This is a genomic window from Methylobacterium aquaticum, assembly GCF_016804325.1.
GTDB lineage: Bacteria > Pseudomonadota > Alphaproteobacteria > Rhizobiales > Beijerinckiaceae > Methylobacterium > Methylobacterium aquaticum_C.
The window spans coordinates 3,490,852-3,720,065 of record NZ_CP043627.1 but is presented as its reverse complement, the minus strand read 5'-3'; the positions used below and the strand labels follow the sequence as shown (position 1 = coordinate 3,720,065).

General features: G+C 70.3%; 189 protein-coding genes, 23 pseudogenes, 1 riboswitch and 1 other annotated feature (1 of these 214 running past the window's edge). Of the genes and pseudogenes, 102 read left to right on the top strand and 110 right to left on the bottom strand.

The genetic code is table 11. The features are described from left to right. Nucleotides 1-703 (bottom strand): annotated as a pseudogene (locus F1D61_RS16855) (sigma-54 interaction domain-containing protein) (it extends 1,132 nt beyond the left edge of the window). Between the two features lie 244 nt (nt 704-947). Between F1D61_RS16855 and F1D61_RS16850 the strand changes: the two are divergent. The 6 genes and pseudogenes from F1D61_RS16850 to F1D61_RS34280 form a co-directional block, all read left to right on the top strand. Then, entirely contained in the window at nt 948-2,318 is a 1,371-nt protein-coding gene (locus tag F1D61_RS16850) for a CmpA/NrtA family ABC transporter substrate-binding protein (protein ID WP_203152845.1), read from the top strand. A gap of 3 nt (nt 2,319-2,321) precedes the next feature. Further along, nucleotides 2,322-3,161, top strand: coding sequence for a nitrate ABC transporter permease (gene ntrB / locus F1D61_RS16845; protein WP_203152844.1), 840 nt, complete (start codon nt 2,322-2,324; stop codon nt 3,159-3,161). A gap of 11 nt (nt 3,162-3,172) precedes the next feature. After that, nucleotides 3,173-4,149: pseudogene (locus F1D61_RS16840) on the top strand (ABC transporter ATP-binding protein). A 174-nt stretch (nt 4,150-4,323) separates the two neighbouring features. Next, a complete protein-coding gene (gene cynS, locus F1D61_RS16835; protein WP_109971081.1) occupies nt 4,324-4,812 on the top strand; it encodes a cyanase in 489 nt (162 codons plus the stop codon). A gap of 135 nt (nt 4,813-4,947) precedes the next feature. Beyond that, nucleotides 4,948-5,047: pseudogene (locus F1D61_RS35400) on the top strand (IS5/IS1182 family transposase); the annotation flags it as partial. Between the two features lie 169 nt (nt 5,048-5,216). After that, nucleotides 5,217-5,326, top strand: a pseudogene (locus F1D61_RS34280) (IS5/IS1182 family transposase); the annotation flags it as partial. A 35-nt stretch (nt 5,327-5,361) separates the two neighbouring features. Here F1D61_RS34280 and F1D61_RS16830 read toward each other — a convergent pair. The 9 genes and pseudogenes from F1D61_RS16830 to F1D61_RS16795 form a co-directional block, all read right to left on the bottom strand. Continuing rightward, complete coding sequence (locus F1D61_RS16830) at nt 5,362-6,150, bottom strand: ABC transporter permease (RefSeq protein ID WP_203152843.1); 789 nt, start codon at nt 6,148-6,150, stop codon at nt 5,362-5,364. After that, a complete protein-coding gene (locus tag F1D61_RS16825) occupies nt 6,147-6,908 on the bottom strand; it encodes an ABC transporter permease (RefSeq protein WP_203152842.1) in 762 nt (253 codons plus the stop codon). Before F1D61_RS16825 ends, F1D61_RS16830 begins: the two co-directional genes overlap by 4 nt. Further along, the gene (locus F1D61_RS16820; RefSeq protein ID WP_203152841.1) at nt 6,905-7,699 is read right to left on the bottom strand and encodes an ABC transporter ATP-binding protein; all 795 of its coding nucleotides are present in this window, start codon (nt 7,697-7,699) and stop codon (nt 6,905-6,907) included. The genes F1D61_RS16825 and F1D61_RS16820 overlap by 4 nt, the downstream gene beginning before the upstream one ends. Before the next feature lie 275 nt (nt 7,700-7,974). After that, a pseudogene (locus F1D61_RS34275) lies at nt 7,975-8,727 on the bottom strand (ABC transporter substrate-binding protein); the annotation flags it as partial. 41 nt (nt 8,728-8,768) lie between these two features. After that, nucleotides 8,769-9,374, bottom strand: coding sequence for a 3-isopropylmalate dehydratase small subunit (gene leuD, locus F1D61_RS16815; RefSeq protein ID WP_203152840.1), 606 nt, complete (start codon nt 9,372-9,374; stop codon nt 8,769-8,771). Continuing rightward, a pseudogene (gene leuC / locus F1D61_RS16810) lies at nt 9,374-10,770 on the bottom strand (3-isopropylmalate dehydratase large subunit). The gene leuD and the pseudogene leuC overlap by 1 nt, the downstream one beginning before the upstream one ends. A 5-nt stretch (nt 10,771-10,775) precedes the next feature. After that, nucleotides 10,776-10,952, bottom strand: a complete 177-nt coding sequence (locus tag F1D61_RS16805) for a hypothetical protein (RefSeq protein ID WP_203152839.1) — start codon at nt 10,950-10,952, stop codon at nt 10,776-10,778. Beyond that, complete coding sequence (locus F1D61_RS16800) at nt 10,928-11,665, bottom strand: isocitrate lyase/PEP mutase family protein (RefSeq protein ID WP_203152838.1); 738 nt, start codon at nt 11,663-11,665, stop codon at nt 10,928-10,930. Before F1D61_RS16800 ends, F1D61_RS16805 begins: the two co-directional genes overlap by 25 nt. A gap of 197 nt (nt 11,666-11,862) precedes the next feature. After that, nucleotides 11,863-12,636: a GntR family transcriptional regulator gene (locus F1D61_RS16795; protein WP_203152837.1), complete on the bottom strand. Its 774-nt coding sequence runs from the start codon at nt 12,634-12,636 to the stop codon at nt 11,863-11,865. Between the two features lie 80 nt (nt 12,637-12,716). Between F1D61_RS16795 and F1D61_RS16790 the strand changes: the two genes are divergently transcribed. The 5 genes and pseudogenes from F1D61_RS16790 to F1D61_RS16770 all read left to right on the top strand — a co-directional run bounded on the left by F1D61_RS16790 (nt 12,717) and on the right by F1D61_RS16770 (nt 19,046). Next, nucleotides 12,717-13,958: a CaiB/BaiF CoA transferase family protein gene (locus F1D61_RS16790; RefSeq protein WP_203152836.1), complete on the top strand. Its 1,242-nt coding sequence runs from the start codon at nt 12,717-12,719 to the stop codon at nt 13,956-13,958. 115 nt (nt 13,959-14,073) lie between these two features. After that, nucleotides 14,074-14,994, top strand: a complete 921-nt coding sequence (locus F1D61_RS16785) for a hydroxymethylglutaryl-CoA lyase (protein WP_203152835.1) — start codon at nt 14,074-14,076, stop codon at nt 14,992-14,994. Between the two features lie 89 nt (nt 14,995-15,083). After that, on the top strand, nt 15,084-16,463 hold the full coding sequence (locus F1D61_RS16780) for an MFS transporter (protein ID WP_203152834.1): 1,380 nt from the start codon (nt 15,084-15,086) through the stop codon (nt 16,461-16,463). 168 nt (nt 16,464-16,631) lie between these two features. Continuing rightward, a pseudogene (locus F1D61_RS16775) lies at nt 16,632-17,922 on the top strand (IS3 family transposase). Further along, nucleotides 16,913-17,051 (top strand) — a sequence feature (AL1L pseudoknot). Its footprint overlaps the pseudogene before it by 139 nt. A 35-nt stretch (nt 17,923-17,957) precedes the next feature. Continuing rightward, nucleotides 17,958-19,046: a TonB-dependent receptor domain-containing protein gene (locus tag F1D61_RS16770; RefSeq protein ID WP_246775383.1), complete on the top strand. Its 1,089-nt coding sequence runs from the start codon at nt 17,958-17,960 to the stop codon at nt 19,044-19,046. A gap of 34 nt (nt 19,047-19,080) precedes the next feature. On the opposite strand, the gene F1D61_RS16765 is transcribed toward F1D61_RS16770, so the two are convergent. The 3 genes from F1D61_RS16765 to F1D61_RS16755 are packed head-to-tail and all read right to left on the bottom strand — an operon-like array spanning nt 19,081 to nt 22,269. Then, a complete protein-coding gene (locus F1D61_RS16765; protein ID WP_203152833.1) occupies nt 19,081-20,343 on the bottom strand; it encodes a CaiB/BaiF CoA transferase family protein in 1,263 nt (420 codons plus the stop codon). Further along, entirely contained in the window at nt 20,235-21,005 is a 771-nt protein-coding gene (locus F1D61_RS16760) for an SDR family NAD(P)-dependent oxidoreductase (protein WP_203152832.1), read from the bottom strand. Before F1D61_RS16760 ends, F1D61_RS16765 begins: the two co-directional genes overlap by 109 nt. A gap of 46 nt (nt 21,006-21,051) precedes the next feature. After that, nucleotides 21,052-22,269, bottom strand: a complete 1,218-nt coding sequence (locus F1D61_RS16755) for an ABC transporter substrate-binding protein (RefSeq protein WP_203152831.1) — start codon at nt 22,267-22,269, stop codon at nt 21,052-21,054. A 239-nt stretch (nt 22,270-22,508) separates the two neighbouring features. Here F1D61_RS16755 and F1D61_RS16750 point away from each other — a divergent pair, with 239 nt between their 5' ends. Continuing rightward, the gene (locus F1D61_RS16750; protein ID WP_203152830.1) at nt 22,509-23,267 is read left to right on the top strand and encodes an IclR family transcriptional regulator; all 759 of its coding nucleotides are present in this window, start codon (nt 22,509-22,511) and stop codon (nt 23,265-23,267) included. Here F1D61_RS16750 and F1D61_RS16745 read toward each other — a convergent pair. Then, nucleotides 23,249-24,094 carry an AraC family transcriptional regulator gene (locus F1D61_RS16745; RefSeq protein WP_203152829.1) on the bottom strand — a complete coding sequence of 282 codons (846 nt, stop codon included), beginning with the start codon at nt 24,092-24,094 and terminating at the stop codon, nt 23,249-23,251. The two genes, F1D61_RS16750 and F1D61_RS16745, sit on opposite strands and share 19 nt — an antisense overlap. A gap of 180 nt (nt 24,095-24,274) precedes the next feature. Here F1D61_RS16745 and F1D61_RS16740 point away from each other — a divergent pair, with 180 nt between their 5' ends. From F1D61_RS16740 to ggt, 7 genes are read left to right on the top strand one after another with little or no spacing between them, the layout of a single operon-like run. Further along, nucleotides 24,275-25,852, top strand: coding sequence for an ABC transporter substrate-binding protein (locus F1D61_RS16740; RefSeq protein WP_203152828.1), 1,578 nt, complete (start codon nt 24,275-24,277; stop codon nt 25,850-25,852). 5 nt (nt 25,853-25,857) lie between these two features. Then, the gene (locus F1D61_RS16735; RefSeq protein WP_432443310.1) at nt 25,858-26,850 is read left to right on the top strand and encodes an ABC transporter permease; all 993 of its coding nucleotides are present in this window, start codon (nt 25,858-25,860) and stop codon (nt 26,848-26,850) included. 1 nt (nt 26,851) lies between these two features. Then, nucleotides 26,852-27,685: an ABC transporter permease gene (locus tag F1D61_RS16730; RefSeq protein ID WP_203152826.1), complete on the top strand. Its 834-nt coding sequence runs from the start codon at nt 26,852-26,854 to the stop codon at nt 27,683-27,685. 5 nt (nt 27,686-27,690) lie between these two features. Then, nucleotides 27,691-29,367: a dipeptide ABC transporter ATP-binding protein gene (locus tag F1D61_RS16725; protein ID WP_203152825.1), complete on the top strand. Its 1,677-nt coding sequence runs from the start codon at nt 27,691-27,693 to the stop codon at nt 29,365-29,367. Beyond that, complete coding sequence (locus F1D61_RS16720; RefSeq protein WP_203152824.1) at nt 29,364-30,686, top strand: ArgE/DapE family deacylase; 1,323 nt, start codon at nt 29,364-29,366, stop codon at nt 30,684-30,686. Before F1D61_RS16725 ends, F1D61_RS16720 begins: the two co-directional genes overlap by 4 nt. Then, complete coding sequence (locus tag F1D61_RS16715; protein WP_203152823.1) at nt 30,683-31,315, top strand: pyridoxamine 5'-phosphate oxidase family protein; 633 nt, start codon at nt 30,683-30,685, stop codon at nt 31,313-31,315. The genes F1D61_RS16720 and F1D61_RS16715 overlap by 4 nt, the downstream gene beginning before the upstream one ends. Further along, complete coding sequence (gene ggt, locus F1D61_RS16710; RefSeq protein ID WP_246775382.1) at nt 31,315-33,021, top strand: gamma-glutamyltransferase; 1,707 nt, start codon at nt 31,315-31,317, stop codon at nt 33,019-33,021. Before F1D61_RS16715 ends, ggt begins: the two co-directional genes overlap by 1 nt. Before the next feature lie 26 nt (nt 33,022-33,047). Here ggt and F1D61_RS16705 read toward each other — a convergent pair whose 3' ends face one another. Then, on the bottom strand, nt 33,048-33,983 hold the full coding sequence (locus F1D61_RS16705; RefSeq protein ID WP_203152822.1) for a LysR substrate-binding domain-containing protein: 936 nt from the start codon (nt 33,981-33,983) through the stop codon (nt 33,048-33,050). Nucleotides 33,984-34,193: 210 nt separating this feature from the next. On the opposite strand from F1D61_RS16705, the gene F1D61_RS16700 reads away from it, so the two are divergent. The 15 genes and pseudogenes from F1D61_RS16700 (at nt 34,194) to F1D61_RS16635 (ending at nt 51,487) form a co-directional block, all read left to right on the top strand. Further along, nucleotides 34,194-34,973 carry a siderophore-interacting protein gene (locus F1D61_RS16700; RefSeq protein WP_281437014.1) on the top strand — a complete coding sequence of 260 codons (780 nt, stop codon included), beginning with the start codon at nt 34,194-34,196 and terminating at the stop codon, nt 34,971-34,973. Continuing rightward, entirely contained in the window at nt 34,957-35,757 is an 801-nt protein-coding gene (locus F1D61_RS16695; protein ID WP_203152820.1) for an ABC transporter ATP-binding protein, read from the top strand. The genes F1D61_RS16700 and F1D61_RS16695 overlap by 17 nt, the downstream gene beginning before the upstream one ends. 140 nt (nt 35,758-35,897) lie before the next feature. Then, nucleotides 35,898-36,371: pseudogene (locus F1D61_RS35105) on the top strand (ABC transporter substrate-binding protein); the annotation flags it as partial. A 116-nt stretch (nt 36,372-36,487) separates the two neighbouring features. Then, nucleotides 36,488-36,649, top strand: coding sequence for a hypothetical protein (locus F1D61_RS35100; RefSeq protein ID WP_348649359.1), 162 nt, complete (start codon nt 36,488-36,490; stop codon nt 36,647-36,649). Continuing rightward, nucleotides 36,646-38,682: a Fe(3+)-hydroxamate ABC transporter permease FhuB gene (gene fhuB / locus F1D61_RS16685; RefSeq protein ID WP_203152819.1), complete on the top strand. Its 2,037-nt coding sequence runs from the start codon at nt 36,646-36,648 to the stop codon at nt 38,680-38,682. The genes F1D61_RS35100 and fhuB overlap by 4 nt, the downstream gene beginning before the upstream one ends. Nucleotides 38,683-38,858: 176 nt before the next feature. Further along, on the top strand, nt 38,859-41,069 hold the full coding sequence (locus F1D61_RS16680) for a TonB-dependent siderophore receptor (protein WP_246775381.1): 2,211 nt from the start codon (nt 38,859-38,861) through the stop codon (nt 41,067-41,069). Nucleotides 41,070-41,538: 469 nt separating this feature from the next. After that, nucleotides 41,539-42,420: a helix-turn-helix transcriptional regulator gene (locus F1D61_RS16675; RefSeq protein WP_203152817.1), complete on the top strand. Its 882-nt coding sequence runs from the start codon at nt 41,539-41,541 to the stop codon at nt 42,418-42,420. Nucleotides 42,421-42,583: 163 nt separating this feature from the next. Further along, entirely contained in the window at nt 42,584-44,878 is a 2,295-nt protein-coding gene (locus F1D61_RS16670; RefSeq protein WP_203152816.1) for a TonB-dependent siderophore receptor, read from the top strand. A gap of 45 nt (nt 44,879-44,923) precedes the next feature. Then, on the top strand, nt 44,924-45,739 hold the full coding sequence (locus F1D61_RS16665; RefSeq protein WP_203152815.1) for an alpha/beta hydrolase: 816 nt from the start codon (nt 44,924-44,926) through the stop codon (nt 45,737-45,739). 77 nt (nt 45,740-45,816) lie between these two features. Continuing rightward, nucleotides 45,817-46,710, top strand: a complete 894-nt coding sequence (locus F1D61_RS16660; protein WP_203152814.1) for a hypothetical protein — start codon at nt 45,817-45,819, stop codon at nt 46,708-46,710. Beyond that, a complete protein-coding gene (locus F1D61_RS16655) occupies nt 46,707-46,853 on the top strand; it encodes a hypothetical protein (RefSeq protein ID WP_203152813.1) in 147 nt (48 codons plus the stop codon). Before F1D61_RS16660 ends, F1D61_RS16655 begins: the two co-directional genes overlap by 4 nt. After that, nucleotides 46,850-47,929 (top strand): annotated as a pseudogene (locus F1D61_RS16650) (FecCD family ABC transporter permease). The gene F1D61_RS16655 and the pseudogene F1D61_RS16650 overlap by 4 nt, the downstream one beginning before the upstream one ends. Beyond that, the gene (locus tag F1D61_RS16645) at nt 47,922-48,713 is read left to right on the top strand and encodes an ABC transporter ATP-binding protein (protein WP_203152812.1); all 792 of its coding nucleotides are present in this window, start codon (nt 47,922-47,924) and stop codon (nt 48,711-48,713) included. Before F1D61_RS16650 ends, F1D61_RS16645 begins: the two are co-directional and overlap by 8 nt. Nucleotides 48,714-49,511: 798 nt before the next feature. Then, a complete protein-coding gene (locus F1D61_RS16640) occupies nt 49,512-50,387 on the top strand; it encodes a hypothetical protein (protein WP_203152811.1) in 876 nt (291 codons plus the stop codon). Further along, nucleotides 50,384-51,487, top strand: coding sequence for an MFS transporter (locus F1D61_RS16635; RefSeq protein WP_203152810.1), 1,104 nt, complete (start codon nt 50,384-50,386; stop codon nt 51,485-51,487). The genes F1D61_RS16640 and F1D61_RS16635 overlap by 4 nt, the downstream gene beginning before the upstream one ends. 182 nt (nt 51,488-51,669) lie before the next feature. On the opposite strand, the gene F1D61_RS16630 is transcribed toward F1D61_RS16635, so the two are convergent. From F1D61_RS16630 to F1D61_RS16600, 7 genes and pseudogenes are all read right to left on the bottom strand, one after another. Beyond that, complete coding sequence (locus tag F1D61_RS16630) at nt 51,670-52,209, bottom strand: AAA family ATPase (RefSeq protein WP_246775379.1); 540 nt, start codon at nt 52,207-52,209, stop codon at nt 51,670-51,672. Between the two features lie 2 nt (nt 52,210-52,211). After that, complete coding sequence (locus tag F1D61_RS16625) at nt 52,212-53,204, bottom strand: DUF6925 family protein (protein WP_246775378.1); 993 nt, start codon at nt 53,202-53,204, stop codon at nt 52,212-52,214. Further along, nucleotides 53,176-53,997: an ABC transporter ATP-binding protein gene (locus F1D61_RS16620; RefSeq protein ID WP_203152809.1), complete on the bottom strand. Its 822-nt coding sequence runs from the start codon at nt 53,995-53,997 to the stop codon at nt 53,176-53,178. Before F1D61_RS16620 ends, F1D61_RS16625 begins: the two co-directional genes overlap by 29 nt. Continuing rightward, nucleotides 53,997-55,022 (bottom strand): FecCD family ABC transporter permease, encoded by a 1,026-nt coding sequence (locus tag F1D61_RS16615; RefSeq protein ID WP_203152808.1) that lies wholly within the window; start codon nt 55,020-55,022, stop codon nt 53,997-53,999. Before F1D61_RS16615 ends, F1D61_RS16620 begins: the two co-directional genes overlap by 1 nt. Continuing rightward, a complete protein-coding gene (locus F1D61_RS16610) occupies nt 55,019-55,852 on the bottom strand; it encodes an ABC transporter substrate-binding protein (RefSeq protein WP_203152807.1) in 834 nt (277 codons plus the stop codon). Before F1D61_RS16610 ends, F1D61_RS16615 begins: the two co-directional genes overlap by 4 nt. Nucleotides 55,853-55,911: 59 nt before the next feature. Then, complete coding sequence (locus F1D61_RS16605) at nt 55,912-57,879, bottom strand: TonB-dependent receptor plug domain-containing protein (RefSeq protein ID WP_246775377.1); 1,968 nt, start codon at nt 57,877-57,879, stop codon at nt 55,912-55,914. A gap of 123 nt (nt 57,880-58,002) precedes the next feature. Next, nucleotides 58,003-58,198: riboswitch (cobalamin riboswitch) on the bottom strand. Between the two features lie 131 nt (nt 58,199-58,329). Next, nucleotides 58,330-58,731 (bottom strand): annotated as a pseudogene (locus F1D61_RS16600) (HoxN/HupN/NixA family nickel/cobalt transporter); the annotation flags it as partial. Between the two features lie 12 nt (nt 58,732-58,743). Between F1D61_RS16600 and F1D61_RS16590 the strand changes: the two are divergent. Together F1D61_RS16590 and F1D61_RS16585 are read left to right on the top strand one after the other, a co-directional pair. Then, on the top strand, nt 58,744-59,577 hold the full coding sequence (locus tag F1D61_RS16590) for a Hint domain-containing protein (protein WP_432443140.1): 834 nt from the start codon (nt 58,744-58,746) through the stop codon (nt 59,575-59,577). An 87-nt stretch (nt 59,578-59,664) separates the two neighbouring features. After that, nucleotides 59,665-60,333 (top strand): annotated as a pseudogene (locus F1D61_RS16585) (DUF4113 domain-containing protein); the annotation flags it as partial. Here the strand turns inward: F1D61_RS16585 and F1D61_RS16580 are convergent. From F1D61_RS16580 to F1D61_RS16515, 13 genes and pseudogenes are all read right to left on the bottom strand, one after another. Continuing rightward, nucleotides 60,330-60,839, bottom strand: coding sequence for a DUF892 family protein (locus F1D61_RS16580; RefSeq protein ID WP_203152805.1), 510 nt, complete (start codon nt 60,837-60,839; stop codon nt 60,330-60,332). The pseudogene F1D61_RS16585 and the gene F1D61_RS16580 sit on opposite strands and share 4 nt — an antisense overlap. 113 nt (nt 60,840-60,952) lie before the next feature. After that, a complete protein-coding gene (wrbA, locus tag F1D61_RS16575; protein WP_246775376.1) occupies nt 60,953-61,582 on the bottom strand; it encodes an NAD(P)H:quinone oxidoreductase in 630 nt (209 codons plus the stop codon). A 581-nt stretch (nt 61,583-62,163) separates the two neighbouring features. Then, nucleotides 62,164-63,474: a type II toxin-antitoxin system HipA family toxin gene (locus F1D61_RS16565; RefSeq protein ID WP_203152803.1), complete on the bottom strand. Its 1,311-nt coding sequence runs from the start codon at nt 63,472-63,474 to the stop codon at nt 62,164-62,166. After that, nucleotides 63,474-63,893: a helix-turn-helix domain-containing protein gene (locus tag F1D61_RS16560; protein WP_246775375.1), complete on the bottom strand. Its 420-nt coding sequence runs from the start codon at nt 63,891-63,893 to the stop codon at nt 63,474-63,476. The genes F1D61_RS16565 and F1D61_RS16560 overlap by 1 nt, the downstream gene beginning before the upstream one ends. Nucleotides 63,894-64,463: 570 nt before the next feature. Further along, nucleotides 64,464-64,727, bottom strand: a pseudogene (locus F1D61_RS16555) (helix-turn-helix domain-containing protein); the annotation flags it as partial. 101 nt (nt 64,728-64,828) lie between these two features. After that, nucleotides 64,829-65,323, bottom strand: a pseudogene (locus F1D61_RS16550) (hypothetical protein); the annotation flags it as partial. Nucleotides 65,324-65,464: 141 nt separating this feature from the next. After that, a complete protein-coding gene (locus tag F1D61_RS16545) occupies nt 65,465-66,391 on the bottom strand; it encodes a dihydrodipicolinate synthase family protein (RefSeq protein ID WP_203152800.1) in 927 nt (308 codons plus the stop codon). 111 nt (nt 66,392-66,502) lie between these two features. After that, entirely contained in the window at nt 66,503-68,254 is a 1,752-nt protein-coding gene (locus F1D61_RS16540) for an IlvD/Edd family dehydratase (protein WP_203152799.1), read from the bottom strand. A gap of 46 nt (nt 68,255-68,300) precedes the next feature. Continuing rightward, nucleotides 68,301-69,185: an NAD(P)-dependent oxidoreductase gene (locus tag F1D61_RS16535; protein ID WP_203152798.1), complete on the bottom strand. Its 885-nt coding sequence runs from the start codon at nt 69,183-69,185 to the stop codon at nt 68,301-68,303. Nucleotides 69,186-69,211: 26 nt separating this feature from the next. Then, nucleotides 69,212-70,717 (bottom strand): tripartite tricarboxylate transporter permease, encoded by a 1,506-nt coding sequence (locus F1D61_RS16530; RefSeq protein ID WP_203152797.1) that lies wholly within the window; start codon nt 70,715-70,717, stop codon nt 69,212-69,214. A gap of 81 nt (nt 70,718-70,798) precedes the next feature. Beyond that, nucleotides 70,799-71,299, bottom strand: coding sequence for a tripartite tricarboxylate transporter TctB family protein (locus F1D61_RS16525; RefSeq protein WP_203152796.1), 501 nt, complete (start codon nt 71,297-71,299; stop codon nt 70,799-70,801). Nucleotides 71,300-71,333: 34 nt separating this feature from the next. Next, a complete protein-coding gene (locus F1D61_RS16520) occupies nt 71,334-72,332 on the bottom strand; it encodes a tripartite tricarboxylate transporter substrate binding protein (RefSeq protein WP_203152795.1) in 999 nt (332 codons plus the stop codon). Between the two features lie 105 nt (nt 72,333-72,437). Then, nucleotides 72,438-73,469 (bottom strand): 4-hydroxythreonine-4-phosphate dehydrogenase PdxA, encoded by a 1,032-nt coding sequence (locus F1D61_RS16515; protein ID WP_203152794.1) that lies wholly within the window; start codon nt 73,467-73,469, stop codon nt 72,438-72,440. A gap of 203 nt (nt 73,470-73,672) precedes the next feature. Between F1D61_RS16515 and F1D61_RS16510 the strand changes: the two genes are divergently transcribed. After that, nucleotides 73,673-74,356 carry a GntR family transcriptional regulator gene (locus F1D61_RS16510; protein WP_203152793.1) on the top strand — a complete coding sequence of 228 codons (684 nt, stop codon included), beginning with the start codon at nt 73,673-73,675 and terminating at the stop codon, nt 74,354-74,356. Nucleotides 74,357-74,447: 91 nt separating this feature from the next. Here F1D61_RS16510 and F1D61_RS16505 read toward each other — a convergent pair whose 3' ends face one another. From F1D61_RS16505 to F1D61_RS16470, 8 genes are all read right to left on the bottom strand, one after another. Next, nucleotides 74,448-75,149: a TerC family protein gene (locus F1D61_RS16505; protein WP_203152792.1), complete on the bottom strand. Its 702-nt coding sequence runs from the start codon at nt 75,147-75,149 to the stop codon at nt 74,448-74,450. A 139-nt stretch (nt 75,150-75,288) separates the two neighbouring features. Then, a complete protein-coding gene (locus F1D61_RS16500) occupies nt 75,289-76,194 on the bottom strand; it encodes an amidohydrolase family protein (RefSeq protein WP_203152791.1) in 906 nt (301 codons plus the stop codon). Between the two features lie 63 nt (nt 76,195-76,257). Further along, nucleotides 76,258-76,929 carry a cyclase family protein gene (locus F1D61_RS16495; RefSeq protein WP_203152790.1) on the bottom strand — a complete coding sequence of 224 codons (672 nt, stop codon included), beginning with the start codon at nt 76,927-76,929 and terminating at the stop codon, nt 76,258-76,260. Next, a complete protein-coding gene (locus F1D61_RS16490; protein WP_203152789.1) occupies nt 76,929-77,924 on the bottom strand; it encodes a DctP family TRAP transporter solute-binding subunit in 996 nt (331 codons plus the stop codon). The genes F1D61_RS16495 and F1D61_RS16490 overlap by 1 nt, the downstream gene beginning before the upstream one ends. Nucleotides 77,925-77,968: 44 nt before the next feature. Then, entirely contained in the window at nt 77,969-79,252 is a 1,284-nt protein-coding gene (locus tag F1D61_RS16485) for a TRAP transporter large permease subunit (protein WP_203152788.1), read from the bottom strand. Beyond that, on the bottom strand, nt 79,249-79,791 hold the full coding sequence (locus F1D61_RS16480; protein WP_203152787.1) for a TRAP transporter small permease: 543 nt from the start codon (nt 79,789-79,791) through the stop codon (nt 79,249-79,251). Before F1D61_RS16480 ends, F1D61_RS16485 begins: the two co-directional genes overlap by 4 nt. Nucleotides 79,792-79,834: 43 nt before the next feature. Continuing rightward, the gene (locus F1D61_RS16475) at nt 79,835-80,845 is read right to left on the bottom strand and encodes a TRAP transporter substrate-binding protein (protein WP_203152786.1); all 1,011 of its coding nucleotides are present in this window, start codon (nt 80,843-80,845) and stop codon (nt 79,835-79,837) included. A gap of 149 nt (nt 80,846-80,994) precedes the next feature. Next, the gene (locus F1D61_RS16470) at nt 80,995-81,732 is read right to left on the bottom strand and encodes a GntR family transcriptional regulator (protein WP_203152785.1); all 738 of its coding nucleotides are present in this window, start codon (nt 81,730-81,732) and stop codon (nt 80,995-80,997) included. A gap of 157 nt (nt 81,733-81,889) precedes the next feature. On the opposite strand from F1D61_RS16470, the gene F1D61_RS16465 reads away from it, so the two are divergent. After that, on the top strand, nt 81,890-82,879 hold the full coding sequence (locus tag F1D61_RS16465; protein ID WP_246775374.1) for a Bug family tripartite tricarboxylate transporter substrate binding protein: 990 nt from the start codon (nt 81,890-81,892) through the stop codon (nt 82,877-82,879). 47 nt (nt 82,880-82,926) lie between these two features. Further along, a complete protein-coding gene (locus F1D61_RS16460) occupies nt 82,927-84,306 on the top strand; it encodes a flagellar biosynthesis protein FlgA (protein ID WP_203152784.1) in 1,380 nt (459 codons plus the stop codon). A gap of 858 nt (nt 84,307-85,164) precedes the next feature. On the opposite strand, the gene F1D61_RS16455 is transcribed toward F1D61_RS16460, so the two are convergent. Further along, nucleotides 85,165-86,469, bottom strand: a complete 1,305-nt coding sequence (locus F1D61_RS16455; RefSeq protein WP_203152783.1) for a PQQ-dependent sugar dehydrogenase — start codon at nt 86,467-86,469, stop codon at nt 85,165-85,167. A gap of 1,253 nt (nt 86,470-87,722) precedes the next feature. Between F1D61_RS16455 and F1D61_RS16450 the strand changes: the two genes are divergently transcribed. Continuing rightward, nucleotides 87,723-88,946, top strand: a complete 1,224-nt coding sequence (locus F1D61_RS16450) for an FAD binding domain-containing protein (protein WP_203152782.1) — start codon at nt 87,723-87,725, stop codon at nt 88,944-88,946. A gap of 62 nt (nt 88,947-89,008) precedes the next feature. Here the strand turns inward: F1D61_RS16450 and F1D61_RS16445 are convergent, their stop codons facing one another. Both F1D61_RS16445 and F1D61_RS16440 read right to left on the bottom strand, forming a co-directional pair. Further along, nucleotides 89,009-89,443 carry a hypothetical protein gene (locus tag F1D61_RS16445; RefSeq protein ID WP_203152781.1) on the bottom strand — a complete coding sequence of 145 codons (435 nt, stop codon included), beginning with the start codon at nt 89,441-89,443 and terminating at the stop codon, nt 89,009-89,011. Between the two features lie 147 nt (nt 89,444-89,590). Further along, the gene (locus F1D61_RS16440; protein ID WP_246775373.1) at nt 89,591-90,250 is read right to left on the bottom strand and encodes a TetR/AcrR family transcriptional regulator; all 660 of its coding nucleotides are present in this window, start codon (nt 90,248-90,250) and stop codon (nt 89,591-89,593) included. Nucleotides 90,251-90,382: 132 nt separating this feature from the next. Between F1D61_RS16440 and F1D61_RS16435 the strand changes: the two genes are divergently transcribed. The 9 genes and pseudogenes from F1D61_RS16435 (at nt 90,383) to F1D61_RS16395 (ending at nt 101,244) form a co-directional block, all read left to right on the top strand. Beyond that, nucleotides 90,383-91,252: an FAD binding domain-containing protein gene (locus F1D61_RS16435; protein WP_203152779.1), complete on the top strand. Its 870-nt coding sequence runs from the start codon at nt 90,383-90,385 to the stop codon at nt 91,250-91,252. After that, a complete protein-coding gene (locus F1D61_RS16430; protein ID WP_203152778.1) occupies nt 91,242-91,745 on the top strand; it encodes a (2Fe-2S)-binding protein in 504 nt (167 codons plus the stop codon). Before F1D61_RS16435 ends, F1D61_RS16430 begins: the two co-directional genes overlap by 11 nt. After that, nucleotides 91,742-94,126: a xanthine dehydrogenase family protein molybdopterin-binding subunit gene (locus F1D61_RS16425; protein ID WP_203152777.1), complete on the top strand. Its 2,385-nt coding sequence runs from the start codon at nt 91,742-91,744 to the stop codon at nt 94,124-94,126. The genes F1D61_RS16430 and F1D61_RS16425 overlap by 4 nt, the downstream gene beginning before the upstream one ends. A 78-nt stretch (nt 94,127-94,204) precedes the next feature. After that, entirely contained in the window at nt 94,205-95,440 is a 1,236-nt protein-coding gene (locus tag F1D61_RS16420) for an ABC transporter substrate-binding protein (protein ID WP_203152776.1), read from the top strand. A gap of 208 nt (nt 95,441-95,648) precedes the next feature. Then, nucleotides 95,649-96,548: a branched-chain amino acid ABC transporter permease gene (locus F1D61_RS16415; RefSeq protein WP_246775372.1), complete on the top strand. Its 900-nt coding sequence runs from the start codon at nt 95,649-95,651 to the stop codon at nt 96,546-96,548. Continuing rightward, nucleotides 96,545-97,563: pseudogene (locus F1D61_RS16410) on the top strand (branched-chain amino acid ABC transporter permease). The gene F1D61_RS16415 and the pseudogene F1D61_RS16410 overlap by 4 nt, the downstream one beginning before the upstream one ends. Further along, a complete protein-coding gene (locus F1D61_RS16405; RefSeq protein ID WP_203152775.1) occupies nt 97,557-98,348 on the top strand; it encodes an ABC transporter ATP-binding protein in 792 nt (263 codons plus the stop codon). The pseudogene F1D61_RS16410 and the gene F1D61_RS16405 overlap by 7 nt, the downstream one beginning before the upstream one ends. Next, nucleotides 98,345-99,082, top strand: a complete 738-nt coding sequence (locus F1D61_RS16400; RefSeq protein WP_091754621.1) for an ABC transporter ATP-binding protein — start codon at nt 98,345-98,347, stop codon at nt 99,080-99,082. The genes F1D61_RS16405 and F1D61_RS16400 overlap by 4 nt, the downstream gene beginning before the upstream one ends. Before the next feature lie 953 nt (nt 99,083-100,035). Further along, nucleotides 100,036-101,244 (top strand): ABC transporter substrate-binding protein, encoded by a 1,209-nt coding sequence (locus F1D61_RS16395; RefSeq protein WP_203152774.1) that lies wholly within the window; start codon nt 100,036-100,038, stop codon nt 101,242-101,244. Here the strand turns inward: F1D61_RS16395 and F1D61_RS16390 are convergent. After that, nucleotides 101,231-102,166: a LysR substrate-binding domain-containing protein gene (locus tag F1D61_RS16390; protein WP_203152773.1), complete on the bottom strand. Its 936-nt coding sequence runs from the start codon at nt 102,164-102,166 to the stop codon at nt 101,231-101,233. The two genes, F1D61_RS16395 and F1D61_RS16390, sit on opposite strands and share 14 nt — an antisense overlap. A 275-nt stretch (nt 102,167-102,441) precedes the next feature. Here F1D61_RS16390 and F1D61_RS16385 point away from each other — a divergent pair, with 275 nt between their 5' ends. The 7 genes from F1D61_RS16385 to F1D61_RS16355 all read left to right on the top strand — a co-directional run bounded on the left by F1D61_RS16385 (nt 102,442) and on the right by F1D61_RS16355 (nt 110,808). Beyond that, nucleotides 102,442-103,620, top strand: coding sequence for an acyl-CoA dehydrogenase family protein (locus tag F1D61_RS16385; protein ID WP_203152772.1), 1,179 nt, complete (start codon nt 102,442-102,444; stop codon nt 103,618-103,620). Between the two features lie 10 nt (nt 103,621-103,630). Next, nucleotides 103,631-105,724 carry an acetate--CoA ligase family protein gene (locus F1D61_RS16380; protein ID WP_203152771.1) on the top strand — a complete coding sequence of 698 codons (2,094 nt, stop codon included), beginning with the start codon at nt 103,631-103,633 and terminating at the stop codon, nt 105,722-105,724. Continuing rightward, nucleotides 105,721-106,080, top strand: coding sequence for a hypothetical protein (locus tag F1D61_RS16375; RefSeq protein WP_203152770.1), 360 nt, complete (start codon nt 105,721-105,723; stop codon nt 106,078-106,080). Before F1D61_RS16380 ends, F1D61_RS16375 begins: the two co-directional genes overlap by 4 nt. Further along, nucleotides 106,077-106,937, top strand: a complete 861-nt coding sequence (locus tag F1D61_RS16370) for an alpha/beta fold hydrolase (RefSeq protein ID WP_203152769.1) — start codon at nt 106,077-106,079, stop codon at nt 106,935-106,937. The genes F1D61_RS16375 and F1D61_RS16370 overlap by 4 nt, the downstream gene beginning before the upstream one ends. Continuing rightward, nucleotides 106,934-108,403, top strand: coding sequence for an aldehyde dehydrogenase family protein (locus F1D61_RS16365; protein WP_203152768.1), 1,470 nt, complete (start codon nt 106,934-106,936; stop codon nt 108,401-108,403). The genes F1D61_RS16370 and F1D61_RS16365 overlap by 4 nt, the downstream gene beginning before the upstream one ends. A gap of 867 nt (nt 108,404-109,270) precedes the next feature. After that, entirely contained in the window at nt 109,271-109,810 is a 540-nt protein-coding gene (locus tag F1D61_RS16360) for an FAD-binding oxidoreductase (RefSeq protein ID WP_203152767.1), read from the top strand. After that, nucleotides 109,801-110,808, top strand: coding sequence for a hypothetical protein (locus F1D61_RS16355; protein WP_203152766.1), 1,008 nt, complete (start codon nt 109,801-109,803; stop codon nt 110,806-110,808). Before F1D61_RS16360 ends, F1D61_RS16355 begins: the two co-directional genes overlap by 10 nt. A gap of 21 nt (nt 110,809-110,829) precedes the next feature. Here the strand turns inward: F1D61_RS16355 and F1D61_RS16350 are convergent, their stop codons facing one another. From F1D61_RS16350 to F1D61_RS16325, 6 genes are all read right to left on the bottom strand, one after another. Beyond that, a complete protein-coding gene (locus F1D61_RS16350) occupies nt 110,830-111,912 on the bottom strand; it encodes a hypothetical protein (protein ID WP_203152765.1) in 1,083 nt (360 codons plus the stop codon). 453 nt (nt 111,913-112,365) lie between these two features. Continuing rightward, the gene (locus F1D61_RS16345; protein ID WP_203152764.1) at nt 112,366-114,627 is read right to left on the bottom strand and encodes an ATP-binding cassette domain-containing protein; all 2,262 of its coding nucleotides are present in this window, start codon (nt 114,625-114,627) and stop codon (nt 112,366-112,368) included. Then, nucleotides 114,627-116,786, bottom strand: a complete 2,160-nt coding sequence (locus tag F1D61_RS16340; RefSeq protein WP_203152763.1) for a cysteine peptidase family C39 domain-containing protein — start codon at nt 116,784-116,786, stop codon at nt 114,627-114,629. The genes F1D61_RS16345 and F1D61_RS16340 overlap by 1 nt, the downstream gene beginning before the upstream one ends. 76 nt (nt 116,787-116,862) lie before the next feature. After that, entirely contained in the window at nt 116,863-118,131 is a 1,269-nt protein-coding gene (locus F1D61_RS16335) for an NHLP bacteriocin system secretion protein (RefSeq protein WP_203152762.1), read from the bottom strand. Nucleotides 118,132-118,207: 76 nt separating this feature from the next. Then, nucleotides 118,208-119,425 carry a hypothetical protein gene (locus F1D61_RS16330; protein WP_203152761.1) on the bottom strand — a complete coding sequence of 406 codons (1,218 nt, stop codon included), beginning with the start codon at nt 119,423-119,425 and terminating at the stop codon, nt 118,208-118,210. Between the two features lie 202 nt (nt 119,426-119,627). Next, complete coding sequence (locus F1D61_RS16325) at nt 119,628-120,626, bottom strand: Bug family tripartite tricarboxylate transporter substrate binding protein (RefSeq protein ID WP_203152760.1); 999 nt, start codon at nt 120,624-120,626, stop codon at nt 119,628-119,630. 464 nt (nt 120,627-121,090) lie between these two features. Between F1D61_RS16325 and F1D61_RS16320 the strand changes: the two genes are divergently transcribed. Beyond that, nucleotides 121,091-123,418: an MFS transporter gene (locus F1D61_RS16320; protein WP_203152759.1), complete on the top strand. Its 2,328-nt coding sequence runs from the start codon at nt 121,091-121,093 to the stop codon at nt 123,416-123,418. A gap of 14 nt (nt 123,419-123,432) precedes the next feature. Next, nucleotides 123,433-124,671, top strand: coding sequence for an ABC transporter substrate-binding protein (locus tag F1D61_RS16315; protein ID WP_203152758.1), 1,239 nt, complete (start codon nt 123,433-123,435; stop codon nt 124,669-124,671). Between the two features lie 93 nt (nt 124,672-124,764). Here the strand turns inward: F1D61_RS16315 and F1D61_RS16310 are convergent. Further along, nucleotides 124,765-124,866 (bottom strand): annotated as a pseudogene (locus F1D61_RS16310) (IS481 family transposase); the annotation flags it as partial. Between the two features lie 161 nt (nt 124,867-125,027). On the opposite strand from F1D61_RS16310, the pseudogene F1D61_RS16305 reads away from it, so the two are divergent. The 4 genes and pseudogenes from F1D61_RS16305 (at nt 125,028) to F1D61_RS16290 (ending at nt 131,136) form a co-directional block, all read left to right on the top strand. Continuing rightward, a pseudogene (locus tag F1D61_RS16305) lies at nt 125,028-126,194 on the top strand (IS256 family transposase). 504 nt (nt 126,195-126,698) lie between these two features. Then, a complete protein-coding gene (locus F1D61_RS16300; RefSeq protein WP_203152757.1) occupies nt 126,699-127,517 on the top strand; it encodes a Crp/Fnr family transcriptional regulator in 819 nt (272 codons plus the stop codon). Next, entirely contained in the window at nt 127,514-130,702 is a 3,189-nt protein-coding gene (locus F1D61_RS16295; protein WP_203152756.1) for a PAS domain S-box protein, read from the top strand. Before F1D61_RS16300 ends, F1D61_RS16295 begins: the two co-directional genes overlap by 4 nt. A gap of 44 nt (nt 130,703-130,746) precedes the next feature. After that, nucleotides 130,747-131,136 carry a response regulator gene (locus F1D61_RS16290; RefSeq protein ID WP_203152755.1) on the top strand — a complete coding sequence of 130 codons (390 nt, stop codon included), beginning with the start codon at nt 130,747-130,749 and terminating at the stop codon, nt 131,134-131,136. Nucleotides 131,137-131,405: 269 nt separating this feature from the next. Here the strand turns inward: F1D61_RS16290 and F1D61_RS16285 are convergent, their stop codons facing one another. From F1D61_RS16285 to F1D61_RS16270, 4 genes are all read right to left on the bottom strand, one after another. Further along, nucleotides 131,406-133,859 (bottom strand): PAS domain-containing protein, encoded by a 2,454-nt coding sequence (locus F1D61_RS16285; RefSeq protein ID WP_246775371.1) that lies wholly within the window; start codon nt 133,857-133,859, stop codon nt 131,406-131,408. Between the two features lie 660 nt (nt 133,860-134,519). Beyond that, the gene (locus F1D61_RS16280) at nt 134,520-135,260 is read right to left on the bottom strand and encodes an SDR family NAD(P)-dependent oxidoreductase (protein WP_203152754.1); all 741 of its coding nucleotides are present in this window, start codon (nt 135,258-135,260) and stop codon (nt 134,520-134,522) included. Continuing rightward, the gene (locus F1D61_RS16275) at nt 135,257-136,498 is read right to left on the bottom strand and encodes an ABC transporter substrate-binding protein (RefSeq protein ID WP_203152753.1); all 1,242 of its coding nucleotides are present in this window, start codon (nt 136,496-136,498) and stop codon (nt 135,257-135,259) included. Before F1D61_RS16275 ends, F1D61_RS16280 begins: the two co-directional genes overlap by 4 nt. A gap of 48 nt (nt 136,499-136,546) precedes the next feature. Continuing rightward, nucleotides 136,547-137,329 (bottom strand): acetoacetate decarboxylase family protein, encoded by a 783-nt coding sequence (locus tag F1D61_RS16270; RefSeq protein ID WP_203152752.1) that lies wholly within the window; start codon nt 137,327-137,329, stop codon nt 136,547-136,549. 383 nt (nt 137,330-137,712) lie between these two features. Between F1D61_RS16270 and F1D61_RS16265 the strand changes: the two genes are divergently transcribed. Continuing rightward, complete coding sequence (locus tag F1D61_RS16265) at nt 137,713-138,738, top strand: GntR family transcriptional regulator (RefSeq protein ID WP_203152751.1); 1,026 nt, start codon at nt 137,713-137,715, stop codon at nt 138,736-138,738. Nucleotides 138,739-138,795: 57 nt separating this feature from the next. On the opposite strand, the gene F1D61_RS16260 is transcribed toward F1D61_RS16265, so the two are convergent. Together F1D61_RS16260 and F1D61_RS16255 are read right to left on the bottom strand one after the other, a co-directional pair. Next, complete coding sequence (locus F1D61_RS16260; RefSeq protein WP_203152750.1) at nt 138,796-140,208, bottom strand: class II fumarate hydratase; 1,413 nt, start codon at nt 140,206-140,208, stop codon at nt 138,796-138,798. A gap of 61 nt (nt 140,209-140,269) precedes the next feature. Then, nucleotides 140,270-140,560 (bottom strand): annotated as a pseudogene (locus F1D61_RS16255) (IS3 family transposase); the annotation flags it as partial. Between the two features lie 30 nt (nt 140,561-140,590). Here F1D61_RS16255 and F1D61_RS34825 point away from each other — a divergent pair. Continuing rightward, entirely contained in the window at nt 140,591-140,713 is a 123-nt protein-coding gene (locus F1D61_RS34825; RefSeq protein ID WP_281437013.1) for a hypothetical protein, read from the top strand. Between the two features lie 20 nt (nt 140,714-140,733). Here the strand turns inward: F1D61_RS34825 and F1D61_RS16250 are convergent, their stop codons facing one another. From F1D61_RS16250 to F1D61_RS16235, 4 genes are all read right to left on the bottom strand, one after another. Further along, complete coding sequence (locus F1D61_RS16250; protein WP_203152749.1) at nt 140,734-141,474, bottom strand: GntR family transcriptional regulator; 741 nt, start codon at nt 141,472-141,474, stop codon at nt 140,734-140,736. 12 nt (nt 141,475-141,486) lie between these two features. Next, nucleotides 141,487-142,170: an ABC transporter permease gene (locus tag F1D61_RS16245; protein ID WP_203152748.1), complete on the bottom strand. Its 684-nt coding sequence runs from the start codon at nt 142,168-142,170 to the stop codon at nt 141,487-141,489. A 153-nt stretch (nt 142,171-142,323) separates the two neighbouring features. Next, on the bottom strand, nt 142,324-143,178 hold the full coding sequence (locus F1D61_RS16240; RefSeq protein ID WP_203152747.1) for an ABC transporter ATP-binding protein: 855 nt from the start codon (nt 143,176-143,178) through the stop codon (nt 142,324-142,326). Further along, entirely contained in the window at nt 143,178-144,263 is a 1,086-nt protein-coding gene (locus F1D61_RS16235; protein ID WP_203152746.1) for an ABC transporter substrate-binding protein, read from the bottom strand. Before F1D61_RS16235 ends, F1D61_RS16240 begins: the two co-directional genes overlap by 1 nt. A gap of 169 nt (nt 144,264-144,432) precedes the next feature. Between F1D61_RS16235 and F1D61_RS35395 the strand changes: the two are divergent. From F1D61_RS35395 to F1D61_RS16215, 4 genes and pseudogenes are all read left to right on the top strand, one after another. Beyond that, nucleotides 144,433-145,580 (top strand): annotated as a pseudogene (locus tag F1D61_RS35395) (pyridoxal phosphate-dependent aminotransferase). Nucleotides 145,581-145,624: 44 nt separating this feature from the next. Then, the gene (locus F1D61_RS16225) at nt 145,625-146,407 is read left to right on the top strand and encodes an SDR family oxidoreductase (RefSeq protein WP_203152745.1); all 783 of its coding nucleotides are present in this window, start codon (nt 145,625-145,627) and stop codon (nt 146,405-146,407) included. A gap of 11 nt (nt 146,408-146,418) precedes the next feature. Beyond that, the gene (locus F1D61_RS16220; protein WP_203152744.1) at nt 146,419-147,300 is read left to right on the top strand and encodes an alpha/beta fold hydrolase; all 882 of its coding nucleotides are present in this window, start codon (nt 146,419-146,421) and stop codon (nt 147,298-147,300) included. Nucleotides 147,301-147,302: 2 nt separating this feature from the next. Continuing rightward, nucleotides 147,303-148,550, top strand: a complete 1,248-nt coding sequence (locus tag F1D61_RS16215) for a M20 family metallo-hydrolase (RefSeq protein WP_203152743.1) — start codon at nt 147,303-147,305, stop codon at nt 148,548-148,550. A 118-nt stretch (nt 148,551-148,668) separates the two neighbouring features. Here F1D61_RS16215 and F1D61_RS16210 read toward each other — a convergent pair whose 3' ends face one another. Further along, nucleotides 148,669-149,361: a GntR family transcriptional regulator gene (locus F1D61_RS16210; RefSeq protein WP_203152742.1), complete on the bottom strand. Its 693-nt coding sequence runs from the start codon at nt 149,359-149,361 to the stop codon at nt 148,669-148,671. A gap of 424 nt (nt 149,362-149,785) precedes the next feature. On the opposite strand from F1D61_RS16210, the gene F1D61_RS16205 reads away from it, so the two are divergent. From F1D61_RS16205 to F1D61_RS16140, 14 genes and pseudogenes are all read left to right on the top strand, one after another. After that, a complete protein-coding gene (locus F1D61_RS16205) occupies nt 149,786-150,652 on the top strand; it encodes an isocitrate lyase/PEP mutase family protein (protein WP_203152741.1) in 867 nt (288 codons plus the stop codon). A 12-nt stretch (nt 150,653-150,664) separates the two neighbouring features. Beyond that, the gene (locus F1D61_RS16200) at nt 150,665-151,363 is read left to right on the top strand and encodes an isochorismatase family protein (RefSeq protein WP_203152740.1); all 699 of its coding nucleotides are present in this window, start codon (nt 150,665-150,667) and stop codon (nt 151,361-151,363) included. Between the two features lie 93 nt (nt 151,364-151,456). Next, the gene (locus tag F1D61_RS16195) at nt 151,457-152,620 is read left to right on the top strand and encodes an ABC transporter substrate-binding protein (protein ID WP_203152739.1); all 1,164 of its coding nucleotides are present in this window, start codon (nt 151,457-151,459) and stop codon (nt 152,618-152,620) included. Between the two features lie 28 nt (nt 152,621-152,648). Then, the gene (locus tag F1D61_RS16190) at nt 152,649-153,608 is read left to right on the top strand and encodes a branched-chain amino acid ABC transporter permease (RefSeq protein WP_203152738.1); all 960 of its coding nucleotides are present in this window, start codon (nt 152,649-152,651) and stop codon (nt 153,606-153,608) included. A 17-nt stretch (nt 153,609-153,625) separates the two neighbouring features. After that, entirely contained in the window at nt 153,626-154,543 is a 918-nt protein-coding gene (locus F1D61_RS16185; RefSeq protein WP_203152737.1) for a branched-chain amino acid ABC transporter permease, read from the top strand. Next, on the top strand, nt 154,540-155,298 hold the full coding sequence (locus F1D61_RS16180; protein WP_048436544.1) for an ABC transporter ATP-binding protein: 759 nt from the start codon (nt 154,540-154,542) through the stop codon (nt 155,296-155,298). Before F1D61_RS16185 ends, F1D61_RS16180 begins: the two co-directional genes overlap by 4 nt. Nucleotides 155,299-155,302: 4 nt before the next feature. Further along, a complete protein-coding gene (locus F1D61_RS16175) occupies nt 155,303-155,986 on the top strand; it encodes an ABC transporter ATP-binding protein (protein ID WP_048436545.1) in 684 nt (227 codons plus the stop codon). A gap of 3 nt (nt 155,987-155,989) precedes the next feature. Further along, nucleotides 155,990-157,393, top strand: coding sequence for an MmgE/PrpD family protein (locus F1D61_RS16170; RefSeq protein ID WP_203152736.1), 1,404 nt, complete (start codon nt 155,990-155,992; stop codon nt 157,391-157,393). Further along, nucleotides 157,390-158,760 (top strand): FAD-dependent oxidoreductase, encoded by a 1,371-nt coding sequence (locus tag F1D61_RS16165; RefSeq protein ID WP_203152735.1) that lies wholly within the window; start codon nt 157,390-157,392, stop codon nt 158,758-158,760. Before F1D61_RS16170 ends, F1D61_RS16165 begins: the two co-directional genes overlap by 4 nt. Next, entirely contained in the window at nt 158,757-160,139 is a 1,383-nt protein-coding gene (locus tag F1D61_RS16160) for an MmgE/PrpD family protein (RefSeq protein ID WP_203152734.1), read from the top strand. Before F1D61_RS16165 ends, F1D61_RS16160 begins: the two co-directional genes overlap by 4 nt. Then, on the top strand, nt 160,136-161,557 hold the full coding sequence (locus F1D61_RS16155; protein ID WP_203152733.1) for a dihydroorotase: 1,422 nt from the start codon (nt 160,136-160,138) through the stop codon (nt 161,555-161,557). The genes F1D61_RS16160 and F1D61_RS16155 overlap by 4 nt, the downstream gene beginning before the upstream one ends. Nucleotides 161,558-162,812: 1,255 nt before the next feature. Beyond that, nucleotides 162,813-163,058 carry a FitA-like ribbon-helix-helix domain-containing protein gene (locus F1D61_RS16150; RefSeq protein WP_203152732.1) on the top strand — a complete coding sequence of 82 codons (246 nt, stop codon included), beginning with the start codon at nt 162,813-162,815 and terminating at the stop codon, nt 163,056-163,058. Continuing rightward, nucleotides 163,055-163,474: a type II toxin-antitoxin system VapC family toxin gene (locus F1D61_RS16145; protein ID WP_203152731.1), complete on the top strand. Its 420-nt coding sequence runs from the start codon at nt 163,055-163,057 to the stop codon at nt 163,472-163,474. Before F1D61_RS16150 ends, F1D61_RS16145 begins: the two co-directional genes overlap by 4 nt. A 93-nt stretch (nt 163,475-163,567) precedes the next feature. Continuing rightward, nucleotides 163,568-163,927 (top strand): annotated as a pseudogene (locus F1D61_RS16140) (ATP-binding protein); the annotation flags it as partial. Nucleotides 163,928-164,039: 112 nt separating this feature from the next. Here F1D61_RS16140 and F1D61_RS16135 read toward each other — a convergent pair. The 3 genes from F1D61_RS16135 to F1D61_RS34265 form a co-directional block, all read right to left on the bottom strand. After that, the gene (locus F1D61_RS16135; protein WP_203152730.1) at nt 164,040-164,903 is read right to left on the bottom strand and encodes a hypothetical protein; all 864 of its coding nucleotides are present in this window, start codon (nt 164,901-164,903) and stop codon (nt 164,040-164,042) included. A 219-nt stretch (nt 164,904-165,122) separates the two neighbouring features. Next, nucleotides 165,123-166,061 (bottom strand): hypothetical protein, encoded by a 939-nt coding sequence (locus F1D61_RS16130; RefSeq protein WP_203152729.1) that lies wholly within the window; start codon nt 166,059-166,061, stop codon nt 165,123-165,125. Between the two features lie 52 nt (nt 166,062-166,113). After that, the gene (locus F1D61_RS34265) at nt 166,114-166,806 is read right to left on the bottom strand and encodes a hypothetical protein (RefSeq protein WP_246775370.1); all 693 of its coding nucleotides are present in this window, start codon (nt 166,804-166,806) and stop codon (nt 166,114-166,116) included. Nucleotides 166,807-166,949: 143 nt separating this feature from the next. On the opposite strand from F1D61_RS34265, the gene F1D61_RS34260 reads away from it, so the two are divergent. Next, nucleotides 166,950-167,120, top strand: coding sequence for a hypothetical protein (locus F1D61_RS34260; RefSeq protein WP_246775369.1), 171 nt, complete (start codon nt 166,950-166,952; stop codon nt 167,118-167,120). A 523-nt stretch (nt 167,121-167,643) separates the two neighbouring features. Here the strand turns inward: F1D61_RS34260 and F1D61_RS16120 are convergent. From F1D61_RS16120 to F1D61_RS16055, 14 genes and pseudogenes are all read right to left on the bottom strand, one after another. Beyond that, nucleotides 167,644-167,907, bottom strand: a complete 264-nt coding sequence (locus F1D61_RS16120) for a hypothetical protein (protein WP_203152728.1) — start codon at nt 167,905-167,907, stop codon at nt 167,644-167,646. A gap of 44 nt (nt 167,908-167,951) precedes the next feature. Next, nucleotides 167,952-168,239: a hypothetical protein gene (locus tag F1D61_RS16115; RefSeq protein ID WP_203152727.1), complete on the bottom strand. Its 288-nt coding sequence runs from the start codon at nt 168,237-168,239 to the stop codon at nt 167,952-167,954. A gap of 11 nt (nt 168,240-168,250) precedes the next feature. Then, nucleotides 168,251-169,225, bottom strand: coding sequence for a hypothetical protein (locus F1D61_RS16110; protein ID WP_203152726.1), 975 nt, complete (start codon nt 169,223-169,225; stop codon nt 168,251-168,253). Nucleotides 169,226-169,257: 32 nt separating this feature from the next. Further along, complete coding sequence (locus tag F1D61_RS16105; RefSeq protein ID WP_203152725.1) at nt 169,258-170,205, bottom strand: hypothetical protein; 948 nt, start codon at nt 170,203-170,205, stop codon at nt 169,258-169,260. Between the two features lie 16 nt (nt 170,206-170,221). Further along, complete coding sequence (locus F1D61_RS16100) at nt 170,222-171,064, bottom strand: OmpA family protein (RefSeq protein WP_203152724.1); 843 nt, start codon at nt 171,062-171,064, stop codon at nt 170,222-170,224. Between the two features lie 107 nt (nt 171,065-171,171). Further along, nucleotides 171,172-172,188 (bottom strand): trypsin-like serine peptidase, encoded by a 1,017-nt coding sequence (locus tag F1D61_RS16095; RefSeq protein ID WP_203152723.1) that lies wholly within the window; start codon nt 172,186-172,188, stop codon nt 171,172-171,174. An 83-nt stretch (nt 172,189-172,271) separates the two neighbouring features. Further along, nucleotides 172,272-173,432 carry a hypothetical protein gene (locus tag F1D61_RS16090; protein ID WP_203152722.1) on the bottom strand — a complete coding sequence of 387 codons (1,161 nt, stop codon included), beginning with the start codon at nt 173,430-173,432 and terminating at the stop codon, nt 172,272-172,274. Nucleotides 173,433-173,439: 7 nt separating this feature from the next. Next, on the bottom strand, nt 173,440-173,964 hold the full coding sequence (locus F1D61_RS16085) for a hypothetical protein (protein WP_203152721.1): 525 nt from the start codon (nt 173,962-173,964) through the stop codon (nt 173,440-173,442). Further along, nucleotides 173,961-175,367 (bottom strand): hypothetical protein, encoded by a 1,407-nt coding sequence (locus F1D61_RS16080; protein ID WP_203152720.1) that lies wholly within the window; start codon nt 175,365-175,367, stop codon nt 173,961-173,963. The genes F1D61_RS16085 and F1D61_RS16080 overlap by 4 nt, the downstream gene beginning before the upstream one ends. Before the next feature lie 78 nt (nt 175,368-175,445). After that, on the bottom strand, nt 175,446-175,949 hold the full coding sequence (locus F1D61_RS16075) for a hypothetical protein (protein ID WP_203152719.1): 504 nt from the start codon (nt 175,947-175,949) through the stop codon (nt 175,446-175,448). Nucleotides 175,950-175,988: 39 nt separating this feature from the next. Beyond that, entirely contained in the window at nt 175,989-177,332 is a 1,344-nt protein-coding gene (locus tag F1D61_RS16070) for a hypothetical protein (RefSeq protein ID WP_203152718.1), read from the bottom strand. Then, complete coding sequence (locus F1D61_RS16065) at nt 177,329-179,431, bottom strand: caspase family protein (protein WP_203152717.1); 2,103 nt, start codon at nt 179,429-179,431, stop codon at nt 177,329-177,331. Before F1D61_RS16065 ends, F1D61_RS16070 begins: the two co-directional genes overlap by 4 nt. Before the next feature lie 216 nt (nt 179,432-179,647). Further along, nucleotides 179,648-179,908 (bottom strand): hypothetical protein, encoded by a 261-nt coding sequence (locus F1D61_RS16060; protein ID WP_203152716.1) that lies wholly within the window; start codon nt 179,906-179,908, stop codon nt 179,648-179,650. A 349-nt stretch (nt 179,909-180,257) separates the two neighbouring features. Further along, nucleotides 180,258-180,656 (bottom strand): annotated as a pseudogene (locus F1D61_RS16055) (transposase); the annotation flags it as partial. 56 nt (nt 180,657-180,712) lie between these two features. On the opposite strand from F1D61_RS16055, the pseudogene F1D61_RS16050 reads away from it, so the two are divergent. Continuing rightward, nucleotides 180,713-181,582 (top strand): annotated as a pseudogene (locus tag F1D61_RS16050) (cation:proton antiporter); the annotation flags it as partial. 31 nt (nt 181,583-181,613) lie between these two features. On the opposite strand, the gene F1D61_RS16045 reads toward F1D61_RS16050, so the two are convergent. After that, nucleotides 181,614-182,054 carry an ion channel gene (locus F1D61_RS16045; protein ID WP_432443309.1) on the bottom strand — a complete coding sequence of 147 codons (441 nt, stop codon included), beginning with the start codon at nt 182,052-182,054 and terminating at the stop codon, nt 181,614-181,616. A gap of 430 nt (nt 182,055-182,484) precedes the next feature. Between F1D61_RS16045 and F1D61_RS16040 the strand changes: the two genes are divergently transcribed. From F1D61_RS16040 to F1D61_RS16030, 3 genes and pseudogenes are all read left to right on the top strand, one after another. Next, a complete protein-coding gene (locus F1D61_RS16040; RefSeq protein ID WP_203152714.1) occupies nt 182,485-183,609 on the top strand; it encodes an IS630 family transposase in 1,125 nt (374 codons plus the stop codon). 21 nt (nt 183,610-183,630) lie between these two features. After that, nucleotides 183,631-184,173 carry an efflux RND transporter periplasmic adaptor subunit gene (locus F1D61_RS16035; protein ID WP_348649463.1) on the top strand — a complete coding sequence of 181 codons (543 nt, stop codon included), beginning with the start codon at nt 183,631-183,633 and terminating at the stop codon, nt 184,171-184,173. Between the two features lie 21 nt (nt 184,174-184,194). Then, nucleotides 184,195-187,340 (top strand): annotated as a pseudogene (locus F1D61_RS16030) (multidrug efflux RND transporter permease subunit). A gap of 274 nt (nt 187,341-187,614) precedes the next feature. Here the strand turns inward: F1D61_RS16030 and F1D61_RS16025 are convergent. The 4 genes from F1D61_RS16025 to F1D61_RS16010 form a co-directional block, all read right to left on the bottom strand. Then, complete coding sequence (locus F1D61_RS16025) at nt 187,615-188,520, bottom strand: NAD(P)/FAD-dependent oxidoreductase (protein ID WP_203152713.1); 906 nt, start codon at nt 188,518-188,520, stop codon at nt 187,615-187,617. Next, nucleotides 188,510-188,974 carry an RrF2 family transcriptional regulator gene (locus tag F1D61_RS16020; RefSeq protein WP_203159109.1) on the bottom strand — a complete coding sequence of 155 codons (465 nt, stop codon included), beginning with the start codon at nt 188,972-188,974 and terminating at the stop codon, nt 188,510-188,512. Before F1D61_RS16020 ends, F1D61_RS16025 begins: the two co-directional genes overlap by 11 nt. A 496-nt stretch (nt 188,975-189,470) precedes the next feature. After that, the gene (locus tag F1D61_RS16015) at nt 189,471-190,424 is read right to left on the bottom strand and encodes an alpha/beta fold hydrolase (RefSeq protein ID WP_203159108.1); all 954 of its coding nucleotides are present in this window, start codon (nt 190,422-190,424) and stop codon (nt 189,471-189,473) included. Nucleotides 190,425-190,433: 9 nt separating this feature from the next. Continuing rightward, entirely contained in the window at nt 190,434-191,390 is a 957-nt protein-coding gene (locus tag F1D61_RS16010; RefSeq protein ID WP_203152712.1) for an alpha/beta fold hydrolase, read from the bottom strand. A 76-nt stretch (nt 191,391-191,466) separates the two neighbouring features. Between F1D61_RS16010 and F1D61_RS16005 the strand changes: the two genes are divergently transcribed. After that, entirely contained in the window at nt 191,467-192,066 is a 600-nt protein-coding gene (locus F1D61_RS16005) for a TetR/AcrR family transcriptional regulator (RefSeq protein WP_203152711.1), read from the top strand. Nucleotides 192,067-192,279: 213 nt separating this feature from the next. On the opposite strand, the gene F1D61_RS16000 is transcribed toward F1D61_RS16005, so the two are convergent. Then, nucleotides 192,280-192,618, bottom strand: a complete 339-nt coding sequence (locus tag F1D61_RS16000; RefSeq protein WP_432443308.1) for a VOC family protein — start codon at nt 192,616-192,618, stop codon at nt 192,280-192,282. A gap of 8 nt (nt 192,619-192,626) precedes the next feature. On the opposite strand from F1D61_RS16000, the pseudogene F1D61_RS15995 reads away from it, so the two are divergent. Continuing rightward, a pseudogene (locus F1D61_RS15995) lies at nt 192,627-192,992 on the top strand (SDR family NAD(P)-dependent oxidoreductase); the annotation flags it as partial. A gap of 79 nt (nt 192,993-193,071) precedes the next feature. Here the strand turns inward: F1D61_RS15995 and F1D61_RS35095 are convergent. From F1D61_RS35095 to F1D61_RS15985, 3 genes are all read right to left on the bottom strand, one after another. Further along, nucleotides 193,072-193,533 (bottom strand): VOC family protein, encoded by a 462-nt coding sequence (locus F1D61_RS35095; RefSeq protein WP_348649355.1) that lies wholly within the window; start codon nt 193,531-193,533, stop codon nt 193,072-193,074. A gap of 281 nt (nt 193,534-193,814) precedes the next feature. Next, complete coding sequence (locus F1D61_RS15990) at nt 193,815-194,186, bottom strand: hypothetical protein (protein WP_203152709.1); 372 nt, start codon at nt 194,184-194,186, stop codon at nt 193,815-193,817. A 58-nt stretch (nt 194,187-194,244) separates the two neighbouring features. Next, on the bottom strand, nt 194,245-194,901 hold the full coding sequence (locus F1D61_RS15985) for a hypothetical protein (RefSeq protein ID WP_203152708.1): 657 nt from the start codon (nt 194,899-194,901) through the stop codon (nt 194,245-194,247). A 169-nt stretch (nt 194,902-195,070) separates the two neighbouring features. Between F1D61_RS15985 and F1D61_RS15980 the strand changes: the two genes are divergently transcribed. The 4 genes from F1D61_RS15980 (at nt 195,071) to F1D61_RS15965 (ending at nt 199,715) form a co-directional block, all read left to right on the top strand. Then, nucleotides 195,071-195,805 carry a response regulator gene (locus tag F1D61_RS15980; RefSeq protein WP_203152707.1) on the top strand — a complete coding sequence of 245 codons (735 nt, stop codon included), beginning with the start codon at nt 195,071-195,073 and terminating at the stop codon, nt 195,803-195,805. Further along, nucleotides 195,805-197,178: a sensor histidine kinase gene (locus F1D61_RS15975; RefSeq protein ID WP_203152706.1), complete on the top strand. Its 1,374-nt coding sequence runs from the start codon at nt 195,805-195,807 to the stop codon at nt 197,176-197,178. The genes F1D61_RS15980 and F1D61_RS15975 overlap by 1 nt, the downstream gene beginning before the upstream one ends. Before the next feature lie 143 nt (nt 197,179-197,321). Then, nucleotides 197,322-198,403, top strand: a protein-coding gene (locus F1D61_RS15970) for an IS630 family transposase (protein WP_203152705.1) whose coding sequence is annotated in 2 segments (ribosomal slippage) — nt 197,322-197,814 and nt 197,814-198,403 — 1,083 coding nt in all. Because the reading frame shifts where the segments join, the coding sequence is not laid out codon by codon here. A 385-nt stretch (nt 198,404-198,788) separates the two neighbouring features. Continuing rightward, nucleotides 198,789-199,715 (top strand): metal ABC transporter substrate-binding protein, encoded by a 927-nt coding sequence (locus tag F1D61_RS15965; protein WP_203152704.1) that lies wholly within the window; start codon nt 198,789-198,791, stop codon nt 199,713-199,715. Nucleotides 199,716-199,724: 9 nt separating this feature from the next. Here the strand turns inward: F1D61_RS15965 and F1D61_RS15960 are convergent, their stop codons facing one another. The 4 genes from F1D61_RS15960 to uvrC all read right to left on the bottom strand — a co-directional run bounded on the left by F1D61_RS15960 (nt 199,725) and on the right by uvrC (nt 204,065). Beyond that, nucleotides 199,725-200,771, bottom strand: a complete 1,047-nt coding sequence (locus tag F1D61_RS15960) for a DUF3616 domain-containing protein (protein WP_203152703.1) — start codon at nt 200,769-200,771, stop codon at nt 199,725-199,727. 301 nt (nt 200,772-201,072) lie between these two features. After that, complete coding sequence (gene moaD / locus F1D61_RS15955; RefSeq protein ID WP_203159106.1) at nt 201,073-201,324, bottom strand: molybdopterin converting factor subunit 1; 252 nt, start codon at nt 201,322-201,324, stop codon at nt 201,073-201,075. Between the two features lie 11 nt (nt 201,325-201,335). Continuing rightward, entirely contained in the window at nt 201,336-201,935 is a 600-nt protein-coding gene (gene pgsA, locus F1D61_RS15950; protein ID WP_203159105.1) for a CDP-diacylglycerol--glycerol-3-phosphate 3-phosphatidyltransferase, read from the bottom strand. A gap of 78 nt (nt 201,936-202,013) precedes the next feature. Continuing rightward, the gene (gene uvrC / locus F1D61_RS15945; RefSeq protein WP_203152702.1) at nt 202,014-204,065 is read right to left on the bottom strand and encodes an excinuclease ABC subunit UvrC; all 2,052 of its coding nucleotides are present in this window, start codon (nt 204,063-204,065) and stop codon (nt 202,014-202,016) included. 191 nt (nt 204,066-204,256) lie between these two features. Here uvrC and F1D61_RS15940 point away from each other — a divergent pair, with 191 nt between their 5' ends. Then, nucleotides 204,257-205,303, top strand: coding sequence for a glycosyltransferase family 61 protein (locus F1D61_RS15940; protein WP_203152701.1), 1,047 nt, complete (start codon nt 204,257-204,259; stop codon nt 205,301-205,303). A gap of 238 nt (nt 205,304-205,541) precedes the next feature. Here F1D61_RS15940 and F1D61_RS15935 read toward each other — a convergent pair whose 3' ends face one another. Then, nucleotides 205,542-206,261 (bottom strand): chemotaxis protein, encoded by a 720-nt coding sequence (locus tag F1D61_RS15935; protein ID WP_203152700.1) that lies wholly within the window; start codon nt 206,259-206,261, stop codon nt 205,542-205,544. Nucleotides 206,262-206,702: 441 nt separating this feature from the next. Here F1D61_RS15935 and F1D61_RS15930 point away from each other — a divergent pair, with 441 nt between their 5' ends. Continuing rightward, on the top strand, nt 206,703-207,590 hold the full coding sequence (locus F1D61_RS15930; protein ID WP_203159104.1) for a L,D-transpeptidase: 888 nt from the start codon (nt 206,703-206,705) through the stop codon (nt 207,588-207,590). Between the two features lie 60 nt (nt 207,591-207,650). Here the strand turns inward: F1D61_RS15930 and F1D61_RS15925 are convergent, their stop codons facing one another. Further along, nucleotides 207,651-208,397, bottom strand: a complete 747-nt coding sequence (locus F1D61_RS15925; protein WP_203152699.1) for a DUF2076 domain-containing protein — start codon at nt 208,395-208,397, stop codon at nt 207,651-207,653. Nucleotides 208,398-208,697: 300 nt separating this feature from the next. On the opposite strand from F1D61_RS15925, the gene F1D61_RS15920 reads away from it, so the two are divergent. Next, nucleotides 208,698-210,872 (top strand): malate synthase G, encoded by a 2,175-nt coding sequence (locus F1D61_RS15920; RefSeq protein WP_203152698.1) that lies wholly within the window; start codon nt 208,698-208,700, stop codon nt 210,870-210,872. A 77-nt stretch (nt 210,873-210,949) separates the two neighbouring features. On the opposite strand, the gene F1D61_RS15915 is transcribed toward F1D61_RS15920, so the two are convergent. From F1D61_RS15915 to F1D61_RS15860, 12 genes are all read right to left on the bottom strand, one after another. Continuing rightward, nucleotides 210,950-211,474, bottom strand: coding sequence for a TadE/TadG family type IV pilus assembly protein (locus F1D61_RS15915; protein ID WP_203152697.1), 525 nt, complete (start codon nt 211,472-211,474; stop codon nt 210,950-210,952). Nucleotides 211,475-211,490: 16 nt separating this feature from the next. Next, a complete protein-coding gene (locus F1D61_RS15910) occupies nt 211,491-211,940 on the bottom strand; it encodes a TadE family protein (protein WP_203152696.1) in 450 nt (149 codons plus the stop codon). A gap of 28 nt (nt 211,941-211,968) precedes the next feature. Next, a complete protein-coding gene (locus tag F1D61_RS15905) occupies nt 211,969-213,219 on the bottom strand; it encodes a TadE/TadG family type IV pilus assembly protein (RefSeq protein WP_203152695.1) in 1,251 nt (416 codons plus the stop codon). Between the two features lie 492 nt (nt 213,220-213,711). Beyond that, on the bottom strand, nt 213,712-214,281 hold the full coding sequence (ssb, locus tag F1D61_RS15900) for a single-stranded DNA-binding protein (protein ID WP_203152694.1): 570 nt from the start codon (nt 214,279-214,281) through the stop codon (nt 213,712-213,714). Nucleotides 214,282-214,619: 338 nt separating this feature from the next. Beyond that, nucleotides 214,620-215,912, bottom strand: coding sequence for an O-acetylhomoserine aminocarboxypropyltransferase/cysteine synthase family protein (locus F1D61_RS15895; protein ID WP_203152693.1), 1,293 nt, complete (start codon nt 215,910-215,912; stop codon nt 214,620-214,622). A gap of 25 nt (nt 215,913-215,937) precedes the next feature. Beyond that, nucleotides 215,938-216,336, bottom strand: coding sequence for a response regulator (locus tag F1D61_RS15890; RefSeq protein ID WP_432443307.1), 399 nt, complete (start codon nt 216,334-216,336; stop codon nt 215,938-215,940). Between the two features lie 226 nt (nt 216,337-216,562). Next, on the bottom strand, nt 216,563-217,774 hold the full coding sequence (locus F1D61_RS15885) for a sensor histidine kinase (protein WP_203152691.1): 1,212 nt from the start codon (nt 217,772-217,774) through the stop codon (nt 216,563-216,565). A gap of 204 nt (nt 217,775-217,978) precedes the next feature. Then, the gene (locus F1D61_RS15880) at nt 217,979-219,256 is read right to left on the bottom strand and encodes an O-acetylhomoserine aminocarboxypropyltransferase (protein WP_203152690.1); all 1,278 of its coding nucleotides are present in this window, start codon (nt 219,254-219,256) and stop codon (nt 217,979-217,981) included. Between the two features lie 226 nt (nt 219,257-219,482). Further along, nucleotides 219,483-220,010: a GrpB family protein gene (locus tag F1D61_RS15875; RefSeq protein WP_203152689.1), complete on the bottom strand. Its 528-nt coding sequence runs from the start codon at nt 220,008-220,010 to the stop codon at nt 219,483-219,485. Nucleotides 220,011-220,083: 73 nt separating this feature from the next. Continuing rightward, a complete protein-coding gene (locus F1D61_RS15870; RefSeq protein ID WP_203152688.1) occupies nt 220,084-220,356 on the bottom strand; it encodes a hypothetical protein in 273 nt (90 codons plus the stop codon). 140 nt (nt 220,357-220,496) lie between these two features. Continuing rightward, a complete protein-coding gene (locus F1D61_RS15865) occupies nt 220,497-221,465 on the bottom strand; it encodes a DUF1775 domain-containing protein (RefSeq protein WP_203152687.1) in 969 nt (322 codons plus the stop codon). A 62-nt stretch (nt 221,466-221,527) separates the two neighbouring features. Continuing rightward, nucleotides 221,528-221,890 carry a hypothetical protein gene (locus F1D61_RS15860; RefSeq protein ID WP_203152686.1) on the bottom strand — a complete coding sequence of 121 codons (363 nt, stop codon included), beginning with the start codon at nt 221,888-221,890 and terminating at the stop codon, nt 221,528-221,530. A gap of 268 nt (nt 221,891-222,158) precedes the next feature. Between F1D61_RS15860 and F1D61_RS15855 the strand changes: the two genes are divergently transcribed. Together F1D61_RS15855 and F1D61_RS15850 are read left to right on the top strand one after the other, a co-directional pair. Further along, complete coding sequence (locus F1D61_RS15855) at nt 222,159-223,454, top strand: L,D-transpeptidase family protein (RefSeq protein ID WP_203152685.1); 1,296 nt, start codon at nt 222,159-222,161, stop codon at nt 223,452-223,454. 74 nt (nt 223,455-223,528) lie between these two features. Beyond that, a complete protein-coding gene (locus tag F1D61_RS15850; protein WP_203152684.1) occupies nt 223,529-223,741 on the top strand; it encodes a SlyX family protein in 213 nt (70 codons plus the stop codon). A 144-nt stretch (nt 223,742-223,885) separates the two neighbouring features. On the opposite strand, the gene F1D61_RS15845 is transcribed toward F1D61_RS15850, so the two are convergent. Continuing rightward, complete coding sequence (locus F1D61_RS15845) at nt 223,886-224,713, bottom strand: outer membrane protein (protein ID WP_203152683.1); 828 nt, start codon at nt 224,711-224,713, stop codon at nt 223,886-223,888. Nucleotides 224,714-225,317: 604 nt separating this feature from the next. Between F1D61_RS15845 and glyA the strand changes: the two genes are divergently transcribed. The 4 genes from glyA to F1D61_RS15825 all read left to right on the top strand — a co-directional run bounded on the left by glyA (nt 225,318) and on the right by F1D61_RS15825 (nt 229,053). After that, entirely contained in the window at nt 225,318-226,619 is a 1,302-nt protein-coding gene (glyA, locus tag F1D61_RS15840) for a serine hydroxymethyltransferase (protein ID WP_203158848.1), read from the top strand. A gap of 119 nt (nt 226,620-226,738) precedes the next feature. Continuing rightward, nucleotides 226,739-227,281: a transcriptional regulator NrdR gene (gene nrdR, locus F1D61_RS15835; RefSeq protein WP_203158847.1), complete on the top strand. Its 543-nt coding sequence runs from the start codon at nt 226,739-226,741 to the stop codon at nt 227,279-227,281. Nucleotides 227,282-227,322: 41 nt separating this feature from the next. Then, a complete protein-coding gene (gene ribD / locus F1D61_RS15830; RefSeq protein WP_203159103.1) occupies nt 227,323-228,408 on the top strand; it encodes a bifunctional diaminohydroxyphosphoribosylaminopyrimidine deaminase/5-amino-6-(5-phosphoribosylamino)uracil reductase RibD in 1,086 nt (361 codons plus the stop codon). After that, complete coding sequence (locus tag F1D61_RS15825; RefSeq protein ID WP_203158846.1) at nt 228,409-229,053, top strand: riboflavin synthase; 645 nt, start codon at nt 228,409-228,411, stop codon at nt 229,051-229,053. The last annotated feature ends 161 nt before the right edge of the window (nt 229,054-229,214 follow it).

Genomic DNA, 229,214 nt, shown 5'->3' with positions numbered 1-229,214 from the left:
AGCGCGCCGCGGTCGCGGATCGGCGTCGAGGTGTACTCGACAGGGAACGAGGTGCCGTCGCGGCGCCAGAACACCTCGTCGTCGACCTGATGCACCGCGCCGTCCCGGAAGGCGGCGTAGATCGGGCAGTCCCGGTGGGGTAGTGGCAGCCGTCCGGGTGGGTGTGGTGCACGGCGGCGTGCATGTCCCGGCCGACGAGGTCGGCGGCGGACCAGCCGAGCATGCGCTCGGCGGCCGGGTTGACGAAGGTCGTCACCCCCTCGGCATTGACGCCGTAGATGCCCTCCCCCGCCGCGCGCAGGATCAGCTGGTTCTCGCGCTCGATGTCGCGAAAGATCCGCTCCATCCGCTGCCATTCCGAGAGGCCGGCGCGCATGTGGCGGTCGGCCTCGCGGTCGACCTGGCGCTGGCGGCGCTCGTCGAGGTCGAACAGGGTGAACAGGACGAGCCGGTCCGGCAGGACCGTGCCGACGGTCTCGATCGAGAGGGCGCGGCCGGCCCCGTGCCGGGGCGTGAGCGTGTGGGTCCACCAGCGGCCCTTGGCCTGGACGCCCTGCGTGAACACGATCAAGGCCGGCAACTGACCTGGATGCAGCGTACTCGCCGCCATCCCGACCAGTGCATCCCGTGCCTGGCCGAGGAGGCGCGCCGCGGCGGCGTTGGCGGCGACGATCCGGTCGGCATCTGGGTCGAGCACCAGCATGGCCTCGGCGCCGGCCTCGAAGACCGCTCCGAAGCGGCTCGGCCGGGCAGGATCGACAGCCCTCTCCAGGCTCGGGTCGAACATCACGAGATCTCGTCGACGCGCTACGAGATTTCGTTTTACACGAGATCTCGTAACTTTGCACCATCGATACAAGCCATTGGTGCAGAACGATTTTTCATGATCGGCCGGATTGGCACGCCGCTTGCCCATCCTTTTGCGTCCCGAACCGCGCGAGGCGCCGATGGCCCTGTTCGACAATCCCTTCGATGCCAAACGCCGCCTCGCCCGCGGCAGCTGTTCCTGCGGCGCCCATCCGAGCCAGGCCGCCCACGATGCAGCGCAGGATGCCGCACCGACCGGCGATGCCGCCCTGGAGCGGGCCGTCGAGGGCGCGGTGATGCGCGCGCTCTTCCCCCACGATGCCGAGCGCCGGGCCTTCCTGCGCAGCGTCGGCGCCGCCACGGCGCTCGCGGCGGTGAGCCAGTTCTTGCCCACCAAGCTCGTCACCGAGGCCTTCGCGCAAGGGGCCAAGCCCGAAAAGACCGACCTGAAGGTCGGCTTCATCCCGATCACCTGCGCGACGCCGATCATCATGGCCAAGCCCATGGGCTTCTACGAGAAGCAGGGCCTCAACGTCGAGGTGGTGAAGACCGCCGGCTGGGCGGTGATCCGCGACAAGACCCTGAACAAGGAATACGACGCCGCCCACATGCTGGCACCGATGCCGATCGCGATCTCGCTCGGTCTCGGCTCCACGCCACAGGCCTACACGATGCCGGCGGTGGAGAACGTCAACGGCCAGGCGATCACCCTGGCGATGAAGCACAAGGACCGGCGCAACCCGAAGGACTGGAAGGGCTTCAAGCTCGCCGTACCCTTCGACTACTCGATGCACAACTACCTGCTGCGCTACTACTTGGCGGAAGCGGGCGTCGATCCCGACACCGACGTGCAGATCCGCGCCGTGCCGCCGCCCGACATGGTGGCGAACCTGCGCGCCGACAACATCGACGGCTTCCTCGCCCCCGATCCGGTGAACCAGCGTGCGGTCTATGACGGCGTCGGCTTCATCCACATCCTGTCCAAGGAGATCTGGGACCGCCACCCGTGCTGCGCCTTCGCGGCCTCGGAGGCCTTCGTCAAGGAGACGCCGAACACCTACGCGGCTTTGCTGCGGGCGATCATCCAGGCGACGGCCTACGCCTCGCACACGAACAACCGCAAGGAGATCGCCGCCGCGATCGCCCCGGCGAACTACCTCAACCAGCCGCTGACCGTCGTCGAGCAGGTGCTCACCGGCACCTTCGCGGATGGGCTCGGCCAGGTGCGCCGGGTGCCCGACCGGGTCGATTTCGACGCCTTCCCCTGGCAGTCCTTCGCGGTGTGGATCCTGACCCAGATGAAGCGCTGGGGTCAGATCAAGGGCGACGTCGATTACGCCGCGGTGGCAAAACAAGTCTATCTTGCAACCGACGCCGCCCGCCTGATGAGGCAGGACGGCCTCACGCCGCCGGAGACGACCACCAAGAGCTTCGTCGTGATGGGCAAGACCTTCGACCCGGCAAAGCCGAAGGAATACCTCGAATCGTTCCCGATCAAGCGGGCTGGCTGAATCATGACGCGCTCACTCAATATCCGCGCCGCGGTCCTCGCCCTGACGCTGCTTGCCGCGATCCTGCTCGTCTGGCAGGTCGCGGTGAGTGGGACCGCCAAGACCGAGGCGATGGACCCCGAATACGCCGCCCTGATGGGCGCCACCGCCACCACCGGCAAATCGGCGATGCCGGGCCCGCTCGATGTCGGCGCGACGCTCTGGCGGCACCTGAAGGACCCGTTCTACGACCGCGGCCCGAACGACAAGGGGCTCGGCATCCAGCTCGCCTACTCGATCGGGCGCGTCGCGCTCGGCTACGGGCTTGCGGTGCTGGTCGCGATTCCCGTCGGCTTCCTGATCGGCATGTCGCCGCTGATGAGCCGCGCGCTCGACCCCTACATCCAGATCCTGAAACCGGTCTCGCCGCTCGCCTGGATGCCGCTCGCCCTCTACACGATCAAGGATTCGGGGCTGTCGGCGATCTTCGTGATCTTCATCTGCTCCTTGTGGCCGATGCTGATCAACACGGTGTTCGGCGTGTCGACCACCCGCAAGGAATGGCTCAACGTCGCCCGCACGCTCGAGGTCGGACCGGTCCGGCGCGCCTTCACGGTGATCCTGCCGGCGGCTGCCCCGACCATCCTCACCGGCATGCGCATCTCGATCGGCATCGCCTGGCTCGTCATCGTCGCGGCCGAGATGCTCGTTGGCGGCACCGGCATCGGCTACTTCGTCTGGAACGAGTGGAACAACCTCTCGATCACCAACGTGATCACGTCGATCCTGTTGATCGGCGTCGTCGGCATGATCCTCGACCAGTTGCTCGCCCGCGCTCAGCGCCTCGTCACCTTCCCCGAGTGAGGCGCAAGACCATGAGCAAGCTCCTTCCCTTCGTGCGGCGCATCTCCGGTGCCGTCCCCGACCAGAATGCCGGGACCGGCCGCATGTCCACTTCCGAAAAATTCATCTCGATCGAGGGGATTGCCCGGCGCTATCCTGCGCCGGGGGTAAGACGACGACGATCTTCGAGAACCTGTGGCTGCCGATGCGGCGCGGCGAATTCGTCTGCATGATCGGACATTCCGGCTGCGGCAAGACGACGGTACTGAACATTCTGGCAGGGCTTGAGGCGCCGTCCGAGGGTGCGGTGATCGTCGACGGGCAGGCGCTCCAGGGCACCAGCCTCGACCGGGCAGTGATCTTCCAGGGTCACGCCCTGCTGCCGTGGCGCAGCGTGCTCGGCAACGTCGCCTACGCGGTGTCGTCGCGTTGGCGCAAGGCGCCGAAGGCCGAGATCGAGGCACGGGCGAAGAAAGCGATCGCTACGGTCGGGCTCGCTGGGTCCGAGCACAAAAAGCCGTCCGAATTGTCGGGCGGCATGAAGCAGCGCGTCGGCATCGCCCGCGCCCTGTCGATCGAGCCCAAGATCCTCTTGATGGACGAGCCGTTCTCGGCTCTCGACGCGCTGACCCGCGGCACGCTGCAGGACGAGGTGCGCCGCATCTGCGTCGAGACCGGTCAGACTGTGTTCATGATCACCCACGACGTGGACGAGGCGATCTACCTCGCCGACCGGATCGTCCTGATGACGAACGGTCCGGAGGCGAAGGTCGCCGAGATCGTCGAGAACCCGCTACAGAGGGACCGCGACCGCACCCAGCTCCACCACGCGCCGGGCTACTATGCGCTCCGCAACCACCTGATCGACTTCCTCGTGTCGCGCTCGAAGACCCTGCGCGACGCGATGCCGGCCGGTTACGACCAGCGCCACCCGCCGGTCGTCCGCCCGTCGCTCAGCGAGGCCGATGCCGCCGCGATCGCGGCAGAGCCGCCCTCCCGCCGGGCCTGACCGGCGCCACCACCCCTTCCGGTCCCGGGGACGACGCCGCGCCACCTTCTACGACCGGTGCCCGGGACCGCGCCGAACGGGATGGGGCGTGGGGAGTTGAATGCCTCCCGTCCAATTCCGAGTCCTGCCACGCGCCGCCCCGCGGGACGGCCCGATTTCCATGGAGAGACCCTCATGAAGCGCGAAGACCTCACCGAGAAGCTGCTCGACATCAAGCGCGAGAAGGGCTGGACCTGGAAATATATCCAGGAGGAGATCGGCGGTATCTCGCCGATCCTGATCACCGCCGCCTGCATGGGCCAGATGAAGCTTCCGAAGGCGCAAGCGGCGAAAGCCGCCGCCCTGTTCGGGCTGACGCAGGCCGAGGAGCGGATGCTGAACGAGGCGCCCTATCGCGGCTCGATCCCCCAGATGCCGCCGACCGATCCGCTGATCTACCGCTTCTACGAGCTGGTGATGGTCTACGGCACCACCTGGAAGGAGCTGATCCAGGAGGACTTCGGCGATGGCATCATGTCGGCAATCGACTTCAACATGACGATGGAGCGTGAGCCCAACAACAAGGGCGATCGGGTCAAGATGAGCCTGTCGGGCAAGTTTTTGCCCTATAAATACTACGGCAACGAAGAGGGCGTTCCCGAATACGGCTTCAAGGAAGGATAGGCATAAAAGTCGCCGGCCTCGTTTGCGGGGCCGGCTGACATTGATTAAATCGATATGTAATTTGTAAATATAATTTCTATTACAACTTATTATCGGTAGCAGGCAATTACCGGCCAGTGGTAAGAGTGCAGCAAGATTCGCTATCCCACCGATTTGATGGATGAGGAATTGGTGCTTGTTTCTCCCCTTCTCCGCCCTGCCCAACGCGGAGGAAGCGAAATAACTGTTGATATTGGTACAGCAGTCAATTTGTTGATGAATTAATTGTCACTATGCTCCAATTGCACACCAACAAGAAATATGTTTCCCCTCTCTCCATAGCGTATAGCTGAGTTGATCTAATTTATTATTGTGGAAATATCCTGCGCATCCCTCGCTTCTTTCACGTTATCTGCCGCCAACAAGCAGGACGCGAGGCCGGCCCAACGGCAGCGATCATTGACAGCCAATGCGTCGAGAGCGCGGAAAGAGGGGGCGCACGATCGACCCGTCCGGCTATGATATGGGCAAGAAGTACCATCCCTTCGTGAGCGCGGTCGGGCACTGCGCTCAGGCGGCGCGGTGGATGAACCGGCGGTCGAGCCACAGCAGCACGCCGTTCGCCGCCACCGCGACGATCACCAGCATCAGGATCACCGCGGTCGTCTGCTGCACGTTGTGGAGGCTGATGCCGTTGACGATCAGGAAGCCGAGACCCTTCTGCGAGGCGAACATCTCGCCGACCAGCACCCCGAGGAGCGTCAGCGAGAACCCGACCCGCAGGCCCGTGACGATCTCGGGCAGCACGGCGGGGGCGAGGATCGTGCGGATCGTCGCGGCCTGGCTCAGGCGCATCGCCCGGGCGGTGCGAATCAGCACCGGGTTGATGCCCTTCATCGCCGTCAAGGTGAACAGCGTGATCGGGATCACGCCGTGGATCACTCCGAACGCCACCTTGGCGCCGAGGCCGAGGCCGAAGACCAGCAGGATCACCGGGTACAGCGTGACCTTCGGGATCGAGTAGAGGCCGGCCAGGATCGGCTCGGCGACCTCGCCGGCGAAGCGGCGCAGGCCCAGGATCAGCCCGAGCCCGATGCCCAGCAGCGCCGAGATCACGAGGGCCCCCGCGAAGGCGGTGAGCGTGGCGCCGGCATGCGACCAGAAGCCGGCACTCGCGAGAAGGCCCGACAGGTGCCGGAAGGCCGCGAGCGGCGACGCGATCGCCGCCTCGCCGGCGTAGGCGTGGAGCCCCTGCCACAGGCCCAGCAGCACGACGACGGTGACGAGCCCGTCGAGGAGCCACGGGCCGCGCGGGCGGGCTGCCGAGGCTCTGGCGGAGAGCGCGGCGGAGCCGCTCATGCGCGTGCGCGCCGGCGCATCAGGCGGCCCTCCCAGGCGTGCAGGGTCATGTTCAGTCCCGTGACCACCACGAGCACGAACAGCATCAAGGCGTACATCGTGCGGTTCTCGAAGCCGTCATAGGCATAGGCGATGGCGTGGCCGAGCCCGGCATCGGCCAGGATGAACTCGCCCGCGATGATGCCGATGAAGGCGTAGGCGAGCGCCAGCTTCACGCCGGTGAGCAGGTAGGGCAGGGCGCTCGGCATCACCACGTGGGCGAGGGTGGAAAGCCGCCCGAGCCTATAAGACCGGGCGGTGCGCATCAGCACCCGCGGCACCCGGTCGAGCCCGTTGAGGGTGGCGAGGATCATCGCCGGCACCCCGAACGCCATGCCGAGCACGATCAGCGGCACGCTGTTGAGCCCGAAGATGGCGACGAAGAGCGGGTAGAAGACGAAGGTCGGGATCGAGTAGTACGAGGCCAGCAGCGGATCGAGACCCTGCCGGACCCGCGGCAGGGCGTGGATCGCGACGCCCAGGGCGAATCCGATCGCCACCGCCAGCACCACGGCGACCGCCACGGTGGAGAAGGTGCGGGCGATGTCGCCGGCGATCTCGCCGGAGGCGAGCATCCCCCACAGGGTCGTGGCCATCTCGCTCGGCGGGATCAGGGTCAGCGGGTTGACGAGGTGCAGGCGGCACACCGCCTCGAGCAGCACGACGAAGCCGGCGATCCAGGCGATGCGGGTCAGGGTGACGGCGCGCTCCCGCGTCATGATGCGCTCTTCTTGCCGATCGCCTTCAGCGATTCCTCGCGCAGGTGCGACCACAGCCGGGCGGTGACCTGGCCGAAGCGCTCCTCCGCCACGATGCGGCTGTCGCGCTCGCGCGGCCAGCCGGTCTCGACGATCTCGATGAAGCGGCCGGGCCGCGACGACATCACGCCGATGCGGTCGGACAGCATCGCCGCCTCGTCGAGGGCGTGGGTGATGAGGAGCACCGTGGCGCCGGTCTCGCGCCACAGCCGCAGGAGCTCGTCGCCCATCAGCAGGCGCGTCTGCTGGTCGAGCGCCCCGAACGGCTCGTCGAGCAGGATCAGGCGCGGCTGCGTCACCAGGGTGCGGGCGATGCAGACCCGCTGGCGCATGCCGCCCGAGAGCTGCGCCGGATAGGCGCCCGCGAAGTCGGTCAGCCCCATGAAGCCGAGGGCGTAATCGACCCGGCGGGCGATCTCGGCCGGATCGGCCCCGGCCCGCCTGAGCCCGAAGGCGACGTTGTCGCGGACGGTGAGCCAGGGGAACGAGGCGTCCTCCTGGAACACGATGCCGATCCCGTCCGGCACGCCGGCGACCGGCGCGCCCTCGAAGGTCACGCTGCCGGCATTCGGCCGCCCGAGCCCGGACAGGACGTCGAGCAGGGTGGACTTGCCGCAGCCGGACGGGCCGACGACCGAGAAGAACTCGCCCTTGACGAGGTCGAGGTCGAGGGGGCCGAGGGCCGCGAGCCGGCCGTAGACGCGGGTGACCCCGCGCAGGGCGGCGTGGATCTCGCGGGTCTCGGCGGACATCCCGCGGGGATCGGCGCTGAGGGCAACGACGGCCATGACGGCTCCCTACTGCGAGGCCTGGAGGTCTTTCGGCAGGAAGGACGTGTCGACGACCTGGCCCCATTCGACCGCCCCTTGAGGCGGCCGACGAGCTTCATGCCGTCGAGCATGCGGTTCATGTTGTCGTAGCGCAGCCGGCCATCGCCGAAGTACTCGAAGCCGACGAAGTGCTTGAACACCTCGCGGAACACCTTCGGGTCGCCGCTATAGGCCTTGGCGACGATGTCGGCCGCCTCGTCCGGATGAGCCTTGATGTAGGCGACGCCCTCGCGCCGGGCCTCGATCAGGGCGCGCAGCTTGTCGCCGCCGGTCTTGGCGAATTCGGCCGTGGTGATGCCCACGGTCTGGGTGAGCGCCGGGTTCATGCAGTCCTTGGCCCAGAACGCCGCCTTGACCTTGCCCTGGTTACCCGACCACAGCGGTTCGCCCGACATCGCGGCGTCGACCGCGCGGTTGAGCACCGCCGACAGGTTGGCGCCGAGATCGCCAGCCGCCACGAGCTGCAGGTCCTTCTGCTCCAGCCCCGCCTTCTGCAGGCAGTTGAGGATGATCATGTTGGTGACCGAGCCCGGCGCCGTGTAGGCGACCTTCCTGCCCTTGAGGTCGGCGAGCGAGCCGACCTTGCCGTCGGGTTGCGTGATCCAGAGGATGTCCTCGACGCTCTCGACGCCGCCGCTGATGATCTTGATCGGCTGGCCGGACTGGATCGCCAGGATGGCCGCCGGCAGCGCCACCTCGCCGAACGGCACCTCGCCGGCGAGCGTGTTGCGCACCGAGGTGCCGCCGCCGGCCGAGGTGAGGAAGCCGGTGATGTCGAGGCCGCGCTTCTTGAAGAAGCCCTTCTCCAGCGCCACCGCGTAGGGCGCGCCGTAGAAGGCCGAGCCCCAATGCGTGACCGTGATGGTCTCGGCCCGGGCCGGCAGGGCGGCGAGGGCCGCGCCGGCGAGCAGCAGGCTCACGGCGCCGGCCCGCAAGGTTCTCACGATCATCGCTTCTCTCCCGTTCTGCCGGCTTTTCTTCGACGTCGTCGTCAGGCGGTGGCCCAGATCCAGGGCCGCGCGGCGCGGTCGCGCGCCTGCCACGCGGTGATCTCGGCCTCGCGCGTCAGCGTGGCGCCGATCTCGTCGAGGCCGTCCAGGAGGGCCTGCCGCCGCTGCGGATCGATCGCGAACGGGAGGCCCTCGCCGGACGGTGCGCGCACCTCCCGGGCGACGAGGTCGACGGTGACGGGCTCTCCCGTCCTCGCCGCGGCGGCGAGCCGATCGACCGCGTCCTTCGGCAGCACGACCGGCAGCAGGCCGTTCTGGAAGCAGTTGTTGAAGAAGATGTCGCCGAAGCTCTCGGCGATGACGGCCCGTAATCCCAGTCCCATCAGCGCCCAGACCGCGCCCTCGCGCGACGAGCCGCAGCCGAAGTTGCGCCCGGCGATCAGGATCGGCGCGCCGCGGAAGGGAGGCGTGTCGAGGACGAAGGCGGGATCGCCCCCTTGCGCGTGCCGCAGCGCCTCGAAGGCGTAGCGGCCGAGATCCTCCCGCGGCACCCCGGTCAGGCGCTCGATGCGGATGATGACGTCGGTGTTGACGTTCGGCTCCAAGAAGGGCGCTGCCGGGCCGGTGACGGCGGTGAGGGGCTGCATCAGATCCGCCTCACGTCGGTGATCGCGCCGGTGACCGCCGCCGCCACCGCCATGGCGGGGCTCGCGAGGTGGGTGCGCGCGCCCGGGCCCTGGCGTCCGACGAAGTTGCGGTTCGAGGTCGAGACGGCGCGCGCCCCCGGCGGCACCCGCTCGCCGTTCGCGGCGACGCAGAGGCTGCAGCCCGGCTCGCGCCAGGCGAAGCCCGCCTCGCGGAACACCCGGTCGAGCCCCTCGGCCTCGGCGTCGCGCTTCACGCGCTCGGATCCCGGCACCACCCAGGCGGTGACGCCGGGCGCGACGTGGCGCCCGCGGGCGAGGGCGGCGGCCTCACGCAGGTCCTCGATCCGGGAATTGGTGCAGGAGCCGATGAACACCCAGTCGACCGGGGTACCGGCGAGCGGCCGGCCCGGCTCGAGGCCCATGTAGTCGAGCGCCGCCCGCCAGGCCTCGCGCCGCTCGGGATCCGGCGCTCCCTGCGGATCGGGGATCGCCGCGTCGATCGCGATGGCGTGCTCGGGGCTGGTTCCCCAGGTCACCGTCGGCGTCACCTCGGCGACGTCGACGACGACCTCGCGGTCGAACGCCGCGTCGGCATCGCTCGCGAGGGTGCGCCAGTGGGCAACGGCCCGGGCGAGGTCGTCGCCCTTCGGGGCGAAGCGGCGGCCCTCGACGTAGGCGAAGGTGGTGTCGTCGGGCGCGACGAAGCCGATCTTGGCGCCGAGCTCGATCGAGAGGTTGCAGACCGTCATCCGGCCCTCGATGCCGAGGGCCCGGACCGCCGAGCCGGCATACTCGACGGCGTAGCCCGTGCCGGCATCGGCGCCGAGCCGGCCGATCAGGTGCAGGATCAGGTCCTTGGGGCGACGCCCCGGCCCATCGCGCCCTCGAACCGCACCCGCAGGCTCTTCGGCTTCTTCTGGCGCAGGGTCTGGGTGGCGAGCGCGTGGGTCAGTTCCGACGAGCCGACGCCGAAGGCCAGTGCCCCGAGCCCGCCATGGGTGCAGGTATGGCTGTCGCCGCAGATCAGGCTGACGCCCGGCAGGGTGATGCCGAGTTCCGGCCCCATCACGTGGACGATGCCCTGGCCGACTTGCCCGAGCTCGAAATAGTGCAGGCCGGCTTCCGCCGCGCGCGCCCGCAGGCCCGCCCAGAGCGGCGCCCCCGGGGCGTAGCTCTCGCCGGTCCGGCCGGGGGCGCTCGAGACCGCGTGGTCGGCGGTGGCGAAGGCGAGCTCCGGGTTGCGCACCCGCAATCTCCTCGCCGCCAGGGCGTCGAGCCCGGCCGTGCCCGAGAGGTCGTGCAGCAGGTGGCGGTCGACGTGGAGGAGCGACCAGCCGTCACCGAGATCGGCGACGACGTGGGCGTCCCACAGCTTGTCGAGGAGGGTGCGGGCCATGGCGTCTACTCGGCCGCGACGGCGGGGGCGTCGCGGTCGCCGTCCCGGAACCGGGTCCGCAAGTCCTCCCACTGGTCGGCGCCGAGCCGACGGAATCGATCGCGGATCGCCGGCGCACCGGCCGAGCTCGGCGGGGCGCCGGTCTCCCTCAGCGTCGTCAGGGCCGCGTCGAAGGCCTCCATGGCGGCCCGAACAGGAGGCTCGGCAGGATCGCCAGCCGGTAGCCCATCGCCTGCGCGTCCGGCATGGCGATGTCGGGGGTCTTGCCGCCGCGCACCACGTTGAGGAGGCAAGGGCCCCTCACTTGGGCCGGCACCGCCCGCATCTCGTCGAGGCTCTGCGTCGCCTCGACGAAGGCCATGTCGGCGCCGGCGGCAAGCGCGAGGTTGGCGCGCGCCACCGCCTCGTCGAAGCCGGCGACGGCGCGGGAATCGGTTCGGGCGATAACGAGGAAATCCGGGTCGCGCCGGGCCGCCACGGCGGCGCGGATCTTCGCCACGAACTCCTCGCGCGGCACGATCTCCTTGCCGTCGAGGTGGCCGCAGCGCTTCGGGCTCACCTGGTCCTCGATGTGCAGGCCGGCGACGCCGCGCATCTCGTATTCCTGGATCGTGCGGGTGACGTTCAGCTCGTTGCCGTAGCCGGTATCGGCGTCGGCGATGACCGGCACATCGACGGCGCGCGCGAGGCTGCCGGCATTGGCCGCCATCTCGCTCATCGTCACGAGGCCGAAATCCGGGTAGCCGAGGGCCGCCGCGGTGCCCGCCCCGGTCATGTAGACCGCCGGAAAGCCCGCCTGCGCGATGAACTTCGCGGTGATGCCGTCATAGGCGCCGGGCGCCACGACCATCTCGGGGCGCGCGAGGAGCGCGCGCAGCTTGCGGGCCTGACCCATCTGTTCCTCCCTGGCCGCCCCGCTGGCGCGAAGGGCGCGGGGCGCCTTTGCGGCATCCCCATCCTGCATCGATGCAGTTGTCCGGACAGGTTAGCCTTCGTTTCCGGTCTGTCAATGGCGATGTGGCAGCGTCGGGGCACGAGGGCCGGGGGAGCCCGCACCTTGTCCTCGCACGACCCGCACGCTCGGGAGCAGCCTCACGCCCGCCACTCCCCCCGCCGGATCCGCGTCGTGTAGCGGCACTCCTCGCCAGGGTGCCAGTTCACCGAGGTCAGCATGACGCCGCCGCTGACGTCGTAGTAGCGGCGCACGAAGCGCATCGCCGGGCTGCCGCGCGGGCGCTTGAGGGCGCGGGCGACCGGGGGCGGCATCGGGCGGGCGGTGATCTCCTGCAGGGCCTCGGCGATCAGCTCGCCCGAGCGCGCCTCGACGAGGCCGTAGACCGCGCCTCCCACCTCGCGCAGGTCGGCGAGCAGGGGGGCGAAGCGGGCATGCACGTAGACGCTGACGAAGCAGATCGCCGCGTCGCGCGCGGCGGTCCAGCGCACGCCCTCCGCCTTGAGCCAGGACGTGCCGACCGGCGCCTGCACGAAGCCGGCGACCTCCGGGTCGACCTGGATCATTCCAAGCGTGGCGACGTCGAAATGTGTGTCGCGGGCGTACTCGAACATGTCGGCGAGGTCGTCGAAGACCTGGGCGAAGCCCGGCTGCGCGCTCGTCGCGATCACCGTCGAGCCGGCGCCCTGGCGGCGCTCGACCAGGCCCTTCTCGACCAGCTTGCGCAGGGCCTCGCGCACCGTGAAGCGGCTCGCCTCGAAGCGGGCGCACAGGGCCGTCTCGGTCGGCAGGGTCGCGCCGACCGGGTGCAGGCCGGCGCGGATCTCCTCCTGGAGCGCCCGGGCGATCCGTTCGTTGAGCGGGCCCGCCTCCTCGGCGCCCGGCTCCCACACACCCATCGCCCTGCCGGACACATTTCCCTCCGAAGCCGGCGCTCGCTACTTGTCCAGACAAATTTGCCAGACTAGGGTCCGGGGAACAAGAGGAACGCCGGATGATCCAGACCACGGAACCTGCCCTTGCACCAGCCCTGTCGGACCTGCGCGTCCTCGAGATGGGCCAGCTCCTCGCCGGGCCGTTCTGCGGCCAGCTGATGGCCGATTTCGGCGCCGAGGTGATCAAGATCGAGCAGCCGGGCGCCGGCGATCCGATGCGGGAATGGGGCCGCGAGAAGCCGCACGGCCAGTCGCTGTGGTGGCCGGTCATCGCCCGCAACAAGAAGTCGATCGAGATCAACGCCCGCGAGACGGCGGGCCAGGACCTGATCCGGCGCCTCGTCGCGCAGTCGGACATCCTGATCGAGAATTTCCGCCCCGGCACGATGGAGAAGTGGGGCCTGGGCTACGACGCACTGTCGGCGATCAACCCGCGGCTCATCATGATCCGCGTCTCCGGCTACGGCCAGAGCGGGCCCTACTCGCAGAAGGCCGGCTACGGCGCGATCGGCGAGGCGATGGGCGGGATGCGCTACGTCGCGGGCGATCCCTCCAACCCGCCCTCGCGGGCCGGCATCTCGATCGGCGACACGCTGGCCGCCACCTTCGCCTGCGTCGGCGGGCTGATGGCCTTGCACGCCCGCACCCGGACCGGCCGCGGCCAGATCGTCGACAGCGCGATCTACGAGGCGGTGCTCGCCGTGATGGAGAACCTCGTCACCGAGTACGACAAGACCGGCTACATCCGCGAGCGCACCGGCGCGATCCTGCCGAACATCGCCCCCTCGAACGTCTACCCGACGAAGAGCGGCGTCTACGTGCTGATCGCCGCCAACCAGGACAGCGTGTTCAAGCGCCTCGCCGCCGCGATGGGCCGACCCGAGCTCGCGGCCGACCCGCGCTACGCCACCCATACCGAGCGCGGCAAGCGCCAGGCCGAGCTCGACGCCCTCATCGCCGCCTGGACGGCGGCCCTCGACCGCGAGGAGCTCGGCCGCATCCTCGACGAGGCGGGCGTGCCCCGCGGCGACATCTACCGCGCCCCCGAGATGCTGGAGGACGCGCATTTCAAGGCGCGCAAGACCATCGTCGACGTCGCCCACCCGCTGTTCGGCTCGCTCAAGATGCAGAACGTGGCACCCCGCCTCTCGGCCAATCCCGGCCGGGTCGTCACCGCCGGCCCGGAACTCGGCCAGCACAACGACGAGATCTTCCGCGGGCTCCTCGGCCTTGCGCCGGCCGACCTCGCCCGGCTCGTCGCCGACAAGGTGATCGGCGGGTCGGCGCGGGACGCCGCGTGAGCCTGCGAAAGCGCGAGGGCCGACATCGCGTCTCAAGCCTCCCCCTGTCCCGGACCTCCTTCCGCGTCGCTCCCGTCGTCCGGGAGAGGGGAGCGTGTGCAAAGGGAAACATGACATGACCGTACGGCGCCCCGTCTCCCTCACCGTCGTCGAGGTCGGTCCCCGCGACGGGCTGCAGAACCAGGACCGGCTGCTCTCGACCGACACCAAGGTCGAGATGATCCGGAGGCTCGCGGCCGCGGGCCTGAAACGGATCGAGGCGGCGAGCTTCGTCAACCCGAAGCGCGTGCCGCAGATGGCCGATGCCGAGGCGGTGCTGGCGCGGGTCGTCGACCTGCCGGGCCTCAGCGTCTCGGGCCTCGTCCTCAACGAGCGCGGCTTCGAGCGCGCGCTGGCCGCCAACCTGCGCGAGATCAGCTTCGTGGCGGTGGCGACCGACACGATGGCCGCCCGCAACCAGGGAACGACGGCCCGCGGCCTCGTCGAGGCCTGGGACCGCCTCGCCGGGCGGGCGAAGGCGGCCGGCCTGTTCCGGTCAGTGACGATCGCGGTCGCCTTCGGCTGCCCGTTCGAGGGCGAGGTGCCGCTTTCCCGGGTGATCGAGATCGCCCGGGCGCTCGCCGAGGCTGGCGTCGACGAGATCTCGCTCGCCGACACGATCGGCGTCGCGACGCCCGCCATCGTCGAGGAGCGCTTCGCCGCCCTGGCGCAGGCCGTGCCGGGCCTGCCGATGCGGGCGCATTTCCACAACACCCGCAACACCGGCTACGCCAATGCCGACGCGGCGCTGCGCTCGGGCGTCACGGTCTTGGATGCGAGCCTCGGCGGCCTCGGCGGCTGCCCGTTCGCGCCCGGCGCCACCGGCAACATCGCGACCGAGGACCTCGTCTCGATGCTGGAGCGCGACCGGGTCGCGACCGGGATCGCGCTCGCGCCCTTGCGCGAGGCGACGCTCTGGCTCGAGGGCGAGATGGAGCGGCGCCTGCCCGCTCACGGCGCCCACGTCTCGGCCTGGCCCGAGATCCTGGCGGCCTGACGATTCAGCCCGACGACGAACGATCCGCCCGCGCGACGGGCGCCGGCCGGGCGGGAGACCCCGGCCGGGAGAGGGGAGGGGACCCGACGATGGCGTCAACGATCTCGGCCGGGGCGCGCCTCGACCGCCTGCCGATCTCCGGCTTCCACCGCCGGATCCTGTGGCTGATCGGTGCCGGGATGTTCTTCGACAGCTTCGACATCTACCTCGCGGGCGGCATCCTGGGCGCCCTCGTCAAGGATGGCTGGTCGGACCTCCGGCTCAACGCCGCCTTCCTGTCGGCGACCTTCATCGGGATGGTGATCGGCAGCTTCTCGGCCGGGATCCTCGGCGACCGGTTCGGGCGCCGGTTCACCTACCAGGCGAACCTGATGATCTTCGGGCTCGCCTCGCTCGCCGCCGTCTTCGCCCCCGACATGTGGACGCTGATCGTCCTGCGCTTCTTCATGGGCGTGGGGCTCGGGGCCGAGATCGTGATCGGCTACGCGACGATCGGCGAGTTCATCCCGCCGGCGCAGCGCGGGCGCTGGGCCGCCTACCTGTCGATCATCACCAACACGGCGCTCTTCGCCGCGACGCTGGTCGGCTACCTGGTGATCCCGACCTTCGGCTGGCGGACGATGTTTGCGATCGCCGGCATCGGCGCGCTGGCCGTCTGGTACGCCCGCAAGAGCATGCCGGAGAGCCCGCGCTGGCTCGAATCCGTCGGCCGGACCGAGGAGGCCGACCGGGTTCTGACGGGGATCGAGGCGTCCTACGGCCGAACCCTGCCGCCGCCGCAACCGGTCTCGGGGGCGGGGCCGGTGCGGGACCCCGGCCTCGGGGTGCTGTTCGGCCGCCCGGTGATCCGCCGCACGCTGGTGGCGACCGTCATCAACGTGATGATCAACGTGTCGATCTACGGCTTCGTCGCCTGGGTGCCGACCTTCCTGGTCAAGCAGGGCCTCAGCGTCGGCTCGTCGCTCGGCTACACCACCTTCATGTCGCTCGGCGGCCCGGTCGGGGCCTGCCTCGGCGCGGTGATCGCCGAGCGCCTCGGGCGGCGCAACGGCCTCACCGTCGCGTCGGTCGTCGCGGCGCTTCTCGGCATCGCCTACACGCTGGCGCCCTCGATGGCGCTGGCCACCGTCGTCGGCTTCGGATTGTTCACCTGCATCTACCTGATGGTGGCGCTCGGCATCGCCGCCTACATCCCGGAGCTGTTCCCGACCGAGTACCGACTGCGCGGCACCGGCGTCGCCAGCACGGCGGGGCGGATCGCCGGCATCTTCATCCCGCAAGGGGTCGTCTGGCTCTACGCCGAGGGCGGGGTCGTGCCGGTGCTGGCGATGCTGGTCGGCGCCCTGCTGCTCCAGGCCGTCTGCGTCGGGCTGTTCGGGATCGAGACCCGCAACCGCAGCCTCGAGGCGCTGCGGCCCGACGCGGCGGACCCGGGCCGGGACCTCGCGGCCGCGCCGGCCGAGCGCTGAGGGGCCGACCCCGGACACGATCCGCGCCAGAGCCCGACGAGCGGGGCAGCCAGAAGGAGACACCCGACATGTCGACCCAACGCCGCGTCGTCGACACCGAGTTCGGCTCGCCCCAGGTTGAACCGCTCCGGGTTTCCCGGAGGCTCCAACTTCTGAGAGGATGGAGCCATGACGAAGCGAACAACGCCGTTTTCCCCTGAGGTGCGTGAGCGCGCCGTGCGGATGGTCTGCGAGCACGAGGGCGAGCATGGCTCGCAGTGGTCGGCGATCCAGTCGATCGCCGCCAAGATTGGCTGCTCGGGCGAGACACTGCGGAACTGGGTGCGCCAGTCCGAACGCGACCAGGGCGTGCGTCCTGGCCGGACGACGGACGAGCGCGAGCGGATCGAGGCGCTCGAACGGGAGAACCGTGAGCTACGCCAGGCCAACGAGATCCTGCGCAAGGCGAGCGCATATTTCGCGATGGCGGAGCTCGACCGCCGGTCTCGGCCATGATCAGCTTCATCGACGATCATCGGGCCGTCTACGGGGTCGTCCTTCGAGAGCCTCAGGATGAGGCCGATCTGCAGGGTGCTGCCGATCGCCCCGTCGACCTACTACCTGCACGCTGCCCGGCGTGCCGATCCCGAGAAGCAGCCGGTTCGCACTCGCAGCGACGCCGCGTTGATGATCGAGATCCAGCGCGTGTTCGAGGCGAACTTCTGTGTCTACGGCGTGCGTAAGATCTGGCGGCAGCTGGCCCGAGAGGGGATCGTGACCGCGCGATGCACGGTGGCGCGGCTGATGCGCAGGATGGGCTTGGCGGGGGTGGTGCGTGGCAGAACCGTTCGCACCACGATCCCTGACCCGGCCGCAGCTTGCCCCCTCGACCGCGTCAACCGTCAGTTCAAGGCGCCCCGGCCGAATGCTCTGTGGGTCAGCGACTTCACCTACGTGGCGACGTGGTCGGGCTTCGTCTATGTGGCCTTCGTCATCGATGTGTTCGCCCGACGCATCCCCCGGGTCCGGCTTCGCCGGCCCGAGGGCAGGCTCCGGCTGGCGAGCCTCGCGCAGTGCTCACGCGAGCTTCGTTCTGGATGCTCTGGAACAGGCGCTGTACGAGCGTCGTCCTGTCCAGGGCAGCGGCCTGGTTCATCATTCGGACCGCGGCTCGCAATACTTGGCTTTGCGCTACACTGAGCGCTTGGCCGGAGCGGGTATCGAGCCGTCCGTCGGCAGCGTCGGCGACTCATACGACAATGCCCTCGCGGAGACGATCAACGGCTTGTTCAAGGCAGAGGTGATCCACCGACGCGGCCCATGGCGCTCCTTCGAGGCGGTCGAGTACGCCACCCTGGAATGGGTCGACTGGTACAACCATCACCGCCTGCTCGCGCCGATCGGCAACATCCCTCCCGCCGAGGCCGAGGCCGAGGCGCACTATTATACCCACGTCAGCGACCAAGCCTTGGCCGCCTGACCCAACACAAACAGCCTCCGAGAAACCCGGAGCGGTTGACCGCCCGTTTCAACACCTGGAGCGCGAGCCATGCCCTGACGCTCGGCGGGGACATGGTCTTCGACAGCGTCAGGACGACGGACCGGGCCGGTGGCTTCGGATCCGCCTTCACCCCTTCGGGAGAGCGCAACCTCGCGGGCGCATTCGTCCAGGACGAGGTGCGCTACGCCTCCTGGCTGCGCGTGATCGGCGCGCTCCGCTACGACCGTTACGACCTCTCCGGCGGCGCCTACCGATCGAGCGGCGACCGCCTGCCGCCCAAGATCACCGTCGGCGTGTCGCCCTTCGCCGGTATCGAGGTCTACGCCACCTACGCCGAGGGCTATCGCGCGCCGTCGATCACCGAGACGCTGGTGCAGGGCATCCATCCGTTCCCGGCCTTCAACATCCTGCCCAATTCGACGCTCCGGCCGGAGGTGGCCCACACCATCGAGGGCGGCATCAACCTGAAATACGGCGACGTGCTCCAGCGAGGAGACGTTCTGAGAGCCAAGCTCAACGTCTTCAACAATGTCATCGATGATTACATCAACATCTCGCCGGTCGGCCCGACCTATTTCGTCCCGGCCATCCCCGGCATACCGGCGTCGATCTGCGCGCGGCTCCCCGGACGGTTTCCGTGCGTGATCCCGGTGCAATCGCTCCAGTACCTCAACATCGCGCAGGCCGAGCTGTCGGGTGTCGAGATCGAAGGCGCGTATGACTGGGGCGGGGGGTTCGTCTCGCTCGCCGCCACGCACACCGACGGGCGCAACAAGGCGACCCGCGAGACGCTGCTGACCGTTCCTCCGGATCGGATCAGCGCGACGCTCGGGCTGCGCTTCCTCGACGAGCGCGTCGCGGTCGGGAGCCGCCTCACCGTCGTCGACAGCCGCCTCGACGTGCCGGCCGGCACCACGATCCTGGCGACGAAGGCCTACGCACTCGTGGACTTCTTCGCCTCCTACCGCATCGACGATCGCATCCGCGCCGACGTCATCGTGCAGAATGCCTTCGACAAGCGCTACACGCAGTACCCCAACCTGCTGCCGAGCCCCGGCCTGACGGCCAAGGCCGCGATCAGCATCAAGTTCGCGACGCGGTGATGCCGCGGCGGCCGGCGCCCTCCGGATGCCGGCCTCAGGGGTCGCCCGAATCCAGGGGCGGCGCGGGCCGCGTCGCGCCGCAGGGCGTGCGCGAGAACCGGACCGGCGGCCGCGTCGCCAGGAGCGGTCCCTCCGTCGGATGGTCGATCGCCTCGAAGAAGCCGGTGGCCGCGAGGTGAGGGTCGTCGAGCAGGTCCTCGATCCGGTTGACCCGCGTGCAGGGCACATCGAGGGGGGCGAGGCGCGAGAGCCACGCCTCGGTCGTGTCCTGCGCGAGGCAGCCGGCCAGGCGCTCGTAGAGGGTGTCGATCATCGCGGCGCGGGCAGCGTCGGACCCGAGCGCCGCCTCCTGCGCCCAATCCTCGCGGCCGGCGGCGCGGAAGACCGCGCGCCAGTGGCTCGCATTGTAGGGCAGGACCGCGATGTGGCCGTCGCGGGTCGGGTAGGGCCGGCGGTGCTTCGAGAGGAGACGCGCGTAGCCGGACGGGCCGAGGGGCGGCCGGAAGGTGAGGCCGGCGAGGTGCTCGACGGCGAGGAACGACACCATGGATTCGAACATCGGCACCTCGATCGCCTGTCCTTCCCCCGTGCGGGCGCGGTGGAACAGGGCGGCACTGATCGCGGTGGTGACGTAGAGCGATGCGGTCTTGTCGGCCGCGATGGTCGGTGCGTAGCGGGGCTCGCCCCCGGCCCGCCGCTCGAGGTCGGCCCAGCCCGACGCCGCCTGGACGATGTCGTCGTAGGCGGGCCGGTCCCGGTAGGGTCCGTCCTGGCCGAAGCCGACGATGGCGCAGGTGATCAGCCCCGGATTGATCGCGCGCAGGCGCGCATCGTCGAGGCCGAGCCGGGCGGCGGCCTCCATCCGCATGTTGTGGACGAGGATGTCGGCGCCCCGGACGAGGTCGTCGAGCCGGGCGCGGCCGGCCTCCTGCTTCAGGTCGAGGACGACGCTGTCCTTGCCGCGATTGCAGTTGAGGAACGCCGCTCCCATGCCGGGCGAGCGGGCGGGGCCCGGCGCGCGCAGGATGTCGCCGCCCGGTCCCTCGACCTTGACGATCTCGGCGCCGAGCTCGGCGAGGATCTGCGTCGCGAAGGGCCCGCGACGACCGTGCTCAGGTCGACGACCCTGATGCCTGCGAGCGGACCCGGCATGGCGCTTCTCCCTTCCTCGTACTCGGGCCCCGGCGCTCAGCGCGCCGTGAAGCCGCCATCGACGGGCAGGGCCACGCCCGTCACGTAGGAGGCATCGTCCGAGGCGAGCCAGAGCACCGCGTGGGCGGCCTCCTCCGGCCGGCACAGGCGCCCCATCGGCACTGCGGAGACCATGCGCGCTTCGGCGGCGGCGGCCTCCGTCGGATCGCCCGAGCGGCCGGTGAAGCCGAGCTTCATCGGCGTCTCGGCGAGGCCTGGGCAGACGACGTTCACCCGGACGTTGTCGGGCGCGAAGGTCTGGGCGAGGGACTTCGTCAGCCCGACCACCGCGAACTTGGCGGCGGAATAGATCGGGCTCCACATCGAGCCGACGAGGCCCGAGACTGAGGCGGTGAACACGATCGCCCCGCCGCCGCGCCGGCGCATGTGCCCGATCGCCTCGCCGGCGGCGAGGGCTGCCGAGGTGACGTTGAGGTCGATGGCGAGCCGGTAGGCCGGCACGTCGAGGTTCTCGATGCCGCCGGGCCCGGGGATGCCGGCATGGGCCCACAGCACGTCGATGCCCCCGAGCGCCGCGGCGGCGGCGTGGATCGAGCCGCGCGTCTCCTCGGGCTGCGAGAGGTCGGCCCGCACCGTCGCGACGTCATGGCCCTGCGCCGCCATGTCGGCGGACAGCCGCGCGAGCCCCTCGGCGTTCACGTCGATGGCCGCGACCCGCGCGCCCTCGCGCAGGAAGAGCTCGACGCCGGCGCGTCCCATCCCGGAGGCCGCGGCCGTCACCACCACGAGCTTGTTCGCCAGTCGCATGGTCGTTGATCCTTAGCTTGCGTCGATGCCGTCGGGGCGGCGCCCGCTACTTCACGAACGGGCATCCGCCGTCCTTGAGGGGACGGAAGGCTTCCGGGCCCGGGATGGTGGCCAGGACCTTGTAGTAGTCGTAGGGCTTCTTCGATTCGTCCGGCTTCTTGACCTCGACGAGCATCATGTCGTGCAGCACGCGGCCGTCCTCGCGCAACGTCGTCTTGCCGAAGAGCGGGTCGTCGAAGGTCCCCGCCTCCCGCATCGCCTTCACCACCGCGCCCCCGTCCTTGGCCGATCCGACCTTCGCGACCGCCCGGAGGAACGCGATCGTGGCGGAATAGGCCCCGGCCTGGTTCATGGTGGGGTAGCGACCGTTGTTGCGGGCGGCGAAGCGCTCGCCGAAGGCCCGCGTCGCCGCGTTCAGGTCCCAATAGAACCCTGTCGTCAGGCGCAGGCCCTGGGCAGTGCGCAGGCCCAGCGAATGGATGTCGGAGAGGAACAAGAGCATGCCGGCGAGCTGCTGCCCACTCTGGACGATGCCGAACTCGGCGGCCTGCTTGATGGCGTTGATCGTGTCGCCGCCGGCATTGGTGAGGCCGATCACCTGCGCCTGCGAGGCCTGGGCCTGGAGCAGGAACGACGAGAAGTCCTTGGCGTCGGTGGGATGGCGCACGGTCCCCGCCACCCGGCCGCCCTCGGCCTTCACCACGGCACTGGCGTCGCGCTCGAGCGCGTGGCCGAGCGCGAAATCGGCCGTGATGAAGTACCAGGACTTGCCGCCGGCCTTCGTGATCGCCTCGGCGGTGCCGTGGGCGAGCGCCCAGGTGTCGTAGGTCCAGTGCACGGAGTTCGGCGTGCAGGATTTGCCCGTCAGGTCCGAGGAGCCGGATGCGGTGAACAGCGCGACCTTGTTCTTCTCCCGCACGAGCGGCGCGAGGGCGAGAGAGATCGCGCTCGTCGGCATGTCGACGACGGCGTCCACCCCGTCCGAGTCGAACCACTTGCGCGCGATGGTGCTCGAGATATCGGGCTTGTTCTGCGCATCGGCCGCGACGACCTCGATCTTCAGGTCCTTCGCCTCTGGCAGCTTGGCGAAATCCTCGACGGCCATCCGGGTCGCCTCGGCGGCCCCGGCGCCGCCGATATCCGAGAAGATCCCGGACATGTCGGCGAGGACGCCGATCTTGACCGGGACCTGCGCCAGGGCGGCCGAAGACAGCATCGTCGAGGCGGCGAGAGCGAGCGTCCCGAGGGTACGGCGGAGCGACATGCATTCCTCCCTGCGGCGGGCCGACTTATCGCGGCCGTCCGCATCACGGCACCGATCGTCGCGGTCCGCTAAATTCTTATGTAGGAATTTTTCATTCCTGATTATGAATAAGTCAAGCGCCCTTGTAGGCAGGGGGGAGACGCGATGCGTGTGGTGCCCCGAAGCACCGGCCGTTAGGTTGCGCAGCCATGAACCCGGGCGGCGGTCGACCCCCGCACCGGCACGGGGCGACGGGACAGATGCAGGTCAAGCAGGCGGCCAACGTTCTCGAACTGATGGAGTATTTCGCCGAGCGGCGGCGGCCGGCCACGCTCGCCGAGATCTCGGACGATCTCGGCTGGCCGCGCTCGAGCACGTTCAACCTTGTCGGGACGATCGTCGAGAGGGGCTATCTCTACGAGCCGCGGCCGCGGGCCGGGTACTACCCGACCCCTCGCTGGCTCACGCTCGCCCTCACCGTGGCTGAGGCCGAGCCGCTGCCGGGCGTCGTCGACGTCCTCGTGGCCGATGTGGCGGCCGCCACCGGCGAGACCACGGCGGTCGGCACCCTGACCGGCATCCACGCCCTGTTCCTCGTCGTGGCGGAATCCCGGCACCAGGTGCGCTACCACGCCCGGGTCGGCGACCGTGTTCCGGTCCATGCCAGCTCCGCCGGGCGGGCGATCCTCGCCCAGTATCCTGCGGCCTCGCGCGAGGCGATCTACCGCCGGGTCGCGTTCGAGCGCTTCTCCGACACGACGCCGTTGGGCGTGGAGAACGTGGAGCGTGCTCTGCTGGAGGCGGAGGAGCGCGGCTATCACCAGAGCGACTCGGAGTACATCGCCGACCTCGCCGGCGTCGCTCTCCCGCTTCCCCTCGGCGACCGCCGGCTCTCGATCGTCGTCGCGGGGCCGACCTCGCGCTGCCTCGCGCGGCGGCCCGAGACCGCCGCCATCCTGAAGGCCGCCCTGTCCCGTCATGGCCTCGCGGAGCCCGGCGCTCAGGCCCAGTCGAGGTAGGTCCGCGGGCAGGTGCCGAGGACCCGCTTGAACATCGCCGTGAAGGCGCTCGGGCTGTCGTAGCCGACGTCGAGGGCGACGCTGGTGACGGAGGCGCCGCCGCCGAGGCGGGCGAGCGCCTCCATGAGCCGCACCCGCTGCTGCCAGGCAGAGAAGCTCATCCCGGTCTCGCGGCGGAACAGGCGCGTGATCGTCCGGCGGCTCAAGCCCGTGAGGAGCGCCCATTCGTCGAGGGTCCGGGTCTCGCCGGCGCGGGAGAGCACGGTCTCGCAGATCCGGCCGAGACGGTCGTCCTGCGGCACCGCGACGTGGAGCGAGGAGGCGGGCATCCGGCCGATCTCCGCGAGCAGGAGGTCGACGAGCCGGCCCTCCCGTCCGTGCTCGTCGTAGAGGACCGGCATCGCCAGCACCTCGGCGAGGAGCGCCCGCAGGAGCGGCGTCGTGTGCACCAGCCGGCAGGCGCCGTGACCGACCGGCATCGCGTCGGCCTCGACGTAGATCGTCTGCACCTCCACATCCGCCCATGATCGGGACTGGTGCACCACGCCCGGCGGGATCCACAACCCGTGATCCGGTGGAACGACGAAGCACCCCTCGTCGGTCAGCATCGCGGTGATCCCGGTGACGCCGAGGATGAACTGCCCGCGCGCATGGGCGTGCCGGGTGCTGGTGCTGGTATCGGGATAGAACGCCCCCATCCCGCCCACCCGGCGCGGCACGGCCTGGAGGCTGGCCGAGAGCGCGCGGGCCGCCCGCGGGTCGGCGGCCCGCCGTCCCTGCGGGATCGTCTCGCACTGCTCGGCCTCGAGCGGGAACGGCTTCCTCATCCTGCGCTCCTTGGACGGACGATCGACCAGGCCGGGGGAGGCAACCTGCATACCACGCTCGGCTGCCATCGTAGCCCGCCGGCTGGCCCGATCGCGATACTCGGCGGCCCGGATGCGACGGCGGGCCGGTATTCGCTCGGCTAGGCTCTCACCATCGCTCAATGATCGGGAGAGGCCGGGATGGATCGCCGCCAGTTCACCGGGGGATTGCTCGCCGGCGCCGCGACCCTGCCGCTCGGTGCGGGACGGGCGGCGGCGCAAGGCCGCGGCGGCACGCTCAACGTCATCATCCAGCCCGAGCCGCCGATCCTCGTCACCGCCCTGAACCAGCAGCAGCCGACGCTGACCCTCGGCGGCAAGATCTACGAGAGCCTGCTCAAATACGCCCCCGACCTGAAGCCGATGCCCGGCATGGCGCGGTCCTGGGAGATCTCGCCGGACGGGCTGACCTACACGTTCCGGCTGTTTCCGGGCATCACCTTCCACGACGGCACGCCGATGACGGCGCAGGACGTCGTGTTCTCGTGCATGACCCTGCTGATGGAGACCCATCCACGGGCGCGCAACACCTTCCGCCGGGTGGCGAAGGCCGAGGCGCCCGATCCGCTCACGGTAGTCTTCACGCTGAAGGAGCCCTTCGCGCCGTTCCTCGGCTCGTTCGATTGCACCACCGCGCCGATCGTCCCGAAGCACGTCTACGAGGGCACCGACTTCCGCAAGAACCCGATGAACGACAAGGCCATCGGGACCGGCCCGTTCAAGCTCAAAGAATGGGTGCGCGGCTCCCACGTCCACCTGGTGCGCCACGACGGCTACTACCGCAAGGACGAGCCGCACCTCGACGAAATCATCTACCGGGTCATTCCCGACGCGGCTTCGCGCACGCTCGCCCTCGAGAACGGCACGGTGCAGCTCGCGCAATGGTCCGACGTCGAGTTCTACGACGTCGCCCGTCTCAAGGCCCGCCCGAATCTCGCCGTCACCACCGCGGGTTATGAGTACTTCGCGCCGCTGCAGTGGCTCGAGATGAACAACCGCGTCGCGCCGCTGAACGACCGGCGCTTCCGCCAGGCGGTGATGTACGCCCTCGACCGCGAGGCGCTCGCCAAGCGCGTCTATTTCGGGCAGGCGAGGGTCGCGACCGGGCCGATCGCCTCGAAGACGAAGTTCTACGACCCGAACGTCCGCAAGTACGAGCACAGCCCCGACAAGGCGAAGGCTCTGCTCGACGAGATGGGCCTAAAACCCGGCGCCGGCGGCAAGCGGGTCGAGGTCAAGTTCCTGGTGCCGCCCTACGGCGAATCCTACCAGCGCTCGGCGGAGTTCTACCGCCAGTCCTTCGCCCGCGTCGGCATCGACCTCGTGCTCGAATCGACCGACATGGCGGGCTGGGCGTCGCGGATCGGCAACTGGGACTACCAGATGACGACGAACCTGCTCTACCAGCTCGGCGACCCGGCACTCGGCGTCTCGCGCACCTACGTGACCTCGAACATCGTCAAGGGCATCCTGTTTTCGAACACGCAAGGCTACTCGAACCCCGAGGTGGACCGGCTGTTCGACGAGGCCGCGAGCGCGCTGGACGAGAAGAAGCGCCAGGAACTCTATACCAGGGTCCAGCAGATCCTGGTCGAGGACGTGCCCGTCGCCTGGACGCTCGAGATCGAGTACCCGATCATCTACGACAGGAGCCTCAAGGACGTCGTGACGACGGCGATCGGCTCGCACGAGACCTTCGGCGCGGTGACGAAGTCGTGACCGGGATCAGGCGTGCCGCCGGGATCGGAATCGCGCTCGGTGCCTGGATCGTCCGGCTCGTCCTGGTGGTCCTGGTGATCGCGACCTTCAACTTCGCGCTGGTGCGGGCCGCGCCCGGCGACCCGGCGCAGGTGATGGCCGGGCAGTCGGGCGGCGCGGACGCCAAGCTGCTCGCCGACCTGCGCGCCGAGTACGGCCTCGACCAGCCCTACGCGGTGCAGCTCGCGCGCCATCTCGGCCGGGTGGTGCGGCTCGATCTCGGCACCTCGACCCAGCAGCGCCGGCCGGTCCTCGACCTGATCCGCGAGCGCCTTCCCGCCACCCTCCTCCTCACGGTCACGGCCTTCGCTCTCGCGCTCCTCCTCGGCTCGACCCTCGGCGTGATGGCCGGCCTCGCGGCGGGCAGCGCCGCCGACACCGCCTTCACGGTCTTGTCGCTCGTGCTCTACGCCATGCCGGTGTTCTGGCTCGGGCTGATGCTGGTCCTGGTCTTCTCGGTCTGGCTCGATTGGCTGCCGCCCTTCGGCTACGGCACGATCAACGCCCGGCTCGGCCCCCTGGGCCAGGCCCTCGACCTCCTCAAATACCTCGCGATGCCGGCGGCCTCCCTCGGAGCGATCTACCTCGCGATCTACGCCCGGCTGATGCGCGCCGCGATCATCGAGGTGGCGCAGCAGGACTTCGTGAAGACCGCCCGCGCCAAGGGCCTCACCGGAGCGCAGATCGTCGTCGGGCACATGCTGCGCAACGCCCTCGTGCCGGTGGCCACGGTGGCGGGCATGCAGGCCGGCGCCCTCGTCGGCGGCGCGGTCGTGGTCGAGACGGTGTTCGCCTGGCCGGGGCTCGGCCGGCTCACCTTCGACGCGCTGCTCCAGCGCGACTACCCGGTGATGCTCGGCGTGTTCCTCATCCTCTCGGTCATCGTCATCCTGTTCAACCTCGCGACGGATCTGGCCTACCGGCTCATCGATCCGCGCATGCGGGCGGGGAGCGCCTGAGATGGACGTGCTCAAGGCTTTCCTGCGCCACCCGAGCGGCATGGCTGGGCTCGTGCTCATCCTGGCGGTGCTGGTCCTCGCGGCGAGCGCCCCCTTCCTCTACCCCGAATCCCCCTGGGAGATGGTGGCGACGCCCTTCGCCCCGCCCGGCGAGGACGGGATGCGGCTCGGGGCCGACACCCTCGGGCGCGACGTCGCGGCGGGAATCGCCCACGGGGCCCGGGTCTCGCTCCTCATCGGCGTCGCCTCGGCGCTGGCGGCGCTCGTCATCGGGGTGACGGTCGGGGCGCTCGCCGGCTATGCCGGCGGCGGGCTCGACGCGGCGCTGATGCGCATGACCGAGCTGTTCCAGACGATCCCCGCCTTCGTGCTGGCGATCCTGCTCGTCGCGACCTTCACGCCCTCGCTCGCCACCATCGTCGCCACGATCGGGGCGGTGTCCTGGCCGCCGCTGGCGCGGCTCACCCGGGCCGAGTTCCTTCGCCTGCGCCGCCGGGAATTCGTCGAGGCGGCGATCTGCCAGGGCGAGCGCACCGCCAGGGTGGTGTTCGGCCACGTGCTGCCGAACGCGGTCTCGCCGATCCTCGTCACGGCCTCGCTCACGGTGGCGAGCGCGATCCTCATCGAGAGCGCGCTCTCCTTCCTCGGCCTGGGCGATCCCAACATGATGTCCTGGGGCTTCATGGTCGGCTCGGCCCGCAGCTCGATCCGGCAGGCGTGGTGGGCGAGCGTGTTCCCGGGCCTCGCCATCCTCGTCACCGTGCTCGCCATCAACCTGTTCGGCGAGGGCCTGAGCGACGTGCTCAACCCGCGCATCGCGCGGCGCCGGGGCTGACGACCATGACCGACGCCAAAGCTCCCGTATCCACGGCTCCCGTCCTCGCCGTCGACGGGCTCACCATCGCGCTGCCGCGGGGCGGCGACCGGGCCCACGCGGTCGAGGACGTCTCCTTCGCGATCCAGCCCAACGAGGTGGTCTGCCTCGTCGGCGAGTCGGGCTCCGGCAAGTCGATGATCGCGCACGCGATCCTCTCCCTGCTGCCGTCCGGGGTGCGCGTCGCCGGCGGCGCGGTCGCGGTGAACGGGCGCGACGTCGCGCGGCTCTCAGGCTCCGACCTGCGGGCCTTCCGGGGCGGCGAGGCCGGGATGATCTTCCAGGAGCCACTATCCTCGCTCAACCCGCTGAAGCGCGTCGGCCCCCAGGTCGCCGAGACGATCCGCACCCACCAGGGCGGGCTGCCGCGCGACGAGATGCGGGCCCGCGTCGAGGGCCTGCTCGCCCAGGTCGGCCTTCCGACGCCCGAGCTTCTCGCACGCTCCTACCCGTTCGAGCTCTCCGGCGGCCAGCGCCAGCGGGTGATGATCGCCATGGCGATGGCGAACCGCCCGGCCCTCCTCGTCGCCGACGAGCCGACGACGGCCCTCGACGTGACGACCCAGGCGCAGATCCTGCGGCTGATCGACGATCTCAGGCGCGAGCGCGGCATGGGCGTGCTCCTCATCACCCACGATTTCGGCGTCGTCGCCGACGTTGCCGACCGGGTCGTGGTGTTGCGGGGCGGGCGCGTGGTCGAGACCGGGAGCGCGGAGGCGGTCTTACGCCGGCCACGCGATGCCTATACCCGCGCGCTGATCGACGCGGTGCCCCGCGCACGGCTGCGCCCGCCAGCACCCCGGCCGGAGGGAGCGCCGGTCCTCTCGGTCGAGGACCTGCGCAAGACCTTCACGGTGCGACGGGGCTTGTTCCAGCCGCCGCGCCGGGTCGTCGCCGCGGACGGCCTCTCGCTTGCCCTGCACCAGGGTGAGACCCTCGCGGTGGTGGGCGAATCCGGATCGGGCAAGTCGACCCTCGGGCGGATGATCATGCGCCTGACCGAACCCGACGGTGGTGCGATCCGGCTCGGCGGCGAGGATCTGCGCTCGCTCCACGGCGAGGCCCTGCGCCGGGCCCGGCGTGGGCTCCAGATCGTCTTCCAGGACCCCTTCGCGAGCCTCGACCCGCGCCAGAAGGTCGGGGACGCTGTTGCCCGCGGGCCGATGGCCTACGGCACCCCGCGCCGCGAGGCGATGGCGGCCGCCCGCACGCTCCTGGAGCGTGTCGGTCTCACGGCGGCGGCGGCGGAGCGCTATCCGCACGAATTCTCCGGCGGGCAGCGCCAGCGCATCTGCATCGCCCGGGCGCTGGTGCTGCGGCCGCAGGTGCTGATCGCCGACGAGGCGGTCTCGGCCCTCGACGTCTCGGTCCAGGCCCAGGTGCTGGCGCTGCTCGCCGAGCTGCGCCGCGAGATGCGCCTCGCGATGATCTTCATCACCCACGACCTGCGCATCGCCGCCGAGATCGCCGACCGGGTGATCGTTCTGCAGAAAGGCCGGATCGTCGAGGAAGGGACGACGCGCGACGTCTTCTCCGCGCCGCGCGAGGCCTATACCCGCGCCCTCCTCGACGCGATCCCGGGGCGGCGGTTCTTCGAACATCCTGGATTCGCGCGCGAGCCCGTCGCGCCGGAGGTGGCATGACAGACGAGACGCAACCCCGTACGACCCTGACCGACCTTGAGCGCGCCGCGCTCTTTTCGGCGGTGGATGCCGGCTTCGAACGCCAGATCGCCGACACCATCGCCTTCTCGGCCATCCCCTCGACACGCGGCCAGGAGGGCCCGTGCCAGGATATGATGGCCGACCTCCTGCGGGCACGGGGCTACGCCGTCGACGACTGGCGCATCGACCAGGACGACTTGCGCCACCTGCCCGGCTTCGGCCCGGTCGAGACCGATTTCTCCCGCGCCCGCACGGTGGTCGGGACCTACCGGCCGGAGCGGGCGCTGGGCCGCTCCCTCATCCTCCAGGGCCATTGCGACGTCGTCCCCGCCGGTCCCCTCGACATGTGGAAGCGCCCGCCCTTCCAGCCCGTCGTGGAGGATGGCTGGCTCTACGGCCGCGGCGTCGGCGACATGAAGTCCGGCACCATCGCGGCGCTCTACGCCCTCGACGCGCTCGAGGCCGCGGGCCTCGCGCCCCAGGGCCGCATCCACGTCCAGTCGGTGATCGAGGAGGAGAGCACCGGGCTCGGCGCCCTCTCGACGCTGCAGCGCGGCTACCGGGCGGAGGCCTGCTTCATCGTCGAGCCGACGAACGGGCGCCTGATGCGGGCGCAGACCGGGGTGATCTGGTTTCGCCTCAAGGTCCGGGGCGAGCCCGCCCACGCCGCCCACGCGGCGGCCGGCTTCAACGCGATCAAGGCGGCCTATCACGTGATCCAGGCCCTGGAGGGCCTGGAAGCTGAGTGGAACGAGCGGGCCAGGGACCATCCCCGTTTCAGTGCGCTCGCGCACCCGCTCAACCTCAATGTCGGCATCATCCGCGGCGGTGAATGGGCCTCGAGCGTGCCGGCCTGGTGCGACGTCGATTGCCGCATCGGCCTCCTGCCCGGCTGGAGCGTGGCCGAGTGCCAGCGCGAGATCGAGGCCTGCGTGGCGCGGGCCGCAGCCAGCCATCCCTTCCTCGCCCAGAGCCCGCCCGAGGTGGTGTGGTCCGGCTTCCTCTCGCCCGGCTACGAGGTGACGGGGGCCGGGGCGGCGGAGGCCGTGCTCGCCGAGGCGCACGGTGCCGGCTGGGGCGGCCCCCTCGAGGATTCGCTGTTCACGGGGCTGACCGATGCCCGCTTCTACGGCCTCGATTATGGCATCCCGGCCTTCTGCTACGGGGCAACGATCGAGAACGCTCACGCCTTCAACGAGCGCGCGAACGTCGAGTCGCTGCGCAGGCTCACCCGCACCGTCGCGCTGTTCGTCGCCGGCTGGTGCGGCGTGGCGCCGATCACCGGAGGGACGCGATGACCGAGACGCCCGGGCCGACGCCCCCGATCCGGACGCAGGACGAGCTGCGCGCGGAGTACGGACCGATCAACCCGCTCGCCGAGAAGAAGGTTCTCGGATACCTCGACGGCTTCTGCCGGGACTTCATCGCGCTCTCGCCCTTCCTGGTGCTCGCCTCGAGCGACGGCGAGGGGCGCTCCGATGCGAGCCCGCGCGGGGACGCCGCGGGTTTCGTGGCGGTGCTCGACGAGCGCACGCTGCTGATCCCGGACCGGCTCGGCAACAAGCGGGTCGATTCCTTCGCCAACATCCTGCGCTACCCGGCCGTCGGGCTGATCTTCATGGTGCCGGGGATCAACGAGACGCTGCGGGTCAACGGCCGCGCCAGCCTCACTCGTGACGCGGATCGGCTCGCGCCCCTCGCCGCCCAGGGCAAGGTCCCGCCGGTCGGCCTCCTCGTCAGCGTGCAAGAAACGTTCTTCCATTGCGGCAAGGCGCTGATGCGCTCGAAGCTGTGGGATCCCTCGCTCCACGTCGAGCGCAGCACCTTCCCGACGCTCGGCCGCATCATCGCCGAGCAGACCGCCACCGTGACGGTCGAGGCGGCCGAACGGACGATGGAGGAAGGCTACCGCACGAGGCTGTACTGATGACTCGCAACGACTGGCGGGCGCGGGCGGGCGCGCCCTTCGCGTGCGAGAAGACCCCGGTCACGGCCCGGCGCGGCATGGCGGTGACGAACCATCCCCTCGCATCCGCCGCGGCGCTCGAGATGCTGGCCGTCGGCGGCAACGCGATCGACGCCGCGGTCGCGGCGCTCTTCGCCCTCACGGTGGTCGAGCCGATGATGGTCGGCATCTTCGGCGGCGGCGTCGCGGTGATCCGGCTCGCCGACGGGACGACCACGACGATCGATGGCCTCGCGACTGCGCCGGCCGCCGCCCGGCCCGACGCCTACGAGCCCGTCTCCGACACCTGGCCGGACTACATGGAGACGCGGGGGCGTCGCAACTTCATGGGCGCCTCCGCGGTTGCGGTCCCGGGCATGCTGAAGGGCTGGTGCGAGGCGCTCGCCCGCTTCGGTCGCCTGCCCCTCGCCGACGTGATGGAGCCGGCGATCCGCTACGCCCGGCGTGGCTTCACGGTCACACCCTACCTCGCCGCCTGCACGGCGGAGAACGCGCCGCTCCTGGCGCGCGACGCCGCGATCGGACACGTCTTCCTGCCCGGAGGCGAGCCGGTCGCGGCCGGAGCGCGCCTCGTCCAGGGCGATTACGCGCAGACGCTCGCCACCATCGCCCGCGAGGGGCCGGACGCGCTCTACGGCGGCAGCCTCGGCAGCGAGATCGGTTCGGCGCTCCGGGCCGCCGGTTCCTACCTCGCGCCCGCCGACCTCGCGGCCTACCGCACGGTGGAGCGCACACCGGTGCGGGGGGCCTATCGCGGCGTCGAGATCATCGGCCCGGCGCCGCCGGCCTCGGGCGGGATCCACATCGTGCAGATGCTGAACCTGCTCGAGGCCTACGATCTCGCCGCCATGGGCTTCGGCACGCCGGACACGCTCCACCTCCTGCTGGAAGTCCTGAAGATCGCCGCCGTCGACCGGCGCGCCGCCACCGCCGATCCGGCCTTCGTCGACGTGCCGGTGGCCCGGCTGACCGCGAAGGACTACGCCGCCCTGCGCCGCCCGGAGATCGACCCGGCGCGGGCCGGCCGCTACGCGCCGGGCGTCGGCACCAACGAGTCCCAGAACACCACCCACGTCACCGTGGCGGATGCCGACGGCGCCATCGTCACCTCGACCCAGACGATCAACAGCCTGTTCGGCGCCAAGATCATGATCCCCGGGACCGGGATCGTGCCGAACAACTACATGTACCTGTTCGATCCGCATCCCGGCCACGCCCTGTCCCTGGCGCCCGGCAAGCGGATCACGAGCGGCATCTCGGCCCTCATCGGCTGCCGCGCGGGCCGGCCGGTCTTCGCCCTCGGGCTGCCCGGCGCGCACCGGATCCCCGCCGGCGCGCTCCAGGCCGTCCTCAACCTCGTCGATCACGGCATGTCGCTGCAGGAGGCGGTCGAGGCGCCCCGCGTCTTCACCTGGGGCGAGGAGGCGGAGATCGAGGACGGCGTCCCGGAGACCGTGCGCGCGGCGCTTGCCGCCCGCGGCCACCCGGTGCGGCCGGTGGCGCATGTCGGCGGCGGGATGTGCGCGGTCGGTTTCGAGCCCGACGGCACGATGACGGGGGCGGCCTGCTGGCGGGCCGATGGTTCGCCGGCGGGGCTCGGCGGCGGGCTCGCCCGCGCCGGCACCTCGTTCTGGCCCGACCCGCGCCGGGCCGCTCCGTCGGCCTGACCCGTCCGGGTCGGTCCGGCGGCGCATCACGTCGCCGCGTCGCGCCCGGCCGGGTCCGCCCGATGGTGGTGGCGGATGAAGGCCCTCACCGCCGGCGCCGGCTCGTTGCGGCGGTAGGCCACCGCGAGATCCGAGGTCGTCGTCGATCCGGTGACCGGGCGGTAGACGAGGCCGGGCAGTTGCAGGCAGGTCAGGGATCGCGGCACGAGCGCGACCCCGAGCCCGACCGCGACCATGCTGGCGATGGTAGTGAAGTCCCGCCCGGTGGCGCTGATCGTCGGCTCGAAGCCGCTCTCGCGGCAGGCGATGACGGCGTTGTGGTGAAAGCCGACATCGACGGCCTGGCGCGGCGCGATGAAGGTCTCCTCGCTCAGCGCGGCCAACGGAATCGTCTCGTGATCGGCGAGCGCGTGGGCCGCGCCGACCGCGACGACGAGGGGCTCGCGCGGGACGCAGGTCGTCGCGACCCCGTCGGGGACCTTCACCGGGGGGCGGACATAGCCGAAATCGAGGGCGCCGCCGGCGATCGCCGCGAGTTGCAGGCCCATCTCCATCTCGGTGAGCTGAAGCTCCACCTCCGGATGCGTCGTCCGGAAGCCGGCGAGCGACGCCGTGAGCACGCCCGCATAGGCGGCCGAGGCCACGTAGCCGATGGAGATCCGGCCCGTCTCGCCCCGCCCGGTCCGGCGCACGGCGGCCAGAGCCGTGTCGGCTTGGAGAAGCGTCTTGCGGGCCTCCTGCAGGAAGACCTGGCCGGGCAGCGTGAGCTGGACCGAGCGTCGGCTGCGATCGAGCAGAGCTGTGCCCACCAGCGCCTCCAGGTTGAGGATCTGCTGGCTCAGGCCCGGCTGGGCGATGCCGAGCCGCTCCGCCGCGCGGCTGAAGTTCCGCTCCTCGGCCAGGGTCACGAAGTAGCGCAGGTGCCGCAGCTCGAACGCGCCCGTCGCCTTGTTGACGCTCATAATCCCCTTTCGCATCCGCGATTCCGCAGGCCCTTACGAGCAAGTCGGGCCTGAAATTTTAATAATTACAAACAATCTCGCTCCTCCTATCATAAGCTCCACTTCTGAAAATCGTATGGGCTAATTATTGGACCCTCGGCACCCGGCCCGGCTAAGCCCGTACCCGGACGGCAGTTCTGCGCCGCGTCGGCACCCGTCGGGAACCGGATCATGTCGTTGCCTCCCTCTGCCCCGCCGACTGTCGTTCGTGCCGCCCCATTGCCTTCCTCCGGCCTGAAGGAGACCCCGCGCACGCTTCGAGTCCTGGCAAGGCAGGCCGTGACGCCGCGGCTGCGCCGGATCACCCTCGCCTGCGACGACGCGGCGTCCTTCGCGGGGCCCGCGATGCATGCCCGCCTCCTCGTCCCATGCCCCTGCGGTCCGTTGCGCGGCGTGGACGGAGCGCCGGCGGCGTCGCGCTATTACACCGTGCGGTTCGTCCGGCCGGAGGCGGGCGAGATCGACATCGACGTCGTGCTGCACGCGCCCGCGGGTCCCGGCTCCTGCTGGGGCGCCCGGGCCCGTCCCGGCGACCACGTGGGACTGATCGGGCCGCTCGGCCGTCCCGTTCCGCGAGCGGACCGCCTCGTCCTCGTCGGCGACGAGACCGCGCTGCCGGTGATCGGCCGCCTGATCGAGGAGGCGGCGCCCGGCCGGCGCATCGATGCGCTCGTCGAGGTGGCGGACCGGGACGAGGAGCAGGCCGTGACCTGCGGCGCCGGCGCGCGGCTCGACTTTCTCCACCGCTCCGGGCGGGGCTCGCAGCTCGTTCGGGCGGCCGCCGGCCTCGCCCGGGACGCGGGTCGCAATTCCTTCCTCTATGCCGGCGTCGAGGCGGGTACGGCCCGCGACCTCACCGCCATCATGCGCGAGCGCCTCGCCCTCGGCAGCGCGCAGGCGCGGATCGTCACCTACTGGCGCCGGCAGGACGACGATGCGGCGGCACGCTGAGGGGAGCCCGGCCGCCCTGTTCGAGCTCGCCGGGATCCGTGTCGAGGCCGGCGGACGGACCCTGCTCGACGGGATCACCCATCGCTTCGCACCGGGCCGGATCTGCGGGCTGATCGGGCCGAACGGCTCGGGCAAGAGCACGCTGATGCGCCTGCTCGCCCGGCAAGCTCCATCCGGCTCGGGCCGTATCCGGTTCCACGGCGAGGACCTCGCCGCGATCAGCCCGCGAGAGTTCGTCCGGCAGGTCGCGTACCTGCCCCAGTGCACCCCGCCGACGGACGGAATGCGGGTCGAGGAACTGGTCGCGCTCGGCCGCTTTCCCTGGCACGGCCTTCTCGGCCGCTTCGGGGCGCAGGATCGGGAGAAGGTCGACGAGGCGCTCCGCCGGACCGGCACCGGGGCCTTCCGCGGCCGGGCGGTTTCCTCGCTCTCCGGCGGCGAGCGCCAGCGCGTCTGGCTCGCCATGCTGCTCGCCCAGGACGCCGCCTGCCTGCTCCTCGACGAGCCGACCTCCGCCCTCGACATCGCCCACCAGATCGACGTGCTGTCCCTGGTTCGGGCGCTTGGGCGGGAGGGCGGCCTCAGCGTGATCGTGATCCTGCACGACATCAACATGGCGGCGCGGTTCTGCGACGACATCGTGGCGCTGGGCCATGGCCGCATCGTCGCGCAAGGAACGCCGGATGCCGTGATGCGCGAGGACGTGCTGGCCCGGATCTACGGCCTGCGCATGGGCATCCACCGCCTGCCCGGGACCGGCGACGTCGTCGGATACCCCCTGTGAGCCGGTGCGATCCCACATGCGATGCGCTCCTCCCGACGCGGCGGGCTCTGCTGGCCGCGGCGGCCGGCGCCGTGCTCCCCCGGTCCCCCGCCTGCGCCGCCGGGGCTGCGCCGCCCCGCATCGCCGCGATCGACTGGGCGATGCTCGAGACGGCCCTCGCCCTCGGGGCGGAGGTCGTGGCGGGCGCCGAGCTGGTGCTCTACCGCAGGCTCGTGGTCGAGCCGCTGGTCCCCGATCGCGTCGCGGATCTCGGCCTGCGCGGCAGCCTGAACTTCGAGGCCCTGCTGCGGGCCGCGCCCGACCTGATCATGTCGGCCCCCTGGTACGGCCGCATCGAGGGCCAGCTCGGCCGCATCGCCCCGGTCCTGTCGCTGCGCATCGACCAGCGCGGGCGTCCACCCTACGCGGCGGCGATCGAGGCGACCCGCATCGCCGCCGCCCGGGTCGGGCGCGAGGGCGAGGCCGAGCGGGTCGTCGCCGAGACCGAGGCGGCGCTCGCCGCAGCGGCGCAGCGGCTCGCATCCCGGCGCGGGGAACGGGTCTTCGTGATCAGCGTCGGCGATCCACGCCACTTCCGGGCCTTCGGACCCGACAGCATGCACGGTGCCGTGCTCGACCGGCTCGGCCTGGCGAGCGCCTGGACCGGCAACACCCGCTACGTCGCGCAGGCTCCGGTCGACATCCTGACGCTGGCCCAGGATCCGGGGCCAGCATCGTCATCGTCGGCCCGTTGCCACCGGACGCAGGCAGGGCACTGCCGCAGAGCGCCCTTTGGAACGCGCTGCCGGCGGTGCGCGAGAACCGCGTCCGAGTGCTGGCCCCGGTCAATCCCTTCGGCGCCCTGCCCACCGCCGCGCGGTTCGCCCGCCTGCTCGCGGAGGCGCTGGCATGACCTGCGACCTCGAGTCCCGCGCCGGCACCGTCGCCGATCCCTCCCGAGCCGGGTGCGCCGCGCCTCCAGGCGACCGGGCGCTCGCGCTGCGCTTCGCCCGTCTCTGCGCCAGGCTCGCGGGGCTCGGCGCCCTCCTGCACGGGCTCGGCATCCGGGCGATGCTGGACGATGCGAGCCAACCCCTGCGCGACATCGTCGTGCTCCACAGCCTGCTGCCGCGGGCCATCGTCGCGCTCGCGGCCGGAGCGGCCTTGAGCCTCGCCGGGATGCTGCTGCAACGGGTGCTGCGCAACCCGCTCGCCGATGCCTCGACGCTCGGCGTCGCGGCGGGTGCGCATCTGGCGATCGTCGCCGCGCTCGCCTTCGCGCCGGATCTGGGCGGGCTCAGCCGCGAGGCGGTCGCCTTCGCGGGCGCGCTCGCCGCAGCGGCCCTGGTGCTCGGCCTCACGGCGCGGCAGGCCTTCGAGCCGACGAGCGTCGTGGTCGCCGGCATGCTGGTCGGCCTCGTCTGCGCCTCGGCGAGCGCGGCGCTCGTGCTGTATGGCGGGCAATACCTGACCTCCCTGTTCCTTTGGGGCGGCGGCTCGCTGGCGCAGCAGGACTGGGGACCGGCGGAAAGCCTCGGGATCCGGCTGGCCCTGGCCTGGCTGCTCGCCGCCCTGCTCCTGCGCCCCCTCGCCCTGCTCGCCCTCGACGATGCGGGCGCCGGCGGCCTCGGCCTGCCCGTCGCCCGGATCCGGACCGCCCTGCTGCTGCTCGCCGTCGTCCTGGCGGGATCGGTGGTGGCGCAGGTCGGCGTCATCGGCTTTGTCGGCCTCGCCGCCCCGAACCTCGCGCGGATGCTCGGCCTGCGCACGCCCCGCGCCTTCCTCGTCGCCGCACCCGTCCTCGGCGGGCTGATCCTGCTCCTGACCGACGGGATCGTGCAGGCGATCGACCGCGGCAGCCGTCTCGCCCTGCCGACCGGCGCCGTCACGGCATTGCTCGCCGGTCCGTTCCTGCTCCTGCTGCTGCCCCGGCTCTCCGGCCTGCGCCCCATCGCGTCGGGGACGACCCACGCTCCCCGGAGCCTTGCCAAGCCGTGGCGTTCGCTGACCCTCTTCGCGGGTGCCGTCGTCGTCCTCGTCCTCGCCGGTCTGGTGCTCGGGCGCGATCGCGCCGGGCTCGTGCTCGCCGGGCCTTCGGACCTCGCGCTCCTCCTGCCCTGGCGGCTGCCCCGCCTCGCGGCCGTGATGGCGGGCGGAGCCATGCTCGCCGCGTCCGGCTGCGTCCTGCAGCGCATGACCGCCAACCCGCTGGCGAGCCCGGAGGTTCTCGGCGTCAGCGGCGCGGCGAGCTTCGGCCTCGCCACCTGCATCCTCGCGGCGCCGGCCGCGGGCCTCGCCGCGCAGGTCGGCAGCGCCGCTCTCGGCGCCGGAATCGGGCTCGCGGCGCTCCTCGCCGTGGCGCGGCGCGCCGCGCTCCAGGGCAGCCGCATGCTGCTCGGCGGCATCGCGCTCGGTGCCCTGGCCGGTGCCGGCCTCACGGTGATCATGACCCGCGGCGGCCTGGAGGCCGCGATGATCCTGGCCTGGATCACCGGCGCCTCGACGCAGGTCGATCCGGCCCTCGCGCGACTGGCGGTCGCGGGGGCGCTCGCCAGCATCGCCGCCCTGGCCCTGCTCGCGCGGTGGCTCGACGTGCTGCCGCTCGGCGATTCCGCTGCCATCGCCCTCGGCCTGCCGCTCGGGCGCGCCAAGCTCGTCCTGCTCACCATCGCCGCGCTCGCGACGGGCGTGAGCGCCCTGACGGTCGGGCCCGTGAGCTTCGTCGGGCTGATGGCGCCGCACCTCGCCCGGTCCGCGGGCTTCGTCGGGGCGCGGGGGCATCTCGCCGGCTCGGTCGCGATCGGCTGCGGGCTGATGGCCGGGGCCGACCTGCTCTCGCGCCTCGTCTTCTACCCCTACCAGATGCCCGTCGGCCTCTTCGCCTCGCTGATCGGCGCGCCGTACCTGATCGGCGCCGTCCTGCGCAAAGCGGGCCCGCGATGCTGAGTGCCGCTGCCTCCCATCCGTCCCGCGAGAAGGGCCGGTAGCAACGGTCAGACTCAGTCGAACTAAATCAACCGAGCAGTGGTGCCCGGGCGAACAAGAACTATCGAAATAATATCGAACAACAGCGTGGCCGGTTCGCGTCATGCACGAGGGGTGACATCATGAAGGACTCTCCGATGCCGTCGCACATCCTGCGCCGCCTTGCGCTCACCGGCGTTTCGCTTGGCGCCCTCGCGGCCCCGGTCGGTGTTGCGCACGCGCAGGCGGCATCGTCTGAGCCGGTCGTGGCGCTGGAGGAGATCACCGTGGCCGGCTCGGGTACGGGCGGCCCCGCCCGGGCCGGCGGCCCGGTCGTGGAGGATCCGCGCGGCCCGGTCGACGGCTTCGTGGCGACCCGCTCCGCGACCGCGACGAAGACCAACACACCCCTGATCGAGACGCCGCAATCCATCAGCGTTGTCGGCCGCCAGCAGCTCGACGCCCAGCGCGACCTCACCGTAGCGGAGGCCCTGCGTTACGTGCCCGGCGTCTACGGCGGGACCTACGGGCCCGGGACGCGCCAGGACTTCTTCCTGATCCGCGGCTTCACCGCCAACGACACAGGCCTCTATCTCAACTCGCTGCAACTCTTGAATTACAGCTTTGCCGGCTTCCAGCTCGACCCGTTCGGGCTCGAGCGCATCGAGATCCTGCGCGGCCCGGCCGCCGTGCTGTTTGGGCAGGGCGGTCCCGGCGGCCTCGTCAACCTGATCAGCAAGCGTCCAACCCTCGAGCCGCTCCGCACCATCGAGACCGGCGGCGGCTCCTTCGGACAAAAGTATCTCGGGATCGACCTCGGCGGCCCCGCCGACGCGGACGGCCATTGGTTCTACCGCCTGACCGGCATCGGGCATAACGGCGGGACACAGCTCGACGGGACAGACGACAACCGGGGCTACATCGCCCCGTCCTTCACCTACCGGCCCGACGGTGCGACGACCTTCACGGTGCTGACGAGCTACCAGCACGACGAGAGCGGCCGCATCGGCGGCTTCCTGCCTTATGTCGGCACGGTCCGGCCGCAGGCCCTCGGGCTGCGCATCCCGCTCAACCTCAACGTCAACGACCCCGAGGCCAACCGCTACCGGCGTACCCAGGCCTATGCCGGCTACGAGTTCGAGCACCGCTTCGACGACGTGTTCACGGTCCGGCAGAACCTGCGCTACGCCTTCACCGAGGCCTACGACAACACGCTGATCTTCGGCAGCTACGTCGCCGGGACGAACCAGACGGTGCTCAACCGCTACCGCTCGCAATCCTCGGGCCGCGCCGGCGTGTTCAACGTCGACACCCAGATCGAGGCCCGCTTCGACACCGGCCCGTTCCGCCACACCCTGCTGATGGGCCTCGACTACAAGCAGGCCGACCTCGACGGCACGAACGCGCGCAGCTCGACCGCCGCGAACCTGCCCGGCCTCCGGTTCAACATCCTGTCGCCGGTCTACGGCGTCCCGACCCCGCTCGCGGTCCCGTATTCCGTGACGCGCAGCTACTTCAACCAGCTCGGCGTCTACGCGCAGGACCAGATCAAGCTGACGCCGGAACTCACCCTCGTCGCCAGCGGTCGCGGCGACTTCACCGAGAACGACGTCTTCAACAAGCTGACCCGGGGCGCGACCGAGCAGCACGCCGCCGCCGGGACGCAGCGCTACGGACTGATCTACAACTTCGATTTCGGGCTGGCGCCGTACCTGAGCTACGCGACCTTCTTCAACCCGGCGATCGGCGTCGATGTCTACAGCCAGCCATTCAAGCCGGAAACCGGCGACCAGTACGAGGCCGGCATCAAGTACCAGCCGCCGGGCCTGCCGCTGCTCGCCACCGCCGCGGTGTTCGACCTCATCCGCACCAACGTCTCCACGACCGATCCGGCCAACGTCAACAACACGATCCAGATCGGCGCGGTGCGCTCGCGCGGCGTCGAGCTCGGGCTGCAGGCCAACGTCACGCCCGACTTCGCCGTCACGGCGTCGTTCACGAACTACGAACTGAAAACGGTCGCCGACGGTTCAGCCGCCCGCATCGGCCGCACGCCGGTCGGCGTGCCGCAGACCTTCGCGTCTCTGTTTGCCGACTACACGATCCCGACCGGGCCCCTGGCCGGCTTCGGCTTCGGCGGCGGCGTGCGCTACGTCGGCAAGTCCTACGCCACGGTCGACAATTCCCTGACCGTGCCGGACTTCGTCCTGTTCGACGCGCAGGTGCACTACGTCCGCGACGGCTGGCGCTTCGCCATCAACGCGACCAACGTCGCCGATCGTCGGTACGTCAGCGCCTGCATCTCCGCGAATGCCTGCTACTACGGCGATGCGCGCCGCGTGATCGCCAGTGCGAGCTACCGCTGGTGATAGGCGAGACGGCGCAAGTCCCGCCCTCTTCCGGCCGCGTCGGCGGTCTGTCCCGCACGAGATATCGACCGTTAGAAATTCGGAGCGAGGGATGGCGACGAACCGTTCGATCGCCGCCGCGATGGCGGCGCGCACGCCGCTGAGGGCGTGGGGACTCTGACGTGCCCGGGGGATGCGGGCGAGGCCGACGGGAGAAGGCGTTGCCGTCGATGAGCTGTCAACGTGGCGGCAGCAGCCCTGCGCCGTCAGCACTACGCCCGATGGCACGCGCGGGACCGGCGCCCGGCTCGGGAGATGCAGGTCGAAGATCAAGGCTATCGACCGTTCCCACCATGCGGTAGGTTCACCCGCGCAGCGTCCAAAGCTCGGAGCAGATCAATCCGTAGGCTGATCGGCGTTGCACATTCATGTCATTCCAAGTCGAGCCTGACCTTCTTGACGAGGGCGGGCCGATGAAGACCGTGACGCGATGTCGGCCCCGATCAACAGCATCCTGCTGCCGAGAAACTTCATGCCGTTGCTGGGCGGCGAACTCGTCATCTCGACCGGCGAGAACGAGTTCGTCGAAGAGCGGCGCGTGATCGAACCCTTCAAGAGAGGCCTGACCGTGGCGGTGACCCTCGACGGGCGCATGTCGTGCCGGATCGACGATCGTCCCGCGATCTGGGTCGAGGCGCCGTCCGTCAGCCTCATCCTCAGCAGTTCGGCGCATCGCCGCGAGCAGGTCTTTCCGCCGGAGCAGACCTTCCGGTACGCCCTGGTCCATCTGTCGGTCGGGGCCGCCCAGTCCCACACCGGCATCCCCTTCGACGCTTTGCTCGCGCGCGCGACGCAGCACGCCGGTGGCCACGCACCTGCCTTCCTGACCGCGGGCGCCGATGCCGTCGTGCGCTCGATCGCCGCGCAGATCATGGTGTGCCCGATCCAGGGCATGGCCCGCGACCTGTTCCTCCTCGGCAAGGGCCTTGAACTCGTGGCCTGCGCGATCGAGAGCTGCCTGCCCTCCGACGGCCTGTCGGAGGCCGGGCGCGGATTGTCCGCGAGCGAGGTCGAGCGCGCGACCGCCGTACGAGACATCCTGGTGCAGCGCTACGCCGAGCCCCTGGTCGTGTCGCAGCTCGCCGCGATGGTGGGCCTGAACGCGAAGGCCCTCGGTCTGGCGTTCCGGCGCCTGTTCGGGACGGGCATCCCGGAATTCCTTCAGGAATACCGGCTGCAGCTCGCCTACACCTTGCTGGCGGCGGGCGAGACCGGCGTCGCCGAGACGGCCTACAGGGTCGGGTACACACCAGCCTACTTCTCGACGTTGTTTCGCAATCGTTTCGGATTTTCGCCGCGCGACCTGCGCTGAGGTCAGATCGGAATTGTTCCGATTCAGACCGAAAGGGAAAGTCTGGATCCCGAAAGTCGCAGCAATTGTCGGCATCGGCCCTCGTTTCCTATGAGCGGCCCTGCGCCCTGCGGGTGTTCGACGACGCTCGAACCTGCGAGGGCCCCATCCGGGAACGACGAACGTGCCGCACATCTCACATCCGCGCCGCGGGTCACATGCTCGGTGCGAGGCTTGGCCGACGCTGCTCCTGCTCGGTGGCGCGCTCGCCTCGCTTCCCGGTGCGGTTGCCCGGGCCGAGCCTGCCCCGCCGGTCGGGGAGATCGCGCTGGACGCGATCTCGGTGGACGGGGCAGGCGGCATCCTTCCGGGAGCCTACGCCCCGGCCGTCACGGCGACCGGCACGAAGACCGTGACGCCGATCGCGCGCACGCCCCAGTCGATCACGGTGGTGCCTCGCGCGCAGATCGAGGCGCAGGCCTCGCTCACCGTCAGCCAGGCCCTGCGCTACGAGCCCGGCCTCGCGTCTGAGACCCGGAGCGGCAATCGCTCGGACAGCGTCTTCATCCGCGGCTTCGGCGGCTTCGGCGGCAATGCCAGCTACGTGCAGTTCCTCGACAACCTGCGCCTGCCCAAGGGCGTGAACTACGCGATCCCGTCGATCGAGCCGTACCTCCTCGAGCGCATCGACGTGCTGCACGGGCCGGCCTCCGTGCTCTACGGCCAGTCCAATCCCGGCGGCCTCGTCAATCTCGTCGGCAAGCGCCCGCTCCCGGTGCCCACCAACGAGGTGATCACCCGGATCGGCAATTTCGGGCACGTCGAGGGCGGTTTCGACCTGAGCGGGCCGGTCGACCCGGAGGGGCGCCTGCTCTACCGGCTGATCGGCCTCGCGCGCGACACCGACAACGCGGTCAAGGACAGCGCCGACCAGCGGGTGATGATCGCCCCGATGCTGACCTGGCGCCCGGATGCCGGCACGACCCTGTCGGTGCAGGGCCTCTACCAGCGCGATCCTAACAGCTTCCAGTCGAACTGGATGCCGGCCCTCGGGACCCTGCTGCGCAACCCCAACGGCCAGATCCCCTACACCTTCCAGAGCGGCAACCCACTCTACAACAGCTTCCGGCGCGAGCAATCGGCCTTCAGCTATCAGTTCGAGCACGCTGTCGACGACGCGCTGACCTTGCGCCAGAACTTCCGCTACTTCCACCTCGATACCGACTTCAAGGCATTCTCGGTGCCCGCGGGCGGCAGCGCCTTCGCGGCCGCCTCCCTCTGCGGCGGCCGGACCAACCTGTGCCTTGCCCGCACGCCGCAGGCCTACGTCGAGAGCCTCGACGCGGTCGCCCTCGACAACGAGGCGGAGGCGCATGTCTGGACAGGACCGCTCAAGCACACAGTGCTGACCGGGCTGGGCTATCTCTGGACCGGGCCGGCGGCCCGCTACGGCACCGGGACGACGAGCTACGTCAATTACCTCACTGCCGCCTACGGCACCTTCACGGCGCCCACCATCACGACCGAGCAGCGCCAGGACAACAGCCAGCTCGGCCTCTACGGCGAGGACCAGATCCAGTGGGGCAACTGGAACCTGCAGGTCGGCCTGCGCCATGACTGGGCGCGCAACCGGGCGCAGACCACGACCCTGTCCACCGGACGCACGACGCTCGCCAGGACGGACAGCGAGGCCACGACCTGGCGCGTGGGCCTACTCTATCAATTCGAGAACGGCTTCGCGCCGTTCGCGGATTACGCGACATCGTTCGAGCCGCAGGCGGGGACCGGGTTCGGCGGCGTGGCGTTCCGGCCGACGACCGGGGAGCAGGTCGAGGCCGGCCTCAAGTACCAGCCGCCGGGCGTCGATGCCCTGCTGCAGGTCGCCGCCTTCGACCTCACGCAATACAACGTCCTCACCACCGATACGGCGCATACCGGCACCAGCACGGCGGCGACCGGATGCAGCGCCACCGTCTGCCAGGTTCAGACCGGCGCGATCAACTCGCGCGGCGTGGAATTCAGCGCCAAGGCCTCGCCGCTGCCCGGCCTCGCGCTGATCGCCGCCTACGGCTACGCCGACGTCACCGTCACCCGCAGTTCCGTGGTGACGGACGGGGTCGCGGTGCGGGGCAAGCGCCCGGTCGGCGTGCCGGACCAGACGATCAGCGGCTGGGGCGACTACACCATCCAGAGCGGAGCGTTGCGCGGCTTCGGCTTCGGCGGCGGCCTGCGCTACATCGGCTCCTCGTTCGGCGACGCGATCGACTCGGCCGCCTACAAGGTGCCGGGCGTCCTGCTCGCCGACGCCCAGGTCCACTATGATTTCGGGGCCGTGAACCCGTCCCTCAGGGGGCTCACCGCCGCCGTGAATGCCACCAACCTGTTCGACAAGCAGTACGTCTCGGCTTGCGCTTCGGCCAACCAGTGCTTCTACGGGACGAGCCGCACGATTCTCGCCACCGTGTCCTATCGCTGGTGAGCCATGCCGACATGCGGGGAGCCCGTGCTCCCGACTCTCGTGCAAATGCCCAATACCGAACGGTGGGACATCCGCTCGCGGTCGGGCCGGCCCTACCGCGTCTTCCTCGCCTGGCCCGACACGCCGATGCCGCGGGACGGCTGGGACGCCGTCTACCTCCTCGACGGGAATGCCTGGTTCGGCACGCTCGTCGACAGCCTGCGGATGCGGGCGCGCCGGCCTGAAGTCACCGGCGTGCGCCCGGCGGTCGCCGTCGGCATCGGCTATCCGACGGACGACGTGGTGGACGTGCCGCGGCGCCTCTACGATTTCACGCCCCCTCGCACCGGTGAGGCGGGAAACGACCGGGAGACCGGGGGAGCGGAGGCCTTCCTCGACTTCCTCACCGGCGAACTCGCCCCGATGATCGAGGCCCGCTTCCGCCTCTCCGGCCAGCGCCGCGCCCTCTTCGGGCACTCGCTCGGGGGCCTCTTCGTCCTCCACGCGGCCCTGACCCGGCCCTCGGCCTTCGCTGCCTACGCGGCCGCCAGCCCGTCGCTGTGGTTCGACGATCGAGCCCTAGGGCGGGCCTGGGGCGCGGCGCCGCTCTCGCACGCCATCCGGCTGATGATCGCGGTCGGTGCCCTCGAGCAGCCCTCGGCGCGGTCGGCCTTGCCCGCCGAGGGTGGCCTCGAAGACCGCGCGATGGTCGCCAATGCCCGGGCCGCCGCCGAAGGCCTGCGGAGGCGAGCGGGCACGGGGGCCGACATCCGCTTCCACGTCTTCGAGGACGAGAACCACGCCTCGGTGGTCCCCGTCGCGCTCGGCCGCGCGCTGCCCTTCCTCCTCGCCCCTCCCGGAGCCACTCGATGCACCGTTTGACGCGCGCGCTCGCGGCCGGAGCCCTCATGCTCGCGGCAACCCTCCCGATCGTGTCGCATGGCGCGAGAGCGGAGCCCGTGACGGCCACGGACAGTCTCGGCCGCGCCGTCACGCTGGGAGCGCCGGCCCGGCGCATCCTGCTCGCCGCCGGCCGCAGCCTGCCGGCCCTCGCCATCCTCGACCACGCGGTGGTCGACCGCCTCGTCGCCGTCGGCCGCGACCTTCCGCGGCAGAATCCCGACATCCACCAGGCCTACGTGGCGCGCTTCCCGCACCTCGCCGCGCTGCCGGTGATCGAGGCGGGCCCCGGCGGCTTTCCGGCGGAGCAGGCGATCGCCCTCGCGCCGGACCTCGTAATCCTCGACCGCGCCCAGGCCGGCGCGACCGGGCCCGACGGCGGAAATCCGCTGCTGCGCACGCTCGCGGCGGCCGGTCTTCCGGTCGCGGTGATCGACCTGCACGGGCACCCTCTGCGCGACACCGCCCCGGTGATGCGCCTGCTCGGTCGCCTGCCCGGCCGGGAACGGGAGGCCGAGGACTTCACGGACTTCATCGAGGCGCATCTCTCGACCGTGACGGCCCGCCTGACCGGTCGGGCGGCCACGCCCGCCGTGTTCCTGCACGCCCATGCTGGGGTCACGCCCTGCTGCTTCTCCCCCGGCCAGGGGACCTTCACCGACGATATCCTGGCCGCCGGGGGCCTGAACGCGGCGGCGTCGCTCCTGCCCGGTACCGCAGGCCAGGTCAGCGCCGAGGCGCTGCTCGGCCTCGATCCACCCGTCTACGTCGCGACCGGGGGAGCCACCTCTCCGGCCGCGGCGGCGTGGTGCTCGGCACGGGCGTTGCGCGTGAGACGGCGCAGACCACGCTCGCGACGGTGCTTCAGAGCCCGGGCCTCGCGCAGCAGCTCTCCGCGATCCGCTCGGGAAGAGCCTACGGCCTCTGGCAGGGCTTCAGCACCTCACCGGTGAACGTGCTGGCGGTCGAGGTCCTGGCCAAGTGGCTGCACCCGGACCTGACCGGCGACCTCGATCCGGAGGCGACCCTCGCCGAACTCAACGCCCGCTTCCTCGCGGTCCCGATGGACGGCACCTACTGGATCGGCCCCCGATGACCGCCCTCACCAAGCAACCTTCCGCGTCCCGGGTGACGGCAGAGGATCTCGCCGCGCGCTACCGCCGGAGGCAGGCTCGGCGCAGGGGATGGCTGATCCTCGCCGTCCTCGGCGTCGGACTCGCGTTCCTCCTCGACCTCGCCACCGGTCCCGCCCTGCTGTCACCGGACCGTGTGCTGCGCGCGCTCCTCGACCCCTCCGGGGTGACGGTCGCCGGCGCGACGATCGTGCGCGCGCTCCGGCTGCCCCCGGCGGTAACGGCGATCCTCGTCGGCGCAGTCTTGTCGCTGGCCGGGACGGAGATGCAGACGGTGCTCGACAATCCCCTGGCGAGCCCCTTCACCCTGGGCCTGTCCTCCGCCGCGACTTTCGGGGCGGCCCTCTGCATCGTGCTGGGCACGACGCTCCCGAACCTGCCGCCGAGCTGGATCCTGCCGGCCTACGCGTTCGCGTTCGCGTTCGGGGCGGCCCTGCTCATTCAGGCGCTGTCGCGGCTACGGGGCGGCCGCGACGGCGTCGTTCTGTTCGGGATCGCCCTGTTCTTCTCCTTCAGCGCGCTGGTCGCGCTCCTGCAATTCGCCGCGACGGAGCAGGCGCTGCAGCAGCTCGTGTTCTGGACCATGGGCAATGTCGGCCGCACCGACTGGCCGCAGATCGCGGTGCTGGCCCTCGTCCTGGGGGAACCGTGCCGCTGTCGCTGCGCGCCGCCCCGGGACTGACCGCGCTCCGGTTCGGGACTGAGCGGGCCCGGACGCTCGGAGTCGATGTCGACCGCCTGCGTCTCGGCGCGATGGTGCGGATCAGCGTTCTGACCGGCGTGGCGGTGGCCTTTCGTCGGGACGATCGGCTTCGTCGGCCTGGTCGGACCGCACCTCGCCCGGCTGCTGGCGGGGGAGGACCACCGCCTCCTCCTTCCGATGAGTATCTGTACGGGCGCCCTGCTCCTGTCGCTGGCCTCCACGGCGAGCAAGCTCGTCGTCCCGGGCGTCACGGTCCCGATCGGCATCGTCACGGCCCTGATCGGCGTGCCCTTCTTTCTCGCCCTCATCCTGCGCCGAGGTCGTCGCGATGCGTGAGCGGGAGAACGGCCTCGCGGCCGAAGGGTTGCGCGTCCGCTATGGCCGCCGGATCGTGCTGGCGGACCTGTCGTTGCCGCCGATCGAGGCAAGCCGGCTCACCGTGGTGGCCGGGCCGAACGGGGCCGGCAAGTCGACTTTCCTGCGTGCGCTCGCGGGGCTGATGCCGGTCGAGGGATCTCTGCGGCTCGACGGGTGCGAGCTCGTCGGCGCCCGGCCGGCGGACCGCGCGGCGCGCGTCGCCTACATGCCGCAGACCCTGCCGCAGGATCTCGGCTTCACGGTGCTGGAGGCTGTGCTGCATGCCTGCCGATCGGGCGTGGCACGGCCGCCGACAATCGATGAAGCGGTGTCGCGTGCGGCCGCGACCCTGGGTCGGCTCGGCCTCGCGACATTGGCCGATGTGCCGCTCGACCGCCTGTCGGGCGGCCAGAGGCAGTTGACGAGCCTCGCCCAGGCCCTCGTGCGCCGGCCGCGCCTCCTGCTGCTCGACGAGCCGCTCACCGCCCTCGACCTGCACCACCAGCACGCCGTTCTGAGCGTCCTCCGCAGCTTGGCGACGGAGGGCGTCGCGGTCGTCGCGGTTCTGCACGATCTCGGTCTCGCGGCGAGCTGGGCCGACCGCGTGATCCTGATGCGCGATGGCGCCGTCGTGGCCGACGGTCCCCTGGACGCCACGGTGACGCCCACGGCGCTGGCGGATGTCTACTGCGTGACGGCAAGCATCCACCGTCACGCTGACGGCGCCTTCAGCATCGCGGTGTCGGGTCTCGCGACCCGCTGAGCACTCCTCGCGCCGAGGTCAGGAAGGGCGACGGTCCTCGGGTCGCGGCCGAGGATGGAGGCGGCGGGGAGCGGCCGGCGGGCTTGCAGCGGCGCGGTCGCGATCTTACCCACGGCGTTGCCCGTTCAGCGGCGCCGGCTCGATCGGTGGCCACGCCGCGGTGGCGTCTCGGGTCGGCGGAACGTCGATCCCACGGCCCCACGAGCGCCCACCATAGGGCCGGTTCACTTCGCGTCGGGATCGGCTGGCGTGCAGAGCTTGATCGACGAGACCCCCGGTATACCGACTCGTGCGGATCCCGCTGCCGAGGCGAATGTGGCCCCGCCGCATCTGCCGACCCGGAGCATCGGTAACCGGCGCCGGAGAGCGCATCGGGAACACGGCCGCGGGCAAGCGCACAGCCTAGAGCCGCGCCCGATCACGCTGCAATGGGGCGCTGCTCCAGATCCTTGATTTTGCCGCATCTTCTTCGCCCAACCGGTATCCACTTGGTCGGAAAATGCTCGAGTCGTTGCGGAGCCGCGGCATCGATCTACAATCATAGATCCGGTGGGATGATCTCGGTTTCGAAGCAGGCCAGACCATCGGGGACGGCGATTCGGCGCAGGTTGAGACCGCTGCGGGACTCTGACCCGGCCGATCTGGAGTGGCGCTCGTTAACATTCTCCTCGATGCGCGCGCATCATCATCTTAGTGGAATTTTTGCGATAACAGGAGGTCAAAAAATTAGGATCTGAAATGTCTTTGTAAGCCTCCCATGCGAATCCCGGAGCTGATCGCTTGAGTGGATTTTCTCACGTGCATGCAGCTCCGTCCCGGGGTGCCGTCACGGAGCACACTCGCCTTCCGCTTTTCGGGAGCTGCCTGTTCGTTCTCGTCCTGGCTCAAGCGCTCAACGCGACGCTCACGACGGCCGCGATCCGCAAGACTCAGCTGGATTCCGTAGCGACGGCTGGGCGCATCGTCAGCGACGATTGGGCTTTCCGCATCCAGAACGCTCTGCACTTCGGCAAGCCGATCGAACAGATGTTCGGCCTTCAGGAGATGCTGGCATCGATCAAGGTCGATCTTCCGGGAGTCTCGAACGCGTTCGTTGCGACACCAGATGGTTCGATCGTGGCCGGGATGCGCGAGGAGCAGGATGAGACCGTTCACGACAGCGTCCGTCGGCTTCTCTCGGCTGCACCGTCGACCACGCCGTCACCGGACATCACGACGTTCCGGACTATCGCGGTCGGGGACCAACATCTGTTCGTCACGCCCTTGCTCGGACGTCGGGGAGCCGTAGCCGGCGGGCTGGTCCTGAGCGTGCCGCAACGGGTCGTGGCCGAGGCGGGCTGGAGTCTCGCCCACGGCTATCTCGTCGTCCTGGCTGCCATCAGCGCTGGCGGTGCCCTGGCTCTCCTGGCAGCGACTGTCGCGGCAAACTGGGTCGACGCCCTCGGTCGGTCGCGGCGCTACGCCATGGCAGTGCCGCTGGTGGTCATCCTCGGCACCCAGGCCGTGTCCTCCTGGTACGCCATCGATACCTTCCGTCAGGTCTACCTGTCCACGACCCTGGCCAATGCAGAGCGGTCGCTGGCCCGCCTCTCTCTCTCGACCTTCAGCGTCTCGCCGGACGTGGCATCCGGCCTGAGGAGATCGCCGGCTTCGACGCCCCACTCGGGCGGATGAAGGCGGCCATCGCCGAACTCGGGGCGGTTCAGGTTGCCCGGCCGGACCGGTCCCTCGTCGCCGCCGTGCCGCAGGCCGTCGAAGCGAGCGGAAGGCCTCTGCTGATCGAGCACGAGGTACGGTCCAGTCCGGAAGGCCCGGTCATCGGCCGGCTTACCGCGGAACTTTCCGACGCAGCCATCGCCGCGGGCGTCCGTCAACGCCTGCTCGACTCCGCCACCATCATCCTGACCTCGCTCCTGTTCATCGTCGAGTTGCTGGTCCTGTACGGGGTGTTGATCCACGCCCAGTCCTATGCGCAGCAGGCCTCTTCTGGCCGGACCGGGGCCGGCAGGCACGACGACGGCGCGGCCGACGGGCACCATCTCCTCGCCCGTCCAGCGGCCTTCATCCTGCTCTTCGCCTGGGCCTTGCCGCTCTCCATCGTGCCGCTGCGGATGGCGAGTCTCGCTTCGGACACGACCGCGATCCCGCGGCAGATCCTGCTCGCCCTGCCGATCTCGGCAGAGATGCTGGCCGCCCTGGTGACGGCGCTCCTGGCGGGCTGGCTCACGGACCGGCGGGGTTGGCAGTTCCCGTTCCTGATCGGCGTCGTCGTCTGCGCTCTGGGCTCCGCCCTGTCGGGGGTGGCGTCGGATCCCCTTTCCTACGTGGCCGCCCGCGCGGTGGTCGGTCTCGGCTACGGGCTCGCGTGGATGGGCATCCAGGGCTACGTCTTCGCGTGGTCCACCGCGCGGATGCGCACGCAGGCGATCGCCAACCTCGTCGCCGGCATCTTCGCCGGGCATATCTGCGGTAGCGCCACCGGGGCGATGCTGGCCGGGCAGCTCGGTCAGGCAGGGGTCTTCCTGATCGCGGCCGTGGCGGGACTGATCCCGATCCCGTTCGCGATCCTCGCCATGCGCCGATACTTCGGTGTGCCGCCCGCCACCGTCCCGGCCGCTGTCGCCGCCCCGGTGGCTGCATCTGCGATCGAGGCCGGATCTGATGTTTGGTCCCGGAGGATGGCGGTGCCGGCTACGTCCACGACTGAACGCAGAGCCCGGCCTCCGCCATGGCTGCGGGAGCCGCCACGATGTATCGCAACAGTGTCGGGATGAACGCGTCCCGTCGCCGCGATCAAACCTAGCTTCAGCAACTGCTTCGTCCTCGCGCTCGCGCCGTAATGCCGTAGCGTCCCAGCAAGCAGCCGCAGGCGGTAGAGGAGCGTCGGCTTGAGGATGACGTTAGTGTTTTCGTGCACGGAACCGCCGTCTTACGAGACGATGAGCAAGGGTGTCGTTCAGGTCGTGACGACCTCGATCCGGTCCGGGGGCAGCGTCCGCCACCAGGCATCTGGGGCCCGGAATGCCTCGTAAGTCAGCTGCAGCACGGCCTCCGGCTGTCGGTGGGCCGGGTCGAGCCGGCCCCGCGCCTCGTTGCGCGCCACCAGCACCTCCCAGGGCACGTCGAACAGCTTCCACTCGACGGCGAGGCCGTGCGCCTCGACGATGGCGAGCTCGCGTACGAACACCTCGCGCGTCAGGTGGGTGTCGGCCATCACCACGCTGAAGCCCTGCACGAGGGCGGCTTTCAGCGCCGCCTCCTTCATCCGGTGCAACAGGGCTTGCGCCTCGCCGTCGTAGCCACCGCGCCGGACCTCCCAGTACATCTGGCGGTCGGGCGGCCAGAGCGCCTGCCGCAGGTCGTCGAGGGTGAGGTGAACCCAACCCTCGCGCGGATCGAACCGGCGCGCGTAGGTCGTCTTGCCCGCCCCAGGACAACCGATCAGGCCGACGACCCGCTGGCGGGGCATTCGCCCGCCCTCGACGATCGGGGACATGGTCAGGCGTGGATGTCGGCGGCCTCGTCCTCCTCGTCGCCGGGACCGGCCTCGACGGTCTCCCCACGCAGGTAGCGGCTTTGCGCCTCGGCCACCCGCCGGGCTCCTTGCGCGTGCCGGCTCGATACCGCGCCGCCGTGATCCTCGGCCCCGTGCTTGACGGCGACCAGTGCCGGATCGCCCCAGAGCTGCAGCAGCACTTGAAACGCAGCCAGGCGCTCGGGATCGAAGGCGATGCGCTGCCCCTGCATGTCCTTGTAGGGATGGGCCGGGTGCAGGGCGGCGCAGGGCACGAGGCCGGCGGGGATCGGGGTCGTCGCGGCGTGGGTGCGTCCGCTCCGCAGGAGCTTCGGTAGGACATGGGTGTGCGGTCCCTCCGGGCTGGTGCCGCCGGAGGGCGGGATCGGGGCGTAGACCTCGATACGGCCGAAGCGTGCCAGGAAGACCCGATGCGGACTCATGGCGACGAGGCGCGGCCCGATCGGGTTGCCGGGCGTGAACAGGGGCTGCCCGGCCCCCGCCCGCAGGCAGGCGATGGTGTCCGCATCGCGGCTGCGCACGCAGGCGTCGACGGCGAGGAGATCGAGGCCGAGGTCGAACAGCACGCCGTCGCGGTCTTCAGACCGGGCCGCTTCGTGATCGGGACCGAGTTCCGTCACCACGGTGCGCCGGTTCATGGCGCAAGCCTCTTCAGGCAGGCAGAGCGCCACGGCGTGGTTCCAGCCCGAGGCGACCGCCGTCTCGTAGGCGACCGGACGCAGGTCGGGGTGAGGCCTCAAGGCGATGGCACCGCGAGCCGTGGCCATCCCGATGCGATCGTCGGGCAGCGCGGAGACGGGCTCGTCGAGGTCGCGCATGAACTCCGCGATCGCCCCAAAGCTGCCGAGGCTCCAGGCTGTGCCAGGATCGCGCATCGAATCCTGCAGTAGCGCCTCGACGGCGGCTCGGTCAGGGGCGGTCCCACGCTCAGGAGTGGTCTTGGCCGGCTGGGTCATGGTCGTCCTCCCGGGGGCGCCCTGAGCGATGCCAGGGCAGGATGTAGGATGTGCCGTCGGCGTCGGTGCCACGCAGGACCGTGATGCCGAAGGCGGTCCGCAGCAGCGGATCGGTCAGGGCGAGGGCGGGCTTCGCGTCGGCGACGATCCGGCCCTCGCTCAGTACGACGAGCCGGTCGCAGAAGCGGGCGGCCAGGGTGAGGTCGTGCAGGACGGCGACGATTCCGGTCCCGGCGCGGCTGATCCCGCGCAGGAGGCTCATCGCGTCGAGCTGGTGGGCCGGGTCGAGGGCGGTGATCGGCTCGTCGGCGAGGAGGATTTCGGCCTCGACCGCAAGCGCGCGCGCGAGCAGCACCCGCATCCGCTCGCCCGAAGACAGGCTCGGCTCCGCCCGCTCGCTGAGGTGAGCGACATCGGCCCGCGCCATCGCACGGGCGACCGCCGCGTGATCGGCCTCGCTCGGCCTCGTGAAGGCGCGCCGGTGCGGCAGACGTCCGAGGGCGACGACCTCGGAGACCCGCATCGGCCAGCCGATCCTGGCCGACTGGACCAGGACGGCGAGGCGACGCGCCCGCTCGTCCCGGGAGATCGCGAACAGAGCCCGGCCGTCGAGGAGGACGCGGCCTGAGGAGGGCGGCACGAGGCCGGCGAGCGTGCGCAGGAGGGTGGTCTTGCCCGCGCCGTTCGGGCCGACGAGGCCGACGAACTCACCGACATCGACCGACACCGAGACGCTATTGAGGATGGGCCGGTCCTGGAGCCGGACCCGGAGCTCTTCGGCGGCGAGCCGCATCAGACCCGCCCCCGCCGGAACAGCAGAGCGATCAGGAACGGCGCGCCGACCAGCGCCGTCACCACGCCGAGCTTCAATTCGGGCCGCGTCGGTAGCAGGCGCACGGCAAGGTCGGCGCCCAGCACCAGGGCCGCTCCGAGGAGCCCGCTCGGCCACAAGCTCGCGCCTGGCCGGGCCCCGACCAGCGGCCGCACGAGGTGGGGAACGACGAGGCCGACGAAGCCGATTGCTCCGCTCACCGCGACGCCGCTGCCCACCGCCAAAGCCGCCCCAGTGACGATGCGGATGCGGACCGAGGCGAGGTCGAAGCCGAGGCTTGCGGCCGTGTCCTCGCCGAGCGCCAGGGCATCGAGGGCGCGTGCGGTCGAGAGCATCAGGATCCAGCCCAGGATCATCAGCGGCAGGCAGAGCCAGACGTGATCCATGCTGCGGTCGGCGAGCGAGCCCATTAGCCAGAACACGATCTCCAGAGCGGCGTAGGGATTGGGCGCGAGGTTGAGGGCGAGCGCCGTCAGCGCGCCCGCCAGGCTGGACAGACCGACACCGGCGAGAATCAGCCCGAGCGTGCCGGTGCCGCGGGCGGCGAGCAGGTTGATGCCGAGCGCCGCGAGGGCCGCGCCGGCGATGCCGCCGAGCGGCAGGGCGAGCGACAGGCTGCCGGCGAGCCCGCCGTAGAACACCACCACCGCCCCGAGCGCGGCAGCCGACGAGATGCCGAGGATGCCCGGGTCGGCGAGCGGATTGCGCAGGTAGCCCTGCATCACCGCCCCGGTCAGGCCGAGGCTGAAGCCGACGAGCGCACCGAGGAGCGCACGGGGCAGGCGCAGCTCCATCAGGACCAGGGCCGGGAGGGTGGAGCGGCCTGCGAGCCAGTCGCCGAGGGCTGCCGGGAGATCGAGAACGGCGTAGCCGACCGCGACAGAGGTGACGATCAGGATCGCCACCAGGAGGGCCAACCCCGCGACGAGGCGTCGGCTGCCGGCCTGCGGCGGCGTTCGTGTCACGAAGGACATCGGAGCGTTCATGGGGTCTTCATCGGGGTGCGCGCTCTCGCTGCGGCTGCAAGCCGGGCCACGACCTCGGCGACCTGCGGACCGGGACAGGTCCAGAGGCGGTTGGGGATCGGAACCGTGCGCCCCTGCGCGCGCAGCCGCTCGAGGATCGGGTGGTGCAGCAGGGCGTCGGCGAGGGACGGCGTGCCCGTCTCACTGGCGTCGACGACGACGAGGTCGGCATCAGCCAGGGCAGCCGCCTCGAGCGGCACCGAGCCGGTGCGGTCGCGGCCGATCTGCGCGGCGACGTTGACGAGGCCGGCCGCCCGGATGATCGCGTCGCCGAGGCTGCCGGGCGAGACCGTGAAGGCGTTCGGGCGCAGGACCAGGACGCGCAAAAGCCGGGAGGCCGGCACGACGCGCGCGAGGGTGGCGTCGAGCTCCGCCGCCATCGCTTCCCCGCGCTCCGGATGGCCGACGGCCGCCGCGACCTGGCGGATCTGGGCACGTACGCCGTCGAAATTGGCCGGTACGCCGAGTTCGAGCGGCGGGAAGCCGATCCGCTTGAGGAGCCCGACCGTGGTGCGAGTGGTGAAGGCTCCAGCGATGACGAGGTCGGGCTTCAAGGCCACGATCTCCTCCGCGAGCCCCCTGGTGACCGGCACGCCGGCGGCTTGCGCCGCCACGGTCGAGCCGCGCGGATCGCCGGCGAGGTAGGTCACCGCCGCGACCTGCCCGCGGTCGGCCAGCCTCAGCACGAGCTCGTCCGCGCACAGGTTCAGCGAGACGATCCGCGACGGCCGGCCCGGCGCGGCAGGGTTCTCCCGCGCCGGCACCGGACTGGCGGCCAATGAAGCGACCATGCACGCCGCCAGACCGCCTGCGACCCCGACAAGGATCAAGGCCCGCATCCTCATCCTTCTCAGAACGAGGATACGCGCACGCCGCCGTAGACGGCGAGGCCAGCCCCGAGAAAGCCGGTTGGGTTCTGGTAGCGTTGGTCGAACAGGTTATCGATGCGGGCAAACAGCGTCAGGTTCTCCGAGTAGGCGTAGTTCGCCGAGAGGTTGACCAGGGTGAAGCCCGGGTTCTTGAGCCGGGGCACCGAGAAGTCGCGGTTTCCGTCGACGAACGACCCGATCGCCACCAGGGTGCCGGTGAGCGTGAGCTGTGGCAACGGGTTCCAGATCGCGGTGGCACTGACCTTGTGACGGGGCCGGCGCAGCAATTCCTGGTGGGCGATTTCGTCCTTGGTGACGGTGTTGGTGTAGTCGACCCGGCCGCTCAAGGTGTCGGTCAGCTTGACCGAGACGAAGCTCTCCGCCCCGTAGGCCACTGCGCGGCCGACATTGACGTTGGTCCCGAAGGTCGGGAAGTACGCGGTCTGGATCAGGTTGCGGAAGTCGGTCTCGAAGTAGGTCGCTCCGACGAGCACCCGATCGCCGAGGGGCTGCTCGAAGCCGCCGTCGAAGCCGAAGCTCTCCTCGGGCCGCAAGGCCGGATTCCCGAAGAACCGGAAGCCCGGGTAGTCCTGGTAGAGCTGGCTGAGGGTCGGCGGCTTGAAGCCGGTGCCGACGCTGCCCTTCAGGCGTGTCTCCGTATAGGGCAGGATGTAGCTCGGTGCGATCCGGAACGTGGTCGCCCCGCCGAACTGGTCGTTCTCGTCGTGACGGATGTTGGCGACCAGGAAGGCGCGGTCGGTGATCGCCGATTGAAGCTCGGTGAAGCCGCCGGTGTTGCCGTTCGACTTGTCGATGCCGGTGGCCTGGAAACGCTCGTCCTCGCGCTGGGCACCGAAGAGCAGCAGGTGGCCGGGGGCGAGCTGGACATCGCCACGATAGTCGAAGCGGGTGCGTTCGCCGAGATAGGTCGAGGGCGTCGGTGGCGCGAGCGGGTCGAGTGGGCCGGCGAACAGGCGGTCGAACTTGGAGTAGTTGGCCCCGAAGACGTTGTGGAAGCCGGGCAGCGGCGTCCACTCGGCCTCGCCGCGCATCAGGAGCTGCTGCTGGTCGTTGAGGTTGCGGTAGGGCGTCGGCCGGTAGGGAAAGCCGCCATCGGCTTGGTCGAGATAGGCGCTGTCGGAGAAGCGCAGCACGTAGTTTAGGCGAAAGGTATCGGTGAGCTGCGCGCCGAGCTTGGTCGAAACCGTCTTGATGTCGGTGAAGGCGGTGCGCAGCGGCACGCCGACCGGCAGGAGCTCGAACGGTGTCACTGGCAGCGCGGCCTGGCGCAGGTGCTGCACGGAGAACGAATAATCGAAGATGCCCTCGGAGCCGGAGATGCGGCCGCCCTGGTTGGCGGTGCCGTAGGAGCCGCCCTCGACGAAGGCAGTGGCCCGGGCCGGACCCTCGCCGCGCTTCGTCACGAACGAGATGACGCCGCCGATGGCGTCGGCCCCGTAGAGGCCGCTCTGGGGGCCGCGCAGCACCTCCAGGCGGGAGAGATGCTCGGTTTGAAGCTGGCTGAAGTCGAAGGAGCGGTTCGGCGTCGAGGGGTCGTTGACGTCGATGCCGTCGATCAGGACCTTGACGTGGTTGGAGTTGGTACCGCGGATGAACACCGAGGTTTGGCCGCCCGCGCCGCCGGTTTGGACGACGTTGAGGCCCGGCACTTGCCGGAGAGCGTCCGGCGCGGTGCGAACTTGCTGGGCCTGGAGCAGGTCGGAGGTGAGTACGGTGACGCTCGACCCGGTCTGTGTGACCGGCGTGGGCACGCCGGTGGCCGACACCGAGATCTCGGCGAGCGGGATGACGGCCTCGCCGCCTTGTGACACGTCCGCGAATGGGGCGGCGACTTGCTGGGCGTGGGCTGCAGGCGCGGCAAGCAGGGCCGGACCGGCGCAGGAGAGCGCCAGCACGCTCAGGCGAGCGCGTTGAAGGGAATGGGGCACGGGAGATAAGCCTCGGGCAACGGCAGTGGCACGTCACCGCGAACGAGGCCTCGGGTCACCGCCTCCACGCAGGATTGGCGGACCCTCGACACCCGCCAGGACACCCCGCCCAGCGCGTTTCGCGTGTGACCACGACTGACGGCAGGTCTCCTGGCTCGCGGGTCGCTGCCCTCTCACCGTCTTCCCGGGCGAGGCTGCCCAGTGACATGGTGGCGGAAGGCTCGCCGCTTACAGTTGCGGGGGCAGCCGCGGCATCGGGCTCATCACCCTCACCGCGTTCCCTTTTGATCCCCGAGGGGAACCGTCCCGGCCAGCTAAGCGACGCGGAGGCGCCCGGTCAATTGCCTTGCTGCAACGCTTCGAAATATTCCTGAGGCCAGTACACGGCTGTTCCACGCTGAGAGCGCGACTCAGCAGCCGAGGGAGGAGCACCATCCCGCAACAGCGCACTCACCGAGCGGGTTCGAGCCGGTCGTACCCTTTGGCGCGGTAGATGATGACCGAGGCGATCCACGCCACGACGAAGATGCCGACCACGGCGAAGCCGGCCTCGCCCAGATTGTCGTTGAGCGTGCTCACCGCTTGCCACAGTCCGCCCGTGAGCCCGAGCTTGTCGCCGATCAGGCCGAGGGCCTCCAGGCCGCCGATGAACAGCGCGACCGTCGCCGAGGCCGCCGTGATGGTCAGGTTGTACCAGAGCTTGCGGATCGGGTTCGCGAGCGCCCAGCCGTAGGCGCCGGTCATCAGCACGCTGTCGGTCGTGTCGAGGAGCGTCATGCCCGCAGTGAACAGCGCCGGGAAGATCAGGATCCGGCTGGAGCGACGGGTCAGCAAGGTGCCACTGGCGCTCAAGGCGCGACAGGTATGCAGGGTGCCACCGGCACTACGGGCCCGACTGGAGCGATGGGTGCCGCAGGCTCAGCTGGTGCGACTGGTCAGATTGGAGCCACCGGCACTGCGGGCGCGACAGGTGCAACCGGCGCTCCGGGTGCGACTGGAGCCGCAGGTGCAACGGGTGCCCAGGGTGCGACCGGTTCCGAGGGAGGAACCGGCTCGACCAGCCCGGTCATCTGCTTCGCGTCCGGAACGATGATCCTGACGCCGGAGGGTGAGCGCCCGGTCGAGGCCCTGCGGCCCGGCGATGCCGGCGTCACCGCTTCGGGCGAGACGGTCGCCGTCGCGTGGGTCGGTCACCGCCACCTCGACCTGCGCCGTCATTCGCAGCCCGAGCGGGCCCAGCCGGTCCGGGTCGCCGCGCACGCCTTCGGCCCCGGCCTGCCGCACCGCGACCTCGTCGTCTCGCCCGGCCACGCGCTGTTCGTCGAGGACGTGCTGATCCCGGCCGGCAGCCTGATCAACGGCACCTCGGTGGCGCAGCTCGATTGGGCGGAGGTCGTCTATCACCACGTCGAGCTGCCAGTGCACGACGTCCTGGTCGCCGACGGGATGCCGGCGGAGAGCTACCTCGATTGCGGCTACCGCGGCACCTTCGCGAACCACGACGGCCCGGTCACCCTGCATCCGGACTTCGCTGCCGTGGCCATGAACCTGGAACTGGCCTGTGCGCCGGCCCTGCTGCATGGCCCGGTCGTCGAGCAAGTCCGGGCGCAGCTCACCGCTGAGGAGATCAAGGTGACGATGCAAGCTGCGGCGAAATCGAAGCGTTCGCTCCTCGCGCGCGTCTTGCGGCGGGCGTGAGCCCTGCCGGTCCCCGGCAGGCCTGAGACCGCGACGAACCCGGCCCGTGGCGCTCTGCACAGGAGCGCCGCGGGCCTTTATCGTTGAGCATCTTGCACGGTGGGCGAGCGCATCATCCACGAGCTGCGCGGCCGCGCCTGCCTGCCGCTCGCGATCGTGCCGGCCCGGCGCAAGGGCTGCGCGGTCACCCGCTCGTTCTCATCCCGGATCACCGAACCGACGGTGCTCGAGCAGGCGGTGGCGGCGCACGCCACGCGGCTCGGCGAGAAGCTGCGGCGCAACGGGCTCGCCGTCTCGGCCGTCACGGTCTTCTACCATACGAGCGAGCACGACCGGGGCGACCCGATGCGCGCCGTCTCGACGGTGGTGCATCTGCCCGAGGCGACGAACGACAGCCGCCACCTGATCCAGGCTGCGCTCCATGGTGTGGCGAAGACCTGGAAGGAGCAGGGCCCGGCACCCTGGCGCTACAGCAAGGCCGGGCTCTTTACGAAGGATCTCGTGCCGCTCGACGGGGCCCCTCGCCCGCTGTTCGGGGCCCTCGACCGGGAGAAGTCCGGGGCGCTGATGGCGACGATCGACGCCTGCAATAGCCGGTTCGGGCGGGGAGCCGTGGTGCCGGCGCGGGCGGGGCTGGTCGGGAAGCGCACCTGGTCGACAAAGTTCGAGTTGCGCTCGCCGCGCTACACCACCAGGCTCCCTGAGATCCCGGCGGTGAGCGCGATTGGTGGCGCGGCCGTCAGGCCGGTGCCTTAACTGTCGGCCTTCTGACCGCTGGTCTCGCGGGTGAGGTAGGTCTTCGTGACCGGTTCGATGAGGCGATCGATCGCTTCAGCCGCCTTCTTTTCCTCTTCGATCGAGGTCCGGAAGCCGGAGGCCTGTGCGCCCTGGCCAGCGGCCTCGGCGATCACGATGAGAGAGCGGTAGGCGGCGATCTGGTCGTACTGGTAGGCGTAGCCGGCGTAGAGGTTCTTCAGAGTTTCGTCGCCTGTCGCTGCATGAACTGCGGCGCCGACCGTGCCGACGATGCCAGCGACCGTCTCCTTGAGAGAGGAGCCGCTTTCGCCGATGGCTTTCAAAGCAGCGTCGAGACGATCAAGCTGACCCTTGGTTGTTGGTATATGAGCTTTCAGGACAGCTGCATATTCGGGATAATTTTCCAGGCCCGAAACCTGCCGTTCCATCTGCTCAAGGCCCTGCTTCTCGAGAGCGCGGATATTACGAAGGGCGGTCACGTAGATGCTGTTGATGTCTGAAGCCATGGCCTCGTCTCGTTTGTATGGTGATTCAGTCGCGCATCAACCGCGCGGGGGCGAGCTGGTTCGCCCGGAGTTCGTGCGACTTCCTGACCCCAGCGGAGTTTTCGAAGCAGCGCCTATGGCGACTTGGCCTTCGTGCGGCTCGGCATCTCATCGGCGATGACAAGAGCTCTAGTGATCGCAACGGTGTGCCGCCCCTGGTGGCGTGCAGCGTCGAGGTCTTCTTGCCGCGGCATCCCCTTCCGGCCGCCAACGATCGTCGAGGCCCCATAGGGTGAGCCTGCCTCCAGCATGGCCTCGTCGGTGTAGCCCGTCGGTAGGATCACCATGCCGAGATGCGCCATCGGAGCGTAGAGGGCCAGCGTCACTACCTCCGAGCCACCATGCGGCCAGGATGCAGCGGCGAACGCGCCGCCGACCTTTCCCGACAGAGTGCCACGCTTCCATTGTGGGCCGAGGCGGTCGAGAAAGTTCTTCAGCTCGGTAGCCGGCGCCCCGAAGTAGGACGGTGTACCGAACAGGATCGCGTCGGCCCATTCTGCATCCTCGTGCGTCGGCTCCGGGTAGAGGGCGTTCTGGCGGTCAGCCTCCTCACGCCACCCCTCGACCTTGGACATGTCCTCGGCTGAGGCGACCTCGCGCGCGCGCCGTAGGCGCACCTCGGCACCGGCCTCGCGCGCTGCTTCTCCAGCGGCTACCGCCAGGGCCTCGACGGACCCAGTGCGCGAGTAGAAGACGACCAGCATACGAACTCGCGGCTCGACCATTGTCCTGCCTGCCCGTGAAGGTTGGAGAGTTGCGTCGGACAACAGGATCGGGCCCTGACGGCTCCTGCGCTTTTTGCGCACACTGCAAGTAGTTCAAGACGGAGCTCTACCGCTGGTGCTCGCCGCGGTTCACCGCGCGGCTGAGCGAGGTGCCGACGGTTCGCCCCGCCGTTCTGGAGTTGCCCCGGATTGGTGGTTCCTGCTCCCTTTGCGTGGCTCAGGCGGCAAGAACCACGCGGCGCTTCCGGAGATCGAGGCCTGCCCGTCCGTAGCATTGGCGCTTGATGAGCTTGAGCCGATTGATCTGGCCTTCGGCCTGACCGCTGCTCCAGGGCGGTGTAACAGCACCGAAGCAAATCCCCACCAATTGATTAACCAAAGTCATTCATTTACATCAAAAAAGTACTCTCCAGATGGGGTTCCGATCGGCGCCGATCGGGACCCCTATAGGGAGTGACATTGCCAATTTAGTCTTCTGGGCTTGCTCCTGATCGAGCCTGGGGCCCCAATTCGGTCTCTATTCACAGCTCGGCCACAAGGGCCTGCAGGCCGGGTTGGTGTCATGGCAGAGTGCTCCCCGGCACCGTCGCGGTGGCCATGGCGATTGCCCGGTCGACCTGCGGATTCTCCATTGCAGGGGCGATGGCCCTCACATCGCTTGCCGTCATGCCGAGGCGCTGGCCGAGTAGCCTCCACTCGTCGCGGATGGTTGTCGCCATGGTCGTGGCAAGCGCGGCCGCCTCGTCCGTTTCGTAGTCGAAGTATTCCGCCACCTCGACCACGGCATCGACGTCCAGCGCGTTGCCATGGTCGGGCGAGATGGCCGTCTTCAGCGTCATGCCCTGATCGGGGACCGGGTTCACGTCGAAGGCGGGCGAGAGGCCCCACTTGTCGTTGCCCCGGGACAGGAAGCCAAGGTTGCGCAGGTGGTCGTCCGTGTTCTGGACGAGCACGTTGAAAAGCAGCCGGCGGAAGAGCTCACGCTTGTCCGCCTTCGGGTCGGCGGACCAGGCATGCATCTGGAAGGCGACGTCGACGTAGTTGCCGGGCTCGGTCCCGGGCAACCCCATGAAGGTCTGCGCAGAGATGAAAGGGATGCGACCCCCCTGCGCATCGCGGTCGAAGCGCTTCACCATGGCAGCCGGGAAGCGCTGGGCGTTGGTGAGGACCTCCGCATGGCATGGCGTGATCCCGACGCGGGCGGCCAGGTGCAGCGCCATGACCTCGGCGCGGCCGACGGCGTACTGGTCGTCCATCTTCGCGAGCTTGACGATCCAGAGGGCGCCGTCCCCATCCCTGGCGTTGACCTTGGGGCGCGCGCCGCCGAGGGACCCGACAGCCCCCTTGAGAAGCTGTCCGCCCAACAGCTTGGCGCGGCTCTCCCGGTAGTGGACCGGGTCGGCCTCGAACGCGCGCGCCTCGGCGATCACCTGTTCCAGGTCGAGGAGCCTGGGGACCGAGGCCTCGGCATCGCCGTTTCTCGGAGGCGCCAGGGCCCGCGCGTCCGGGCCGGGGCCGTCGAAGTAGCGTAGCGCGCCGGATCGCAGAAAATCGTCGGACTCGACGAGGTAGTCGAGATCGGTGGCGACGCGGCCGCCCAGGGCCACCTTGATGATGGCGCGCCCCCAGGAGTCCGGGGTCCCGTCGGCGATGGGTGACGGCAGGGATGAGCCGTTCACCGCCTGGCTCGTGAAGAACGGGGCGGCCCCCAGGGGCATGAGCGGCGCGATGGCGAAGGCGTTGGCGCGCGCGACCCAGGTCGGGTCGTAGGTGAACACGGACGTCTCGCGGGTCCCGAGCGCCTCGACGGTCAGCGTGCCGACAGGGATGCCCCTGGCGCCGATCCTCACATGTACCGTGCCCTTCGCCATCACCACCCCACGAAGCCGTTCGCATCCGCCTCGGGCTCGGAGGCTTCCTGTGCGTCGGACGTCGGCTGCAGGGGCTTGCGCGACAGGCGGGGCCTCTGCACCCGACGCGGGGCCTCCTGGCGGGTGAGCATCAGGCCGACATCGTCCTTGGTCGGATCGGCGAGGTCGGCGACGGCATCGAGCCGCCCCAGCGCGAACATCGCCATCGCCAGCGTGTTCAGCGAGATGCCCGGGTCGCCGTTCTCCAAACGGTGCAGCGTGGCTCGCGAGACGCCCATCTGATCGGCGAAATCCGCAGCGGGAATGCGGCGCAGGCGCCGGGCCAGGGAGACGTCCTTACCGAGTTTTTCGATGACGCGGGCGACCTGGGGGTAGACCGGGGACCCCTTTGTCGTGCGAAGGCCCTTCTCGGTCTTCATGTCTCGCATTCCTATCGTATCATAAGATAATGTCTCATTTGTAAGGCATAGCAGATACGGCAGAAACCAGCAAGCGGATTCGTTCCTACGTCTCACAGATATCGCTTTATAGGCTTTAACGCGCGATATAAGATAATAAACCTACCAGGGCGGGCTGGCCACAATCGCGCAGCCCGACGGGCGTGCATGGCCTCAGATCTGGATCCGATTGCTGAAGGTCGCGCAGGCATTCGTCTCAGGACAGGTGCGCTGCCCTGCCGAGAAAGCCGGACCGAATCCGGTTCTGGCGGTTCGCGTGGTCGTAGCAAGGGGGTTGTCGTCGCAGGACCACGTGAGATCCCGGCCACGCCGCCGGGCTTTCTGTTTTCCGGTCAGGTCTCGCGGCTTTCGCAGCTTCGGCCCCGACACAAAGGATCGGAGAGATGGGGAAGGTGCCGTCATGGCGACCAAGCATGTGGTCGATTGGACCGAGATCGTCGCGCTGACGAGTGCGGTCCAACAGCTGCACGACGCCGTCGGCGGCCCTCTGTCGGCCGATCATCCGATGCGCGGCCCGTTCGAACGCCGCTGGCCCCGGTCGCGCAACTCGCCGAGCAGCACGCTGGCCGGGATCCGCTCCGGCGCCGCCGCAGCCAGGCGCTCCACCACGTAGCCCTTGAACGGATCGAGCTTGCCCGGTCGGAGCGGTCGCTCCTTGTAGCGTGCCGCCGCCTCGTCGCGCAGGTAGCGCCTCACCGTATTGCGCGACAGACCCATCGCGCGGGCAATCTCGCGGATGCCCTTCCTGTGCCGATGCAACACCCGGATCTCCAACGCTGCCTCCTCACCCACCATCCGGGCCTCCTCCCGCAGAAGGAGCCCAGCCTACGGCCCGGGTCAGGTTTCAATCGGCGACTGGGTCAGTTTCACACCGGCGGCTACACCCGGGCCAGCGTCCGTTCGTCGGCATAGGCATCTTCGGCCGCCGCCAGGTCGACGGCCAGGCCGGTATCGGGATCGTAGACGACCAGGGGCAGCCCCGGCAGGGCGGCACCGCGAAGCGCCCGCAGAGGCTTCAGGCGCTTGTCGCTGCCGGGCAGATGGTTGCCGTTCAGCACGCGCAGAGCGTAGCCCGGCAGGCTCGGATGGACAGTGCCCGCGGCCGTCATCACCGGGGCCAGCCGGGCCGCGCTGCCGCGCACGAGGGCGCGCAGCAGCGCGGGTTCGGTGCGGTTGACCTTGTCGTAGAGGGCGGGAAGCGAGACGGTCGGGTCTTCGGCTTCGCGGGCCGCCGCATGCAGGGAGGAGCGCAGGCCGAGAGCGACCAGCATCATCAGCCTGACGACGGTGGAGAACAGCAACTCCCGCGTGTATTGCCATTGTCGATGCTGCTCGAACACCTCGTCGACCCAGCCGGCCGGCAGCGCGTGTTCCAGGGCCGTGCGGGCCATCAGGCTTGTCGGTGCATGCTTCTCGAACCGCTCAATGACCGCAGACCAGAGCGGGTCGGATCCTTGCGATGCTTCAATCATCGCAAATATATATCTACGATAATCGTACCTTGAAACGCATGACCTTGAAAGGCATGCCCCTCAGCGGCTCCAGCGCAGCACGAGAGCGTCGCGCTCGCGAGCAAGTTCGATCAGCCCCGCCCGGGTCGCCGGGTGGACCGGCCCGAGGGGAGCGCGAAGAGCGTCGGAGCGGATGATGCCGCCCTCCTTCATCAGGATCTTGGCCGCGGCCAGCCCAGTCTGGCGGTTCTCGTAGTTGATCAGCGGCAGCCAGCGCTCATAGGCCGCCATCGCGGCCCGACGGTCGCCCGCGAAGTACGGGTCGAGGATCTGGCGGATGCCGTCCGGATATCCGCCGCCGGTCATCGCGCCGGTAGCGCCGGCATCGAGGTCGGCGAGCAGCGTGATCGCCTCCTCGCCGTCCCACGGACCCTCGATCGCATCGCCGCCAAGTTCGAGCAGCGTGCGGAGCTTCGCCGCCGCCTGCACGGTCTCGATCTTGAAGTAGGAGACGTTTTCGACCTCGCGGGCGAGCCGCGCCAGGAAGGCCGGCGAGAGCGCGGTGCCGGAGACCGGCGCGTCCTGGATCATGATCGGGATCGAGATCGCGTCGGAGACGCTTTGGAAGAAACGCTCGATGCCGGCCTCGGTCACGCGGATCGTCGCCCCGTGATAAGGCGGCATGATCATCACCATGGCGGCACCCAGGTCTTGCGCCCGGCGCGAGCGCTCGGCGCAGATGTGGGTGGCGAAATGCGTCGTCGTCACGATCACCGGCACGCGGCCCGCCACGTGCTTCAGCACGGCCGTCATCACCTCGTCGCGCTCGGCGTCGGTGAGGACGAACTGCTCGGAAAAGTTGGCGAGGATGCACAGGCCGTTCGAGCCGGCCTCGATCATGAAGTCGATGGCGCGGCGCTGGCCTTCGAGGTCGAGGGTGCCGTCGTTGTGAAAGATCGTCGGGGAGACGGGGAAGACGCCGCGATAGGGGCGGGCTGCTGTCGTCATGGTCGGTCTCCCAAGCAGGTTTCGCAAAAGTGGCCACCGGTTTCGCGATAAGAACCTGCGACACGAAAAAATCTTGATTAGACTAGCGTTGGCCTGCCAACGCTAGTCTAATCAGTGGTTGTCGCGCGGCACCGGGGAGCCGGTGCGGCCGACCAGGAAGTCGAGGTCGGCGCCGCGATCGGCCTGGAGCACGTGGTCGATGTAGAGCTTGGCGTAGCCGCGCTCGGCATGCGGCACCGGGGGCACCCAGGCCTCGCGCCGGCGCGCCAGCTCGGCCTCGTCGACGTGCAGGTGCAGCGAGCGGGCGGCGACGTCGAGGGTGACGAGGTCGCCGTTCTGCACGAAGGCGAGCGGCCCCCCGGCAGTCGCCTCCGGCGCGACGTGCAGCACCACGGTGCCGTAGGCGGTGCCGGACATCCGCGCGTCGGAGATCCGCACCATGTCGCGCACGCCCTGGCGCAGCAGCTTCTGGGGAATCGGCATGTTGCCGACCTCGGCCATGCCCGGATAGCCCTTCGGGCCACAATGCTTGAGCACCATCACGCAGGAGGCGTCGATGTCGAGGTCCTCGTCGTTGACCGCGTGGTGCATCGCCTCGACCGATTCGAACACCACGGCCCGGCCGGTATGATTCATCAGCTCCGGCGAGGCGGCGGACGGCTTGATGACGGCGCCGTTCGGCGCGAGGTTGCCGGTGAGGATGGCGATGCCGGCCTCGGCTTTGAACGGGGCCTCGAACGGCGTGATGACCTCGCGGTTGTAGCAGGCCGCCGACTGGACATTCTCCCCAATCGGCCGGCCGTTCACGGTCGGCGCGTCGTTGTGCAGGAGGCCGCGCTCGGCGAGCTCCCGCAGCACCACCGGCAGGCCGCCGGCGTAGTAGAAATCCTCCATCAGGAAGCGGCCCGACGGCATCAGGTCGACGAGGCAGTGCACGTCGCGCCCGAGACGGTCGAAATCGTCGAGGGTGAGGTCGATCCCGATCCGCCCGGCGATGGCGAGAAGATGCACCACCGCGTTGGTCGAGCCGCCGATGGCGGCAAGGGTGCGGATCGCGTTCTCGAAGGCCTGAGGGGTCAGGATCTTCGACAGGGCCAGGTCCTCGTCGACCATCTCGACGATGCGGCGGCCGGACAGCCGCGCCAGCAGGCTCCGGCGGGCATCGGCGGCCGGGATCGCGGCGTTCTCGGGCAGGCTGACGCCGAGCGCTTCGACCATCGAGGCCATGGTGGAGGCGGTCCCCATGGTCATGCAGGAGCCGGCCGAGCGGTTCATGCCGGCCTCGGCCTCGTGGAAGTCCCGGAGCGTGACCTCGCCGGCGCGCAGCTGCTCGGACATCGAGATGATGTTGGTGCCCGAGCCGATGAGCTGGCCGCGATAGACGCCGCGCAGCTGCGGCCCGCCGGACACGCCGATGGTCGGGAGATCCGCCGAGGCCGCGCCCATCAGCAGCGCCGGCGTGGTCTTGTCGCAGCCCATCAGCAGCACGATGCCGTCGAGGGGATGGGCCCGGATCGCCTCCTCGACATCCATCGCCGCGAGGTTGCGAAACAGCATCGCGGTCGGCCGCATGGTCACCTCGCCGAGCGACGAGACCGGGAATTCGAGGGGGTAGCCGCCGGCATCGAGCACGCCCCAGCGGACGTGCTCGGCAAGCGCCCGGAAGTGCTGGTTGCACGGGTTGAGTTCGGACCAGGTGTTGCAGATGCCGATCACCGGCCGGCCCTCGAACCGGTCGTGCGGCTGGCCCGAGTTCTTCAGGAACGAACGGTAGTAGAACCCCATCTTGTCCTGCCGGCCGAACCAGGCCTGGCTGCGCAGGGGCTTCCGGCCGTCGCGGGGCGTGTCGTCGTCATGCGTCATGATCGTCTCGGAGGCGTCGGAGGCGTCGTCGGTGAGGGGAGGAGGCTCAGGCCTGGGCCGGCTGATTGCGCCGCTCCAGCTCGACCAGCAGGCCGGAATGGTCGAGGTCGCCGGCATGCTCCAGCAAGCCGCGGAACAGCCCGGCGGTGAGCGCGGTGTAGGGGATCTCGGCAAGCGCGAGGCGCTGCCCGGCATCGAGGGCGTTGTCGAGGTCCTTGAGGTGGGTGACCGAGCGGCCCCGCGTGGTGAAGTCCCGCGCGATCATCCGCTCGGCGTGCAGGTCGAGGATCCGGCTCTCGGCAAAGCCGCCGCGCAGGGCCTCGCGTACCTTGGCCGGATCGGCACCGCCGCGGGCGGCGAGCATCAGGGCCTCGGCGACCGCGCCGATCGTCACCCCGACGATGATCTGGTTGGCAAGCTTGGCGAGCTGGCCGGCGCCGTGCGGCCCGACATGGACCGGACGGCCCATCGCGGCGAGCACGGCCTCGGCCTTCGCGAAGGCTTCCGCCTCGCCCCCCGCCATGATGGCGAGGGTGCCGGCCTCGGCCCCGACGGTGCCGCCGGAGACCGGCGCGTCGACGTGGGCGACGCCGCGCTCGGCCAAACGGGCAGCGTGGTCTTGCGCCTCCGCCGGCTTGATCGAGCTCATGTCGACGACGACGGCGCCCGGCGGAATCGCCTCCGCGGTGCCGGAGCCGAACAGCACCTCCTCGACGATGCCTCCGTTCTCCAGCATCAGGACGACGATATCGGCCTCGCGCACCGCTTCGGCCGGGCTGTCGGCGATGGCGGCGCCCACGACCGCCTCGGCCTTGGCGCGGGAGCGGTTCCAGGCGGTGACGCGGTATCCGGCGCGCAGGATGTTGCGGGCCATCGGCGCGCCCATCAGGCCGGTACCCAGGACGGCGATGCGCGGCAGGGACGGGGTCATGGCGGTCGTCTCCGTGTTCCAGGGGATCAGGCGAGGCGGCGGGCGCCGCCGAGGCGCTGGACCAGGAGCGTGAGCAGCGGCCAGGCGGCGAGCAGCAGGGCGAGGGTCGTCAGCGTGCCGACGAGCGGGTTCGACCAGAAGATCGACAGCGACCCGCGCGACAGGATCATCGACTGGCGGAACGCGTCCTCGGTCTTGTCGCCGAGCACCATCGCGAGGACGAGCGGCGCCAGGGGATAGTCGAGCTTCTTGAACACGTAGCCGCCGATCCCGAAGGCCAGCATCAGCCACAGGTCGAAGGTCGCGCCCGCCACCGTGTAGGCGCCGATGACGCAGACCGCGATGATGACCGGGCCGATGATCGCGAACGGGATGCGCAGGATCGCGGCGAAGAGCGGCACGGTGGCGAGCACCAGCACCACCGCGACGACGTTGCCGAGATACATCGAGGCGATCAGGCCCCAGACGAAGTCGTGCTGGTCGGTAAACAGGGTCGGACCGGGGGTGAGGCCCCAGATCATCAGGCCGCCCATCATCACCGCCGAGGTCGCCGAGCCCGGGATGCCGAGGGCCAGCATCGGCAGCATCGCCGAGGAGCCGGCGGCGTGGTCGGCGGTCTCGGGCGAGATCACGCCCTCGGGCTCGCCGCGGCCGAAGCCGGCGCGCCGGCGCGAGAAGCGCTTGGCGAGGCCGTAGGACATGAACGAGGCCGCGGTCGGCCCGCCCGGGGTGATGCCCATCCAGATCCCGATCACCGCCGAGCGCAGCAGCGCCAGCCAGTAGCGCGGCAGGTCGGCCGCCGCCCGCAGGGTGCCGGAGAGCGTGACCCGCGCCTTCACGCCGTCGAAGCGCAGGCCCTCCTCCATGGTCAGCAGCAATTCGCCGATGCCGAACAGCCCGATCACCGCGACGAGGAAGCTGACGCCGCGCAGAAGTTCGTTGAGCCCGAAGGTCAGCCGCAGGCTGCCCGAGACCGAGTCCATGCCGATCGAGGCGAAGCCGAGGCCGAGCGCGATCGCCGTCAGGGTCTTGAACGGCGAGGCGCCACCAAGGCCGACGAAGCTCGCGAAGGCAAGGAGGTAGACGGCGAAGTATTCCGGCGAGGAGAACCGCAGCGCGAACTGTGCGACGTAGCCCGACAGGGCGGTGATCACGAGGACGCCGACGAGGGCCCCGAACCCGGCCGACAGGAAGGCGTAGCTCAAGGCCTCGGTGGCGCGGCCCTGCTTGGCCATCGGGTAGCCGTCGAAGGTCGTCGCCACCGAGGACGGCTCGCCCGGGATGTTGAACAGGATCGAGGTGGTCGAACCGCCGAACAGCGCTCCCCAGTACATCGAGGCGAGCAGGATGATGGCCGAGACCGGCTGCATCGAGAAGGTCAGGGGCAGGAGCAGGGTGACGCCGTTCGGGGCGCCGAGGCCGGGGAGCACCCCGACCAGGATCCCGAGCAGGACGCCGCAGACCATCAGGGCGAGGTGGTAGGCGGTGAACGCCACCCCGAAACCCTGGATGAGGGATTCGATGTTCGACATCGGGTTGCCTTCGCGGGCGGATTGGGCGGGAGAGGGCGCAGAGGGGTTCCCGACGGGAACCGGGGGGGCGGGCGTGCCGGCTCAGTGGAAGCCGAGCAGCCCCTCGATCGGGCCCTTGAGCAGAGGCTGCCCGAACAGGAACTCGAACAGGACGAAGAACGCCACCGCGGTGCCGAGCCCGATGGTGAGCGATTTCGCCCAGCCGTAATCGCCCTGGAAGCGGGTGGTGAAGACGAGGTAGAAGGCCATCGCGGCGTAGAGGCCGAGCACGCTCGCCAGGGCCACGAAGGCGACGACCGGACCGAAGAACGAGGCGACCCGCCGGACCTGGACGTCCGTGAGCCAGACCGTGCCGCGCCACTCCCGGTGCAGGAGCGCTGTAGCGCCGGAGCCGAGGGCGCCGAGCATCACCACGAGCCCGACCCGGAACGGGAAGTAGCCGGGCTGGGGGCCGTTCTCGTCCCAGCCGATCTGGAATTCCAGGGCGCCGACGACGATCGCGGCGCCGATGCAGAACAGGATCGCGGCGGTCGCGACTTCGGCCGTGGTGCGCGAGACGAGCGGACGTTCACCGAGGTTCATGGGACATCTCCGGCGGGAAACAGGGCTCCTCGGCTCAGTTCACCAGCCAGCCTTCGTCCTTGAAGATCGTCCGCATCCGCGCCTCGTCGGCGGTGATGAAGCCTGCGAGCGCCTTGGCGTCGAGGAACCGGTCGGTCTGGGCGGTCCGCTCGATGTAGTCGCGCCACTCGGGCGTCGCCCGCACCTTCTCGAGAAGGGCGACGTAGTAGGCGGTGACCTCGTCCGGGACCCGGGCCGGCGTGAACACGGTCCTGGGCATCCGGTACTCGTCGAGGGGCACGCCGGCCTCGCGGCAGGTCGGCACGTCGCCCCAGCCCTCGGTGGCCGTGACCTTCGCGCCGGCCGCCATGCGCTTGGGGCTGAAGACGCAGAGCGGCCGCACCGTCCCGGCCTTCCACTGGCCGACGCTCTCGCTCGGATTGTTGGTGTTGGCGTCGATGTGCCCGCCGGAGAGCTGCACCGCCGCCTCGTTGCCGCTCTTGAACGGCACGTAGATGAACTTCACGGACGCCGCCTTTTCCAGGAGGCGGGTGAGCAACTGGTCGACGTCCTTCGACTGGCTGCCGCCCATCTTCACGTCGCCGGGTGTGGCCTTGGCGGAGGCGAGCAAGGCCGCGGCATTGGCGGTTCCGGGCTTGCCCCACAGGATGAACTCGTCGAAGGCCATCGCGGCGACCGGCTTCAGGTCGGCGGGGGCGAAGGCGAGCTTGGCCACCATCGGCAGCATCCACTCGTTGGACGTGCCGAAGATCAGCTTGTGCGGCTCGCCGGCCGCCATCTTGCCCTGGATGAAGCCCTCCGCTCCCGAGCCGCCGCCCTTGTTGACGACGACGAGGGAGACGTCGGCGAGCTTGTTCTTGGTGATCGCGGCCTGGACCGTGCGGGCGAACTGGTCGGTGCCCCCACCGGGACCGCCGGTGACGACGAACTCGATCGTCTTCGACGGCTTCCAGTCGGCTTGGGCCGGGGTAGAGAAGGGTGCTGCGGCCAGAAGGGCCGCGGCGACGGCAAGGCGTGCTGCGCGGGTCGTCATGACGTGTCCTCCCATGAGGTCGATGCCGGCCCGTTGGCGGGTCTTGTCGGCGCTGGTCGGTTCGAGGGGAGGGGGCGGCGCGCCCCCGTCCAATATTCGGGCGGTTCAGGCCGCCGCTTTCATTGCGCGCCGCTGCGCGCCCATCCGGGCGGCGAGGAGCAGGGCGGCCCGGGTCGCCCCAGTCCCGGCGATGCCCTGGCCGGCGATGTCGTAGGCCGAGCCGTGGGCGGGGGTGCAAATCGGGAACGGGAAGCCGCCGAGCAGGGTCACGCCGCGGTCGAAGCCGATGAGCTTCATCGCGATCTGGCCCTGGTCATGGTACATCGTCAGCACCGCATCGAAGGCGCCCTTGGTGGCGCGTACGAACACCGTGTCGGGAGGGAACGGGCCGTCGGCAACGATCCCCTCGCGCTTGGCGGCCTCGACCGCGGGCGCGATGATCGCGTCGTCCTCATGGCCGAAATTGCCGCCGTCGCCCGCATGCGGGTTGAGGCCCGCCACCGCGATGCGGGGCGTGGGGAAACCGCTGTCCTTGAGCGACCGGTCGGTGAGTCGCAGGCCCTCCAGCACGGCATCGTAGGTGATGAGCGACGCCACGGCCGAGAGCGGCACGTGCGAGGTGATGCGGGCGTTCCAGAGACCGTCGAGGATGTTGAACTCCTTGGCCGGCACGTCGGTCAAGCCCAGCACCTCGGCAGTGTAGCCGATCTCGTCGTCGTAGGGCGGGTGCTCCATCCGCATTGCCGCCTTGTTGAACGGCGTGAAGCAGACCGCATCGGCCTCGCCCGAGGCCGCCAGTTGGATCGCCTCGCGGAGGTTGCGCAGGGCGAAGGCGCCGCCCGCACGCTGGGCCTTGCCGAGGGTGATGGCGTCGGGGTCGAGATGACCGAGGTCGAGCAGCACTGGGCGGTTGCCGGGCGTCAGGTCCTGACCCGGCTGCCGGACATCGACGTCGAGGGCGAAGCCGGCCTGAGCGGCGCCCTGCTCCAGCACGCGGGCGTCACCGACGATGATGAGCCTGGCGGAAGCCCGGATCTCGGGATCCATCACAGCCTTGGCGGCGAGTTCGGGGCCGATGCCCGCCGGATCGCCGATCGCGACGGCCAGGACGGGCGCGGTGGAGGTCGTGAGGGACATGGTGGCTCCTGCTATCGATCCCGAATACCGCCTTGCTTCCACGTGTGCAAGCATCCTGTATGCAGGAATGATGGATGCAGAGCGCCTCCATCGATCGCATCACGGGCGTGCGCCCGGCCCTCGGGCAGGGGCGTGTCCGCATGCACGCAGATAGCGATCGTGAATGCAGTCGTGATACACGGGCACGGGTTGAGAGGCAGAGCATGGATGTGACCAGCGAGGATCGAGGGACTCTGGCGAAGGTCGTGCCGGTCAGCCGGCGCACCCTCCACGACGACCTCGTCGGGCAGATCCGCGACCTCATCGTCGAGGGTGAGCTCGCGCCGGAGACGCGCATCCACGAAGGCCAGCTCGGCCAGGCGCTCGGCGTGTCGCGCACGCCCCTGCGCGAGGCGCTGAAATTCCTGGCGAGCGAAGGGTTGATCGAGCTGGTACCGGGACGCGGCGCGGTGGTCCGGCGCCTGACGCCCCGGGACGTGCGCGACATGATGGACGTGCTGGCAGCGCTGGAGACGACGGCCGCGCGCCTCGCCTGCCGACGCGCTACCGAGGCCGAGATCGGGGCCTTGCGCCGGTTGCACGACGAGATGATGGGCTTCTACGCCTCGCGCCAGCGGCTCGAATACTACAAGCGCAACCAGGCGATCCACGCGGCGATCGCGGCCTTGTCCGGCAACGCGTTCCTGGCGGCGACTCACGAGGGCATCCAGTCGCGCCTGCGCCGAATCCGGTTCGTCGGCAACGAGGAGCCCGGCAGGTGGGCCGGCGCGGTGGCCGAGCACGAGGAGATGATCGCCGCCCTCGAGGCCCGCGACGCCGACCGCCTCGTCGAGGTCATCGCCCGCCACCTCGACGCGACCTGGGACCGGGTGCAGGACGTGCTGTGAGCACGGGGGGCGGGCTGCCCGATCGCCCGTCCGCTCGAACAGCCCGGGCGGCCCGAACCGGCCGCCCGACACTCTTTCGCAGGGGCTGTCCTCAGCCTGCCGTTCCCGCCGCCGCCGCGCCGTGCGTCCGCCGGCGGGCCAGCACGGTGCCGAGCAGCACGACCAGGATCGCCCCGGCCGCCGCGGCGCCGTAATGGGCAAGCGTCGGGAAGGCCGCGACCCGGCTCGCGATCAGAGGATCGGTGACGATCATCTCCCCGGCGATCCAGCCGAGCAGGCCGGCACCGGCCCAGATCACCGCCGGGAATCGCTGGATCAGCGCCGTGATCAGCGAGGCCCCCGTCACGATGAGCGGGATCGACAGCAGCAGGCCGATCACGAACAGCTCGGGGTGGCCCTTCGACGCCGCCGCGATCGCCACCACGTTGTCGAGGCTCATCACCGCATCGGCGATGGCGATCGTCCTCACGGCCCGCCAGAGCGTCTGGCTCGGGTCGAGATCGTGGGCTTCCTCATCCTCGCCCGTCACCAGCTTGACGGCGATCCACAGCAGCAGGACCCCGCCGAGAATCCGCAGGAACGGCACCCCGAGCAGGGTCGACACGACGAGGGCGAACGCGATGCGCAGAACGACGGCCGTCCCGGCGCCGAGCAGGATGCCGATGCGCCGCTGGCGCTCGGGCAAGGAACGGCAGGCCATCGCGATCACGACGGCGTTGTCGCCCGAGAGCAGGATGTCGATCCAGACGATCTGCAGGACCGCTATCCAGAAGGGAGCGCTCGCGTAATCCATATCAGGCCTGTCGTGAGTGGTGGGGGAGAAAGGGAATGAGCCTCATCGGCGGCGCGGCTCGCACCACCGGGCACTGCCATTCCGTCATGCCACCGACACTATCTGCATGCAATCATCCTGCATACAGGAATGACGACGATCACTCCGACAAGGCGTAGACCCGTCGCGCCGTGCCGCAGAAGAACGCGTGCTGCTCCTCGGCAGCGAGGGGCGCCACGATGGCCCTGAACCCGGCGATGATGTCGGGGAGCGTTCCGCACAAACTGTCGACCGGGAAGTTCGATCCGAACATCGTCCGCTCGGCTCCGAACAGGTCGATGAGCGCCCGCACCACCGGACCGTTGGCCGCGGCAGTCCAGGCGTGGCCGGGCCGCCCGAGTCCGGATGCCTTGACGGCGACGTTCGGGCAGGCGGCGAACCGGGCCATGGCGGCCCGCCAGGCATCCAGGCTGTCCGGGTCGCGCTCCGCCGGGAGGCCGGCATGGTTGAGGATCAGCGTCGTGCCGGGATGGTCGCGGGCCAGATCCACCGCCTCGTCGAGGTTCCACCACGGGGTCTGGAGGTCGAAATGCAGCCCGTGCCCGGCCAGGAGTGCGAAGCCCGCGCGCCACGCCGGATCGGACATCAGCGTATGGCCGGCTTCGCCCGGACGCGCTGGACCGCCCGGCTTGTGCCGCACGCTGCGGACCAGCGGCTCCGCCGCCTGGCGGGCGATCACCGCGGCGGCGTCCTCCCGGTCGAGCCAGGCCTGGGCCACGATCGCGTTCGGCAGGCCCCAGCGCCGGGCGAGGCCGGAGGCGTAGACCGTCTCGCCGATCGGATCGGCGGGGTCCCATTCGGTCTCGACGTAGACGCTGGCGGCGATGCGGTGGGGCCCGGCGTCGCGCCGGTAACCGTCCGGCAGGTAGCGCCGCTTGATCGCCTCGTAGTCGCCGTACCGGAACGGGATCCGGACGCCCGGCCGCAGCCAGGGGTGCGGGTTGCGGTCGGGTTCCCAGAAATGCTGATGGGCGTCGACGATGGGACCGTCATAGGTCGTCGGCATGGAACCTCACGGTCAATCGAGGATCCGCGATCGGACGCGGCGGGGCCCCGGGCCGGACGGCCCTCACACGCCCAGTCCCTCGATCGCGTAGATCCGCGCCGGCGCGCCGTCGGCGCCAGGAACGAGGAGCGGCGCGGCCGAGAGCAGCACCCGCCGCTCGGTAAGCGACGCGGTGTTCACCATGTACTCGATCAAGGTGATCCCGACCCGCAGGCAGATATCGTGGGTGACGTGCTCGGAGAACGGCACCGCGATACCGTCGAGGAGCAGGCGGATCGGGAAATCCTGCGGGAAGTCGAAGGCAAGTGCCGTCGGCCGGCGCTCGGCGAGCCACTCGGCGGCGTCGCGGGTGAGGAAGGGTGCATCGGTCCAGAACTCCCGGGTGCCGGGGTCGCGGTGGCGATCCCAGGCGGTGGCGAGGAGCAGGATCTCGCCCTCGACTCCGCCGGGATCGGCAGCGGCGAGGCGCGCGGCGTCGAGGGGCTCCGCGGGCCTTGCGTCGCGCAGGTCGAGAACGCGACAGGGGCCGACGACGCGATCGAGCGGCGTCGCCTCGATGGTGGGCGCGTGGGCGATGACGTGCGCCTGGGCGTCGACGTGGCTGAAGCTGTGGCAGGAGGTGACGAGCCGGCTGACGCGGAACTGGTCGCCCGCCGCGATGTCGCCCCGCACCGTGAGCTCGACCGGCCAGCGGAAATGCGGCGCCACCGGCATCGAGAGGTCGACGATCCGCATCAGGCCGCGGCCTTCCGGATCGCGTCCAGGGTCTCGGTCCCGTACTTGGCGACGAATTCCTTCTCGACCTCGGCAGCGCAGGCGCGCGAGAACGAGTCTCGATCGGGCGCCTCGACGACCTGCATCCCGCTCTTGCGCAAGGCCTCGAGGCTCGAGGTCTCGGTGTCCTCGTTCATCCGCCGCTGCGCGCGGGCGGTCTCGCGCGCCGCCGCCTCCAGCACCCCGCGCAGGTCGGCCGGCATCGCCTCGAACTTCGCCTTGTTCATCGCCAGGGGGGCGCTGGTGAAGGCGTGGCGGGTCAGCGAGATGTGCTTTTGCACCTCGTTGAACTTGGCGTTCAGGATCAGCGTCACCGGATTCTCCTGGCCGTCGACGGTGCCGGTCTCGAGGGCGGTGAACAACTCGGTGAAGGCCAGCGGCGTCGGTACTGCGCCCATCAGCTGGAATGCGCGGATATGGGCCGGGTTCGGCGTGGTGCGAATCTTGAGGCCGCGCAGGTCGGTCAGGGTCGCGACGGGGCGGCGGTTGTTGGTGAGGTTGCGCCAGCCGACCTCCCAGGTCGCGAGCGCCTTGATGTTGGCCCCCTCCAGCTCGCGCCGCAGCCCGTCCCCGATCGGGCCGTCGAGGACCGCCGCGGCGTGGGCGCGGTTGGCGAACAGGAACGGCAGGTCGAGGACGTTGAGCCGCGGCGCCAGCCCGGTGAAGAACGGGTTGCCGGTGAGGCAGAGTTCGAGGGAGCCGCCGCGCACCAGGCCGATCGTCTGGGCGTCCGAGCCGAGCGCCCCGTTGGCGTAGATCTGCACGGTCAGCCGCCCGCCGCTTCCCTCCTTGACCCGCTCGGCGAACAGGAGCGCGGCCTTGTGCCAGCTGTCGGCTTCCGGGTGCGGGTGGGCGAGGCGCAGGCGGGTGGCCTGGGCCGAGGCCGGTCGGCCGATGGCGAACAGGGCGAGCCCGGATGCCGCGCCGGTAACGAGGGTCCTGCGTGTCGTGCCCATGGGGGTTCCTCCAGGAGTCTTTCTCGGCTTCTCGTCGGTGCGGGTCAGCGTCCGTAGAGGAACTTCGCCGGCACCGTGACGAGTTCGGGCACCAGGATCAGCAGGATCAGGACGAAGATCTGGGAGATCAGGAACGGCGTGACGCCGCGCATCACCCGATCCATCGAGAGGTTGCCGACCGCGCAGACCACGTTCAGCACGACGCCGACCGGCGGCGTCAGCAGCCCGATGGCGTTGTTGATGATGAACATCACCCCGAAATACACCGGATCGATGCCGGCCTGCTTGACCACCGGCATCAGTACCGGAGTGAGGATCAGCACCGTTGGGATGAAGTCGAGGGCGGTACCGACCACGACGACGAGCGCCATCATGGCGATCATCAGCATCAGCTTGTTGCCGGCGAGCGGCTCCAGCATGGCGGCGACCTGGGCCGGGATGTCGGCAATGGTCACGAGCCAGGCCGAGACCATCGCGGCCGCGACCAGGAACATCACCGCCGAGGAGGTCTTGAGCGCCCCGAGCAGCGCCGGGCGGATGTCGCCCGGTGCCAGCTCGCGGTAGACGAAGGCGCCGATCGCGAAGGCATAGACCGCCGCGACGACGCCGGCCTCTGTCGGCGTGAAGGCGCCGACCTTCATGCCGCCGATGATGACCACCGGCAGGCCGAGCGCCCAGGCACCCTCGCGCAGGGTGCGGCCGATCTCGGGCAGGCTTGCCCTGGTCTCGCGGGCCGACGGCTCGTCGCGGGCGACCAGCCACCAGGTGATCACGAGGGCGAGGCCCATGATGAGGCCCGGCACGATGCCGGCGAGGAAGAGCTTGGTGATCGAGACCCCGGCGGCGACGCCGAAGACCACGAAGCCGATCGAAGGCGGGATCACCGGGCCGATGATGCCGCCCGCGGCGATCAGCCCGGCGCTGCGATCCATCCGGTAGCCAGCCTGGCGCATCATCGGCAGCAGGATCGCGGCGAGCGCCGCGGTATCGGCGACGGCCGAGCCCGAGATGCTCGACAGGATCACCGCGGCGATGACGGCGACGTAGCCGAGGCCGCCGCGGCGATGCCCGATCAGCGCGAGCGCCAGCGCGATGATCCGGCGCGACAGGCCGCCGGCATTCATCAGCTCGCCGGCGAGCATGAAGAAAGGCACCGCCATCAACGGGAAGCTGTCGGCGCCGTTGACGACGTTCTGCGCCAGGATCTGGGCGTCGAACGTGCCGAGATGCAGCATCAGGGCGACGCCGCAGGCAAGCAGCGCCGCGGCGATCGGCATGCCGAGCCCCATCGCCCCGAGGAGCGAACCGAGGAAGATCGCGACGGTCACCGGTTCGCTCCCGCCTTGGCGGCCTCGTAGGCCAGTACGTCCTCGGACTCGACCCCGACCACGAGGGCGTCGTCGGGCACCCGGCCGGCGAGGAGGCGCACCAGGGTGATCGCGTTGATGGCGCCGATCCCGAGCCCGCAGGCGAGGCCCGCGGCGTAGTTGATCGCCAGCGGCACGCCGGTGACCGGGGCGAGATTGTCGAGATTGAGCACGGCCTGCTGCCAGCAGCCGACCGCCATCAGCGCCATGCAGAGGAGCGACAGCCCCTCGGCCGCGACGCGGCAGGCCAGCCGGCCGCGGCGGCCGAGCCGGCTCACCAGGCTCGTGACGCCGAGATGGCCGCCCTCGCGGGCGACCAGGAAGGCGCCGCCGAAGGTCAGCCACACGAAGATCATTCGCGAGGCCTCCTCCGACACCGTGATGCCGGAGTTGAAGGCGTAGCGGAGCACGACGTTGCCGAACACCATCGCGATCATGACCACGAAGGCCCCGATCAGGAGGTTCTCGACGAGCCGCACGAGAATGCGCTGCAGGTCCATGGGGGGCGTCCGAGGAGTGGTGGTCGACGTGGCGGGGAGGGGGTCAGGGAGCCGCGGCCGCGAGGGCGGCGTCGAAGCCCGCCACCAGCTCGGGGCCGAACTGCGCGGCGTATTTCTCCCGCACCGGCTGGAGCGCCCGGCGCATCCGCTCGCGCTCGGGGGCCGACACGTCGTTGATCCGCATGCCCTCGCGCGCCAGGGTCTCGCGCAGCTCGCCGTTCAGGCGCCGGCTGGTCTCGCGCTGGAACAGCGTCGCTTCCCGGGCCGCAGCCGTGATCGTCGCGCGGTCCGCCTCGGCGAGCCGGTTCCAGAACGGCTGCCCGGCAAGCAGCACCTGGGCGTCGTAGGCGTGGCCGGTGGTCGAGAGATACTTCTGGACGTCGTAGAACTTCTGCGCGTGGACGACCGTGTAGGGATTCTCCTGCGCATCCACGGCCTTCGTCTCGAGCGCGGTGAACAGCTCGTTGACCGCCATCGGCACGGCGTTGGAGCCGAGCCCGTTGAACATGTCGATGTAGAGGTTGTTCTGCATCGTGCGGATCTTCAATCCGCGAAAATCCGCTACAGTCTCGATCGGCCGGCGCGAATTGGTGACGTTGCGAAACCCGTTCTCCCAGAAGCCGAGGCCGACGAGCTTGCGCTCGGGCAGACGCGCCAGGAGCGACTGCCCGAACGGCCCGTCGAGCACTGCGTCGGCCTGGCGTTCGCTGGCGAACGAGAACGGCAGCCCGACGACGCCGAACGCCTTGATCTGGTTGGCGAGCGTCGCGGTCGACGGCGCCGTGAAATCGAGGGTGCCGCCCTGGAGGGCCGAGGTCATCTGTACGTCGGAGCCGAGGGCGGCGTTCGCGTAGACCGCGACGGTGATGCGTCCGTTGGTGCGGGCGGCGACCAGTTCGGCGAAACGCCGCGCGCCGATCGTCTGCGGGTGGGCGTCGGGCAGGCTGGTGCCGAGACGGGCCCGGATCGACGGCTCGGACGCTGCCGGCAGGCAGGCTGCCAGCAGTCCGGCGCCGCCGAGCGCACAGGCCAGCATTCGCCGCGTGAACGTCATCGCGTCCTCCCTGGTCGTTCGAGGGGTGCCGGATGGCGTCCGGCTGCCGCATCGGGTGACGCCGTGCCCAGTCAGCACTCGACGTCATTCTTTATTCCTGCATACAGGAACATAGTTGGCGCTGTGCGTAAAGTGGGCGTACGGGAGTTTCAGGGAGCTGGAGTTCCGCGGCGGCGACGCGGCGGCGGGGAGGGGGCTTCGGCCAGTTCGCGCTGGAGAACCGCTCTGGCGACCCTCCAGCCGTTGCCCAGATGGGCGCGCAGGATCTCGCGCAGGAGCGGACCGTTGCGCGCCGTCAGCGCCCGCAAGGCGTCCTCGTGCTCGCGCACGGCCTCGGCCCACCGGACCGGATTGAGGTTGCCGGCGAAGCGGTAGCGGTGGATGCGCCGGCTCTCGGTGGCGTAGAGGCGCGACAGCACCGGGTTGCCGGCGCCGTCGACGATCGCCTGGTGAAGGCGTTGGTTGACCGCGAAGTACGGCATCAGCGCCCCGGCGGCGTGATGGGCGGCGAGTTCCTCGTGCAGGGCCGTGATGGCCGTTAGATCGGCCGCGTCGATGCGGGCGCAGCACGGCTCGGCCGCCATTGCCTCGAGCCCGCCGAGGACGGACAGCGTCGCCTCGATCTCGGCCACCGAGAGAGCCGCCACGACGGCGCCGCGGTTAGGCTCAAGCCGCACCAGCCCCTCGGCGGCCAGCACCTTCAGCGCCTCGCGCAAGGGGGTGCGGGTCAGGCCGGTCCGCTCGGTGATGAGCCGCTCCGGGATGCGCCGCCCGGCCTCCAGCGTACCGCCGACGATGAGGCTCCGGAGCTGCTCGATCGCCCCCTCGGTGGTGCGCCCATGCGCTCGCTCCTCCGTCGTTTCATCGACGATCCCATGCAATTTCATCGATGCAACCGCCATAGTCCCCACGATACACCTATGATGGCGTAAATTACATGCAATCCGTCGAGAAGACAATTGACACGTCCGCCCGGTGCCGCGATCCTCGCGGCCCATGCCAGGCACGGGTCCATCAGAGATCCGGCTCTCGGGAGGACCATCCATGTTCAGACGGATCGCGGCCGCGGCGGCCATGCTCGCCGCCTCCTGCGGGTTGGCTGCCGCATCGTGGAAGCCGGCGAAGACGGTCGAGTTCGTCGCCGTTTCGGGACCGGGCGGCGGCACCGACCAGTTCGCCCGCACCGTGCAGTCGATCATCGCCAAGCACCGGCTGATGGAGGTCTCGACGGTGGTCGTCACCAAGGGCGGCGGCTCGGGCGCCGAGGGCCTCGTCTATGGCGGGACATCGGCGGGCGATCCGCACAAGCTCGTCTTCGCCACCAACAATGCCTGGCTCCTGCCCCTCGTCGCCAAGCTCGCCTTCAAGCCGAGTGATCTGACCCCGGTGGCGGCGCTCGCCGTCGACGAGTTCCTGATCTGGGTTCATGCCGGCTCGCCCCACCGGAGCATCGCCGAGTTCGTGGCAGCGGCGCGGTCCGCGCCCTTCGCGGTCAAGTTCGCCGGGAGCCAGGCCAAGGATACCGACCAAATCCTGGTCAAGCAGATCGAGGCCGCCGCCGGTGCGCAAGTGACCTACCTGCCGTTCAAGGGCGGCGGCGAGGCCGGAATCCAGCTCGCGGGCGGCCATGTCGACGCCAACGTCAACAACCCCAACGAGAATATCGGTCACTGGAAGGGCGGTCTGGTGCGGCCGCTCTGCGTGTTCTCGCCCACCCGCCTCACCGATTCCGCCAAGGTGACGGGGACGGCCGGCTGGGCCGACATCCCGACCTGCCGCGAGGCCGGGCTCACCATCGACCAGTACCAGATGCCCCGCACGGTGTTCCTGCCCGGCAAGGTCCCGTCCGAGGCGGTCGCCTACTATGCCGATGTGCTGCGGCGGGTGCACGAGACGCCCGAGTGGCGCGACTACATCCAGCGCACGGTACAGACCAGCCGATTTCTCGCCGGCGCCGAGTTCGCGGCCTTCATCCGGGCTGACGAGCAGCGGGGCCGCGACACCATCACCCGCGCCGGATGGCTGGTCCAGTGACCGGGGCGGATGCGCCGCGACGACGCGAGACGATGGGGAGCAGCGCGATGAACCGACCGCAGACCTTCGCCGCCGGGCCCGCTCGCGCGGGGTACAGGGTCGCACTCGTCGGGGCGGGCGAGTTCGGCGCCACCTTCGCCGCGCAGGTGAGGCGCATCTCGGCGCTGACGCTGAGCGTGGTTTGCGACCGCGACCTCGCACGGGCGCAGCGCGCCCTCGCGCAGGCGGGCTATGCCCGCGACGAGGTCACGGCCTGCGGCAGCCGGAGCGAGATCCTGGCGGCGGTCGAGGGCGGGCGGGTCGCGGTCTGCGAGGATTTCCACCTGCTGCGCGACCTGCCCCTCGACATCGTCGTCGAGGCGACCGGGCTGCCGGAGGCGGCGGCGGCCATCGCCGAGGCGGCGACCGCATCGGGTTACGCCACCGCCCTCGTCACCAAGGAGGCGGAGATCGTCGTCGGGCCGCTGCTCGCCGCGCGGGCGCGGGAGGCCGGCCTCGTCCACACTCCGGTCGACGGCGACCAGCCGAGCCTCGTCATGGGGCTGATCGCCCGGGCCGCCGCCCTCGGCCTGCCGGTCGTGGCGGCGGGCAAGTCGACCGAATCCGACTACGTCTTCGATCCGGCCGCCGGCACGGTCGAGGCCTGGGGCCGGCGCGTGCCGGTCGCGGGCTACGCGCCGCTCTTCGAGGGCGCCGACCTCCTCGCCTGTCTGCCCAGTCGGGTCGTGCCGGGACTCGCGGTCGGCACGGTGCCGGATCTGTGCGAGATGGGCATTGTCGCCAACCATTGCGGCCTCGGAGTCGACCGGCCGGGCCTGCACGCGCCGGTAGCGCGCACCATCGAGCTGCCGCGCCTGTTCCGGCCGCGGGACGAGGGTGGCCTGCTTACCCGGACCGGCGTGGTGGAGATCTTCGCCTGCTTGCGCCGGCCCGACGAGATCAGCTTCGCGGGCGGCACCTTCGTCGTCGTCGAGGCGCCCGACCGTGCCACCGGGCGGTTGCTCGCCCAGAAGGGTATCCCGGGCTGCGGCGAGGGTCGCTACCTGCTACTGCACAATCCCGTCCATCTGCTCGGCGTCGAGGCGCCGATCTCGGTCCTCTCGGCCCTGCGCGACGGGCGCTCGACCGGGGGTGCCGACGTGCGCCAGCGCCTCGACCTCGTGGCCCGGACCGAGCGGGCCTTCGCGGCGGGCGAGATCTTCGCGCTGGCCGAGCGGCACGCCCTCCCGGGCATCGCGCCGGAGCTTCGCCCGGCCCGAACGCTCGCCCCGGATGCTGCGCTGCCCTACTACCTCCTGCCGGGCTGCCGCCTCGCTCAGCCGCTCGCCGCCGGCGCCCTGGTCACCGTGTCGGACATTATCCCGCCCGAGGACAGCGTGCTTTGGCGTTTACGGCGTGCGCAGGACACCCGACCGGATCTCCAATGATGGCGGCAGGCGTCCTGGAGCATTTTCCGACGAAGTGGATACCGGTTCGTCGCAGAAAATGCGGCACAATCAAGGACCTAGAGAGCTTCGCGATTGCAACGCGATCGTGAAGTGCTCTAGGTGAACGAATTCCGGGACCCGACCCCGCTTCGTTCTCCAAGGCGAGGCGCCGTCCGCCTTGCCACTGCCTCCAGCCCAGTCATCGCCCAAGAAGATTGAGATGCTGAACCCCGCGCAATGCTGCATAGCGAGATGAAAGCGAAGGGGACGTTCCGTCTTCCTGAATCATCGCAGCAGTACGTGTCTATCCTTCGTTGGGACCGAAGGCACCAGTCGACGAGGTCGTAACTCCTCGATACGTGTGCTTCCGCCATCGCCGGCCTTGGCCTGGGCGGGATCGCGTCGCTCCTGCCCTTAAAATCTTGTAACCTCCTGGCTCGACCACTCCGTGCAGAGACCGCTTGCGAGCAAAGAGCAGGCATTCCAGGATTTATGGCAGAAGGTCCGAAAGTGGCGCATAGTTCGCGCGAGGAGAACAAAGGGTAGTTGCATCCTATCCGTCGTCCACCCCCGGCGCTTCCGTTTAACGGAAGCCGTCAGGCGCGGGCGCGCTGGTCCAGCTGGTCGGTAGCCGGCGGTGATCTCGGAGCCCCAGAGAGCGATCTAGCACGCTCCGAGCGCAGCTGGAAAAAAGGTCTTTCGCACCAGCAGGGCAGGGCGCTTTCAGCTCAGATCCGGGTCGATGAGGGAGGCTGCCCTGTCGAGGCCGCCCCCGCCGATCTCCTCGTGCTGGACCTCGCTAGGCCCATCAGAAATGAGACGGAGCAGGGGCACCGCCTTGCAGCCTCGAGGCCGAAGTCAGGCCCCGGTCACACGCCAGACCACGTTGCCGACGTCGTCGGCCATCAGCAGCGACTTATCGGGACCGAGCGTGACGCCAACCGGCCTGCCATACGAGACACTCTCGTCCGGCGCCAGGAACCCCGACAGGATGTCGCGAGCCGGGCCGGACGGGTGCCCGTTCTCGAACGGCACGAAGACAAGCTTGTAGCCGCTCAACGTGCTGCGGTTCCAGGAGCCGTGCTGCCCGATCGCCATGCCATCCGGGAAGCCTGGCAGCGTTCCTGCCGGCATCCAGCAAAGACCCAGCGATGCGGTATGGCCGCCCAGCGCATAGTCCGGTGTGATCGCGCGGGCGACGGCGGCGGCGTCCTGCGGCACGCGGTCGTCTACTGTCTGCCCCCAATACGAGTACGGCCAGCCATAGAACCCACCATCCTGCACGGACGTGAGATAGTCCGGCGGCGTCTCGTCGCCCAACCCGTCGCGCTCGTTGACCACCGTCCACAGCACGTTCGTGCTTGGTTCCCATGCGAGGCCGACAGGATTGCGCAGTCCCGAGGCGAAGATGCGGCTCCTGCCGCTGGCGAGGTCGAGTTCGTAGACGGCCGCGCGGCCCTCTTCGACCGCCATGCCGTCGTCGCCGATGTTGCTCAGAGAGCCGACGCCGGCATACAGCTTCCTCCCGTCCGCGCTGACCAGCAAGCTGCGTGTCCAATGGCCGCCCGGCTTGAAGTCGACCAGCTTGCGGCCCGGCCCGGCGATCCTGGTGGTGCCCTCGGCGTAGGGAAATACGAAGATGCCGTCGGTGTTGCCGACGTAGAACTTGTCCTCCACGAGGGCCATGCCGAACGGCTGGCTGAGGCCCGTGAGGAACGGCTCGCACGTCTCCGCCACACCGTCACCATCCGTGTCGCGCAGCAGCGTGATGCGGTTTGCACTCACCCCCGCGGCGCGGGCGCGCTTCATCGTTGCGGTCATGGCGTGGTCGAACAGGTGCCGCATGACCTTGCGCGGCTCGCCGGATGATTCGGCGACCAGTACATCCCCGTTCGGGAGCACATGAAGCCAGCGGGGGTGGTCCAGCCCGGTGGCGAAGGCATTGACCTTCAGGCCGGGAGCAGCGACCGGAAGCTGCCCCGGTGACCACCCGCGTGCCGAGGGCATCTTCAGCGTCATGAGCCGGCCCTGCGGCTTCGCGGTCGGAATGGTGGGCGCACTGCCCCAGGCAGGTTCGTAGCTGCCATCGCGAAATCGCCGCAGCCTGGACGCGGCTCCACCGATCAACGAAACGCCTTGTGCAAATGCATTCGACAAGCTCAACGACTCTCTCCCAAAGATTGTTACCTGATCGGCTGGAGGCACCTGGGCTGGGTACCGCCGCCGAAAACCGGTGCTAGACGTGCGCCGCCGAGGAAGCGGAACTACGCCATTGGCACGACCGTGGTTCCAGGGTCATGGTCTGCATCGCCATTGCAAGGGCCTGATCGATACCGCGCATGTTCGAGCCGACCACGGGCAGACGAACGCGGCAGGGTTGACGGCGCACGCATGACAGGAAGCGCCGTCACCCCGCGTGGGGGAGGGCACCCAGTGCTGACGTGCCAGGTGCGTCATACAGCGCGTTCGAGGGGCGTCCTGCTGCCTCGGATGCCCCTGCGCTGCCCCATTGGTCCTGGGGCATCCTGAGCCCAGCACGACAGCTTCGCCTCTGTGGGGCAGCCCTGCCAGGAGGTTGTCTCATAAGGCAGCCGGATATGGCGCGAAGCCGAAAGAGTTGGAGCCAAGTCGCCTTCTGCGTGATGAGCGATGGCCGTACTTGGCCCTTGGATGCCTCGATGGGATCAGCCCCGGGCGTACGGTACGGAAGCGATCGGCAACGCGGAAAAGCCGCGCTTGCGGATGGCGGGCAACGCCTCATCCGAGTCTTCTCCCGGGAGCCCGCGATCAACGCCACCAGGCCGGCATCGCCTTGGCGATCGGCTTTCGCCCTCGCCATGCGTGAGGGCGTCCACCGGGCCTCGCTGGCAACAGGTCTCGGCCCTACGGCGCTCTGCGTCTCGCGCGAGGAGCAGTCCCGCGCCGCTCGCGACGGGGCTCGCGAGAGCCGAGGCGTCGAGGGCCATGGCAGTCACGAGGCGACTGGGCGGTGCTTTCGTCGGAGCGGGATCTCCGGCGCCGTGATCGCGCCCGACAAGCCCGTGGTCGAGAGCGAGGTGGAGAAGGTGCAGCACCCGACCGGATTCGTCCCTCACGCATTGCTGAACAAGCGGCATGTGGGCTGATCACACCATCGGGATCTTGGTCGATGGCGGCCCACATGCCCGCTGGGATAGCCGCTGCAGACAGCATGTGAAGCGCTTCACGTCCGGTCAGTGAACTCTTGCAAGACAATGAGCCGCCGATCGGACTGAACCGATCGGCGGCGGCGTAGCTTCGCATGCTGCCTTCCCGTCCGCTGCACTCGCGAACGGACCTGGAGGACAGAGTGGGCTGATTCGCATGTGCCTTGGCCGTGAAGGGGGCTTGAGGCATGCTGATCGCGGTCCGGGCCGTTGTCCGGGTTCGAGGTGTGCATGAAGCCACTCAACATCGCCGTCATCGGCGGCTCGATCGCCGGACTCACCGCGGCGTGCCTGCTCGCGCGGAGCGGACATGGCGTCCGTGTGTTCGAGCGCTCGGCGGGCCCGCTCGCGGGCCGCGGCGCGGGGATCGTCACGCATCCGGGTCTCCGATCGGTGCTGACGCGCTGCGGCAGCCCGGCGGGCGCGGCGGATCTCGGCGTGACCGTCGAGGGCCGCAGAGTCCTCGACCGGGACGGGCAAGTGATCGCCGAGCGGAGCCTGCCGCAGATCCTCGCGGGCTGGGGGCGCCTCTACCGCCTGCTGCTCGATGCGCTACCGTCGGACAGCATCTCCTACGACACAGCGCTTTCGAGCGTCGCGCACCAGGGGGATCAGGTCGTCGCATGTCTCGCCAATGGCTGCCGCGTCCCGGCGGATCTCCTCGTCGGTGCCGACGGACAGTTCTCGATGGTGCGGAGCCAGTTCCTGCCGACCGTGGCGCCGGCCTATGCGGGCTACGTGGCGTGGCGCGCGGTCGTGGACGAAGCGGCACTCTCGCCGAAGACCCGCGAGGCGATCTGCGGCCATTTCGCGTTCTGTCTGCCTCCCGGCGAGCAGATTCTCGGTTATCCCGTCTCGGGGCGGGAGGAAGGGATCGAGGCCAAGCGCAGGTTCAACGCGGTCTGGTACAGGCCGACCCCGGAGACGGCGCTCAACGCGCTGCTGACCGATACCGGCGGGGTCCGCCACGCGCTCTCGATCCCGCCCGGCCGGATCAAGGCCGAGGTGCTGGCCGGCATGCGCGCCGACGCGGAGCGGATCCTCGCGCCGCCGTTCACCGAGGTCATGCTGCGGGCCGACAACCCGTTCCTCCAGGCCATCCTGGACATCGAGACCCCGACTATGGTTCCAGCCCGCGGCGTCGCACTGCTCGGCGATGCCGCCTTTGTCGCCCGTCCGCATGTTGGGATGGACGTGACCAAGGCGATGGAGGACGCGGCCGCCCTGGTGGACGCCCTCGACGCGGAGGCCGGCGACGTCGGGGCGGCGCTCGCGGCCTTCGATCGCCGCCGATGCGCCTACGGCGCGGCGATCGTGGCGCGGGGGCGGGATCTCGGCGCCTATCTCCAGGCGCAGCAGCACGGGGCGGCGGAGCGGCTGGCGGCGGAACGGTTCCGCAGTCTCGAGGAGGTCGTTGCCGGGACCGCGGTCCCACCGGACGTCGCCCTCGGGTGAGGCGATGCCGGCCGAAACGGGGACCGGACGGGCCCGCTGCACACGGTCTCAGGCCACCCTGCTCAGGCCGCCCGGCGGGTCGCCTCGGCGCGTGTCGCGGCCGGAAGATCGAGGGGCGGATTCGCGCTGTCGAGAAACTCGACGGTCGTAAAGATCAGCTCGGTGTTCCCGACATTGGCGAGGTCGTGGGTCATCGACTCGCCCGCGGCGAAGGACAAGTGCTGGATGTCGCCCGCCTCGTAATCGACCTCCGCGACCCGGCCGTCCCCGTAATGCGAGCGGGCCCGGCCTGCGGTCACGGCCGTCCAGAAATAGTCGAGGACATGGGTGTGGAAGCCGATACGGGCGCCGGGGGGCAGGACGATGGTCCAGACCCGGCAACGGGCATCCTCCGAGAGAAGCCTCGTGCCGACGCAGCCATTCGTGCGGGCCTCGATAAATTCCTGTGCGAGGTGCGGCGGCAGCGACGCCCCCGCCGGTGCGACTTCCTGAGCCATGGCGCGATCCTCCTGGCCTGAAGACTAGAGCAGCGCCCGATCGCGTTGCAATCGGGCGCTGCTCTAGGTCTTTGTTCTTGCCGCATTCTCTGTGGCGAGCCGGTATCCGCTTCGGCGAAAAATGCTCGGGCGCAGGGCGCCGGGAAGTCACCGCCGCTCCGTCCCGGAGGCGGCTGCCGCGACCACCCGGCGATGGGTGGCGAGCAGTCCCGGCAGGGCGGCGTCGAGCATCGCGGCACGCACGGCGTCCCGGTCGGCTATGCCGTCGATGCCGTAGACCCGCGAGCGCAGGCCGACATAGACGAGGGCGCCGTGGATTCCGAAGAGGAGCTCGAACTCGTCGGCCGAGAGCGGTTGCGCCTGGGGGCTCGGCAAGCCCGATTCGGCCCGCATCCCTTCAAGCAGCGGCGCGAAGATGCGCTCGCGGACGAGTCCCAGGTAGCGGCTCGGCAAGTCGAAACCCTTCAGCCCCGCCGAGACGAAGATCCGCAGCCACGAGTAATCGTCGATCCGGCGCTGGTAATCGATCTCGAACAGCCGGAAGCGTTCGAGGCAGGGGAGGGCGGTGTCGCGCACCGTTAACTCCCAGCCGGCATCCCAGCGGTTGAGATAGACCTCCTCGTAGATGCGTTCGATCAGCGCCGCCTTGGTTGGGAAGTAGCGGAACAGCAGTGGCTGCGTGATGCCGAGCCGGCGGGCCAGTTCGCGGGTGTGCCCGTCGAGGCCGACCTCGGCGAAATAGGCGACCGCCCCCTCGACGATCTGGCGCTCCCGCGCCTCCGGGCTGAGCCGCCGGCCGGTCGGCATGCCCTCGTCCCCACCCGCCGACCGCCTTGACGCCATCCCGTTTTCGCCTTCTATTGAGCGAACGATCAATAAGGGCATCCAGCCTGTCTCACGGGACGGTTTGGAGCAAGCCCATCGGGAGGAGGCGAGCGCTTGAAGGCGCCTGATTTCGCCTATGCGCGCCCGGCGTCCCTCGACGCCGCGCTGGCCCTGCTCGCCGAGCACGGGACGGACGCCGTGCCGCTCGCCGGCGGCCAGAGCCTCGTCACAGCCCTCAACATGCGGCTCTCCACCCCTGGCCTGCTGGTCGACCTGAACGCGATCCCCGGCCTTGCGGGCGTCTCGGAGGCGGACGGCGTGGTGCGGATCGGCGCCATGACCCGCCACCGGGACGTCGGTACCGCCCTCGTCCGGGATCGCCTGCCGCTGCTGGCCGCCGCCCTGCCGCACATCGCCCATCCGGCGATTCGCAACCGCGGTACGATCGGCGGTTCCGTCGCGCTCGCCGACCCCGCCACCGAGTGGCCCGCCTGCTGCCTGGCGGCGGGGGCCACCATCCTGGTGCAGGGCCCGAAGGCCGAGCGGCGGATCGCGGCAGACGATTTCTTCCTTGGCCTCTACACGACAGCGCTGGAGCCCGGCGAGATCGTCACGGCGGTCGAGTTTCCGGTGCCGGGCCCCGACGCCGTGTGGGGCTTCGAGGAATTGTCCCGCCGCCACGGCGACTACGCCCTCGTCGGCCTCGCTGCGACGGCCGAGCGCGGCGAGTCCGGCCTCACGAAGCTTCGCCTCGCCTTCTTCGGCGTGGCCGACCGGCCGGTCCTGGCGGTGAAGGCCGCCGCCGCCATCGAGGCGGGCGACGTCGCCGGCGCACAGGCCGCCCTCGGCGACGAACTCGACCCGCCGGACGATCCGGTCACCAAGGCCGCGACGCGGCTTCACCTCGCCCGCGTCGTCCTCGGCCGCGTGGCGGCGCGGATGCGCGACGGCTCCGTCTCGGAGGAGAGCCACCATGGCATCTGAGAGCCCGGACCGCGAGCACGCGGTCGCGTTCACCCTGAACGGCGAGTCGGTGCGCATCCGGGTCCCGTCGCGGATGCATCTCGGCGACCTGCTGCGGGGCTCCTTCGGGCTGACGGGGGTCCATCTCGGCTGCGAGCACGGCGTCTGCGGTGCCTGCACCATCCTGGTCGACGGGCGCGCGGTGCGCTCCTGCCTGATCCTCGGGGTGCAGGCCGACGGCGCCACCGTCGAGACCGTCGAGGGGCTGACGGAGAGCGGGCGCATCAAGGACCTGCAGGATGCCTTCCACACCCGCAACGCCTTGCAATGCGGGTATTGTACCCCCGGCATGCTGGTGACCGCCGCTGAATTGCTGGCGGACGAGGAGGCATGCTCCTCGCGGGACGACATCCGCGCGGCGATCTCGGGCAATTACTGCCGCTGCACCGGCTATCACGCCATCGTCGATGCCATCGCGGCGACGGCCGAGGCCCGCCGGGGGACCGCCGAATGAGCCGCGACGCCCCCGGCCTCACCTTCCTCGACCGGCCGAACAGCTATATCGGCCGCTCGGTCCCCCGCCCGAACGCGAGGCGCTTGCTGGAGGGCCGCGGCGTCTACGTGGACGACGTGGCGGCCTCTCGCATCGGCCACGTCGCCTTCCTGCGCAGCCCCCACGCCCATGCCCGCCTCGTCTCGCTGGAGACCGGCGACGCGAAGGCGATGCCCGGCGTGATCGCGGTTGTGTCGGGCCGCGAACTCGCGGAGGTCTGCACGCCGTGGATCGGGGTGCTCGGCCACTTCAAGGGCCTGCGCTCGGCACCCCAGCACGCTCTGGCGATCGACCGGGTGACCTGGGTCGGCGAGCCCTTCTGCGCGGTCGTCGCCCGCAGCCGGGCCGAGGCGGAGGATGCGCTGGCCGCCATCCTCGTCGAGTTCGAGCCCCTGCCAGCCGTCGTCGACATGGAGACGGCTTTGGACCCCGAGACCCCGCCGATCCACGCCGCGCTCGGCGACAACCTCGCCTTCGAGCGCGTCCTCGACGTGGGCGAGGTCGATGCGGCCTTCCGCGGGGCGGCCGTGGTGGTCGAGGAGACCTACCGGTTCGGCCGGCACACCGGCGTCTGCCTGGAGCCCCGGGCGATCATGGCGGACTGGGCGGCGGCGGACGGGATGCTCACCGTCCACCATTCCTTCCAGGCGCCGCACATGATGCAGGACATCCTGTGCAAGCACCTCTCGCTTCCCGAGGGTGGGGTGCGGGTGATCTGCAAGGATGTCGGCGGCTCCTTCGGGATCAAGGTCCACATCTACCCCGACGAGATGGCGACCTGCGCGCTGGCGCTGATGCTGAAGCGCCCGGTGAAGTTCGTCGCCGACCGGCTGGAGAGCTTCCAGAGCGACATCCATGCCCGCGACCACCGGGTCACGGCCCGGATGGCCTTCTCGGCCGAGGGCGACATCCTCGCCCTCGACATGGACGACCTCACGGGGATCGGCCCCTACTCGGTCTATCCGCGCACCAGCGCGGTCGAGGCGAACCAGGTCGTGAACCTCACGGGCGGCCCCTACCGCCACCAGCATTACCGCGCCCGCGCCCGCGTCGTGCTCCAGAACAAGGCGCCGACCTGCCAGTACCGGGCGGTGGGCCACCCGATCGCCACCATGGTCGCCGAGGGGCTCGTCGATCTCGGCGCGGCGAAACTCGGGCTCGATCCGCTGGCGATCCGGGAGCGCAACGTCATCCCCGACGACGCCTACCCGTGCGCCGGCGTCTCCGGGATCAAGCTGGAGAAGCTCTCGCATCAGGCGGCGCTCGCCAAGCTCAAGGCGATGATGGACTATGACGGCCTGCGGGCCGAGCAGGCCAGGCTGCGCGCGAAGGGGATCCACCGGGGCATCGGGCTCGCGGCCTTCATCGAGATCACCAATCCCTCGGCGGCCTTCTACGGGGTCGGCGGAGCGCGCATCTCCTCGCAGGACGGATGCACGATCCGCCTCGACCCCCAGGGTGGGGTCGTCGCCTCGGTGAGCGTCACCGAGCAGGGTCAGGGCACGGAGGGCATCATCGCCCAGATCGTGGCGACCGCCGCGGGCGTGCCGATGGAGACGGTCCGCGTCATCTCGGGCGACACCCAGGCGACGCCCTATGGCGGCGGCACCTGGGCCTCCCGCGGCGCCGGCATCGGCGGCGAGGCGGCGTGGCAGGCGGGCAAGGCGCTGCGCGCCAACGTCCTCGCCGTGGCCGGCGCCATCCTCCAGGCCGATCCGGAGAGCCTCGACATCCGCGACGGCGCCGTGGTCGACAGGGACGCCGGGACCGAGCGCATGGCGCTCTCCGAGCTCGGCCGCATCGTCTACTTCCGGCCCGACACGCTCCCGCCGGGGGTGCAGCCGGAATTCGTGGCGACCCGCCACTACGTTCCGAAGGACTACCCCTTCGCCTTCACCAATGGGGTGCAGGCCTCCTACGTCGAGGTCGATACCGAGACGGGCTTCGTGAAGCTCCTCAAGCACTGGTGCGTCGAGGATTGCGGCACTGTCCTCAACCCGCTCCTCGTGGACGAGCAGATTCGCGGCGGCATCGTCCAGGGGATCGGCGGGGCGCTGTTCGAGCACTGCCTCTACGATGCGGAAGGTCAGCTCCTGAACGGCTCGATGGCCGACTACCTCGTGCCGATGGCCGTCGAGATGCCCGACATCGAGGTCGCCCACGTCGTCTCGGCGACGGCCTCCTCCGAGCTCGGCGCCAAGGGCGCGGGCGAGGCCGGCACCGCCGGCGCCCCGGCGGCGGTCGTCAACGCCATCAACGACGCTCTCCGCCCCTTCACGGCCAGGGTCTCCCGCCAGCCGGTGACGCCGGAGGTGATCCTGGAGGCGCTCGGCCTGATCTGACCGATTCCGGGAACCGGCCCACCCGAACGAGGCCGGTCCCGACGAGGACACGCACCGCCACACGGAGGGAACGACGGGATGGGAACGGGCTTCGACAGGCGCCGGCTGCTCCAGGGTAGCGCCGCCGCATCCGCGCTGGCGCTCGCCGCCCCGGCATTCCTGCGCTCCGCCTCGGCGCAAGGGGGCCCGATCCGGATCGGCTTCCCGACGCCGCTGACCGGCGCCTTCGGGGCCGAGGCGAACGATCAGGTCCGCGCGGCCCAACTCGCGATCAAGGAGTTCAACGACGCCGGCGGTTTCCAGGGTCGCAACGCCGAGCTTCTGGTGCGCGACGACAAGCTCAATCCCGGGGAGGCCGCGACCCGGACCCTCGAACTCATCGAGAAGGACAAGGTTAACTTCCTCGTCGGCGGGCTCTCGGCGGCGGTGACGCTCTCGATCAACAACGTGGCTCGCGAGCGTGGGGTGATCTACAATTCGATCAGCCAGTCCGACGCCATCAACGAGGCCAAGGATTTCGGCCGCACCACCTTCCACGAGGCCCTGAACCCGCACATGACCGCCGGGGCGGTCGGCCGCTACGTCTTCCCGAAATCGGGCAAGCGCGTCGCCTTCCTCAGCGCCGACTACGCCTACGGGCACGAGATGATGCGCGGCTTCAAGCGCGCAGGCGAGGCCTCCGGGATCGAGGTCGTGGCCGACATCCGCCACCCGATCGGCGCCTCCGACTATTCGGCCTTCCTGCCTCGGATCGCCGCGCTCAAGCCCGACGTGCTGTGCCTGTGCAATTTCGGCCGGGATCAGGTCGTGTCGATCCAGCAGGCCACCGAGTTCGGCCTGAAGCGCAACACCAAGCTCGTGGCGCCGGTTCTCCTTTTCACCTCCCGCAAGGCCGGCGGCGACGCCTTCGACGGGGTGATCGGCGGCACCTCGTACTACTGGCGTCTCGAGGACAGCGTACCGACCGCGAAGGCGTTCAACGACCGCTTCCGCGCCGCCTATAACGGCGCCGTGCCGTCGGATTACGGCGCGCTCGGCTATGCCGGCGTCCGCTCGGTGCTGGAAGGCGTGAAGGCCGCGGGCTCGGTCGAGACCGACAAGGTCATCGCCGCGATGGAGGCCTTGAAGGCCGATTTCTACAAGGGACCCCAGAGCTTCCGGAAGTGCGACCACCAGTCGGTCCAGTCGGTGCTGATCGTCGAATCGAAGTCGAAGACCATGAAGACCCCCGATGACGTCTTCACGATCCTCGGCACGGAAGGGCCGGACGAGCGCTCCCTGCGCAGCTGCGACGAACTCGGCCACAAGGCGTGACCGCCCCCGTGAATCCCGCCGCCAGCGTCGCAGCCTCCGTTGACGCGCCGCACACGGCTCATCGTGAGCCGCCGGCCCTCATGCGGCTCTCCTCCCGCCGGCGCTCCCGTCGTCCGGGCGGGGGGGAGGCTCGCGATGGATCCTCTGCGTGTGCGAGCCGTACGGCTGCGTGCCATCGCGTCGGCCGATGCTCCAGGAGGACGCCCCGGTGAACGACATCACCCTCGCGGGCTTCCCGCTCGATCTCCTCGCCCTCCAACTCGTCACCGGCGTGGCGCTAGGGGCGATCTACGTGCTGGTGGGGATCGGCCTGTCGCTGATCTTCGGGCTGATGAACGTCGTGAACTTCGCCCACGGCGCCTTCTTCATGGCTGGCGCCTATGTCGGCGTGTTCCTCTACGGCTACACGGGAAACTTCTGGGTGAGCCTCGTCGCGGCGCCGCTGGCGATGGGGCTGCTCGGGCTCGTGGTGGAACGGGTGCTGGTCAGGCCGCTCTACGGGCGCGGAATCGACGATCCGCTGCTCCTGACCTTCGGCCTGTCCTACGTGATGGTCGAGAGCGTGCGCATTGCCTTCGGCCTGACGGGTCTGCCTTTCGGCGCGCCGCCGGAGCTGCGCGGGGCCGTCGATATCGGTATCGGCTATTTCCCCCTGTACCGGCTGTTCCTGATCGCCTTCTCCCTCGTGGTGGTCGGCGCTCTGTGGCTGTTCATCGAGCGCACCTCCTTCGGCCTCGTGATCCGGGCCGGAGCGCGGGATCCGCAGATCGTGCAGGTGCTCGGCATCGAGATGTCGAAGGTCTGGCTCGCGGTGTTCGGCCTCGGCTGTGCGCTCGCCGGGCTCGCCGGCATCCTCGCCGCGCCGCTCCAGGGGGTGACGCCGGAGATGGGCATCCCGGTGCTCGCCGAGGCCTTCGTGGTGACGGTCGTCGGCGGCATGGGCTCGCTGGCCGGCGCGGTGCTCGCCGGGATGATCGTCGGCATCGTCGTGGCGATGACCTCGCTGGTCGCCCCGGACATGACCAAGATGGCGATCTTCGCCCTGATGGCCCTCGTTCTCCTCGTGCGGCCGCGCGGCCTGCTCGGCCGGGCGGGGGCGCTCGGATGAGCGCGAAAGCCCCCGGACAGGCGCTGGCGAAGGGCGGCGCACGGACCTCGGCCCGGCCCGGCTCCGGCCGCTGGCTGGCGCTCGCGAGCCGTCACAGGGTCGCCCTGACGCTCGCCTTCCTTCTCGTCTTTCCCTGGATCGCGCCCTACCAGGCGCTCGCCGTGAACATCCTCGTCCTCGGGCTCTATGCGCTCGGGTTCAACCTGCTCTTCGGGTATACGGGCCTCCTCTCCTTCGGCCACGCCGCCTTCCTCGGGGAGGGGCCTATGGCAGCGGCATCGCCATCGTCCATTACGGGCTGCATCCGGCGCTCGCCCTCGTCGCCGGCACGCTGCTTGCCACCCTCATCGCCGCCGTCATGGGCGTGCTCGCGATTCGCACCCGGGGCATCTACTTCGCGATGACGACGCTCGCCCTCTCGATGTGCGTCTACTACGCCTTCTACCGCGCCGAGGCGTTCACCGGCGGCGAGAACGGCCTGCGCGGCATCAACGTCCAGAACCTCGCCCTGCCGGGCCTCACCCTCAACCTGCTCGACCCGATGGTAAAGTACTATGCGGTGCTCGCCGTCGTCGGCGCGGCGGTCTGGCTGTTCTCGCGACTCCTGTCTTCGCCCTTCGGCGCGGCCCTGGAGGCGATCCGCGAGAACGAGGGGCGGGCGCAGGCCTGCGGCTACGACGTGCGTCGGATGAAGCTCGTGGCCTTCATCCTCTCCGGCGCCCTGTGCGGTCTCGCCGGAGCGCTTCAGGCGATCCACCTCTCGATCGTGCCGATCGAGACGATGCATTACGCGACCTCCGGGCAGGCGGTGATGATGGCGCTGCTCGGCGGCATGGGGACCTTCTTCGGGCCCTTCGTCGGCGCCGCGACCTTCTCGCTGCTGCAGGACGGGCTCGCGACGCTGACGAGCCACTGGCAGCTCCTCGTCGGAGCGATCTTCATCGCCTTCGTGCTGTTCCTGCCGCTCGGCATCTGGGGCGAGGTGATGGCGCGCCTGAGGAGGGCCGGATGGTGAGCGCAGCCCCCCTGGCGGCCTCCCCCGCCGCCGTCGCCTCTCCGCCGCCGCTCCTCGCCACGGAGGGGCTCGGCAAGCGGTTCGGGCATTTCCGGGCGCTGTCGGACGTCACCGTCGGCTTCCCCGAGGGCGGCATCACCGCGATCATCGGGCCGAACGGAGCTGGCAAGTCGACCTTCTTCAACCTGATCTCCGGCGCCTTCCCGCCGAGCGAGGGACGCGTGCTGTTCCGGGGGCGGGACATCACCGGGTCGCCGCCACACCACTTCGCCCGGATGGGCATCGCCAAGTCGTTCCAGATCACCAACGTCTTCCCGCAGCTGACGGTGCGCGAGAACGTCCGGGTCGCGGCCCAGGCACGCAGCGTCCGCTTCGCGTTCTTCCGCCACCGCTCGGCCTACCCCGTGCTCACCGAGCGGGCCGAGGAGCTGCTCACGGAAGTCGGCCTCGCCTCCCGGATGGACCGCCTCGCCCGGGAACTCGCCCACGGCGAGCAGCGGGCCCTGGAGATCGCGGTGGCGCTCGCGGCCGAGCCGACCCTGCTGCTCCTCGACGAGCCGACGGCCGGGATGAGCCCGGAGGAGACCCGGGAGATGATGGACCTCGTCCAGCGCCTCGCCGAGACCCGCACCCTCATTCTCGTCGAGCACAAGATGAAGCTCGTCATGGGCCTGTGCCGCCGTCTCGTCGTGCTGCACCAGGGCCAGCTCCTGGCGGAAGGCACCCCCGACGACATCCGCGCCCATGCGGAGGTGCGCCGGGTGTATTTGGGCAAGAGCGCATGAGCGCCGGAACCGAACCGCTGCTCGCGGTCCAGAACCTCAGGGCCTGGTACGGCCACTCGCACATCCTGCAGGGGATTTCCCTGGAGGTCCGCCGGGGTGAGATCGTGACCCTGGTCGGCCGCAACGGCGCGGGCAAGACGACGACGCTGAAGTCGATCATGGGTCTCGTGCCCAAGCGCGAGGGGCGTGTGACCTTCGCCGGCGCCGACATTCTCGACCGACCGCCGCACGAGCGCTTCCACCGGGGCCTTGCCTACGTGCCGGAGGAGCGGCGTATCGTGCCGGGGCTGACGGTGGAGGAGAACTTGCGCCTCGGCATCCTCGCTGCCAAGGGCGAGCGGGCCTCCCGCCGCGACGAGGCCCGCCGGATCGAGGTGATCGCCGAGACCTTCCCCCGGCTGAAGCAGCGCCTCAAACAGGAGGCGATCACCCTATCCGGCGGCGAGCAGCAGATGCTCGCCATCGCCCGCGCCTTGATGGCCGAGCCGGTGATGGTGCTCCTCGACGAACCCTCCGAAGGGATCATGCCGATCCTCGTCGAGGAGATGTTCGAGCAGTTCGTGGCGATGAAGCGAGCGGGGACGACGATCCTCCTCGTCGAGCAGAACGTCGAGCTCGCCCTGGAGGTCTCCGACCGCGTCTACATCGTGGACGGTGGCGCGGTCGTCTACCATGGTCCCGCCGTCGACCTGCGGGCCGATCCCGAGATCCAGGCGCGCTATTGCGCCGTCTGATACGGTCTTCGGTAGATTCCCTCCGGAGACCGCATGACCAGCCCGCGCGGTTGAGCCTACAGTTCCACACACCTGAGCGAAGCCGATTTCCCGCCTCGCGAACGCGAGTGAGAAGCAATCGCCGAGCGATCAACCGGAAATCGCACGATCGACAAAAGAAGGCGAGGACGAACGTCGCTCGAAGCCTCCGGGGTGCTCGCTCGCTGCTCTGCCGCGTCCAGTTGGCTCGGCCATGCCACGGTTCAGCCGCGAACGAGCATGCGGCCGCTCACGGGTTCGAACTGAGACGCTTCAAACGACTGAGCTGAGCGCAAAGAGAAGGTCCGGCTTTCGGCCGAGACTTGGGTTTCGCTCGTGGTGCATGGCCTAATAAGCGAAACGCGAACTCCTGACCCTTTGCAGATTTTCGATAATACCTGCTGAGAGGTCCGCTCCCTGCAGGAAATCCGACGCTGATCCTCTCTCGGTTTCACGGAAACCTCTGATGCGTTCGTTGCGAGCAAGGGAGGCTATGACAGTGAGTTACCGATGAGGTCGGTACACGGCAAGATACGGCCCAAGTTCATGAAAGTCCGCGCGAACGGAGCGCTTGCGCGAGGTCTTGGAGCGGTTAGGGCTTCGGGTCGGCCCGCTCGGCACCCCGACGAAGTGATACGGCGTGGCTCTTCCCGTCGGCTGAGCTGTGCGATGCCGTGATGAGCTTGCGATGCGATCGTCGGAGGCGCGCTTGTCGCGAGACGTCGATCGCACTCGGACCAAGTCGACCGGCCGCGTGGGACCGGGAGACCACCGCGTGCGCGCAGGTCACGCGGTCATTCCAAATCCGAACTTGTCTCGCGCGGCCGAAACGCCCCCCATCGCGCCAAGCCCGGACTGCGCTGCCCCGCCCGCGAGATGCGAGCTCCCCGGCACGCGGACGACGCGGGCGATTCCTTTCGGGAGATGTGATCATCATGCGGAGCTGCGCGCTGGCGGCCCTCGTCGCCCTGGCACTGGCCGGACCGGCCCGCGCCGCCATGTCCGACGGCGTCGTGCGGATCGGGGTCCTCACCGACATGGGAGGTCCGTACTCGGACAATGTCGGGGCCGGGGCCGTCCTGGCGGCCCGGATGGCGGTCGAGGATTTCGGCGGCACCGTCGCCGGCGTGCCGGTCGAGGTCGTCGCCGCCGATCACCAGAACAAGACCGATGTCGGCTCGGCCATCGCCCGCCGGTGGTACGACGTCGACAAGGTCGATGCGATCACCGAAGTCGTATCCTCGGCGGTCGCCCTCTCGGTCCAGCAGATCTCCCGCGACAAGGACCGCATCTTCCTGGCGACCGGCCCGGGCACCCCGGACCTCACCGGCAAGGCCTGCTCGCCCGTCGGCCTGCACTGGTCCTACGACAACTACGCGCTCGGCAACGTCGTGGCCGGCGCCGTGGTGCGGCGCGGCCTGAAGAAGTGGTTCTTCCTCACCGCCGATTACAGCTTCGGCCACGCGCTCGAGGCGCAGGCCTCCCGGGTGGTGAAGGCCAATGGCGGCACGGTGATCGGATCGGCGCGCCATCCCCTCGGCTCGTCCGACTTCTCCTCCTTCCTGCTCCAGGCGCAGGCCTCGGGCGCCGACGTGATCGGGCTCGCCAATGCGGGCACCGACATGATCAACGCGCAGAAGCAGGCGGCCGAGTTCGGGCTGACGAGCGGCGGGCAGAGCCTGGCGGCCTTGCTCGTCAACCTGCCCGACATCCGTGCCCTCGGGCTCGACAGCGCCAAGGGGCTCCTTCTCGCCGACAGCTTCTACTGGGACATGACCGACGCGACCCGGACCTGGTCGAAGCGCTTCATGGCGCGGTTCGACGGCCGCGCCCCCGGCAGCCTCCAGGCCGGCGTCTACGGCGCGGTGACCCACTACCTCAAGGCGATCCGGGCCGCCGGCACCGACGACGCCAAGACGGTGATGGCGAAGATGCGCGAGATCCCGATCGACGACTTCTATACAAAGAACGCCCACCTGCGCGCCGATGGCCGCGTCGTCCGCGACATGTACCTGTTCCAGGTCAAGACGCCGGCCGAATCGAAATATCCGTGGGACTACTACAAGCTGCTCGAGACCGTGCCGGGCGAGCAGGCCTTCCGGCCCCTCGCCGAGGGCGGCTGCCCCCTCGTCACGACGCAGTGACCGCCCGGGGCGTTCCGAGTGGGCGCGCGCCGGCAATCTCAGCGGAGGCGGCGTGGCCGGCCTCCGCCTCGAGCCAGGCGAGGAAGAGGTCGAGCTTGCGCGAGGACGGCCGGTCGAGCGGCCAGACCGCGTAGAGGCCGAGATCGCGCCGTACGGGGCGGTCGAACAGTGGCACCAGCCGGCCGGACGCGATCTCGTCCTTGAGCAGCAGGACCTGCCCCATGGCGACGCCGAGACCCTCGGCGGCCGCCTGGTAGGTGAGGACGGAGCTCTCGAACACCATGCCGCGCCCGACATCGACGTCGTGAACGTTCGCCGCCGCGAGCCAGTCCGGCCAGTCCCGCCGCCGGTAATACGAGTGGAGGAGCTGGCGCGTCCGAAGGAGTGCCGGATCGCCCCCGGCGAGGCCGGCCGCGAGGGCCGGGCTGCAGACCGGCTGGATCACGTCGGGCAGGAGCAGGGCCGAGCGTGTCCCCGGCCATTGCCCGGTGCCGAGCTGGATCGCGACGTCGACCGTCTCGCGGGTGAAGTCCACCGGCCGCACGATGTTGGAGAGCCGGATGTCGAGGCGCGGGTAGCGGGCCTTGAGCGAGGGCAGGCGCGGGATCAGCCACCTCGTCGCGAAGGTGGCGTAGGCGCGCACGTGCAGGGTCTCGCCCACCTTCTCGTCGCTCAGGCGCGCGGTCGCGGCGGCGATCCGGGCGAAGGGCTCGTTGATCTCGGCGGCGTAGAGCCGGCCGGCCTCGGTCAGGGTCGCGCCGTGCCGCTCGCGATGGAACAGCCGCACGCCGAGGAACCCCTCCAGCACCGCGATCTGCCGGCTGACCGCCGATTGCGTGACGTTCAGCTCACCCGCCGCGCGGCCGAAGCCGCCGAGCCGGGCCGCGACCTCGAAGACGTGCAGCGGGTTGAGGGGCGGCATGCGGCGCGACATCGCGGCTTTGAAGGTCTCAGGACGGCGGGGATCCCCGCGTAAAACTCATGCCAGCTTAACGCCTGCTCAATTGCGGAGCAAACCGCACCGGCGATGATGCGGTCCGCGAGAGCATTTCCGAGGAAGCAGGCACCGCTTCGTCGGACGATGCCGAAGGATCACAGACCGGGGCCCGCTTCGATGGCGACGCGATCGAAAGGGGCTCTCGTCGCCACTGCGCCGAGCCATCGGCCGCCCGCCCGCCGGGCCGACGCGAGGATTCCATGGATTTCGCCCTGACCGAAGAGCAGGCGCTCTTTGCCGATTCCGTCCGGCGCTTCGCCGAGCAGCACCTGCGGACGGGCGCGCTCGCCCGCGCCCACGACCCGCGCTTCCCGTTCGACGTGGCGCAGCTCCTCGCCGGCCAGGGGCTCCTCGGGATCACGATGGATCCCCAGGAGGGCGGCCAGGGCGGAACGCTCATGGATGCGGTGATCGCCATCGAGCAGGTCGCAGCGGTCTGCCCGCGCAGCGCCGACGTGATCCAGGCCGGCAATTTCGGACCGATCCGCACCTTCGTCGAGTACGCCACGCCCGAGCAGAAGGCGCGGTTCCTGCCCGACCTGCTGGCCGGGCGCAGCGTCATCAGCCTCGGCATGTCGGAGCCGGGCGCCGGCTCGGCGGCCACCGACCTCGAGACCCGCGCCCGCCAGGACGGCGACGACTACGTGATCGACGGCGCCAAGGTCTTCTCGACCCACAGCCCGGACGCGTCGGTCTTCCTGGTCTATGTCCGGTTCGGGCCCGGGGTGGGCGGGATCGGCTCTGTCCTGGTCGAGCGTGGCACGCCGGGCTTCACCATCGGCAAGCCCTCCGCCTTCATGAGCGGGGAGGAATGGTCGCAGCTCTACTTCGAGAACTGCCGCATCCCGGCCGCGAACGTGCTGCTCGGGCCCGGCGGCTTCAAGCGCCAGATCGCCGGCTTCAACGTCGAGCGGCTCGGCAATTCCTCCCGGGCGCTGGCGCTCGGCCGCTACGCCTTCACCCTGGCACGCGACCACGCCCTCGAGCGGCGCCAGTTCGGCCGGCCGCTCTGCGAGTTCCAGGGCCTGCAATGGAAGTTCGCCGAGCTCGCGGTGAAGCTCGACGCGGCGCAGCTCCTGCTCTACCGGGCCGCCTCGACCCGGGAGGGCGAGCTGCCCTCGGCCGCCGACACCGCCATGGCGAAGCTCGCCTGCAACCAGGCCGGCTTCGAGGCGGCGAACGAGGCCGTGCAGGTGATGGGCGGCCTCGGCTACTCGACCGAGGCGCTGGCCGAGTACTGCATGCGGCGCACCCGCGGCTGGATGATTGCGGGCGGCTCGATCGAGATGCTGAAGAACCGTATCGCCGAGCACGTCTTCGACCGCCGCTTCGACCAGCGCGCGCCTAGGCCCGGACCCGCCGCGCAGGCGGCCGAGTAGGGGGCGACGCATGAGCCCGAGCCTCGGCCGGTCCCTGCTGCATCCGCGCAGCGTCGCCCTCATCGGCGCCTCGGACGATGCCACCAAGACGGGCGGGCGTCCGCTCGCCTACCTGCGCCGGGCGGGATTTTCCGGCGTGGTCTATCCGGTCAATCCCCGCCGCGCGACGGTGCAGGGGCTGCGGGCCTATCCCTCCCTCAGCGCCCTGCCGGAGGTGCCCGACCACGCTTTCATCCTGACGCCGACGGAGGGCGCGCTCGAGGCGGTGGCGGCCTGCGCGGCGCGCGGCGTGCCGCTCGCGACGGTGCTCGCCGGGGGCTTTGCCGAGGAGGGTGAGGCGGGGCGCGCCCGCGAGGCCGAGTTGCGCCGGATCCTCGCCGGCGGGCCGACCCGCCTCCTCGGGCCGAACAGCATCGGCATCGTCAACGTCGCGACGGGCCTGAGCCTGACGGCCAACGGCGCCTTCGCGGAGCCCGAGATCCGGCGCGGGAGCGTGTTCGTCGCCTCGCATTCGGGCAGCATGATCGGCGCGATCCTGTCGCGCGGCCTCGCCAAGGGCCTCGGCTTCGCGGGGTTCGTCTCGACCGGCTCGGAGGTCGATCTCAGCCTCGGCGAGATCTGCGCGGCGACCCTCGACGACCCGGCGATCGAGGCCTACGCGCTGTTCCTCGAGACGATCACCCACGGCGCCGACATCCGGCGCTTCGCGGTCGCCGCGGCGGCGCGCGGCAAGCCGGTCATCGCCTACAAGCTCGGCCGGTCGGCGCAGGGAGCGGAGCTGTCGCAATCCCATACCGGCGCCATCGCGGGCGAGGACGGGATTGCCGACGCCTTCCTGCGCGATTGCGGCATCGCCCGGGTCGAGACCCTCGAGGGCCTGATCGAGGGCATCCCGCTGGTCCGCCGGGTCGGCGTCCCGGAGCGGCCGCTGCGGCCGAAGGTGGCGGTGGTGACGACCACCGGCGGCGGCGCCGCGATGGTGGTCGACCAGCTCGGCCTGCGCGGCATCGAGGCCGCGGTGCCGAGCGAGGCCACGATGGCGCGGCTGAACGAGCGCGGCGTGGTCGCGCCGCGCGGCCGGATCCTCGATCTCACGCTCGCCGGTACCCGCCCGGCGGTCATGTCGGCGGCGCTGGACACCCTCCTGGCGGCGCCGGAATTCGACCTCGTGGTCGCGGTGGCCGGCTCCTCGGCCCGCTTCCAGCCCGACTTGCTGGTGCCGGCGATCACCGCGGCGGCGACGGCTGCGGCGCGCCCGCTCGTGGCCTTCGCGGCCCCGGACGCGCCGCAGGCGCTCGCGCATCTTGCCGAGGCGGGGATCCCGTCCTTCCGCACGCCGGAAGCCTGCGGCGACGCGATCGCGGCGGTGTTCGGGCGGCGCCCCGCCAAGGCCCTTCCTCCCCAGGCAGGACAGGCAAGCGGAGAGCCGCGCCTCCTCGACGAGGCCGCGGGCTACGCGGTGCTCGCCCGCCTCGGCCTCCCGGTCGCCGCCCACGCCGTGGTGGAGGCCGGGGCGACGGCGTCGCCGATCGGCTATCCGGTAGCGGTCAAGCTGCTCTCGGCCGAGGTGCTGCACAAGACCGAGCTCGGCGGCGTCGCCCTCGGCATTCGCGACGACGGCGCCTTCCGGGACGCCGCCGCCGGCATCGCCGGGCGGGTATCCCGGGCGCGCCCCGGCCTCGCGGTCGAGCGGCTGCTGGTCCAGGCGATGGCCTCCGGGCTCGGCGAGGTGCTGCTGAGCGTGCACCGCGACGCGGAGGCGGGCCTCGTCGTGATGCTGGCGGCCGGCGGGATCCTGGCGGAGATCCATCAGGACCGCAGCCTGCGCCTCGGCCCCGTCGACCGCCGCGAGGCGGTCGCCATGATCGACGAGGTCAAGGCGCTGCGGGCGCTCGCCGGCTATCGCGGCCGGGAGCGCGGCGACCTCGACGCCCTCGCGGACGCCATCGTCGCCCTCTCGGCCTGCGGCCCCGAGATCGTCGAGGCCGAGATCAACCCGCTCGTCGTGCGGCGCAAGGGCGAGGGCGTCGTCGCGGTCGACGCCGTCGTGCGGGTACGTGAGGACACCAGGATCGGAGATCCGATGACCGGGGAGACACCATGATCGACCACCTCGCCGAGCGGGTGAACGCGGATGAGCGCCTCGTCCATCGCGGCCGCTTCGTCGACACGACCTTCCTCATCGGGGTCGGGGAGGAGAGCTGGCTCGTGCGCATCCGCGACGGGCGCGTCGACGAGGTGCGCAAAGGGCCCTTCGTCATGGCGCGCTGGACCTTCGCCCTGCGCGCCTCGGCCGAGAGCTGGCGGACCTTCTGGTCGCCGTCGCCGCCCCCGGGCTTCCACGACCTCTTCGCGATGATCCGGTTCGGGCGCCTCGCGGTCGAGGGCGACATGCATCCCTTCATGGCCAACCTGTTCTACTTCAAGGGCGTGCTCGGCGCGCCGAGGAGCCCCGCATGAGCGCGCCCGTCTACGAGCCGATCACCGGCCGCTACCTGCGCGTCGATCTCCTCGGCAAGCCGCACCGGGTCTACGTCGAGGAGGCCGGGGAGGGCGTGCCGCTCCTCTGCCTCCACACCGCGGGCAGCGACAGCCGGCAATGGCGCGGCGTCATGAACGATCCGGGGATCCTGTCGCGGTTCCGGGTCATCGCCTTCGACCTGCCCTGGCACGGCAAGTCCTCGCCGCCGGCGGGCTGGCACGAGGAGACGGAGTACCGCCTCACCTCGCGCGACTACGCCGACGTCATCCTGGGCGTCGCCGACGCGCTCGGCCTCGACCGGCCGGTGGCGATGGGCTGCTCGATCGGCGGCCGCATCGTGCTCCACCTCGCCCTCGATCACCCCGAGCGGTTCGGGGCGGTGATCGGCCTGCAATCCGGCGGCCACGTCGCGCCCTACTACGACACGCAGTGGCTCCACCGCCCCGACGTCCACGGCGAGGTCTCGGCCGCCGTGGTCTCGGGCCTGATCGGGCCGGCCGCCAGCGACGAGAACCGCTGGGAGACGCTCTGGCACTACATGCAGGGTGGACCGGGGGTCTTCAAGGGAGACCTCTACTTCTACAAGGTCGATGGCGACATCCGGGGGCGCTTGTCGGAGATCGACACCGCGCGGTGCCCGGTCCACCTCCTGACCGGGGAATACGACTACAGCTGCACCCCCGACGACACCCGGGCGGCCGCCGCCAGCATCCGGGGCTCGGAGGCGGTGATCATGCCGGGGATCGGCCATTTCCCGATGAGCGAGGACCCGGAGGGCTTCCTCGGGCATCTGCGTCCGGTGCTCGACCGCATCCTGTCGGAGCGCCGGCCGTGACCGGCGCGCCGGGCCCGAACGCCCGCCGCGACGCCGAGGCGGCCTATCCGGCGCTCGCCCTCGTCGTCGGGGGCCGCTGGATCGGGGCGGAGGAGCGCCCGACCGTGCCGGTCGTCGATCCGGGCACCGAGCGGGTGCTCGGACACCTGCCCGTGGCGGACGAGGCCGACCTCGACCGCGCCATCGAGGCCGCGCACGACGCCTTCCCGGGCTGGCGCGACACGCCGGCCCTCGCGCGCGGCCGCATCCTGCGCGCCGCTGCCGGCTGGCTGCGGGCGCACAGGCGCGACTGGGCCGGGCTGATCGCGCTCGAACTCGGCAAGCCCCTCGCGCAGGCCGAGGCGGAGGCCGAGACGGCCTGCGAGATGATAGACTGGGCCGCCGAGGAGGGCCGCCGTCTCTACGGCCGCGACATCCCGCCGAGAACGTCCGGACTGCGCCTGACCGCATTCTCCGAGCCGGTCGGGCCGGTCGGCGCCATCGCGGGCTGGAACGCGCCGGCGATCACCCCGGCGCGCAAGATAGCCGGTGCGCTCGGCGCGGGGTGCTCGATCGTCCTCAAGCCGTCGGAGGCGACGCCCGCCTCGGGCCTGATCCTTGCCCGCGCCTTCGCGGAGGCCGGCCTGCCGCCCGGCGTCCTCAACCTGGTGTTCGGGGACCCGCCCGCCATCGGGCGCAGGCTCGCCACGGATCCCCGCCTGCGGATGCTCTCCTTCACCGGGGGCACGTCGGTGGGCAAGGACCTCGCCGCGCTCTGCGCCGCGACGATGAAGCGGATGGTGATGGAGCTCGGCGGCCATGCGCCGGTGATCGTGCTGGCCGATTGCGACGTCGAAGCGGTCGCCCGGGCCGGCGCGGCGGCGAAGTACCGCAATGGCGGCCAGGTCTGCACCTCCCCGACCCGCTTCCTCGTCGAGGCGCCCGCCTATCGCCGCTTCGCCGATGCCTTCGTGGGCGCGGCGCAGGCGCTGAAGGTCGGCGATCCCTTCGCGGCGGGCACGCAGATGGGCCCGCTCCAGAATGCCCGCCGCGCCGCCGCGATCCGGGCCCTCCTAGCCGATGCCCGGCCGCGGGCGACGCTGAGCGAGGGGAGCGCGCCCGAGGGACCGGGCTTCTGGCAGGCGCCCGCCGTGCTGACGGATCTCGGACCGGAGGCGCGGGCCTGGCACGAGGAGCCTTTCGGCCCCCTGGCGGTCCTCGCGCCCTGCGCTGGTCTCGACGCGGCGATCGCCGAGGCGAACCGCCTGAGCCTGGGACTTGCCGCCTACGCGTTCACCAGCAGCCTCGCGGCGGCTGAGCGCCTGGGCCGCGAGGTCCAGGCGGGAACCCTGGCGGTCAACCACTGGTCGGCGTCGTTCCCGGAGACGCCGTTCGGCGGCGTGAAGGACAGCGGTTTCGGTCTTGAGGGCGGCCAGGAGGGCGTGATGGCGTTCCGCCAGCAGCGCTTCGTCTCGGTCGCGTCGTGAAGCGAGACGGAACTCCGGGAGCAAGTCGCTTGCGCTGCCCGGTCAAGCTCCCGACCCGGTCGCATCGGCGATTGGCATCAGGTCTCGACGAGCGCGCACCCGCCTCGAGCCAGGGGGGCAGCCGGGTTTCGGCCACAGAGCGTCCCGGTGCAGCAGCCGGCATGAGCCGGTCGGCGGATGGCAGCCCGGAGACGCGGGCCGGGTTTTCGACCAGGATCCGATGCTGTTCGGCCGGGTCGGGCGCGAACTTGGCGAAAAGACGCGGTCGGTGCCGGCTACGAGGACGGCAAGTGAGAACCTGTTTGAGTGGATCGGTCTAACCAAAGCTGAAAGGAATGAGGAGACATCCTATCCTTCCACCTCAGAGCCTGTTTGAGCAGGAATTCTACCCAAGACTTGAGGCGGGCGGGATCATCCTACCCTCTAACCTCATCCTGAGGTGCGAACGAAGTGAGCCTCGAAGGAGGGCTCCAGGGATCGCCGAGGCTTCTGGAGCCCTCCTTCGAGGTCAGTCGATCTGCGATCGCGTGCGATCTCTGATCGCCAACACCTCAGGATGAGGTGGAATGGTGGGATATCTCCTGATTTTTCTCAGTTTGTGTCAAATCGCTTTGCTTAAACAGGCTCTCAGGAAGTTGGAGCCTCCGGGAAAACCGGGGCGGTTCAGCGGCCCGCCATTCCAGCCGCTCATCTGTCATCCAAAATCAGAGATCAGATCGATGGCAGCCAAGGTGAGATCAGCACGCCGCCTCCTGGTCGGCCGAAGCCGGCGTCTCGCGGTAATTTCCGCTCGCCGGCCTGGACCGTCACGGTTACCGTCTGCCCCGAACAGCCCTGACTCTCCTGGACGTCCGAGCCGCGACCGCCATGACCAAGAACGACGGCGATGTGCCCGACGGCATGCGCGCGGGCAACTTCCTGGAGGCCTGCACGGCCGTCGTCGGGCGCGATCACGTCAGGTCGGCGGTGGACGCCGCCGACTGGCGCCGCCTCACGTTCCCGTGGCCGGGGCGGGCCTTGGCAGTCCTGCGCCCGGGCAATGCCGAGGAAGCCCTGGCCTGCCTCGGCCTGGCAGGCGTGTCCGGCTGCCCGCTGCATCCGGTGAGCCGTGGGCGGGCCTGGGGGCTCGGGTCCCGCGCCCCGGTCAGCGATGCCGTGATGCTCGACCTGTCGCGCCTCGACCGCATCCTCGACATCGACCTCGCCCATGGCTCAGTCCGCATCGAACCGGGGGTCACCTTCCGGCAGCTCGACGCCGCCCTCCGGGCGCGAGAGGCCGACTGGCACGTTCCGGCCTTCGGCGGACCGCCGGATGCCAGCGTGCTCGCCAACGCCCTCGACGGGGGGAGGGGACGGGGCTGTTCGGCGATCGGTTCGGGCAGCTCTGGGACCTCGACGTGGCGCTGACCACCGGCGAGCGCCTGCGTACCGGCTTCGGCCGCTTCGAGGCCGACCGCCTCGCGGCGATTCATGGCCGGCCGGCCGGCCCGCTGATCGAGGGCCTGTTCAGCCAATCCTCGTTCGGCTGTGTGCTGTCGGGGCGGCTCGGGCTGGCGCCGAACACCCCGCATGCCGGCTACATCACCTGCGAAATCGGCCCGCCCGAGCGGCTGCCCGCCTTCGTGGATGTCCTGCGCGGGCTGGTGCGCGACCAGGTGATCGATAGCCACGACGCCTTCCTGTGGGACGGCGCCAAGCAGGTCGCCTCGGTGACGATCGCCCGCGAGGCTCCGCTTGAGGCCACGACCCCCGAGGCCCTCGGCGCCTGGGCGGCGACCGTCACGGTGCGGGCGGCCCATAAGATGCTCTACGATTCCAAGAGGGCCATCGCCATCCAGGCCCTGCTGCCGGTCTCGGAGTCCCTTGGCCTTGAGGGGCCCGACGCCGCGGCACCGCGCCACCAGTCGGGGCTCGACGGCTACAGCGACGGCGCGAACCTGACGAGCTGCTACTGGGCCAAGCCCTCGCTCCCCGACGGACCGCTCGATCCCGACCGGGACGGGTGCGGCTTCGTCTGGCTCTGCCCGGTCCTGCCGTTCGAGGGTGAAGCCCTGCAACGCCTCGCCGCTCTCACGAGGGATGTCGCGGAGCGGTTCGGCACCTTCGTGATGAGCGGGGCCGAGGCCGTGAATGCCCGGGCTCTGTTCGGCTACGTCTCCCTGGCCTGGGACCGGGATGCACCGGGGGCTGACGAGCGGGCGATGCACGCGCGCGATGCTCTCGCGGCGGCTTTTGCCGCGGAAGGGTTCCACGGCTACCGGCTCGCCCATCCGGATGTCACCTCACATGGGCGCACGCGTGGCGACTGGGGGGCGGTGGTGGAGCGGCTGCGCCGTGCCCTCGATCCCGGCCTCGTCCTCGGGCCGGGCCGGGTTGCCCGTCCAGGGGACGATGCGGCCGGTTGAGCCGGCCCGCTCCTCAGCGCCCTACCACTTCTTGAAGGCCTTCTTCACCGATTTCACGGCCTTGTTTGCCTCCGAGGCGGCCTTGTCGGCGGCAGCCTTGGCGGCGTCGCTCGCAGCCTTTGCCTCCGCCGCCGCCTTGTCGGCGGCAGCCTTGGTGTCGGCGGCGGCCTTATCGGTCGTAGCCTTGACGTCGCCGGCGACCTTGGTGCCGGCATCCGCCACCTTCACGGCGGCGTCGGACACCGCGGGAGCGGCCGCCTTCACGGCCTGCTCGCCGAGCTTGACCTCCGGGGCGACGTTGAGACTTGCATTCATGTCGACCTTCACGCCGACCAGCGCCGCCACGTCGCCGCTGACGCCGACAGAAACCGTGCCGTGGTCGTAGCCGGCATTGCCCGAGCCGCCCGCACCCGCGATCACCCCCACCGTGCCGCCCATGCCGGCCTGGCCCGAGCCGACGCCCTTGATCGCGGCGCCCTGGGTATAGCCGGCATCGACTCCGTAGCCCGCATAGGCGTCGCCGTTCGCGGCGGCGCCGTAGGCACCGTTGCCGTGCTGGATGTCGGCGCTGCCGGAGGCGATCGTGCCGACCTTCACGGTGACCTCGCCCCCCACCGTGGCCGAGGCCCCGCCGGCGCTCAGGGATCCGGAGGCGTTGGCGTTGGCCTCCATGCTGGCACCGATGCTCGCCGAGGCGCCGGTCTCGGTCGCGGTGTGGTGGACCTCGGCGCTCGCCCCCGCCGTCACGGTGACCGAGCCGCCGAGCGAGGCGCTGGCCGGGCCGGCCGAGCCGTGAACCTCGCCGCCGGCCGTGGCCGAGACCCCGGCGCTGACGCCGTACTGGCCGCCGCCCGAGGTGATCTCGGCACCGGCCTGGGCCGAGGCGCCACCGGACGCGCCGCCGCCGACCTTCACGGCTTGGCCGCCGACCGAGACCTGGGCCGATCCGCCGGCGCTGTCGGCGACCGCCGCCATGGCCATGACCGAGCCGCTGCCCTGCTCCGTCTTGGCCTGCGCCGCGCCACCGGAGATCCGCTTCAGCACGTCGCCGGTGATCGCGTCGTCGAATTGCGCCAGCTTCTTCAGTGCCTGATTCCGAGCCATGTCCTCGTCCCCGCCCCCTATGGTCGCGATGAGGAGACAGTACGGCGTGGAACTTATCCATGCCCTAAGGCAATGAGTTACCGGTCTATTAAAATGAAGATCAGGATTGACGAAAAGTTTCGTCCGGTTCGGGAGTTGCGCCGATGGAGCCTTCGAAATGCCCAAAAATGTGCCGAAGAGTGTTTCCACTCGGTCGCGCATCTACCGCTCTTCTGCAACTACGGGGCAGTATATGGCTGGCCGCGTATCGGGAGTCATTGCAATCCTGGCGATCACTTGTGGGGCGTGTGAAATCGCGAAGATCCGTTGCGGCATTTCCCCGCGAAGCGGCTATCGGTTCGTCGCAGAACATGCGGCAAGATCGATGACCCGGGGCAGCATCCGAGGCCAACGGGATCGGGCGCTGCTCCAGCGGTGATGCCTGTGGAGGTCCGTCCGCCCGCGCCCATGCCCTCACGCATCGATCAGATCGCGCTGGAGCCGTCGCAGGCTGTCGTGGACGGGATGGCCCGCGGACCCCGCCCGTCGCTCGGCGGCCAGGAAGTCGCTCAGCACGCCGTCGGCGGCAGCCAGTTCCGCGAAGGTGCCGCAAGCCGCCACCCGGCCCTCATGCAACACGTAGATCCGATCGCAGGCCCGCACCGTGTCGAGGCGGTGGGCCACGGTGACGATGGCCGCGTCGAGACCGTCGATCGAGGCCGCCACGTGGACCTCGGCGGCGGGATCCAGCGCGCTCGTGGCCTCGTCGAGTACCACGAGGCGGGGCCGGTGGGCGATGGCGCGGGCAACCAGCACCCGTTGGATCTGCCCGCCGGACAGGACCGGCTCGGCATCGCCGATCGGCGTCGAGAGGCCGAGCGGAAGAGCGTGAACATCCTCCTCGAGCGCGGCGGCGCGCAGGGCGGCCCAGGCCTCCTCTTCGGTCAGGGGCAGGCCGGCGCTGACATTCTCGAACAGGGTGCCGGGGAGGAGACGCCCCGACTGGCCGACGATGCCGATCTGCCGCCGGATCGCCGCAGCGTCGAGGAGCGACAGGTCGACGCCGTCGTATTTCACCGTCCCGGATTCGAGGGTTTCGAGGCCGAGCAGCACCTTGAGCAGGGTGGTCTTGCCCGAGCCCGAGGCGCCGACGATGCCGACATGCTCCCCCGGCGCGACCTGCAGCGACACGCCGTTCAGGATCGGCCGGGCCCCGGGGGCACGGCGCACCACCGCGTCGGCGATCTCGACCGCACCGGTGATGCGCTCGGGCCGGGCGCCGGTCCGCTCGGGCGACGGCACGCCATCGAGGAGCGGCTGGATCATCCGCTTCTGGAGGCCGAGCATGCTCGCCTGCAGCAAGGCGTGGACCAGGCTGACGGCGACGCCGGTCACGGTCATCAGGGCGGTGGCGAACACCACGCCGTCCTGGGCCGGCAGGTTCTTGTGCAGCAGCAGCGTTGCGGCGACCCCGATGGTGATCAGCAGGGCCTCCAGGGCGGATTCGAGGGCGTGCAGGGTGCTGCCGAAGCGGTCGGAGGCGAGAAAGCGCTCCTTGAGGCCGAGGAAGCTCTCGGCGAAGAGGCGCAGGAAGCGCAGCTCCGCCCCCATCGCCCGTACGGTCTCGACCTGGGACAGGGCCTCGTGAGAGAGCGAGATCCAGCTCGTCGGCGAGCACGGGCCGGAGAACAAGGTGGCGACCTGCCTGCGCGCGATTCCCGCCGCGAGCGCCACGGCTGCGATCATGCAGGCGAGGCAGAGCGCGCCGGCGAGCGGCGCCGTCCGCATCAGAAGGCCGAGGCTCGGCAAGGCGACCAGGAAGCCTCCGGCCAGGGTCAGGCCGATCTTCCAGGTGCTGCGGTGCCAGGTCTCGACGCAATGGGTGATCAGCGTCGCGGCGGCCGGCGGCGGCACCTTGCCGGGCGGCTGGACCCGGGCATAGCGGATGATCCGGTCGATCGCCGCGGTGCGCAGCATCAGGCCGGTACGGCCGTCGATGCGCAGCTGGCTCACCCCGGCGGCGAGCCGCGTCACCATCGTGGCGAGCACCAGCCCGAGCAGCATCACGGCGACGTGGTTGAGCAGGCCGAGATCGTGGCCCGGGATCACGATGTCGGTGACGGCGAAGTTGGCGAGCGGCAGGAGCGACAGGATCAGGCCGGACAGGAAGGTCATCGCCGCGAAGGCGGCGAGGTCGCGGGTCTTGGTGCGCAGACCATAGGCCAACAGGTCGCGGACGGTGATCGCCCGGTCCGGCAGGGCCGGGCTCAGCACCCAGCCGCGGCGCAGCGAGGTATACCCGGAGGAAAAGCGCCGGGGCCGGCCGGGGCTCAGCCCGTCGACCATCCGCCAGGCCGAGCCGGACGGGATGAGGGCGAGCGGCGCGGCGTCCTCCGGGCGCTCGGCGATGAGCGGCAGGGCGTGCCGGCGCTGCCAGCCGGGTTCGAGCACCACCGCCCGGGCGATGAGACCCGAGGCTCGGGCGACGCGGGGTACCGCCTCGTCCAGGCTCTCGCCGGGACCCCGGGCCGCACCGGCATCGGGCTTGATGCCGAACACCGTCGCGACCGCCCGGATCGCGGCATTGAGCGGCGCCTCGGAGGCCGCGAAGCCGCCGCCGGTGGCGGGATCGAGCATCGTCTCGACCCGGCCGAGCACCGCCTCAATGGCAGCGTTGTCGGGATCGGCCTGCGGCGAGGCGGGTTCGCGTTCGGCGGCTGTGGCGGCGCGCGACATCAGGCGACATCCAGCAGGGGAGCGGGCGCCGGGCAGCCGGCGGCGGGAAGGGCGGGGAGCCCGGCGGGCGGCTGCGTGGCAGGCGCGGCGAAGAACCGGGACGGGGGGCCGCGCTCGGCAATGCCGCCGCCTCCGACGAGGATCGCCTCGTCGCAGCGCAGGGCGGTACCGGCCCGATGCGTCACGATCACGATGGCGGCCCCGGAGGCCCGCAGCATCTCCAGCACCTCCTCCTCGGCGGCCGGGTCGAGGGCGCTCGTCGTCTCGTCGAGGACGATCACCGCGGGGTCGCGGGCGATCGCCCGGGCAAGCGCCAGGCGCTGCATCTCGCCGCCGCTCAGGCCGGTCTCGCCGCCGACGATCCGGGTGAGCAGGCCGCCGGGACGCTTCGTCACGGCCTCCGTCAGGCCAGTGCGGGCGACCGACCTCAGTACCGTCTCGGGAGGGATACTTGGATCCCAGAGCTGGACGTTGTCGGCGATGCTGCCGGTGAAGCTCGACGGCGCCTGCCCGACATAGACCAGCCGTCGGCGCAGCACGCGGTGCGGCCAATCGGCGAGGGGTACGCCGTCAAGGGCGACGACCCCCTCGCTCGGGTCGACGAGGCCCGCCATCAGCCGCGCCAGGGTCGACTTGCCGGCGCCGGAGGGCCCGACGATCGCGACGAGCCGGCCGGGCGCCAGGGCGAGGTCCATTCCCGAGAGGAGCGGCCGGCCGGGGCTGTGCGCGTAGCCGACCCCCTGCAGGGTCAGGCGGCCGTCGCCATCGCTCACCGGGCCCCGTTCGCGTCCGTCGAAGGCGGCGGCGCAGCCATGGTCCTCCAGGTCGGACAGCCGCATCAGGGCGCCGGCCGCCTCCTGCACGGTGCAGAGGCCCGCCGTCAGCGCGTTGAGCGGCTTGTTGAGGAGCCCCGCCAGCATCTGGGTGGCCACGAGGTCGCCGAGCGACAAGGTGCCGTCGATCGCCCGCACGGCGCAGACCACCAGCACCACGCCGGTGAGGACGAGGCCCGACGCCACGGGTCCGAGCGACGAGACGATCCGCAGGAGTCCGAGGCGCTGCTCGGTGGCGATGGCGGCGTCCTCGGCGGCGGTCCAGCGCGAGAGAAGCAGGTCCTCGCGGCCGAGCATGACGTAGGTCGACAGGTTCGCCATGCCGGCGGTGCCGATGCCGGCGGCCCGGCCCTCGGCGAGCTGGTGCTCGCGGGTCCGGTCGGCGAGGCGGCGCGCCACGAGGGTCAGCACCGCAAGGCTCGTCCCTGCCGCCGCCACCGCCGCCAGCATGATGACGGGGTCGTAGAGCGAGATCACCGCCAGGTAGGCGACGACCAGCACGACCTGCGGGATCATGTTGGCGAGCGGCCCCGCGATGGTGCCGCCGAGATCCGAGCCGATGCGGATGCGCGACACCACCTCGCCGGCGCTGCGCTGGGCGTAATAGGCGAGCGGCAGGGTCAGGGCATGGGCAAAGCCCCGTAGCGCCGAGACCGCGCCGATCTTGATCTTCCAGCCGGCGACGGTCCAGGCCGACAGGAAGGAGATGCCCGCCTGCGCCAGCGCGACGCCCAAGAACACCAGGACCAGGGCCGGCGCCCAGGCGGCCTGGTGGGCGGCGAGCACGTGGTTGATGAGGGTGCTGACCGCACCGGTGAGGGCCAGCCCCGGGATCACCGCCAGGATCCCGGTCACGAGGCTGACCACGAGGGCATCGCGGGAATGCAGCGCCTCGCCGACCAGCGTGGCGAAGGCGGAGGGCGGCCGGCCGCCGGTCGCGAACTCGTCCCCCGGCTCCATCGCCAGGGTGAGGCCGGTGAAGCACTCGCCGAACTCCGACGCCTCGACCGCGCGCCGTCCCTGGGCCGGATCGACGATGTGGTAGCGCCCGCCGGACACCGCCTCCAGCACCACGAAGTGGTTGAAGCACCAGTGGAGGATCTGCGGCATCGGCAGGGCCGCGAGGTCGGCCGGCTCGCGCCGGAAGGCCAGGGCGACGAGGCCGTAGCTGCGCGCCGCCTCGATCAGGCCGTGGGCGTCGACGCCGTCGCGGGAGGTGCCGCAGCGCTCGCGCGCCTCCTCGAGGGTGATCCAGCGGCCATGGGCGGCGAGCACCATGGCGAGGCTGGCCGCCCCGCATTCCGTGGCCTCCATCTGGAGGAACAACGGGGTCCGCCTCCGATGCAGCAGCGCGCGCAACATCACATCCGTCCGGGTGGGAGAGTGGGAGCCGGAGCGCCGATCATTCGCTTGCCCCGAACAGCTTGCGCAGGGCGGGGACGGCCAGCGACAGCAGGGTCTCGCGCTCGATGGTGATGCGGCTGCTCGTCGGGGTGCCGGGGGTCAGGCGCATGTCCGGCCCCTCGCCCGAGGTCCAGGCATAGCCCGAGGGCGTGCTCGGGTCGCGGTGGAGCGCGATGCGGACTGCGAAGGGCGCGCCGCCGCCGGTGGCCTGCTGGACGAGCGCCGCGTTGCCGAGGATGCGGGTGAGCGCCCGGTCGGTGATCGGGGCCTCCGACACCTCCATCACGGTGCCGCGCACCCGGCCCTGCTCGCGGCTCGGCAGGGAGGAGGGCCGGATCTGAACCTCGTCGCCGACTTGGACCAGCTTGCCGTCCGACATCGACACGTAGGTGACCGCCTCGATCTTGCCGCTGGCGGTGGCCGGGATCACGCTCAGCACCGGTGCGCTCGCTGTGACGAGGCCGTTGCGCTCCGCCGACAGTTCGGCGACCGTGCCGCTCACCGGGCTGCGAAGCTCGGCACCCCGGGCGATCTCGGCCTTCAGCGCGGTGATCTCCGAGGTCAGCTGCTCGATCTGGAAGTTCAGGGCGAGGCGCTCGCGCTCATGCCGCCCCGCCGTTGCCTGCGGCTCGGCCTCGAGGGCGTAGAGTTCGGTGCGGGCGCCGGCCAGCTGCTCGGCGGCCTGCTGGGTCGCCGCCTTGACCTCGTAGACCCGGCTGCGGGTGGTGACGCCGAGTTCGAGCAGCTTGATCTGCGCCTGCTCCAGGTCGCGCTGCCAGGCGAGGCGCTTCTCCAGGTTCTCGATCCGGCCGGTCAGGGCCTTGCGGCGCTCGGCCCGGGTCTTGACCTCGGAGGTCTGCTCGGCCGCCAGCAGGGCTTCGGTCTCGCGGTATTTCCGCTTCAGGGAATCGAGGTCGCGCTCGCTCTTGCTCAGCGTGTTGAGCCGCTCCGGCAGGCGCATCCGCGCCACCACTTGGCCGACGCTGACGTAATCGCCTTCGTGGACCAGCACCGCCTCGACGATGCCGTCCATCGGCGAGCGCACCGGCTGCAGCAGCTCGCCGGAGGAATCGAGGAAGACGCCATTGCCGTCGACCCGCACCGGGACGTGGACGAAGCCGCTCCACACCACCGCCACGACCGTCAGGCCGACCACGGCCAGGAGGGCGTGCCGGGTCATGCTGGTGGTGACGTGCATCGCCCCCTGAAGGGAGTCGATGCGGCTGTGCGCGCGCAGCGCCTGGGGGCGGAAGAGGGTGATCGACATGGCGCGTCCCGTGTCCGGCCTGAGGACGGCGTCCGGTCCACCGGCGCCAGGGAAGGAGGAGAGGGGTGGCCAGCCGTCAGGCGAGGCCGGCGAGGCGTCCTATCACCGGATGGCCGCCGTCCAGGAGCTGGCCGACCCGGCCGGCGAGCAGCGACAGGATCAGGTCGTCGTAGGTCATGCCGTGCTGGGCAAGACCCATGGAGACCAGGCTGGTCACGCCGGGGGAGGGGGCCTTCAGGTCCGGCTTCGGGTTCGCCTCCAGAACGAAGAGGCGGCCCTCGGCGTCGCTTCGCAGATCGAGCCGCACCAGGGCTTCGAGGGCGAACTCGTCCGCCACTGCACGGGCGATCCCGTCGAGGGTGCTCAAGACCTCGCGATCCCGGTCCGGGCAGAGCAGGCGGGCGCGCTCCCCGGTGATCGGGCGCAGGTCCATCGAGGTGAAGATGGTCTCGCCGGGCTCCAGCACCCGCTCCAGTGCCGAGAACACGAACGGGTCGTCCCGCCGCGACAGGCGCCCGCCCGACACGACCACCCGGCCGGCGACCGCCACGCAATATTCCGCGCCGCCGAGATAGGGCTCGATCAGCACAGCCCCGTGCGTCGCCGCATGCACGGCGGCGACCGCCTCGCGCAGCTCCGGAACGCTCTCGACATAGGTCACGTTCAGGGAGGCCCGCCCCGAGACCGGCTTGACCACGAACGGGCCGCGATGCCGGCCGAAGGTCCGCGCGAAACGGCGCGCGAAGGCACGGTCCGCCATCGGGCGCAGGCCGTCCGGATCCGGACGCACCAGCAGGGACGGCGCCGTCGGGATCCCGGCGGCGGCGAGCTGGCGCTTGAAGCGGTGCTTGTCGTCGAGGAGCGCCGCCACCAGGGGATCGTGGCCGACATAGGGCAGCCCGCACAGTTCGAGCATCCCGGGGGCATGCGCCATCGCCGCCCGCCCCTGGACGCCGGCGGTATTGAGCCAGGCCATGTGGGAGCGGCCGGACGCGAGCGCACCGGCGAGGCCGAGATCGTCGGGCAGCACCGCGACCTCCTCCCGGAGCCCCAGCCGCGTCAGCGCCGCGGCGATGTCGCGCGCCACCGGCTCGTAGCTCTTCCAGGAGCGGTGGTTGGCGGCAGGGTGCAGCACCGCACCGTCCCGGTTCTTTTCGCCGGCATGGATCACCGCGAGCCGCAAGCGCCGGAACAGCACCTCCACGGCCCTCGCCAGATCGTCCGCCGACAGGCGCGCGGTGACGTGCTCGGCGGTTCGCGCACGATGAAACGCCAAGGCGGCAACGTTCGTCACGCTCTCGACTCCTTCTCAAGACTACCACAGATGCCAACTGCGCAGCAGTTCAAAGATTATATCCGAGATATTACTAGTAAACTACAGGAAATGCACGGCGACAAATCGATTTGAATTTTCGACCAGAGCTCACGCGTCGATGACGGACGCAGCCATCGGTGCGTCCCGCGACCGTGGAGCCGCCGCTCGGGGCGGATCCGCCTCAGCGCGACGCGGTCCGTTGAAGGCCGATCGCCTCCGCGATTCCCCGCAGCGAGTCGATCTCCCGTCCGATCGCCGAGGCTGTCTCGGCGCTGCCGCGCAGGCGATGCACGGCGCCCTGGGCCTTCATCAGATCCTTGAACCGGGGCGTCGCAGCGGCCCGCAGGAGCGCCTCCTCGAGTCGGCCGATCACCTCGGGCGGCGTGCGGGCTGGCGCGATCAGGCTCCACCACAAGACCGTCTCGGCATCGCCGAGGCCGAGATGCGCCAGGCCCTGCGCCTCCGGCATCACCGGGTTGTCGCTGGCCGAGGTCAGCATCAGGCATCGCGCCCGCTTCTCCCGCAGATGGGGCAGGATGGCCGAGAGCGAGCCGCCATAGATGTCGACCTGACCGGCCAGGAAGGAGCGGGCGGTGTCGACTGCGCCGACGAACGGCACCGATCGGACCTGCGCGCCGACGGCGCGGAAGATGCGCTCGGTCCCCAGATGCAGGATGCCGCCCATCCCGTCATTGCCGAGGGTGTAGCCGCCGGGCCGGGTTTTCAGCGCGTCCACCAGCCCACGGGCCGACTCCGCCGGGAAATCGGGCCGCACGCACAGGACGTATGACGAGAACCCGACGGACATGACCGGCCGGTAGCTTCCAGGGCCGTAGGGCAGCGTGCCGGCCAGGGGGGCGGCGGTGAGAGGGCTGTTCCACGTGAAGGCGACCGTGTACCCGTCCGGTGCCGATGCGACCGTGCGGGCGATGCCGTCGGTGCCGCCGTTCCGGGGGCGGTTGTCGACGATCAGCGTCTGTTTGAGGTCCTCCTCGGCCAGGGCGGCGAGTTCGCGCGCGAACACATCGGTGCCACCGCCCCGCGGCGCCGGGACGACGATGACGATCGGCTTGACCGGATAGGTCCCGGCAGCGCGGGCTGCCGTCGCGCCGACCCCCGGCGGCACGAGGCAGGCGAGCGCCGCGGCGAGGGGCAGGAATCGGTCCGGGTTCCGCTGCAAAGCGCCCGGGCCTCGCGGGAGCCGAGAGCGCGGCCCAGGCGCTTGACCGCCGGATGATGCTCTTGGTCCTCGATGCTGCCGAGTTCTCAGCCGCCAAGTTTCCCGGGACGAACGGGTATTCCCTTCGTCACAGACTGCTCTGGGGCTTTCGTGCCGTGGTTGTGCCCGCCGCCAGCGCATCATCACCCATTCCGTAGCGTTCGAGTGTGTCCGGGACGATAGGTGCGGCAGGTTAAGGAATCATACAGTCCTTGTTCGCGTGAGCTATGCCGACTCACCGCTTCATACTGATGGGGCGCATCTGTATAAGAAGTTTGCTCTGAATCCGGCGCCCATGTTCGAGACGCTGGGCCCGAAGGTTTAACCTTTGGCTTCGACTTTGAGCCTGGCCGGGCGCGGGTGGCCGGGCGGCGAGGGGGAGCGGGATCGTGACGACAGGCAGCAGTGGCCTTCGCGCGCGGAGGATGAAGGATGCGATCGTCCTCGTGCTCCTCGCGGCCTCGTCGCTGCTCCTCCTGCTCTACATCGCGTTCAGCGACGCCACCCGCGTGGCCGAGCAGATCCAGACCGAGAAGCTGCTGGCCCAGGGGCGCATCCTGCAGGGCGAGATCGAGCGCTTCGTCCGCCCCGGCCTGCCGATCCATCAATTCGTGGGCTTTCCCGCCCGGGCCGAGGCGGCGCGGGAGGCGGATGCGCTGATCGACGGGATCGGCCTGCGCGATCCGGCCGGGCGGCCGGTCTTTCCCGGCTGGGACTCGCCGGCCTGCGACGCCGCCCGGGCCACGATCATGCAGGTCGCGGCCTCGACCGCCGTGACGTGCCAGACCGGCGATGCGATCCGCGTCGCCCTTCCGGTGGCGGACCGTTTCGAGCGCGTCGGCGACATCGTCCTGACGACGCAGCGACGCGCGATCGCCGCGCAGGTCGAACGCGTCTTCGCGTCGCTCCTCGCCGTGGTCCTGGCCGTCACGGCGGCCTTCGCCCTCGTCGTCCTCGCCCTTCCCGCCGCTCTCGACGAGGCCCGGCGCTGGCGCCGGACCGGGCTCGCCTTCGTCGCGGCCTTCCTTGGCACGACCGTCGTGATCGTCGGCGCCCTGATCGGGATCTATTCCGACGGCGCCCAGGCGCGGGCGACCTCGCTGTCCCGCAGCCTGGCGATCCGGCTCGACGACATCGTCGCCTACGGCCTGCGCTTCGACGACATCACGGGGCTCGACGCGCTGTTTGCCGAGTATCGCCAGGTCCATCCCGACATCCGGGCCGCCGCCCTGGTGGTGGATGGCCGAATCCGGGCGCAGAGTGGCGGTGCGGAGGTCGGCCAGTCCTGGGCCGCCGATCCCGGCGACTTCGACTACGCGGTCACCGTGTCGGCGCCGGGGGCAAAGCCTGTGGTCCAGGTCCGGGTGGCGCTGCCGCGCAGCACGGTCTATGCCCAGGTCGCACGAAGCGCGAAGAACTTCGCGGCCCTGCTCGTCGCCTGCGGGCTGATCGCCGGCATCCTGATGGGCGCTGCCCGCGCCGCGCAGGGCCGGGGCGGGGAGGGGACGGAATCGACCCGCGGCGAGGCTGCCGGCGCCCTCGTCACGCCGGTCTTCTTCCTGGCGATCCTCTCCGAGCATCTCTGCTACGCCTTCCTGCCGCAGACGATCCAGGCGGCGGCCGCCGCCGCGGGTCTGCCGGCAGGGGCGGCCTCGGCGCCCTTCGTCGCCTATTACCTGGCCTTCGCCCTCGCCCTGCTGCCCGCCGGCCGGCTCGAAGGCCGGGTCTCCGCGAGGTCCCTCATCCTCGCCGGCCTCGTCCTCTCGGCCCTCGGGCTGGGGGTGATGGCGGGTGCCTCCACCCTCGCGGGGGCCCAGTTCTGGGCGGCGCTCGCGGCGCGGGGCCTGTCGGGCATCGGCCAGGGCATCCTGTTCATCGGCGTCCAGGCCTACCTCCTTGCCACCGCTTCTCCGGCGCGCAAGACCAGGGCGGGCGGCGTCATCGTGTTCGGCTTCCAGGCCGGGATGATCGCCGGGATGGCGATCGGCTCGCTGCTCGTCTCCTCGCTGCAGCCGAAGGGCGTGTTCGCCCTTGCTGCCCTGGTGGCCGCGACGGCGGCGCTCTACGTCCGCCTGACCCTGCCGTCCCTCCGCGCGCCGGCCCGTCCGGCGCCGGCCTCCGCAGCGCCGCTCGGGCGGGTCGTCGCGACCCTCCTGCGCGACCGTACCTTCCTGGCGACCATCCTGCTGATCGGCGCCCCCGCCAAGGCCGTGCTCACCGGCATCGTGCTGTTCGGCCTGCCGCTCCTGCTGGCCCGGCACGGCCTGCCGAAGGAGGATATCGGGCAGATGACGATGCTCTATGCCGGCGCGGTCATCCTCGCGTCGCATGTCGCCTCGGCCCGGGCGGACCGCACCAACGACACGACCGGCCTCCTCGTGCAGGGCGCCGGTCTCACCGGGTTCGGGCTGATCCTGATCTCCCTGGCCGGCGGCGGGCCGATCGCGCTCGCCGTCGCCGGGGTGACGGTGATCGGACTGGCGCACGGGCTCGTCAACGCGCCGATCCTCACCCACGTGGTCGAGGCGCGGATCGCCGCGCGCGTCGGCACCGCCAACGCCGCCGCCGCGTATCGCTTGCTCGAACGGGGCGGGCACGTGCTCGGTCCGATGATCGTCGCGCAGGTCTTCCTGATGGCCGGGCAGACATTCCAGGCAATGGCCTGGATCGGCGCCGCTACCCTGGCGTCCGGCCTGCTGTTCCTCGTGCTGTCGCGCCGCTCCGACGATGGCGCCGCGGAGGCCATCCAGTGACGAGCCCGGCCGTGATGCCCTTCACCCCCATCCGGCGCCGCACCGCGCCGATCGGTCTCGCCCGTTTCCTCCCAACGGTCGTCGTTGCACTCGTGGTCGGGGTCGTCGTGGCCGGGGCGGTGCCGGCGGCGCGTGCGGCGGAATGGTTCCACCCCGGCGACGAAGCCCTCGCCGGCTGGTCCGTGGAGCGGAGTCCCGACCGGCCGCAGGAGGTGACCCTCCGCCCGCGGCACGCCCCGGCAGGACCGTTGCGCCGGGTGATGGTGGTCTATCCGCGGCAATCCGACGCCTACGACGTCGCGATGGCGACGATGCTCGCCGTCTTCTCACGGAAAGGCCAGGACCAGGGACACCACCTCGTCGTGACGGCCGTCAATTTCGGCAATGACGATGCCAGGGGGCGGGCCGTCCTGCAGCGTGCGGCCGACGAGGGGTTTTCCCTGATCCTGGCCATGGGATCCGAGAGCACCGCCTGGCTCTGGGAGCATTACCGCGGCGGCGCGATTCCAGTGGTGACCGTCTGCGCGAAGGACCCGGTTCTGCTCGGGCAATCCCCGGGCTACGACCGCGGCTCGGGGACGAATTTCGCCTTCACGTCCCTCAACGTCCCGATCGACGTGCAGATGGCCTATCTCACGACCCTGAAGCCGGCGCTGAAGCGCATCGTCGTGATCGAGGATCCTCAGAACGTGAGCGCCCTCGAGACGCAGGTGAAGCCGCTCCAGGCCTACGCGCAGGCGCGCGGCCTCCAGGCGACGACCCTGTCGCTGACCGACGCCGACTCCGCTCCCGAGGTCGAACGCCGGATGAGGGAGACGGTGGCCGAGATGACGCGTTCGGATCCGTCGCTCGAAGCGAGCGTGTTCTGGGTCACTGGCAGCACCTCGATCTTTCGCCGGATGGCGGCGATCAACGCCCATGCCGGACGGGTTCCGGTGCTGAGCGCTGTGCCCGATCTCGTCAAGGCCGGCGAGGACAGCGCTGCCCTGTCGATCGGCATCCGGTTCGAGTCGAACGCCCATCTCGCGGCCCTCTACGCGCTCGACGTCTTGTCGGGCCGGTCGGAGGCCGGCCGCCTGGCCGTTGGCGTGATCTCACCCCCGGACATTGCCGTGAACTTCCGACGGCTGCGAGCGAGCGGAACGTCCCTGCCCCTGGCGTTGTTCGAGGCCGCGGGTACGCTCTTCGACTACGAGAGCCGTCTGGTCCGGTCGACCGGTGTTTCGGCTGGGCGCATAACGGGTGCTCGATGACAATGACCGCCTGGTATCTGGGGCTTGACTGGCGCGGATCCGACAGCGCTAAAGATACATCTTCTTCGTAAATTCAATAATTCACACTGGCGATTAGATGTTTGGTCCCGGAATAAGGTGGTGCGGATCACTCTTGAACCGGTCCTGATCTTTGGTCCAGGCCTGACAGATGGTTTGGAACGGGGTTTTCCAGCGGGTCGTGTCCCTTGGAGTGGTGTAGCTGGACGAGAGCGGGAGATCCCGCCTGCGCGCCCTCCACAGCGCTGTAGCAGGCGGGGTCTCACGCGGGGGTGGCCATCGGCGGTGACGGGTCAGGATCGGGTTGCGAGCACCAACCCCGAACCCGGGAGACCCCGATGACCGATGCCGTTATGAGCCTGCGGGCGCTGGCTGAGAAGAGCGCCGACGCGGACGTGCTGCGCGAGATGATCGGCTTTGCCGCGCAGCGCCTGATGGAACTGGAGGTGGCTGGCCTGACCGGCGCGGCCCACGGCGAGAAGAGCCCGGAGCGGCTGGCCCAGCGGAACGGCTATCGTGACCGGGACTGGCAGACGCGAGCCGGTACGGTCGAGCTGCGCATCCCGAAGCTGCGGACGGGGAGCGACTTCCCGAGCTTCCTGGAGCCGCGCCGGATGACCGAGAAGGCGCTGACAGCCGCGATCCAGGAGGCCTACATCCAGGGTATCTCGACCCGTGCGGTCGACGATCTGGTCCAGGCCTTGGGCGGAGCGGGCATCTTCAAGAGCCAGGTCAGCCGGCTGTGCCAGGAGATCGACGAGCGGGTGAACGCCTGCCTCGACCGGCCGATCGAGGGCGAGTGGCCCTATCTCTGGATCGACGCGACCTACGTGAAGGTGCGCCGGAACCACCGTATCGTCTCGGTGGCCGTCATCGTGGCGGTGGGCGTCAACACGGACGGGCGGCGCGAGGGGGCACCCATCGTGGCCTGCCACGATGGGAACCCGTGCTGGGCCTCGACATCGGCCCGTCGGAGGCCGAGACCCCGGATCAAGTCCGGGGCAAGCTCTTCTGGACCGAGTTCCTGCGCAAACTGGCCCGGCGCGGCCTGCGGGGGGTCAAGCTGGTGATCTCGGACGCGCATGAGGGCATCAAGGCGTCCATCGCCAAGGTGATGACCGCCTCCTGGCAGCGGTGCCGGCCGCTCGGGCCGGCGCGTCGTCTCGGCCTTCATCGCCACCGCCTTCGCCCAGGAGGACGCCGAGGCCGCTCGCCAGCAGTGGCGGCGGGTGGCCGATCAGCTCCGGCCCAAGGTGCCCAAGCTGGCAGCCCTCATGGACGCGGCCGAGACCGACGTGCTGGCCTCCATGGGCTTCCCGGCGGCTCACCGCGCCAAGCTGCACTCGACCAACCCGTTGGAGCGCCTCAACGGCGAGATCAAGCGCCGCACCGAGGTCGTCGGCATCTTCCCCGACGAACCCTCGATCCGCAGGCTCGTCGGAGCGATCCTGCTCGAGCGGAACGACGAGTGGGCCGTGCAACGCTGCCGCACCATGATCCTGTAAAGCATCGCCCCAATCGGCGATGATCCCCTCGTCAGCCTGCCAAACCTCGCAGTCTGACCAGTCCGGCCCTGCCGGTCGCCGTGGTGGACCAAACCCAGCTACACCACGCCCTGGGACACGATCGGCGAGCACGACGTTAGCATGTCGTGTCCCATTAGAGACGCGTGGACGAGCGGTCGGCAGGTCCGGACCGGACCGATCATCAGGTGGCCATAAGCTGCTTGGGAATTGAGAGAAGCGCTGGCTTGCAAGCGTCCTGGCATGCTCGTTCCGGGTGACGGAAACCCGGCCACGCCTGGTCGGCACGAGCCGATGATGGACATGCGAGGACGGGCCATACCCGGACCCGTCCTCGAAAAGACAGCTTCTTCAGATGCCCGGCCCCGACATCCGGAAAATGCGGGTCGCCGGAACCCACATCACGGTAACTTGTCAGATAATGGACATCTTTGCGCCGGGAAACCCGCTATTGGGCGACCCAATCACCGCCGGCAGAAGTTCCCCGTGCCCAGCTTCCCGCTCCGCTCCCTCGACGGCAACCTGCTGCTCGAAGCTCTCGACCATGACGACCGGGCGCTGTTGACGCCCTACGTGGAGCGACGCGAGGTTGGGCGCGGCGACGTGCTGTTTCGGGCCGGCGACGACGTCAGCCACGTCACGTTCCCGGCCCAGGGCTGCGTCGTCACGCTGGTGGTGCCGCTCCAGGACGGCAAGTCGGTCGAGACCGCCACGGTCGGTCGCGAGGGAGCCATCGGCGGCGTGGTCAGCCACGGCTACCTGCCGGCCTTCGGCCAGGCGGTGGTGCAGGTCGCCGGCCCGGTCATCCGCATCGATGCCGACCGTCTGGCCGAGGCCAAGCACGCCTCGAAGGCGGTCCGCGACCTATTCGTGCGCTACGCCGACTGCCTGCTGGCGCAGGTGCTGCAATCGGTCGCCTGCAACGCCGCCCACACCATCGAACGGCGCTGCCTGCGGTGGCTCCTGACCCTCCAAGACCGTCTCGGGACGCCGGACCTGCCGGTGACCCACGAGGTCCTGGCCGACATGCTCGGGGTGCGCCGCGCCTACCTCACCGGGGTGCTCGGGCGCCTGCGGCGCGAGGGCTTGATCGAGATCGGTCATAGGCGGCTCACGCTCCCGAACCGCGAGCGCGCCGAGGCGGCCGCGTGCGAGTGCCACGCTGCCGTGCGCCACCACTTCGCCGAGGTGCTCGGCGCGGTTTACGCGCCGGGCGGGCGGATGGTCGCCGTCGATGCCAGCGAGCCGGACCGGCTGAAGCCGCCCTCGTCCGCGGCTGTCACGCTTCGGGAACTGGCCCCGTGAACCACGATCTCACCAGCCCATCCCCGGTCGGGGACGACGAGCGTCTCGGCGCGCTTTCCACCTTCGCCATCCTCGACACCCCGCCCGAGCGCGGCTTCGACGACATCGTCCATCTCGCACGGCGCCTCTGCGACGCCCCGGTGGCGCTCGTCAGCCTGGTCGACCGCGACCGGCAGTGGTTCAAGGCCCGCGCCGGCTTCCCGCCGTGCGAGACCGACCTCGACCGCTCGGTCTGCAAGTTCGCCCTCGCGGAGGCGGACCTCCTGCAGATCCACGACCTCACCCTCGACCCCCGCACGCGGGACAACCCGCTGGTGACCGGCGAGCCGTACCTGCGCTTCTACGCGGGAGCCCCGCTTCGCACGCCCGAGGGCCATGCCCTGGGCAGCCTGTGCGTGATCGACCACGCCCCGAGACCCGGCGGCCTGTCCGCGGCCCAGGCCGAGGACCTGACGGCCCTGGCGCGGCAGGTCATGGACCAGTTGCTGCTGCGCCGGTCGCTGGTTGAGCGCGACGCGATGATCCGCGAGCGGCGCGCTTCCGAGCGCGAGCGCGACGTCCTCAGCACGACCCAGGCGGACGTGGCGGGCGCCGGTGGCGAGCAGGACGTGGTCCTCGGCAAGCTGCTCGAAGGCGCCATGGGCGCGGTGCCGGCCGCGGACGGGGCGGCGCTCGAACTCGTCGACGGCCAGGCGCTGGAGTACCGCGCGGTCAGGGGGAGCCTCGCCGGGCACAAGGGCCTGCGCGTGCCGCTGGGCGACAGTTCCTCCGGTCGCACCTTCACCAGCAACAGGCCCCTGCTCGTGAGCGACGCACGGGCGGACGCGCAGGTTCGGCAGGACGTCGCCGCGTCGCTCGATCTCGGCTCGGCCATCCACGTGCCCGTCACCCGGGGCGACGCCGTGCTGGGCGTCCTGAAGCTGCAGTCGCGCCATGCCGATGCGTTCGGCGAGCGCGACCTCGCGCTGCTGCGGATGTTCGCGGTCACGGCCACCTCCGGCTTGACGCAAGTCAGCGAGGCGGCGGCGAAGGCCGCGGTGCGGGCCGGAGAGGCGCGCTACCGCGCCGTATTCGAGAGCATGATCGACTACGCCATCGTGGTCATGGACCTCGACGGGCGCGTCACCGACTGGAACGCGGGCGCGGAAAAAATCCTGGGCTGGACGGTCGAGGAGATGCGGGGGCGTCCGGCCGACGTGTTCTTCACGCCGGAGGACCGGGACGCCGGCATCTCGGCGCGGGAGATGCACGCCGCGATGACGGTGGGCACCGGCAACGACGAGCGCTGGCACCTGCGCAAGGGCGGCGAGCGCTTCTTCGCGCTGGGCGTGATGATGGTGCTGCGCGACGGGGCCGGCGCGGCCACGGGCTTCGTCAAGGTGCTGCGCGACCGCACCGAGCAGCGGCTGGCCGAGGAACGGCTGCGGCAGAGCGAGGAACGCCTGCAGATGGCGCTGACCGCTTCGGGCGGCGTCGGCCTTTGGGATTGGATGGTGGACACCGACCTGCTGCACGGGGACGCGCAGTTCGCGCGCCTGTACGGGCTCGACGCGGAGGAGGTCGCCGCCGGCGTCACGATGGAGCGCTACCAGACGTTCGTGGTGCCCGACGACATCGCGCCGCTGCGCGCGGCCATCCGGGACACCTTCGACCATGGCGCGGACTTCCTCGTCGAGTACCGGCTCGCGGTGCCGGGGCGGCCCTTGCGATGGATCGAGTGCAGGGGAAGCCTCGTCCACGACGAGGCGGGCGTGCCCCTGCGGTTCTCCGGGACGGCCGTGGACGTCAGCGCACGCAAGGTGGCGGAGGTCGAGGCGGGCAAGCTCGCGGCGATCGTCGCGCAGTCCGGGGACTTCATCGGCTTCGCCACCCCCGATGGCCGGGCCGACTTCGTCAACGAGGCCGGCCGCCGTCTCGTCGGGATGCCGGACCTCGCCGGCACCCGGACGACGCGCATCCTCGACTACTTCGTGCCCGAGGAGCACCCGCGCCTCGTCGAGGAGGTGCTCCCCGCCGTCGAACGTGACGGCTTCTGGGAGGGCGAGATGCACTTCCGTCACTTCGTCACCGGCGCCGCCGTGCCGGTGCACTACAACGTCTTCGCCGTCCGTGACGCTGCGGGCGACCTGCTCGGCTACGGCACGGTCACCCGCGACCTGACGGAGGAGCATCGGAATCGGGAGAGCCTGCGCGCGAGCGAGACCTCGCTGCGGGCAGTCCTCGACACCGTGCCGGTCGGCATCCTGTTCGCCGAGGCCCCGTCCGGTCGCATCGTCGGCGGCAACCGGAGGCTGGAGGAGATCCTCGGCCATCCGGTCCTGCCGTCGCCGGACACGGAGAGCTACGGGCAGTGGGTCGCCTTCCACGAGGATGGACGCCGGGTCGAGCCGCGCGAATACCCGCTCAGCCGGATCATCCGCGAGGGCGCGGAGCAAGCCTCGCTCGAATGCCACTACCAGCGCGGTGACGGCACGAAGGTCTGGATCGAGGTCGTCGGCGTGCCGATGCGGGATGCCGACGGCAGGATGACCGGAGGGGTCGTCGCCGTCGCGGACGTGGACGACCGCCGCAAGGCCCAGGCGCACCAGGACCTGCTCAACCACGAGCTCTCCCACCGGATGAAGAACCTGCTGGCGATGGTGCAGGCCATCGCCGCCTCCACCCTGCGCGGCGCGACCGACATGGATGCGGCCCGGGAGGTTCTCGGCAGCCGGCTCGTCGCGCTCGGGAAGGCGCACGACATGCTCCTGGGCGGCGCCGCGGAGAGCGCACCGCTGTCCGCCGTGGTACGCGAGGGCGTCGGGGTGCAGGAGGCCGCGGGAGAGCGCGTCGCCTTCGAGGGACCCAACGTCGAGATCGCCGGCAAGGCCGCGTTGTCCCTGGCGCTGACCTTGCACGAGCTCACGACGAACGCGGTCAAGTACGGCGCCCTCTCGGTGTCGCAGGGCCGTGTCTCGCTCACGGCGTCGCTGGTCGAGACGGACGACGGTCCCGACCTGCGCATCGCGTGGACGGAGATCGGCGGGCCGCCGGTCGTCCCTCCCTCGCGAAAGGGGTTCGGGTCGCGCCTTATCGAGCGCGGGTTGACCGCCCAGGTCGGTGCGAGGCTGGCGCTGGACTATCCCCGCGAGGGGGTGACCTGCGTCATCGAGGCGCCGTTGGCGAATTTTCAGTCGATGCAATGACGAGCGGGCGCAACAATCGGCCTTGGGCGTCGTTTCCGCTCGCCATGCCCGACGACGCCCCCGAGAAGACGGCCCTGGTGGTCGAGGACGAGATGCTGTTTCGCCTGGAGATCCGCGATCTCCTGGAGGCCGAGGGCTATGCCGTGACCGAGGCAGGCTCCGCCCCGCAGGCCCTGGCGCGCCTCGACGACGCGATGTCCCTGATGGTCACCGACATCCGCATGCCGGGTGCGATGGACGGCCTCGGCCTCGTCCGGGAGGTGGCGCGCCGTCGCCCCGACCTGGCCGTCGTGGTGGTCTCGGCCCAGGTGACGCCGCGGCCCGAGGAATTGCCCGAGGGCACGCCCTTCGTCGGACGGCCATTCCTGGAGAGCAGCGTCCGCGCCGCCATCCGGCAAGCTCTGTCCGGCCGGCTCAGGCGACCGGAAACCTGACGCCAGCCGCCGAGGCCGTCCCGGCTTGTGGCGTAAGGTCACCTCAGGGCAGTGCCGGGGATAGTTTTCTGCGGGGGGGCGATCCTTCGGGCGTGTCAAGTGTTGAAGCGGCGTCCCCGCGAGGGGGACCGAGGAGCAAGACCCTTCATGTCCGACACGCCGCGCCCAGGCGACGATCCGTTGCCGCCCATCGGCGACCCGCCGCCGGACCCGACACCGCCAGAGGGCGATCCGCCTGCGCCGCAGCCGCCCGGTCCCATCGAGGCCCGCTAGGCCGTCCTGGCCCCACGGCGGCCCGGGACCGCACGGAATGCCTCCGCCACCTGCGCGGCGGAATAGGGTTTTCGCACGAGGTCGAAGCCGTGCGTGCCTTCCCGGGCCAGCACGTCGCTGTAGCCGGACGTCAGGATGATGGGCAGGTCCGGAAGGAGCGCCCTGAGGCGCCGCGCCAACGCGACGCCTCCCATGCCGGGCATCACCACGTCGGAGAACACCGCGTCGAACCGGCTCGGGTCTCGCTCGACCTCGGCGAGGGCTTCCTCGCCGTTCTTCGCCCAAACGGTGTCATGGCCGAGCTCTTCCAGGATCTGCGTGCAGAACCGCCCGACGTCGAGGTTGTCCTCGACGACGAGGATGCTCAGCGCCTGTCCGTCGAGGGCGGCCTTCGGCTCGTCCCGGACGTCCGCCGCGGGGGCTTCGACCTGGGGAAGGTAGAGGGTGAAGGTCGTCCCCTGGCCGGGAGCGCTCGCGACGTCGACGTCGCCGCCCGATTGCTTGGCGAAGCCGATGACCTGGCTCAGGCCCAAACCCGTGCCCTTCCCCACCTCCTTGGTCGTGAAGAAGGGCTCGAAGATGTGCGGCAGGTGCGCCTGGTCGATGCCCGTCCCTTGGTCGGTGACCGAGACCGCCACGAACGGTCCGCTCGTGCCGGCATGCCCACGGATCGTGGGCAACCCGCGTCGGCATCCGAGCCTCAGGGTGAGCGTGCCCTCGCCGTCCATCGCGTCCCGGGCGTTGACCGCCATGTTGATGAGTGCCGTCTCGAACTGGCCCGGGTCGGCGAAGACGTGGCAGGCGAGCTTTGCCGGCACCTCGACGACGACCCGGATACGGGCGCCCGTGACCGAGGCCAGCATGTCCGCGGTCGCGGCGATGCGCGCGCCGATGTCGAACGTCTCGGGCATCAGCGACTGGCGGCGGGCGAAGGCGAGGAGTTGGCCCGTGAGCTTGGCGGCGCGGTCCACCGTGTCCGAGACCGCATCCATGTAGCGTCGCCGCCGCTGCTCCGGCAGGTCCGGCTTGCGCAGCAGGTCGACCGACGAGCGGATGATGGTCAGGAGGTTGTTGAAATCGTGCGCCACGCCACCGGTCAGTTGCCCGATCGCCTCCATCTTCTGGGCTTGGCGCAGGGCCTCCTCGGCCTTGGCGAGCTGCTCCAGGTCGCGGAGCCTTTGGGTCACGTCGGTCGCGTACTGGAAGGCGCCGATCAGGCGTCCTTCCGCGTCGCGCAACGGGGTGAAGGCCATCTCGTAGCAGGGCCGCCTGCGGTCGGGGTCGCCGAACTCCTCGACGAGCGTGAACGCCTCGCCCGACAGCGCCTGCGCCCAGACGACCCGCATCCGCGCCTGCTGCTCGGGGATGTGCGACAGGAGGCCGACCAGGTCGTCGCCGACCCTGGGACGCACCCCGTAGATGGCCTCGAACTCGTCGGCGTAGGCGCGGTTGACGGCCAGGAGCCGGAAGTCGGGGGCGAGGGCGCAGACGAGGGCGTCGGTGACCTCGAACACGTCGGCCCAGAGCTTGCGCTGGGCGAGCGCCTCGTCGACGCGACGCTCCAGGTGGACGTTGAGCTCGCGCAAGTCGCGCTCGGCGAGCTTGCGGTCGTGGATGTCCTCCACCACGCCGTACCAGGCGACGATGGCGCCGCTTCCATCCCGGCGCGGCTGGGCACGGGCGCGCATCCAGCGGTACTCGCCCGTCGCGGCCATGTGGAGCCGGTAATCGACGTCGACCGGGTCGCCCGAGGCGAGGCAGGCGGTGAACGTCGTCACCGTGGACGGGACGTCCCCGGGGTGCAGGGCCTTGATCCAGCCGGCCCCGTAGGGCTCCCCCGGCCCCTGGCCGGTCAGCGTCAGCCACCGCTTCGAGAACGAGGTGATGTTGCCGTCCGGGTCGCAGGTCCAGGGCACCTGCGGGTTCAGCTCCACCGTGTGCCGGAAATGGTCCTCGCTCTCGCGCAGGGCCGCTTCGCCGAGCACGCGGGCCGTGGTCTCGCCGGTGACGCAGAACAGGCCGGCGATCCTGCCGGCCTCGTCGATGGCCGGCGAGTAGCTGAAGGACCACCAGCTCCGTTCGGGCGTGCCATCGCGCGAGAGGTCGAGCGGCATGTCGGTGAGGGTCAGGCTCTCGCCGGCGAGTGTCGCGTCGACGAGGGGGGCGATCTCGTCCCAGATGCTGGCCCAGACCTCTCGGAAGGGCCGTCCCAGGGCCGTACCCAGCCGGTAACCGAGGATCGGGCGGTAGGCGTCGTTGTAGAAGCAGAGCAGGTCAGGACCCCATGCGAGGAACATCGCCGTGGGACACGCCAGCATCTGCGCGAGAATGGCCTTCAGGGCCGGCGACCACGCCTCCGACGGGCCGAGCGACGTGTCGGACCAGTCGCGCGCGCGGATCTCGGCGCCCATGGCGCTGCCCGATGGAAGGAACGGGAACGGGTCGCTCACGCCTGGCCGGACCCCATGACCGAGGCGCAACCCTCGCGCCCGGGGAGACCTGGCGGAAGGAGGCCCAGGGCTTCGAAGGGACCGGTGGTCTGGAGGATTGGTGACGGTCCGGCCTGCATGCGAGGCCTATCGCCCACGGCGGCGCCCAGGGCAACCGGGCGGCCGGTCACGTCCCGCTCCCGCGCGGTTCGGGCGCGGAACGTCCGTCGTCGGCGTCGCTCTCCCCGGGATCGGCCGGCGGCAGGTGCGGCGGGGGCACGCGGCCGGGGCTGGGCGGGGTCGGCAGGCCGATGTCCTCCGTCACCGGAGGGAGGCCGTCTTTGTCCTTGTCGCCTTCCATCGCCATGCCCCGCGCTCGACAACCGATCACAACGCGCAAGAGGCCAGGAGGTCGCGACCGAACCATGGTATTGTCGTTCCGGCCGACCGAACCTTGAGGTGCTCACCCGGCCTTGCGGGCGTAGCGACCGTTGTCCTGGGGCTCGAAGTAGCGCATGAAGCCGACCCGCACGTCCAGCCTCGCCGACCAGATCGGGTGCCAGGGCCGACGGTGCAGGCTTCAGATCTTGTGTCACCCGGCTTGACTATTTCGTCCAATGGCAGCTCGAGGGACGAAATCGCGCATTCCAGAAATCATACTCGTAGGTCTGGAAGTGGCGCTTACAGGACGCTGGCGGCGGCGTCGACCGTAAGGGCGGCTCCATTCACATGCGCCGCCTCATCGGACAGGAGGAACGCGACAACGTTCGCGACGTCAGCGGGCTTGCCGTAAGTGGGCTGTCCCGCTCTTCGGATCGCGCCACCGGAACTGAGGGCCTGCGCGTCGAGCGAGTGAATCATGCGGGTGTCGATCGGGCCGGGCAGGACCGCGTTCACCCGAACGCCCGTCCCCTCGGCGTCGAGCGCCGCCACCCGGGTCAGCCCGAGGACGGCATGCTTGGCGGCCACGTATCCCGCGAGGCCGGCACGGCCCCGGATCGCTGAGGTGGAGGCGATGGTGACGATCGACCCGGCGCCGCGTCGGCGCATCCGGCCGAGAACATGCTTCAGGCCCAGGAACGTACCCTTGGCGTTGACGGCGAGGACCCGGTCGAAGACGTCGTCCGGGTATTCGTCGATCGGCGCGACGACACCCTCGATGCCCGCATTGCTGACGAAGGCCGTGATCGGTCCGAGATCGCGTTCGACGGCCGCGACGCAGGCGGCGAATCCGGCGCCGTCGGAGACGTCCGTCCGGACGAACAAGGCGCGCCGGCCCGCGGCCTCGACCAGCCGCGCGGTCTCCGCGCCCGAAGCGGGATCGTGGTCGGCCAGCGCGATTGCGGCACCGTCCCGGGCGAGCCGGAGAGCGATGGCGCGCCCGAGGCCGCCCCCGCCGCCGGTGACGAGCGCGACGCTCATGCCTTGACCATCGGGCAGCCGCCCTCGCCGAGCGGACGCCACACGACGTCGGCCGGGATCGACTGCACGACCTTGTAGTAATCCCACGGGTATTTCGAGTCGGTCGGGCTCTTCACCTCGAACAGGTACATCGGATGGAGCTTGCGGCCGTCGGGCCGGATCGAGCCCTTGCCGAAGAGTGGATCATCGGTCGGCATCTCCTTCATCCGGGAGACGACGGCCCGGCCGTCGGCCGCGCTGCCGAGCGATTGGACGGCGCGCAGGTAGTGCAGGGCCGAGGCATAGGCGCCGGCATGCAGTGCGCTCGGGTAGCGGTCGCGGTTTCTCGGGACGAATCGCTTCGTCCAGGCCCGGGTTCCCTCGTTCAAATCCCAGTAGAAGGCCTCGGTGAATTGCAGGCCCTTCGCCGTCTCGAGACCGAGGGAGTGGACGTCGGTGATGTAGAGGACCGTCGCCACGAGCTTCTGCCCACCCGCCGGGATGCCGAACTCGACCGCCTGCTTGATCGCGTTGATCGTGTCGCCCCCGGCGTTGATCAGACCGACGACCTGGGCTCCCGAGGCCTGTGCTTGCAGCAGGAAGGACGAGAAATCGGGCGTGTTGATCGGGGTCCGCACGCCGCCGATGACCTTGCCGCCGCTCCGCTCGACCACGCGCCGGACATCCCCCTCCATCGCGTGGCCGAAGGCGTAGTCGGCCGTGAGGGTGAACCACGAGCGCGCGCCGGAGGCGACGACCGCCGTCGCGGCGCCGGTCGCGAGCGCGTAGGTGTCGTAGGTCCAGTGGATCGTGTTCGGCGAGCAGGCCTTGCCGGTCAGGTCGGAGGAGGACGGGCCCGAGGCCAGCATCACCTTGTTCTTGTCGCGCACCACGCTGCCGACCGCCAGGGCGACGGCCGAGTTCGGGACGTCGGTGACGACGTCGACCCCGTCCTGATCGATCCACTTGCGGGCGATCGCCGCGGCGACGTCGGCCTTGTTCTGGTGATCGGCGCTGAGGATCTCGACGGGCAGCGAGGGGCCGGCACCGAAATCCTCCGCGGCCAGTTGCGTGGCGAGAACCGAGCCCTGGCCCGTGCAGTCCGCGTAGAGGCTGGACATGTCGGTCAGGACGCCGATCCTGACCGGCCGCGCCGGGTCGGCCCTGAGGCGGGTCGATCCCAGGACCGCCGCGCCGACGCCGCCGGCCAGGAATGTCCGGCGGCCGATCCGGCGCGCACTGAAGGCCGTCGATGGCATCGTATCCTCTCCCATGGTGATCGATCCGTGCGGGGGACCGCGCGGGCGTTACGGGATCAGGCGCTTGAGCAGGCGCCGGTCCTCGACCGCGAAGCCGCCGCCATAGACATCGGACACCATGAACTGCGCCGACAGGATCTCGGGCTCCAGCGCTGCGATCGGATCGAAGGCGGAGGCGTTCAGCGTCATCGCGGCCCGCCCGGGGCTCGGCTCGGAATAGGCGAGGGGCGTGCGCCGATAGACGATGTCGGCATAGGCCGTCTCCAGACGCTCCGGATGCGGGAGGCGCCGGACGTGGATCTCGCCGCCCGGCTGCTCGTCGGCGTCGACGAGGCGCACGACCGGCGCGTCCGGATCGGGTGTGAACCGGAATTCCGCCAGTGGACCGCCGCGGCGGTCGACCCGGCCGGAGATCGATCCGTCCGGAGCCTCGTCGAACGCGTAGGTGCAATCCTTCTTGGTATAGCCGAAGAGCTCGCGCCCGGCAGCGATCCCCATCGGGTCGCTGCAATACATGTAGAGATGCGTCTGGGTGAACAATCCTTCGTAGCGGACAGCGACCGTCACCATGAGGTCGAACATGCGCCCTTGATGAAGCGACAGGGTGTGCCCCGGCGAGGCCATGAAGCGGAAGGCGACCCGGTCGTTGACGAGCTCGAACGGCGTGTCGGCGAGGAGGGCGGCGACCTTCGCCCGATCGACCCGGGTCATGACCTCGACGGTCCGCAGCGCGCATTCCCATTCGACCGGATAGGCCGGCGCGTATTGCGGATTGACGCCGCTGTTCGGATGCATGTCGTAGTCGCCGAACATCTTCTTGACGTCGTACACGGTGACCTCCTGGGTTTCGCTGCGGCGCTCGCGGCGATGATCGTCAGGTTCCGCTGCGAAGGATGAATGGGCATGGCGACCGTGCCGCCGAATCAGCCCGACGATCGGCGCCTCAAGCCTGCAACCGGGGGCCGGCAGCGCTTGCCGGCCCGTGTGGCGTGTCATGGCCGGGAGCATCCATGCTGCGTCGGATCGCTCTCCGACGACGGGCAGCCCCGACGTTTCGTCCCTTTTCGGCTGGTTCGGGTCGGCAGACCGGCCTTGCAGCCTCGCCGATCGCCCTTGTTAGAGCGTACACTGCATCCAGTGTACATTGGAGTCAACCGCCGTCACCGGGTAAGGACGCCATCGCGTCGCCCCGCGGCCGTTCCCGGGAGAAGGGTATGACGATCGACCGGAGACCGGCACGGGACGAGGCGGACCGGCGGGCGCCGCTCGTCACATCGTCCGCGGTCTCGCTGCAGGACCGGATCTACGCCCACCTCAAGGCGGGGATCGCGGAAGGCCGCATCCGGCCGGGGACCCGGCTGCTCGAGTCGCAGCTTGCCCGGACATTCGGCGTCAGCCGCTCGCCGGCCCGCGGCGCCCTGAATGCCCTGGCGGCGGAGCGGCTCGTCTCCGAGGATGGGGCGCGCGGCTACAGGGTCGGGGGCATCGCTGCAGCCGGGGAGGCGGATGATGCGGCACCACCGCTCGACCCGGCGCCGATGCCCCATCAGCGCCGATGGGAAACCCTGTACGGCGCGGTGGAGCAGGAACTCTACGGACAGATCCTGTTTCACTCGGTCCGCGTCAACGACCTGCGGCTCGCGCAGCATTACGGCGTGAGCCGGACGGTGACGCGCGACCTTCTCGCCCGCATGGACGGCGTCGGCCTCGTCACCAAGGATGCCGCCGGGCGCTGGGTGGCCCGCCGGGTGACGCCGCAGCGGATCCGCAACCTCTACGCGCTGCGCCGGCTGCTCGAACCGGTCTTGCTGGCCGAGGCCGCGCCGCGCGTTCCGACGGCCCTGCTCCGACAGGCGAGGACGCATATCGAGGCGACGCTGGCCCGGCCCGCGATCGACGGCGAGGATTTCGACCGGGCCGAGACCGATCTGCATCGGGATCTTCTCGGCTATTCGGGGAACGACGAGCTGATTCACGCCCTCAGGCCAACGCATTTCCTGTTCGGCCCGACGCGGCACCTGATCGACCCGATCCTCGGGATCCCGATGCACAAGATCGAGCATGCCCTGCACGAGCACCTCGCCATCCTGGATCATCTGCTCGACGGCGATGCGCGAGGGGCGGCCCTGCTCCTGGAGCGGCATCTCGCCGAGGCTATCGGCCGGTGGCTCGGCCGGTTCGAGGTCGCGGCAACCCTCGGCAGCGTCGCCTGCCCGGATTACCTGACCCCGTCAGACTAGAAGCCGAGGCCGCCGCTCGGATCCGCGAGGCGTCCCGCCGCGTCACCCGTCTTGATTCTAGCGCGAAGCGGTACCGGGCGAGGCCATCGCAGCGGGGTCGACGAGGCGGTCGTACTCCTCCGCCGTCGCGAAGCCCAGGGCGATCGCCGCCGCGCGCGGGGTCACCCCCTCGCTCATGGCCGTCCGGGTGATCGCGGCGACGCGGTCGTAGCCGAGGACCGGTTTGAGCGCCGTGGCGAGCAGCAGGGCGTTCGCCACGTTGGCGGCGAGGCGGTCCCGATCGACGTCGAGGTCGCGCACCAGCCGCAGCGCGAAGACCCGGGCGCCGTCCGCCAGCACCCGGATCGATTGCAGCAGGTTGTGGATCAGGACCGGCTTGGCGACGTTCAGCTCGAACGTCCCGGAGGCGCCCGCCGCCGTGACCGTGGCGTGGTTGCCGATAACCTGGAAGGCGGCCTGCACCAGGGCCTCGGCGACCGTCGCGTTGCGCTTGCCCGGCATGATCGACGACGACAGGCCGTCGTCGGGGATCACGAGCTCGCCGAGGCCGCAGCGCGGCCCGGAGCCAAGCAGGCGAATGTCGTTGGCGATCTTGATGACTGAGACCGCCAGCACGTTGAGGGCGCCCGAGACCTCGACCAGGGCGTCATGGGCGCCCATCCCCTCGAACTTGCTCGGGTTGGGGACGACGGGAAGCCCCGAGAGGGCCGCGATTTCCGCGCAGAAGGCGTCGTCGAACCCCGTCGGCGCGTTGAGGCCGGACCCGACGGCGGTTCCGCCCTGCGCGAGGCGATGGAGGCGCGGAGCCACGGCCTCGACGCGCTCGATCCCCGATCCGATCTGCGCCGCGAAGGCGCGGAATGCCTGCCCGACCGTCATCGGCACCGCGTCCATGAGGTGGGTCCGACCGATCTTCACCACGTCGTCGAAGGCCACCGCCTTTGCGGCCAGGGTGTCGCGCAAAAGGTGAAGCGCCGGCAGCAGCCGGTCGCGCAGCTCCAGTGCGGTGCAGAGATGCATCACGGTCGGGAAGCTGTCGTTCGAGGACTGGGACCGGCTCACGTGGTCGTTAGGGTGGACCGGGCTGCGCGTCCCCAGGGCCTGGCCGAGGCGCTCGTTGGCGCGGTTGGCGATGACCTCGTTGACGTTCATGTTGGTCTGGGTGCCGGAACCGGTCTGCCAGACCACGAGGGGAAAGTGGCCGTCGAACCTGCCTTCCCACACCTCGCGGGACGCCGCCTCGATCGGGTCGGCGAGAGACGGATCCAGCACCCCGAGGCGGCGGTTGGCGCGGGCCGCCGCGAGCTTCTGCAGGCCGAAGGCCCGCACGAGGCAGACCGGCAGGCGTTCCTCTCCGATCGCGAAGACCCCGAGCGCGCGCTGCGTCTGCGCGCCCCAGTAGCGGTCGGCCGGGATCTCGACCGGGCCGAAGGCATCGTTCTCGATCCGGATGGGCGACGGCTCGGTCATGGCGCAAGGCTCTTCGAGGAAATGAACCGCTCCCGGTTTTTCGGAGGCTGATTGGCTTGGGTCAGGCGGCCAGGGCTTGGTCGCCGACGTGGGTATGATAGCGCGCTTCAGCCTCGGCGGGAGGGACGCTGCCGATGGGCGCGAGGAGGCGACCGTGGTCGTACCAGTCGACCCACTCCAGGGTGGCGTACTCGACCGCCATGATGGAGCGCCATGGGCCACGCCGGTGGATCACCCCGGATCAAGTCCGGGGCAAGCTCTCTGCCTTGGACAGGCCGTTGGTCGTCTCCGCCATGGCGTTGTCGTAAGCATCGCCGACGCTGCCGAACGACGGTTCGATCCCTGCTCCGGCCTGACCACGATGTAGCAGCCGGTCGTCACGATGATCGGACGCGGTCTCGATCTCCTGCAGGCGCGCATGCGGGACAAGGGTTTGCCCGACGAGACGATCTCCCTGCGCGGCCGGCTCATCGAGCGCGGCTCGAGCGGACCGAAGGGCCGGTAGGCAGGCAGTCGAGGTGCTTGTCAGGTCTCATCCTTGAACAGGCCGGCATGGTCTGACGACCTGACGAAGTGCAGGAAGTCGGCGATACCCTCCGACAAGAGCGAGACGTGGTGCGCCATCCGCTCGCCCGCGGCGGTCGCGTCGTTGCGCAGGATCGCCGCAAGCACTGCGGCGTGCTCGGGCTGCGATTGCGGCATGCGACCGGGCTGGAAGGTGATCGCCCGGCGATACGGCGCGGTCTTCACCGAGAGGCGCCGCAACTCGTCCTGCAGGACCCGGTTGTGGCTCGCCGCCGCGATCGCGTCGTGGAACCGGATGTTGGCGTCGTAGAACGCGTCGTAGTCGCCCGCCGCGATGGCCGCGCCGCAGGCCGCGTGTTCGGCCTCGAGTACGGCGCGCTGTTCCTGGGTGATCCGGCGGGCCGCCTGCGAGGCCGCCAGGGCTTCCATCGACGCCACCACGCTCAAGGCGTCGAGGAGGTCGGCCACGGAGAACTGCGACACCTGCAGTCCCTGCCGTCCGCGTGCGCTCGCGAGTCCACTCGCGGAGAGCCGCTGCAGCGCCTCGCGGACGGGGGTACGCGAGACGCCGTAGCGTTCCGACAACTCGCGCTCGTCAAGCCGCTGGCCCGGCCGGATCGCGCCGCGCAGGATGTCCTCCTCAAGGCGGCGCGCGACGTCCCCGGCGAGGGAGGTATCCTCGGAGATCCCGGCATCCGACAGGTCGAGCCGGCGCGCCTTCTGCGCCGTCCTCTGGCTCATGGTCCTTATCCCTCACGCTGGGTCTGCCGAGAAAATTCGGTTGGCGGCGATCTCACCGAGCGCGACCAGCCCGTACAGCAGCAGCCCGCACACGCAAAGGACGACGATCGCGGCCATCGACACCTCGGTATCGGCCCGCGCGGTCGCGAAGATGATCAGGTAGCCGAGGCCGGCCTGCGCGGTGATGAACTCGCCGATGATCACCCCGATGATCGCGAGCGTGATCGCAACCTTCATCCCGCTGAAGATGTGCGGCAGGGCGGCTGGGAAGCGGACATGGGTGAAGACCTGCCACTCGCTCGCGGTGAGCGACCGGCATAGCCGCAGCATGCCGCGGTCGACGCTCGCGAACCCTGCACTCGTCGCGATCACCACGGGAAAGAACGCGATGAAGACCGCGAAGGCAACGCGCGACTGCATGCCGATCCCGAGCCAGATGATGAAGAGCGGCGCGAGCGCGATCTTCGGGATCAGCTGGAAGAAGACGAGGTTCGGGTAGAGCGCCTCTCGCGCCAGGGTCGAGTAGGTGATCACGATGGCGAGCAAGACCCCGAGCAGGGTCGCGAGCACGAATCCGATCGCCGACTCCAATGTCGTCGGGACCGCATGGGTCAGGAGGATGTCCCAGTGCTCCACGATGTAGCGCAAGGTGGAGATGGGGGAGGGGAGGATGACCGACGGGATGTTGCCGATCACGACGAAAGCCTGCCAGGCTGCCAGAGTCGCCACCGCCAGGGCGACCGGCAGAAGCACGGCCCGCACGCCCGAGAGTCCGAACCCGAGCCGCGGAGTCTGGCCCGGGCCTGAGAGGATCGCGCCGGTTTCCGTTCCGATTGCGCCTGCCATATCCTACTCCCCGCCTGCGCTGCGGCCCGTCGGGGCCGTGCCGTGGGCCTGCTCGATGGTCAGCCGCAGGTGGCGGACGACCCGGCCAAATTCCGGATTCTCTTCGATCGCCAGACGGCGCGGCCGCCCGAACGGCATGCGCTCATCGAGAACGACGTGGGAGGGGCGGCCGCCCATCACCACGACGCGGTCGGACAGGAACGCAGCCTCGCGGATCGAGTGCGTGACGAAGATCACCGTCTTCGCCGTCTTGTCCATGATGTCCGACAGCGCCTCGTTCATCTGGTCGCGTGTGATTGCGTCGAGGGCGCTGAAGGGCTCGTCCATGAGCAGGATGGCGGGATCGTGGATCAGGGCCCGGCAGATGGCGACGCGCTGGCGCATGCCCCCCGACAACTGGGACGGCTTGTGGTTCTCGAAGCCTCCCAGACCCACCATGGCCAGGAGCTCGCGCGCGCGCTCACGATAGGGCGCGAGCGGCAACTTGAGGATCCGGATCGGAAACAGCACGTTCTCGAGCGTCGACTTCCAGGGCAGGAGGGTTGCGTCCTGGAAGATGATGCCGATGTCGCGGCGCGGCCGGACCACGCGGCTCCCGTCGAGCTCGATCGTGCCGCTCGTCGGCGTCTCGAGCCCGGCGATCATCATGAGGAGCGTGCTCTTCCCGCAACCGCTCGGGCCGAGCAGCGAGACGAACTCGCCGCGCCCGATCTCGAGGCTCGCGGACGCGACCGCCCGAACAGGCCCCTGGCGGCCGCCATAGACCTTTTCGACCTGCGCGATCCGCAGGAGCGGCGCCGCGGAGGCCGGCGTGACGAACGGCACGTTCGCGCCGCGGAGGTTGGGTTGCGCCGCCATCAGATCAGGTACTTCCGGTAGGGCGCCGCCTGGGCCTCCGCCGCCGCGAGGTCCTTGCCCTCGAGCTTGACCGAACCAGCGAACCGGTTCGTGAACAGGGCGGCAGGATCGGGCCGTACCGCCTTGTCGCCCGCTCCGTAGCGCACGACGACGTCGGTCATCGTCGCCACCTTGGCCGGGTCGGCGTAGCCGAAGCCCTTCTCCTTCACCTCGGGCACGAGGTTGGTCAGGTTGGTGAGCCCGAGGCCGATCCGTGCATAGGCCTTGCCGGTCGAGCTGATCGCGACCTCGCTGTTGGCCTTGAGGAACAGGGCCACCGCCTCGTCGAAGTCGGTCATGGTGAACCGGATCGCCTCCATGGCGCCGGCCACGAAGGCGTCCGTCAGGCCGGGATCCTTCTCGATCCGGGCGGGCTGGGTGATCAGGGACTGGCCGTAGAAGTCGAGGCCCGCCTCCCGGAACAGCATGAAGCGCAGCTCCGTGCCGAGGGGGACGAGGGAGGGCAGCGTGCTCGTGGCGAAGGACGAGACCGCATCGACCTGCTTGTCGACCAGCGACCGCTCGCGGACCTTGCCGTCGATCTGAACGAGGTCGACTGTCTTCAGGTCGAACCCGGCCTTCTCGGCGTAGAGCGGCAGGAAAGGATACTCGCCCGAGGTGACGCTCGCGCCGAGCTTGCGGCCCTCAAGATCCTTCGGGGACTTGATCGGCGAGGCGGCGAGGACCGCGATGCCCATCAGCGCGTCGTAGTTGATCTGGCCGATGCAGGTGATCGGCAGGTTGCGCGAGGCCTGGATGATCGCCGTCGGCGTCGCGGCCATCCCGAAATCGAAGGTCCCGGCCGCGACGGCCTGGGCCGCTGCGCCGGATCCGGAGCCACGAGCGACGCTGACATCGAGCCCGTGCTTCTTCCAGAAGCCTTTGTCGCGGGCGACAGTGGCGAAGAGGTTCGGGCCCTCCGGGATCCAGGACGTGGTGAACGTGACCTTCGTTGCCTGGGCTAGCGCCGGGCGAGGAAAGCCACTGAGAGCAGCGGCACCGGCCGCCGCGCCGACACCCGCTAGAACCCGCCGTCTCGTCAGCATTCCACCCTCCCGGCCCACTCCGCGATTGTCCGCATCATGGCATGTCAGATCTTGGATCGCATGCATAATCGGATGCCAGCAGCGCCTAAATGCATGCCATTTCGCTAAAACGTATGCCAGATTTTTTATCTTGCATGCCAGACGCCGCCGGGTATCTGTTAGCCCCCGAATGGAGAGCCTGACCATGCGAGCCTTCGAGGCGCGGAACGCCCATTTCGACGCGCTGGTGAACACACCCGGCCTGCGCTGGCTCGGGCAGAACACCAACCATGCGCCGAGCCACCCGGCTGTGCGGGAGGCGATGGAGCGGTGCATCCGGGACGAGGGATTTCACGTCTACGCGCCGCCCGCGGGCTTCGAGGCGCTGAGGGCGGGAATCGTGGCCGATTTCGGCCTCGACGGGCAGGCCGCCCTCGTGTCGGACGGGGCCGTGGCCTCGCTCTACCACGTCTGCCATACGCTGCTCGCGCCGGGCGACGAGTTCGTCACGACGGATCCGACCTGGAACTGGCCAATGGCCTTCGCCCGCTCGGTCGGCGCCACGGTGCGGCAGATCCCGATCTACGGCCCCGAGCACGGCTACCGCCTCGATCCCGCCCGGCTCGAGGCCGCCATGGGCCGCGCACCAAAGTGGTCTACCTCGTCGACCCGAACAACCCGCTCGGCACCGCCTGCACGGCCGAGGAGATCGCCGCGATCGTGGAGATCGTCCGCAAGGCCGGGGCCTACCTCATCCACGACTGCACCTACCGGCACTTCGCGCACGAGCACCACCTGGCGGCGAAGCTCGATCCGGAGCGCACGCTCACGATCTACAGCTTCTCGAAGTGGCTCGGCCTCGCCGGCCTCAGGGTCGGCGCGGTGATCGCGCATCCCGACATGGCCGAGCGCCTGGCCGCGGCCCCGCCCAACAATCTCGGATCCAGCATCCTCGCCCAGCGCGCCGCGATGGCGGGGCTTGCGATCAAGGACGAGTGGTTCCCAGGCGTACTCGCCGAGCAACGGGCCAACCAGGCGCTGATCAAGGCGGCCTGCGACCGGATCCCGGGCCTCGTGATGCCGGTCTACCCCTCGAACGGGAACTTCGTCGTGCTCGAGACCGGCGGCCTCGGCATCGCGCCTGAGGCACTCGTTGCCGCCTATCAGGAGCGCCGGATCATGATCCGGCAGGGCTCCTATCACACGCCGAATTTCGGCGACCGGTTCGTGAAGGTGTCGGTCTCGGTGCCGCGGGACTGGGTCGAGGAGTTCGTCGATCTCCTGCCGGCGATGATCGAGCGGGCCCGCGGCATGAACGCGGACGTCAAGCTCTTCTGAAGACCAGCCCCGGTTCACAATACGATCACGAGGACGACACGACCATGGATCTCCAACTCCAGGGCAAGACGGTCCTGATCACCGGCGCCTCGCAAGGCATCGGCGAGGGCCTCGCCCATGCCTTCGCGGCGGAGGGCTGCCCGCTCCACCTGACGGCGCGGTCGGCCGACAAGCTCGACGCGCTCAAGCGCGCGATCGAGGCCGAGCACAAGGTCGCGGTCGGCGTCACGGCGATCGACATGACGCAGGACGGCGCCTGCGAGCGGATCGTCGCGGAGGCGGGCGACGTCGACATCCTGATCAACAATGCCGGGGTGATCCCGAGCGGCTCGCTCTTCGACGTCGATGCGCAGAGATGGCGCGAGGGCTGGGCCCTCAAGGGCTTCGGCTATGCCGACATGATCCGTCTCGTCTATCCGCGCATGAAGGCGCGCGGCGGCGGCGTGATCCTCAACAACATCGGCAATGGCGGCGAGGTCTGCGATCCGAACTACATCGAGGGCGCGGCCGGCAATGCCTCGATCATGGCGATGACCCGGGCTTTGGGTGGGCGCAGCCTCGACGACAATATCCGTGTCGTCGGCGTCAATCCGGGGCCCGTCGATACATCGCGGATCTACAACATGCTGCGCAAGTTCGCCGAGAACGAGCTTGGCGACGCGGCGCGCTACGAGGAGCTGCTGGTGCGCTATCCTTTGAAGCGGCCGGCCAAGGTGCATGAGATCACCGATCTCTTTCTGTTCCTCGCCTCGTTCCGCTCCGGCTACACATCCGGCACCGTCTTCACCGTGGATGGCGGCATCGCCTCCCGCCGCACTGTCGTCTGAGAGGAGCCCCCATGCCCAAGGCGAGCGCGAGCGACGGCGTAGAGCTCTACTTCGAGGAGGCGGGGCGCGGGACGCCCATCGTCTTCGTTCACGAATTCGGCGGCAACCACTGGAGCTGGGAGCCGCAGATGAACTTCTTCTCGCGCCGCCACCGGTGCATCACCTATGCGGCGCGCGGCTTCCCGCCCTCGGATATCCCGGATTCCGTCGACGCCTACTCGCAGGCGATCGCGGCCGACGACATCATCGCGGTCATGGACGCGGCGGGCATCGAGACCGCGCATCTCGTCGGCCTGTCGATGGGGGGCTTCGCCGTCCTGCATGCCGGCCTGCGCCATCCCGGTCGCGTGCGCTCGATCACCGCCGCCGGCGCCGGCTACGGCGCCGAGAAGGCGCACGAGGACTACTTCAAGGGCATCTCGGAGCAGGTCGCGACCAATTTCGAGACGAAGGGCGCGCCGGCCTTCTCCAAGATCTATGCCGAGGGCGCCTCGCGGGTGCAGTTCCAGGACAAGGACCCACGAGGCTGGCAGCTCTTCGCCGACCGCCTCGGGCAGCATGACAGCCGGGGCGCGGCCAACACCATGCGCGGCGTGCAGATGCGGCGCCCCTCGCTCTACGACCTGGAGGACGAGTTCCGCGCGATGGCCGCGCCATTGCTGGTCGTGGTCGGAGACGAGGACGACCATTGCCTGCAGCCTGGCTTCTTCCTCAAGCGGACGGTGCCGGCCTCGGGCCTCGCGGTCCTGCCGAAGACCGGCCACACCCTGAACCTCGAGGAGCCGATGCTCTTCAACCAGATCCTGGCGGAGTTCCTCGCCCAGGTGGAGAGCGGCCGCTGGGGCCCGCGCGACCCGCGCGCCAACCCCGCCGAAATCATGCGGACGCGCTGAACGTGGCGCGCCCGTCCGATCACGTCGACGGCGACCGCCTCTGGCGGCGCCTGATGGAGCTGAGTCAGTTCGGCGCCCGCCCGGATGGCGGCGTCGACCGACAGACCCTGACCGAGATCGAGATCGCCGCCCGCGCCCATCTGGTGGCGCTCGGTCGCTCGCTCGGGCTCGAACCGTACACGGATGCGGCCGCGAACCTCTTCCTGCGGTATCCTGGCCGACAGTCGGATCGCCCCCCCGTCATGGCCGGTTCGCACATCGATTCCCAGCCGACGGGCGGCCGCTTCGACGGGGCCTTCGGGGTGATGGCCGCCTTCGAGGCCGTCGAGGCGATGCGGGCAGCAGGCTTGGTGCCGGAACGCGCGATCGAGATCGTCGCCTTCACGAACGAGGAGGGCTGCCGGTTTTCCCCCGGCATGACCGGCTCGGATCTCTTCACGGGGGCACGGACGCTGGCGGAGGTCGCGACGATCCGCGACGCGTCGGGGATCGCGCAGGGCGATGCCCTAGCGGCAGTGCTCGCTGCCGACCGGGACGTGCCGCAGCGCCCGTTCCGGCGCCCGATCGCGGCCTTCGTCGAGCCCCATATCGAGCAGGGTCCGATCCTGGAGCGCGACGGCGTCTCGATCGGCATCGTGACCGGGATTCAGGGCACCCGCCGCTACCGCGTGCGCATCACCGGAGAGGCCGCGCATGCCGGTACGGCCGAGCGCCACGAGCGGCGTGATGCGGTCATGGCGGCGGTGCGGATGATCGCCGCCATCGACCGGGCCGCTTCCGATCCCGCCGACACCAAGCTCACCGTCGGGATGATCGAGGTGACGCCGAATGCTCCCTCCGTCGTTCCCGCGGAGGTGCTGTTCTCCATCGACCTGCGCCACCCGGACAATGCCGTGGTCGACCGGCTCGATGCCGCGATCCGTGCCATCATCGAGGGGGAGCGGGGACCCTGCGCCGCGTCCGTGCGGCAGATCCAGCACAATCCGTCACTCACGTTTTCGCCCATCGTGCGGGGGGCCATCGCCAGGGCGGCCGGCAACCTCGGCCTTGCGCATCGCGACATCCTCTCGGCCGCCGGTCATGACGCCCGGCAACTGCATGACGTGTGTCCGACCGGCATGATTTTCGTGCCGTGTCGCGACGGGGTCAGCCACAATCCGGCGGAGTGGGCGGAGCCGAACGATCTCACGGCCGGAGCACGGGTGCTGACCGACGTTTTGTGGCAGTTGGCGAATCGGGATGAGAGCTGACTCGCGGCAGGACACCTCAAGGGTGCTGCTGGTACCGGCCCGGGTGAACGACACGTCGCAATCGCGGCGCTCGAAGAGCCTCACGATCCCAGCCTGCTCGCCGAACGTGCGTCGGCGGTCAGGCCGTCTTCGCGGTCGCGGAGTGAGTGGCGTCGATATCGGCCAGTGCGCTGAAACGGGCGCTGCGGATGTGCTTGCGCATGGCGCTCTCCGCCCGATCCGGGTCGCGGGATTGCAGGCCTGCGAGGATCTCCCGGTGCTCGGATAGGGCAGCCTGGGCCCGCCCGGGACGGGTGCTCGAGCGCAGGCGCTGAAGCCGCAGCTGGTAGTAGACTTCGTCGAGGAGAAGCTGTTCCAGGCGCGGGTTGCGCGCACCGCGCACGATGGCGAAATGGAAATCCTCGTCCGTGCGACCCTGAACGTAGCTCCTGCCGGAGGCGACGTCCGGTTGCTCGGCGTGGCGGTCGAGCAGGTCGGCGAGCTCGTCCTGCTCCCGCCCCGTCATGCGTTCGGCTGCGAGGCGTGCCGCCATCCCCTCGAGCGCCTCGCGGACGAGGAAGAGCTGCTCGAGGGTATCGCGGTCGAAGGCGACCACCCGCACGCCGATCCGCGGCGTGCGCACGACGAGCCGGCCCTCGAGCCGATGCAGGGCCTCGCGCAGCGGCCCCCGGCTGATCCCGAGCTGGCGCGCCAGCTTCGCCTCGGAGAGGCGCTCACCCGGCATGAACTCGCCTGACGTGATGGCTTCCACGAGCTTCGCGAACGCCTCGTCGACGAGGGAGGTGGACGAGATTGGATAGAGATTGCTCATTCGATCACCGGAATGCCGGGCCACGAACTCACGTTATGTGCAAACTGTCAACCGGATGGGCAGCGGGGCGACGGAAGGGGCGTCGACGCATCGGATTGGGCAGCGCGAGCCATGAGCAAGCTGAGGGCCGCGGCAAGCGCTGACACCACTTGCGCCTTCTCCCCACCGAGGTGGATCGGCAGCCGCCGGGCCCGCGCGGCGAAGAAGTCCTCCTTGGCTCCTCGGCGGAGTGAAGCGGCGTCCCGTGCAGGCAGTACCCGCTTTCGGACAGCCCGAGGCATGGAACCGCCGATTGCGCCGGCAAACTGTTGACAGTTTGCCGAACATGCGAAAACCTGCGGCATCGATCGGGCCGCCGCGCCCGAGGCAGTGCCCTTGCGAGGGCGAGCTGCCCCCTCGAAGCCTTCACGGACGACGCCGAGCGATGCGAGCCACCCAGACCCTGAAAACGATCCTGGCACGCCGCGACGCGGTGAGCGTACCCGGTGCCGCCAACGCGCTGTTTGCCCGCGTCATCGAGGATCTCGGCTACGAGGCGGTCTACGTGACGGGTGCCGGCGTCGCGAACATGCATCTCGGCGCACCCGACATCGGGCTCACCACCGTCACCGAGGTGGCGAGCGCCGTCGCCGCGGTCGCGGACGCCGTGACCCTGCCGATCATCGTCGATGCCGACACCGGCTTCGGCAACGCCGTCAACATGGTGCGCACCGTGCGCCTGCTCGAGCGGGCGGGCGCCGCCGGCATCCAGATCGAGGACCAGGTCTTCCCGAAGAAGTGCGGCCACTTCACCGGCAAGGATGTCATCCCGGCGAGCGAGATGGTGCAGAAGGTCAAGGCTGCGGTCGATGCGCGGCGCGACGGCGATCTCCAGATCATCGCCCGCACCGATGCCCGGGCGATCGAAGACCTCGACCGGGCGATCGAGCGGGCACGGGCCTACATCGAGGCGGGCGCCGACGCGACCTTCGTCGAGGCGCCGGTCTCGGTCGAGGAGCTGGCGCGCATCGCCCGCGATCTCCCGGTGCCGCAGGTCGCCAACATCGTGTTCGGCGGCCGCACGCCCGATCCGGGCCGGCAGGCGCTCGCCGGGATGGGCTTCTCGATCGTCCTCTACGCCAACGCGGCGCTCCAGGCGGCGCTCAAGGCGTCCTTCGACGTGCTCGGCGCACTCAAGCGCGACGGCTCGCTCGAGGCGGTGGCCGACCGGCTCGCCTCGTTCGAGGAGCGCCAGCGGGCTGTCGACAAGGATGCCTGGGATGCCCGCGAAGCCCGTTACCGGATCGCTTGAGCGAGATCACCGATGAGCAGCCAACCCTCCGACCCGAAACCCTGGGACGGCCTGATCTCCGAGGAGGAGCAGCGGGCCTACAACGCCGCCGGCTTCGGCCGGACCACGGGCCTGGGCCAACGTCCGGCCCTCCTCGTGATCGACGTGCAGTACCGCACGACCGGCACGGTGCCGATGTCGTTCTGGCAGGCGATCGAGGAATATCCGACGTCGTGCGGCGAGGTCGCCTGGGCGGCGGTGGCGCGGATCGAGCGCCTGATCGGCCTGTTCCGCGAGCGCGGCTGGCCGGTCCTCTATCCCCTCGTCGCGCCGAAGGCCGGCTTCGATCAAGGCCGGCTGTCGGACAAGGTGCCGGCGATCATGAACGTCGCCGCCAAGGGCTACGAGTTCCCGGCCCCGGTCGCGCCGCGGGACGGCGACATCCTGCTGCCGAAGAAGCATCCGAGCGCCTTCTTCGGCACGCCGCTCGCGAGCTACCTCATCAACCTCCAGGCCGACAGCCTGGTGGTGACCGGCTGCTCGACCAGCGGCTGCGTGCGCGGCAGCGTCGTCGACGCCTTCGCGTACAATTTCCGGGTCCTGGTCCCGCACGATGCCGTCTACGACCGCAGCGCCACCTCGCACGCGGTCAACCTCTTCGACATGGCCTCGAAATACGCCGACGTGATGTCGACCGACGAGGCCCTGGACGCCCTGCGCGCCCTCGCCTGAGCCGCCCCCGGGAGGTGTCCCGGGCGCGCCTCGCGCCCGGGTCGAGAGCCCCGACGAACCTTGCCGATGAACCCTGCAATCAGAGTGGGACCGATGAGCGCGCGCGCAGCAGCACCTTTGAGCCGCCGGGCCCTGGTGGCCGGCACCCTGGCGATGTCCCTTAGCCTTGCCGGGGCGGCGCGCGCCGAGGAGCCGCTTCGCTTCGGCATGGCGATGCCGCTCTCGGGCGGGCAGGCGACCTACGGCCAGGACCAGGTCAAGGCCGCCGAATGGGCAGTGGCGGAGATCAACGCCAAGGGCGGGGTCGCCGGCCGCAAGCTCGAGATGATCGTGCTCGACACCCGGGCGGATCCGCAGTCCGGCATCCAGGCGGCCAACCGTCTGGTCTCGGTCGACAAGGTTCCGGCCTTCGTCAGCGCCTGGTCGGCGGTGGTCAAGGCGATCGCCCCGGTGGCGAACGACACCCGCACGGTGCAGCTCTCGGTCGGTGCGAACTCGGCCGAGATCGCCCGACTCGGCGATTACACCTACACCACCTTCCCGCTCGCGGCCGTCGACATCACGGCGGTGGCGAACTACGCCGCCAAGGAGATGGGCAAGAAGCGGGCGGCGGTCCTCTACATCAACAACGAGACCGGCACGGTCGCGGCGCAGATCTACCGCGACGTCTTCAGCAAGGCCGGCGGCCAGGTGGTGGCCTACGAAGCATACGACCCGCGCGCCTCGGACTGGACCGGACCCCTGCTCAAGGTCCGGGCGGCCCAGCCCGACATCGTCCACATCCAGGGCCTCGTCGCCGACACGCCGCAGGTCATCGCCCAGATGCGCCAACTCGGCCTGACGATGCCGGTCTCGTCCTACTCGGCGGTCTACAACCCGAAGCTGATCGAGCAGCTCGGCAAAGCGTCCGAGGGCGTCATCGCCACCTCGCTCGCCCCCGGCGCCGCCGACGACCCGGCGGTCGCCGCCTACCTGGCGCGCTGGAAGAAGGAGATCGGCCGCGAGCCGAACGGCCTGCCCTACACCCAGTACCTGTACGACGCGCCCTACCTCGTCGCCGCCGTCTATTCCGGCCTGATCGACAAGAAGCTGCCGCTCACCGGCGAGAACTTCCGCAAGGAAATGCTGGCGATCCGCACCTTCGACCTGCCGCTCACCGGCAAGCTGACGATCAACGACGACCACACGGTGAACAAGACCGTCTACCTGATGGAGGTCAAGAACGGCGCCTGGGTCAAGAAGGCGGTGGTCGAGTAGGGCGCGAACGGGAGGCGGGAGCGGACCCATGCTGTCCTTCGACATTCTCGCGCAGGTGCTGTGGACGTCGCTCGCGACCTCCGCGCCGCTGGTGCTGTTCGCGGTCGCCTTCGCGCTGGTGCTGAAGGTCAACCGCATCTTCAACTTCGCCCAGGCCGGCGTGATGACGGTGGCGTTCTACGCCGCCCACTCCGCCGTCTCGATGGCGGGCCTGCCCGGCTGGGTCGGCTGCCCGTTCGCGCTCGCGGCCTCCGCGGGGGCGAGCGCGCTCCTCGAGCGGGTCGGGTTCCGACCGCTGCGGCGGCGGCGCGCGACGCCGATGTTCATCTTCATCTTCACCCTGATCGTGTCCGAGCTGATCGCCTATCTGGCGATGCTCGTGTTCGGCACCTGGCCGACCACGGTGTTCCCGTCGTTGTTCTGGCCGGTGACGCTGGTCGGCAACGTGGCGATCAGCGCCTGGGACGGCCCGGCGATCGGGGCGATGCTCGTCTCGCTCGCGCTCCTCTTCACCTACCTTCGCCGCGCCCGGACCGGCCGGTTCATGATCGCGGTCGCCGACAACCCCGACCTCGCCGAGCTCTACGGCATCGAGAAGGACCGGGTTTACCTCGCCACCGTGGTGATCGCCGGCCCTCTCGTCGGGGTCGGCATGTGCCTGTACGGCGCCCGCGCCCAGGTCCAGCCGACGACCTCGATCGAGCTGATGCTGTTTGCCGTCGCGGCCACCATCATCGGCGGTATCGGCAACCTCTGGGGCGCGGCCCTCACCGCGGTGGCGCTCGGGGTCGTGCAGAACGCCAGCGTGCTGTTCATCCCGGCCGAGTGGCAGGGCTTCCTGCTCTACGTCTTCCTGTTCCTCGCCATCGTGTTCCTGCCGAACGGCATCCGCCTGCCGGAGCGCAAGCGCGGCTTGGCGCGCCGGGTCGCCAGTGTCGATCTCGGCGATCCCGCTCCCGATCCGGCGCCTGCCCGCAGAGAGGCGTAAGAAGAGAGGCGTAAGACATGGACTACCTGATCACCCTCGCGATCCTGATCGGGTTGAGCGTCGCGCTCGCCTCGAGCTTCAACCTGATCATCGGCTATGCCGGCCTGGTCTCGATCGCCCACCCGGTCTTCTACGCCATCGGCGCCTACGTCTCGGCGCTGCTCGCCCGCGACCTCGGCCTGCCGGTGCCACTCGCGATGCTGTGCGGGGCGCTCGCCGCGGCGGCGGCCTCTGCCGCGGTCGCACTGCCGTCCTTGCGGGTCTCGGGCGACTACCTGCTGATCGCCTCGATCGGCTTCCAGCTCGGGGTGCTCGAGGCCATCAAGAACATCTCCGTCACGGGCGGCGCGGGCGGACTCACCAACATCCCGGCCTTCCTGGTCCAGGACGGCGGCAGGGGCGCCTACGCGGCCCTGGTGATCGCCTTCGCGGGTCTCACGGTGTGGCTCAACTGGCGCATCGCCCACGGGCCCTACGGCCGCGCCCTCTCGGCGATGCGCGACGACGAGACCGCCTTCGCGGGGTTGGGCCGCAACGCGGTCGCCATGAAGGTCGCGGTCTTCGCGTTCGGCTCCGGCATCGCCGGCCTCGCGGGCGCCCTCTACGCCCATTACTTCCGCTTCGTTACGCCCGAGCAGTTCGAGATCCTGCAATCGGCGGCGCTCCTGACCATGGTGGTGGTCGGCGGGGTGCGGACGACCTGGGGCCCGGTGCTGGGCGCCGTGCTGCTCCAGGCGCTGCCGCAGGCCATCACCTTCGTCGACCTGCCGCCCGCCATCCTCGGGCCGCTCCAGGGCTTGCTGTTCACCGGCCTCGTCCTCGTCTTCATGGTCCTGCGGCCGCAGGGCCTGATCGCGGCGGGCGAGGCCTGGCATCCAGCCAAGAAGTATTCCGCCAAGACGTATTCCGCCAAGACCCGGGGAGAAGCGCGATGACCCCGGTCCTCGAGATCGCCGGCCTCGACAAGCGTTTCGGCGGCATCGTGGTCGCGGACGGCATCGACCTGACGCTCAATCCAGGCCGAGTGGTCGGGCTGATCGGGCCGAACGGCGCCGGCAAGACCTCGCTGTTCAACTTGATCTCCGGGGTGTTCCCCTCCGACGCCGGCACGATCCGGCTCGACGGTCAGCGCCTCGACGGGTTGGCGATGCACCGCCGGGCGTCGCTCGGCCTCGCTCGCACCTGGCAGAACCTGCGGTTGTTTCCGTCGCTGTCGGTGCTCGACAACCTGATGGTCGGGCCGCGCCGCTACCTCGGCGACCGGCTCCTGCGCCTCGCCCTCGACCCGGCCGGGGTCCGGGCGCAGGAGGCGGGGACGCGACGGCGGGCCGAGGAGGTACTGGAGCGCACACGTCTCTCGGGCGTCGCCGCGACCCCGGCGGCCGACCTGACGTTCGGCCAGCAGAAGCTCGTCGGCGTCGCCCGTGCGCTGATGAACGACGCCCGCTGCCTGCTCCTCGACGAGCCGATGGCCGGCGTCGAGGGCCAGGCCTACGAGATCATGCAGCAGGTGGTGCGCGAGGTCGCCGAAGGGGGCGTCGCGGTCTGCGTCGTCGAGCACAACGTCGCGTTCATCCGCGACCTCTGCGACGAGGGCGTGTTCATGTTCGCCGGCAAGGTCCTGGCCCGCGGGCCGGTCGCCGACCTGATCGCCGATCCTCGTCTCACCGAACTGTATTTCGGGACCTGATCCGATGCTGGAGATCCGCTCGCTCTCGGCCGGCTACGGCACGCTCACTGCCCTCGACGCCGTCTCGGCCCGGTTGGAGCCGGGCGGCCGGCTCGGCGTCTTCGGCCATAACGGCGCCGGCAAGACGACGCTGCTGCGCTGCATCGTCGGCGCCCATGCCGCCCATGCCGGCGAAGTCGTCTTTGACGGCAAGCCGGTGCTGCCCGGCAACGTCCCGGCCACGATCCGGCGCGGCATCGCCTTCGTGCCGCAGGGCCACAACGTCTTCCCCAACCTCACCGTGGCAGACAACCTCGCCACGGCAGGTCTCCTGTTCGACGGCAAGTTTGCCGGCGAGGTGCTGAAGATCTTTCCGCTGCTCGAGGAGCGTCGCGGTCAGCGCGCCGGCTCGCTCTCAGGCGGCGAGCAGCAGATGCTGGCGCTCGGCATGGCCCTGATGACCCAGCCGAAATGGTTGCTCCTCGACGAGCCGTCCACGGGCCTCGCGCCGGTGATCGTGCGCAACGTGATGAGCCAGCTCGCCAAGGTCAACGCAGCCTTCGGCACCGGCCTCATCATCGTCGAGCAGAACGTGCCGGCGACCCTGAAGGTCGTCGAGCACGGGCTGATCCTGAAGTCCGGCCGGACCGTGTTCTCGGGCGAGGCCGCGACGCTCGCGGCCAAGCCCGACCTCTGGGAGTGGTTCTAGACCATGGCACCCGATTCCGATTCCGCCCTGCGGGCCTGCAGCGCCGCCGCCGTGCAGTCGCTGATGACCTGGGCTGCCGCGTACTCCCACGAGGCGTTGCCCGTAACCGTCCGAGCCCGTGCGGCGCTGGTCCTCGCCGACGATCTCGGGGCGATCGTGGCCGCCGCCGGCGAGCCGCCGGTGGCGCGGATGCGTGCCGTGCTGGCGCGGTCCTCGGGCCGCGCCGAGGCGACGGTGTTCGCCCCCGGCAGCCCTGCCCTCGACCGGGCCTCGGCGGCAGCTGCCAACGGCCTTGCGGCGACCTGGTGCGAACTCGACGAGGGCTATCGCGGCGCGCCATGCCACGCCGGGGCCTACATCCTGCCGGCACTGCTGGCCGAGGCCGAGGCCGAGGGGGCGAGCGTCGCGCGGGTGCTGGAGGCGCTGGCGCTGGCCTACGAGATCACCGTGCGCTGCGCCCGCGCGTTTCCGTTCGCCACCATGACGGTCCACCCGCACGCCGCCTTCGCGACGATCGGGGCGGCTGCCGGCATCGGGCTCCTGCGCGGCTTCTCCGGCAAGCTCCTCCTCGACGCGGTGTCGGCCGCCGCCAGCATGACCTTCGCCGGCCCCTACGGCCACGCGATCGAGGGTGCGCTGGTGCGCAACGCCTGGACCTCGGCGGGCGCCTGGATCGGCCTGCGCGCCGCCGACGGGGCGGAGGCCGGGATCGCCGGCCTGCCCGAGACCTTCCATGACGTCTTCGTCGGCGGCCTCGGCACGGCCTGCCTGCCCGAGGCGCTGACGGACGGCCTGGGCATCGACTGGGCGATCCATGGCGGCTACCACAAGGTCTTCGCCTGCTGCCAGTACGCCCACGGGGCGATCGAGGCCTCCCTGCGCTTACGCGCGGAGGCCGCCGGCCGGGAGGACGAGATCGACGAGATCCTGGTCGAGACCCATCCCCGCGGCCTGACCCTTACCACCGTCGAGCCGGCGACGGTGCTGGCGGCGAAGTTCTCGATGCCGCACGCGCTCGCCGCCGCCGCGGTGACCGGCACGGGCGGGCAGGGGGCCTTCGATCAATCGACGCTGCACGAGCCGCGGATCGCGGACTTGCGCCGCCGGGTCCGGCTGGCGCCCCTGCCCGAGATCGGTCCGCCGCCGAACGACCGGCCCTCGCGGGTGACCTGGCGAATGCGCGACGGGACCGCCTTGAGCGCGCTCTGCGAGAGCGCCCGCGGCGGTGCCGATCAGCCCTTCGACACCGACACGATGCTCGCCAAGCTCGCCGAGACCAGCCGGGCGTACCCCCGGATGGCTGCCGTCCTCGAACGGATCGTGCGCAGGGCCGAGGACGACGAGCGGGATTTGCAGAGACCGTGGCGGGATTGCGTGACCGAGATGACGGGCGGGGTGGAACGGTGAGCGACGAACTCGACATCCTGGTGATCGGCGCCGGAGCCTGTGGCCTCGCGGCGGCCATCGCCGCGCACGATGCCGGAGCGAGCGTGGCGGTGATCGAGAAGCAGGAGCGGCCCGGCGGCAATTCCTCGCTCTCGACAGGCTCGGTGCCGGCGGCGGGCAGCCGGTTCCAGCGCGAGGCGGGCATCGCGGACGAGCCGGCCCGCATGGTCGCCGACCTGATGGCGATCGCCGGCGGCGAGACCGACGACCACGCCCTGGTCGAGCGCCTCGCGAGCGTCTCGGCCGAGACCGTGGAGTGGCTCGTCGACACGGTGGAGGCGAAACTCACCCTCATCACCGCCTACAAGCATATCGGGCATTCGGTGCCCCGCCTGCACGCCCCGGTCTCGCGCCGCGGCCAGGATCTCGTCGACGACCTCGTGGCGGCGGCCGAGCGGCGCGGCATCCCGATCGCGGTCGGCAACGGTGCCCGCGCGCTGATCGTCGAGGACGGGATCGTGTGCGGCGCCGTCGTCGAGGCCGCCGGCGAGACGGTCGAGATTCGGGCCGGCAAGACGATCCTCGCCCTCAACGGCTTCGCGGCGAACCCTGAGCTCGTCCGACGCTTCTGCCCCGAGATCGCCGGGGCGGAGTACTTCGGCGCCCGCGGTTCCACCGGCGAGGCGGTTCTGTGGGGCGAGCGGATCGGCGCCGCGCTCGCCAACATGGCGGCCTACCAGGGCTACGCCGCCGTCGCCTATCCGCAGGGCAGCCTGCTGTCCTGGACCACGGTCGAGAAGGGCGGGATCATCGTCGGCGACGATGCCCGCCGGTTCGGCGACGAGAGCCTCGGCTATTCCGGCTATGCCCGGGAGGTTCTGGCCCGGGGCGGGCGCGCCTACACGGTGTTCGACCAAAAGATCTTCGACGTCGCCGCCGCCGAGGAGGAGTTCATGGAGCTCTGGACCTATGGCGGCCTCAAGCGCGGCGACACGGCCGAGGAGATCGCCCGACCCTTCGGACTCGATCCGGAAGTGCTCGCCGGGGAGATCGCGCAACGCAACGCAGCGGCGGCCGGGACCGTGCCCGACCCGCACGGACGGCGGGATTTCGGCCTCGGGCCCCTGGCGCCACCCTACTATATCGGCCGCGTCGTGCCCGGGCTGTTCCACACCCAGGGCGGGTTGCGGGTCGATGCCGACGCACGCGTGCTGCGGCAAGATGGAGCCCCGGTGCCGAACCTCTTCGCCGGCGGCGGCGCGGCGGCCGGGATCAGCGGCCGGGCCGGCGCGCTCGGCTACGCCTCCGGCAACGGGCTCCTGTCGGCGATCGCACTCGGCCGCCTCGCGGCGCTCGCCGCCGCCCGCGAACTCGGGAGCACGCCGTGACGCTCACCCGCGACCTCGCCCGGCGCGTCCGGGCGCTCTCCCGCAACGGCCTGCCGCCGGAGGTGGCGGCCGCCGCGCGCCTCCACCTCCTCGACGCGATCGGGGTCGGTCTCGCCTCGGCGGGCTCGGAGGCCGGTGCGCCTTACCGGCGCTACGCCGCGGGGCTCGGGCCGGGGAGCGCGGGCCTGATCGGGATCCCCGGCCGTGTCGCGCCGGCCGCGGCGGCCCTCGTCAACGGCGGATTGATGCACGGGCTTGAGTTCGACGACACCCATACCGGCTCGATCGTCCACGGCTCGGCGGTGCTCGTTCCCGCGGCTCTCGCCGCCGCCCAGGCCGCCGGCGCCTCCGGGCCGGCGCTGAGCACGGCCTACGCGCTGGGCTGGGAGGTGCTGATCCGCATCGGCCTCGCCGCGCCCGGGGCCTTCCAGGCACGGGGCTTCCAGGTCACATCGGTCGGGGGCGCCCTGGTGGCGGCTCTCGTCGCGGCGGAGCTCGCCGGCCTCACCGAGGACGAGGCGGTGGCGGCGATGGGGATCGGCCTCAGCGGTGCCTCCGGCGTGTTCGAGTTCCTGACCAACGGCGCCTCGGTCAAGTCGCTGCATCCCGGGCTTGCCGCCCAAGCCGGTCTGAATGCCGCCGACCTCGCTCGGGCCGGCCTGACCGGGCCGGAGACCGCCTTCGAGGGGCGCTGCGGACTGTTTTCGGCCTTCGCCGGGGACGCGCGCCTCGCCGGGGCGTTCGCGGCCGCCCTCGACGGGCTCGGCACGGAGTGGCACCTGCCGCAGGCGGCGTTCAAGTTCCATCCCTGCTGCCACTACCTGCACCCCTTCATCGAGGCCGCCGGAATCCTGGCCGATCGGGGCGTGAAGCCCGACGACGTTGCCGCGCTGACCTGCCGGGTGCCTGCGGGCGCAGCACCGATCATCTGCGAGCCCTGGGACGCCAAGCAGGCCCCCGCCAGCGGGCACGCCGCGCGCTGGAGCCTGCCGGTCGCGGTGGCGGCCCGCCTCGTCGAGGGCCGGGTCGATCTTGCGACCTTCGAGGCGCCGGCGGGCGCGGCGGTGCTGATGCTCGCCGGCCGCATCGCCTGGGAGTCGCTCGCCGACGCCCGCTTCCCGCAGGTCTTCGAAGCCGAGATCGTCGCCGAGACCCGCGATGGCGCCCGGCACGAGATCCGGGTCGACGACGTGTACGGCAATGCCGGACGGCCTGCCGGCGACGACGCGGTACGGGAGAAGTTCCGCCGCAACGCCGCCCGCAGCCTCGCGCCGGACGGCATCGCGTCCCTGGAGGCCGCCATCGACGCGCTCGCCGACGCCCCGCGCATCGACGCCCTCACCCTGTCCCTGTCACACCCCGTCCGGAGCGCCGCATGAGCACGGAATACGACCTCCTCATCCGCGGCGGGGACGCCGTCCTGTCGGGGCACGGGCGCACCGCGTGCGACATCGCCGTCCGCGACGGTCGCATCGCCGCGATCCTCGCCCCCGGCGCGCCGGCTTCGGCCGCGACCACGCTCGACGCCCGCGGCCTCGTCGTCCTGCCCGGCGCCATCGACGTTCACCTCCATCTCGGCCACGGCCGCGACATCGCCCGGCCGCGCGTGCCGGCGGATGCCGCGCAGGAGAGCGCGGCGGCGGCCGTCGGCGGCATCACCTGCTTCATCCCCTACCTGATGACGAGCGACCCCTTCGCGAGCGTGCTGCCGGAGGTGATCGGTATCACCGAGGCCGGATCGCGGATCGATTTCGGCTATCACCCGATCATCTCGACCGAGGCGCAGCTCGCCGAGGTCGAGGCCTGCGCCCGGGACCACGGCGCGCCGACCTTCAAGATCTTCATGAACAACAGGGGCGGGGAGGGCGCCCGCCTCGGCCTGCCGGACATCGATGACGGCTTCCTTCTGCGCCTGTGCGAGGCGGCGGCGCGGGCCGGCGGCATGGTCTGTCCGCACCCCGAGACGATCGAGCTCGCCTGGGTCACCCGCGAGCGCGCCAAGGCGGCGGACCCCGACGGCACCGGGGGGCTGGCCACCTGGAACGCCAGCCGGCCGCCCTTCGTCGAGGCGGACGCGGTGCAGCGCGCCGGCTTCATCGCCCGTACGGCCGGCGCGCCGCTCTACGTCGTGCACACCTCATCGGGCGAAGCCCTGGCGGCGGGCCTGCGCCAGCGCGAGGCGGGCGCGCAGCTCTTCCTCGAGACCTGCCCGCACTACTTGACCCACGATGTCGGCTGGGACGGGGGCGAGACCGGCGGGAGCGACACGGCCAAGATCAATCCCCCCTTGCGCGAGGCCGCCGACCGGGAAGCCCTGTGGGCCGGCATCTTGTCGGGCGCCATCGACACCGTGGCCACCGACCACGTCCATCGCGGCCTCGACGCCAAGGCCGGCGGCATCTGGTCCGCGTCGCCGGGCTGTCCCGGCCTCGAGACCCTGCTGCCGGTGCTGCTGACCGAGGGCCATCACGCCCGCGGCCTCGACCTTGCCCGGGTGGTCGATCTGGTCTCGACCCGGCCGGCGCAGATCATGGGCCTTGCCCATCGAAAAGGCGCGATCGCGCCGGGCCTCGATGCCGATTTCGCCCTCGTCGACCTCGATGCCGAGTGGACCCTCACCCGCGACGACGTCCGCTCAAGCGCCGGCTACTCGATCTACGAGGGCCGGCGGTTCCGGGGGCGCGTGCTCCACACGGTCGTCCGCGGCCGGATGGTGCTGCGGGACCGTACCCTTCAGGACGACGCCGTCGGCACCGGCCGCTACGTTCCGCGGCGACTTGCTGCCGCTTCTGCCTGAAAGACGATCATACCAGCTCAACTGCACAGAATTCGGCAGCTCGAGGCCGGGATGCGTGGACTTGCATATCAAACGTGCTGTGCATTTCGGTTGGCTGAGGGCGAATCATCGGGCAACCCACTGAGAAACGCCTTCCCAGACGAAAACTACACACTGTGTAAAAGCATCGGCTTTCTCGATGAGATTGCTGGTGCGACTTGGGGGGAAACGACGGCCGGAGCTGATTCTACAACAAAAACAATGCGCTGAAGGCGACCGAGGTCAGAGCTTTGTATGAACTCCGTGCTGGGGACGCAAGGCGGGCGGGGACTGGGGACGGCGAGGGGCTCAATCTCCTGCCATGCCGAAAAATTTTGGTGCTCCCGGGAAAGCCCTTGGACAGCCTTCTCGCCAAAGGCATGCGTTAGAATTTGCCGTACGATTAATTTCTGAGAGCCATCTAAGATTCAGGCCTTCTAAGGGGTTTTTATTGTAAATAATCTTTATTTTATCCGATGTCGACGCGCCATCTTCTCGCGATGGGCATTCTGGTATTGGGAGCACTTTCGGTCCCGAGGCGCACCATCAAGCTTGGCTTCGCGATGGTGAATTTTTGCAGATCATCCAAGTATTTGACACCTTGAAAGGCATGCCTCTCAGACTCAGTGAACTTCCCCCGGATGGTTTCGGTCCATGCACGCGACAATTCTGCCTATCAGGAGAGAGCGCCGAGCGCCGAGCGTCGTAGCTGAGGAGCATATGCCTGCGCTTGCCGGCTCTGGACATCTTCTCATGCGTTGTCTCGCAACAGAGGACCGCCGCATGACCAATTTCCAGAGCGGAAGAGCCGAACTCGCACACGCTGATCGGCACATCGCGGATGCAACCCGGCGTGTCGGTCGGCTCATCGAACGCATCACGGAGAACAAAGATAAAGTGTGAGACACGGCGGAAGCCGAGAAATTGCTCCATGCGATACCAATGACCCAAGATGCCGACGCATCGGGCCATTGAGCCATCTCGAATTGTCTATGCCAAGCCAGAGGCTTGACGACAGTTCGAGAATGGAACCAAAGGTCGTTTCCAACGACCGTTGGTATGATGCATGAGATCCTAGGCCAGTGGAACGCATACCGGCAGGTCATCCTGGTTGCCATCGAACGGGGTGGCCACCCGGGTTGGAACCCATTGTGGCGGCGCTTCATTCACACCTGCAACCAGTCCCCCCTTTGAGCGTGCCAGTCTTCGTGCTATCATGATAGCGAAAGGTTGAGCCATGGCCCAAATTCTCGTCCGTGATATCGATGCCGGTGTGAAGCAGCGCTTGCAGCAACGTGCGGCCCGGAACGGCCGCAGCATGGAGGCCGAACTGCGCGACATCCTTCGTGCTGCCGCAGCCGATGACGAAAAGACGATGGGTCTGGGGACGGAGATCGTCGCTCTTTTTGAGGGCATCGGGCTCAAGCCCGACGAGGAACTGCCTGAAGTCCGTGGCCATGACCTTGCAGATCCCTTCGCATGATCATCCTCGACACGAACGTCGTATCCGGCCTGATGCGCGCACCGCCGGATCCGGTCCTCGTCCCTTGGCTCGACGCGCAACCCAGGAACTCCGTCTGGATCACAACCATCACCGTCCTTGAGATCAGGTTCGGCCTCGAACTCATGCCGGATGGACGGCGCGCCGCGGCATTGCGCACGGCCTTCGATCGCCTCGTCGCAGACGTGCTCCAACGGCGGGTCGCCCCGTTCGATGCCGCGGCAGCCAGCGAAACGGCGGTTCTCATGGCGGCTCGGCAGCGGCAGGGGCAACCGCAGGAACTGCGCGACAGCATGATCGCAGGCATTGCCATCGCTCGCCGCGCGACGCTCGCAACCCGCAACGTCCGGCACTTCCCCGACCTGGCCGAGCCTCCCGTCAATCCGTGGGATGATTGACAGCTGCTGCGCTTCGTAGTCGTTGGATTCGGGCGCAGTCTGCGGGTCGAGCCAGCGCCTCTTTCCCCAGAGCCTGCGGAATAATTCGCTGGTGGGCGACACGGCACGGGCAAGACGCATCTGGCCATCGCGGTCGCCCGGTCCTGCATCCGGGACGGGGCACGGGTCCGGTACTAGACCGTAGTCGACCTCGCCGACCACCTCGCCCAGTCCGACCTGATGGTGCCGGACGAGCTCGGCTGCCTGCCATTCGCGCCGTCGGGCGGTCAGTGTCTGTTCCACCCGATCGGCCGGCTCTCCGAGACCACCTCGATCGTGGTGACCACCAAACTGGCGTTCGGGGAGTGGTCGAGCGTGTTTGCCGGTGCCGCCAAGATGACGATGGCCCTGCTCGATCGGCTGACCTCCACCTCGAACGGACCGCTGATCGTCTTCGCCAAGGCGTTGTCGTAGCCGTCGACGCTGCCGACCTACAGCTCCAGGCCTGCCTCGGCGTCCGCCGTCACGTTGAAGTCCGCTTGCCGGGCAGACAAAGATCGCAGGAGGCCGCTGTCGTTGCCAAACCTCAGGCCTCGTGGAAGAGATCGTCCGCCGCTGGGAGACGATGGTTCAGCTCCTTCAACGATCCGGAGTGGATGGCGGCATAGAGGAGTGTCTGGTCGCCGGGATCGGCGCAGACGAGATCGCGCGGATCCTCCGGCCTTCCGAAGCGCCTGAGCGCTGGGATGAGATCGGCTGGCGGATACTTCCAGAGATAGTCGCAGTTCACCATCCGGGCGCGGCCCTCGATCGGGAAGGCGATCCGAGCCGTTCCCTGCTTGCCCTCCGGCGGCAGCGTGACCGTGATGTCGCGCGGCTGCACGGCATGGCCGAGCGAGGCGAGTGTGCAGGCCGTGATCTCGGCGAGAAGGGGGGCGTCGTATTCGGTGTGAGCCGGAACGAATATCAGGCGCCCGATGCGCGGATGTCCATCGTCGTGAAGGGCCGCGAACGAACTGACGGCCTCAGAAATGCCGATGGCCCGGCCGGGATCGAGCCGCTGGGCCGCCCTCCAGAGCGAGCCTGCAGCGATCTCGCCGCGCTCCAGGCCGCCGACGGCCTCGAGCGCGGCGATCGTGGTTTCGAGGATGCGCAGTTCGTCCGGTGACGGATCGCCGATCGGGATGTCCTCGAGCGGCGCGTCGCCGATCGTCCAAGGCAACTCGGGTATCGCGGGATCGTCGATTTCCTGTCGCCCGACTCGGATGCCCGGCTTCACGGGGCCGATATCCGGCTTCATGAGGCCGTAGCCGGCGAGAATCACGAAGGCGAGACAGCCGGCAAGGCCTGCCCAGCCGGCGAAGTCGAACGGGCGCCGGAACAGGACGAGCGAGCCCGCCGCGAGCGCGAAGAACGCCAGGCCTGCCCAAAGCTCACGCTTCGAGGGCATGAAGGCCTCCACGCTTTGGCGAACCGATCGGGGTATGCGCGACACGCGTTGAGCATTCCGCAACGGCCGGACGATACTGCGTCGAGGGCGACACGCTCGAACTCGTCGGCACCGATGAGGACGACCGAGCGCGGCTCGATCTTCGCGCCGGACGATGGATCGGACAGCCTTCTCGTAATCGACGAATCGGACTTCCCGAAGCAGGAATGACGGCTGGACTCAGCACTTGGACACGGCGCGCGTCGCCAGCGCCCGCAGTGCAGCGGCCTTGCCCCATGGGTCGTCGTCCAGTCCGGGCAGTTCGTCGTCGCGGAGCGGTGTCGCCTCGACGAGGCTCACCGGCCCGAACGGCAGCCCCTCGATCGAGTGCAGGTCCATGCGGAGGGCCATTCGCGTCATCGGCCGGCAATCCTCGGCGAGGCGGCAGAACAGGATCGCGCCGTTGGTCTGGACGTCCCGCAAGACGCGGTAGCCGTCGGCGACGAGGTCGCCGACGCCGATCAGCACGTCGGACCAGAGCGCCACGGAGGCCTCGTCCGCGACGACCGGATTGCCGGCCCCGCCGAGCCGCATGACGATCTCGCATTCGACCCCGTTCTCCTGCGCCGTCACGCCCGCCCAGGGGGTCGAGAGGCCGTCGGTCGCCAGCAGCACCGCGTCGCCGTGCTCGATTTTCAGGATGCGGCGATGGGGCTGGAACCACTTCGTCTGTCCGTGGATGTTGGCCTGCCCGCGTTCGGCGGCAAAGCCCGGTTCGACGGTTCCGACCGAGTTCCAGAAGCGGCGGCGCGCAGCGGCCGCGGCGGCGTAGACCGGATCGTCGGGACCACGCGGGACCAGCGCGGCATCGAAGGTCGTTTCGACGGTGACCCGACTCTGTTGCCAAGGCAGCGTTGCCCGGGTCCAGTGGACGCTCACGACGTTGAACGGCGTCGCGGCGTTCGTGCCGAGTCGCGCGACGACCTCTTTGAAAATGTCGAACTGTGGTTCGTCCGAGGCCACAAGCGAGCCGTCGCGGCGGTGATAGCCGCCGCTACAGCTGGAATGGCCGGCTTGCAGGGTCGTCACCGTCCAGTCTCCTCGGACGGCGCCCGCCGGCGCCTTATCCAGCGCAGCCCGGAGATCGCGTTCGGCATCGTCGACGGAATAGCTCGCCATCGCATTCTCCATGCTACGCCGGGCTTCGCCCCGCAGCCCGACGGGGCAGCCCTCAATCCGGGTTCGTGAACACGCTGCCGCCGATGAAGGCCATCTCGCGGTCCGGCTGCGGCGGATCCTTCTGCGAGCCGTAGGCGAAGAACAGGCGGCGGCTGCGCCCGTCGGGGCCGGTCAACGTCAGCGTGTGCCGGTCGAGGGCATAGCGGCCGCCGTCGGAAGCGCGCCGGCGGCCGATCGCCGACCCGACCCCGGTGGTCGCGCCCGAATTCGTCGCTCCGGTCGCGCCGCCGCGGCCGTAGGTGCCGTCGGAGCGAAAATCGTAGCGGCTCGAGACGGCGACCATCACGTCGCCGCCCATCGCCGTGTTGCCGCCGCCCGACATGCGGCGGTAGGACCGGGCGATCGTCCGCTCGCCGGCCTCCGCCGGGTAGGCCTTGAAGAACGAGCCGTCCTGGAGCCTGTAGTCCTGCGGCTTACCCCCCGTGCCGGTCAGCACGTACGAGCCGCCGGAGCGGGTCCAGCGGCCGAAGCGGCGCGGCTTGGCGGCGCGCTCGGCGGCGAGGTCGACGTCCTCGAGGGCGACATCGTCGATCTCGTAGGAGCTGCCGTCGCGAAACAGGATCAGCGGCTCGAACTCGATCACGACCATGCCGCCGACCCCGACGCCGGTCGTCGCGCGGAAATACACGCCCTCGACCCCGGCCCAGTTCGCGGCGTGGCGCGGTTCCGCCGGCGGCTCGGCCACGACGACGGGCGGAGCGTTGCCGGGGCGACGGGGGCCTCGGGCAACGCGCCACCCGCCGCGGTCCGGGCCGCCGGAGCCCTCCGGCCGCCCTTGCCCACCAGTCCGTCATCGGTGAGAGCGACCGCCCGCAGCTTCGCCGGGGGATGAAATCCCCCGACAGGGTGGCGACGAAGCTCGGCACCATCCCGAGGCGCTGCGCCGCCTGCCAGCCGGCATGGTGCAGGACCGTGCGGAGCTTCACCTGCTCGGCGAAGGCGGCGCGGGTGGCCGCCTGCGACAGGGGCGGCTTGTCGGCCATCGGCGCCACCATCTGACGCCGCACCGCCCGGAGCGCAGCAGGGCTCGGCTCGGCCTTGGTGTCGTTGGCGACCATCCATTGCAGGACGATGAAGGCGGTGAGCACGTCGCCGGCATCGTCCGGGCGAAGTGCGGTGTCGGAGAGGAAGCTCCGGAAGATCGCGTCGTAATCGTGCCGGGCCATCTCCCGGGCGACCTCGCCCGCGGCGATCGGGTTGGTGGCACGCAGCTCCCGGACGTGGCGCGCGACCGTGGCGGCCCGCAGCTCCGTGTTCGAGGCGAAGGGCAGGGCGGGGCCGGCATCCCCGCTCTCCGAGCCGGCAACCTCCCCGACGGACCGGGCGTCGAGGGTCCGGTACTGCTGCATCCCCTGAATGATGCCCGTGCCGACGTCCTGGGCTGGCGCTGTGGCGGCCAGCAGCGGGATCAGGGCGGCGGCGACGGGGACAACGGCGATCATGCGGGTCATGGTGCGCTCCGCGCTCGGGCGACGATGGGGGAATGGTCCGTCGGCGGGCGCCGTCGGACCCTGCGCCCGCGTCACGGCCAGCGGATCCCGAACAGCGCCAGCACGACGGCGACGGCCACGCCGATCAGCGTCAGCGCCATGAAGGGCAGGAGCGGAATCACCAGCCAGCCCATCATCGTCAGGGTGTAGAGCAGGCCGCCGACGTCGAGGCCGGCGATCCGGCACGGCTGCGCGCCCGCCTCGTTGACCGTGCACCCCGTCAGGCGGGCGACGATCAGGGAGAGGACGAGCAGCAGGAACGGGGTCCAGACGATCAGCACGCCGAGGAGGAGCATGGGCCGGCTCCTTCCGCGCCGGGTTCCGCTCGGCGGTACCGCACTCATCGCGAGCTCCCGGCGCAGGGGCGCCAGACCCGCTGGTATCCGGCATCGCCGGGCCGGCCGTAGCACCAGCCCGTCGCCTCGAGCCGCCGGTCGACGGCGTCGCGCCGGGTGCAGGCGTCGAGCGTGGCAGGATCGTCGCCGCGCCCGCCCCGGCAGGCGGCGTTGAGGGCGGTCCAGTCCCGCACCAGTTGCGGCACGTCGGGTGCCGGGCCGGCCTGCGCGACGCTTGCCGCCGCGGCGAGGCCGAGGAGCACGGCGGGAAGCAGGATGATGCGACGGGCCATGCGTGACCTCCTCAGCGCGGCGCGACCGAGGCAGCCACGCGCTCGGCGCGGGCGAGCGCCTCGGGCCGGTCCGCCGGTGCCAGACCGAGGACGCGCAGGTAGGTCGATCCTTCGAACCGGATCACCTGCGCGACGGCGACCGGACGGCCGCTCCTCGCATCCGAGCCGGTGGCGCGCAGGCGCAGCACCACCGCGCCGTCGCGGGTCGCGCGGTCCTCGTCGGTGACCGTGACGTCCTTGATCTCGCGGAAGGTGGCGAGCGCCTTGCGGGCGAAGACCCCTTCCTGGCCCTCCGGCACGGCGGCCCGCCCCATCGAGGGGGCGACGACGACCAGCGGCTGCACACCGTCGGGATCGATGTCCTTCGGGCCGTCGGTGAGCATCAGGGCGTTGCCCATCAGCGCGCGCACTGGACGGAAGCCCGCGAGGTCGCCGACGGTATAGGGAAGGGCTGCGATCTGGTCGGCGAGGCTGCCGGGCGCCCGGAACGCGATCGTCGAGAGCGCGGCCTCGACCGCCTCGTCCGGCATCTGGCGTCGCGCGGCCTCCGGCACCTGCACCGTGACGAGGCCGGTACCGGAGGCACCGCGCACCACCGCGACCCACTTGGCGTAGGTGAGCCCGTTGGCGGCCTGTCTGCCGCGCAGAACCCGGCCCTCGCCGCCGGCGACGCCGAGCGCGGTGCCGGAACCCCGGGCCTCGAAGCCCGTCGCGCGCAGGGCCTCGGGGGTGAACCGCTCAACGAGCTGGCCGTAGGCCTCGGCCGGCATCTCGGTGATGAGGATCGAGGCGCCCGAACGATGCTCGAACCCTGCAAAGCTCTTCGAGGGCGTCATGCCGGGGGGCGGCACTAGGCCGACCGAGCCGGCGGCCGGGAACACCGCCTCGGCGGCGAGGGCGGGCTGGGTGAGGAGGCTGAGGACCGCCAGACGCAGGCCGACGGCGAGAAGGGGCCCGCGGGCGGCGCGGCTCAGGAACGATGCCATTGCGGAATCTCCAGGTGGTCGGTGCGAGGCGTTCAGCGCGTCGCGACGCGGCTGAGCACGAAGGTGTTGCCGGAGAACTGGACCTGTCCGGGCGCGCTCATGTGCTCGAGCATCAGGCGCAGGTTGCGGCCGAGGCGGGCGGAGTCGGAGCGGGTCTCGTACCAGTACTCGGCGGCGGACGCCCCGGCCCGCACCGGACGGTGGTGCTCGTAGCAGCGGAACGCCGCCATGTACTCCTCGGCCGCCTGGACCTCCTGGGCCGAGAATCCGTTGAGACGCACGACGTAGGCCGTCGGCAGGCCGCCGCAGGCCTCACCCGTCGGGCCGCCGGCGACCGGTGCGGCAACGGCGCCCGGGACGAGGGCCGCGCCGGGATCGGCCCCGCGGCGGGGCGCCACGACTCCGTCGAGCTTCGCGGTGAGCGCTGCTGCGACGTCGCCGGCGATCACCTTGGCCTCGGCGCCGACCCGCTCGAGCAGGCATTCGCGGTCGCAGCCCTGCGGCAGCGGCGGCAGCTGCACGCCTGCGACCTCGAACGAGCCGAGGGACTGGCCGGTGCGCACGTTGAGGAGTCGGCCCGGGATTCGCACCTCCGGCCGCACGATGTCCGAATAAGCCGATTTCGACGCCGAGGCGTAGATCTGGAACACCGCGACCACGTCGAGGGGCGGACTCGAGACCGCGCGGGCGACCTCGATCAGCTCGGCGTCGCGCCGGCGCACCCGGTTCGGTTGCGTGAAGCCCATCGCCACCGCGGTCTCGTCGTAGACGTTGTATCCGCGCAGCTTCATCGTCTCGGAGAGTTCTGCGATCACCCGCTGGAAGATGCGGTTGCCGCGCGGCACCGAATCCTCGTCGGCATCCTCACCCATCACCACGACGGTGGGTTTGGGCTGGGAGAGGGCCGGGCCTCCAAAGAGGAGGCCGAGGGAGAAAGCGGCGAGGGCGGCGCGGCGCGCGGCGGCACGGATGGGCAGCATCGTGTCCTCCTGTCGGTCACTCGGAGCAGGGCAGCGGCGTCGGCGCCGCGTCGAAATCGTCGAGGTCGAGGGCCACGCGTCGGCGCGGGTCGGCCAAGGTCGCGCCGGTCAAGGCCGGGGCCGCGCAGGCGGCCTCTGCGGCCTGCCCGGGGAAGCGGAGCCCGCCCGGGCGGGCGGGCGCGATCAGGCTCACCTCGACTCGGCGGTTGACCCGCGACAGCGGGGCGGCCGGGTCCTTCGGGCAGGTCGGACCCCAGCCATGCACGCGCAACCGCTCCGGCGCGATGCCGTAGGTCTCGACGAGGTGGGTCCGCACCGCCCGGGCCCGGGCGAGGGACAGACGCCGGTTGTGAGCGGGCGCGCCCGCCGCGTCGGTGTGGCCGGCGATGAGGAAGCCGTGGCCGGCGAGGTCGCGCGAGGCGAGCGCCTGGCCCAGCGGCTCGAGCTGGATCCGCGCCTCCGGCGTCAGGCGGGCGCTGTCATAGGCGAAGAACACCGTGAGATCGACCGTGCGGCCCGGATCGACCCGCACGGACGGCCCGCCGTCGTCGGGTTTGAGCGCCCGCGCCGGCACGCCGGGGGCAAGTCCCGGATTCCCGTCGGCGAAGGGGGCAAGGGAGCGGATGATCGCGGTCGCCGGCGGGTTGCGGGACTCCGCCTCCGCCGGCCCTGCCTCGTCCAGCCTCTCCCGGCCGCCGGGCGCCTCGGTCAGCGGGTTCGCCCGCGCCGCGCCGCCGAGGGCGACGACGAGGCCCAGGGCCAGTGCGAGGCAGGAGCGGCCGAGGCGACGCCTGGCCGTGCGCCGCAGGGCGGCGTCGCCGTTGACGGTCGGTCGCGCGGGCGCGTCGTCGATCCGCATGGTTCGGCTCTCCCCCTCCGGGCCTTCCTTTTGCCCGTCACACCCCGTGCCTGGACGAGCCAGAGCGGTTTTCGCTGCGTCGGCGCGCAGATCGCCTCGGGAAAAGATCAGCGCCCGCGCAGGATCGCGTTCATCCGGCCCGGATCGAGGGGGCCGTCGGGTGTGGGCGGGGCGGCCGCAGGTGACGCGGCTGGCCTCGTCGCCGGTGCGGTCGGAGGCGGGGCCGGATCCGCGGCCGCCGTGGTGGCGGCCGGCCGGCCCTGGCGCGCCGCGATCTCGGACAGGATCCGGCTGCGGCCGAGGATCGCCGAGAGGCGGGTCGCCGCGTTGAAGCTCGACGGGTCCTTCGGGTCGAGGCCGCCCTCCTTGTGCAGCGCGACGCCGGCCACCGAGGCGTCGAACATCAGCGAGCCCGACGAGCCGCCGAGCGTGTCGCAGCGGTGGCGCAGGTCCGGCCCCTCGCCCTGCTCCTTGAGGGCAAAGCAGCGGAAGCGGCTCATCACCTTCGGCCGCCCGAGGGGATGGTGGATGACGAGCATCGAGCGGTTGCCGGGCACCGCCTCGCCCGAGAGCCGGGCCGTCCCGTAGGTCGCGGTCGGGCTGCCGTCGGCGCGGGCGAGGGCGTAGTCGAGGCGCGCGTCGTGCTCGACCGGCTTCGGGTCGACCTCGAACCGCCGCGAGCCCTGTCCGTCGAGGGTCAGGTAATCCATCAGGATCGAGACCTTGACCGGGGTCAGGTCGCCCGATTGCGGCAGGCAATGGTGGTTGGTGAGCACGTAATCACCCGGCAGCAGCGCGCCGGTGCAGGAGGCGCCGACCGTCTGGCCGGTGCGGGCGTTCCTGAGCACGATGTCGACGCGGCCGATCGGGCGGGCAAGCGCGGCGAGCCCGTCGCGCGGATCGAGTTCGGCGATCGGCTCGAACGCGCCCTTGTTGCGGTCGACGTAAGCCGCCGCATCGCCGGTGGTCTGCCGCAGCGGCAATCGCGCGCGACCGTAATCGGCAGGATCAAAGCCGACGCTCTGTGCCCGCGCAGGCTCAGCCGCGCCGAGTGCAAGGATCAGGCTGAAAAATATCCAAGTTTCCTCCTTGGTCGAGCGGCGTGTCCGGTGGCTTGTGGCCATCGCTGTCCTCCTCTCGGCGGCGGCTTTATGCCGTCTGCCGATCCGCAAGTCAAAATAAGTCGATCCCGGGCCGGGAGCAGTCCTTACCGGACGAGGCCGTGGACGAGCCGATCGGCGGTGCCCGACGGGTTTGCGGCGCCCGCGTCCGTTATGACCTGGACCGTGTAGAGGAGGTTTCGCCTGGCGCCCTCGCGCAGGAAATAGGCCTGGGCGCCGTCGGGCAGCCGGATCGGCGGCAGCGCCGCGGCGGCGAGTTCCGGGCCCACCGTCACCCGCGCGCCGGGCAGAGTGGCGCGGAAGGCGAGGCCGCACAGGTCGGGCGCGAGGCGGCTCGCCCGCAGCCGGCCGGGCGCTTCCGCCGGGACCGGACGCCGCACCGGCGGATCGGCCCCGAAGGCAACGCGCCGGCAGGTCGAGCCCGCCGGAGCGGCCAGCTCCGCCACGACGGCGGCACCCGCCACGGGGTCCGGCGCAGGGGCGATGGCCGTGCCGGGCTCGACCGGGGCGGGTGTCGCGGCGGCGACGACCGGCCGGTCCGCCTCCGGGCGTGCGCGGAGCATCGCGAAGCCGGCAGCGAGCGCCGCGGCGGTAAGAAGTGCGACGAGCGCGGCCACGAGAGCGGGGCGCCGCCCGGCCGCCGGGGCGGAGGCAGGCTCCGGCCGCGCCAGAGCCGCAAGGGCGGCCTGCACGCTCGCAGCCGGCAGGATCACCGGCGCGCGCGCCCGCCCGAGGGCGCGAAACGCCCGCGCGGCCTCCGCCTCGGGCCCTTCGGGCAGGAGGACGGCGAGGTCGGCTCTCGCCGCCACCGCGAGCAGGTCGCGGGAGCGCGCGAGCTTGTCGAGTAGCGCGTAGTCGCCGGGCAGCACCGCGAGGTCGAGATCGACCGCGCCCGTCGCCCATAGGACGAGGTCGGCCGCCCCCGGATCGGCGGCGAGGGTGTGCCCCCTCGCCACGAGGCCGTGAGCGAGGCTGACCGGCACCTCCCACGAGCGCCCGGCATCGAACGAGGCGGAGAGCCGCAACTCGCAGGATCCCGCCTCTCCCCCGGCATCCCCGCCCGCAAGGAGCGACAGCGGTCCACCGGCAGCGGCGAGCCGCGCGTAGTCGCCCGACCAGGGCAGGGGCCGGTAATCGCCCGCCGCGAAGGCGGCGGGTGCCGGCAGGCCGGGGCGGCGTTTCAGGCTGCGCAGCACCACCGGACCGCCGGTCGTCGGCACCACGACCAGGATCGAGACCGGCTTCATGCCGCCGTCACAGCAGGTACACCGCGCAGGCCCGGTCCCGCAGCATCGCGCCGAGCCGGGCTGCCTCCGGTACGCCCGGGTCGAGGGCAACGAGGACCGCGCCGTCGATCGCCGGCGGCAGCGCGAGCCGCGCCGTCTCGTCGCCGAGCATCGCCTCGATGGCACGCGGCGGCCGCGCCGCGCTGCCGCGCAGCACCAGGAGTGGCGGCGCATTCTCGTCCGCGGGCAGGATCTCGAGGGTGAAGGGGCCGACGCGGCGCGATGCGACCGCACCATCCGAGGCCGCCGCGGCGAGCGGCGCGTGGGCGATCGCCTGGGCCCCGAGCAGCGCCCGGTAGCGCCGGGCGGTCGCCGGATCGGCGCGGATCGCCCGCACCACCGCGAGGTCGACCGGCCCGCCCGGCTCGCGGGTGGCGTGGGCCCAGAGCGCGGCCGTGCCGGGGCGGCGGCTGTCGGCATCGCCGGGTTCGCTCGCCCGCATCAGGGTGCGGGCGGCGTGGATCTCGGCGAGCAGGCGCGCCTCGTCGCTCACGCGGTCGCCTCCGCGGCGTAGGCCTCGGCGAACGTTTTAGCGAAGACGTCCCGGTCCGTCGCGAAGGCAAGCTCTAGCGGCCGCTGCCGGGCGAGGCCGGCGACGGCGCGGGCGAGCCGGCCGGCCTCCTCGGCGAGCCGCAGCAGGGCGGCATCCGCGGCGCCGAACCCCGCAGCGAGCCGGTCGGGGTCGTCGAAGCCGGCGCGCCGGACGCGGCGGATGTCGGCGAGCGCCGCCGCGAGGGTGGCGCGCGCCTCAGGGGACAAGCCTTCGGCCTCCGCCGGGACCCGCAGCGCCGCCGCGATCCGCAGCATCCGGTCGAGATGGACGGTCAGCGCTGAGATCCTGTCGGCCAAAGCCGGGTAGGTCTCGGCCTCGGCGCAGGCGGCACGCTCGGCGATCCCTGCCCCGCCGCCGCCGCGGCGCAGGCGGTTGGCAAGGCCGGACTGAACCCGCCCGAAGCTCGCGGCCCGCAGGGTCGTGAGCGGGCGGGTCCGGTGGAACGGCTCGAGGCGCAGGAACTCGGCGAGGTCGTCGCGCTCCGCCCCCGTCAGGATCTTCGGCCCGTCGGGCAGGGCGGCGAGCAGGGCCGCCAGGGTCTCGGCCGGCTCGGCCGCCGCGAGGTCCGCCAGCGAGGCGTCGAGCCGCTCCTCCCAGCCCTCGACCGCGTCGAGCGAGGCGGGGGCGGAGAGGCCCGCGAGGCCGCCGAGCAGGGCGGAGGCCGCCTCGAAGGTCACGAAATGCTCGGCGACCGTGCGAAAGGCCGGCCGCTCGCCCTCGCGCATCTGCCCGCGCCAGAAACCGAGGATGTCGTCGTCGGTGAAGATGCGGCGTCCGTCGAGGAAACGGAGGATCGCCCGGAACCGCCGCTCCAGCGGGGCGAGCGGCAGATGCGCGTGGCGATAGGCGGCGAGATGGCGCGCCAGGCGACGGCTCAAGGCCGCGGCGCCCTCGGCATCCGGCGCCGCGGCGAGGTCGTCGAGCCAGGCGGTGACGGCAGCGAACTGCGCCAGATCCTCCGCCGTCAGCACGAACTCGGCCAATGCGAGGAGCCGCGCGAGACCAGACCAGGTCGTGCGCCAGCCCGGCCCCCCGCCCGGCAGGATCAGCCCGCGGGCATCGACCGCTTCGCCCGTGCCGGCGAACCGGGCCTCGAGCCGGTCGGCCCGGGCGAGCCCAGGATCGAGCGCGAGGGTGACGAGGTCGCGCCCGTCCCGGGCACCGGTGAGCCGCGCCAGGGCGGCGAGGGCGTGGGCGAGGTCCCAGAGCGGCTTGTCGCGGTTCGGCCGCACGGCGCCGGCGACGACCCGGGCGAGCCAGGCCCGGTCCTCGCGGGAGAGGTCGCGGCCCTCGGCCACGGCGGCGAGGTCGGCCGCGCAAGCTTCGTCGTATCCGCCGGTCATGCGCCCGCCCTCAGCCCCGCGCCGGTCCGTCGTCATCGATACCCCCGGCCTGCACGCCCGTCACCCCCGGGGCTCCCATCACCGGCCGACGATGCGCGGCGCGATTCGGCGCGCCAGGATCTCGACTTGGCGCGCCGCCACCTCGCGGCTGCCTGCCAGCGCCCGGATCGTCAGGAGGTCGCCGTCGCGCAGGATGACGGCGGTCGCCCCCGCGCTCGACCCGATGCCGTAGGTGGTGACCCACCCCACCGCCGGATCCACCGACAAGCCGGACAGCCGGCAATCCGGGCTGCGCGACCGGCAGAGGTCCTCGAGCTGCGCCAATGATGTCCGGCCCGTGCGCACCCGCTCCTCGGTCCCGTCGGCCTGGCGGCCGAGCAGCAGGTCGACTATCGGCGCGCTCTCGCAGGTCGTGCACATCAGGGTGAGCCGCTCCGGGGCGGCCCGCGCCGCGTAGCCCCGTCCAAGGGCCGCCCCGGCTTCGTCCGCCACCGCCGTGAGGTCGCGCAGCGCAAAGCCCCCGGCGCAGGCCGGCGCGGCCGAGAGGCACAGGAGGGCGGCGAGAAGGCTTCGCACAGTCATTCTCCCTGGAAGTAAGGGCGGTAGTGCCCGTCCGCCTCGTCATGGCACCACGATCCTCGCCGTCGCCTCGGTCAAGCCCGGCACCGCCCGGATCCGCTCGACGAGGTCGAGCACCTCGGGCGGCCGGAGCAGGCGCGCCTCGCCGTCGGCGCCCGGCGCGGCGGCGAGCCAGCGCTCGGCGAGCTCCGGCGGCAGGCCGCCGGCGACGCCGAAGCAGGAGAACAGGTTCTTGAACGGATCCCCGGCGACGATCTCGTCGAGGCCGTAACCGCGCGGGTAGCGCCGGACGTCGCCGGCGGCGAGGGGCGTCAGCGAGGCGGCGTTGCCGCGCACCGGCAGCGCCACGAAGGCGGTCTCGTCCGGCGCCACCACCCAGCAATACAGGCTCTGGCGCGCTCGCGCGTCAATGCGCAGCTCCAGCCGCTGGCCGCGCGCGAACGGTGTGGCGGTGGCGGCGACCGCGAGCCGGCCGCCATCGGTGCGCGCCGTCGCCGCCAGGTGGTCGAGGAAGGGGCGCGGGGTCGGATCGCACCCTAAACCCTCGACGGCGATGCGCCGCCGCCCGCTCGGGGCCAGCACCGCGCCGTCGCGCTGGAACTCCACCTCCATCCAGGAACGGCGCTCGGGGTCGGTGAGGAAGCGCCCGCGCGCCGTCACCGGACCGGTGCAGGTTGTGCCGGGCGGGCGGCGGCGCACCTCGAGGCGCGCGCCCTTGAGGAGGCGGTTGGCTGAGCGCGACTCGGCGTCGAGGGCGATGACCAGGCGGTCGGTGAGCGCACCGGCGCAGGACGAGTGGCCGCCCTCGGCCACGAACGGGCAGACCTCGACCGCGGCGACGGTCGGTGCCGCCTGCCCGAAGGCCCGCACCGCCCGCTCCATCTCGGCATCGACGTCGGCGACGCCGGCACCCACGCGGATCGGCACCGTCAGGGGCTCGCTCGTCGCCTTGCAGGCGACGCTGCGGGTGATCGCCTGGAGCCGGAACGCCGCGGTCTCTCCGGCGCGGCGCGGCTCGACCAGGAACACGCTGGCCTCGCCCGCGAAGGCGGCGCGGATCTGCGCCTCGGCCTCCGGGCCGGACAGGCCGGTCGTCCCCTCGCGCAGGGCCTTGACCCGCACCACGTCGGCGGCTGCGGCGAGGCGGACCCGGCCAGTTCCCTGCAACCGGCTCTCGACCGCGAGGCGCACCTCCTCGGCCTGCTCGCGCGACCACGCGGTCTGGCCGGGCTCGGGCCCGATGACGGCGAGCGACAGGTCGGACCGCCCGGCACAGGACGCGACCGCATCAAGAAAGGGCGCCAGCGCGTCGGTGCCGGGATCGGCGCGGGCCGGCAGGGCTGCGGCGAGGATCGCGGCGAGCCATGCTGCGGAACGGTGCCTCATTCCGCCTCGTTCGCCTTGGCGTACTGGTCGAGGGCGCGCACGAAGACCGGATTGAAGCGCCCGTCGAGCGCGCCCGGATAATACTCGGCCTGCTTGATCGCGCGCTGCACGGTGCGGATCGTCTCGGGCTTCAGCTTCTGCGCCGCGGTGTCGGTGGCCGAGACCGCGGCGGCGCCGAGCTCGCCGCGCTTGAGCGCCCGCAGCACCATGTCGGCGGCGCCGACCCCCGGGAAGTAGCGGGCAAAGCCGTTGTCGATCAGGGTCGCCATCGTCGCCATCGCGACCGGATCGCCCTTGTCGGCCGCCTTGCGGAACAGGTCGAAGCCCTGGCGCAGATCCCTCGGGAAACCGTGGGCGCCGGTGGCGTAGTGCGGCACGAGCTTGCTGATCGAGGGCACGTCGCCCCCGTCCGCGGCGCGCTTGTAGAGCGCCACCGCCTCGGCCTCGTTCCTCGGGACGCCGTTGCCGTATTCGAGCATGCGGGCGGCGTTGGCGAGCGCCACCACGTTGCCGGCCTCTCCGGCCTGGCGGTAAAGGCGCAACGCCTCGCCCTGCGAGCGCTTCACGCCTTGGCCGTTCTCGTAGAGCGTGGCGAGGTTGTTCATCGCCGCGGTGCTGCCGGCCTTCGCCGCCCGGCCGTAGGCTGCGAACGCCTCCTTCGCGCGGTCGGCCCGGTCGTAGGCGCGGCCGAGCTGGTAGGCGAGGCGGCGTAAGGACGGGTAGGCGGCCGACGCCCCGCGGCAGGCCTCGATCGCCGACGCGGCCTCGATCCGGCCGTACTTCACGCCCGGGACGGCCTGCGGCCGATCGGGATCGTCGGTGCCGGCGGCGAACGCGTCGCAGGCCTTCACCCGAGGGTCGCCGCTCGGGTCGGCGCCACCGAGATAGCCTTGCGCCAGGCCGCGATAGGCGCAGGTCTCGGTGCAGGAATCGAGGTAGGCCTGGTATTGCCGCGTTGCGCCGTACCTCGCCCAGTTCTCCTGGACGATCGCCGCCGCGTCGCGCTGGCGCCCGGCGAGCAGCCGGTCCATCGCCTGGGGCCGGTAGGCGCAGACCGCGCCGCAGGTGCCGATATAGGCCTCGACCGCCTCGCGCGTGCCGAGCGCTTCCGCCCGGCGCCACGCCGCCTCGTCGCGCAACGCCGCGACGCCGTTCGCCACCGCGTCGACGGGCAGCGAGGCCTTCAGCACGATCGGCGCGTCGTCGACCTCCGGCACCTGCTCGCGGCCGGAGGCGCGGCGCGCCGTCTCCTCGACCTCGCGTTTCAGGTAGCCCTTCAGCTCCGCCCAGGTGATCCGGCCATCGCCGCTGCCCGGCTGGTCGCCCGCATCGGCGAGGCCCGAGACGCCCATCAGGAAGCGGCTGGTGAGGAGGCCCAGCCGATTGGCCTCGTCCCAGTTCGCCGGGGTCGCACCCGAGGTCGCCACCAGCCGCACGATCCCGCTCTCCGCCTTCGGCCGTGCCGGGGCGAAGCCGGGGGCCGAGACCGCGAGCAGGCTCTCGCCCTTCCGCCCGGTCTCGCCGGTGAAGCAGGCATCGATCATCACGACGAGCTGGCGCCCGGACCCGATCTTGCGCTTCACGAGGTCGAGGTTGCGGTAGAGCGTCTCGAGGGCGTAGCCGCTCTCGCCCTGGTTGGGGTTGCCGTCCTCCGGCAGGAGGAAGGGCTGGCGGCTGGCGAGGTCCGGCACGCCGTGGCCCGAATAATAGACGAAGACGTTCGAGCGACCCTCGCGCACGCTGCGCCACAGCCGGCCGGATTGCGGATTGCGCTCGGTGCCGAACACCTGGTTGAACTCGTTGAGCGTCGCGTCCTTGAGGACGAACACGTTGGCGTCGCTGTAGCCGAGGCGCTGGACGAGGTAGGCCCGCATCGCCTCGGCGTCGTTGTGGGCGTAGTCGACCGGCACCGTCTGCTTGTAGCTGCGGTTGCCGATCACGACGGCGACCGAGTCGCCGTTATCGGCAAAGCCGGAGGTTTCGGGAGCTGGCGCGTCGGGGGCGGCCCGGCCCGAGACCGGGGCGAAGATCGCCGCCTGCACCAGGATGGCGAGCGCGGCGCGGGCGAGGCGCAGCCGCGACACCGGAGCTTTCGTCATGCGCGTTCCCCTGTCCCGATGGCGATGGGCTCCCGGCGGTCGATTCCTGGCGGTCGATTCCTGGCGACCGGCATTCCGGCGAGAGCGGCCGAACGGTTGAAACGAAAGCCGGCCGCTGCCTGGCGTTGCATCGGTCTAACCTGCAACGAGGGCGAGGGCGAGGCTGAGAAAGGCGAGGTGGAGCGGCGAGAGGGTCTTCAGCATCGCGGGGCCTCCTCAGCGCAGGTAGAGGCCGCGCCCGCACCGGCGCACCCGCCGCGGCTCGACGTATCCGGTCGACCGGTTGAACACATCGACGGTCCGATAGAGGCAGTAACGTCCGGAATCGCGGCCGTTGTAGTAGACCCCGCCGGTATCGAGATCGACGCCGATGAATTCCTGGTTGCCACGGCTCCCATGGGCCTCGCCATCCAGGGCGATTCCCGGGGCGATGCTGCAGAGCAGGGCGAGCGTGGTGAGGATCGTGATTTTCGTCATGGCGTATCTCCGTTCGGGCGCTGTCCGCCCTCATCGAGGCCATGGGCCGGCCAGACCGGTTTTTTTTGGGCGGTGAGCCGGCAGGGACAGGAAATTCCGATCCGGCGGCCCGGCTCGTCCGGCTGCCCCGGGCCGCTGGCGGGAGCGCGGCTCACAGGGTGAATACCGCGACCCAGACCCGCCGCAGGCCGCGACCGGCGGGAGCGACGAGGACCGTGTGGGCGCGCCGGCCCGCCATCCGCGCCCCGCCGGCGGCCGCGCCCTCCGGCAGGGCCGTGAGCCACCCGTCGAACCCGCTGCCGAGAAGCGTGATCCCTGCACCGCCGCCGGGGGAGAGCTCCCCGGGCACATGCCCAGGCGTATCCACCGCCAGGTGCACCTTCGACCCACGCTTGCGCTTGGCCCCGTCGTAGCCCGCCCGCTCGCCGCTCTCGGGCAAGGAGCGCTGGGTCCGGCTGTCCAGGATCACCGCAGACGGCTCCGACTCGCGTCCCGCCGCCTCCTGCAGCACGGCGCGTAGGTCTCCGGCGACCTCGGAAAAGCAGTCGGCGGCCAACCACCGCTGGGTCTGCCGGTAGACCGCCGCCCAGGGCGGCAGGTCGTGGGGCATGAACACCCAAGGGGCGCCGGTCTTCATGATATAGCGCAGACCGTTGAACACCTCGCGCAACTCGTGGTCGCGCTGTCCCGAATTCTCGCGCAAAAGCGCCAGGCAAGGCGCGACCAGCGCCCATTCCTCATCGGACACGTCGGACGGATAGGCGGGGCGATCGGCGCTTGTGCCACGTCATAGGTTCATAACACGCTCTAATGTTCGGCGCCCTCATCAGCCCGACCGATCCGGTGGCGGTGCTCGCCTCGCTGAAGAACGTGAAGGTGCCGGAGGCGCTGGAGATCGAGATGCAGGGCGAGGCCCTGTTCAACGACGGCGTCGGCATCGTGCAGTACACGGTCCTCGCGACCTTCGCGGCCGGGACGGGGGTTGAAGCCACCAGCGTCGGCGGCATCGCCAAACCCCTCCTGCACGAGGCCGGCGGCGGCCCCGCCCTCGGGGTGGCGACTGGTTACCTTGCCTATCGCGCCATGCGTGCCATCGACGACTTTCCCGTCGAGGTACTGATCACCCTGGCGCTGGTCGCCGGCACCTGCGCGCTCGCCCAGAAGCTCGGGGCCAGCGGTCCTCAGGCGGTTGTCGCCGCGGGATTGCTGGTCGGCGACCGGGCCCCGCGCGACGCGATGAGCGAGCGGACGCAAGGCTACGTCTCCTCGCTCTGGACGCTGATCGACGAGGTGCTGAACTCGGTTCTGTTCCTGCTGATCGGACTGAAGGTCCTGGTGCTGCGCTCCGCGGCGAGCGGGCTGGTGCTCGCCGCCTGCGCCGTCCCCATCGTGCTCCTCGCCCGACTCGCGGCGGTCTCGATGCCTCTGCTGGTGTTCCGCTGGGGCGGACACCGCTCGGCGCGCAACGTGCCGTTCCTGACCTGGGCGGGGGTGCGCGGCGGCATCTCGGTGGCGCTCGCGCTGTCGGTTCCGGAGTATGCAGCGAAACCGGCTCTCCGCGCGGCGACCTACGCGGTCGTGCTGTTCACCATCGTGGTGCAGGGCTCGACGCTCGGCATGGTTGCGCGGCGGACGCTTCGCGCGGGCCGGGACGATCGGAGCCGGCCGACCTGACGACGTCGGGACTGGTCAGGCCGCACCTTTCTCAATGATTACCTTCGTCCGGGATGTTCAGCAGGTGGCCGCAGGCCTTGCAGTGCACGGCGTCGGGCTCGTGGCGCTGCAGCCCGCAGGCCTCGCAGGGGAAGCGCACCTTGTAGGGGCGGAACATCACCTGGGCGAGGCGGAAGAACAGCGTCACGCCGCGGATCATAACGAAGACCGAGAGCAGCCGTCCGCTCGCCCCCGGGAGGGTGATGTCGCGGTACCCGGTCGTCGTCAGCGACGTGACCGTGAAGTACAGGGCGTCGACCGGTGTCTGGATCGCCGGATTGACGCCGTGTTGCGTGGCGTAGACCATGCCGGTCATGACGAAGACGAACACTACGAGGTTGGCCGGCGCGGCCATGTCCCCGAGCGCCGCAAGCCCCGGCAGCACGCTGTCGGGCCAGCTGCGCAGGCGCCCGTCGAGCACCTCGCGCTTGATCTCCAGCCAGTGACCCCGTTCGGACCTCCCTCCCTGCCTGTCCGGGTGTCCGCTTTGGCGGCAAAAGCGGACCTCACAGCGGCGGCCATGACATCAGCAGGTGCGGGCACATCTGCGGCCCAATACCCGGAGAGGCTAGCTCCGCCGTCCTGCGTCAGCAGGATGGAGCTCATGACGAGGGTAAGTCGCGCCAGCGGAACGAGTCGCCTTGATGGCGCCCCCACCATCTGCCGCCGGACGCTTGAACGGCCGAGCCCCTGCCTGCCTCATCGTCATGAGAGCCTGAAGCCGGACGGGGTGGCGCCCACGTAGCGAGGAGACCATCCGTGGTCGGGTGCAGTCCACTCGTCCGACATCCCGTAATGCTGCCGTAACCTAGTGTCCTGCGTCTGAAGTTCGTGGCAAAGTGTGGGTCTTCTGGGAGGCGCCGATGGCCTACCGTTTACCCACATCTCTTGACCTGAGCGCCGAGGAACGAGCTGAGCTTGAGAGCTGGGCCCGCCGCCGCAAGACAGCCCAGGGGCTCGCCCTGCGTGCCCGCATCGTGCTTCTAGCCTCCGATGGACGGAGCAATACGACCATCGCGGCAGAACTGAGCACCGGCAAGCACACGGTCGGCAAGTGGCGCGAACGGTTTGCCCGCGAACGCACGGATGGCCTGCTGGATGAACCTCGCTCGGGAGCCCCGCGCCGGATTGGCGACGAGCAGGTCGCCGATTTGATCGACCGCACGCTCTGCGAGCGGCCCCAGGGTGCCACTCACTGGAGCCAGCGCAGCATGGCCAAGGCCAGCGGGGTGTCGGGCGCGACGGTCGGCCGAGTCTGGCGCGCGTTCGGCCTGCAGCCGCACCGGTCCGAGACCTTCAAGCTCTCCACCGATCCGCTGTTTGCCGAGAAGGTGCGCGATATCGTGGGGCTCTATCTGGCTCCGCCCGCCCGTGCCCTGGTTCTCTGCGTCGACGAGAAGTCCCAGGTCCAGGCGCTCGATCGCACGCAGCCGCTGCTGCCGCTCCGGCCCGGACAGGTGGAGCGGCGCACGCACGACTATGCCCGACATGGCACCACCAGCTTGTTTGCCGCTCTCGACGTGAAGGCCGGGACCGTGATCGGGCAGTGCTATCCGCGTCACCGCGCCAGCGAGTTCCGCCGCTTCCTGGACGAGATCGAGGCGGCGGTGCCGGCCGACCTCGACGTGCATCTGGTACTCGACAACTCGGCGACGCACAAAACTAAGTTGATCCGCGATTGGTTAGCTAGGCGCCCGCACTATCACGTGCACTTCACGCCGACCTCTGCTTCATGGATCAACCAGGTCGAGCGGTGGTTCGGCTTGCTGACGGAGCGGGCGATCCGGCGAGGCGTTCATTGCTCGGTGGACGAGCTTGAACGCGACATTCGCGCCTTCATCGAAGCCACGAATGCCGATCCGAAACCGTTCCGGTGGGTGAAGTCGGCCGACGCCATCCTCGCCAGCGTCAAACGCTTCTGCCTGAGAGCACTCGAAGCTGAGCCAGAGACAACGCCTTTGCCACGAACTTCAGACGCAGGACACTAGGGCGAGGCGACCAAGCTCGCGCTGATCCAGCAGGTCGACCCGATCTTCGCCGACTTCAACGCCCCCGCCGCCGACCTCGGCCGGCTCGGCGAGAGGGCCTCGGGCAAGGAAGTGACGGAGATGCACCTCGTCCTGCCGGACGGCTCGCTCCATGCGGATGCCGGGCGGCTGCTGTTCACCGACGTGAGCGTCGACCCCGGTACCGGCCAGGTCTCCCTGCGGGCCACGTTCCCGAACCCGGAGGTCGCCTTGCTGCCGGGCACCTACATCCGCGTCCGCGTCGCGCAGGGCACTCTGCCGGGAGCGGTCGTCGTCCCAGCCCAAGCCATCCAGCGCTCCAGCGCCGGCGTCGCGCAGGTCTACGTCGTCGGCGATGACAGGACCGTGGCGCTGCGCCCCGTCCGCGCGGGGGCCCTGACGGATGCGGGTTGGATCGTCGAGGACGGCCTCAAGGCCGGCGAGACCATCGTGGTCGAGGGCTCCCAGAGGCTGCGGCCCGGCATGGCGGTGAACCCGTCGCCCTGGCACGGCGCCCGGACGGCCGCCGCGTCCGCGAAGCCCTGACCGCGCCGCGACCTGAAAGACATGAGCCGTTTCTTCATCGCGCGCCCGATCTTCGCCTGGGTGATCTCCATCTTCGTCATGATGGTGGGGGTGATCTCCATCGCCTACCTGCCGGTCTCGCAGTACCCGGACGTCGCCCCCGTCACGATCCAGGTGAGCGCGACCTACCCGGGCGCCCCGCCGGAGCGGCTCTACGACGGCGTCACCCGCATCATCGAGGAGGAGCTCAACGGCATACCGGGGCTGATGTACTTCGAGAGCACCAGCGACACCTCCGGGTTGGTGTCGATCACGGCCTCGTTCGCGCCGGGCTCTGATTCGTCGAAGGCCACCATGGCGGTCCAGAACCGGATCAAGCGCATCGAGGCGCGCCTTCCGCGCGGTGACCCAGCAGGGCGTCACCGTCGAGGAGGCCGGCACCAGCTTCCTCCAGTTCGTCACCGTCTCGTCCAGGGACGGCTCCCTCAGCGAGACCGACCTCGGCGGCCTCGCCGCCCGGCGCCTGCTCGTCGAGTTGCGGCGCGTGCCGGGCGTCGGCCGCGCCACCCTGTTCTCGTCCGAGAAGGCGCTGCGCATCTGAATCGACCCGGTCAAGCTCGTCGGGTTCGGCATGGTGCCGGGCGACGTCACCGCCGCCGTGGGGGCGCAAAACGCGCAGGTCGCCTCCGGCATCGTCGGTGCGCAGCCCGCGGTGGAAGGCCAGCGCATCGCCGCCAACGTGCTGGTGAAAGGCCAACTCACCACCGCCGCCGAGTTCGGTGAGATCGTGCTGCGCGCGAACCCGGACGGCTCGCTGGTGCGCCTGCGCGACGTCGCCGAGATCGAGCTCGGCAGCCAGTCCTACGGGATGCAGACCCGCCTCGACGGTCGCCCCGCCGCCGGCATCGGCATCCAGCTCGCGCCCGGCGCCAACGCGCTCGCCGCCGCGAGCGGAGTGAAGGCGAAGCTCGCCCAGCTCCAGCGCACGCTGCCGGCCAATGTCAGCGTCACGGTGCCCTACGACACCACGCCCTTCGTCGAGGTCTCGATCAGGAAGGTGCTGACGACGCTCGCCGAGGCGATGGCGCTCGTCTTCGCGGTGATGTTCCTGTTCCTCCAGAACGTCCGCTACACCCTGATCCCGACCATCGTCGTGCCGGTGGCGCTGCTCGGCACCTGCGGCGCGCTGCTGCTCGCCGGCTTCTCGATCAACGTGCTGACGATGTTCGGCCTAGTGCTGGCCATCGGCATCCTCGTCGACGACGCCATCGTCGTGGTCGAGAACGTCGAGCGCATCATGGCGGAGGAGGGGCTACCGCCGAAGGAGGCGACCGCCAAGGCTATGGGCCAGATCACCGGGGCCATCGTCGGCATCACCGCGGTGCTGGTCGCGGTGTTCGTGCCGCTCGCCTTCTTCCCCGGCTCGGTCGGGGTGATCTACCGCCAGTTCGCGGTGAGCATGGCGACCTCCATCGCCTTCTCGGCCTTCCTGGCCCTGTCCCTGACGCCCGCCCTCTGCGCCACCCTGCTGAAGCCCGTCGAGGCCGGGCACGCCAAGGGCGGGTTCTTCGGCTGGTTCAACCGCCGCTTCCGCGCCGGCACGCTGGCCTACCGGTCTGGCGTCGCGGGCCTGCTGCGCCGGCCGGTGCGGGCGCTCCTCGTCTACGCCCTGCTCGTCACCGCGCTCGGCTGGGGCTATCTGCGGATGCCGGGAAGCTTCCTGCCCGTCGAGGACCAGGGCTACCTCATGGCCGATGCCCAGAACCCGCCGGAATCGGCGACCGAGCGCACGCTCGACGTGGTCAAGCGCATCGAGAAGCATTTCGCGCCCGAGCCCGGTGTCGATAGCCAGACCCTGCTGCTCGGGTTCGGTTTCTCCGGCCAGGGCCAGAACGCGGCGCTCAACTTTGTCGGGCTGAAGCCCTGGGGCGAGCGCGGACCGAGCGACGGCGCCGATGCCATCGCCGCCCGCGCCAACGCCGCGTTCGGGGAATGCCGGACGCCATCGCCATGTCGCTGTCGCCGCCGGCCATCGACTCCCTCGGCAACTCCAGCGGCTTCGCCTTCCGCCTCCTGGACAAGGGCCAGCAGGGCCATGCGGCGCTGGCGGCCGCGCGCGACCAGCTCCTCAAGGCGGCGAGCCAGAGCCCGGTCCTCGCCGGCGTCTACGTCGAGGGGCTGCCGACCGCGCCGCAGATCGAGCTCGTCCTCGACCGGAAGAAGGCGAACGCGCTCGGCGTCACCTTCGCCGACATCAACGACGCGCTCTCGACCAGCCTCGGCTCGGCCTATGTCGACGACTTCCCGAACCAGGCGCGGATGCAGCGGGTCATCGTCCAGGCCGAGGCGCCCCGGCGGATGAAGGCCGAGGACTTGCTCGATCTCAACGTCCGTAACGCCAAGGGCCAGATGGTCCCGCTGCAATCTTTCGCCCGGGTCTCGTGGGCGATGGGCCCGTCGCAGGTCGTCGGCTTCAACGGCTATCCGAGCATCAAGATCTCCGGCAGCGCCGCGCTGGGCTACGCCAGCGGCGACGCGATGGCGGAGATGGAGCGCCTCGCCGGGCAATTGCCGACGGGCTTCGACTTCGCCTGGACCGGGCAGTCGCTGCAGGAGCAGCTCTCGGGCTCCCAGGCGATCTATCTGCTCGCGCTGGCGCTGTTCTGCGTCTTCCTCTGCCTCGCCGCGCTCTACGAGAGCTGGTCGATACCCCTCGCCGTGCTGCTGGTGGTGCCGACCGGCGTGGTTGGCGCCGTCTTCGCCATGCTGCTGCGTGACATGCCCAACGACGTCTACTTCAAGGTCGGCCTGATCACGGTGATCGGGCTCACCGCAAGAACGCCATCCTGATCATCGAGGTGGCCAAGGACCTCGCTGCGCAGGGCCGATCCCTGCACGAGGCGGCGCTGGAGGCGTGCGAGCTGCGCTTCCGGCCCATCGTCATGACCTCGTTCGCCTTCATCCTCGGCGTGGTGCCGCTCGCCGTCGCGACGGGGGCCAGCATGAACAGCCAGCGGGCCATCGGCACCGGCGTGCTCGGCGGCATGGTCACCGCGACGGTGCTGGCGGTGTTCGTTACCCCGCTGTTCTACGTGCTGATCGCCCGAGCCTTCTCGGGGCGTAAGGTCACGGGGACGAAGGCCGGCCAGGCCAATGCTCCGGCCGCACGCGGCATTCCGGCTGGCTGAACGCTGCGTCACGGGCTCGTGGCCTCGCCCGACAGAGGTTGCGCTCCCGCTTCACCCCCATGGTCCGCGATGGCAGCGGACCTGATCCATCGCCCGGTCGGCAAGCCGGTCGCGCGCTCCCACGAGCACACTGGAGCAGCATGCTCCTGGACAGGGACCTGTTCGACCGCGGGCGGCCCCTTGCCGATTCCGTGCTCGATGCTTGCGGTCCGGGCAGACGGGCGAGGGCCCGTCGCCGGTTCACCGGTCCGGAAGCATTGTCGGTCTCACGCCGTCAGGCGGCCAAGTCCTGGAACGCGAGGGATTGGTGGACCGAGATGCCCGCCGTGACCCCGTCCGCCACGGCCCAACTCACGCTGTGGGGTGCTCGGGCAATATCGCCGGCCGCGTACACCCCTGCGACCGTCGTCAGCTTGGCGGCGTCGGTGCGGATGACCGGACCGACCGGTCCTTCGTCGAGTGCGCAGCCGAGCCGTTCCGCCAGCGGGCTGTTCATACGCGTCCGCGGGGCGAGGTAAAGAGCGTCGATGGCTGCCATGCGCCCGTCAGCGAGGCGCAAACCCGTCAGCGTCCCGCCCTCGCCGAGGAGGGCGGCCACGGGGGCGGGTTCGATCCCGACACCGCGGCGTGCGAGCCGGGCGCACGTCGCCTCGTCAGGCATGTCCCCGCCGTTCAGGTAGAGCGTGGTCGGTCCCCATTCCGCGATCAGCAACGCCTGATGCGCGGACAGGGGGGACACGGCCAATACGCCGAGCTTGCCGTCTGCGAACTCGTAGCCGTGGCAGTAGGGACAGTGAAGGACGCTCTTGCCCCATCGCTCCGCCAAGCCCTGGATCTCAGGAAGCACATCCGTGATGCCGTAGGCGAGGACGAGGCGGGCCGCATCCAGGGTCTGGCCGCTTGAGAGAGTGACTGTGAAGTCCCGCCCGGCGCGGATATCGACCGCCTGCCCCTCCACGATGGTCGCCTGCGGGTAGGCGGCGAGTTGGCCTCGTGCCTGCGCCAGCATCGTCCGCGGGTCGCTGCCGTCCTGGCCGAGGAAGCCATGGGAGGCCGCCGCGAAGCGGTTGCGCGGGCTGCCTGCGTCGACCACGCAGACCGAGCGTCGCCCGCGGGCGATGTAGATGGCCGCCGCCAAGCCGGCGAAGCTGCCTCCCACGACGATCACGTCAAACGGCATGGGCTTGCTCCAGGGTCAGGGTGCCGCCGCGCGCGGCGAGGCGGGCGTGGAAGTCGGCGCTGAGCGCGGCGAGGGTGACGCTGCCGAAGCGCTCGAGCAGCACCCTCTCAGCTTCTCGAAAGCCGTCGTCCAAGGCCGCGTTCACGGCTTGCTCGACGAGGCAGCCGGGCGCCTCGGTGCGGTTGCCGATGGCGAACAGGTCGGGTGAACCGAGCGCGACATGGATGTCGAGAAGGGTGATCTCGGCCAGGTCGCGCGCGATGGTCCAGCCGCCGCCGTGCCCGCGCCCGGACCGGACGAAGCCCGCCTCGCGCAGCCCGGCCATGGTCCGGCGCACCACCGCCGGATTGGTCTGCATGGCGGTGGCGAGCGCCTCGGAGGTGAGCGGTCCGGGCTCCTCTGCCATGTGAAGCAGCACGTGCAGGATCCCGGAGAGGCGACTGTCTCGTTTCATGTAGCAATTGATGCTACGAAAGATGGCGAAGGTCAACCCGCCGGGATGCTCGTCACCGACAGAGACGCGACGGGGGTTGACGCGGCCGTTCGCGGCCCGGATGGCCAAGTCGCACCGGGAGGCGTCGTCCGGAAAGGCGGAGTGGGCCCGTGCGAGGTTACGGGCGGAACGCGTCGATGCGGTCGGCGCTTGCGGGGCGTTCAAACGTCGACATCGACTGCGTGTCTACCGCGACGGGTCTGCGTGGGTGCCGTCGCCGGACCGGGGCCTTGGGGGTCCCGGCGGTCTCCGCCGCACCCGAGGCGGCCGCCGAGCATTTCGGATGGATGGCGGGGTTCGCAGGGGCGACATGAGGGCGTCGAGCGCACTGACGCGGTCCCGGCTCGGCTGGCAGCCGAACGGCGGAGGTCTCATCGTCGACCTCGACGCGATGGACTACGCCCGCGGTGCGGCGTGAGGGGCCAGCGTCCGCCCGCGCCTGGCGGGTGGGACGACGTCAAAGGACGTCTTGCGCAGGAGGGATGGCATCCGTGTCCGGACTCCCGGCCATGAACGCGACCAGGGCCGAGGCCACCTCGTCCGGTCGGTCCTCCGGCTGGAGGTGGCCGCCCGTCGTCGTGACGGCGGTGACGTCGTCGGCCCAGGCGGCCCAGGCATCCCGCGGGCGCCCCCCGCTCCCGTCGACGCATGGCCAGAGCACCAGGACGGGGCAGTCCAGCTTGCGCCCCGCCGCATGATCGGCGTCATCGTGGGCCGCATCCTCGTTCAAGGCAGCACGGTAATCCTCGCACATCGCATGTCGGACCGCCGGGTCGCGGAACGCCGCCCGGTAGGCCTCCCGGGCGGGGGGCTCGATCACCTCGTCCCCGTCCGCGCCCATCACGGCGAAGGCATGATCGATGAAGGCGTCCGGAGCCGCGGCCAGCATCCGCTCGGGCAGATCCGCCTCCTGAGCCAGCAGGAACCAGTGGAAGCTTTTCCGTGCGAACCGATGGTCGACCGCGGCCAACGCATCTCGGGTCGGCACGACCGCCAGCGAGGCGAACCGCGTCACGACACCGGGATGATCGAGGACAAGCCGGTATCCGGCCCGCGCCCCGCGGTCGTGCCCGGCCAGGGCGAAGCGGTCGTGGCCCAGCGACCGCATCAGATCGACCAGCGCCGCCGCAACCCGTCGCTTGGTCCAGCGCGGGGAGGTCGCGTGCTGCAGGCTCGTGCCGTACCCCGGCAGGTCCGCGACGACCACGGTGTGACGGCGCGCCAGCACCGGCGCCACCTTCCGCCAAGCCACGTGCGTCTGCGGGTAGCCATGCAGCAGGAGGAGCGGCGGTCCGGAGCCGCCGAGCACTCCGCCGAAGCGGACGCCACCCGCCTCCGCGTCCAGCGTTCGAAAACCCGGGAAGAATGCCGGGCCGGGTGAAGGGGGGATGGCGTCGGGCTCACGCGGCATGGTCACGCGTCAGCTCCTATTAGCCTCGCCCACGAACGCCGCCAGTTCGCGACCGAACCGCGCGGGCTCCTCGTGGAACGGGCTGTGTCCGCTCTCGGCGTAGACGGAAAGGCGGCTCCGCGGCTTGAGGGAGCGGATATGCTCGGCCATCGCCTGGCGCACAAGCCTGTCGTGGGCTCCATGCGTCAGAAGGATCGGACCTTCGTAGGCCGCGAAGGCCGGCCCGAGGTCCGTGGTCGAGGTCCGCACGAAGCCCTCGTTCGCGGCACGTGCCGTCATGCCGTTGACGACAAGCATCCGCTGGAGCTCGACGCCGGCCGGCGGCCGGTGGAAGCAGGCGGCGATGAAATCCGCCGTCGCGGCGACGCGCGTCGCGAGGTCGTGCGAGGTCGCGCTAGCGGTGAAGTCGCCCGCGAGCGGGGTGAGCAGGTCGGGCGACAGCTTGGTCACGGCATCGACGAGGTTGATCCCGGCGATGCGCGAACCGCCGTGCTTGCGCAGATACGCCCCGGCCACATAGCCGCCGAGCGACCACCCGACGAGGACGGGTCGGCGCAACTTGGCCGCGCCTATCACGGCCGCGACATCGTCCGCCCAGCGGTCGGCGTCCGAGTAGGCCTCCAGGGCGGTCGGCTTGTCGGAGTCGCCGTGCCCGCGCAGGTCGAAGCGAACAAGGCGAAAACCTGCGAGGGCCGGGTCGTGGAACTGCTTGTCCCAATTGAGCCGGCTCTGACGCAGCCCGTGGATGAACAGGATCTCCGGCGCACCGGGATCACCCTTTGACTCGCCCGTCAGCACGGTGCCGTCCGACGAGCGGGCAGAGAACGTGTCGCCCGCCTCTGCAGCGGCGGTGGACGCTCCCGCGCCGCTCGACGTGTCCGGCCGGGCGGTCGCTGACCTCGACTGCATCATTCCCACGCCGCCGACGGTGGCCGCGCTCACGAGGTGGCGACGCGTGAGATCCATCGGATCGCTCCTTTGACTAACGATCACTAATCAACCGCGCTTGACCCGACCTGTCAAGCGTAGTTTAGTAGTCGCTATGGAACGCGACCTGAGACCGCGGGGCGGCCGGCCCTGGAGCTTCGACAGGGACGCGGCGGTCGAGACCGCGATGCGGCTGTTCTGGCGCCATGGATACGAGGGTGTCTCGGTCGGCGACCTGACGAAGGCAATCGGCGTGGCGCCGCCGAGCCTGTACTCGGCCTTCGGCAACAAGGCGGGCCTCTATCTGCAGGCGTTGGCGCGCTGCGAAGAAACGCACGGCGGCCTCGACCTCGCGGCCATCGGGTCCGCTCCGTCTTTGCCGGATGCCGTGAGGACGCTGCTCGAAGGGGCCGTGGCCGCCGTCACGCGGAGGGAGGACGAGCGCGGCTGCATGATCTCAAGCGGCCTGGTCGCCTGTCATCCGGACCATGCCGAACTGGCGCGCGATGCGGCCGCGCGGCGGGAGGCCTTGCGCGGGCGCATCGCGCAGGCCCTGTCCCCGTTCGCCCCGGACGACGAGGCGCAGCGGATGGCGAGGTACCTGGCCGCGGTGATGCAGGGCATCTCGATCCAGGCGCGGGACGGCGTCGCGTCGACGGAGTTGCAGGGCATCGTCGAGGATGTCGTCGCCGGCATCGCGGCCCGCAACGCTTGAGGGCGGCGGGGTCCGGCCCTCCGAGGACGCGTCGCGCGCAAGACGGCTCCGCTTCATGTCCGTTCATCGGCGAGGCTTGGGAAGCCACCCTGCCTAGGCAGGGGGCCGACGCCAGGCTCGGACCCAGACGGTGGTTGCCCGCACCCGGGCTGGAACCGCGGGCCCTTCGCACCGACGGTCCTGCGTCGCCGCGAAGGGCGGACGCTCGAACGGCTACGGCCGCGCCACGGTGTGCGGCGTGATCTTGTAGCCGAACGGATCACGGAACGCGAAGTAACGACCGAACGGACCGTCCTTGGGCGGGAAGACGATTGTCGTGCCCTGCCTGGCGAGTTGGTCGTGCAGGGCGTCGGCGTCGTCGCAGCCGAACCAGATGGCGATGCCCCGGCCGAGGTCGTCCGTGTCCCCTAGGTCGATCACGGGCGTCCGGACGGCGAACGGGATCTGCTTGGTATCGAACACGACGGCGCCGGGTGGGCTATGCGCGGCGGCCTTCAGCCCGACGGCGTCGGTGTAGAAGGCCCGGGCGGCCTCGATGTCGGCGACCTGGATGCCGATGATCGAGCGTGACCCTGCGGCCGCTGCCGCTGCTGGCGGTCTATACCACGAGCAAGGCGGCGGTGAACGCCTTTACGGAGTCCCTCGCCCACGAACTCGCGCCGTTCGGCGTGCGCGCCCATCTCGTCATTCCCGGCCGTTCGCCGGAGACTTCGTTCGGGACCAACGCTCGCACCCGGATGGGTATGGATGTGCCTCAGGCCTATGCCGGTCTGGCAGGGAGGGTCTTCGCGAGCTTCCAGCAGACGACGGAAGAGCTGACCCGGGCCTCGGACGTGGCCGAGGCGGTCTGGCGCGCGGCGACCGACCCGGCTTGCCCGATGCGCCTGCCGGCTGGCGCTGATGCGGTCGCCTGGGCGGCGGCCTGACCCGAACCCTGAAACGTCCGCTTCCATCGCAGGTCGCGCGGAAGCGGACGCGGCAGCAGATCACCCCGAGCAGCTATTCTCAGCGACCCGTACAGACGTATGGCAGGGTGAGGGATTTCGTGGACGCGGCCGGACCCCACCCATTGCCGGAAGCCACCCTCGCTCGGGAACCGACCTCCTCACAGGTTGGATCAAAGGTGGCCATCGGTGGTCGGGGCTGCATGAACTCGACAGTCGCGCCGTCCGGTCCGACGACGAAGATCAACCGCGTGCCGGAACGCGCACCGCCCCCGACCGTCTGCGGGACGCCTTGTGCCTTCCAGCCGTAGCCGGCAAGCCGCGCGAGAAGCGCGTCGATGTCGTCGGCCACAGTCGCCGGATGCGCGAAACCTGGGTCGTACGCTTGGCCGGTTCGCCCGGACAGGCGAGATCCCGGTACCCCAACAGCTCGACCGTCTGCCCCGCCAGCGACACGAATGCCATGCGCACATGCGCACCCGTCACTTGGGCGAGAAACACGCAGCCCATTTCGCCCGTCCATACGAGCCGGGCACCCAGGTCTTCGGCCCGGAAGTGAAACGCTTCGTCGAGGAAGGCGACCGCGAAGCCGACATGGCCGGCAGGAGGCGCCGGACGCTTGCTTGCTCGGTCATCCGCTCGGGACGCTCGCGCCGGCGACGCGCGCTAGCGGAGGTCTGCCGCGGCAGGATGGATGCTTCGCTATCGGCCGGCGTGAATGCGGCCGAGGGCCGGGCGTCCGGCGAATTCGGACCGCGTCGGGCCACCGGTTTTCGCGACCGCCCGTCGACATGGCGTCCCGGTTCAGGGCTTGAGCCCGGGACAGAAACGGAAGCTCTCGCCGCTGCCACCGGTCAGGTCCGTGTAGCGGTTCGGTCCATCGACGCGGATGGTCGAGCGCTCGATCCCGCGTTCGAGCTTCGGTCCGCCGTACTCCCGGCAGTCCTGCTCGATCTGGAAGACGTTCCCCAGTCGGGACAGGACCCGCCCCCGGCAGTCGTTGACGACCGAGCTCCCGAGCCCCCTGCCGTCATAGGTGCGCAGCGCGACGTTCGGCGGATCCTTGCAGTCGGTGCCCTCGCTGACATAGGCGCCGTGGCGCAGGGGCAGTGTGTCCGCCAACGCGTGTCCCGTGCACAGGATGAGGATGCAGGCTGCCATCGTACAGGCGGTCATCGGGCGTTCCTTCGCGTGTCTGGAATTCGGGTCGGAGCGAATGCTCGGTCGTACCGGCTCAGGCACCGACCGGGCCGAGAAGCCGGGCGAGGAACTGGTAGTAGACCGGCTGCTTCTGCCGGAGCTCGTCCCGGGTGAAGGGCTCGCGCGCCAGCCTACCGTGTAGGTAGACGCTCGCCGTCATCGCGAAGAACTCGGCTTGGTTCTTCAGGACGTAGGCACCCGCCGGGTAGAAGCCGCCGTCCTTCGCCCTTCCGTAGAACGTCAGGATGTCCGGGTTGCCCCGGCCCCCCGGCAGCTTCCGGAAATGGTAGACGTGCATGTACTCGTGCAGCAGGATCGGGCGGTCGTCCTTCGGGTCGTCCACCGCGATGGTCACGCTGTCGCCGCCGCTGTAGTGGCTGCCCTCGCCTGACCCGGACCTGACGACGATAGGGAAGCGCCGGAGGAAGGCCTTGGTGCCTTCGCTCAGGCCCGTCGCCTCCACGAGGTCGACCTGGTGCTCGGCTGCCTGCCGCAACTGGCCGATCTCGGCGTTCGGGACGTCCGGGGCCATCGAGATGCGGTAGCCGCGGTAGCTCTCGCCGCCGTCGTCGAAGCGGATCGTCCCGGCAGGCGCGTGCCGCGGCGCCGCGTGCGCGGGCCCGCCGTGGGCCGCCAACGTCCCGGCTACGGCCAGGGCCGACACCACGTGCCAGATCGGGGTTGTAGCCATGTTGCTCTCGCCTCGCTTCGTCATGGCCCGGTGATGGGCCGGTCTCGATGCGGATGACCCTCGCGTCCGACCGAATCCCCGATGTGACGGGATGCCGGACGCGTGTAACGATGTGTAACGACGTCCGTTTTCGCGTTGCCGCCCCGCCCGGACAGCCTATCCTCGGCGCATGACCGACGGCATCCCCACCACCATCGCCATCGTCGAGGACGACGACGACATCCGGACACAACTCGCGAGCTACCTGGAGGAAGAGGGCTACCGCGTGGTCTCCCTCGACGGAGGCGCCGGCCTCGACCGGCTCCTCGCGACGGGAGCGAGGCCGAACCTCGTCGTGCTCGACTGGATGCTGCCCGGGGAGGACGGGTTGTCGATCTGCCGCCGCCTGCGTGAGGCGGGTGGCCCGCCGGTCGTCATGCTGACCGCCAAGGACGAGGACATCGACCGAGTGCTCGGCCTGGAGATGGGCGCCGACGACTACGTGTCGAAGCCGTTCAGCTCACGCGTACTGCTGGCCCGCATCCGCGCGGTCCTGCGCCGGGCGAACGGCGCCGCCCCGGTGGAGGCCGCGCCCGGACGGCTCGCCGTCTCCGACCTCGTCGTCGACCTTGCGGCCCGGGCCGTATGCATCGGCGAGGCGGGCACCGAAGTCCCGCTCACCAGCGCCGAGTACGACCTGCTGCACTGTTTCGTCACCCGGCCCCAACGGGTGCTCTCGCGCGACCAGCTCCTCGACTGGACCCGGGGCCGCACGGCGGACGCCTTCGACCGCACCATCGACGTGCAGGTGAGCCGTCTGAGGCACAAGCTCGACGACGCCGGAAGCGCGTCGGCGGCCCTGATCAAGACCGTACGCAACGCCGGCTACATCCTCGCGGCGCCGGTGAAGGCTGTAGCACCGTGATGGCCCGCGTCGGCTTGCTCGGGCGCATCATGATGGTCCTGCTGGGCGCGCTTTCGCTCCTCGTCGTGGTGACGTTCGGCATCGACCAGTGGCAGCGCGGCCAGGAGCGCTCACCGTACGCCACCCGGTTCCCCCGCCTCGATCAGGCCGGCGGCATCATGGCCCTCCTGAGGGACGCCGACCTGGCACAGAGGGCCGCGATCCTGCGCGCCGTGAACGGCGAGGCGCTGCGGGCCGAGATCGTGGACGCCCCGCCCGACGAGACGGCGCTGATCCGCGAGCCGGTCCTCGAAGCGCGCCTTCACCGCCTCACGGGTGAGGCCGCCGATGGCATCCGGGCCTTCACCTCGGTCGACATGCTGTATCGGTACAATGGCCCGGCGGATGCCGCGAACGGCAATCGGCGAAAGTCCATCGGCAGCCTCGCCGTGGCGACCTACCGATTGCCGGACGGGCGCACCCTCGTCGTCTCCGCCATCACACGGCACCGTTCGCTCATGCCCTGGCTGCTCGGCCAGCCGCTGAGCCTGTGGGTGGCCGTGCTCGGCCTGATCGTCGCCGGCTTGGTGACCATCGGCGCGCGGCACGAACTCGGTCCTCTGCGCCGCCTGACCGAGGCGGTCTCGCGGTTCGACGGCCGCGCGGCCGAGCCCGCCCTCGCGCAACAGGGCGCCCCGGAGATCCGCCACCTCGCCCAGGCCGTGCAGGCCATGCAGGAGCGCATCGTCGGCCTGATGGGCGAGCGCTCGATGCTGATCGGGGCCATCTCGCACGACCTGAAGACCTACCTGACGCGCATGCGCATGCGGGCGGAGCGCGTGGCCGAGCCCGAGCGCCGGGACCGGCTGGTCGAGGACGTCGACGCGATGACCGCGCTGATCGAGACCTCCCTCGGCTTCGCCCGGGGCACCGCCGCCGAGGTCGGGCGCGCCCCGGTGGATCTCGCCGACATCGTCGCGGTCGAGGTCGCCGAGCACGCGGCGCAGGGGGCGTGCATCAGCCTGTCGGGCGAGGAGGTGCCGGACGCGACCGTGGCCGGCGACGCCGTCGCCCTTCGCCGGGTGGTGGCCAACCTGATCGGCAACGCGGTCAAGTTCGGGCGTTCCTCCGTGGCCGTCGCGGTGCGCCGGGCCGGGGGCGCCTGCGAGGTCGTGGTCGAGGATGACGGCCCCGGCATCCCCGAGGGCGAGCGCTCGGCGGTGTTCAGCCCGTACTACCGGGTCGAGCGCTCGCGGAACCGCCGCACCGGCGGGACCGGCCTCGGGCTCGCCATCGCCCGGCAGATCGCGGAAGCGCATGGAGGCACTATCGTGGCCGAGGCCGCCCCAGCCGGCGGGGCCCGGCTCGTGATGACGTTGCCGGCCCTCGCGTGACGAAGGGAGGCGCACGGAGAGCGGCGATTACACGACGATACGCATGAGCGCCTGCCCGTAATACCAACGGCCGGTGAGTGTGACTCGGCGTGTTGCTCCGCGGCTTGGCTTCTGATTCGGTTGCCGGATCAGGAGAGATCGCCATGGCCGGGATCGCTATCACCCGCACGGATTTGACCGCCGAGGAGTTGCGCGCGGCCTCCTCCAAGGCACCGAGCATTCCGGCGGCCCGTCGGATGCTGGCGCTCGCTCTGGTGCTGGAGGGCGCCGACCGCACCAGAGCGGCCCGCTCCTGTGGGATGGACCGCCAGACCCTGCGCGACTGGGTGCATCGCTACAACGCCGAGGGTCTGGCGGGTCTGCGCGACCGTAAGGCGCCGGGCCGCGCCGCCAAGCTGACGCCCGAGCAGATGCAGCAACTCGCCGCCCTGGTCGAGGCGGGGCCGGACGTGGACACGGATGGCGTGGTGCGCTGGCGCCGGGTCGACCTGCAGGCGCGCATCAGGGAGCTGTTCGGGGTCGAGATGCACGAGCGTACGGTCGGCAAGCACTTGGCCAAGCTCGGCTTCGTGCGGCTCTCGGTGCGCCCGCAGCATCCCAAGGCCGACGAGGCGGCACAGAAGGCTTTTAAAAAACCTTCGCCTCGCGGGTGACGGAACTCCTCCCCGAGACCGCCCACGGCAAGCCGCTCGAGATCTGGTTCCAGGACGAGGCCCGCGTCGGCCAGCAGGGCACGCTGACGCGGGTCTGGGCGCGCAAGGGGACACGCCCGCGAGCGCCGCGCGACCAGCGCTACAAGTGGACATACCTGTTCGGAGCGGCCTGCCCGGCGCGGGGCACCAGCGCGGCTCTGGTGCTGCCGACGGTCAACACCGCGATGATGTCGCTGCATCTGGCCGAGATCAGCCGGCAGGTGGCGCCTGGCGCGCACGCGATCCTGGTGCTGGACGGGGCTGGCTATCACGGCACCGCCAAGAAGCCTCGCCCGCGCGGCCTGGTGGTGCCGGACAACATCACGTTGCTACACTTGCCGGCCTCGTCTCCAGAGCTGAACCCGATCGAGTTGGTCTGGCAGTACCTGCGCCAGAACAAGCTCGCCCACCGGGTCTACCGCACCTACCAGCAGATCGTCGACGCCTGCTGCGACGCCTGGAACTTCTTCGCCAACGACCCAGACCTCGTCACCTCCATCACCGCGCGGGACTGGGCACAGGTCAAACTTTAGGGCCGTTGGTATCAGGCCTCTCCCCGCCCGCGGGGAGAGGGGAAACCCGCGCTTTTTTCTTTCCTCGGACAGCCCTGCCGGGAGCGGGGAGCGGGGAGAGGGAAAACCCGCGCCTCACCCGACACCGATGCTTCAGCGGGAGAGACATGGGCGGCGGGCCGGGGCATCCCGCTCGCACAGGATGGTCCGACCCGCCGGTGACACCGTCCCAGCGGGGAGCGGCAAGAACGGCGTGACGGCCGCGACCCTGGACCCGGCCCAGGGGCCTGTCCTCGACCCAGGTTAACTCGGCGGCAGAGTCCCGGCCCATCAGGAATGTAACAATGTTGCAATCTCTCCCGTGCCGGCCTAGGTGAGGCGCATCGTCGAGCGAGGAGTTCCAGCGATGGGCAGATTGGGGATCGGGATGCTGCTGGTGGCGCTGGGCCTGGCATGGACCGCGCCGGCGCGGGCGCAAGCGCCCGTCCGGCAAGCGCCCGTCCGGCAAGAGCCGATGCGGGTCGTGGCGACCTTCTCGATCCTCGGCGACCTCGTGCGGCAGGTCGGCGGCGAGCGGGTCGCCGTCACCACCCTGGTCGGGCCGAACGGCGACGCACACAGCTTCGTGCCGGCCCCGGCCGACGCCCAGGCGGTGGCGGCGGCGCGCCTCGTCGTCGTCAACGGCCTCGGCTTCGAGGGCTGGATCGACCGGCTGATCAAGGCCTCGGGCACCAAGGCCAAGGTGGTCGTCGCCTCGAAGGGCATCGTGCCGATCGACGAGGATGACGGACACGATCACGGCCACGCCGTCGATCCGCATGCCTGGCAGAACGTCGCCAACACCAGAACCTACATCGCCAACATCCGCGACGGACTGGGGAGCGTCGACCCCGAGGGCAGGGCGGCCTACGAGACCAACGCGACCGCCTATCTGGCGAAGCTCGACGCCCTCGACGGGGAGGTGCGGGCGGCACTCGCCGGCATCCCGGAGGCGCGTCGGCGCGTCGTCACCACCCACGACGCCTTCGGGTATTTCGCGAAGGCCTACGGGATGCGGTTCCTCGCGCCCCAGGGCGTGTCGAGCCAGAGCGAGGCGACCGCCCGCGACGTCGCGGCGATCGTCCGGCAGGTCCGCCGCGACAAGATCCCGGCGGTCTTCCTCGAGAACGTCTCGGACCCGCGCCTGATGCAGCAGATCGCCCGCGAGAGCGGCGCCAAGGCGGGGGGGCGGGTCTTCTCCGACGCCCTGTCCGAGCCCGCCGGCCCGGCCCCGACCTATCTCGACATGATGCGCCACAACGTGAAGGAGTTCGCCGCGGCGCTCAACGGTTGAGGAGACGCCTCACCGCAGGTCGAGCGTCAGGCTCCGGAACCGCTTGCCGTCCTTCGACTCCTCGCACGGCTTGCCGTCGGAGCCCAAAGCCTCGCCGTCGTCGCTCAGGACCTGGACCCGGTCGCCGGCCGGGCCGACCACCAGCGCCTCGGGCTGGAAGTCCGGGATCCTGGCGAAGGCCGCCGCGGCGCCCTCGACCCGGACGGGCTTGTCCGCCGGGTCGCCCGACCAGCGATAGAGGTCGAACGGCTCGCCGCCGCCGCCCGCGCCGCCCGCGAGGATCAGGTAGGCCTTCGCGTCTGGGGCGTAGGCGAGGTCGCGGATGCCGCGGCCCTTCAGGTCGAGGGCGACCGGGGGGCCGAGGCGCGGGGCGCCGCCGCCGATCGCCTCCGCCGGGTTCTCCAGCGGGACCAGCAGGGCGTTCGCGTCGGTATCGAGCGGGTTGCGCACGCCGAGCCAGAGGGATGTGCCGTCCTGGCGGGGTGCCATGCCCTCGATGTTGAAGCCCTTGCGCTTGGGATCGAGATCGTCCCGGGCCGGCACGTCGAGGCCGATCCGCGAGGCGAACAGGGGCGACAGGGCGGCGAGAGCCTTCGGCAGGCCCGTCACCGCCTGGCCTTTTGGCACGAGGGTGGGCACGCCGCCCGATTCCGTGACCGTGAAGGCCGCGAGGCGGCCGCGGCCCGGGCTCTGCTTGCCGCCGTGCCGGCGGCTGTGCGAGCCGAGCAGGTAGAGGTCGGATCCGAGCCAGGCCGCGGATTCGAGGTCGGCCTTGCGGTCGTCCGGGGCGAGGGCGAGCGCGCCCGCGACATCGGCGCCGCCGAGCGGCAGCGCCCCGCCGCCGGTCCCGGACCGGTAGAGACCCACCACCGTCGATCCGTCATCGACCACCAGGAACCGGTCGCCGGTGCTGCCGCGCGGATAGGCGACCGCGCCGGAGGCCTCGCAGATCCCGCGATGCTCCAGCAGCGGGCCGACCGTCGCCGGCTCGGCCGAGGCGGCGGAGACCGCGAGGGACGAAGCCAGGAACGCGAGGAGCGGCAGGGGGCGGGGCATGGGTGATCTTTCGGAGCCTGTTCGATGGACGAGGCGTGTACCGGAAATGCCTTCGATAATCCCACCTGCGACCTCATCCTGAGGTGCGAACGGAGTGAGCCTCGAAGGAGGGCTCCAGAAGCCTCTGCGATCCCTGGAGCCCTCCTTCGAGGTCAGTCGATCTTCGATCGACCAACACCTCAGGATGAGGTGGAGGGTGGGCCGTCACACATCATTTCGGATGCAATACACGTTGCGTAAACAGGGCCTGGGGACGAAGTCTACCTGTTCGATCCTCTGGGAAAAAAGATGAAAGCCCGCCTCAACCCCCGGTCATCGGCGGAAAGAACGCCACCTCGCTCGCCCCGGCGAGCGCCGTGTCGGGCTTGGCATGGACCCGGTCGACGGCGGCGCGGACCACGCCCTCGGTCTCGAAGGCGTAGGCGTATTCCTCGCCCCGGCCCTTGAGCCAGGCGACGAGGTCGGCGACCGTGGCCACGTCCGGCGGCAGATCGAGGGTTTCATCAGAGCGGCCGATCCGCTCGCGGACCCAGGCGAAATAGACGAGCTTCATGGGGAGACCGCTCATCTCTCGTCGTCGATGACGTGGCGGATGCCGGAGCGCATATAGTCGTAGCCGGTATAGAGGGTCAGCGCGGCGGCGAGCCACAGCAGCACGAGGCCGAGCATCCCGTTGCCGGGCAGGACCCGCTCGCCGGCCGGGCCGGCGATCAGCACGCCCAGCGCCACGAGCTGCACCGCGGTCTTCCACTTGGCGACCCGGCTCACCGGTACGCCGACCTTCAGCTCGGCCAGGTACTCGCGCAACCCCGAGACCAGGATCTCGCGGCACAGGATGACGATCGCCGCCCAGAGCGACCAGCCGCGGATCGTCCCGTCGGCGCAGAGCATCAAGAGGCTCGCGGCCACCAGCAGCTTGTCGGCGATCGGATCGAGCATCCGCCCGAGTGCCGAGCTCTGGGAATAGGTGCGGGCGACGTAGCCGTCGAGATAATCGGTGATCGCCGCGACGACGAAGACCCCGACGGCGATCCAGCGGGCGGTGTCGTCCTGCGGCCAGAAGAGCAGCGCCACCACCACCGGGACCGCGACCAGGCGGCCGTAGGTCAGGAGGTTCGCGAGGTTCAGAGCCGTCGAGCGGCGTCGGGGCACGGCCACATTCATCGCCATCGGTGAAACCACGCGGGGGGAGGGGGCGTCAACAGAACTCGGCTCGGACTCAAGGCTCGCATCGCCTCCAACTCACGCATCCGCATGAAAAAAGTCGTAGACGGCGCGGGCCGTCGCGGCGTTCACGCCGGGCGTCCGGGCGAGGTCCTCAAGCGCCGCGCGCTGGATCGCCTTCACCGTCCCGAAATGGTGCAGGAGCGCGCGCTTGCGCGTCGGCCCGATGCCGGGAATCTCGTCGAGGGGGTTCTTCACCATCTCGCGCTTGCGCTTGGCCCGGTGCGCCCCGATGGCGAAGCGGTGGGCCTCGTCGCGCAGGCGCTGGACGAAGTAGAGCGTCGGGTCCCGCGGCGGCAGCCGGAACGGCGCTTGGCCGGGCACGAAGAAGGTCTCGCGCCCGGCATCGCGGTCGCGCCCCTTGGCGATGCCGACGAGCGGCACGTCGGTCACCCCGACCTCGTCGAGGGCCTTGCGCGCCGCCTCGAGCTGGCCGCGGCCGCCATCGACCAGCACCAGGTCGGGCCAGGCCGGGAAGGAATCCGTATCGGCCGGATCGGGCGCCGCTTCTGGCTCGGCGGCCCCTCCCGCGGCGGCGGCCCGGTCGGCCTCGGCCCGGTTGCGGGGATGCTCCTTCACCAGCCGGCTGAAGCGCCGTTGCAGCACCTCGCGCATCATGCCGTAATCGTCGCCGGGCTTCACCTCCTCGGACTTGATGGTGAAGGTCCGGTAATGGGTCTTCATGAACCCGGTGGGACCGGCGACGATCATCGCCCCGACGGCGTTCGTCCCCATGATGTGGGAATTGTCGTAGACCTCGATGCGGCGCGGCGCGGAGGCGAGGTTGAACGACGTGCCGAGCGCCGCCAGCAGCTTGCCCTGCGAGGCGGTGTCGGCGAGGCGCCGGCCCAGCGCCTCGCGGGCGTTGCGGGCGGCGTAGTCGACGAGGTTCTTGCGCTCGGCCCGCTTCGGGCAATGGATCTCGACCCGGTTCTCGCTCTTCGTCGAGAGGGCGGCGGCCAGAAGCTCCGCATCCTCGATCTCGTGCGAGACCAGCACCAGCCGCGGCGCCGGCTTGTCGTCGTAGAACTGGGCCACGAACGAGGCCAGCACCTCGGCCGGGCTCATGCTGCGGTCGGCCTTCGGGAAGTAGGCCCGGTTGCCCCAGTTCTGCCAGTTGCGGAAGAAGAACACCTCGATGCAGAACTGGCCGGCCTGCTCGTCGAGGGCGAAGACGTCGGCCTCCTCGATGCCCTGCGTGTTCACCCCCTGCACGCCCTGGATGGCGGCGAGCGCGGCGATGCGGTCGCGGTAGCGCGCCGCCTTCTCGAACTCCCAGGCGTCGGAGGCGGCCTGCATCTCGGCGGCCATCCGCTCCTTGACCGCATTGGACTTGCCCGACAGGAATCCCCGGGCTTCCGCGGCGAGGCCGGCATAATCCTCGACCGAGATCTCGTTCGTGCAGGGCCCCGAGCAGCGCTTGATCTGGTAGAGCAGGCAGGGCCGCGTGCGGTTCTCGAAGTAGCTGTCGGAGCAGGAGCGCAGGAGGAAGGCGCGCTGGAGCGCGTTGACCGTGCGGTTCACCGCCCAGACGCTGGCGAAGGGGCCGTAATAGTGTCCGGCCCGGCGCCGCGCGCCGCGATGCTTGACGAGCTGCGGCGCATCGGAATCGGCGGTGAGCAGGATGTAGGGCAGGGACTTGTCGTCCCGCATCAGCACGTTGAAGCGGGGCTTCAGCTGCTTGATGAGGTTGGCCTCCAGCAGCAGAGCCTCGGTCTCGGTCGCCGTGGTGACGAACTCCATCGAGGCCGTCTCGGCGATCATCCGGGCGATGCGGTTGGTATGCGCCTGGCCCCGGGCATAGGAGCCGACCCGGTTCTTCAGGTTCTTGGCCTTGCCGACGTAGAGCACGTCGCCCTTGGCGTCGAACATCCGGTAGACGCCCGGCGAGGTCGGCAGGGTGGTCCAGAACCGGCGGATCACCGCCGTGCCGGCCTGGATCGCGCCCGCGCCGGCATCGAGGTCGAAATCGATCTCGGGCGAGGTGTCGAGGGCGTCCACCGCCTCGTCGTCGTCCTCGATCGTGTCGAGGGCGTCGGGCGGCACGTCGTTCCCAGGCTGTCGGCTCATGCTGGCGATGTAGGCGGCCCGACCCCCGCTGGAAAGACCGCCCCCGGGCGCTAAAAGGCCTCCCTTGGACAAGCTCCCTGAAAAGTCCTTCGCCCGCGCCCGAGGATCCGCCGCTTGACCCCGCCCGCCGCATGACGCTCCGCGCCTGCCGGACGCCCCGACCCCGCCCGCTCCGGCACGACCTGCCGGCCGTGCGGACCGTCGAGAACGTCCTCTACCTGCCGCACAGCGAGGCGCGGGGCCGGCCCTCGGCCCTGTTCGATTCCGCGCGCCGCTTCGTGCCCGAGAGCGTCGATCTTCGCGGCACCGGCACCACGCCGTCCTGGCAGCGCACCGACTGGCCGGAGGAATGGGCGGGCGGCCTGCCCGCGAGCGTGGCGGAAGCGCCGGAGGAGACTTACCTGTTCCTCGGCGGCGCCCACCTGCATTACGGGCATTTCCTGGTCACCACCCTGCCGCGGTTCTGGCCTCTGCTGCGGGAGCGGCCCGCCGCGCCGATCCTGTGCTACGCCCCGACGCAGGAGAGCCTCTGGCAGCCCTACCGCTTCGCCATCGACATCCTGGCCCGGCTCGGCCTCGACGTGCGCGACATCCACGCCTTCGAGGGGCCGATGCGCCTGCGCCGCGCCCTCGTGCCGGCGCCGTCCTTCCAGGAGGAGGCCTTCGCCCACACGGTGTTTCGCGATCTGTGCCTTGCGATCGGGGCCGGCTGCTACGCGCCGGAAGAGGTCGACGCGGAGGACCGGCCGGCCTACCTCGCCAAGACGCGGCTTCCCGGCGGCGTGCGCCGCTTCGCCAACGAGGCGGCGGTGACCGAGATCCTGGCGCGGGAGGGCATCGAGATCCTGCACCCGGAGGCGATGAGTTTTTCCGAGCAGGTCCGGCTGTTCGCGCGGCGGCGGGTCGTGGCCGGCTCCCTCGGCTCGGCCCTGCATACCGCCTTGTTCGCGCCGTCCGGCCGGCGGGTGGTGGCGCTGAGCCCCGGTCCGGCGATCAACCCGACCTTCCTGCTCGTCGATGCCCTGTGCGGCAATGCGGTGTCCTACCTCCACCAGCCCGGCACGGCGGAGACGGGGCCCGGCGCCGCCTTCGGCAGCCAGCAGGCGCTGGCCGACCCGCGGACGGTCGCCGAGGGCTTGTTGCGGCGGATGGAGCGCATGGCGGCAGCCCCGCGGCAGGGGGGGTGGTCTGCGGCGTGGGGGCGGCTCGGGCGGATGGTCGGGCGGGGGCCGGGTTGACGTAACGATCGATCCGGCGCGATCGATCGCAAACAATGCTCGATGCCTCGGCCCCGGTCGATTTTCCCAATGGTTTTCACACCCACCGCGTCATTCCGGGCTCCGCTTTCGCGGCCCCGGAATGACGCGGTGGATGTCAAGCCTGTCGCGCAGATCAGGCAGTCCGTCGAGATGGGTCAGGATCGACGACCTGCGGGCTGATCGATCGATGAGCCCCGGCCCTCGGCCCGATCGCCCGTCAGTCGAACAGCGCGTCGATGTCGTTCTGGTCGACGTGGCCCGGATCCTCGTCGAGCTTGGGCCCGTTGAGCAGGCTGCTCTCGTCGTCGATGCTGACGCCGCCGGACGTGTCGCCGATCAGGTCCTTGAACGCGTCGAGGCCGCCCCAGGCGTCGATCATCCGGTCGATATGGTCCTCGACGAACTTCAGCACGCTGACGATCTTGCTGATGCGCTGGCCGGTCAGATCCTGGAAGTTGCAGGCCTCGTAGAGCACCACGGTGCGGTCGAGGATCGCGTCGACGTCGGACCGGTCCTTCAGGCCGCCGTTGGAACGCAGCATCGAGGCGTGGGTCTCGATGTCCTCGACGGCGGCCAGGATGGTGGTGGTCGCCCGCTCGGTGGCGTCGACCACGGCATCCAGCTCGCCGGCGGCCCGGCGCACGCCCTTGCCGTCGAAATCCTGCCGGTGCAGCACCGCGATCTCGTGCTTGGTCCGGCCGATCGCGGCCTTCATCACGTCGAGCTCGGTGCGCATGCCGTAGATTTCGGCCATCTCGCGCCGGCAGGCATCGATCACGTCGCCGGTGGTGCTCTGGGTGAGCCGCTTCAGCTCGTTGACCGTCGCCAGGATCTCGGAGATCCGGTCGTCGTTGGCGGAGACCGGCGGGGGAGCCGCCTCGGTGGGAGCATAGGAAACGCCGAGACTGTCCTCGATGCGGAAGCGCTTGTTCTTCATGGGTCCGAGAGAGCCTGCAACGAGAGCCTGCAACCGCGGCCGCGTCGCACGGCCCACACGGGTCAATCTCGCGAAGATTGATTGCGATTTGCTGAATGCCGCGCCCAGCGCGCGGCCGCGGTGACGAAGGATTCACGATGCGGCCGAATTAATGATTCGCGCCAAGGATTTAGCGAAACGGTCACCACGTTCGTTCACCGTCCGGTCTCGGAGGCCCTGCTCTCCTCGGGCCATCGCCGGCGGGTCGGCCGGGCTTCGGGGACGGGTGCGATGGTGGTGCGCGGGATGGTGCTGGCCGGGGCGATCGCGGCCGCCCTCGGGACGACGCTCGGAGCCGCTCCGGCCCTGGCGCAGGGCGCGCCAGGAGCCTATGGCGGCGGTTTCATCGAGTACCTGATGACCGGCCAGGATCCCGGCGCCGTCGCCCGCCCGATGCGCCCGATGCCGGTCGCCCCGGACGGCACGATCCTGACGGGGCGCGGCTACGCCGCCGACGTCTACGGGCACCGGCCGGCCTATGCGAGCACCGCCGGATACGCGACCGCCGGGTCTTCGGGCGCGCGGGTCGGCTACGCGCCGGCCGCGCCCGGAGCCGCCCTGCATTCCGGCGATCCGGTGCCGTCCGCTGAGCCCCAGGCTTACGGAGACCCGGTCTACGGTTCGCAAGGCTATGGGTCGCAGGTCTACGGGTCTCAGGTCTACGGGTCCGGGAGCCCGCAGCCGCAGGCCTACGCTCGGCCTCGGCCCCAAGCCTACGCGCAGCCTCAAGCCTACGCCCAGCCTCAAGCCTACGCGTCCCAGCCCGACCCGCTCGAGGCGCCCCGCGCCCGCCAGGCGGCGCTGCCGATGCAGGAGCCGCGGGAGGAGGGAATCGGCCGGGCGATAGATCCGCGCTTCCAGCGCCAGGAGGTCGCCTATGACGGCCCGCAGCGACCCGGCACCGTGGTGATCGATACGCCCTCGCGCTTCCTCTACCTGGTGCAGCCCGGCGGCCGGGCCCTGCGCTACGGCATCGGCGTCGGGCGGCCGGGCTTCACCTGGTCGGGGATGAAGACGGTCAGCGCGAAGCGCGAATGGCCGGACTGGACGCCCCCCGCCGAGATGCTGCGCCGCCGCCCCGACCTGCCGCGCCACATGGCCGGCGGCCCGGCCAACCCGCTCGGCGCCCGCGCCCTCTATCTCGGTTCGTCCCTCTACCGCATCCACGGCACCAACGAGCCGCACACGATCGGCCAGTCGGTCTCCTCGGGCTGCATCCGGATGATGAACGAGGACGTGATGGACCTCTACCAGCGCGTGCCGGTCGGCGCCCGGGTGCAGGTGATCTGACGTGAAAAAGCCCCGCCGCGTCGCCGCGGCGGGGCCGGTCACTCACGACGACGCGACCGGTCAGACCCAGTCGTCGCTGCCGCTATCGCCCATGTCGCCGTCGAAGGAGGCGTCCTGGAAGCCGGCATCGTCACCGCCGAGCGGTGCGCCGAAATCCTCGCTGCCGCCCTGGTTGCCGAAGTAGTTGTTCTCGATCGTGGTCCCGCCGGCCGCACCGGCGCCGCCGAGGCCCGCCATGCTGCCGAGCGAGGAATGGCCGCCCGCGAAGGCGTTGCTGAGCGCGCTGCCGAGCAGCATGCCGCCCGCCGCGCCCGCCGCCATCGGCAGGGCCGTGGCGAGGAAGCCGCCGCCGCTCCGCTGCGGCGCCTGGGGCTGGCCGCCCCACGGACCGCCCTGCTGCGGAGCATAGCCGGGCTGCTGCGGGGGAGCACCGTAGCCGGGCTGCTGGCCGTAGCCGCCGCCCTGGTTGCCCCAGGCGCCACCGCCGCGCGGAGGTTGCTGCTGCGGCTCGGGCCGCGACCCGCCGCCGAAGATGCTGGAGAAGAAGCCGCCACCCCCGCCGGAGCCCTGCGGGGCGCCCTGGCCGCCGCGCTGCGCCTCGGCGCGCGCCTGCTCGAGCTGCTGGTTGAGGCTCTTGATCGCCTCCTCCTGCACGTAGACGAGCTGCGCCATGGCGTAGGGGGCGTAGGGCTGGGCGCGGATCTTGTCGGCGATGAAGCGCTCCGCGTCGGCATCGCGGGGCTGCTGCGCGGCCTGCTCCAGTCGCTGGAATATGCCGTTGATGACGTCGCGTTCTTCGCTGTTCATGGAGCCGTACTCCTTCGGTTGCCGGCGGGCGGGCCCGGCCCGACGCCCACGAGATGGGAGGGGGGCCCGCCTTTGTCACGGGGAGGGAACGCACGAGCGGAGCATTTTTCCCCACAGACAGCATGACGTTTTCGACAGGTCGTCTCATCCCGCGCTTCTGCAGAGCTTCTGCCGAGCCCGTATGGCGGGTGGACGGGATTGCCGCATCTCCTCCGCGCAACCCCGACTTTCTGGCGCCCGCATCCCCTGTTAAGGGGAGCCGCGACGCGGCCCGTGCGGGGACCGCCGGGAGGTAAGAACATGGATCGCAAGACGGTCGGCGGTGTGTCGGTGGCCCGTGTGCTGCACGATTTCGTGGTCGCGGAAGCCCTGCCGGGGACCGGGATCACCCCGGAGGCGTTCTGGAACGGCCTCTCGGCCATCGTGCGCGACCTAGGCCCCCGCAACCGCGCCCTGCTCGAGACCCGCGACACGATCCAGGCGAAGATCGACGCCTATCACCGCGAGCGGGCCGGCAAGCCGGTGGACGAGGCGGCCTACAAGGCCTTCCTCACCGAGATCGGCTACCTCCTGCCCGATCCCGGCCCAGTCCAGGTCCGCACCGACAACGTCGACGACGAGATCGCCACCATCGCCGGCCCGCAGCTCGTGGTGCCGACCTCGAACGCCCGCTACGCGCTGAACGCCGCCAATGCCCGCTGGGGCTCGCTCTACGACGCGCTCTACGGCACCGACGCGGTGTCGGAGGAGGGCGGCGCGGTCCGCGGCGGCGGCTACAACCGCACCCGCGGCGCCCGGGTGGTGGCGCGGGCCCGCGCCTTCCTCGACCGCACCGTGCCGCTCGCCGGCGGCCGCCATGCCGACGTGGTGACCTACGCGGTCGAGGGCGGCCAGCTCGTCGGCAACATGAATACCGGCGACACCATCCCGCTCGCCCGGCCGGAGGCCTTTGCCGGTTATCGCGGCAAGGCGAGCTTCCCGACCGCGCTCCTGCTGCGCCATCACGGCCTGCACGTCGAGATCGTGCTGGACCGCACCCACCGGATCGGCCGCTTCGACGCCTCGGGCGTCGCCGACGTGCTCGTCGAATCGGCGGTCTCGACCATCATGGACCTCGAGGATTCGGTCGCGGCGGTCGATGCCGACGACAAGGTCGTGGTCTACCGCAACTGGCTCGGCCTGATGAACGGCACCCTCGCGGCCGCGGTCGAGAAGGACGGCAAGCGCTTCGAGCGCAAGCTCAATCCCGACCGGGTCTACACCGCCCCCGACGGTGCGGGCGAGGTCAGCGTCCCCGGCCGCTCGCTGATGCTGGTGCGCAATGTCGGCCACCACATGTTCACCGACGCGGTGCTCGACGAGAGCGGCGCCGAGGTGCCGGAGGGCATCCTGGATGCCGCCGTCACGGCCTTGATCGCGATCCACGACCTCAAGAGCACGTCCGGCATCCGCAACAGCCGCCGCGGCTCGGTCTACATCGTCAAGCCGAAGATGCATGGCCCCGAGGAGGTCGCCTTCGCGGTCGAGCTGTTCACCCGCGTCGAGGCGATGCTGGGACTGACGCCCAACACCCTCAAGATGGGCATCATGGACGAGGAGCGCCGCACCACCGTCAACCTCGCCGCCTGCATCAAGGCGGCGGCGGAGCGGGTGGTGTTCATCAATACCGGCTTCCTCGACCGCACCGGCGACGAGATCCACACCTCGATGGAGGCCGGCCCGGTCATCCGCAAGAACGACATGAAGGGCACGCCCTGGATCAAGGGCTACGAGGAGAACAACGTCGACGTGGGTCTCGCCTGCGGCCTGCTCGGCCGGGCGCAGATCGGCAAGGGCATGTGGGCGGCGCCCGACGCCATGGCCGACATGCTGATGCAGAAGGGCGCCCACCCGAAGGCCGGCGCCTCGACCGCCTGGGTTCCCTCGCCGACCGCCGCGACGCTCCACGTGCTGCACTACCACGAGACCGACGTGAAGGCCCGCCAGCAGGAACTGGCGCGCCGGCCGCGCTCGGCGCTGGACGAGATCCTGCAGATCCCGCTCGCCCGCTCGAACTTCGCCCCCGACGACGTGCAGCAGGAGATCGACAACAACGTCCAGAGCATCCTCGGCTACGTCGTGCGCTGGATTGACCAGGGCGTCGGCTGCTCGAAGGTGCCCGACATCCACGACGTGGCCCTCATGGAGGACCGCGCGACCCTGCGCATCTCGTCCCAGCACATCGCCAACTGGCTGCATCACGGCGTGGTGTCGGAGGCCGAGGTGATGGAGACGATGAAGCGCATGGCGAAGGTGGTGGATCGCCAGAATGCCGGCGATCCGCTCTACCGCCCGATGGCCCCCGGCTTCGACGGCCCGGCCTTCCAGGCCGCCTGCGACCTGGTGTTCAAGGGCCGCGTCCAGCCGAACGGCTACACCGAGTACGTGCTGCATGCCCGGCGCCGCGAGGCGAAGGCCGCGGGTGCGCCGGCCTGAGGCTTCGATCCGAGGCTCCGAGAGGGGAGGGCGTCCGCCGCAGACAGGCGGCGGCGCCCTGCCCGGCCGATCGCGGATCAGCAGACCGCGCTGGCATTGACCATGACGTCGATCGCGTGTCCGCGGTAGGACACGCCCGACGGGCTGATGTAGCTCTTGACGAAGGCCGGCAGCACCGACGTGTAGGTGCTGGTGATGACGACGGCGGCGCCGATGTCGCCGTCCCGCAAGATGGTGCCGGCGGAGGCGAGCAGGTCGGCATCCGTCATGGTGGTCCGCGTGCCCGAGCAGACCTGGATCGATCCGCCGCTCTTCTGGATCATGTACATGTCGATCGTCGCGGTCGGGTAGCGCATGAACGCGTTGGCCCGGCGGGTGATGTAGGTGTCGATCAGGGCCGACATGCAGCTCGAGTTCGGGCAGGTCGACATCGCCCGAGCGATCACCACCGAGGCCCGGTCGACGTCCCGCTTCGTGTTGACCATGAAGACGATGTCGTGCGTGCCTGCGAAGATCAGCAGCGCGAGGCTGCCGAGGATCGCGAACTCCACCGACGCCGTACCTCGGCTGGAGCGCAGGAACGTGTCGAGACGGGTCGGCATCGGCGAACCTGCGGCGTTATCGGCGGAAGACGACCGAGTCCTGCGCGACCAGCTCCGGAATCATCGGCACGATCCTCGGAGCCGCCATCGTAGCCCGCAGGAGGATGACGTCCCGGCTCGCACCGGTGTCGAAGGTCGTGCCGGTGATCGCGGTCGGCGCCGTCGGCGCGTTCGCGAGCTTCATCGCCTCGATCTTGATTCCGGTGGTCTGGTTCAGGCAGCTGTCGCTGAAGGCGATCCTGGCGCAAAACTTGGCAACGTATCCCGGCTTGTCCTGCGCCAGAAGCTCCGGCTCCGGATCCGACGCGGTTTGATAGAGTGCGTCGCTCAGGGTCTGCTGGAGATAGGAATAGATCACGAATTGCAGCATCCCGAGCACGAGCATCACCAGCGGAAAGGCGATCAGGGCGAATTCGACCGCCGCCGCTCCCGATCGGCACGTCACAAGCCTGGCTGCTTGCGTCATCGCGGCCCCGGGCACGAGGGTGGCTGCATCACGGACATGAATTCTGGCAGAAGCGCAGGTAATCGATCAGCCCGCCGAAGCTGTCGTCGAGCCCGGCCGCTCGCCAGGAAATCCGGTATTCCTGCTTTTTGGTCACATTGAACTTGTAGCTTCGCTCGATCCAGGTCCTCGACCAGACGCAGACATCGGCCATGTACTGCTTCATGTAGTTGGCGTTCGACGTGGCGGTGAGAGACGGGTCGTCCGACTTGTACCCGCTCGTCTTGGGCTCGACCCAGAGTTCGATGCGTCTGGTCTGGCCGTCGAGGGAAACGGTGCTCAACCCCGCCGCGTTCTTCGCGACATCGCCGTCGCGCGTCAGGCCGTCGGTGTCGTTCGGGTTCGAGCAGATCACGCTGTCGTTCGGGTATTGATATTTGCCGACGTTCTTTCGTGCCGTATAGACGTAGCGCACCTCGTAGGAACCGACCGGGAGATCGAACGTCATGTTGATCGACGAATTCGTCGTGTTGTTGCCGTAACTACAGGCGGCGGTCTGCGCCGCCGTCTGCGCCCCGACCCTGTTGTTGCAGTCGCTGTCCAGCTCGGCGAAGGACTGGCCGTACTGGACGCCGTCGCCCGTTGCGATGGCGGAGAGCTGATCCACCTCGACGCCGGCATTGGTCGTTCCCCAGGACTTCCCCTGGCAGAGCGAGCTTGCGCAGTTCGCCTGAGACATCGTGCCGAACACGGCCCAGCCGCCGACCAGTTGCCCGGCATAGCCCTCGAACGATTCGGACATCACCATCGTCGGAGGGCCCGACGACGACGTCGCCTGGACCGTGCAGTCGCGCACCACGGTGAAATCGAAACTGTTCTTGTTGATGAAAGCCTTGAAGAACAGGTCGACCGAGCCGTTCGCCACGACGTGGACGTTGCCGGGGCGGACCGTCAGCGGCGGTACGGTGAGGACGGTCGCGGAGACGGTCGGCTTCGCGGTGATCTGCGCCGTCGCCGACAGGTTTCGTTCCGAACGGTTCCTGTCGGCGTAGGATTGGACCGTCGCGGCATAGTTGCTCGGCATGGTAAGGCCGCTCAGGCTCTCGACATAGACCTCGGCCTGGCGGCAGCTCAGGTCGGTCGCCGAGATCAGGCGTTGCTTGTACTCGACGGCGCGGGCAAGCTCGATGCTGCCACCGATGCCGACCATGAGAACCGGCAGCAGGATGCCGAACAGGACCGTCGTGAGGCCTTTTCGGTCGTCGAGGAATCCCGCGCGGCTTCCGGGGTCGAAACCCATCCTCGTCTCCGCGAGTCACCCCGTCCGGGCGTGATGAATCTATTCAAGCAATGTGTCGGGCAGATATGAATCGATCATTAAATCGCGTGTGTCTATTCCGGCGATTCGCGCAGGAATCGTGTCGGTCGTATCCTGCCCTCCGGCGACGCAACGGCATGGACCATGGTCTGTTTGATCTAAACAATCACCGGTCACGCCGTGACCGGGTGATTCTCTGGGGCAGCCGTTCGTTGTCGCGCATGACGCGGCGGGCCGGAGCCCGGCTCGCCGCGGAAAGGTGGAACGGCCTAAGCAGGTTTCGCCGAAGCGGCGGACCGGCTCGGTGCCGGAGATCTGCGACGAAACCGGAGCTGAAGCGGACGAGGCGTCGGCCTGCCGCCGCAAGTCCGCCTAGAGCACTTCACGATCGCGCTGCAATCGCGAAGCTCTCTAGGTCGTTGATTTTGCCGCATTTTCTGCGACGAACCGGTATCCACTTCGTCGGAAAATGCTCTAGAACGGGATATCGTCGTCGAGATCGTCGTAGCGCTTCTGGTTGCCGCCGCCGCTCGACGACGGGGCCGGGCGCCGCTCGCCGCCCGACGAGGAGGAGCGTCCGCCGCTGCTGCGTCCGCCGCCACCGCCGCCGCCGTAATCGCCGCCGCGGCTGATCTGGCCGCCGCCCATGTCGTCGCCGCCCATCTCGCCCATGCCGCCCTCGGCCCCGCCGCCGCGGCCGTCGAGGATGGTCAGTTCGCCGCGGAAGCGCTGCAGCACGATCTCGGTCGTGTACTTCTCGACGCCGGACTGGTCCTGCCACTTGCGGGTCTGGAGCTGACCCTCGACATAGACCTTCGAGCCCTTGCGCAGGTACTGCTCGGCGACGCGGGCCAGGTTCTCGTTGTAGATCACGACCGAGTGCCACTCGGTCTTCTCCTTGCGCTCGCCGCTCGCCTTGTCCTTCCAGGACTCGGACGTGGCCAGGCGCAGGTTCACCACCGGGTCGCCGGAGGCCAGCCGGCGGGTCTCGGGATCGCGCCCGAGATTGCCCACCAGGATCACCTTGTTCACGCTGCCCGCCATTCCGCTCTCCTCTCGTTCCATCTCACTCGGGCGCAAGCCCGGCCGACGCCGCGGACCACCGCTTCGGGTCCGCGAGTTGGGCCGAACAGGCCGGGACCGGCAAGGGCGGGGGCACGGTTTTGCCCGCTACACACATGCCGGCGGCCTAAGCGTGTTCTACATTTGTTCAGAGGGTGAGGCAAGCGCCATCCGGGGATGGTCGGGGCGGTGCGGAGTGTCGGACCCTGTTCGAGTCTCTCGACGGAGTTGACACCCTCCGGGTGGTTCCTGGCTCCGCTTTCGCGGCCCCGGAACGACCCGGAGGGTGTCGATTCGGCAGGATCCGACCGGACGGATTGTCAGTCGAGCGCGTCCAGCGACTGCGCCACGTCGGCGATCAGGTCCTCGACCGATTCGAGCCCGATCGACAGCCGCACGGTGTCCGGGCCGACCCGGGCGGCCTCCTTGTCGGCGGCGGGAAGCTGGCGGTGGGTGGTGGTCGCCGGATGGATCGCCAGGGACTTGATCTCGCCGATATTGACGAGGTGCGAGATCAGGTTGAGCCCGGTGATGAAGCTCTTCGCCGCTTTCTCGCCGCCCTTGAAGCCGACGGTGAAGATCGAGCCGGCGCCCATCGGGGCATACCGGTTCGCCATCGCCTCGCCGGGCTGGCCCGGCAGGGACGGGTAGCTCACCCAGGCCACCTTCGGGTGATCCTTCAGGAAGGCCGCCACCGCCCGCGCGTTGGCGCAGTGGCGCTCCATGCGCAGGGGCAGGGTCTCGGTGCCGGTGAGCGTCAGGAAGGCGTTCATCGGCGACAGGCCGGGGCCGAGGTCGCGCAGGCCGAACAGCCGGCAGGCGACGGCGAAGGCGGTCTCGGGGAAGCGCTCGGAGACGACGAGGCCGTCGTAATCCGGCCAGGGCTCGTTGATCAGGTTGTAGCGGCCGGTGCCCTTCCAGTCGAAGCGGCCGCCGTCGCAGACGAGGCCGCCGATCACCGTGCCGGAGCCCGACAGGAACTTCGAGGTCGAGTGGACGACGATGTCGGCGCCGTGCTCGATCGGCCGGATCAGGGCCGGGGAGGCGAGCGTGTTGTCGACGACGAGCGGCAGGCCGTGCTTGTGCGCCACCGCGGCGACGCCCGCGAGGTCGATCACCGTGCCGCAGGGATTGACGATCGATTCGCAGACGATCGCCCGGGTCTTCTCGGTGATCGCGGCCTCGAAATCCTCCGGCGTCAGGCCGCGGGTGAATTGCGGTACCAGCTCGTAGCGGCCTTCCAGCCGGCGCATCAGGCCGAGCGAGCCGCCGAACAGCCGCGAGGACGCCACGTAGGCGTCGCCCGACTGCATCAGGGTCATCAGCACGAGCAGCATCGCCGACTGGCCGGAGGCCACGGCGACGGCCGCCTTGGCGCCCTCCAGCGACGCGACCCGGCGCTCCAGGGCCGCCACGGTCGGGTTCGAGCCGCGGGAATAGGAAAACCCCGTCGCCCGCATGGCGAAGATGTCGGCGGCCTGCTCGTTCGATTCGAACACGAAGCCGTTGGTGAAGTAGATCGGCTGCGCCCGGGCGCCGGTGGCCGGATCGGGGGCGGTGCCGGCATGGACGGCCCGGGTGGCGAAATGCAGCTTGGTCGGATCGGCGGTCATCGGGATCGTCCGTAGGGAAGGTCGCTCAGGCGGCGCGGCGCACGGTGTCGTGGAGCGTCCGCACCAGGGCCGAGGGCGCGTAGGGCTTCGGGATGAAGCGTGCGCCCGGCGGCATGTCGTGGGGGCCGGGGCTGCCCATGCCGGAGACCACCAGCACCGGGATGCGCGGCCAGCGCCGCGACACCAGGCGGGCGAGGGCGAAGCCGTTCATCGAGCCGAGGGGCATGTCGACGTCGGTCATCAAGAGCTCGACGTCGGGGCGGCTCTCCAGCACCTTGAGCGCGTGGTCGGCATGGGGGGCCTCCAGCACGGTGAAGCCGGCCTCCGCCAGGGTGTCGGCGGCCTCCATCAGCAGCAATCCGTCATCTTCGACGAGGAGCACCACGGGTGCCGCGTCGCAAGGAGAGGCTGGCCCCTCCTGCAGCAGATCGCGGGGCGTTCGATCGGGATCAGATGTCATCGCGGCCAATGCGGGCGGGGGCGAAAGGTTGCTGCCTATGGGGCCGCATGCCGGGGGTCAAGCGTGGCCGGACCCGCCGCGGAACCGTGCGTCAGGGTGCCCCGCCGCGGGAACAAATCGTCGTTGTCCGTATCGCGAACCGGTTCGCGCCGACCTCGGCGACCACGACGCGGTCCCGTCCCGGTGCCCCTTACGCAGTCCCATCCTGCATCGCCGCGAGCGGTGCCTCGAGGTCCATCACGACACCCTCGGGCGGGAAGCGCAGGCTGACCCGGCCGCCGAAGCTGTGAACCAGGCTGCGCTGGATCAGCCGCGAGCCGAACCCGCCCCGGGCCGGCGGCGCGACCGGCGGGCCGCCGCTCTCCTGCCAGCGCAGGCGCAGGACGGTCCCGTCCTCCTCGGCGAGATCCCAGGTGACGGCGACGCGGCCGGCCGGGCTCGACAGGGCGCCGTACTTCGCCGCGTTGGTGGCGAGCTCGTGCAGCATCAGGGACAGGGTCAGGACCGAGCGCGGCCCGAGGCTGACGCCGGGCCCGGCGGCGGTGAAGCGGCCGGCCACCGCGTCGACGTGCGGCGCCATCACGCCCGCGACCAGGGCTGCGAGGTCGGCCTCCGCCCAGGCGCCGCGGATCAGCACGTCGTGGGCGTCCGAGAGCGCCATCAGCCGGCCGTTGAACGCCTCCATCGCCGCGTCCAGGTCGGGGGCGCTGCGCAGGGTCTGGGCGGCGACCGCCTGGACCAGCGCCAGGGTGTTTTTCACCCGGTGCGCCATCTCCTGCATCAGCAGGGTCTGCTGCTCCTCGGCCCTTTGCGCCTCGGTCACGTCGCGGGCGACCGCCAGCAGGCGTTCCGGCGCGCCGTCGGGCCCGTGGATGGCCGAGACCACGACGTCCCACCAGCGCGGATCGCCGGCGGGGCCGGAGGGAGCGCGGAAGCGGCCGGTGCGCCCGGCCCGTGCGGCGGCGAGCGCCCCCTCGGCGGTCGCGCGGTCCGCCTGGTCGGGCCAGGACGCCCCCCAGGGCGTGCCGATCACGGCGGCGTCGGCCCTGTCCACGGCGATGCGGCCGCCCTCGCTCAGCCACACCACGGTTCCGTCGAGGGCAAGGACCCGGATGCTGTCGCGGCTCGCCGCCAGGAGGCGGGCGGTGAAGGCCTCGCTGGCGCGCAGCCGGGCGTTCAGCTCCTCGGCGGTGGCAAGCCGCGCTTCCCACTCGGCCGGAGAGCCCGGAATGCCGGGCTGTCCCCAACTCTCCCGGATCAACTGGGCGTCCGGGACCTTTCGGGCTTCCTGCACCTGGGGGGATTGCTGGAACAGGGCCCGCAGCCGGGCCGTCTCCTCGCGGATCGCGCGCTGGCGCGCGGTCTCGTCGCCGGTGGGGCGTTCGGTGTCGTGGGCGACCATCGCACCAGCCTCCAGACCTGCCCCGGGCGCCGTGCGTCCCGACCGACGCGCATCGCCTCGCACGACGCCGAGACCGGACGTGCCCAATAGATCACGGGAGGAGGCTTGACGGCAATGCTCGCGAGATTTTTTCCTAGTCGGTTTTGCCACAACGGCAGGTGCGCCGGCCGCGTGCGATCGTCGCGGCCGGGCGCCCCCGACCTCTCAGGCGAGCGCCTGGTCGAGATCGGCGATCAGGTCGCGCGGGTCCTCGATGCCGACGGAGAGGCGCACCACCTCCGGCCCGGCGCCGGCCCGGGTCTTCTGCTCGTCGGTGAGCTGGCGGTGGGTGGTCGAGGCCGGGTGGATCACCAGCGAGCGGGTGTCGCCGATATTGGCCAGGTGCGAGAACAGCTTGAGGTTCGAGACGAGCGCCACGCCGGCCTCGTAGCCGCCCTTGAGGCCGAAGGTGAACACCGCGCCGGCGCCGTGCGGGCAGTAGCGCTTGTGCAGCTGGTGGTAGCGGTCGGCCTCCAGGCCCGGATAGCTCACCCAGGCCACCGCCGGATGGCGGCTCAGGTGCTCGGCGACCGTCTTGGCGTTGTCGGAGTGGCGCTGCATGCGCAGCGGCAGGGTCTCGATGCCGTTGATGATCAGGAAGGCGTTGAACGGCGACAAAGCCGGGCCGAGGTCGCGCAGGCCCAGTACCCGCACGGCGATGGCGAAGCCGAAATTGCCGAAGGTCTCGGACAGGACCATGCCGGCATATTCCGGCCGCGGCTGCGACAGCATCGGGTAGCGGGCGTCGCCGGCCCAGTTGAACGAGCCGCCGTCGACGATCAGGCCGCCGATCGAGTTGCCGTGGCCGCCGAGGAACTTGGTGGCCGAATGGACGACGATGTCGGCGCCGTGCTCGAACGGCCGGATCAGGTACGGCGTCGCCATGGTGTTGTCGACGATGAGCGGGATGTTGTGGCGCTTGGCCACCGCGGAAATCGCCGCGATGTCGGTGATGACGCCGCCCGGATTGGCGATCGATTCGATGAAGATCGCCTTGGTGCGCGGCGTGATCGCCGCCTCGAACGAGGCCGGATCGTCGGTGTCGGCCCAGACGACGTTCCAGCCGAAGTTCTTGTAGGAGTGGTTGAACTGGTTGATCGAGCCGCCATACAGCTTGTTGGCGGCGATGAACTCGTCGCCCGGCTGCATCAGGGCATGCATCACCAGGAACTCGGCGGCGTGGCCCGAGGCCACCGCGACGGCGGCGGTGCCGCCCTCGAGCGCGGCGATGCGCTCCTCCAGCACCGCGTTGGTCGGGTTGGTGATGCGGCTGTAGATGTTGCCGAAGGCCTGGAGCCCGAACAGCGAGGCGGCATGGTCCACGTCGTCGAACACGAACGAGGTGGTCTGGTAGATCGGCGTCGCCCGGGCGCCGGTGGCGGCGTCCGGCGCCGCGCCGGCATGGATCGCGAGGGTGTTGAAGCCGGGCTGGCGGTCGGTCATGGCGTCCTCGGGCGTCGGTTGTTGCGACGTGATTAGGACCCGGAAGGCCAGAGGGTCAAGCCGGCAGCGTCGCAGTAGAACTCGGGTGGCAAGCCGGTGTAGGCTGGAGGATATCCCAAGCGAGTGGGCCATAAAGGATGATATTCTTCGATCGAGCGTGACGGCGATCGAAAAATCCTAATGAAGGCATTCCAACTGGCATGATCTCCGCAGGATCAGGGCCCTGTCATGATTGATTCCGATCGGAGGCCTCGGGTGAATCCGAGCGCAACGTCTCGTCGACGAAGGCCGCCTTGGCGGCGCGATAAGCGTCCATCGGCCGGCCGTGAAAGGCACGCTTGAGATCGTTGTACTGGCGTAGACGGTCCGGATCGGCCCGCAGGGCGTCCGCGAACTGATGAAACATGTCGAGGGCACAACCGGTCGCGGTCAGCTGGATTCCGACCGGTGGATCGTGGTCCGGCGCCTCGAAGGACGAGAACTCGCCGGTGCGGATTGATCCGGCGTTACGGGAGAAGCGCCCGGCCAGGGTCGCCTCGGCCGCCGCGAAATCACCGGCCGAAACTCTGACGACGATGTCGAGGTCGCCTTTGGTCAGGCAACCGGGAATCGATGTCGCTCCGACGTGACGGATGTCCGCTTCCGGCGGGAGATCGCGTGCGAGACTGGCCGCGAGGACCGCGAACAGCCGCTCGGCACCGGCACGGGCCAATTCCGGTTGGCTGGCTAGCACGAACGTCTCACGCGGAACCATCTTACCCTCGCTGAGCGCGACAGCTGTACTCCGGCAGGAGCGAAAATGCGTCCCGCCGGAGCATGAGAACGTCTCAGCGGTAATGCCGGTGCCGGCGGTGATGGTGATGATGCCGGCCGCGCAGGTTCGTGCGGTAGGCGCGCCGGCCCGGATCGATGCCGAGCACCCCGTTGACGCCGCCGACGGCGCCGCCCACCGCACCGCCGACGATCCCGCCGACCGGGCCGGCGACGCGGTTGCCCTCGCGGGCGCCCCGCTCCATCCCGCCGGGAATGCCCTGCGCCTCGGCGGCGCCGGCGAGCGCGAAGGTCGAGAGGGCGAGGGCGGCAAGCAGCCTGAGCTTCATGATCGTCACTCCGAGGCGGCCGGCGGGAGCCGGCCGGTCGAAGCGACAACGGCCGAGCGGGCACAAGGTGGCGGACGCCCCGTGCGATCCGCCACCGTCGTTACCGAAACGTCACGGGACCGACGCGCCCCGGCACGGGCTCAATGATGCTGATGCCCGCCCGCGGCCTCCGGCGCCGAGGCGCCGATAGTGCCGACCGCGAAGCGCACCGGCACCGTCCCGGCGCGGGCGAAGGTGAGGGTGCCGTCGATCGTGTCGCCGGCCTTCACCGGGCCGGTCAAATCCATGAACATCAGGTGGTAGCCGCCGGGCTTGAGCACCACGGTCTCGCCGGGCTTGATGACGAGGCCGGACTCGACCGGCGCCATCTTCGCCACGCCCTTGTCCATCGCCATCTGATGCACCTCGCCCCGGGGCGCCAGCGGGATCGAGGCCGAGACCAGCCGGTCGGGCTCCTTGCCGGCATTGGTCACCGTCAGGTAGCCGCCCGCCACCTTGGCGCCGCCGGGGGTCGCGCGGATCCAGGGCTGCACGATGGTGAGGTCGCCGGCCTTGACCGACGTGGAGGCGGGGGCGGCCGGCGCGGCGGTGGCCGCCGCCACGATCCGCACGCCCGGCGCCGGGGAGTTCAGGTCGTGGGCCGACTGGCCGGCGGCCGGCACCTGGCTCCAATCGACGGTCGCGCCGTCGCAATCCTGGCGCACCGGGAAGTAGACCGTCCCGCCCGGCGCCACCGCGTCGGTCAGCCGGGCCTGGAACACGAACTCGTCGTACTGGTCGTCGGGCAGCGAGCCGCCGGTCCAGGCGATCGTCTTCACGCCCTCCGAAACGGTGCCGTGATGGGACGGATAGGCGCGGCCGTAGGCCCCCTTGGTGGTGGCGAGCTGCCAGCCGGGCTTGGGCATCGGCTTTGCCGCGATGACGCCCTCGGGGATCGTGACGGTGACGCCGCTGGTCGGCTTGCCGTCGCAGCCATGGCCGATCTGGACCACGCCGCGATAGGTCTGGTTCGGGCTCGCCTGCTTCACGCCGAGCACGGCATGGGCGAGGGCCGGGACGGCCGCGAGCGAGAGGGCGGCGGCGAGGCCGGCACGGAGCGGGAAGGTCATGGAATCGGGTCCGACTGAATCGCGTGGAAGGGGAGGGGGCAGCTTCGCTGCCCATTGCGCCATCACGCGACGGGGGGACCGCGGGCGGAAGCGGGCCGGGCGGGCGGCGCATGCGCCGGAGCCGTTCCCGTCGGGGACCACGACAGGAGGATCGCCGTCCGGGGCGGCCAGGTCTGCGCCGTCGCGGGAGCCGGCGGGGCGAGGGGGGCCGGACAGGCGAGCGTACAGCAGGCATGCGCGCGGGCGAGCGGCTCGCTCCCCGCCGGGACCTGGTGCGCCTGGCAGAGAAGGCCGACGCTCGCCGCGGCCGGATCGGTCGCGAGGCCGGTGAGGAAGGCCTGCAGCACCAGCCCGTAGAGCGACAGCACGGCGACGAGCGCGCGCCAGCGCGCCGTTCCTGCCAATCCGTGCCGCAGATCGCTCATCCGCCCGACATAGCGGAGACGATGCGGTTCCGCCAAGGCCGACGCGCCGGACGGTCCGGGGCGCGCGTTGCACAATTACCGCAGTCCACAGCCCAGCTGCGTTGTCCACGGCGGCGCCCGCCCGGCGCCACATTCTGGCCCGCTCCTCATAGTGTCTTAACCGCATCCCGGCACCGTCACGGGCCATAGAATGGGGCGCAACGCAGCATCGACGTCCGATGTGCCGGCGTCATCGTCCCGCGTCACAGGTTTCGAGAGCAGAATTCCCATGCTGACACGCGTTTCCCTCACCGGTTCGCTCGGCCTGGCTCTCCTGGCCGCCACCGCCGTCCCGGCCCTGGCGCAGCAGGACCGGGGCGGTGGGCTGGCCCAGGCCGAGTGGGCGCAGAACTACGATTCCGCCGCGACGATGCGGGTGCAGCGCTCCAACACGCCGATCCTCTCGCCCCAGACCCTGACGGCGACCGAGCAGATGGTCGAGCGCTACCGCGACATCGTGGCCCGCGGCGGCTGGCAGGCGGTCTCGGGCGCCGAGCGCCTGCGCGTCGGCTCGAAGAGCCCGGCGGTGACGGCGCTCCGCCAGCGCCTGATCGTCTCCGGCGACCTCGACCCGGCCGCCGGCTCCTCGCCGGTCTACGATTCCTACGTCGAGGCCGGCGTGCGCCGCTTCCAGGCCCGCCACGGCCTGAACCAGACCGGCGCGATGAACGTCACCACCGTTCAGGCGATGAACGTCCCGGCGGACGTGCGGCTGCGCCAGCTCGAGCTGAACGCGGTGCGCCTGCGCTCCTATTCGGGCAATCTCGGCGAGCGCTACGTCATCGTCAACATCCCGGCGGCCCTCGTCGAGACGGTCGACGGCGACCACGTCGCGACCCGCCACGCCGCCGGCGTCGGCAAGATCGACCGCCAGTCGCCGATCATGAACGCCAAGATCCAGGAGGTGAACTTCAACCCCTACTGGACGGTGCCGGCCTCGATCATCAAGAAGGACCTGATCCCGAAGATGCAGAAGGATCCGGCCTATCTGACCGACAACAAGATCCGCATCTTCAACGGCGACCGCGAGATCCCGCCGTCGCAGGTCAACTGGCATTCCGACGAGGCGACCCGCTACCGCTTCCGCCAGGATCCGGGCGTCGACCTGAACTCGATGGGCTTCGTGCGGATCAACATCCCGAACCCGCACGGCGTGTACATGCACGACACGCCGGCCAAGGGCATCTTCGGCGACGATTTCCGCTTCGTCTCTTCGGGCTGCGTGCGCGTGCAGAACGTGCGCGAATACGTGTCCTGGATCCTCCAGGGCACCCCGAACGCCAACCCGGACACGATCGAGGCGATCATCCAGGGCGGCCAGCGGGTCGATGCGCGCCCGGTGGCGCCGATCCCGGTCTACTGGACCTACATCACTGCCTGGTCGACCCCGGACGGCCTCGTGCAGTTCCGCGACGACATCTACAAGCGCGACGGCGCCGGCGCCCCGACCGCCTCGATGGCCGCCGCCGCCGCCGGCCCGCGCAACTTCAACCCGGACGCCCCCGACGACGAACAGACCAACTGATCGCCGGTCGACAGCCTGAATCGAAAACGGCCCGGGCTTGCGCCCGGGCCGTTTTCGCGTGAGTGGACACCCTCATGACCCCCGATCCCGAATCCCGCCTCGACGCGCTGGAAGCCCGCATCGCCCACCAGGACGCGACGATCGAGGACCTGAACCGCATCGTCACCGAGCAGTGGAGCGCGATCGACGTCCTGACGCGGCACCTCGCCGCCCTGCGCGAGCGGGTGCGCGAGATGGCCGAGCGCCCGGCCGAGACCGGGGATGAGCCGCCGCCGCCGCATTACTGAACCGGTCCGCCCCGGGCCGGGAGGCCCGGGGCGGACCAGGTGCCGAGCAGGCTTGCGTTGGCAGGCCAATGCTTCGCCCGCTCAGGTTCGTGTCGTGTCGCAGATCTTTCGCGCCGAACCGGTCACCACTTCGGCGAAATCTGCTTAGAACGTGCCGAACTTGAAGTTCAGGCCGGCGCGCACCAGGCTGCCCTCGGTGCGGAACCGGGAGAAGTAGCCGACGCCCGGGCCGCCGGTCGAGGCGACCAGCAGGTTGCGGCTGCCGAGGTCGTAGCGGATGTATTCCGCCTTCACCGTCACGGCGTTCGACTTGAAGAAGTTCAGGAACGAGTCGGTGGGCATGGCGTACTCGACGCCGCCGCCATAGGCGTAGCCGGTCTCGATCCGCGAGCGGCTGCCGAAATAGGTCTGCGGTGCGCCGGTCTGGAAGGCGACCGTCTGGGTCACGTCGCCATAGGCGAAGCCGCCGGTCCCGTAGACGAGGAACCGGTCGAAGGCGTAGCCGATCCGGCCCCGCACCGTACCGAGGAAGCTGAGATCCGCCTGGTAGGCGTTGGTCAGCCGGTTCGGGTTGAACGCCGGCAGGAAGATCGACTCGGTGCGGCGGCGGTTCAGGTCGGTATAGGCGGCATCGGCCTCGAGGCCGACGACGATGCCGGAGCCGGGCGTGAACTGGTAGTTGTAGCCGACCTGGCCGCCGGCGGTGAAGCCGTCCTGCGCCAGGGGGACGCTGACGCGGCGCAGGCCGTTGGTGACGTTGGCCTGGAGCGCCCCGATGCCGACGGTGCTCACGCGGTCGGCCTCGGTGTAGGCGTAGCCGGCATTGATGCCGAAATAGGCCCCGGTCCAGGTGAAGACCGGCACGGGCGTGAAGACCGGCGGCGGCGCGACGCGGCGCGGAAGGTCGGCGGCGGAGGCGGCGCCGACGGACAGGGCGACGGCCGTGCCGGCGGTGAGCAACGACTTGAACATGACGCGCGGTTTCCCTCTCGTGCAATTAAAAGGCAGACGATCTGTGAGGCCGCCTCGCTGCGCTGCCTAGGGCTGCCGGGCCACGATGCCGTATTGCTGCCACACGTGCAGTGGGTTTCGCGTCTGTTTCTCGGGCCGAGTGCTCTAATCGACACAGGTTGTCGGGCCGGAAAGATTGTCGATAAATTTTCCGTGATCTTGGATTAAGGTGAGGTTGTCATCGGAAGCCCGGATTCCGATCCGTCGGAGCCGGGAGGGTCTTCGACCCGCGCTGGGCGGGGCCGGGCCTGCTCATGCGGGACATCCGGCGGACCACGAATTTTCGTCAACGGCACCTTCAATTTTTTTGAGTTTCTTTTCCGGCGTTTCAAATCCACCCTGCGTGCGGTTCGGCCCTGGCCGACCGGTCGCCGGCACCGCTCGACCCGATGCGGGGTCCGGGGCCTCGACAGGCAGGCGGCGGGAGATGTCGCTGACAGACAAATGTCCGGCGCTGCGGCCTTGGACTCCCCCGTCGCCCGCGTGTAGAAGCTGGCCGATCCCGATCCTTGACTTCCGCTCCGGCATTCCGTCCGGGCGGCTCCCGACGAACCTTGAGGCCATCATGAGCGTGGGCACCATCGCCAACACCCGGTCCAATTCGTTCTTCTCCGCGTCGCTGGCCGATGCCGATCCCGATCTCGCCCGCGCGGTCGCGCAGGAGCTCGGCCGCCAGCAGCACGAGATCGAGCTGATCGCCTCCGAGAACATCGTCTCGCGCGCCGTGCTCGAGGCTCAGGGCTCGGTGCTGACCAACAAGTACGCCGAGGGCTATCCGGGCCGGCGCTACTACGGCGGCTGCGAGTTCGTCGACATCGCCGAGAATCTCGCCATCGAGCGCGCCAAGCGCCTGTTCGGCTGCGAGTTCGCCAACGTGCAGCCGAATTCCGGCTCCCAGGCGAACCAGGGCGTGTTCATGGCCACCATGCAGCCCGGCGATACCTTCCTCGGCCTCGACCTCGCGGCCGGCGGCCACCTCACCCACGGCGCGCCCCCGAACGTCTCGGGCAAGTGGTTCAAGCCGGTCTCCTACACGGTGCGCCGCGAGGACCAGCGCATCGACATGGAGCAGGTCGAGCGCCTGGCCCAGGAGCACAAGCCGAAGGTGATCATCGCCGGCGGCTCGGGCTATCCGCGCCACTGGGACTTCGCCAAGTTCCGCGAGATCGCCGACAGCGTCGGCGCCATCTTCTTCGTCGACATGGCGCATTTCGCCGGCCTGGTGGCGGGCGGCGTGCATCCCTCGCCGTTCCCGCACGCCCACGTGGTCACCACCACCACCCACAAGACCCTGCGCGGCCCGCGCGGCGGCATGATCCTCACCAACGACGAGGCGCTGGCCAAGAAGCTCAACTCGGCGATCTTCCCGGGTCTCCAGGGCGGGCCGCTGATGCACGTCATCGCCGGCAAGGCGGTGGCCTTCGGTGAAGCGCTGCAGCCGGAGTTCAAGCTCTACGCCAAGCAGGTGGTCGAGAACGCCAAGGCACTCGCCGACACGATCATCTCGGGCGGCTACGACATCACCTCGGGCGGCACCGACAACCACCTGATGCTGGTGGATCTGCGCGCCAAGGAGCTGACCGGCAAGGCCGCGGAAGCCGCGCTCACCCGCGCCGGCATCACCTGCAACAAGAACGGCGTGCCGTTCGACCCTCAGAAGCCGACCATCACCTCCGGCATCCGCCTCGGCACCCCGGCCGCGACCTCCCGCGGCTTCGGCGTCGCCGAGTTCAAGAAGGTCGGCGAGCTGATCGTGCAGGTGCTCGACGGGCTGCACCGCGCCGGCGAGGCCGGGGACTCGGCCGCCGAGGAGAAGGCGAAGCAGGAGGTCCACGCCCTGACCGATCGCTTCCCGATCTACGGCTGAGATGTGAGTTCCTGATCTCCCGGCTTCCCCTTCCGCCGGGAGCGCTCTAGAACACGCCCCTTCCGGGGCCGGTCCCGCGCGGGACCGGCCCTTTTTCGTACCAGAGGAACGGGCGACCGATGCGGTGCCCCTATTGCGGCGGCCTCGACACGCAGGTGAAGGATTCCCGGCCGAGCGACGACAGCTCGGCGATCCGGCGCCGGCGGATCTGCCCGGATTGCGGCGGCCGCTTCACCACCTTCGAGCGGGTGCAGCTGCGCGAGCTGGTCGTGGTCAAGCGCTCGGGCCGCAAGGTGCCGTTCGACCGCGACAAGCTCCAGCGCTCGGTCGAGACGGCGCTCCGCAAGCGCCCGGTCGAGGCGGAGCGGATCGAGCGCCTGGTGAGCGGCATCACCCGCCGGCTCGAGAGCACCGGCGAGGCCGAGGTGACCAGCGAGGCGATCGGCGAGGCGGTGATGGAGGGGCTGAAGGGCCTCGACGACGTCGCCTATGTGCGCTTCGCCTCGGTCTACAAGAACTTTCGCGAGGCGCGCGACTTCGAGGAATTGCTGGGTAACCTCGCCGCCGGGGCGGCCCAGGCGACCTCCGCCGAGGAGGCTGCGGCGGCCGAAGCGCCCGTGCCGGCGCCGCCGGCCCGGCGCCCGCGGAGCCGCGCCTCGTGAGTGCCCGGGATTTCGCCCGTGACGAGGCCGACCGGCGCTACATGCGCCTCGCCCTGGCTTTGGGCCGGCGCCATCTCGGCCAGGCCTGGCCGAACCCGTCGGTGGGGGCGGTGCTGGTCGGCGGCCCGCCCGGATCCGAGCGGATTCTCGCCCAGGGCGTGACGCAACCCGGCGGCCGGCCCCATGCCGAGCGGGTGGCGCTCGCGGCGGCCGGCGAAGCGGCACGCGGCGCCACGCTCTACGTCACGCTCGAACCCTGCTCGCATCATGGCCGCACCTCGCCCTGCGCCGACGCCACCATCGCGGCCGGCATCGCCCGGGTGGTGAGCGCGATGGACGATCCCGATCCCCGGGTCGCCGGCCGCGGCCATGCCCGGCTCGCCGAGGCCGGCATCGCGGTCTCGGTCGGGCTCCTGGGGGCGGAGGCCGCGCGGGACCAGCGCGGGCACGTGAGCCGGATCACCAAGGGCCGGCCCGCGATCTTCCTCAAGCTCGCCCGCACGGCGGATGGCTTTGCGGCGGGCGGGGAGGAGCGGCTGATGATCAGCGGGCCGCGGGCCAATGCCGAGATCCACCTGCAGCGGGCCCATTGCGACGCGATCATGGTCGGCGTCGGTACGGTGCTGGCGGACGATCCCCAGCTCACCGTGCGCCTGCCCGGAATGGCGGCGCGCTCGCCCCTGCGCATCGTCCTCGACCCGTCCCTGCGGACGCCGCCGAGCGCGGGACTGGTGCGCACCAGCGCGACCGTCCCGACCCTGATCCTCTGCGGCCCCGACGCTCCCGCGATGGCGGAGGCGGCGCTGGTCGCCGGCGGCGCCGAGGTGGAGCGGGTGCCGCTCACGCCTGACGGCCGCATCGACCTGCCGGAGGCCCTGCAGGTCCTCGGCGCGCTCGGCCTGACCCGGATCTGCTCGGAGGGCGGGCCGACGCTCGCCGACGCCCTCGCGCGCGAGAATCTCGTCGATGAGTGCCTGCTCGTCACCGGCGATTGCACCCTCGGCCGGCCCGGCCTGCCGGCGGTCGGCCCGAATCTCGCCGCCCGCCTCGCCTCCGCGGAGTTCGCGGTCGCGGAGGAGCACCGGATCGGCACCGATCTCTTCACCTGCCACGTACGGAGCCCGTAGATGTTCACCGGCCTCGTCTCCGATGTCGGCCGCGTCGCCGCGGTCTCCGGCGATTCCACGCTGAAGCGCATCGCCATCGATTGTGCTTACGACCCCGCCGGCATCCTGATCGGCGCCTCGATCGCCTGTTCGGGACCCTGCCTCACGGCCGTCACCGTCACCCCGCGCGAGGGCGGCTGCACCTTCGAGGTCGATGCCGCCGCCGAGACCCTGGCCCGCACCACCGTCGAGGCCTGGGTCCCGGGCATGCGGGTGAACCTGGAGCGTTCGCTGAAGATCGGCGACGAGCTCGGCGGCCACCTCGTCACCGGCCATGTCGACGGCCTCGCCGAGATCGTCGCCCGCGAGCCGGTGACGGGGCAGGCCGGCGACGTCTGGGCCCCGAGCGAGCGCTTCGTGCTCCGCGCGCCCGGCGGCCTGTCCCGCTTCATCGCCGAGAAGGGCTCGGTGTGCCTCGACGGCACCTCGCTCACCGTCAACGGCGTTGAGGGCGACACCTTCACCGTCTTGCTGATCCCCCACACGCTGGCCGTCACCACCTGGGGCGAGCGGCGGGTCGGCGACCGGCTCAATCTCGAGGTCGATCTGATCGCCCGCTACGCGGCGCGGCTGACGGAGGCGCGGGCGGCGGTCGAGCAGGGCTGACGCTCAGACAGCCTCATCCGCCCGGGCCGACAGGATCCACGGCCTGAAGGGAGCGGCATCCGGGCGAGCACGCTGAGCCCCCGGCGCGACCCGAACCCCCGGTCTCGCCGGGCCCGATGCGGCCCGGCAGCAGAGCCTGCTGGATACTCTCGCCTCCCGGA

Coding starts and splice junctions, on each gene's coding strand:
- F1D61_RS15990 (WP_203152709.1), bottom strand. CDS start 194,186: ATGACCGCCTGTACGATGGCAGCCTGCATCCTCATCCTGTGCACGGGA.
- F1D61_RS15865 (WP_203152687.1), bottom strand. CDS start 221,465: ATGACCTTCCCGCTCCGTGCCGGCCTCGCCGCCGCCCTCTCGCTCGCG.
- F1D61_RS15910 (WP_203152696.1), bottom strand. CDS start 211,940: ATGACGCAAGCAGCCAGGCTTGTGACGTGCCGATCGGGAGCGGCGGCG.
- F1D61_RS16095 (WP_203152723.1), bottom strand. CDS start 172,188: ATGGCCACAAGCCACCGGACACGCCGCTCGACCAAGGAGGAAACTTGG.
- F1D61_RS16630 (WP_246775379.1), bottom strand. CDS start 52,209: ATGTCCCCGATCGTCGAGGGCGGGCGAATGCCCCGCCAGCGGGTCGTC.
- F1D61_RS16010 (WP_203152712.1), bottom strand. CDS start 191,390: ATGGATCTCACGCGTCGCCACCTCGTGAGCGCGGCCACCGTCGGCGGC.
- F1D61_RS16180 (WP_048436544.1), top strand. CDS start 154,540: ATGACCCCGGTCCTCGAGATCGCCGGCCTCGACAAGCGTTTCGGCGGC.
- F1D61_RS16610 (WP_203152807.1), bottom strand. CDS start 55,852: ATGGTCGCTTCATTGGCCGCCAGTCCGGTGCCGGCGCGGGAGAACCCT.
- F1D61_RS16560 (WP_246775375.1), bottom strand. CDS start 63,893: ATGAAGACCGAGAAGGGCCTTCGCACGACAAAGGGGTCCCCGGTCTAC.
- F1D61_RS16520 (WP_203152795.1), bottom strand. CDS start 72,332: ATGACGACCCGCGCAGCACGCCTTGCCGTCGCCGCGGCCCTTCTGGCC.
- F1D61_RS16590 (WP_432443140.1), top strand. CDS start 58,744: ATGCAGGGTGCCACCGGCACTACGGGCCCGACTGGAGCGATGGGTGCC.
- F1D61_RS16090 (WP_203152722.1), bottom strand. CDS start 173,432: ATGAAGCCGGTCTCGATCCTGGTCGTGGTGCCGACGACCGGCGGTCCG.
- F1D61_RS16195 (WP_203152739.1), top strand. CDS start 151,457: ATGAGCGCGCGCGCAGCAGCACCTTTGAGCCGCCGGGCCCTGGTGGCC.
- F1D61_RS15965 (WP_203152704.1), top strand. CDS start 198,789: ATGGGCAGATTGGGGATCGGGATGCTGCTGGTGGCGCTGGGCCTGGCA.
- F1D61_RS15960 (WP_203152703.1), bottom strand. CDS start 200,771: ATGCCCCGCCCCCTGCCGCTCCTCGCGTTCCTGGCTTCGTCCCTCGCG.
- F1D61_RS16335 (WP_203152762.1), bottom strand. CDS start 118,131: ATGTCGATCACCCTCTTCCGCCCCCAGGCGCTGCGCGCGCACAGCCGC.
- F1D61_RS16075 (WP_203152719.1), bottom strand. CDS start 175,949: ATGACTGTGCGAAGCCTTCTCGCCGCCCTCCTGTGCCTCTCGGCCGCG.
- F1D61_RS16200 (WP_203152740.1), top strand. CDS start 150,665: ATGAGCAGCCAACCCTCCGACCCGAAACCCTGGGACGGCCTGATCTCC.
- F1D61_RS16275 (WP_203152753.1), bottom strand. CDS start 136,498: ATGCCATCGACGGCCTTCAGTGCGCGCCGGATCGGCCGCCGGACATTC.
- F1D61_RS16635 (WP_203152810.1), top strand. CDS start 50,384: ATGAAGGCGGCCATCGCCGAACTCGGGGCGGTTCAGGTTGCCCGGCCG.
- F1D61_RS16705 (WP_203152822.1), bottom strand. CDS start 33,983: ATGAGCGTCAACAAGGCGACGGGCGCGTTCGAGCTGCGGCACCTGCGC.
- F1D61_RS15850 (WP_203152684.1), top strand. CDS start 223,529: ATGACCCCCGATCCCGAATCCCGCCTCGACGCGCTGGAAGCCCGCATC.
- F1D61_RS34260 (WP_246775369.1), top strand. CDS start 166,950: ATGAAATCCCCCGACAGGGTGGCGACGAAGCTCGGCACCATCCCGAGG.
- F1D61_RS16680 (WP_246775381.1), top strand. CDS start 38,859: ATGCCGTCGCACATCCTGCGCCGCCTTGCGCTCACCGGCGTTTCGCTT.
- F1D61_RS16420 (WP_203152776.1), top strand. CDS start 94,205: ATGGGAACGGGCTTCGACAGGCGCCGGCTGCTCCAGGGTAGCGCCGCC.
- F1D61_RS16505 (WP_203152792.1), bottom strand. CDS start 75,149: ATGGATTACGCGAGCGCTCCCTTCTGGATAGCGGTCCTGCAGATCGTC.
- F1D61_RS16290 (WP_203152755.1), top strand. CDS start 130,747: ATGCCCGACGACGCCCCCGAGAAGACGGCCCTGGTGGTCGAGGACGAG.
- F1D61_RS15935 (WP_203152700.1), bottom strand. CDS start 206,261: ATGAAGAACAAGCGCTTCCGCATCGAGGACAGTCTCGGCGTTTCCTAT.
- F1D61_RS16320 (WP_203152759.1), top strand. CDS start 121,091: ATGAAGGATGCGATCGTCCTCGTGCTCCTCGCGGCCTCGTCGCTGCTC.
- F1D61_RS16755 (WP_203152831.1), bottom strand. CDS start 22,269: ATGTCGCTCCGCCGTACCCTCGGGACGCTCGCTCTCGCCGCCTCGACG.
- F1D61_RS16120 (WP_203152728.1), bottom strand. CDS start 167,907: ATGCTCCTCCTCGGCGTGCTGATCGTCTGGACCCCGTTCCTGCTGCTC.
- F1D61_RS16700 (WP_281437014.1), top strand. CDS start 34,194: ATGTCGTTGCCTCCCTCTGCCCCGCCGACTGTCGTTCGTGCCGCCCCA.
- F1D61_RS16490 (WP_203152789.1), bottom strand. CDS start 77,924: ATGGGCACGACACGCAGGACCCTCGTTACCGGCGCGGCATCCGGGCTC.
- F1D61_RS16315 (WP_203152758.1), top strand. CDS start 123,433: ATGCCCTTCACCCCCATCCGGCGCCGCACCGCGCCGATCGGTCTCGCC.
- cynS (WP_109971081.1), top strand. CDS start 4,324: ATGAAGCGCGAAGACCTCACCGAGAAGCTGCTCGACATCAAGCGCGAG.
- F1D61_RS16225 (WP_203152745.1), top strand. CDS start 145,625: ATGGATCTCCAACTCCAGGGCAAGACGGTCCTGATCACCGGCGCCTCG.
- F1D61_RS16465 (WP_246775374.1), top strand. CDS start 81,890: ATGTTCAGACGGATCGCGGCCGCGGCGGCCATGCTCGCCGCCTCCTGC.
- F1D61_RS16645 (WP_203152812.1), top strand. CDS start 47,922: ATGCGTGAGCGGGAGAACGGCCTCGCGGCCGAAGGGTTGCGCGTCCGC.
- uvrC (WP_203152702.1), bottom strand. CDS start 204,065: ATGAGCCGACAGCCTGGGAACGACGTGCCGCCCGACGCCCTCGACACG.
- F1D61_RS16040 (WP_203152714.1), top strand. CDS start 182,485: ATGGCCTACCGTTTACCCACATCTCTTGACCTGAGCGCCGAGGAACGA.
- F1D61_RS35095 (WP_348649355.1), bottom strand. CDS start 193,533: ATGGACGGGCGAAATGGGCTGCGTGTTTCTCGCCCAAGTGACGGGTGC.
- F1D61_RS16235 (WP_203152746.1), bottom strand. CDS start 144,263: ATGCTGACGAGACGGCGGGTTCTAGCGGGTGTCGGCGCGGCGGCCGGT.
- F1D61_RS16135 (WP_203152730.1), bottom strand. CDS start 164,903: ATGCCCTCGAAGCGTGAGCTTTGGGCAGGCCTGGCGTTCTTCGCGCTC.
- F1D61_RS16715 (WP_203152823.1), top strand. CDS start 30,683: ATGACCGAGACGCCCGGGCCGACGCCCCCGATCCGGACGCAGGACGAG.
- F1D61_RS16175 (WP_048436545.1), top strand. CDS start 155,303: ATGCTGGAGATCCGCTCGCTCTCGGCCGGCTACGGCACGCTCACTGCC.
- F1D61_RS16745 (WP_203152829.1), bottom strand. CDS start 24,094: ATGAGGAAGCCGTTCCCGCTCGAGGCCGAGCAGTGCGAGACGATCCCG.
- F1D61_RS16065 (WP_203152717.1), bottom strand. CDS start 179,431: ATGACGAAAGCTCCGGTGTCGCGGCTGCGCCTCGCCCGCGCCGCGCTC.
- F1D61_RS15915 (WP_203152697.1), bottom strand. CDS start 211,474: ATGCCGACCCGTCTCGACACGTTCCTGCGCTCCAGCCGAGGTACGGCG.
- F1D61_RS16480 (WP_203152787.1), bottom strand. CDS start 79,791: ATGGACCTGCAGCGCATTCTCGTGCGGCTCGTCGAGAACCTCCTGATC.
- F1D61_RS16380 (WP_203152771.1), top strand. CDS start 103,631: ATGAGCCCGAGCCTCGGCCGGTCCCTGCTGCATCCGCGCAGCGTCGCC.
- F1D61_RS16475 (WP_203152786.1), bottom strand. CDS start 80,845: ATGACGTTCACGCGGCGAATGCTGGCCTGTGCGCTCGGCGGCGCCGGA.
- F1D61_RS16725 (WP_203152825.1), top strand. CDS start 27,691: ATGACCGACGCCAAAGCTCCCGTATCCACGGCTCCCGTCCTCGCCGTC.
- F1D61_RS16565 (WP_203152803.1), bottom strand. CDS start 63,474: ATGGCGAAGGGCACGGTACATGTGAGGATCGGCGCCAGGGGCATCCCT.
- F1D61_RS16800 (WP_203152838.1), bottom strand. CDS start 11,665: ATGGGTCAGGCCCGCAAGCTGCGCGCGCTCCTCGCGCGCCCCGAGATG.
- F1D61_RS16400 (WP_091754621.1), top strand. CDS start 98,345: ATGAGCGCCGGAACCGAACCGCTGCTCGCGGTCCAGAACCTCAGGGCC.
- F1D61_RS16820 (WP_203152841.1), bottom strand. CDS start 7,699: ATGTCCGCCGAGACCCGCGAGATCCACGCCGCCCTGCGCGGGGTCACC.
- F1D61_RS16445 (WP_203152781.1), bottom strand. CDS start 89,443: ATGGCTCAGGAAGTCGCACCGGCGGGGGCGTCGCTGCCGCCGCACCTC.
- F1D61_RS15845 (WP_203152683.1), bottom strand. CDS start 224,713: ATGTTCAAGTCGTTGCTCACCGCCGGCACGGCCGTCGCCCTGTCCGTC.
- F1D61_RS16025 (WP_203152713.1), bottom strand. CDS start 188,520: ATGCCGTTTGACGTGATCGTCGTGGGAGGCAGCTTCGCCGGCTTGGCG.
- F1D61_RS16525 (WP_203152796.1), bottom strand. CDS start 71,299: ATGAACCTCGGTGAACGTCCGCTCGTCTCGCGCACCACGGCCGAAGTC.
- wrbA (WP_246775376.1), bottom strand. CDS start 61,582: ATGCTGGTCGTCTTCTACTCGCGCACTGGGTCCGTCGAGGCCCTGGCG.
- F1D61_RS16005 (WP_203152711.1), top strand. CDS start 191,467: ATGGAACGCGACCTGAGACCGCGGGGCGGCCGGCCCTGGAGCTTCGAC.
- F1D61_RS16425 (WP_203152777.1), top strand. CDS start 91,742: ATGAGCCGCGACGCCCCCGGCCTCACCTTCCTCGACCGGCCGAACAGC.
- F1D61_RS16405 (WP_203152775.1), top strand. CDS start 97,557: ATGGTGAGCGCAGCCCCCCTGGCGGCCTCCCCCGCCGCCGTCGCCTCT.
- F1D61_RS16070 (WP_203152718.1), bottom strand. CDS start 177,332: ATGAGGCACCGTTCCGCAGCATGGCTCGCCGCGATCCTCGCCGCAGCC.
- F1D61_RS16345 (WP_203152764.1), bottom strand. CDS start 114,627: ATGTCGCGCGCCGCCACAGCCGCCGAACGCGAACCCGCCTCGCCGCAG.
- F1D61_RS16750 (WP_203152830.1), top strand. CDS start 22,509: ATGCAGGTCAAGCAGGCGGCCAACGTTCTCGAACTGATGGAGTATTTC.
- F1D61_RS15880 (WP_203152690.1), bottom strand. CDS start 219,256: ATGACCGACCGCCAGCCCGGCTTCAACACCCTCGCGATCCATGCCGGC.
- F1D61_RS16830 (WP_203152843.1), bottom strand. CDS start 6,150: ATGAGCGGCTCCGCCGCGCTCTCCGCCAGAGCCTCGGCAGCCCGCCCG.
- F1D61_RS16580 (WP_203152805.1), bottom strand. CDS start 60,839: ATGGCTTCAGACATCAACAGCATCTACGTGACCGCCCTTCGTAATATC.
- nrdR (WP_203158847.1), top strand. CDS start 226,739: ATGCGGTGCCCCTATTGCGGCGGCCTCGACACGCAGGTGAAGGATTCC.
- F1D61_RS16780 (WP_203152834.1), top strand. CDS start 15,084: ATGGCGTCAACGATCTCGGCCGGGGCGCGCCTCGACCGCCTGCCGATC.
- F1D61_RS16720 (WP_203152824.1), top strand. CDS start 29,364: ATGACAGACGAGACGCAACCCCGTACGACCCTGACCGACCTTGAGCGC.
- F1D61_RS16535 (WP_203152798.1), bottom strand. CDS start 69,185: ATGACCCCGTCCCTGCCGCGCATCGCCGTCCTGGGTACCGGCCTGATG.
- F1D61_RS16515 (WP_203152794.1), bottom strand. CDS start 73,469: ATGTCCCTCACGACCTCCACCGCGCCCGTCCTGGCCGTCGCGATCGGC.
- F1D61_RS16170 (WP_203152736.1), top strand. CDS start 155,990: ATGGCACCCGATTCCGATTCCGCCCTGCGGGCCTGCAGCGCCGCCGCC.
- F1D61_RS16730 (WP_203152826.1), top strand. CDS start 26,852: ATGGACGTGCTCAAGGCTTTCCTGCGCCACCCGAGCGGCATGGCTGGG.
- F1D61_RS16375 (WP_203152770.1), top strand. CDS start 105,721: ATGATCGACCACCTCGCCGAGCGGGTGAACGCGGATGAGCGCCTCGTC.
- F1D61_RS16530 (WP_203152797.1), bottom strand. CDS start 70,717: ATGTCGAACATCGAATCCCTCATCCAGGGTTTCGGGGTGGCGTTCACC.
- F1D61_RS16390 (WP_203152773.1), bottom strand. CDS start 102,166: ATGCCGCCCCTCAACCCGCTGCACGTCTTCGAGGTCGCGGCCCGGCTC.
- F1D61_RS15895 (WP_203152693.1), bottom strand. CDS start 215,912: ATGACCGCCGATCCGACCAAGCTGCATTTCGCCACCCGGGCCGTCCAT.
- F1D61_RS16220 (WP_203152744.1), top strand. CDS start 146,419: ATGCCCAAGGCGAGCGCGAGCGACGGCGTAGAGCTCTACTTCGAGGAG.
- ntrB (WP_203152844.1), top strand. CDS start 2,322: ATGACGCGCTCACTCAATATCCGCGCCGCGGTCCTCGCCCTGACGCTG.
- F1D61_RS16205 (WP_203152741.1), top strand. CDS start 149,786: ATGCGAGCCACCCAGACCCTGAAAACGATCCTGGCACGCCGCGACGCG.
- ggt (WP_246775382.1), top strand. CDS start 31,315: ATGACTCGCAACGACTGGCGGGCGCGGGCGGGCGCGCCCTTCGCGTGC.
- F1D61_RS16785 (WP_203152835.1), top strand. CDS start 14,074: ATGACCGTACGGCGCCCCGTCTCCCTCACCGTCGTCGAGGTCGGTCCC.
- F1D61_RS16540 (WP_203152799.1), bottom strand. CDS start 68,254: ATGACGCATGACGACGACACGCCCCGCGACGGCCGGAAGCCCCTGCGC.
- F1D61_RS16385 (WP_203152772.1), top strand. CDS start 102,442: ATGGATTTCGCCCTGACCGAAGAGCAGGCGCTCTTTGCCGATTCCGTC.
- F1D61_RS34825 (WP_281437013.1), top strand. CDS start 140,591: ATGATCGGACGCGGTCTCGATCTCCTGCAGGCGCGCATGCGGGACAAG.
- F1D61_RS16100 (WP_203152724.1), bottom strand. CDS start 171,064: ATGCGGATCGACGACGCGCCCGCGCGACCGACCGTCAACGGCGACGCC.
- ribD (WP_203159103.1), top strand. CDS start 227,323: ATGCGCCTCGCCCTGGCTTTGGGCCGGCGCCATCTCGGCCAGGCCTGG.
- F1D61_RS16250 (WP_203152749.1), bottom strand. CDS start 141,474: ATGAGCCAGAGGACGGCGCAGAAGGCGCGCCGGCTCGACCTGTCGGAT.
- F1D61_RS16615 (WP_203152808.1), bottom strand. CDS start 55,022: ATGAACGCTCCGATGTCCTTCGTGACACGAACGCCGCCGCAGGCCGGC.
- F1D61_RS15925 (WP_203152699.1), bottom strand. CDS start 208,397: ATGAACAGCGAAGAACGCGACGTCATCAACGGCATATTCCAGCGACTG.
- F1D61_RS16430 (WP_203152778.1), top strand. CDS start 91,242: ATGGCATCTGAGAGCCCGGACCGCGAGCACGCGGTCGCGTTCACCCTG.
- F1D61_RS16470 (WP_203152785.1), bottom strand. CDS start 81,732: ATGAAATTGCATGGGATCGTCGATGAAACGACGGAGGAGCGAGCGCAT.
- F1D61_RS16440 (WP_246775373.1), bottom strand. CDS start 90,250: ATGCCGACCGGCCGGCGGCTCAGCCCGGAGGCGCGGGAGCGCCAGATC.
- F1D61_RS16740 (WP_203152828.1), top strand. CDS start 24,275: ATGGATCGCCGCCAGTTCACCGGGGGATTGCTCGCCGGCGCCGCGACC.
- moaD (WP_203159106.1), bottom strand. CDS start 201,324: ATGAAGCTCGTCTATTTCGCCTGGGTCCGCGAGCGGATCGGCCGCTCT.
- F1D61_RS16145 (WP_203152731.1), top strand. CDS start 163,055: ATGATCATCCTCGACACGAACGTCGTATCCGGCCTGATGCGCGCACCG.
- F1D61_RS15870 (WP_203152688.1), bottom strand. CDS start 220,356: ATGAAGCTCAGGCTGCTTGCCGCCCTCGCCCTCTCGACCTTCGCGCTC.
- F1D61_RS16370 (WP_203152769.1), top strand. CDS start 106,077: ATGAGCGCGCCCGTCTACGAGCCGATCACCGGCCGCTACCTGCGCGTC.
- F1D61_RS15980 (WP_203152707.1), top strand. CDS start 195,071: ATGACCGACGGCATCCCCACCACCATCGCCATCGTCGAGGACGACGAC.
- F1D61_RS16265 (WP_203152751.1), top strand. CDS start 137,713: ATGACGATCGACCGGAGACCGGCACGGGACGAGGCGGACCGGCGGGCG.
- F1D61_RS16825 (WP_203152842.1), bottom strand. CDS start 6,908: ATGACGCGGGAGCGCGCCGTCACCCTGACCCGCATCGCCTGGATCGCC.
- F1D61_RS15885 (WP_203152691.1), bottom strand. CDS start 217,774: ATGGTCGCCCACGACACCGAACGCCCCACCGGCGACGAGACCGCGCGC.
- F1D61_RS16620 (WP_203152809.1), bottom strand. CDS start 53,997: ATGCGGCTCGCCGCCGAAGAGCTCCGGGTCCGGCTCCAGGACCGGCCC.
- F1D61_RS16280 (WP_203152754.1), bottom strand. CDS start 135,260: ATGAGCGTCGCGCTCGTCACCGGCGGCGGGGGCGGCCTCGGGCGCGCC.
- F1D61_RS15920 (WP_203152698.1), top strand. CDS start 208,698: ATGGATCGCAAGACGGTCGGCGGTGTGTCGGTGGCCCGTGTGCTGCAC.
- F1D61_RS16260 (WP_203152750.1), bottom strand. CDS start 140,208: ATGACCGAGCCGTCGCCCATCCGGATCGAGAACGATGCCTTCGGCCCG.
- ssb (WP_203152694.1), bottom strand. CDS start 214,281: ATGGCGGGCAGCGTGAACAAGGTGATCCTGGTGGGCAATCTCGGGCGC.
- F1D61_RS16110 (WP_203152726.1), bottom strand. CDS start 169,225: ATGGCATCGTTCCTGAGCCGCGCCGCCCGCGGGCCCCTTCTCGCCGTC.
- F1D61_RS15825 (WP_203158846.1), top strand. CDS start 228,409: ATGTTCACCGGCCTCGTCTCCGATGTCGGCCGCGTCGCCGCGGTCTCC.
- F1D61_RS16805 (WP_203152839.1), bottom strand. CDS start 10,952: ATGGAGGCCTTCGACGCGGCCCTGACGACGCTGAGGGAGACCGGCGCC.
- F1D61_RS15975 (WP_203152706.1), top strand. CDS start 195,805: ATGGCCCGCGTCGGCTTGCTCGGGCGCATCATGATGGTCCTGCTGGGC.
- F1D61_RS16115 (WP_203152727.1), bottom strand. CDS start 168,239: ATGGCCCGTCGCATCATCCTGCTTCCCGCCGTGCTCCTCGGCCTCGCC.
- F1D61_RS16760 (WP_203152832.1), bottom strand. CDS start 21,005: ATGCGACTGGCGAACAAGCTCGTGGTGGTGACGGCCGCGGCCTCCGGG.
- F1D61_RS16665 (WP_203152815.1), top strand. CDS start 44,924: ATGCCCAATACCGAACGGTGGGACATCCGCTCGCGGTCGGGCCGGCCC.
- F1D61_RS16020 (WP_203159109.1), bottom strand. CDS start 188,974: ATGAAACGAGACAGTCGCCTCTCCGGGATCCTGCACGTGCTGCTTCAC.
- F1D61_RS15875 (WP_203152689.1), bottom strand. CDS start 220,010: ATGGTTCCGCGTGAGACGTTCGTGCTAGCCAGCCAACCGGAATTGGCC.
- F1D61_RS16350 (WP_203152765.1), bottom strand. CDS start 111,912: ATGGCTCGGAATCAGGCACTGAAGAAGCTGGCGCAATTCGACGACGCG.
- F1D61_RS16185 (WP_203152737.1), top strand. CDS start 153,626: ATGGACTACCTGATCACCCTCGCGATCCTGATCGGGTTGAGCGTCGCG.
- F1D61_RS16790 (WP_203152836.1), top strand. CDS start 12,717: ATGATCCAGACCACGGAACCTGCCCTTGCACCAGCCCTGTCGGACCTG.
- F1D61_RS16510 (WP_203152793.1), top strand. CDS start 73,673: ATGGATGTGACCAGCGAGGATCGAGGGACTCTGGCGAAGGTCGTGCCG.
- F1D61_RS16190 (WP_203152738.1), top strand. CDS start 152,649: ATGCTGTCCTTCGACATTCTCGCGCAGGTGCTGTGGACGTCGCTCGCG.
- F1D61_RS16130 (WP_203152729.1), bottom strand. CDS start 166,061: ATGGCGAGCTATTCCGTCGACGATGCCGAACGCGATCTCCGGGCTGCG.
- F1D61_RS16150 (WP_203152732.1), top strand. CDS start 162,813: ATGGCCCAAATTCTCGTCCGTGATATCGATGCCGGTGTGAAGCAGCGC.
- pgsA (WP_203159105.1), bottom strand. CDS start 201,935: ATGAATGTGGCCGTGCCCCGACGCCGCTCGACGGCTCTGAACCTCGCG.
- F1D61_RS16360 (WP_203152767.1), top strand. CDS start 109,271: ATGACCAAGAACGACGGCGATGTGCCCGACGGCATGCGCGCGGGCAAC.
- F1D61_RS15985 (WP_203152708.1), bottom strand. CDS start 194,901: ATGGCTACAACCCCGATCTGGCACGTGGTGTCGGCCCTGGCCGTAGCC.
- fhuB (WP_203152819.1), top strand. CDS start 36,646: ATGACCTGCGACCTCGAGTCCCGCGCCGGCACCGTCGCCGATCCCTCC.
- F1D61_RS16495 (WP_203152790.1), bottom strand. CDS start 76,929: ATGCGGATCGTCGACCTCTCGATGCCGGTGGCGCCGCATTTCCGCTGG.
- F1D61_RS16240 (WP_203152747.1), bottom strand. CDS start 143,178: ATGGCGGCGCAACCCAACCTCCGCGGCGCGAACGTGCCGTTCGTCACG.
- F1D61_RS16210 (WP_203152742.1), bottom strand. CDS start 149,361: ATGAGCAATCTCTATCCAATCTCGTCCACCTCCCTCGTCGACGAGGCG.
- F1D61_RS16545 (WP_203152800.1), bottom strand. CDS start 66,391: ATGACGACAGCAGCCCGCCCCTATCGCGGCGTCTTCCCCGTCTCCCCG.
- F1D61_RS16395 (WP_203152774.1), top strand. CDS start 100,036: ATGCGGAGCTGCGCGCTGGCGGCCCTCGTCGCCCTGGCACTGGCCGGA.
- F1D61_RS16060 (WP_203152716.1), bottom strand. CDS start 179,908: ATGACGAAAATCACGATCCTCACCACGCTCGCCCTGCTCTGCAGCATC.
- F1D61_RS16675 (WP_203152817.1), top strand. CDS start 41,539: ATGTCGGCCCCGATCAACAGCATCCTGCTGCCGAGAAACTTCATGCCG.
- F1D61_RS15930 (WP_203159104.1), top strand. CDS start 206,703: ATGCCGGTCGCCCCGGACGGCACGATCCTGACGGGGCGCGGCTACGCC.
- F1D61_RS15860 (WP_203152686.1), bottom strand. CDS start 221,890: ATGAGCGATCTGCGGCACGGATTGGCAGGAACGGCGCGCTGGCGCGCG.
- F1D61_RS16450 (WP_203152782.1), top strand. CDS start 87,723: ATGAAGCCACTCAACATCGCCGTCATCGGCGGCTCGATCGCCGGACTC.
- F1D61_RS16625 (WP_246775378.1), bottom strand. CDS start 53,204: ATGACCCAGCCGGCCAAGACCACTCCTGAGCGTGGGACCGCCCCTGAC.
- F1D61_RS16850 (WP_203152845.1), top strand. CDS start 948: ATGGCCCTGTTCGACAATCCCTTCGATGCCAAACGCCGCCTCGCCCGC.
- F1D61_RS16015 (WP_203159108.1), bottom strand. CDS start 190,424: ATGCCGCGTGAGCCCGACGCCATCCCCCCTTCACCCGGCCCGGCATTC.
- F1D61_RS15905 (WP_203152695.1), bottom strand. CDS start 213,219: ATGGGTTTCGACCCCGGAAGCCGCGCGGGATTCCTCGACGACCGAAAA.
- F1D61_RS16500 (WP_203152791.1), bottom strand. CDS start 76,194: ATGCCGACGACCTATGACGGTCCCATCGTCGACGCCCATCAGCATTTC.
- glyA (WP_203158848.1), top strand. CDS start 225,318: ATGAGCGTGGGCACCATCGCCAACACCCGGTCCAATTCGTTCTTCTCC.
- F1D61_RS15855 (WP_203152685.1), top strand. CDS start 222,159: ATGCTGACACGCGTTTCCCTCACCGGTTCGCTCGGCCTGGCTCTCCTG.
- F1D61_RS16080 (WP_203152720.1), bottom strand. CDS start 175,367: ATGACCGGCGGATACGACGAAGCTTGCGCGGCCGACCTCGCCGCCGTG.
- F1D61_RS16460 (WP_203152784.1), top strand. CDS start 82,927: ATGAACCGACCGCAGACCTTCGCCGCCGGGCCCGCTCGCGCGGGGTAC.
- F1D61_RS16155 (WP_203152733.1), top strand. CDS start 160,136: ATGAGCACGGAATACGACCTCCTCATCCGCGGCGGGGACGCCGTCCTG.
- F1D61_RS16105 (WP_203152725.1), bottom strand. CDS start 170,205: ATGCTGCCCATCCGTGCCGCCGCGCGCCGCGCCGCCCTCGCCGCTTTC.
- F1D61_RS16695 (WP_203152820.1), top strand. CDS start 34,957: ATGCGGCGGCACGCTGAGGGGAGCCCGGCCGCCCTGTTCGAGCTCGCC.
- leuD (WP_203152840.1), bottom strand. CDS start 9,374: ATGCAGCCCCTCACCGCCGTCACCGGCCCGGCAGCGCCCTTCTTGGAG.